Source organism: Mycobacterium sp. 360MFTsu5.1 (assembly GCF_000383495.1).
In the GTDB taxonomy this organism is placed as follows: Bacteria; Actinomycetota; Actinomycetes; order Mycobacteriales; family Mycobacteriaceae; genus Mycobacterium; species Mycobacterium mucogenicum_B.
Genome location: NZ_KB911470.1, coordinates 198,519 through 363,468, shown reverse-complemented (window position 1 = coordinate 363,468; position 164,950 = coordinate 198,519). Strand labels below are relative to the sequence as shown.

The 164,950-nt window shown below is 65.6% G+C and carries 143 protein-coding genes, 1 tRNA gene and 2 pseudogenes (1 of these 146 running past the window's edge); 50 read left to right on the top strand and 96 right to left on the bottom strand.

Annotated features, from left to right (window positions below; all coding sequences use genetic code 11):
* Positions 1-444, top strand: a pseudogene (locus H289_RS0122665) (type I glyceraldehyde-3-phosphate dehydrogenase); the annotation flags it as partial.
* Between the two features lies 1 nt (position 445).
* On the opposite strand, the gene H289_RS0122660 reads toward H289_RS0122665, so the two are convergent.
* The 5 genes from H289_RS0122660 to H289_RS0122640 all read right to left on the bottom strand — a co-directional run bounded on the left by H289_RS0122660 (position 446) and on the right by H289_RS0122640 (position 6,579).
* A complete protein-coding gene (locus H289_RS0122660; RefSeq protein WP_231388107.1) occupies positions 446-1,534 on the bottom strand; it encodes a hypothetical protein in 1,089 nt (362 codons plus the stop codon).
* Between the two features lie 8 nt (positions 1,535-1,542).
* Complete coding sequence (locus tag H289_RS0122655) at positions 1,543-2,385, bottom strand: ABC transporter permease (protein ID WP_020103121.1); 843 nt, start codon at positions 2,383-2,385, stop codon at positions 1,543-1,545.
* Entirely contained in the window at positions 2,375-3,106 is a 732-nt protein-coding gene (locus H289_RS0122650) for an ABC transporter ATP-binding protein (RefSeq protein ID WP_029105609.1), read from the bottom strand. The genes H289_RS0122655 and H289_RS0122650 overlap by 11 nt, the downstream gene beginning before the upstream one ends.
* 68 nt (positions 3,107-3,174) lie before the next feature.
* Positions 3,175-4,203: an ABC transporter substrate-binding protein gene (locus H289_RS0122645; RefSeq protein WP_020103119.1), complete on the bottom strand. Its 1,029-nt coding sequence runs from the start codon at positions 4,201-4,203 to the stop codon at positions 3,175-3,177.
* Positions 4,204-4,242: 39 nt separating this feature from the next.
* Complete coding sequence (locus tag H289_RS0122640; RefSeq protein WP_020103118.1) at positions 4,243-6,579, bottom strand: CehA/McbA family metallohydrolase domain-containing protein; 2,337 nt, start codon at positions 6,577-6,579, stop codon at positions 4,243-4,245.
* Between the two features lie 77 nt (positions 6,580-6,656).
* On the opposite strand from H289_RS0122640, the gene H289_RS0122635 reads away from it, so the two are divergent.
* Positions 6,657-7,553: a LysR family transcriptional regulator gene (locus H289_RS0122635; RefSeq protein WP_020103117.1), complete on the top strand. Its 897-nt coding sequence runs from the start codon at positions 6,657-6,659 to the stop codon at positions 7,551-7,553.
* Here H289_RS0122635 and H289_RS0122630 read toward each other — a convergent pair.
* The 7 genes from H289_RS0122630 to H289_RS0122600 all read right to left on the bottom strand — a co-directional run bounded on the left by H289_RS0122630 (position 7,550) and on the right by H289_RS0122600 (position 14,433).
* A complete protein-coding gene (locus tag H289_RS0122630) occupies positions 7,550-8,779 on the bottom strand; it encodes a M20 family metallopeptidase (RefSeq protein ID WP_020103116.1) in 1,230 nt (409 codons plus the stop codon). The two genes, H289_RS0122635 and H289_RS0122630, sit on opposite strands and share 4 nt — an antisense overlap.
* On the bottom strand, positions 8,776-9,732 hold the full coding sequence (locus tag H289_RS0122625; RefSeq protein WP_020103115.1) for an asparaginase: 957 nt from the start codon (positions 9,730-9,732) through the stop codon (positions 8,776-8,778). Before H289_RS0122625 ends, H289_RS0122630 begins: the two co-directional genes overlap by 4 nt.
* Positions 9,729-10,700, bottom strand: coding sequence for an ABC transporter substrate-binding protein (locus H289_RS31120; protein ID WP_020103114.1), 972 nt, complete (start codon positions 10,698-10,700; stop codon positions 9,729-9,731). Before H289_RS31120 ends, H289_RS0122625 begins: the two co-directional genes overlap by 4 nt.
* Positions 10,697-11,485 carry an ABC transporter ATP-binding protein gene (locus H289_RS0122615; RefSeq protein WP_020103113.1) on the bottom strand — a complete coding sequence of 263 codons (789 nt, stop codon included), beginning with the start codon at positions 11,483-11,485 and terminating at the stop codon, positions 10,697-10,699. The genes H289_RS31120 and H289_RS0122615 overlap by 4 nt, the downstream gene beginning before the upstream one ends.
* Positions 11,482-12,228, bottom strand: a complete 747-nt coding sequence (locus tag H289_RS31115; RefSeq protein ID WP_196810064.1) for an ABC transporter permease — start codon at positions 12,226-12,228, stop codon at positions 11,482-11,484. Before H289_RS31115 ends, H289_RS0122615 begins: the two co-directional genes overlap by 4 nt.
* Before the next feature lie 357 nt (positions 12,229-12,585).
* Complete coding sequence (locus H289_RS0122605; RefSeq protein ID WP_029105607.1) at positions 12,586-13,014, bottom strand: nitroreductase family deazaflavin-dependent oxidoreductase; 429 nt, start codon at positions 13,012-13,014, stop codon at positions 12,586-12,588.
* A 78-nt stretch (positions 13,015-13,092) separates the two neighbouring features.
* A complete protein-coding gene (locus H289_RS0122600) occupies positions 13,093-14,433 on the bottom strand; it encodes an AurF N-oxygenase family protein (RefSeq protein ID WP_231388106.1) in 1,341 nt (446 codons plus the stop codon).
* Between the two features lie 185 nt (positions 14,434-14,618).
* Between H289_RS0122600 and H289_RS31110 the strand changes: the two genes are divergently transcribed.
* A complete protein-coding gene (locus H289_RS31110) occupies positions 14,619-16,073 on the top strand; it encodes an APC family permease (RefSeq protein WP_020103109.1) in 1,455 nt (484 codons plus the stop codon).
* Positions 16,070-16,735 (top strand): helix-turn-helix domain-containing protein, encoded by a 666-nt coding sequence (locus H289_RS0122590; RefSeq protein ID WP_020103108.1) that lies wholly within the window; start codon positions 16,070-16,072, stop codon positions 16,733-16,735. Before H289_RS31110 ends, H289_RS0122590 begins: the two co-directional genes overlap by 4 nt.
* 17 nt (positions 16,736-16,752) lie before the next feature.
* On the opposite strand, the gene H289_RS0122585 is transcribed toward H289_RS0122590, so the two are convergent.
* Positions 16,753-17,361, bottom strand: coding sequence for a TetR/AcrR family transcriptional regulator (locus tag H289_RS0122585; protein WP_020103107.1), 609 nt, complete (start codon positions 17,359-17,361; stop codon positions 16,753-16,755).
* A gap of 94 nt (positions 17,362-17,455) precedes the next feature.
* Here H289_RS0122585 and H289_RS0122580 point away from each other — a divergent pair, with 94 nt between their 5' ends.
* From H289_RS0122580 to H289_RS31105, 5 genes are all read left to right on the top strand, one after another.
* A complete protein-coding gene (locus H289_RS0122580; protein WP_081633504.1) occupies positions 17,456-18,352 on the top strand; it encodes a metal-dependent hydrolase in 897 nt (298 codons plus the stop codon).
* Entirely contained in the window at positions 18,349-19,431 is a 1,083-nt protein-coding gene (locus H289_RS0122575; RefSeq protein ID WP_029105604.1) for a PDR/VanB family oxidoreductase, read from the top strand. Before H289_RS0122580 ends, H289_RS0122575 begins: the two co-directional genes overlap by 4 nt.
* Positions 19,432-19,462: 31 nt before the next feature.
* Complete coding sequence (locus tag H289_RS0122570; RefSeq protein WP_020103104.1) at positions 19,463-20,980, top strand: flavin-containing monooxygenase; 1,518 nt, start codon at positions 19,463-19,465, stop codon at positions 20,978-20,980.
* Entirely contained in the window at positions 20,977-21,816 is an 840-nt protein-coding gene (locus H289_RS0122565; protein ID WP_036427515.1) for a short-chain dehydrogenase/reductase, read from the top strand. Before H289_RS0122570 ends, H289_RS0122565 begins: the two co-directional genes overlap by 4 nt.
* 78 nt (positions 21,817-21,894) lie before the next feature.
* Positions 21,895-22,584 (top strand): Abi-alpha family protein, encoded by a 690-nt coding sequence (locus H289_RS31105; protein ID WP_020103102.1) that lies wholly within the window; start codon positions 21,895-21,897, stop codon positions 22,582-22,584.
* Positions 22,585-22,600: 16 nt separating this feature from the next.
* Here the strand turns inward: H289_RS31105 and H289_RS0122555 are convergent, their stop codons facing one another.
* Both H289_RS0122555 and H289_RS34050 read right to left on the bottom strand, forming a co-directional pair.
* Complete coding sequence (locus H289_RS0122555) at positions 22,601-23,026, bottom strand: hypothetical protein (RefSeq protein WP_231388105.1); 426 nt, start codon at positions 23,024-23,026, stop codon at positions 22,601-22,603.
* Positions 23,027-23,041: 15 nt separating this feature from the next.
* Positions 23,042-23,284: pseudogene (locus tag H289_RS34050) on the bottom strand (TetR/AcrR family transcriptional regulator); the annotation flags it as partial.
* 186 nt (positions 23,285-23,470) lie between these two features.
* On the opposite strand from H289_RS34050, the gene H289_RS0122550 reads away from it, so the two are divergent.
* The 4 genes from H289_RS0122550 (at position 23,471) to H289_RS0122535 (ending at position 29,253) form a co-directional block, all read left to right on the top strand.
* Positions 23,471-25,231, top strand: a complete 1,761-nt coding sequence (locus H289_RS0122550) for an AMP-dependent synthetase/ligase (RefSeq protein ID WP_020103100.1) — start codon at positions 23,471-23,473, stop codon at positions 25,229-25,231.
* A 16-nt stretch (positions 25,232-25,247) separates the two neighbouring features.
* Positions 25,248-26,387 (top strand): acyl-CoA dehydrogenase family protein, encoded by a 1,140-nt coding sequence (locus H289_RS0122545; protein ID WP_020103099.1) that lies wholly within the window; start codon positions 25,248-25,250, stop codon positions 26,385-26,387.
* Positions 26,388-26,475: 88 nt separating this feature from the next.
* Positions 26,476-27,675, top strand: coding sequence for a BTAD domain-containing putative transcriptional regulator (locus H289_RS31100; RefSeq protein ID WP_020103098.1), 1,200 nt, complete (start codon positions 26,476-26,478; stop codon positions 27,673-27,675).
* A 183-nt stretch (positions 27,676-27,858) separates the two neighbouring features.
* On the top strand, positions 27,859-29,253 hold the full coding sequence (locus tag H289_RS0122535) for an amidohydrolase family protein (protein ID WP_036421062.1): 1,395 nt from the start codon (positions 27,859-27,861) through the stop codon (positions 29,251-29,253).
* Positions 29,254-29,301: 48 nt separating this feature from the next.
* On the opposite strand, the gene H289_RS0122530 is transcribed toward H289_RS0122535, so the two are convergent.
* On the bottom strand, positions 29,302-29,928 hold the full coding sequence (locus H289_RS0122530) for a cutinase family protein (protein WP_020103096.1): 627 nt from the start codon (positions 29,926-29,928) through the stop codon (positions 29,302-29,304).
* A 165-nt stretch (positions 29,929-30,093) separates the two neighbouring features.
* Between H289_RS0122530 and H289_RS0122525 the strand changes: the two genes are divergently transcribed.
* The 4 genes from H289_RS0122525 to H289_RS0122510 all read left to right on the top strand — a co-directional run bounded on the left by H289_RS0122525 (position 30,094) and on the right by H289_RS0122510 (position 34,381).
* Positions 30,094-30,912: an alpha/beta fold hydrolase gene (locus H289_RS0122525; RefSeq protein ID WP_020103095.1), complete on the top strand. Its 819-nt coding sequence runs from the start codon at positions 30,094-30,096 to the stop codon at positions 30,910-30,912.
* A 2-nt stretch (positions 30,913-30,914) separates the two neighbouring features.
* Complete coding sequence (locus tag H289_RS0122520; RefSeq protein ID WP_020103094.1) at positions 30,915-31,811, top strand: alpha/beta fold hydrolase; 897 nt, start codon at positions 30,915-30,917, stop codon at positions 31,809-31,811.
* Positions 31,808-33,397 (top strand): FAD-dependent monooxygenase, encoded by a 1,590-nt coding sequence (locus H289_RS0122515; protein WP_020103093.1) that lies wholly within the window; start codon positions 31,808-31,810, stop codon positions 33,395-33,397. Before H289_RS0122520 ends, H289_RS0122515 begins: the two co-directional genes overlap by 4 nt.
* A gap of 165 nt (positions 33,398-33,562) precedes the next feature.
* The gene (locus H289_RS0122510) at positions 33,563-34,381 is read left to right on the top strand and encodes a hypothetical protein (RefSeq protein ID WP_155944225.1); all 819 of its coding nucleotides are present in this window, start codon (positions 33,563-33,565) and stop codon (positions 34,379-34,381) included.
* Between the two features lie 71 nt (positions 34,382-34,452).
* Here H289_RS0122510 and H289_RS0122505 read toward each other — a convergent pair whose 3' ends face one another.
* From H289_RS0122505 to H289_RS0122435, 15 genes are all read right to left on the bottom strand, one after another.
* Positions 34,453-34,806, bottom strand: coding sequence for a DoxX family protein (locus tag H289_RS0122505; protein ID WP_020103091.1), 354 nt, complete (start codon positions 34,804-34,806; stop codon positions 34,453-34,455).
* A gap of 91 nt (positions 34,807-34,897) precedes the next feature.
* Positions 34,898-36,133, bottom strand: coding sequence for an MFS transporter (locus tag H289_RS0122500; RefSeq protein ID WP_081633501.1), 1,236 nt, complete (start codon positions 36,131-36,133; stop codon positions 34,898-34,900).
* Between the two features lie 157 nt (positions 36,134-36,290).
* A complete protein-coding gene (locus tag H289_RS0122495; protein ID WP_231388104.1) occupies positions 36,291-37,097 on the bottom strand; it encodes a TetR/AcrR family transcriptional regulator in 807 nt (268 codons plus the stop codon).
* 230 nt (positions 37,098-37,327) lie between these two features.
* On the bottom strand, positions 37,328-38,155 hold the full coding sequence (locus H289_RS0122490) for a hypothetical protein (protein WP_138158475.1): 828 nt from the start codon (positions 38,153-38,155) through the stop codon (positions 37,328-37,330).
* Positions 38,124-38,726: an Rv1363c family protein gene (locus tag H289_RS0122485; RefSeq protein ID WP_020103087.1), complete on the bottom strand. Its 603-nt coding sequence runs from the start codon at positions 38,724-38,726 to the stop codon at positions 38,124-38,126. The genes H289_RS0122490 and H289_RS0122485 overlap by 32 nt, the downstream gene beginning before the upstream one ends.
* Positions 38,723-39,349, bottom strand: a complete 627-nt coding sequence (locus H289_RS0122480; RefSeq protein WP_036421059.1) for an Rv1363c family protein — start codon at positions 39,347-39,349, stop codon at positions 38,723-38,725. Before H289_RS0122480 ends, H289_RS0122485 begins: the two co-directional genes overlap by 4 nt.
* A 25-nt stretch (positions 39,350-39,374) precedes the next feature.
* Entirely contained in the window at positions 39,375-40,583 is a 1,209-nt protein-coding gene (locus H289_RS0122475) for an MlaD family protein (RefSeq protein ID WP_231388103.1), read from the bottom strand.
* A 47-nt stretch (positions 40,584-40,630) separates the two neighbouring features.
* A complete protein-coding gene (locus H289_RS0122470) occupies positions 40,631-41,767 on the bottom strand; it encodes an MlaD family protein (protein ID WP_029105598.1) in 1,137 nt (378 codons plus the stop codon).
* Complete coding sequence (locus H289_RS0122465; RefSeq protein ID WP_020103083.1) at positions 41,764-42,966, bottom strand: MCE family protein; 1,203 nt, start codon at positions 42,964-42,966, stop codon at positions 41,764-41,766. Before H289_RS0122465 ends, H289_RS0122470 begins: the two co-directional genes overlap by 4 nt.
* Positions 42,963-44,027, bottom strand: a complete 1,065-nt coding sequence (locus H289_RS0122460; protein WP_020103082.1) for an MCE family protein — start codon at positions 44,025-44,027, stop codon at positions 42,963-42,965. Before H289_RS0122460 ends, H289_RS0122465 begins: the two co-directional genes overlap by 4 nt.
* A complete protein-coding gene (locus tag H289_RS0122455) occupies positions 44,024-45,073 on the bottom strand; it encodes an MlaD family protein (RefSeq protein WP_020103081.1) in 1,050 nt (349 codons plus the stop codon). The genes H289_RS0122460 and H289_RS0122455 overlap by 4 nt, the downstream gene beginning before the upstream one ends.
* Positions 45,070-46,587, bottom strand: coding sequence for an MlaD family protein (locus H289_RS0122450; protein ID WP_020103080.1), 1,518 nt, complete (start codon positions 46,585-46,587; stop codon positions 45,070-45,072). Before H289_RS0122450 ends, H289_RS0122455 begins: the two co-directional genes overlap by 4 nt.
* A complete protein-coding gene (locus H289_RS0122445) occupies positions 46,587-47,444 on the bottom strand; it encodes an MlaE family ABC transporter permease (RefSeq protein WP_020103079.1) in 858 nt (285 codons plus the stop codon). Before H289_RS0122445 ends, H289_RS0122450 begins: the two co-directional genes overlap by 1 nt.
* Before the next feature lies 1 nt (position 47,445).
* On the bottom strand, positions 47,446-48,309 hold the full coding sequence (locus H289_RS0122440; RefSeq protein ID WP_020103078.1) for an MlaE family ABC transporter permease: 864 nt from the start codon (positions 48,307-48,309) through the stop codon (positions 47,446-47,448).
* Positions 48,306-48,953 carry a TetR/AcrR family transcriptional regulator gene (locus H289_RS0122435; RefSeq protein WP_036421185.1) on the bottom strand — a complete coding sequence of 216 codons (648 nt, stop codon included), beginning with the start codon at positions 48,951-48,953 and terminating at the stop codon, positions 48,306-48,308. Before H289_RS0122435 ends, H289_RS0122440 begins: the two co-directional genes overlap by 4 nt.
* Before the next feature lie 264 nt (positions 48,954-49,217).
* Between H289_RS0122435 and H289_RS0122430 the strand changes: the two genes are divergently transcribed.
* Positions 49,218-50,012 (top strand): crotonase/enoyl-CoA hydratase family protein, encoded by a 795-nt coding sequence (locus tag H289_RS0122430; RefSeq protein WP_020103076.1) that lies wholly within the window; start codon positions 49,218-49,220, stop codon positions 50,010-50,012.
* Here H289_RS0122430 and H289_RS32005 read toward each other — a convergent pair.
* From H289_RS32005 to H289_RS0122405, 5 genes are read right to left on the bottom strand one after another with little or no spacing between them, the layout of a single operon-like run.
* Complete coding sequence (locus H289_RS32005) at positions 49,946-51,055, bottom strand: hypothetical protein (protein WP_138158477.1); 1,110 nt, start codon at positions 51,053-51,055, stop codon at positions 49,946-49,948. The genes H289_RS0122430 and H289_RS32005 overlap by 67 nt on opposite strands.
* A gap of 55 nt (positions 51,056-51,110) precedes the next feature.
* Positions 51,111-51,575 (bottom strand): RrF2 family transcriptional regulator, encoded by a 465-nt coding sequence (locus tag H289_RS0122420; protein ID WP_020103074.1) that lies wholly within the window; start codon positions 51,573-51,575, stop codon positions 51,111-51,113.
* Positions 51,576-51,634: 59 nt separating this feature from the next.
* Positions 51,635-52,855, bottom strand: coding sequence for an acyl-CoA dehydrogenase family protein (locus H289_RS0122415; protein ID WP_020103073.1), 1,221 nt, complete (start codon positions 52,853-52,855; stop codon positions 51,635-51,637).
* A 1-nt stretch (position 52,856) separates the two neighbouring features.
* Entirely contained in the window at positions 52,857-53,885 is a 1,029-nt protein-coding gene (locus H289_RS0122410; RefSeq protein WP_020103072.1) for a phosphotransferase family protein, read from the bottom strand.
* Positions 53,885-54,640: an SDR family oxidoreductase gene (locus H289_RS0122405; protein ID WP_020103071.1), complete on the bottom strand. Its 756-nt coding sequence runs from the start codon at positions 54,638-54,640 to the stop codon at positions 53,885-53,887. The genes H289_RS0122410 and H289_RS0122405 overlap by 1 nt, the downstream gene beginning before the upstream one ends.
* A gap of 104 nt (positions 54,641-54,744) precedes the next feature.
* On the opposite strand from H289_RS0122405, the gene H289_RS0122400 reads away from it, so the two are divergent.
* Complete coding sequence (locus H289_RS0122400; protein ID WP_036421055.1) at positions 54,745-55,350, top strand: QsdR family transcriptional regulator; 606 nt, start codon at positions 54,745-54,747, stop codon at positions 55,348-55,350.
* A 49-nt stretch (positions 55,351-55,399) separates the two neighbouring features.
* On the opposite strand, the gene H289_RS0122395 is transcribed toward H289_RS0122400, so the two are convergent.
* Entirely contained in the window at positions 55,400-56,539 is a 1,140-nt protein-coding gene (locus H289_RS0122395; RefSeq protein ID WP_029105595.1) for a 3-ketosteroid-9-alpha-monooxygenase, oxygenase component, read from the bottom strand.
* 19 nt (positions 56,540-56,558) lie between these two features.
* The gene (locus tag H289_RS0122390; RefSeq protein ID WP_020103068.1) at positions 56,559-57,203 is read right to left on the bottom strand and encodes a TetR family transcriptional regulator; all 645 of its coding nucleotides are present in this window, start codon (positions 57,201-57,203) and stop codon (positions 56,559-56,561) included.
* Positions 57,204-57,323: 120 nt separating this feature from the next.
* Here H289_RS0122390 and H289_RS0122385 point away from each other — a divergent pair, with 120 nt between their 5' ends.
* Genes H289_RS0122385 through ygiD form a run of 3 tightly spaced genes read left to right on the top strand, consistent with a single transcriptional unit; the run spans position 57,324 to position 60,093 of the window.
* The gene (locus H289_RS0122385) at positions 57,324-57,824 is read left to right on the top strand and encodes a VOC family protein (RefSeq protein ID WP_020103067.1); all 501 of its coding nucleotides are present in this window, start codon (positions 57,324-57,326) and stop codon (positions 57,822-57,824) included.
* Positions 57,824-59,287 (top strand): FAD-binding protein, encoded by a 1,464-nt coding sequence (locus H289_RS0122380; RefSeq protein ID WP_020103066.1) that lies wholly within the window; start codon positions 57,824-57,826, stop codon positions 59,285-59,287. Before H289_RS0122385 ends, H289_RS0122380 begins: the two co-directional genes overlap by 1 nt.
* A gap of 41 nt (positions 59,288-59,328) precedes the next feature.
* Positions 59,329-60,093 carry a 4,5-DOPA-extradiol-dioxygenase gene (ygiD, locus tag H289_RS0122375; protein WP_036421181.1) on the top strand — a complete coding sequence of 255 codons (765 nt, stop codon included), beginning with the start codon at positions 59,329-59,331 and terminating at the stop codon, positions 60,091-60,093.
* A 6-nt stretch (positions 60,094-60,099) separates the two neighbouring features.
* On the opposite strand, the gene H289_RS31090 is transcribed toward ygiD, so the two are convergent.
* Both H289_RS31090 and H289_RS0122365 read right to left on the bottom strand, forming a co-directional pair.
* Positions 60,100-61,482 (bottom strand): FAD-dependent oxidoreductase, encoded by a 1,383-nt coding sequence (locus tag H289_RS31090; protein ID WP_020103064.1) that lies wholly within the window; start codon positions 61,480-61,482, stop codon positions 60,100-60,102.
* Positions 61,483-61,866: 384 nt separating this feature from the next.
* On the bottom strand, positions 61,867-62,748 hold the full coding sequence (locus tag H289_RS0122365) for a cutinase family protein (protein WP_020103063.1): 882 nt from the start codon (positions 62,746-62,748) through the stop codon (positions 61,867-61,869).
* Between the two features lie 182 nt (positions 62,749-62,930).
* Between H289_RS0122365 and H289_RS33920 the strand changes: the two genes are divergently transcribed.
* The 4 genes from H289_RS33920 to H289_RS0122350 are packed head-to-tail and all read left to right on the top strand — an operon-like array spanning position 62,931 to position 66,901.
* Positions 62,931-63,056: a hypothetical protein gene (locus tag H289_RS33920; RefSeq protein ID WP_263863790.1), complete on the top strand. Its 126-nt coding sequence runs from the start codon at positions 62,931-62,933 to the stop codon at positions 63,054-63,056.
* Positions 63,057-63,101: 45 nt separating this feature from the next.
* A complete protein-coding gene (locus H289_RS0122360) occupies positions 63,102-64,436 on the top strand; it encodes an MFS transporter (RefSeq protein ID WP_020103062.1) in 1,335 nt (444 codons plus the stop codon).
* Positions 64,436-65,740 (top strand): ABC transporter substrate-binding protein, encoded by a 1,305-nt coding sequence (locus H289_RS0122355; protein ID WP_020103061.1) that lies wholly within the window; start codon positions 64,436-64,438, stop codon positions 65,738-65,740. The genes H289_RS0122360 and H289_RS0122355 overlap by 1 nt, the downstream gene beginning before the upstream one ends.
* A 12-nt stretch (positions 65,741-65,752) precedes the next feature.
* Positions 65,753-66,901 (top strand): FAD-dependent oxidoreductase, encoded by a 1,149-nt coding sequence (locus H289_RS0122350; protein ID WP_020103060.1) that lies wholly within the window; start codon positions 65,753-65,755, stop codon positions 66,899-66,901.
* A 67-nt stretch (positions 66,902-66,968) separates the two neighbouring features.
* On the opposite strand, the gene H289_RS31085 is transcribed toward H289_RS0122350, so the two are convergent.
* A complete protein-coding gene (locus tag H289_RS31085; protein WP_155944224.1) occupies positions 66,969-68,591 on the bottom strand; it encodes an Ig-like domain-containing protein in 1,623 nt (540 codons plus the stop codon).
* Here H289_RS31085 and H289_RS0122340 point away from each other — a divergent pair.
* Entirely contained in the window at positions 68,578-68,832 is a 255-nt protein-coding gene (locus tag H289_RS0122340) for a hypothetical protein (protein WP_155944223.1), read from the top strand. The two genes, H289_RS31085 and H289_RS0122340, sit on opposite strands and share 14 nt — an antisense overlap.
* An 813-nt stretch (positions 68,833-69,645) precedes the next feature.
* Here the strand turns inward: H289_RS0122340 and H289_RS32605 are convergent.
* Positions 69,646-70,401 (bottom strand): IclR family transcriptional regulator, encoded by a 756-nt coding sequence (locus tag H289_RS32605; RefSeq protein WP_081633499.1) that lies wholly within the window; start codon positions 70,399-70,401, stop codon positions 69,646-69,648.
* 138 nt (positions 70,402-70,539) lie between these two features.
* Here H289_RS32605 and H289_RS0122330 point away from each other — a divergent pair, with 138 nt between their 5' ends.
* Positions 70,540-71,436, top strand: a complete 897-nt coding sequence (locus H289_RS0122330; RefSeq protein ID WP_020103057.1) for an IclR family transcriptional regulator — start codon at positions 70,540-70,542, stop codon at positions 71,434-71,436.
* A 6-nt stretch (positions 71,437-71,442) separates the two neighbouring features.
* Here H289_RS0122330 and H289_RS0122325 read toward each other — a convergent pair whose 3' ends face one another.
* The 8 genes from H289_RS0122325 to H289_RS32000 form a co-directional block, all read right to left on the bottom strand.
* The gene (locus H289_RS0122325) at positions 71,443-72,630 is read right to left on the bottom strand and encodes a cytochrome P450 (protein WP_231388101.1); all 1,188 of its coding nucleotides are present in this window, start codon (positions 72,628-72,630) and stop codon (positions 71,443-71,445) included.
* Between the two features lie 134 nt (positions 72,631-72,764).
* Entirely contained in the window at positions 72,765-73,013 is a 249-nt protein-coding gene (locus H289_RS31080; RefSeq protein WP_020103055.1) for a hypothetical protein, read from the bottom strand.
* Positions 73,014-73,324: 311 nt separating this feature from the next.
* Positions 73,325-73,828 (bottom strand): hypothetical protein, encoded by a 504-nt coding sequence (locus H289_RS0122315; RefSeq protein ID WP_020103054.1) that lies wholly within the window; start codon positions 73,826-73,828, stop codon positions 73,325-73,327.
* A gap of 4 nt (positions 73,829-73,832) precedes the next feature.
* The gene (locus tag H289_RS0122310) at positions 73,833-75,089 is read right to left on the bottom strand and encodes a DUF58 domain-containing protein (RefSeq protein ID WP_020103053.1); all 1,257 of its coding nucleotides are present in this window, start codon (positions 75,087-75,089) and stop codon (positions 73,833-73,835) included.
* A complete protein-coding gene (locus H289_RS0122305; RefSeq protein ID WP_020103052.1) occupies positions 75,086-76,054 on the bottom strand; it encodes an AAA family ATPase in 969 nt (322 codons plus the stop codon). The genes H289_RS0122310 and H289_RS0122305 overlap by 4 nt, the downstream gene beginning before the upstream one ends.
* Positions 76,051-76,533, bottom strand: coding sequence for a hypothetical protein (locus H289_RS0122300; RefSeq protein WP_020103051.1), 483 nt, complete (start codon positions 76,531-76,533; stop codon positions 76,051-76,053). Before H289_RS0122300 ends, H289_RS0122305 begins: the two co-directional genes overlap by 4 nt.
* Positions 76,530-77,498, bottom strand: coding sequence for a DUF4129 domain-containing protein (locus H289_RS0122295; RefSeq protein WP_029105594.1), 969 nt, complete (start codon positions 77,496-77,498; stop codon positions 76,530-76,532). The genes H289_RS0122300 and H289_RS0122295 overlap by 4 nt, the downstream gene beginning before the upstream one ends.
* Before the next feature lie 77 nt (positions 77,499-77,575).
* Positions 77,576-79,537 carry an Hsp70 family protein gene (locus H289_RS32000; protein WP_196810062.1) on the bottom strand — a complete coding sequence of 654 codons (1,962 nt, stop codon included), beginning with the start codon at positions 79,535-79,537 and terminating at the stop codon, positions 77,576-77,578.
* A gap of 514 nt (positions 79,538-80,051) precedes the next feature.
* On the opposite strand from H289_RS32000, the gene H289_RS33170 reads away from it, so the two are divergent.
* Positions 80,052-80,741 carry a hypothetical protein gene (locus H289_RS33170; RefSeq protein ID WP_155944222.1) on the top strand — a complete coding sequence of 230 codons (690 nt, stop codon included), beginning with the start codon at positions 80,052-80,054 and terminating at the stop codon, positions 80,739-80,741.
* Here H289_RS33170 and H289_RS0122280 read toward each other — a convergent pair whose 3' ends face one another.
* From H289_RS0122280 to H289_RS33480, 7 genes are all read right to left on the bottom strand, one after another.
* Positions 80,742-81,503 carry a serine hydrolase gene (locus H289_RS0122280; RefSeq protein ID WP_029105593.1) on the bottom strand — a complete coding sequence of 254 codons (762 nt, stop codon included), beginning with the start codon at positions 81,501-81,503 and terminating at the stop codon, positions 80,742-80,744.
* A 136-nt stretch (positions 81,504-81,639) separates the two neighbouring features.
* Positions 81,640-82,329 (bottom strand): hypothetical protein, encoded by a 690-nt coding sequence (locus tag H289_RS0122275; protein WP_155944221.1) that lies wholly within the window; start codon positions 82,327-82,329, stop codon positions 81,640-81,642.
* A gap of 87 nt (positions 82,330-82,416) precedes the next feature.
* Entirely contained in the window at positions 82,417-85,215 is a 2,799-nt protein-coding gene (locus tag H289_RS34045) for a transglycosylase family protein (protein WP_196810061.1), read from the bottom strand.
* A gap of 78 nt (positions 85,216-85,293) precedes the next feature.
* A complete protein-coding gene (locus H289_RS0122260) occupies positions 85,294-87,120 on the bottom strand; it encodes a dynamin family protein (protein ID WP_020103042.1) in 1,827 nt (608 codons plus the stop codon).
* Positions 87,117-88,466 carry a GTPase gene (locus tag H289_RS0122255; protein WP_020103041.1) on the bottom strand — a complete coding sequence of 450 codons (1,350 nt, stop codon included), beginning with the start codon at positions 88,464-88,466 and terminating at the stop codon, positions 87,117-87,119. Before H289_RS0122255 ends, H289_RS0122260 begins: the two co-directional genes overlap by 4 nt.
* 183 nt (positions 88,467-88,649) lie before the next feature.
* The gene (locus H289_RS33485) at positions 88,650-88,967 is read right to left on the bottom strand and encodes a lipoprotein LpqH (RefSeq protein WP_020103040.1); all 318 of its coding nucleotides are present in this window, start codon (positions 88,965-88,967) and stop codon (positions 88,650-88,652) included.
* Positions 88,960-89,172, bottom strand: coding sequence for a hypothetical protein (locus H289_RS33480; RefSeq protein ID WP_020103039.1), 213 nt, complete (start codon positions 89,170-89,172; stop codon positions 88,960-88,962). The genes H289_RS33485 and H289_RS33480 overlap by 8 nt, the downstream gene beginning before the upstream one ends.
* Before the next feature lie 1,305 nt (positions 89,173-90,477).
* Here H289_RS33480 and H289_RS31060 point away from each other — a divergent pair.
* Positions 90,478-93,027, top strand: coding sequence for an AfsR/SARP family transcriptional regulator (locus tag H289_RS31060; protein ID WP_196810060.1), 2,550 nt, complete (start codon positions 90,478-90,480; stop codon positions 93,025-93,027).
* A 104-nt stretch (positions 93,028-93,131) separates the two neighbouring features.
* Here H289_RS31060 and H289_RS0122225 read toward each other — a convergent pair whose 3' ends face one another.
* The 11 genes from H289_RS0122225 to H289_RS0122165 all read right to left on the bottom strand — a co-directional run bounded on the left by H289_RS0122225 (position 93,132) and on the right by H289_RS0122165 (position 104,349).
* Positions 93,132-93,680, bottom strand: a complete 549-nt coding sequence (locus H289_RS0122225; protein ID WP_020103037.1) for a phage tail protein — start codon at positions 93,678-93,680, stop codon at positions 93,132-93,134.
* Positions 93,677-95,638, bottom strand: a complete 1,962-nt coding sequence (locus H289_RS0122220; protein WP_020103036.1) for a putative baseplate assembly protein — start codon at positions 95,636-95,638, stop codon at positions 93,677-93,679. Before H289_RS0122220 ends, H289_RS0122225 begins: the two co-directional genes overlap by 4 nt.
* Position 95,639: 1 nt before the next feature.
* On the bottom strand, positions 95,640-96,086 hold the full coding sequence (locus H289_RS31055; protein ID WP_020103035.1) for a GPW/gp25 family protein: 447 nt from the start codon (positions 96,084-96,086) through the stop codon (positions 95,640-95,642).
* Between the two features lie 51 nt (positions 96,087-96,137).
* The gene (locus tag H289_RS0122210) at positions 96,138-97,886 is read right to left on the bottom strand and encodes a VgrG-related protein (RefSeq protein WP_020103034.1); all 1,749 of its coding nucleotides are present in this window, start codon (positions 97,884-97,886) and stop codon (positions 96,138-96,140) included.
* 13 nt (positions 97,887-97,899) lie between these two features.
* Positions 97,900-98,664 carry a CIS tube protein gene (locus H289_RS0122205; RefSeq protein WP_020103033.1) on the bottom strand — a complete coding sequence of 255 codons (765 nt, stop codon included), beginning with the start codon at positions 98,662-98,664 and terminating at the stop codon, positions 97,900-97,902.
* A 2-nt stretch (positions 98,665-98,666) separates the two neighbouring features.
* Positions 98,667-99,098, bottom strand: a complete 432-nt coding sequence (locus tag H289_RS0122200; protein WP_020103032.1) for a phage tail protein — start codon at positions 99,096-99,098, stop codon at positions 98,667-98,669.
* Positions 99,099-99,110: 12 nt separating this feature from the next.
* Positions 99,111-100,838 (bottom strand): hypothetical protein, encoded by a 1,728-nt coding sequence (locus H289_RS33160; protein WP_155944219.1) that lies wholly within the window; start codon positions 100,836-100,838, stop codon positions 99,111-99,113.
* A gap of 894 nt (positions 100,839-101,732) precedes the next feature.
* A complete protein-coding gene (locus H289_RS33475; RefSeq protein WP_020103028.1) occupies positions 101,733-101,891 on the bottom strand; it encodes a hypothetical protein in 159 nt (52 codons plus the stop codon).
* Positions 101,888-102,181, bottom strand: a complete 294-nt coding sequence (locus tag H289_RS0122175) for a phage tail assembly protein (RefSeq protein ID WP_231388100.1) — start codon at positions 102,179-102,181, stop codon at positions 101,888-101,890. The genes H289_RS33475 and H289_RS0122175 overlap by 4 nt, the downstream gene beginning before the upstream one ends.
* A gap of 142 nt (positions 102,182-102,323) precedes the next feature.
* Complete coding sequence (locus H289_RS0122170) at positions 102,324-102,773, bottom strand: phage tail protein (protein WP_020103026.1); 450 nt, start codon at positions 102,771-102,773, stop codon at positions 102,324-102,326.
* Between the two features lie 31 nt (positions 102,774-102,804).
* On the bottom strand, positions 102,805-104,349 hold the full coding sequence (locus H289_RS0122165) for a phage tail sheath family protein (protein WP_020103025.1): 1,545 nt from the start codon (positions 104,347-104,349) through the stop codon (positions 102,805-102,807).
* A gap of 279 nt (positions 104,350-104,628) precedes the next feature.
* Between H289_RS0122165 and H289_RS0122160 the strand changes: the two genes are divergently transcribed.
* Both H289_RS0122160 and H289_RS0122155 read left to right on the top strand, forming a co-directional pair.
* Positions 104,629-105,348, top strand: a complete 720-nt coding sequence (locus H289_RS0122160) for an eCIS core domain-containing protein (RefSeq protein WP_020103024.1) — start codon at positions 104,629-104,631, stop codon at positions 105,346-105,348.
* A 213-nt stretch (positions 105,349-105,561) separates the two neighbouring features.
* Positions 105,562-107,406 carry a hypothetical protein gene (locus tag H289_RS0122155; RefSeq protein WP_020103023.1) on the top strand — a complete coding sequence of 615 codons (1,845 nt, stop codon included), beginning with the start codon at positions 105,562-105,564 and terminating at the stop codon, positions 107,404-107,406.
* A gap of 11 nt (positions 107,407-107,417) precedes the next feature.
* On the opposite strand, the gene H289_RS0122150 is transcribed toward H289_RS0122155, so the two are convergent.
* Complete coding sequence (locus H289_RS0122150; protein WP_020103022.1) at positions 107,418-108,041, bottom strand: hypothetical protein; 624 nt, start codon at positions 108,039-108,041, stop codon at positions 107,418-107,420.
* Positions 108,042-108,122: 81 nt separating this feature from the next.
* Complete coding sequence (locus tag H289_RS33765) at positions 108,123-108,416, bottom strand: hypothetical protein (RefSeq protein ID WP_020103021.1); 294 nt, start codon at positions 108,414-108,416, stop codon at positions 108,123-108,125.
* On the opposite strand from H289_RS33765, the gene H289_RS34040 reads away from it, so the two are divergent.
* Positions 108,322-108,636, top strand: coding sequence for a DUF4280 domain-containing protein (locus H289_RS34040; RefSeq protein WP_353583699.1), 315 nt, complete (start codon positions 108,322-108,324; stop codon positions 108,634-108,636). The two genes, H289_RS33765 and H289_RS34040, sit on opposite strands and share 95 nt — an antisense overlap.
* 192 nt (positions 108,637-108,828) lie before the next feature.
* Here H289_RS34040 and H289_RS31990 read toward each other — a convergent pair whose 3' ends face one another.
* The 4 genes from H289_RS31990 to H289_RS0122125 form a co-directional block, all read right to left on the bottom strand.
* A complete protein-coding gene (locus tag H289_RS31990; RefSeq protein ID WP_020103020.1) occupies positions 108,829-112,791 on the bottom strand; it encodes a phage tail protein in 3,963 nt (1,320 codons plus the stop codon).
* A 172-nt stretch (positions 112,792-112,963) separates the two neighbouring features.
* Entirely contained in the window at positions 112,964-115,015 is a 2,052-nt protein-coding gene (locus H289_RS31045) for an ATP-binding protein (RefSeq protein WP_051128556.1), read from the bottom strand.
* Positions 115,012-115,812: a Pvc16 family protein gene (locus H289_RS31040; protein ID WP_020103018.1), complete on the bottom strand. Its 801-nt coding sequence runs from the start codon at positions 115,810-115,812 to the stop codon at positions 115,012-115,014. The genes H289_RS31045 and H289_RS31040 overlap by 4 nt, the downstream gene beginning before the upstream one ends.
* Before the next feature lie 87 nt (positions 115,813-115,899).
* Entirely contained in the window at positions 115,900-116,526 is a 627-nt protein-coding gene (locus tag H289_RS0122125) for a response regulator transcription factor (protein ID WP_020103017.1), read from the bottom strand.
* Positions 116,527-116,749: 223 nt separating this feature from the next.
* Between H289_RS0122125 and H289_RS33155 the strand changes: the two genes are divergently transcribed.
* The 3 genes from H289_RS33155 to H289_RS0122110 all read left to right on the top strand — a co-directional run bounded on the left by H289_RS33155 (position 116,750) and on the right by H289_RS0122110 (position 118,661).
* Positions 116,750-116,920: a hypothetical protein gene (locus H289_RS33155; protein WP_155944218.1), complete on the top strand. Its 171-nt coding sequence runs from the start codon at positions 116,750-116,752 to the stop codon at positions 116,918-116,920.
* A 351-nt stretch (positions 116,921-117,271) separates the two neighbouring features.
* Positions 117,272-117,955, top strand: a complete 684-nt coding sequence (locus H289_RS31985; RefSeq protein WP_020103015.1) for a hypothetical protein — start codon at positions 117,272-117,274, stop codon at positions 117,953-117,955.
* Between the two features lie 313 nt (positions 117,956-118,268).
* Positions 118,269-118,661, top strand: coding sequence for a VOC family protein (locus tag H289_RS0122110; protein ID WP_020103014.1), 393 nt, complete (start codon positions 118,269-118,271; stop codon positions 118,659-118,661).
* Positions 118,662-118,666: 5 nt separating this feature from the next.
* On the opposite strand, the gene H289_RS0122105 is transcribed toward H289_RS0122110, so the two are convergent.
* From H289_RS0122105 to H289_RS31025, 3 genes are all read right to left on the bottom strand, one after another.
* Positions 118,667-119,626 (bottom strand): NAD-dependent epimerase/dehydratase family protein, encoded by a 960-nt coding sequence (locus H289_RS0122105; RefSeq protein WP_029105588.1) that lies wholly within the window; start codon positions 119,624-119,626, stop codon positions 118,667-118,669.
* Complete coding sequence (locus tag H289_RS31980; RefSeq protein ID WP_231388098.1) at positions 119,611-121,410, bottom strand: glycosyltransferase; 1,800 nt, start codon at positions 121,408-121,410, stop codon at positions 119,611-119,613. Before H289_RS31980 ends, H289_RS0122105 begins: the two co-directional genes overlap by 16 nt.
* 99 nt (positions 121,411-121,509) lie before the next feature.
* Positions 121,510-122,430 carry a hypothetical protein gene (locus tag H289_RS31025; RefSeq protein WP_155944217.1) on the bottom strand — a complete coding sequence of 307 codons (921 nt, stop codon included), beginning with the start codon at positions 122,428-122,430 and terminating at the stop codon, positions 121,510-121,512.
* 14 nt (positions 122,431-122,444) lie between these two features.
* Here H289_RS31025 and H289_RS33150 point away from each other — a divergent pair, with 14 nt between their 5' ends.
* Positions 122,445-122,945, top strand: a complete 501-nt coding sequence (locus tag H289_RS33150) for a hypothetical protein (protein ID WP_155944216.1) — start codon at positions 122,445-122,447, stop codon at positions 122,943-122,945.
* 401 nt (positions 122,946-123,346) lie between these two features.
* Here the strand turns inward: H289_RS33150 and H289_RS31020 are convergent, their stop codons facing one another.
* Both H289_RS31020 and H289_RS31015 read right to left on the bottom strand, forming a co-directional pair.
* Entirely contained in the window at positions 123,347-125,965 is a 2,619-nt protein-coding gene (locus tag H289_RS31020; protein ID WP_020103009.1) for a helix-turn-helix transcriptional regulator, read from the bottom strand.
* Between the two features lie 26 nt (positions 125,966-125,991).
* Complete coding sequence (locus tag H289_RS31015) at positions 125,992-128,619, bottom strand: ATP-binding protein (RefSeq protein WP_231388110.1); 2,628 nt, start codon at positions 128,617-128,619, stop codon at positions 125,992-125,994.
* 524 nt (positions 128,620-129,143) lie between these two features.
* Here H289_RS31015 and H289_RS33760 point away from each other — a divergent pair.
* The 5 genes from H289_RS33760 to H289_RS0122055 all read left to right on the top strand — a co-directional run bounded on the left by H289_RS33760 (position 129,144) and on the right by H289_RS0122055 (position 136,007).
* Complete coding sequence (locus tag H289_RS33760) at positions 129,144-130,646, top strand: hypothetical protein (protein ID WP_155944214.1); 1,503 nt, start codon at positions 129,144-129,146, stop codon at positions 130,644-130,646.
* Positions 130,647-130,769: 123 nt separating this feature from the next.
* Positions 130,770-132,416 (top strand): peptide ABC transporter substrate-binding protein, encoded by a 1,647-nt coding sequence (locus H289_RS0122070; protein WP_502685709.1) that lies wholly within the window; start codon positions 130,770-130,772, stop codon positions 132,414-132,416.
* Between the two features lie 3 nt (positions 132,417-132,419).
* Positions 132,420-133,346, top strand: a complete 927-nt coding sequence (locus H289_RS0122065) for an ABC transporter permease (protein ID WP_029105586.1) — start codon at positions 132,420-132,422, stop codon at positions 133,344-133,346.
* Positions 133,339-134,298 carry an ABC transporter permease gene (locus H289_RS0122060; RefSeq protein ID WP_020103004.1) on the top strand — a complete coding sequence of 320 codons (960 nt, stop codon included), beginning with the start codon at positions 133,339-133,341 and terminating at the stop codon, positions 134,296-134,298. Before H289_RS0122065 ends, H289_RS0122060 begins: the two co-directional genes overlap by 8 nt.
* Positions 134,298-136,007, top strand: coding sequence for a dipeptide ABC transporter ATP-binding protein (locus tag H289_RS0122055; RefSeq protein WP_020103003.1), 1,710 nt, complete (start codon positions 134,298-134,300; stop codon positions 136,005-136,007). Before H289_RS0122060 ends, H289_RS0122055 begins: the two co-directional genes overlap by 1 nt.
* 60 nt (positions 136,008-136,067) lie before the next feature.
* Here the strand turns inward: H289_RS0122055 and H289_RS0122050 are convergent, their stop codons facing one another.
* The 4 genes from H289_RS0122050 to H289_RS0122035 all read right to left on the bottom strand — a co-directional run bounded on the left by H289_RS0122050 (position 136,068) and on the right by H289_RS0122035 (position 140,863).
* Positions 136,068-136,424 (bottom strand): cupin domain-containing protein, encoded by a 357-nt coding sequence (locus tag H289_RS0122050; protein ID WP_029105585.1) that lies wholly within the window; start codon positions 136,422-136,424, stop codon positions 136,068-136,070.
* Positions 136,425-136,540: 116 nt separating this feature from the next.
* Positions 136,541-136,614: transfer RNA gene (locus H289_RS0122045), tRNA-Met, on the bottom strand.
* A gap of 145 nt (positions 136,615-136,759) precedes the next feature.
* Complete coding sequence (locus tag H289_RS0122040; protein ID WP_036421044.1) at positions 136,760-139,747, bottom strand: UPF0182 family protein; 2,988 nt, start codon at positions 139,745-139,747, stop codon at positions 136,760-136,762.
* 90 nt (positions 139,748-139,837) lie between these two features.
* Positions 139,838-140,863 (bottom strand): YlbL family protein, encoded by a 1,026-nt coding sequence (locus H289_RS0122035; RefSeq protein ID WP_029105583.1) that lies wholly within the window; start codon positions 140,861-140,863, stop codon positions 139,838-139,840.
* Positions 140,864-140,952: 89 nt separating this feature from the next.
* Here H289_RS0122035 and H289_RS0122030 point away from each other — a divergent pair, with 89 nt between their 5' ends.
* From H289_RS0122030 to H289_RS0122020, 3 genes are read left to right on the top strand one after another with little or no spacing between them, the layout of a single operon-like run.
* Positions 140,953-142,335 carry a zinc-dependent metalloprotease gene (locus H289_RS0122030; protein WP_020102999.1) on the top strand — a complete coding sequence of 461 codons (1,383 nt, stop codon included), beginning with the start codon at positions 140,953-140,955 and terminating at the stop codon, positions 142,333-142,335.
* A 55-nt stretch (positions 142,336-142,390) separates the two neighbouring features.
* Entirely contained in the window at positions 142,391-143,248 is an 858-nt protein-coding gene (locus tag H289_RS0122025) for a TOMM precursor leader peptide-binding protein (protein ID WP_020102998.1), read from the top strand.
* Positions 143,249-143,290: 42 nt separating this feature from the next.
* Positions 143,291-144,616 carry a macrolide-binding ATPase MABP-1 gene (locus H289_RS0122020; RefSeq protein ID WP_020102997.1) on the top strand — a complete coding sequence of 442 codons (1,326 nt, stop codon included), beginning with the start codon at positions 143,291-143,293 and terminating at the stop codon, positions 144,614-144,616.
* Positions 144,617-144,739: 123 nt separating this feature from the next.
* On the opposite strand, the gene H289_RS0122015 is transcribed toward H289_RS0122020, so the two are convergent.
* From H289_RS0122015 to H289_RS0122005, 3 genes are all read right to left on the bottom strand, one after another.
* Complete coding sequence (locus tag H289_RS0122015; protein ID WP_029105582.1) at positions 144,740-145,003, bottom strand: WhiB family transcriptional regulator; 264 nt, start codon at positions 145,001-145,003, stop codon at positions 144,740-144,742.
* A 152-nt stretch (positions 145,004-145,155) separates the two neighbouring features.
* Positions 145,156-145,416: a hypothetical protein gene (locus H289_RS0122010; protein ID WP_020102995.1), complete on the bottom strand. Its 261-nt coding sequence runs from the start codon at positions 145,414-145,416 to the stop codon at positions 145,156-145,158.
* A 162-nt stretch (positions 145,417-145,578) separates the two neighbouring features.
* Positions 145,579-147,690: an ATP-dependent DNA helicase UvrD2 gene (locus H289_RS0122005; protein WP_196810058.1), complete on the bottom strand. Its 2,112-nt coding sequence runs from the start codon at positions 147,688-147,690 to the stop codon at positions 145,579-145,581.
* A gap of 83 nt (positions 147,691-147,773) precedes the next feature.
* Between H289_RS0122005 and mrx1 the strand changes: the two genes are divergently transcribed.
* Entirely contained in the window at positions 147,774-148,010 is a 237-nt protein-coding gene (mrx1, locus tag H289_RS0122000) for a mycoredoxin Mrx1 (RefSeq protein ID WP_020102993.1), read from the top strand.
* 48 nt (positions 148,011-148,058) lie between these two features.
* On the opposite strand, the gene nudC is transcribed toward mrx1, so the two are convergent.
* Positions 148,059-148,985, bottom strand: coding sequence for an NAD(+) diphosphatase (nudC, locus tag H289_RS0121995; RefSeq protein ID WP_020102992.1), 927 nt, complete (start codon positions 148,983-148,985; stop codon positions 148,059-148,061).
* Positions 148,986-148,990: 5 nt separating this feature from the next.
* Positions 148,991-150,070, bottom strand: coding sequence for a potassium channel family protein (locus tag H289_RS0121990; protein WP_029105580.1), 1,080 nt, complete (start codon positions 150,068-150,070; stop codon positions 148,991-148,993).
* A gap of 60 nt (positions 150,071-150,130) precedes the next feature.
* On the opposite strand from H289_RS0121990, the gene H289_RS0121985 reads away from it, so the two are divergent.
* A complete protein-coding gene (locus H289_RS0121985; protein ID WP_020102990.1) occupies positions 150,131-150,538 on the top strand; it encodes a DoxX family protein in 408 nt (135 codons plus the stop codon).
* Here the strand turns inward: H289_RS0121985 and H289_RS0121980 are convergent.
* Together H289_RS0121980 and H289_RS0121975 are read right to left on the bottom strand one after the other, a co-directional pair.
* Entirely contained in the window at positions 150,521-153,775 is a 3,255-nt protein-coding gene (locus H289_RS0121980) for an ATP-dependent helicase (RefSeq protein WP_020102989.1), read from the bottom strand. The two genes, H289_RS0121985 and H289_RS0121980, sit on opposite strands and share 18 nt — an antisense overlap.
* Positions 153,766-156,897, bottom strand: a complete 3,132-nt coding sequence (locus tag H289_RS0121975; protein WP_020102988.1) for an ATP-dependent helicase — start codon at positions 156,895-156,897, stop codon at positions 153,766-153,768. Before H289_RS0121975 ends, H289_RS0121980 begins: the two co-directional genes overlap by 10 nt.
* Positions 156,898-156,955: 58 nt before the next feature.
* Between H289_RS0121975 and H289_RS0121970 the strand changes: the two genes are divergently transcribed.
* Both H289_RS0121970 and H289_RS0121965 read left to right on the top strand, forming a co-directional pair.
* Positions 156,956-157,762 carry an alpha/beta fold hydrolase gene (locus H289_RS0121970; protein WP_020102987.1) on the top strand — a complete coding sequence of 269 codons (807 nt, stop codon included), beginning with the start codon at positions 156,956-156,958 and terminating at the stop codon, positions 157,760-157,762.
* Positions 157,763-157,764: 2 nt separating this feature from the next.
* On the top strand, positions 157,765-158,061 hold the full coding sequence (locus H289_RS0121965; RefSeq protein WP_020102986.1) for an MGMT family protein: 297 nt from the start codon (positions 157,765-157,767) through the stop codon (positions 158,059-158,061).
* Positions 158,062-158,069: 8 nt separating this feature from the next.
* Here the strand turns inward: H289_RS0121965 and H289_RS0121960 are convergent, their stop codons facing one another.
* From H289_RS0121960 to H289_RS0121935, 6 genes are all read right to left on the bottom strand, one after another.
* Positions 158,070-159,029 (bottom strand): isopenicillin N synthase family dioxygenase, encoded by a 960-nt coding sequence (locus H289_RS0121960; RefSeq protein WP_020102985.1) that lies wholly within the window; start codon positions 159,027-159,029, stop codon positions 158,070-158,072.
* Positions 159,026-159,466 carry a nucleoside deaminase gene (locus H289_RS0121955; RefSeq protein ID WP_029105579.1) on the bottom strand — a complete coding sequence of 147 codons (441 nt, stop codon included), beginning with the start codon at positions 159,464-159,466 and terminating at the stop codon, positions 159,026-159,028. Before H289_RS0121955 ends, H289_RS0121960 begins: the two co-directional genes overlap by 4 nt.
* Positions 159,463-160,857 (bottom strand): purine-cytosine permease family protein, encoded by a 1,395-nt coding sequence (locus H289_RS0121950; RefSeq protein ID WP_020102983.1) that lies wholly within the window; start codon positions 160,855-160,857, stop codon positions 159,463-159,465. Before H289_RS0121950 ends, H289_RS0121955 begins: the two co-directional genes overlap by 4 nt.
* 57 nt (positions 160,858-160,914) lie before the next feature.
* Entirely contained in the window at positions 160,915-161,769 is an 855-nt protein-coding gene (locus tag H289_RS0121945) for a TIGR02569 family protein (RefSeq protein ID WP_020102982.1), read from the bottom strand.
* A 36-nt stretch (positions 161,770-161,805) separates the two neighbouring features.
* Positions 161,806-162,984 (bottom strand): adenylyltransferase/sulfurtransferase MoeZ, encoded by a 1,179-nt coding sequence (gene moeZ, locus H289_RS0121940; RefSeq protein WP_020102981.1) that lies wholly within the window; start codon positions 162,982-162,984, stop codon positions 161,806-161,808.
* A 144-nt stretch (positions 162,985-163,128) separates the two neighbouring features.
* Positions 163,129-164,175, bottom strand: a complete 1,047-nt coding sequence (locus tag H289_RS0121935; protein ID WP_029105577.1) for a DUF3152 domain-containing protein — start codon at positions 164,173-164,175, stop codon at positions 163,129-163,131.
* 258 nt (positions 164,176-164,433) lie between these two features.
* Here H289_RS0121935 and fasR point away from each other — a divergent pair, with 258 nt between their 5' ends.
* Positions 164,434-164,950: the 5' portion of an HTH-type transcriptional activator FasR gene (gene fasR / locus H289_RS0121930; protein WP_020102979.1), read on the top strand. The gene runs 161 nt beyond the window's last position; only the first 517 of its 678 coding nucleotides appear in the window; the start codon lies at positions 164,434-164,436; its stop codon lies beyond the right edge, outside the window.

Here is a 164,950-nt window from a genome sequence, read left to right as displayed (position 1 = left end):
CTGCAGGACGGGCCGCACAAGGATCTGCGGCGGGCGCGGGCGGCGGCGATCAACATCGTGCCGACCTCGACCGGGGCGGCCAAGGCCATCGGGCTGGTGCTGCCCGAGCTCAAGGGCAAGTTGGACGGGTATGCGTTGCGGGTGCCGGTGCCGACCGGGTCGGTGACCGATCTGACCGCGGACCTGGGTAAGTCGGCGACGGCCGCGGAGATCAATGCGGCGATGCAGGCCGCGGCCGAGGGTCCGTTGAAGGGGATTTTGAAGTACTACGACGCGCCCATCGTGTCGTCCGATATCGTCACCGACCCGCACAGTTCACTGTTCGATGCGGGACTGACCAAGGTGATCGACAACCAAGCCAAGGTCGTGTCCTGGTATGACAACGAGTGGGGCTACTCCAACCGGATCGCCGATCTGGCCGCACTGGTCGGCAAGTCGCTGTAGATCATTCCGACTGCGAACCGGTCCAGCGAAACGGCGTCCGGAGCCCAATCACCTTCTCCGCCTTGTCATACCAACCCTGCGGTGCGTGCTGGCTGGTGTGCAGGTAGCACTGCACGCGTACTTCCGCACTGCCCGGCGTGAACGTCAACAATCGGCTCAGCGGCAGCGTGGTGATCGGCATGTGGTGCCGGCTCAGCGAGGCGACGTTGAGAAACCATGTGCCCCAGCGCTGTTCGATATGGCTCTTGCCCCCGAAATTGTCATCGGGATGGGTATGGGTGTGTCCGGCGATCCACAGCTGCACCCGGCCCGGGTGCGCAGCCAGGAACTGTTCGAACGCACCGGAGTCCGGCCGGCTGTCCACCCAGTAGAGGTATGACGCACCTTGCGGTGTGCCTGCCTCGAACGGCCGGTGGTAGTGCTCCACCAACCGGCCGTCGGCGTCGCGGCGGACGCCTTCCCACTCTCCCGAAGCGACCGTGGTGTCCTTGAGAACGTAGTGGTGCACCGTCACGATGATCGCGTCGGGATTGGCCAGCACCATGGCTTTCCACCATCGGAACGTCTCGCCGCTGACGACTCCCCCGGGGTTGCCGCCCAACGGGCCGCGACCGACAGACTGCGTTGGTTCGTTGCGGTCACTGAGCATGAGAAACAACAGGTTCCCCACCCGGAACGAGTAGTGCTGCCACGCGCCGTCGACCGGGAAAGGTCGGCGAGCGCCGTCGACGCCGGAATATGCGGTGTGCCGGCCGAGCGGATCGACCCATTTCTGCCACCACCAGGCCTCGGGTTCGTCCAGGCCACTGCGGTCATGGTTGCCGCACACGCTGTAGATGTCCTCGCGCCGGTGGCGACGCAGGCTGGCGAACTGCCGCCGCAGCTCACGGCCCTCGGCGTCGTCCGGCAGGTGGTGGTGCGCGCCGGACATGTCGCCGACATCGAGTGCGATGTCCCAGTCGAACGCCGGGCCGCCGTCGGACCCGCCGAACTCAGACTGCGAAATCGCCTCGGCCAGGCTGTCTCTACCGAACCGCCGGTCGGTACCCACATGTGCGTCGCCGAAGGCCCAGAGGCGAAAAAAGTTCACACCGCCCGTCATTCGTGGTCACCGTCGACCAGTCCCCAGTACCGGCGAATCTGCCTGTCCGCCGCGGCGAACACCGAGTCGACGATGATGCCGATCACCAGCACGACGATCATGACGGCGATGGCCAGCGGCATGTCACTCATGTTCTGCGCGTTCTCCAGCAGGACCCCGATCGATGCGGTGCCGGCGACCATCACCACCAGTTCGCCGGCCATCAGGCTCCGCCATGCGAACGCCCAGCCCTGGCGCAGTCCGCTGACGAATGTCGGCAGCGACGCCGGGAGGATGACATGCCGGTACAACGCAAACCGCCGCAGCCCCATGGTCTTTGCCGCACGTAACTGCAGAGGTGGAATGTGGTCGGCACCCGAGATGACGCCGAGCGCCACCGACGGCGCGGCGCCGATGACAATGACGAACAGGATGGCCGAGGTGTCGAGGCCGAAGAAGATGATCGCGAAGGGAAACCATGCGATCGCCGGCATCGTCTGCAATCCGGTGATGAGCGGACCGAAAGTACTGCGCAGCAGTTTGTTCCGGGACAGAACACTGCCGATGACCGTGCCGATGAGCAGCGACAGCCCAAAACCGATGAGGGCCCGCGCCATCGTCGTCGAAACCGCCTGCCACAACACCGGATCGTGCAGCTGCTGCCACAGGGTGGCACCGACCGCCACGGGGCCGGGCAGGATCACGGACGATTTCCAGCCGCTCAGACAAAGCAGCTGCCACGCACCCAACACCACCAGCAAGGCCAGCGCCTTCGTCCACATCGGTGCCAGCACCGACTGCAGCCGACCTGTGTTCTGCCGCGACGACGGCGCCAGATCGGCGACTCCACTATCGACCACGGTTGCCTTCCTCGTGCAGTCGCGCCGTGATGTGTGCCGCCAACTCCGCGACGTCGGTGGTATTGATCTGGCGAGGACGGGACGCGGGCACCTGGAACTCCTCGACCACCCGACCGGGTCGGGCGCCCAGGAGAACCACCCGGTCGGCTAGCCGAACCGCCTCCCGCACGTTGTGGGTGACGAAAACAACTGTGAGTCCGCGTGATTCGACGATGCGCTCGAGTTCCTCGTGGAGCAGATCACGGGTCAGCGCATCCAGCGCGCCGAAAGGTTCGTCCATCAACAGCACATCGGCGTCCTGGGCGAGCGCGCGGGCCAGCGCAACCCGCTGCCGCATACCGCCGGACAACTGGTGTGGACGCTTGCCGGCGAAATCGGTGAGTTCGACGGTGGCCAGCAGTCGCGCCACCCGTTCGCGCCGCACGTCCCGCGGCACTGCCCGCGCCCGCAGTGCCAGATCGACGTTGGCGGCAGCGGTCAGCCAGGGAAACAGAGCCGGCTCCTGAAACATCAGCGCCACCCGCCGACCGAACGTCTCGACCGTTCCGTTCGACGGCGCGTCCAGTCCGGCGATGAGCGACAGCAACGTGCTCTTGCCACAGCCGGAACTACCGACCAGACAGACGAATTCACCTTCAGCGACAGTCAGGCTGAGCGGATCCAAGGCCGCTACCGCGGCCGGGCCCTTGCCATAGCGCTTGGTCACCCCGACCAGTTCCAACGCCGACCGCGGTACCGGAGGCGGCGTCGGAACGGTCACGGTGATCTCACCGGCGTCCGCACAGCGGGTCACGCCGCAACCGCCGGTTTGCCCGATGCCGCCAGCACCGCGTTGAGCGGGGCCGGATCGAAGAGTCCGTCGATGTTCAGCGGCTGCAACAAGCCGACGGCCACGGCCTTGCCGACCTGGTCGCGCAGCGATGCGATCCCCGGATCGTTGGTGAACGTGGTCTCCTTGAACGACTCAGCGAGGACCTCCGGATCCAGTCCCTTCCCAAGCGTTTTCGCGAGTGCGGCGTTGGCGGACTGCGCCGCGGCCGTGGGGTCGGCACCGATCTTGTCGTTCGCCTGCACCTGGCCACGCAGCAGCCCGGCCACCGCATCGGGATGTGCGGCGAGGAAGTCCTGGCGCACGACCAGCACGGTGATGGTGTTCGGGTCCGACCACAATCGGACGCCACCGGCTTTGATCATCTGCACGTCGAACGGTGCGGAATCCAGTGCACCGGCGATCTGCTTGCTCACGAACTGCTGGACGATCGCCGATTCAGGGTTGGTCGGCTTGACCGAAACATCGCCGCCACCTTGGGTATCGGTCTTCAAGCCGTTCTTGGCAAGCCAGTCGCGGAGGCTGACGTCCTGGTTGCCGCCGAGGGCGGGATCGGCCACCGTCTTGCCCCTGAGGTCCTGGGCAGACGTGATGCCGGGTTGGACGACGAACGAGGTGCCGCCGCTGGCCGCGCCCGAAATGATCTTGATGGCTTTGCCATTCGATTTCTGCCAGGCGTTGAATGCGGGGTTGGGTCCCACGTACGCGGCGTCGAGATGTCCCGACAACAGCGCAGTGATCTCTTCGGTGCCGGTGCTGAACGGTTGCGCCGTGAAGGTGACGTCAGATCCGAGCTGCTTTGCGAACAGCCCGTCATTGACTCCGATGAGCGCCGGCGCGTGAGTGACACGAGTCAGATAGCCCAGCCGCAACGGTACCGGAGACGACGACGCCGACTTGGTCGACGACGAGCATCCGGCCATCGCGGTGATGGCGGTGATGGCCGCGCCCAGAGCGAGCAGCCTGGTGAAATGACGATGAGAGAACACGGTTTTCCTTGATGTCGATCGAGCGGATGAGACGCGAGGTCAGGCCTGCTCGGGACATCGGGTCTGGCCGCTCGAACGCGTGACGAACAGCGGGCTGGTCCACACCTGATGGCCGTCGGACTGGGTGGCGCGCACGTACGTGGCGCTGATGCCGTGGGGCAGGCCGAGCTCGAGGTCACCGGTCACCGTGGTGGGCAGCGCGGAGAACTCGGCCACCCGTTCGGCACGCAACCGCAGATTCAGTCCACCCACTGCCGTTTCGACGTGACCGGCGCGGATCAACTCGGCACCCGAGAACTCGCGTTCCATGCGCAGACCGTCCTCGTGCACCGACGCTTGGATGCGGAACTCGGCCGCCGCGAGGTCCGCCAACCGCACCACGATGCCCGTGTCCGAACCGTACGTGGTGGTCCGCCAGCGCACGGTGTCGCCGGCAACATCGAACCTTTGTTCCGGATGCGCCGCGGCCCAGGGTGTCACGTCGAGCACGTCGGTTCCGGCCAGCCGCAATTCGCCGGACCACGTCGCCCACCGGTAGCGGTCGCGGTGCCGGGCACCACCCCACCGGATGCGCACGAGCTCGTCGGACAGTCCGGCCTCGATGTGCAGGTTGCGCTGCCACAGCCGCCCCGTGCTGTCATGAACGGCGATCTCGTCCCAGCCGGACGTGCCGTACAGCGCGTAGTCAACGGTCAATTGGGTTTCTTCAGTATCGATTTCATCGCCCATCCAGGCGTCGCCACTGCGCAGCAGCGCGACGGCACGCGCTCCGGTGGTCGCCCACGTCCGGCGGGCGCGCAGCGCGCGTCCCACGTCGCCTTTCGTGAGCTCCGGCGCGAGAACGCCTGTCAGACCGCCGAATCCGCCGAAGATGTTCGCTCCCGGCGCCCCGCCTCCGGGGCGGCCACGGTGCTCGTCACTGGCGGCGCTGGCGCCCAGACGAAGACCGCGGGCCAGCGCATCTTCCAGGAACCAGGGACTGCTCCCCCACGACGAGTGCACTTCGATCAGCCGTTCCAGCTCGGGGTGGTGCCAGTCCAGGATCGCGCGGCGGCCACCCACGTGCGGGATCAGCAGGTACGAATCCGGGTCCTTTTCGTAGGCGGCGTAAAGCGCTGTGATGGGCCAGGTTTGGGGCGTCGGCACGGTGCTGGCCATGCCCTGGTGCCACTCCAGCGAACGCGCCAGCGTGGTGTCGTCGCCGAGAAAGACGACGTTGTGATCGCCACCGACACCAGCGGTGCCACACCATTCGACACCCGGGTAGCAGACCAGGCTGCCGTCGTCCGAGATGGCCCGGCAGGCGGCGACGACGTCGATCCAGGCCTCGTCGGTGATCTGAAAGTCGTTGGCGGTGTAGCCGACAACGTCGAGCGCGCCGATATCGCGGGCATAGCGCAGGTTCCACGCCGTGTCCTGAGTGCCGACGGTGTCGTTGGAATGTACGTGCAGGTCGGTGAAGAACGCGCGCGGGGAGGGCAGGTCGTCGATCACGTCGACGATGGTCTCGGCGGCCCGCACCTCCGTGTGCGTTTCGTCGACGACCCGGATGTGCGCGGCGCGCGCCGGCACTTCCAGCGACACACTGGCCCAACCGGCGGACGGCGTCTGCGCCTCGGCCACGACTGCGCCGTCGATGTGCGCGCGCAATGTGGCGGCGGTATCCGCGCAGGCGTTGCCCCACCGATCCTGCAGGTGAGCGCGGAGCGTGACGGCACCGGCGTCACTGCGCACCAGTCGCGGTCCGCGGACCACCACCTGCTCAGGCGGCCCGGGCCGGATCGCGAGGTGATTGACGCCGGCCCGGGCCATCCGGGAGGTGCCCAACGGGTCGACGAACAGATGCACCTCGAACGCGTCCTCGACGAAAGTCTGAACCCGGGTACCCGGACCGCCGAATCGGCGGTCCCCCAATCGGATTTCGATCACATCGCCGGGCCGGAGGTAGCCGTCGACCGCGTGGATGAGCAGCGATTTCTGGAACGGCCGCTCGCCGCCCTTGACGTCATAACGGACGGCCAGCTGCTGGACGGTGGCCCCGCCGGCTTCGGACGCACGCCCCACCAGCGATCGGCTGACCAGCCGCGCGCTGGCGTAGTCGCGCCCGGCGGGATCGGCGGTCTGCAGGTCCCAGTCGGAGTAGTAGCGGAAGCACAACTTGAGCCAGCCGCTGTCGGCGATACCCGAGCGGCCGACCGTGTAGGTGTAGACGATCTCCTCCACGGCTCCGGCCACCACCGACGTGTGCGAGCAGCGCAGCTCGCCGAGGAAGGGAATCGCGTCGAATTCCGCGGTGATGGCGTCGCGCACCGCAGCCACCGAGCAGTCGTTGCTGCTCAACGGGTTCTGCGGACGGACGGGAATCGCGCGGGACATCAACCCATCCTTTCGGCAATGCACCTAGGAGTCCAGTTAATAGATATGATGCGATTCATCATTGAAAGTGAAGAAGGATGAACCTGCAGCAGCTCCATTACGTGGTCGCCCTGGCCGAAGCGAAGAGCTTCACCAAGGCGGCCGAGACCTCGTTCGTCGTGCAGTCGGCGCTCAGCCAGCAGGTGCGGAAGTTCGAAGAAGAGCTCGGCGTGACGCTCTTCGAGCGCACCACCCGGGCCGTCTCGCTCACTCCCGCAGGTGAGGCGCTCCTGCCGCTGGTGCACCAGGTGGTCGCCGGCATCGACCAACTCAAGGTCGACGCCCAGGCGCTCAGCGGGACGGTGACTGGACGCCTCACCGTCGGGATGATGGAGGTGCCGTCCGAAAGCCTCGACGTCGCAACGCTGATGGCGACATTCCACTCCCGCTACCCGGACGTGAGCGTGACCCTGCGCAGCGGTGGCAGCGACATCCTGCTGACCGCGACCCGCGACCGCAAGCTCGATGCCGCCATTGTCGGCTCCAATGTCTCCCCGGCCAGCGACCAATTGGATTTCACCCACTTGTTCACCGAGTCGTTGATCGCGGTCATGCCGCGCGACCATCCGCTGACCAGACAGCGGGCGGTGTCGCTGACCGAACTGGCGGCGTTGCCGTTCATCGACTTTCCGCTCGGTTACGGCCTTCGGCACGAAACCGACCGCGGCTTCGCGGGCGTGCCGCGACGGGTGGCCTTCGAGGTCACCCGTGTCGACGAGGTCGTGCACTTCGTGCGGCAGAACCTCGGGGTGGCGCTGCTGCCGGAATCGGTTGCGCGAACCCGTGCCGACAGCGACAGCACCCTGGCGCTCCGCCCTGTCACCGGCGTCCAGATGCACCGCCAGGTGCACCTGGTGGCACCCAGACCCCACCTGCGCTCGGCGGCCTGCCAGGCGTTCATCGCCTGTGTCCATGACCACCTGGCGACACCCTAGGTAGGGCCGGCAGCCGAAAAATACTGCCGCACAGCGGCTTCGATGACCTGTACGGCGGTGGCCATTCTGTCGATGCTGATGCTCTCGTCGTACACGGCCCACCCGTCGTCGCCCGGGCCGAACGTGACGGCCGGAATGCCCACGTGACGGAAGCGGATGGTGTCGTTGAACGCGGGCTTCGTGTAGGTGCGGACGTCCTCGCCCGTGACACCGCGGTACGCGCTCCGGATCGCGGCGACAAGCGGATCGACGTCCGTCAACGGCACGGTGCCCGCGACGAACGTCGGACCGGGCGCGAACTCGACGTCGACCTCGATACCTTCGGGCCGGGCCGCGGTCAGGCGGCGGTGAAACTCCTCGAGCAGCCGGCCGGCGACGACGTCCGGACCGATGTTGACGGCCGCAACGCGTGCGCTCGCCTCCAACGGCGTGAACTGCGCCATGCCGGTCTCCCCCGCGTGCAGTCCCACCACCGAAACCGGCCAATCGCCAACGGGATCGGCGGCAATGTCGGCCAGGAACTCGGCGAGGAACAGCGCCGGGTTGACACCGGTATCAGGCCGCCAAATATGGCTGGACCGCCCGCGGGCAGTGATGTCCAGCAGTGCGTGACCGGTCTGCGCGACGGCGAGGGCGATACCGCTGCGGCCATCGTCGGTCCACGCGGTCGGTTCGACCGTGATGGAGGCGTCGGGGCGCAAACCATGTTCGTCGACCAGGTACTTGGATCCTTCGATGCCGTTGCGTTCCTCGTCGACGGTCAGGACCACCAGCAGGGTCCCGAATTCCGGCGGATCGTCGACAACGCGTTTGGCGGCGGTCAAGAGCGCCGCCAGGTTGGCGCGCGTATCCGAGGTGCCGCGCGCATAGATCCGGCCGTCCAATTCGACTGCCGAATAAGGGTTTCCGGCGCACACGCGCCAGCGGCTCGGCGGCCCCGACGGGTAGGTGTCGAGGTGATCGTTGAGCATGAGGGACGGACCGGCGCCGAAGCGCTTCGTGGCCACCACATTCGGCCGCTGCGGGGTGCGGCCCACCAGCTCGACGGTGAATCCCCACTCGCGCAACAGGTCACCCACCGGGCGGGCGATGCGCTCTTCCTCCGGCGGGCGACTCGGGCCGTCAAGGCTGTTCTCGCACCACGGCTGGCCGGCGGCCACCAGACGAGTGGTGAGTTCGACGAGTTCGCGCCGGTCCACCGCGGCGCCGACCGCAGCGTGGGTCATGCGCGAATCTCGCTGTCGATCAACGCCCGCAAGCCGTCGTTGTCCCGGCCCTGTGCCAGCCCGAGCGTCACCAAGAGGCGTGCGCGGTGGGGTGAAATGCCGGCAGCCAGTTGTGCACCGTGTTCGACGAGACCGGCCACTCCACCGGGGTATCCGTACACCGGAGCGACGCGACCGTCAGCAGCGCGAGTGGTGAGCACGACGAACCTGCCGCCGTCGATGAGTTCCTCCACTGCCGCAGCCTGTTTCGGAGGCAGATTACCGGCCCCGTTCGCCGCCACCACGATGGCCGGCTGGGCGTCCCCGGCGGCTCGGAACACCGTGCCGTCGTCACCCAGCGCAGCCAGCAGCACGGGTACCGGCCGGATCGGACCGGTGGGATCGCCATGACTCGTGCGGCGTTTCTGAGTCCGGTGCCACTGGACCTGGCCGCCGACGACATAGCCGATGGGCCCGCGTCCCGGCGCGTCGAACGCATCACGCACGACTCCCGAAACCTTCACGGCCTCACGGCCGTCGAAGATCTTGCCGGCGAACACCACCACCGGATCGATGTCCGCTCCAGACGACGCCACCGCGAGCGCGTCCGCGAGGTTGGCGCGGCCGTCGCTGTCATGCCGGGTGCCGAGGATCATCGAACCGGTGACCACGACCGGCACCGACCAGTTCTCCCGGTAGGCCAGCCAGGCCGCCACCTCCTCGATGGAGTCCGTGCCCGTCGTCACGACGATGCCGTCGGCGCCGTCGGCGACCAGTTCGCGAGCCCGGACGACCAGGCGTTCCAGCAGGTCGAAGTCGACCTCGGACCCACCGACCAACGCAAGGCTCTCCGCACCGGCGAACCCGGCGACCGTCTCCGCCAGCTCCTGCGCTCCGGTGACGGGCACCGCGCCCTGCGCGGTCTGGTGCATGGAGATGGTGCCGCCCAAGCCGATCAGGTATGCCCCGCTCATGAATTGCTCTCCGTCACAAACGATCCGGCGATGATGTTCTGGTAGTCGGGGATGTGCTGGTCGGCAGGGATGCGACCGATGCTCTGCGCCCAGCGGGCGCGGTCGGCGAGGTCGCCGGCGAGTTCCGGCCCGAGGTGCGTCTGGTACTTGAACTCCGAGGTGACCTGGCTGATCAGGTTGTTGTCCAGCCCTGTTGCTTTCGCGACCGCGGCGAGGGCGGCCGGGTCCTTGCCGGACAGCGGACCATCGGCATTGCGGACCGCCCCGACAAGCTTTCCAACAGCCTGCTTCTTCGAGTCGAGGACGTTCTGGTTGGCCAGGTAGAGGCTGTGCTGGTTGTACTTCTGCTTGCCCTGCAGCTCGATCGCGTCGCTGCCCAGTGCCGCAACCGCTTTCGCCAGTGCCGGCTGGAAGACGGCGATCGCGTCGACGTTGTGATTGGTGATCGCCGTGACGATCTCCGCCGGTCCGGTCTGGATCAGGTCCGCCTTCACGTTCGCTTCGGTCAGGAACCGGCTCGCGAAGTAGTGAGCGCTGCTGCCCAAGGGCACCGCGATCTTGCGGCCGGCCAAGTCGGCGACCGAGTTGATCCCGGCTGAGCGGCGCGCGACAAATCGCCCCTCCGGCCAGATGGCGCCGTCGGCGAAGATCCGAAGATTCGGATTCTTCAGTGCCGCAGCGGATGTGGGCACATCACCGCCATTGGCGACATCCACGGCGCCGCCCGCCAGCGCCTCGAGCGCTGCGGCGCCCGTCGGGAACGGGACGATCTTGACGTTGACCCCATGCTGTTTGAAGTATCCGAGGTCATTGGCGACGGGCACCTGCGCCCACGACGGGTCGACCACCCACGCCACGGTGAGCGAGTCGGCCGCGCTGTCCTTGCTGCTCGAACTACTGCAGCCGACAACCCCCAGAACCGCAAGCGCGGCAACGACTATCGCGGCAATCTTCCGATGTGTATTCATCCGTGGTCTCCCGATGTGAGGGCCGGTTGCTGTCCGTGCAACAGGTCGTGCAGTCGGCGGCGCAGTGCCGCGTAATCGTCGAATTCGCCGAGGCGGCTGGCGGGCCGCGGCCGCGGCAGCGGGTTGCCGAGGTGATCGGCGATGGCGCCGGTGTGATCCATCACGACGATCGAGGACGCGATGCGGATTGCCTCGTCGACATCGTGCGTGACGAAGACGACGGTCGGCCGGCTGCGCTCCCACAGTTCGACCACCAGGTCCTGCATCTGCTGGCGGGTCAAGGCGTCCAGTGCACCGAAGGGCTCGTCCATCAACAACACTCGCGGGCTGTTCGCCAGGGCACGCGCGATGCCGACGCGTTGCCGCATGCCACCCGACAGCTCGTGTGGCCGCTTGTGCACGACGTCCGCTGCCAGACCGACCGCACTGATCAACTCGGCGATCCGGTCGCGCCGCTGTGTTCGGGGCACCTTCGCCGCGCGTAGCGCGAAGCCGATGTTGCTCCCGACAGAGGCCCACGGGAACAGTACGTCGCGCTGGAACACGACGCCCCGCTCACGCCCCGGTCCGGTCACCGGCTCGCCTCCGAACGTCACCGAACCTGTTGTCGGCCGGACGAATCCGGCGATGACGTTCAGCAGGGTCGACTTGCCGCAACCCGACGGTCCGAGGATCGTCAGGAACGCTCCGGACTCGATGGTGAGGTCGAGGCCGTCGACGACCGAACGGTCCGCTCCCGGGTACCGCACTGTCAGCGACTCGACCGCGATGTCGCCGGCGGTCACGATTGTTCCTTCGCCCAGCGCACGGTGTGACGCGTGGCCTGGTGGAACAGCTGATCGGCGAGGGCACCGACGATGCCCAGCGCAGCGAGACAGACGAACAACCGGTCGGGTTGGCTGAACAGGCGCGCCTGGTCGAGCCGGAAGCCGAGTCCCTCGGTGACACCGGATTGCTCGGACGCCACGATCAGGATGAGGGATGTCGCGATCCCCTGGCGCAGGCCGGTGAGCACCGATGGCAAGGCGCCCGGCAGGACGACGTTGGTGAACGTCAACAACTTTGACGAGCCCAGCGATGCCGCCACCCGCAGATGGTCGTCGCGCGTCGCGGCGATCCCGGCGTGTGTGTTGACCCAGACCGGGAAGAAGACGCCGAGGCTGGTGAGGAACAGTTTGGACTCTTCACCGATGCCGAACCACAGGATCGCCAACGGCACCAGCGCAATGGCCGGGATGGGCCGAACGATCTGGATGGTGGGTTCCAACAAGCCCCTGGCAATACGCGAGCGGCCGGTGAGGGTGCCCACCACGATGGCGATCAGCGATCCTACGACAAACCCTTGGAGAGCCCGTCGAAAGCTCGCGGCCGAGTCGGCGAACAGCGTTCCGTCGCTGTACATCTCACGCGCGGCGTGCACAACCTGTGCGGGCGCGGGCAAGAGCCGGGCGGAGAAGAGTTCGAACCGCACCGCGGCGTCCCAGCCGATGATGACGGCGACGAGGCTCAGGATCGGCAAAGCGGACAACAGCGCCACCCGGGCAAGCTCACCGCGGTCGCGTCGGCGTCGTTCGGCTCCGGCCGTACTGCTCGGTCGAACTGCTGTGGGCACGCCGCTCGAGCTGAGCGCGCCAGAACCGCGTGCGGGTGCCGATACCATCCATCTTCCCTTGCAGACCTGCGTAACGGCCCGCAACGTAACACCGGTACAGACGGGATCCGGCGGGCCGAGGGCGTCACCGCGTCGTCAGCTCCGCAGCAAGATCACCACCCGAATCGCCGCAGACCTGCAGTAATTCGGCAACGGTCGCGCCGACGCGACGCGTTTCGATCCGTCTGATCCGATGGTTTGAGATCCAGGCTTCTGCCCGGCACTGTGAACGGTCTAGTCGGTGAATTCGATGCGCACAGACACCGGCGCGGTTCCGTAGGACGCGATTTTCGGTCCGGCCGCGCCGGATTGCCGCACCCGGGCACGCACATCGTCGTCCGGAACGAACGTCGCGATGCCGGCACGCCAGCGATCTCCTTGCTGGATGCGAACATTCGGGTTGGCCCCGATGTTGGCGCCCCAGCCCGACAACGTGCCGTGACCGCAGATGACCCACGCCCCCGTTTCATCGAAGATGGGCGAAACCGGCACCCGTCGCAGCTGCCCCGTTTTGCGGCCGAAGGTTTCCAATTCGCTTACCTGCGTTGGGCGGACGGCGCCGAGTCGAGCCAGACCCCGCACCGTCGGATTGAGCAGGTAACGCCCGATTGCGCGGAACACCCGGAACTGTCGTTGTTCGGCGCGAGTATGCCCTGTCCCCACGAAACGCCCTCCTTTCCGGCCATGGCGTTGAACCCGATACGCTGAATATACCGATCGGTCTACTTGTCGGCAAGAGTTTCACAAACCCGGCAAGAACTCGGCAAGCGCCAGGATGCTCAGCACGACCAACGCGAGGCCGATCAGCCCGCCGGCAGGAATCATGCTGCTGCACACCATTATCCAGACGGCGAGTCGCGGCCATTCGAAAGGCTGGTTGCCGACCACACCCCCGAGTCGGGTCCGCAACAGGTGGTACGACGCCCATACAGCCGCTCCCGCCGCCGCCACCGTGATGATCCGCAGCCCGACCGGCGTCGCCGTCATCGCAATACCGGCCGCAATCACCACAGCCGCGATCCGACCCCACACCACTGCCACGCCGGCACGGTTGCCGGTGCACGGCTGACTGCGATCAGGCTCACCGCGGTACCGGGGCAACCGGCCGTCGATACCCAACAACCGCCACAGCCAGCGGGTCCAGACCGTACGCAAACCGAGGTCTTCGGCAGCGCGCCGGACGTCGGCGGCCGACTCGGCCAACAGCTGCCGGGATCGAGCACTGCGCCAGTAGGCGGCCTTGAAAACGCGCCGCGGAATCCCGAACTGCCGGGCGAACGCCCGTGGCGGTGTGATCATCTCGCCGATGAGCCACCGAAGATGGATCGGAAATGCCAAGGCATACAAGAACCTCCGCAGCCGTCCCACGACCGCGATTCGTTGCGCCAGATAATCGTTGGCGAACGAAATGTGCCTGGCTTCCTCGGCGAGGTGGATCGAGGTGACCTTGTTCAGCAGCGGAGGCACGGCCGCCGAGCCCCGATGCTGCAGCGTCTGCTGGAAGTGGAGCGGCTGCTCCCCGCACAGCACTCCGATGAAAAGGAAAATGTTGGCGTAGCCGCCGAGGAAGCCGAGAATCGGTCCGAAGAACCGGGACCCGCGGCGCATGCCGGGAACATCGGCGCCCGTGCGGTTGACGAACTCCTGGAACATCTGGATGTGGTGGCATTCGTCGGTCAGCTCATGGAGTAGGTACCGAAACACCACCGAACGGTTGGGCAAGGTGCCGGCGTGGTGGATCACGCCGCGGATCAACATCATCTCGAACTGCAGTGTCACCTTGAGGATGTTCGCGGCCAGCCAACGGCCCATCGCGATTCGCCGCTCGAGGGGTTGCTGCGCGTACCAATCGGTGGCGGCAAGTGGAGCGATGTCCGAGTCGAGCTGCCAACGCGCGTCGCTCGGGTCCAGTGCGTTTTCGGGTGCCTCCCAGTCGATGTCGACGAACGGATCGAACCGCCGGCGGGTGCTCGCCCGGCAGAGCGATGCGGCGATCTCGGTGTCGAGTCCTACCGACATACCGGTGTTCAGATGTGATCTGGTCGATTCGGCAGGAGCAGTTGCGGTGAAGCCCACAGTCATGGTGTGACCTCCGTTGGCATCGAAGGGATCGGGATGCCGACGAGCGTGCTGCCAGGCATTTGCGTGCCGGTGTCCGCCGCGTTGCGGCGTCGGCTCTTCGCGTGGGAAGCCTTGTCCCAGTGCGGTATACGCGAGCGACACTGCGGCGAAACGTCGCAGAAACAGCGGGATTTCTATACTCGGCGATGCTGACGGACAATCAGGTGCCGCTGCACGGCCTGGGCCCGCGAACGCGTCTGGGCGGCTTGGATCGCGGCGCGCTGGGCGCTGCCGATGTTGCGGCACAGTCTGTTTCGACCATGGCACCGTGCGGGGCCGCGGCGGCGATACCGGTGTTGGTTGCCGCGCAGGGCGGCCCGGTCGTGCTGAGCATGGTTATCGCATTTGCGCTCGCGCTGATCGTGTCGTGGCTGGTCCGGGGATTCGCGCGGCGAGTACCTGCTGCCGGCTCGCTCTACACATGCGCAGCGGTTGGGGTGGGGCCCTTCCCTGGGTTCGTCACGGCCGGTGCGCTTTTGCTCGGCTATCTCAGTAGCGGGATGTTCGCTGTCACAGAAACGTCGGCGTTCTGGCTCAGGTTGGCGTCGTCGGTCGGGATAACGGCGCACGGCTGGCTGGTCGCTGTCGGCGCACTCGGTTTCGCGGCGCTCAGCGGGGTGGTGCTGGTTCGCGGTATCCGGATCTCGGCTCGGGTCTCGCTGGTGACCGAGACCGTGGCGGTCCTGCTCGTGGTGGCGGTCTCGGTGTGGCTGCTCTGCCACGGTGACGAGCAGCGCCTGCACGACGCCGTACTGGCGCACACCCCCGATCTCGGCCGTCTTGCCTCCGGTGTCGCCGTCGCGTTGACCGCGTTCGTCGGCTTCGAGAGCGCGACGGCACTGGCGGTCGAGACGCGGAACCCGCTGCGCACGGTGCCGGCGGCGGTCCGCGGTTCGCTGCTGCTCAGTGGTGCGGTCGTGTTGCTCGCGACCCTGGCCCAAGCCGAAACACTCAGCGGTACAACGACCGACTCGTGGTTCCAGGCACTCACCGACGATCCGGGAGCGCGCGCGTTGGTTCCCGCCGTGTACCTGGCGGCGGCATTGTCGTTCTTCGCCTGCGCGTTGGCTTCCACGACGGCGGCGGCCCGCGTCCTTCTGTCGCTGGCGCGCGAGGGCGTCTTGCCGGCAGCACTGGGACATACCGATCTGCGCAGCAAGGCGCCCACGGTGGGAATCTGGCTGTGCACCGCGACCGTCTTCGGTGTGCCTTTCGCCGTCAGCGCCTTCGGCGCCGACGCCGAAGCCGTGTGCGGTTCACTCGTGGCCGGCGCCGTATGTGGTTTCCTGCTGGCGTATGCCGCGCTGGCCGGTTCGATGCCCGCCATGCTGCGACGACTGGGCGAACCGAGCCGAGTGGCATGGGTGGTCGGGCCGGCTTGCGCGCTGACACTCACCGCGATCCTGGCGGGGTTTTGGGGCCTGACCGTGACCGGCCCGCTCTGGGCCGGAGCGGTGACGTCCGCAGTCTGGATGGGTGCGTGGACCGCCATCGGTCTGCGCGTGCGTGCGAGACGCCCGGAGGCGTTCGCGTCGATGGGCGCACACGCCGGGACTGTTCGGTCGTCGGTGTGGCGTGGCTATTTGCGCGGCCCGTCATGACCAGAGCGCTGCGCCCCGACGCCGGGTCGCGTTCGGCGCTCGCCGCGCTGTCCATCATCGAGGAGGTGGCGGCTGCGGGGCCCGGGATCACGGCGTTGGAGATCACTCACCGGCTGCGGATGTCACGGTCCTCGGCATACCGATTGCTCGCTGTCCTGGTGGAGAGCGAATACCTGGTGCGCACCCCGGATTTGGGCGGGTTCGCGTTGGGACGCCGGATCGACCGATTGGTCGGCATCCCCTCCACTCCGGCGGACCGGTTACGCGAAGCAGTCGATGCCGTGCGAGCCGAAGCGCGGTTCGGCATTCATCTGGTCCTGCACCGGTCCGCGCGGCGGCCGGCATTGGAGCTGTTCGACATCGACCCGGATTTTCCACTGTCGGATCCGGCCCGAGTTATCGGCGAACCGGAATGCTCCGCCATCGGACGGATCGTTGCCGCAGACGCCCGCGGTGAACGCCCGGCGTTCTCCACCCAGCGCGGGATTCTGGTGCCCGGACATGGCTGCCTGGCTCTCCCGATCCGGAGCGCCGACGACAGTCTCATCGCCGTCTTGGCAGCGTCGGCGCCCTCGCACCGCGTCGCGGACACGGATACGTTGATGGCGTTCCTCACGCCCCACGCGCGGGCGGTGTCGCTCGCCTGCACAACCGCAGGCTGAAGCCCGCCTTGCGGCAACTACGGTTTCGGCGTTGACGCGATCGGCAGGAGACTTTGCCGCGCGAATTGTTCGACCTGTTCATAGGTCTCCAATGGCGCCAGCACCGCAGGCGTGAGCAGGATCGAATGGGTGATGCGGACGAGGATTTCGGCTCGTGCGAGCAGCTCGGGTTCCGGGACTGCCGCCACGTCAGGGCCACGGAGCACTTCGGCGGTCGCCGCGACGGCGCCGGCCAGCAGCGGTGAGGCTTCGAGGGTCAGTCGAGGCAGCACGGTGTCGGGCTCGATGTCGAGAAGCCGGTTCCAGACCGCGTTCGTGCGCACCGTCTCGATCGTCGTGGCAAAACTGTGGACCACGCGATCCGCGAAATTGTCCGTACGCGCCGCCGCGGCGCGCACCGCTTCGAACAGCTTCTGGGATTCGCGGATGAGCACCGCCGAGACGATCTCGTTCTTCCCGCCGACCCGTCGATAGATCGTGACGCGGCCGAGCCCCGCGCGTTGAGCAATTTCATCGACGGTCGCCCGCCGGATCCCGATCTTGGCGAAGACGTCCAACGCGGCGTCGAGGATCTCTTCGACACCCTCATCACGGGCCGTGTCGAGCGCGAACAGATCGGTATGCACGCACCTGACCATAGTCGACGCTGCAACATTGAAACAATTGTATGTATTGTGTTTCACTGTAGCACGAAGGACTCAGAGCCGAGGAAGGCGTGTGATGGCGAGCAAAAAACCGGGACGAGTGGTGCGCGAGTACAACGACGAGGCGCTGGCGATCAACGCCCGCCACGTCCACTTCGATTGGTCCGGCGTCCCGTTGGAATACATCCCTGGCGAGGCCTATGCCACCCATTTCTGGAACGTCATGCACCTGGTCTTGCCAGAAGGTGAGCGGGCCATGGCCGACGTCTTCAGTCAGGCATTGCCGTACATCGACGACGAGCGCCTCAAAGAGGAAGTCATCGGATTCGTTGGACAGGAGGCGACGCACGCGGCGTCGCACGAGGGCTTCCGCAACTACCTGCGCGCACACGGTGTCGACGTCGGTGTGGTCCTGCGGCGCATCGAGTTCGCGGTAGAGAAGATTTTCGGCGACCACGGGATCACCGGTCCCGCGCGCAAGGCGTGGCTGAGCGAGCGCCTCGGGGTCTACGCAGCGGCAGAGCATTTCACCGCCGTCATCGGCGAATGGCTGTTGGACAACGAGGCCTTCGATCGCGCCGGCATCGACCCGACGATGCTCGACTTGCTGCGATGGCACGGCGCTGAAGAACTCGAACATCGCAATGTCGCGTTCGATGCCTACCAGTACGTCGACGGTGGCTATGCCCGCCGTGCGCGCACGGCCCTCATCGCATGTTCGGGCCTTGCGCTGCTCTGGTTTTCGACGGCATCGCATCTGTACCGCAACGACGCGACGGTACAGCGTCGTCGTCCGTGGCCCTTCGAGTACATCCGCGCCGCCCATCATGGCTTGGTGCCGGGGGTGTCTTTCCTGTTCTCGCAGATGTACTTCTACCTACGACCGGGTTTTCACCCGTCGACGATGGGCGACATCAGCAAGGCAGTGCGGTACCTGGCGGTATCGCCCGCGGCGCAGGCGGCACACGCATGAACGAACTACTCGACCAACCCACATCTGTCGATGACCCGACGCCAGCGCTCAGGGCCATGGGGCAGTTGGCCCGCGGCTATTCGCGGTTGTTCACCGAGAGCCGGATCGCGGACCGCTTGTCACCGGGCCGTCCGGTACGCCGGGCCGGATACGACGCGCGCCTCGAAGTTGTTGCGGCGGAACGCGTAGCCGACGACGTCGTCAGCCTGACCTTGAGCCGGGCCGACCGTTCACCGCTCCCGCGCTGGACGCCGGGCGCGCACATCGACGTGTTCACCCCGGCCGGCCGGCAACGGCACTACTCGCTGGTCGGTGACCAATTCGACCCCCTCCGCTATCGAATTGCCGTGCGGCGGATCCCCGACGGCTCGGGTTCGGCCGAGCTGCACCGCGTCCGGGTCGGCGATACGCTGCGTATCCGGGGTCCCCGCAACGCGTTCAGCATGGCCCCCGCTGACGAGTACGTGTTCATCGCCGGTGGGATCGGCATCACGCCGATCCTGCCGATGGTGCGTGCGGCGGCATCCGGCCCGGCCCCCTGGCGCCTGGTGTACACCGGGCGTTCGCGCGCATCGATGCCCTTCATCGACGAGCTCACCGAACTCGGGCACGACCGGGTGCTCATCCGGCCCGACGACCATTACGGCACACCGGATCTGGCCGAATTGTGTACGGCCGCTTCATCCCGCGCGGCGTTCTATGTGTGTGGCCCTCCCGCCATGATCGAACGGGCTCGCGATGTCGCCGCCGCGACTGCGCCGGGCCGTACCGCAGAATTCCACAGCGAACGTTTCACCGCCGCACCGATCGTCGACGGCAGAGCGTTCACCGTGCAGCTCACCGAATCGGGGCTCACTGTCGACGTCGCAGCCGATGAGTCGGCCCTCGCTGCGATCCGCCGGGTCAAACCGGACGTGCAGTATTCGTGCCAGCAGGGTTTCTGTGGCGCTTGCCGCGTGCGACTGGTGGACGGCGTTGTCGAGCACCGAGATCGGGTGCTGACGCCCGACCAGCACGACGACTCGATGATGATCTGCGTTTCCCGCGCCCAGGGTGACTCGATCTCCGTCGCGCTCTAGCCAGCCACCGGCACTCACCAAGGACACAGCCATGACCAAACCCACTCCCACACATGTCCATACCGCGATCATCGGTGCCGGCTTCGGCGGGATCGGCGCGGCGATGCGACTCAAGGATTCCGGCGACAACGACTTCCTCGTATTCGAGCGGGCCAGCGACATCGGCGGAACATGGCAGGCGAACACCTATCCGGGAGCGCAGTGCGACATCCCGTCGGTGCTGTACTCGTACTCGTTTGCCCCGAACCCGGACTGGACGCGCCTGTATCCGCTGCAGCGAGAACTGAAGGCCTACATCGAAAGATGTGTCGATGACAGCGGCATCCGGTCGCGCATTCGGCTGGGGCACGACGTCACCGACGCCTCATGGGACGACCTGGCCCAGGTGTGGCAGATCATCGCAGGTGGCCAACATTTCACCGCCACCGTCGTGGTCCTCGCCACCGGACCATTCAGTGAGCCGTCGATCCCGAATCTTCCGGGCCTCGAAGACTTCTCGGGTCCGGCCTTTCACTCTGCGGGGTGGCGTCATGACGTCGACCTGCGCGGAAAGGCGGTCGGTGTCATCGGCACCGGCGCTTCGGCCGTGCAGTTCATCCCCCGGATTCAGCCTGACGCTGCCGAACTGGTTGTGTTCCAACGAACTCCGACGTGGATCTTGCCGCATCCGGACCGCCCGGTCGGGCCCGCGGTGCGTTCGGTGTTCCGCACGGCCCCGCTCTTCCAGCGCGCAGCCCGTTCGGCGGTCAGCCTCGTCCAGGAAGCAATGGTGCCCGGTCTGGTCAAAGTCCCGGCGCTGCTCCAGCCGATGGCGGCCATCGGCACGTGGCATCTCCGCAGGCAGGTCCGCGACGAGAACCTGCGGGAGAAGCTGACACCGCGGTATGCGTTCGGATGCAAACGACCGACGTTCTCCAACACTTATTACCCCGCGCTGGCCGCGGACAACACCGTCGTGGAAACCACCGCGATCCGGCGAGTCACCAGAGACGGGATCGAAACCGCCGACGGGCACCACCATCGCCTCGACGCCATCGTTTTCGGAACCGGGTTCAAACTGGCCCACAACGAAGGATTCACCCGAATCCACGGCCGAGATGGCCGCAGCCTCGCGGAGGTGTGGGCCGGCGGAGAGATGAAAGCGCACTTGGGCACCGTCATTCCGGGCTTTCCGAATCTGTTCATGATCCTCGGCCCGAACTCGGTGGTGTACACGTCGCAGATCGTGACGATCGAGGCGCAGCTCGACTTCGTACTCGACGCCATCGCGCAGATGCAGCGCCGTGAGATCCGCAGTATCGAGGTTTCGAACGACACCCTCGACCATTTTGTCGCGCACGTCGACCGGCGTCTTGCGCACTCGGTGTGGAACTCCGGTGGTTGCCACAGCTACTACTTGAGTCCGTCTGGCCGCAACTTCACCTTCTGGCCTGGCTTCGTCTTCACATTCCGACGCCAGATGCGCCGAATTCGCCTCGCGGAGTTCGATATCCGTTACGCGACAGCGCCGCCCGAATCCGCCCACGCCGAGTTGGTGGTCGGACGATGACCGCACGTGCAGCGATGCCTCTTGCTGGTGCAGTGGTTTTCATCACCGGCGCGGCACAGGGCATCGGGTTCGAAGCGGCCTCCCGTTTCGTGGCGGCCGGATCGCGAGTGGTCCTCGTCGACGTCGACGAAGAGAAACTCGGGAAAGCACAGGAACAGCTGGGGATCGACACCATCGGCATCGTCGCCGATGTGCGCGATGCCGCCGCGTTGACCGCCGCGGCCGACCAGGCGGTGCACACCTGGGGACGCATCGATGTGGTGGTCGCCAACGCCGGCGTCACACCGCCGCCGGCAACCCTGCGCACCATCGAACCCGATGCGTTCCAACGGGTTATCGACATCAATCTGCTCGGCGCGGTGCATACCGTGCGCGCGACCACCGAGCACATCATCTCCAGTAGCGGACACATTCAGCTGGTCGGGTCATGCGCCGCGTTCGCACCGGGCATGGGCGGTGCGGCGTACATGATCAGCAAAGCCGGTGTCGAACAGCTCGGGCGAGCGTTGCGGATCGAGCTCGCGACCCACCAGGTGACGGTCGGAATCTCCTACTTCGGAATCGTCGACACGGCGCTGGCCCGCACCACACTCGATGACGATCCGATGGGCCAACGCATCGGCGAACTGTTGCCCTGGCCGTTGAACAAGCGCATCGACGCCGGCCACGCCGCCGCCAGCATTGTCGACGCAGTCGGCCGGCGCAGAGCCAGCAGCACCGTGCCGCGCGCATGGATCCCCTACGCCTGGCTTCGCGGTGTCATCAACCTGATCCTCGATCAGCAACTCGCGGCCAACCAGACGGTAGCCGCCATCATCCGGCAACTGGAGCGATAACACGCTGTCTCGCAACGGAAGCCAGATTACCAACCCGCACCAGCCGAAAGAACCGCCCTCCAGAAGAGAGATGAAACGATGGTCACCACCTCCGACGTGCACGGCCTGATCGCGACCGCCACGACATTCGCCCGGCGCGGCCTATCCGTGGCGGGGCGAGCCGACACCCCCGTGCGGGAGGTGCCGTCGTGCGAGCAGGCCGGCGGGCCGCCGCACGCGCCATCGCGGCCGGCCGATGCCGACGTCGCGACACAGAATGATTCGTCGCAGTCGAAGGAATCGTTGCGCACCAAGATGGCCGAGTTGTTGGACCGCTCACTGGACCAGAGCACGGGCGAGACGCGGCTGGAGCTCTACGACCGCATCGTCGACCAGCTTGTTGCCGACGAGGCGAGGATTCTCCGTGCACTTTCGGACGGCACCACCTCTCCCCTGGTCAACGTCTATGCGCAGTCTCGGCGGTGGTCCTTGCCTCGAGCCGTCCTGACCAACACCTCGCTGATCGGCCGCACCGCGGGCGTGACGCTGCCGACCATGGTGCCGATCTACGTCGCGAACCTGTTGCGGCTCGGTCTGGTTGAAATCGGACCCCACGCAGACGGATCCGAGCCCGGCTACGAGGTGCTCATGGCCGAACCAAGCGTCAGGCGCGCCGTCGCCGATGCGCAGGAGGCGCGGCAGTCCACTCGGGTGGAACGGCTCAGTCTGCGCCTGTCCGACCTGGGACGCGAGCTGTGGACGACAACGACGTGCGGCAGGTCGCGGTAAGGCACAAACTCTCGAACTACCTGGGCCACAATGCGTTCCGCCACAGGGCTGACACCGCATCGGTAGTGCGATCGAGGTGGCCGGATTGCGCACCGACACCCGCGGGTGCGCTGCCGACGACCGTCGCGGTGGTCAGGACACGCACCAGAGCGGGGAGGTCGGTCGAGATCGGTTGGGCGCCTTGATGTACCTCGGCCGACACAATCTCCACGATGCGGCGAGTGATCGCGTCCTCCACGGCCGCGACGATCTCGGCGATCTCCGGTTCGTAGCCTGACGATGCGCGACACGAGGCCCACACCGGGTCGTCGGCAGCCAGGGCGGCACGGATACCGGCGATGACACGTGCGATCAATGCCGGAGTGGACTCCCCCGGTGTCCGCAACGCGAACGACTGATCGAGCATCGCGGCAGTGGTGCGTCCATGCAACAGTTCCGCCAAGGCGGAGTACTTGGATTCGAAATAGAAATAGAACGCGGTTCGCGTGACACCGGCCTGCCGAGTGATCGCCTGTACTGAAACCTCCGTAATCGGGTTTCGATCCAACAATTCGAGTAGCGCTGTCAAAATTGCCGTACGGGCGTGATCACCACGATTGGTGATCGTCGTTCGATCACGACCGGTAGCGCTCGGACTGTCGGTGGCAGTCGGACTCGCCTGGCAGCACGTGCCGTTCGGTTGACGTCGGGTTGCCAACATCACGGCTCTCCTTCTGTCGGGCAAGGTATTTCACGAAACACAGCAGGCATCGGACGACACGCGTGGGATCGCCCCATCGTTTGCGATTGAAACAATCATACGCAATATGTTCTACTGTTTCAGCCTGAGCCGTTGCGGCCGCACCCGGTCCGGACGCCGCACGGCACTGCTGTGAGAAGGGTTGTGATGAGCGAAAGTCTGTGCGCGCACTTCCAGCGGCGCGTTGCCGAGCTCGGTGACATCGCGGCGATTTGCCGCGCCGACGGCACGGTGGCGTTGACCTGGTCGGAGTACGGCAATCAAGTTCGACGGGTGGCAGCGGGTCTGGCCGCGCTGGGCGTGCGGCGGGGCGATGTGGTGGCGATGATGCTCACCAATCGCCCCGAGTTCCACGTTGTCGACGCCGCGGTGATGCATCTCGGTGCGATCGGCTTTTCGGTCTACAACACCAGCGCCGCGGCGCAGATCACGTACCTGTTCGACAACGCCCAGCCGGCAGTCGTGGTCAGTGAGGCGCAATATCTGGAGAAGGTGCTCGCTGCCTCATCGGGCACCGCTGTGCGCCACGTCATCTCGGTCGACGAGCCGAACCACGGTGTGCTCACCCTCGATGAGTTAGTGGATGGTGGTGCTGAGGATTTCGACTTCGACGCCGCTTGGAAAGCCATTCAGCGCGACGACATCCTGACCCTCATTTACACCAGTGGGACCACAGGGCATCCCAAAGGTGTAGAGCTGACGCACGGCAACCTGCTGTACCAGCTGGAGGTGATCCCGAGTGTGGTCGGCAATCTCACTGGGGGTCGAGTGCTGTCCTATCTGCCGGATGCGCACCTGATCAATCGTTGGATCGGCCAATACGCGCCGATGTACTTCGGTATCACGGTCACCGACGTCGATGACCCGAAGATACTGATCGACATACTGGGCCGCGTGCATCCGACGTTCTTCGTCGCGGTACCGATGCTCTGGTACAAGATTCGGGCTCGTGTCGAGGCACTCATCGCGGTGCAGACTGGACCAGCAGGCGCGCTCGCGCGGTGGGCTCTGGCAGCCGGCAAGAAGAAGGCGGGAGCCACCCTGGTGGGAGGCCGGTTGGGACTACTCGACGAAGCAGCCGCCGCCGCGGCAGACGTGTTGGTGTTATCCAAGATTCGCGCACGCCTAGGAATGGACCAACTGAGCGCGGCCGTGTCGGGCGCTGCGCCCATCGATGTCTCCGTACTCGAGTTCATGCTTGCGATCGGTGTTCCCGTGTTGGAGGCATGGGGCATGTCGGAGACCTCCGCGGTCACGACCGTCAATCCCAGAGACCGGCTCAAGCTCGGCACGGTGGGTAGACCAATCCCCGGCACACAAATCAAACTGGCTACCGACGGCGAGATTCTGGTCCGCGGATGTGGGGTGATGCGCGGATACCACCGCGATCCCGGTCGCACCGCGGAAATCCTCGATGTCGACGGCTGGATCCACACGGGCGACATCGGCTCGCTCGATGCCGACGGGTATCTGCGTATCGTCGACCGTAAGAAGGAGTTGATCATCAACTCCGGCGGAAAGAACATGTCCCCCAGCAACATCGAGGGAGCACTGAAAGCGGCCAGCCCGCTGATCGGCGCTGTCGCTGCCATTGGTGACAACCGTCCGCACATCGCCGCGCTGATCACGCTCGACCCCGATGCGGCCGCTGACTTCGCCTCCCGGCATGGATTCGCCGGCGCCACCGTCGACGAGATGGTCGACCACGAGGCGACGCAGCAGGCTGTGTCTGATGCGGTGGCGTCGGCAAATACCCGGCTATCCCGGGTGGAGCAGATTCGGACCTGGAAAGTCCTGCCGCAGTACTGGATTCCCGGCGGGGATGAGCTGACGCCGACGCTCAAGCTGCGCCGCGCACCCATCGCCGAAAAATACGCCGCACAGATCGACGCGCTGTACACGCGTTGAAGGAGAGGAAAAAACAGTGGCCCCCGCATCGACTACCGAACTTGCCGACCTGTCCGGTTTGGCCCGCGACTTCTTCACCAAGGAAGTCGCTCCGCGTCACGAGGAATTCGCCGCTGCCGGAGAGCCCGACCGTGCGTTGTATCGCCGTGCCGGCGACCTCGGGTTGCTACTGATGTCGATCCCGGAGGAATTCGGCGGCGGTGGTGCAACTTTCGCACACGAGGCGGTTCTGTTCCGGGAGCAGGCCTATGCAGGCGATCTGTCCATGCAGTTGGGTGTCCACACGGGCATCGTCCCGCACTACCTGAACGCCTATGCCACCCACGAGCAGAAGCTGCGCTGGCTGCCCAAACTCGCTGCCGGTGAATGGATCGGCGCGATTGCCATGACCGAGCCCGGTACCGGATCGGATCTGCAGGCCATTTCGACGCGAGCCGTTCGCGTGGGAGACGAGTACGTGATCTCCGGCGCCAAGACGTTCATTTCGAACGGCGCGACGTGCGACCTCATCATCATCGCGGCCAAGACCGATCCGCAGCAGGGTGCGGCCGGGTTGTCGCTGTTCTCCGCCGAGGTGCGCGATGACACTCCGGGATTCCAGCGCGGCCGTAAGCTGAAGAAGATCGGCCAGAAAGGGCAGGACACCACCGAACTGTTCTTCGATGAACTTCGCGTCCCCGCGGAGAACCTGCTCGGCGGCGTCGAAGGTCGCGGCTTCGTCCAACTGATGCAGCAGTTGCCGCAGGAGCGACTGATCGTGGGCGTCGCCGCGCTGGGCGCGGTCGAAGCCGCGTACGACCACACGCTGGCCTACGTCAAGGAGCGCCACGTGTTCGGGAAGCCGCTTTTCGCCCTGCAGAACACCCGTTTCGAACTGGCCGAGATCGCCACCGTGGTCGACGTCATGCGTACGTTCGTCGACGACGCGATCCAGCGGCACGTCCGCGGCGACCTCGACGTCAAACGCGCCGCGCAGGTCAAACTCTGGTGCTCCGACCAACAGACACAAATCGTCGACCGCTGCCTGCAGCTACATGGCGGCTATGGCTACATGGAGGAATACCCCATCTCCCGACTGTTCGTCGACAGTCGGATCTCACGGATCTATGCCGGCGCCAACGAAGTCATGAAGGACCTCATCGCGCGCCACCTCTAGCCGGGATGATTCGGCCGTCCTGAGCGAGCTGGGTGTGCAACCCTCTACCCGTGCGATTGGGTAGGTACGGCCAGGCAAGGAGCAGGTGATGGGTGGCCACACACCGATGGCGCCCGCACCTCAGCGCGGTGGCGCCGCACACGACATCCAATTCGGGGTGCTGGGCCCGCTGCAGGTGACCGTCGCGTCGAGGCCTATTCAGGTCGGGACGCCGAAACAGCGCGCGGTACTTGCCATGTTGGTCGCGAACGCCAACCGCGCCGTCAGTGCCGCTGACTTGATCACCGCAATTTGGGAAGACGAGCCACCCGCCGCCGCGCGCATCTCCGTGAGTGCGTACGTGTCGAATCTGCGCCGCATCCTCACCGAGGCAGGCATCGACGCCCATGCCGTCGTATCGACCGCACCCCACGGCTACCGACTCGAAATCACCCCCGAACAAAGCGATCTGGCCCGGTTTGCCACCGAACAGCAAGCCGGGATCAACGCCGCGGCCGCCGGACGCTTCGAAGCCGCCAGCACTCACCTCACGACGGCACTGCGTCAGTGGCGCGGCGCCGTCCTCGACGACCTGCGCGACTTCGCCTTCACAGAGGCGCTGCGCAACGCGTTAGCCGAGGACAAAATCGTTGCGCAGACCGCACGCGCCCACGCCGAGATCGCTTGTGGCCGAGCCCATACCGTCGTTCGTGAGCTCGAAACTCTGGTCGGCGAACATCCCTACCGCGAACCCCTCTGGGCACAACTGATCACGGCGTATTACCTCACCGACCGCCAATCCGATGCACTCGACACCTATCACCGGCTCAAGACAACGTTGTCCGATGACCTCGGAATCGACCCCGCGCCGGCGCTGCGCACCCTGTACGAGCAAATCCTGCGTCAGGAACCACTCGACGTACAGCGCAATGCCCAGGCCGCGGCCCAGACGATCATCGCCTTCGAACCCGCTGTGACGACCCTGATCGACGCTGTCACCGCGGCCCTGCGCGACGTGCACGATCGCCTTCATCGGCTCAAGGGTGCGGCCACCCGCATCGGGCGCAGCCCCGACAATGACCTTGTCGTGGCCGACGACAAGGTCAGCCGGCACCACGCCGTCATCAACAATGCCGGCTCCACCCACATCATCACCGACCTCGGATCTGCCAACGGAGTCCATGTCAACGGCGAGCGCATCCGCGCCACGGCTGAACTCCACGAAGGCGACACCATTCGAGTCGGTGCACAGGTGTTCGTCTTCCAGACCTACCCGCCCGCCACGGGGCCGGACGGTGACAAGGCCTGACAAGCCGATAGCCGGCACGACTCCGACGTGACGGTGGCGGCCAGCCCAAGCATTGGTTGACGCATCGACAGATTAATGGATACAGTGTATCCACAACTGGTTGCGCCGCGCTGCCACCGATTCACCTACGACGTGAGGGCGCAGTCTGTGACGAGACTCCCAGCCGCAGAATCGGAGACAACGGTGAGCCGAATATTGCTACGCGGTGCACAGGTCATCACCATGGCCCCGCATCGCCCCGACACCGAACGCATCGACATCCTCGTCGAGGACGATCGCATCGCGGCGATGGGCGACCACCTCGATCCGACCGGCGCCGACGTTGTCGACCTCAAGAACCACATCGTCATCCCCGGACTCGTCAACGCCCACCTGCACACGTGGCAGTCCGCACTACGGTTCGTCGGCGGTGACTGGTCGCTGCTGGAATACCTGGCCCACACTCACGGTCACGTCGCCCGCAGATACGGCCCCGACGACATGCACATCGGGACGCTGGCCGGCGCGTTGAACCAAATCAATTGCGGCACAACTACTGTGGGCGACTGGTGCCACAACTGCCTGACTCCGGAGCACGCCGATGCCGCCATCGACGCACTGAACGTTGCCGGCATCCGCGCGGTCTTCTTTCACGGCACACCCCACGGCGGCCCCACCAAACCCCATGACGTGTCCGAGGTCGACCGCCTCATCAACGGTCCCATCGCCCACAGCGCGCTGCTTACCGCGGGAATGGCGATCAAGGGTCCGCAATTGTCCGCTTCCGACGTGGTGATCGCGGACCTCCGGGCCGCCGTCGAACGCGGCGTGACCGCATCGATGCACCAGAGCGCCGGAACGCCCGGACCCGGCTGGAGCGCGGTCGGCGCTACCGGACTGTGGGGTCCACACGCCAACATCGTGCACGGCACCGGACTGACCGACGACTGGGTAAAGAAGCTCACCGACGCCGGAGTCACGTTCACGACCACGCCGGAAAACGAACTGGGTCAAGGACATTGCACGGCAATCACCGAACAACTCGTGCGTGCCGGCGGAGCGCCATCGCTCGGCACCGACACCGAAACGGCCGTATCGGGTGAAGTCCTCACCGCTGCCCGCATCACCCTGGCCCGCCAACGAGGCCTGGCACACGAGCAGGAATTCCACCGCACCGGCATGGGCGCGGCCACCGCGGGGCTCACCAGCAAACAGGCGCTGTCGTGGGCAACCGTCCACGGCGCACGCGCCCTCGGCCTGGCCGACAAGGTCGGCCACCTCTCCCCCGGGATGCAAGCCGACATCGTCGTCATCGACGCCCGGGCACTGAACCTGTGGCCGGCCCATGACCCGGTCACCGCGGCGCTGCACGCCAGCATCGCCAACATCGAAGCGGTCATGGTCGCCGGGCGCTGGCGCAAGCGGCGCCACACCTTGGTGGGTACCGACATCGATGAAGTCAAAGACCGGCTACAGGAGTCGGGAGAACGGTTCGCCCACAAGATCCGCGCGACCGGCCCGCTTGCCCGAACCCGACGCCGCGTCGTCCGCACGGTCGTGCGCCGACACCTTCGGCACCAAGCTCGCTCCGAGAGCTAGCAACGCGGCCCGACGACACGATCGAGAGTCACAAGCTCGACCGACCAATCAGAGTCGACTCGCAGCGAAACCGGCTGCCTGGTCGGCCATGCCGGTGCGGACATAGGCGGTGTGCGCGCCCCAGTCCTGGCCGTCAGAGCAGATCAAGTCGTCGGGCAGACAGAGGTCGAGGGTCTTGCCGGTATACGCCGTGCCGACGGTGGGCAACTGGGCATGCATGAGCGTGGCCGCGTAGGCGCTCCGGAGATTGCCGAACAGCACCACCGCGGCAACGTGGTCCGCGATCTGCGGGGGCATCCCCGCGGTGGCCATACTGATGACGCCCGCGCCTTGTGAGTAGCCGCCCAGCACCATCCGGGTTTTGGGGCAGGTCGTGACGACGGATTGAATGTGACCGCTCGCATCAGCGGATCCGGCGGGCATCCCGGTGTCGAAATCCCACGTGGCCGGGTAGTCGACGGCGTAGGCCTCGACCGAGCGTGTGCCCACGTGCGAGGCGAGCGAATCAACGAAAGCCTGTCCCACTTCGCCGAGCCCCGGCGGTTGTGTTGTCCCGCGGGCGAACACCACCTCGATATCCGGGCATTCGGCAGCGGAGGCGGACGGTGCGGGAATGTCGGCCACCGACAGTGCGCATGCCGCCGCGACCACGGCAATGGAGATGTAGCTCTTCAAAGGTCTCCCAATTCGTCTGTCCGTCGCCGAGACCGATTGGCGCGCGGATGGCCAATGGATACAGCGTATTTGTTAGCGGCCATCGCCGACTCCCGACAGGTGTGTCCGACGCCCCACCAGCGGACTGTTGACACCAACACTAATTACGGACACACTGTATCCATTATGAAAAACGGAGACTCGCAGCAGCCGCTGTACGAGACCGTGGACGGCGTAAGAGTTCACTACCAGCGCTCAGGCGACGGGCAGCCCCTGCTCCTGTTGCATGGCAGCACGTCCTCGCTCGAGCACTTCGATCGGGCGACGGACATCTTGGACAGGCACTTCGACGTGATCCGTCCCGACCTGCCCGGTTTCGGCCTCACCGGGGCACGGAACGACCGCGACTACCGGATCCGGACCTATGCAAGAACGGTCGCTGGATTCATGGCGCAGCTGGGTATCGATCGGTACGCGATTGCGGGTAATTCGTTGGGCGGCAACGTCGCCTGGAACCTTGCGTTGGACTACCCCGACCGGGTGCGAGCGCTGGTGCTGGTCAACGCAACCGGCTACCCCGAGAAGGCGTTGCCTCTTGGCATGCGGCTCGCGCGCAACCCCGCGGTGGCACAGCTGATGCGGAGGGCCATGCCGCGGCGCATGGTCGAAGGCGGCCTGCGACAGGCGGTGGGTCCGCAGTCCACCATCGTCGATGACGCGATGGTCGATCGCGTGTACCGGTTGTGGAACCACAACGGCAACCGCGGGGCATTCGTTGATTTCGTCAACACCGACCAACCCGACCGCACTTGCGAACTCGGCCGCATCCAGGTACCCACCCTCGTGCTGCGCAGCGCAAGCATCGACGGGCAACATTTCGCCCGCGACATCCCCCATGCCCGCCAGGCCGTCAACCCCGACACCGGTCACCTGTTGCCCGAAGAAGACCCCGACTGGTTCACCGAACAGGTCATCGGGTTCCTGTCGACCCTCCCAAGGAACTGACCATGAAGTACTTCACCGTGGCCTCCGAGGACCGCAAGCTCAACGCCGGAACCCGCACCGGGCTGCGCGGCAGCTTCATCAGACTCACCGACGGCGTCACCCACCACGAACTACGCGGACCCACCGACGGACCGCTGGTGGTCCTCGTGCCGGGGCTGACCATCCCCTTGTCCTATTGGGATACCTTCGCCGGAGAACTGCACGCCCGCGGTTTGCAGACATTGGCCTTCAGCGCCTACGGGCGCGGCTACTCCGACCGCGTAGCCACCGCCTACGACGAGGCCCTGTTCGGTCGTCAGTTGCAAGAATTACTTGCGGCTCTTGATATCCCGGAGCACGTGCACCTCGTGGGCACCTCGATGGGGGCCCTGGTCGCGCTGGGCCACGTCGTCAATCACCCCGCCGGCGTCGCGAGTCTGACGCTGGTAGGTCCTGCGGGATTGGGCGCCGACAACGCACGTGTACAACGACTGCTGCGCAACGATGTGATCGCCCGTATCGTCGCCCAGTTGTTCGGTCGGCGAATCCTTCTCGGGCATCTCGGGCACAACGTCGCCGACCCCGCCCTTACCGCGCCGCTGACCGCCATGATCGCCGATGCGTACCGCTACGAAGGCTCGATGTACGGGTTCTTCTCCACACTGCAGAACTTCCCGCTGTCGAACCGCACCGCACTGTTCCGTACCGCCGGCCGACGCGAGATCCCGACCTTGCTGATGTGGGGCGCCGACGATCACGTCACCCCCATCACCGGCTGGGATACCGCGCAGGAAACCCTGCGCCCCAAACAAACACACGTCCTGGACTGCGGCCACATGGCGCCCTACGAGCGGCCCATCGAAGCCGCTGATCATCTGGTGGCATTTCTCGCCGCCCAATCCGATCGGAGCACCACATGAAACAACAAACCGTCGATGTCCTGATCGTCGGCGCCGGCCCGGTAGGCAGCGCCCTTGCGATCGATCTGATCCGCCGCGGCGTGGCCGTGCGCATCATCGATAAAGCCACGCACAGTTTTGACGGCTCGCGCGCCAAGGGTGTGCAGCCACGCACTCTGGAAGTCTTCGACGACCTCGGTGTCCTCGACGATGTCGTCACCAGAGGATCGTCCTACCCGCTGATAGGATTCCACCTGGGGCCGTTCACGGTGCCGCTGCGCATGCTGCGTAGCCCGTACGCCGGCGACGACACCGTCCCGTACCCGCATACCTTGCTGAGCCCACAATTCAGCACCGACCGAGCCCTGCACGATCGCTTGCGGACTCTCGGCGTCGACATCGACTACGGCCACGAATTGACCACCGTCACCGAAACATCCGACGGCGTGACCGCTTCGATCACGACGCCGTCAGGCACCGAAACGCTCACCGCCCGCTACCTGGTGGGCGCCGACGGCGGTGCAAGCGCGGTACGCAAGATCGCCGGAATCGAATTCCTCGGCTCCACCGACGAGGCCGACCGGATGTTCATCTTCGATGCCGACGTCAGTGGAGGTCTTTCCCGGAACCGCTGGCATGTCTGGCCGGGACGCTTCCCCAATCTCAGCCAATTCACCGGCGCCTGCCCGCTGCCCCACGGTGACCAGTTCCAATGGATGATCAAATTGGAGCCCAACGAAGCACCGCCGGTAGGCGAGGACGAGACTACCGCGTTCGTGCGCGCTCGCACCGGCAACAAACGCCTTGCGGTGCACAGCATCACGTGGACGTCGGTGTTCCGACCGAACATCCGGCTTGCCGAAAACTACCGCCGCGGAAGGATTTTCCTGGCCGGTGACGCCGCCCACGTTCATCCCCCCACTGGCGCCCAGGGCCTCAACACCGGTGTCCAGGACGCGTACAACCTGGGCTGGAAGCTCGCGCAGGTACTCGCCGGAGCTGATGCACAGCTGCTCGATACCTACGAAGCCGAACGCCAACCGATCGCGTCGGCAGTGCTGGGTCTGGCCACGAAAAAGTACGACGGCATGACGAAACTCGACCCCTCGAGCCTGACCCGGGGCAAGGACGAACAACAGATCGCCCTGAGCTACCGCTGCGGCCCGCTGGCACCGTCGACTGCTCAACACACCGCTACGCTGCACGTCGGCGACCGCGCCCCCGACGCGTCCCTGCATGATGACAAAGGCGCATCGGTCAGGTTGTTCGATCTCTATCGCGGGCCGCATTTCACCGCGCTGGCCGTTGGGGCCGAGGCGGCCGGCGAACTCGCAGAACTTGCCTGGCCGGACCGTGGCGCCCCACTGCGCCGCATCACCGTCGACGCGCCTTCCCGACTCGACGACAACACCCAGAATCTGCGTGACACCGCCGGAAAGCTGCGCAAGGCATACGGAATCAACAGTGACACACTGATTCTCATCCGGCCCGATGGCTACATCGCCAGCATCGCGACCCGTGACGGCAGCGCTGCCGTCACGGCCGCCGCGGTCACCGCGCTTGCTCCCCCGGCCCACAAACCCACCATCAGGAAAACCGTGCGCTGATCACAGATGCGTCGCGCCTGAACGTCACCACATCGATGGGACACCGTGGATCAACCGGCGCTCACCTGGGGACCGGCTTGGTGTGATTGTGGGTTCGCGCGGGCTATCGTCTCGGTCTGTGGATGCCAGTGATGACGTCGCGTGTGCTCGCCAGGTGGCTGCCGGGTGTTGAGGTCCCGTTTTGCCATTGTGTGGCTCTTCGGCGCCGTGGTCGTGCTCGTGGCGGCGTTCAGGGTTGCCCCTGCCACGGTGGCCGGTGGGGGGTACGGCGGCTTCGATGACGCGTCGCCTTTGACCCACGCATTGGGTATCAACCTGGTCGCATACTGGAACAGCGGTAACGGGGCCCTGACTCCCGGGATGGCTGACCTCGTTGACTATTGGCGCCGCTGGCACCTCGTCAAGGTCCTGATTTCGGTGTCATTGACTTGTGTTCTCGCGCTGCTTGCGACGGTGTTGTGGCAGCGCTTTCTTCGCGCTGGTACCAGCCGTTCCACGGTGGGTTACATAGTCGCTGCGGCGGTGACCACCATGCTGGCACTGTTCGGGGTCGCCGTGCTGGTGGCGAACGTGCAGTCGACGGTGGAGCCGCTGTCGGCGTTGCTCGGGTTGCTCCCCGTCGATCCGCCACGTGGTGAGCTCGAGCACACGTTGGGCCAGCTTCGGCAGGGCCTTGCCGATCCGGGCAGCCCTGAGGGTGGCAGGCCTGCTCTGGCGGTGATGGTGGGTAGCTATGCCCGATATCTCTGGACGCTGGTCCTAGCCGGCTCTGTCGTCGCTGCAGTGATGGCCGGCGCGGGCGTGTTCGCATGGAGAGCGTTCGTCAGCATCGACAGGTCAGATCTCAGGCGCAAGTTCACTGCCCTTGGCTTCGGTATCGCCGCTGTTGTCGTTGTCGCCGCAGTCCTTGTGGTCGTCGCAGCCAGTGTGGATTCGGCCTTGGAGCCTGCCGGTGCCCTTCTGGATTTCATCAACAGCGGCTAGGGCCGCGCAGCGCCGGGGATCGGTGGAGATCCTGGTCCAGCGGAGAAGGATTCGCTGCTCGCGAGCTGCCTCTAGGCCGCGAAGCCGGCGAGGTAGGCGGTGGCGATGGCCAAGGTCACCACCGCCGGAAGCAGTTTCACCAGAGGGTCGCGTGCCCTGAGATGAAAGTACACGGCGCCGAAGAGCAAGAGCACCATGCCCGATGCCGCGAGCAACCCACATACGGGCCAACGGAACCCAGCGGCGATGCCCGCCGCGGCCGCGAGCAGTGCGACACCGATCAAGCGATAGCGCGACCAAGGGATGCCGAAATGCTGTGCAGCATCCCGCATCGGCGGCGCACCGGCCAGGGTTGGCACAGCGGAGCCGGCGCACACCACGGCGAAGGTGACGGCCACGATGGTCCGGACCAAATCCACATTCATACCTATTCCATTCACCTCGAGGCAGCGGCGCTGCCCAATTGTCAGTCGCCCGATGGCTTCCCGATGGCTTGCTCACCCGACGGCGGAATCTTCAGCGCGTAGCGCGCCGGCTTTCCGTGATACTCATCAACAGACACAGACACGCAAGAGCGGCGACCGCCGCGGCGAAACACATTCCGGCGGTGCGCAAGCCCCATACGTGCGCGGCGAAGCCCTCGCCTATCACCGGTATGGAGATCGCAACGTAGGCCACCACGAAATATGTCGAGCTGACCCCGGCTCGCTGTTCAGGTTGAGCCTCGGCGGTAACCATTGCCAATCCCCTGCTGAAGCTGATGCCCTGGCCTGCGCCGCACACCAGCGCCGCGGCAATGAGGGCCGTCACGGACGAAAATTGCAGGGCCAGAGCGAGAATCAGCATGCCCAGGACGAGGGCGGCGCAACCGAACATGATCGCGCGCCGCGGCGCTGCTCGAGCCGTGGCAATCTGGGCCACAGCCGAAGCGCTGTAGATCGACGCGACGATCAGCCCGGCGACCGCGTGATTGGTGACACCGATCAGGCTCGTGAGGAATGTTGGAGCGACGGCGGTGAACAACCCCATCACGGCGAAACCGCAGAACCCCGCGGCCGCCGAAATGGCAAACACGCGTCGCAGCTGTGGGGGCACGGAAGGCGGCTGGAATCTGAGTTGACCAGTGCGCGTGGAGGTTTCCGGCACCACCAGCACCGCGAGTCCAGCCAGCAGCGCGAAGGCAATGTGAACGACGAAGGTCAGATGCAATGGCGCGGGTGCATATTCGACCAGAATGCCGGACAGTACCGGCCCGACTCCCAAGCCGCCGATGTTTGCAATGGTCGCGATCGCTGAACTGTGGGAACGCCAGCGTGATGGTGTGGCTTCGATGATGGCGGCCGTCGCGGTGCCAGTGAACAATCCGGCGGACAATCCCGACAACGCGCGACCGACCAGGAGCAGCGGCACGGTATCAGCGTCAAGAAACACTCCCGCACTGGCAATGGCTGCAGCGACTCCGGCGATCAACACCGGCCTACGCCCGATGACATCGGACCAACGACCAAAAACCAGCAGCGCGACCAGAACACCGCCCGCGTACACGGCATAGATAACGGTGGTCGTCAACACCGAGAAATGAATCTGCTGGGCGTAGAGCGAGTACATCGGCGTCGGCAGGGTCGTGCCGGCCATGATCGCCGCGAAAGCGTACGCCAACAGGAACGCCGGAACTGCTCGGCGGGAACCGATTTCGCGGTCCGGCGGTGCGGCGGGTGCGCGACCCGCTAATTTCGGCAACACAGTTACCATTATTACAGGACCAAGGGGCGCCGCCACAACCCTCCAGCACGTCCGCCGCATTCACGGCGGATTTACGCCCCGCAGACAGGGCCGCCGCGGGCCTATTCGGATCAGCGAATCTGGGTGCAGTAGCGCGATAGAGCCCGCCGGGGCTGCGCGTGGCCGCCTACTCCGGTTTCTTGCGGCTTCGGACCGCCTTGCCGACGTTCGCGTGGCGACCGCGGCCGTCGTACAGGTCCGTCACGCCGGAAATGATCATCCGCAAGCCGAATTCGAACTCGTCGTGCAGTGGAATCGGCAGCACATCGGCGACCGCATACGTTGACGGAAACGTCTCCGGGTCCAGATAGTGGAAGTGCGCCGACAGGTCTGCAGATTCCTGCGCATTGGAGGCGTCGTCTCCTCGCAGCTGCACCGCGAAACCCAAGACGTATCGCGCGACCGTCGCGTGCGTTTTGGCCGCCAACTCTGGCGTAAAGCCACTCGCGAGCAATCGCGACAACACCCGTTCGCGATGCAACATCGCGTTCGGCCCTATCGGCACATGGTCGGCCAGCAGAGGGGCGACGTTCTTGTGCCGACTGAGCGCGTCGAACATGGCGTGCGCGCCGGCGGCGCAGTCTTCCTGCCACGTCCGACCACCGGAATCATCCGGCGGGTACTCGATCTCGCCGAGAACGCGATCAATGACATGCGCGATCAACTCAGCACGGTTCGAGACGTGTCGATAGAGGGTCGCGGTTCCCGAGTCGAGCCGCTGAGCCAAGACGCGCATCGACAACGCGTCGGCGCCCTCGTCGTCGACGATTTGCAGTGCGGTCGCGACGATCCGATCAAACGGAACTTTGGGGCGGCCGGGCGAGCGGACTGCGGGAGTTGCCGCCGCGTCGACGGGCGTGCGCGATGTTCGTGCCATACAGGCAGTATGACCGCACTTGACAGCACACCTCAATAATGGCAACACTGTAGCCACTACCGTGTCAGCCCGCGAGGGCCCATCAGGATGGGTGCGATGCCATGCCCAATCAACATTTCCACCCCGACCTCCGCAGGATTGCCGCGTTCACCCCTCGGCCCGCGACCCGGATCAACGCCTCCGGCGGTCGATGGGTCGCCCGGGTTGCATCCCTGAGCGCCGGAATCGAACTGGCCTATGGGACCGACTCGCACACACGTCATGGCAGCCTTGATCCGCGCCCAGCCTCAGCCGCCGTACTGCGGCTTCAGCTGACCAGCCAACGAGGCCAGCGGGACGTTGGCGACGACAGTGCCCCCATCCATGGACCAACTGAAACGGTCTCGTGGACTTGGGCTTTCGCGGGACATCGGCTGGTCCGGCATGTAGAGACGCAGTGAATCACCGGTGAGCGCGAAGGCGCGGTAGTTGCCCGAGTACCCGGGGCCGTCTCCGTCGGGCTGGAACTCCTCCACCGTGAACGGATAGGTGCCGGGGGCGTGCGGCGGCGCGGCGGCGTCGAGTACCGGCGGCAGGACCGGCGCGGCCGCGGCCGAAACCGCCTGGTTCGCATTGACTCCCGGCCGGAACAGATCGGGAAGGTACAGCCGGCGGCCGCTGTTCATGTCGAAGAGAAAAGATCGGTAGGCATTGTTGGACTGGATACCGAAGGGCTCGAACGTCTCGTGCACCACCACCGACTGCAGACCGCCGGGACCCGGAATGATCTCGTAGTCGGCACGCGCACTGCTGTCACGAGGCGTGGTGTTACCGGTAGCACGCCAGCCGTTGAACAGTCGGGTGTAGTAGTCGCGCAACACAGGCCCGGCGGTCGGGTTGTCGATCAGTTCGGCCGGAACCCGCAGCGTCAGAAGCATTTCCGCTTCCCGCTGGGATTTGACGACGGCGGTGCACGCATTGCCGTCCCAGACTGCGCCGAGCCCGGAGCAGAAACTGTCGATCGCCGCCTCGGCGGCGGGCGCACCGGTCAAAGACGTCGTAGCAACCACTGTTGCACCCAAGGCAGCCAGGGCCGCCCGGACTCTACTTGCCACGTTTACCGTCCGCTCCGGCAAGCAGCACGTCGGCCGCCAGCCATCTGTCGCCGACCTTGCGCATCGTCATCGACACGCTGACGTAGTCGGTCCGCTTCTCTTTCGCGCCGGCACTGGTGACGTCCTGCTTCACCGACAGCAGCACGTCGACGTCGTCGCCCCGCACGTCCTTGACTGCCGCGTCCTCGACCACACCCGTCGTGCTGACCTTGTTGTCGATCAACATCTTTCGCATGGTCGCCGCGGCCTTGCTGTAAGCGTCCTTGAACTCGCCCGTCGCCCCACCCAGCACATCGGCGAAGTTCTTGTCGATCGTGTTCTGGTCGGTGGTGGTCAACGTGACGGCGTATGCGCGCGCTGCTGTGAGCGCTTCTGCCGCCTCGGCGTCTCGTTGATGCTGGGTGTATACCAGTGCCCACGCGGTGCCCGCCGCGGCCGACAGCGCGATGATCACGACGGCCACGGCCCAGCAGAGGCTGCGCCGGATGGTATACGTCTTCGGGGCCTTGGGCTCGGCGGCATCCGGCGGCGCGGATGAGTCGGCCTCGAGGGCCTCGTCGACGTCGGCGACCTCGGTCTCCTTGTGGGTCACAGGATTTCGACCCTGCTGGCCAGCCAGCGGTCGCCGACCTTCTCCATGGTCATGTCGATGCGGTTGCGGTCGATGCGTGGGCTCGGGTTGTTGGCGTTGGTGATCGACTGGTCGACGAACAGCAGCACCTCGACTTTGTCGGGCGTTGCCGACTTGACCGCCGCCGCGACCACGATGCCCGTGCCGGAGGCCTTGTTGTCGATCAGCACCTGCCGCAGCTGTGTGGCGCCCTGGCTGTAGGCGTCCTTGAACTCACCGGTGGAACCGTCGAGCGACTTGCGGTAGTTCTCGTCGATGTTCTTGGCGTCCAACGTCGTCAGCACCACGGCGTAGTCCTTGGCTGCCTGCAGTGCCGCGTCACTCGCGGCGTTGACGCGGTACTGCTCGTACTGCCGCCAGCCCAGGAAGCCCAGTGCTGCCACCAGAATCGTGAACAGCAACGCGCACACCACTGCGGCCAGACCGACCCGCCGCTTCGATGCCGCGGCAGGTTCCGCGCTCTCCACGGCCGAATCCGTCTCCGTCACATCGGCGGCATCGGACTCGACCGACGGTTCGGCCGCTTCGCTTTCGGTGTCGTGCACCTGATCGAACACGTCGGTACTTGCAGTTCGTTTACTCATCACTTCTCGCGTGTCTCGTGGACCGTCAATTCGGCATCGGATACGGGTACGCCGCACCGCCGTATGGGGTGTCGATCGTGTAGCCCGGGTAGTGCGGCGTCTTGTCGGTCACCGCGTGGGGGTCATATCCCGGCGGCGGACCGGCGGTGTCGTCACCCGGCGGCCGTGGCGCGTTGCGGGCGCCGCGAACCAACAGCGATGGATCCTGATCCTCACAGTAGGTGTACTTGTACGGCTCGGGGAAACTCGCGTCCGACGGGGCGTGCCGCGGCAGGTTGTAGTCGCACCGGTACTTCGGGTAGATGTCACCGATCGCCCAGACGCCGCCATCGTGAACGACCGAGGCGAACCGATCGATGAACGGGTCCCGGTCGGGCCGCCAGATGTACTCCAGGCCCGGAATGCGTTGGTAGATCACCTGCGACGTCGTGGTCAGGTTGCCGAGGATCTGCACCACGTTCTGCCGGTTGTCGGCGATCAGGTTGTCCAGCGTCGCCAGCTGTGACTCTCCGCGCTCGACGAGGGTGCGGAAACCGCCGTCCATCTTGTTCACGCCGTCGAGCACTTTGGTCAGGTCGTTGGTCGTGGCCGCCAGGCCCGGACGGACATCGGCGACGGTGCTGAACACGACGCGGGTGGTGCGAATCATGCTCACGGTCTCCGGCAGCACCGAATCCACGGTGTTGGCCAACAAGCTCGCGCCGTCCAGGATCGCGGCCAGCTTGCGCGGGCCGTCCTTCGTGACGTGCAACTCGTTGAACATCTTGCCGAGCTTCTCGGCATCGAGCTGCGCCAGCGCGCCGCGGCTGTGGTCGATGATGTGCGGCAGGGTCACCGGGATGCTGGCCTGCTTGCCCGAAATGACCGCACCGTCGGTGAGATACGGTCCGCCGCCGTGCTCCGGCCGGAAGTCGAGGTACTGCTCCCCCGCCGCCGACAGGCCGGAGACCCGCACCGGGCTGTCGGTCGGGATGTGGGCCGATGAGTCCACCGAGGCGACCGCCTCGACGCCGTTCTTGGTCAGGTTGACCGCCGCGACGTGACCGATCGGGATGCCGCGCAACGTGACGTCCTGATTGGCCAGCAGGCCACCGGATTCGGGCAGCATGATCCGGATGGCGATGGTCCGGTGGAACGGGTTGAACCGCAGGCCGTCGATGGCGATGTAGCCGAATGCGATCACCGCGGTGAGCAGCAGGCCGAACAGGGCCAGCACGACCTTGCGGCTCGCCACCGCTTTGACGATCCGAATGATAAACGCCACCAGGCTGTTCAGCGCGTTCATCGGGTGCGGTCCGATCCGTAGATGCGGCCGAGCAGCATGTTCCACTCGTAACGCAGGCTGCCGATCATCAGGTGCCAGTCGGTGCCGTCGGGTCCGTGGATGCCGGGGTCGCCCGCGTAGTTCTTGTCGGGCAGCGCACCGATCGCAATTTTCGAGATCTCCGCCTCCACGTGCACCGCGGTGGAAGTGGTGGCCTTGACCAGGATGCCGATCAGCCGGTTGAAGGCGGTCAGCGAGATGTTCGGGTCCATGGCGATCTCGTTGAACACCGCCGACAGCTTGTTCACGTCGGCCGCGACGCTGCGGGTGTCGGTGCCCTGCATCGACGGGAACTTGGACAGCTGCCGCGTGATCCGGCCGACGTTGTCGACCACGTCCATGATCCGAGTGGTGTTGTCGGAGATGACCGCCAGGGCGGGGGCACCGACGGAGAGCGCCGTGTCGATGCTCTGCTGGTGCCGGGACACCTCGGCCGCCATGTTCGACGTGCTGCGCAACGTCGCGTCCAACTGCGCCGTCCGCGCCGTCATCTTCGCCAGGAACTGGTTGGTCTCCGATATCAGGCTGGCCAGCTTGTCGCCGCGGCCACCGACAACCCGACCGGCGCCGTTGACATCGGTGGTCAGGGCGCGGATGGCACCTCCGTTGACCAGCATCGCCAGGGAATTGAGGAGTTCCTCGACTGTCGGGGCCGCCGCCGTCGACCCCAGCGGGATGGTGTCGCCGCCCCGCAGCAACCCGCGAGGCTCTGTCGCGGGCTTGCCCGGCGCTTGATCTTCGGGCGGGCGAATCTGGAGGAACACGTCGCCCAGCGGTGTGGCCGAACGCAATTCGGCAGTGCTGCCCACCGGCAGCGGCACATCCTGACGGATCCGCATGGACACCTTCGCGGTGAAGTCCACGGCATCGATCGACGTGACCTCGCCGATGTCCGCCCCGTATAAGCGCACCTTCGCCTTCGACGGCAGGTTCAGAGCGTCTGTGAACACCGCATTGAGTTCGTAGGTCCCGCCCCTGGATCCCGGGGACGGCAACGGTACGCTGTCCAGGCCCGCGGCGCAGCCGGTCATCAACAGGACACTGCCGAGGACTCCTGTCCAGCGTGCGCCCCGCACAACAGATTTCACGCTCATCGCGTCGGTCCTCCCGGCGCGGGCGCGGCCGGCGCGGGCGACGGCGTGGCCGCGGCAGCACCTGGCTTGGGCGGTTCGCCCTGACCGGACGGGCCAATACCGTTGGCCATCAGATCCATCATCGAGGTCAAGCCGAAGTCGGGGCCGTAGTCCTGCAATGTGCCGGTGGCACAGCCCAATTGCTTCAGGCCCATCAGGTTGCAGAGTTCTTTGTTCAGTTGGTTGTACGCCAACAGCTTGTCGGTAACCAGGTGTCCGCGGATGCTACCGCCCACCGGATCCAGGACGTTGTAGACGTTGTCCAGGGTCAGCGGCAGAACGTCCAGCGTCTCTTCCAGCTCACGCTTGTTGTCCGACAGCGACCGGACCACGGTGTTCAGATCACCGAACGAGCCTTTGAGTTGATCGCGGTGGCGCTCGAGCAACCCGCTGACCTCTTCGAGGATCTCGTTGGCCTTGGCTCCGGTGCGCCCCGAGCCGAGATTCTGGTCGGCGAGGATGTCGCTCAGCTGATGAACGTTGCCGCCGAACTTGCGGATGGCGTCATCGTTCTCGGCCGCGGACTGGGTCAGATCGGAGACACTGCGAATGATTTCCTGCAGGTTCTTCTCGGTCTTGGCGCCACCATCGGGACCCACCTTGAGGGCCTCCGACAACTTGGTCAGCGTCGACTTGATCTGGGTGCTGTTCTCGGAACTGATCCGAGACCCCAAGTCCACCAGATCGCCCAGCGGCCCACCGCCCTGCGGGTTGCCCTTCAGAGCGGTACCCAGTTTGTCGATCATCGACAGCGTCTTGTCGAACTCCACCGGAGTCCTGGTGTGGCCCAACGCGATCAGGTCACCGTCGCGCAGTTTGTTTCCGCCGCGGTAGGGCGGGGTCAGCTCGACGTGCCGGTCGGTGAGGATCGAGGCGGAGACCGTGGCGGCCGTGACGTCGCTGGGGATCGGGACCTTCTTGTCGATGTCCATGGTGACCTCGATGTAGCCACCCTTGTTCACCACCGAGTCGACCTTGCCCACTTGCATGCCGAGCACCGACACCGCGTTGCCGGGATACAACCCAACGGCATCCTGGAAGTGCGCCGTCACGGTGATGTTGCGGTGCCACATGCGCGGCGCCACGGCGGCCGCGGTCGTCACCAGGGCGACGATCGCGATAACAGCGATCGCCCCGATCATCAAGGCGCGCTTACTCATTTGCAGTCCTTGAAGTATTCGACGATGTTGAACTGGCGGGCCCGGCCGCTGATCGCGCACATCCAGGAGTCGACCATGATGCCCGCGGGCAGGGTGATGTCGGCACCGTTGCCGCTACCGGTCAGATTGGCGATGTTGCGTGCGGTGACCGGCGCGACCTGCAGGATGCTGCGGACCAAAGCGTCGTGATCGGCAAGCAGCTTGGCGAACTCGTGCAGGTTGGCGATCAGTGCGTCGAGTTGCGGCTCGTTGGCCAGAAGCGTATGCGCGCGGTCGGCAAGCAGTGTCACACCGTCGAACAGCCGTTGCATCGCAGCTCGCCGGGTGGTGATCTCACCGAGAATCTGATTGCCCTGCAACACAAGTGCGCCGAGGTCGGCCTTCTGCCTATGCAACAGCGCGGCGATTGTGTCGGCGTTGGTGATCAGCGTGCCGAGCTGGTCGCGGCGCGACTGGATGACCCCGGCCAGTGACTTGAGGTTGGTGAGCGCCTCCGGCAGGGCGTCGGGCACACCCTGCAGACTGCCGCTCATCACGCGCACCGACTCCGCGATCTTGTCCGCATCGAGCGGCGACAGGGTGCTGGTCGCACCCTCGAGCGTCTTCTGCAGGTCATACGGCACCTCGGTATGACTCAATTTGATGGTGTTGCCGGGGAGATGGCCCGCACCGGCCGGGCTGATCTCCAGGTACCGCGAGCCCAAGATGGTCGTGAGCTTGATGGCCGCATGCGTTTCTGTGCCCAGCCGGACGTTCTTGTCGGCTTTGAACGTCACCACCACGTGGTCGCCGGCCAGCTCGACGTTCTGCACCTCACCGACGTTGATGCCCGCGATGGTCACCGCGTTGCCGGATTTGATCGCGGCGGCCTGAGCGAACTCGGCGGTGTATTGCTTCTTGCCGATGTCCAGGATGCTGACCAGCACCACGGCGGCGACCATGACGATGATGACCGTCAGGCCGATGACGCCGAGCCAGAATTTGTTGTAGTCCTCCAGGACTCGCTTGCGCCCACCCGGGATGTTCTTCGGGCGGAGCGGGCCACCGAACAGGCTGCTCATCGGCACACCGCCGTGTGCCAGGTCTCGTTGCCGTTGCCCGGCGTGGCCGCGACGACGAACCGGCGGAACCAGTTGAGCAGGCCGCGCCACAGGCCGAAATCGAGGTCGCAGACGTAGACGTCGATGTAGGTGCCCTCCTGGCCCGCGCGCGCAAGTCCCTTGAGCAGCAACGGCACATTGGCGACTGCGTACGCCAGGCGGGCCTTGCCGTCGGTCACGCTGTACTTCAGGAAGCCCGGATCGCGGTCGATGAACTGCTGCATTTGCGGGGTGATCGCGTTGACGATCGCCGAGAGTCGCGTCACGTTGGCGGTGATGGACCCCACCGAGGAGACCAGTTCGTCGCGCCGGCTGTTCAGGGCGGCGATCGACGCCGAGGTTTCGTGCAGCATCGTCTGCAGGTTGGTGCTCTGCGCGGCCAGTGTCGTCATCAGCCGGTCCAGGTTCGCGATCAAATCCCCAAGTGCCGCATCGGGACCCGCCAGCGTCTGCGTCAGCACCGAGGCCTGGGTCGTCAGGGTCAGGATCGAGCCCTCGTTGCCCTGGAACGCCTTGATGATGGCGTTGGTCAAGTTGTCCACCTGCTGCGGGTCGAGCTCGGTGAACAGCGGCTCGAAACCGTTGAGCATATAGGAGATGTCGAACGACGGATTGGTCCGGCTCTCCGGAATCTGCGCTCCGACAGCCAGTTTGCGCTTGTCGCCCTCACCCTGGCTCAGGCCGAGGTACCGCTGCCCGATGATGTTCTGGTAGGTCACCGAGGCCAGCGTGTTGGTGTACAGCGTCTGGTTGCTGCGTACCTGGAACGAGACCTTGGCCTGGTTGTCCGGCGTCAGCTCGATCTTGTCGACCCGGCCGACCCGCACGCCGGCCACCCGGACATCGTCGCCTTCAGCCAATCCCGACACATCACTGAAGATCGCCGAATAGCTCGAGGTGGGGCCGGCGACGTTGCGCTGCAAGGTCGCGAAGACCATCCAGGTGACGGCCACGGAGAAGACCAGGAACAGCGTGAGGAACACGACGGTGCTGCGCTTCAATTTCATGGCTGTCCCTCCGGGATCGGAGCGACGTGCACGTCCTGCCCCCGGGCCACCGGGCCCAACAGTAACTGAGTGGCGGATGTGGCTGGGCCACCGACGATCTGGCTCAACTGGTCCTTCTCGTTCTGGCTACCGACGGGCCCGACGGTGCCGCCGTAGAGCGGCGCGGACTGCTGCTGAACCTGGCCGGGTGCGCCGGCTTCGGCGGGCAGCGGCGGGCCGGGAGGTGCGGGCGCAACCGGCGGGCCAGGCGCGGGCGCGGCCTGCGGCGCGGGTGGCGCGTTGGGGTCCGGCGGACCCGGAAATTCCGGCACGATCGGAACCGAAAAGCGCGGCGGCGCAATGTTGGGACGGTTCTCGGTCACCCACGGTGGGGTCGCCATACCCATCGATTCCAGGCCGGGCTTGAGGTCGGGCGCGGTCGGGGTTTCCGGTGCGGTCTTGCAGCTCGGCCCCTCCATCGCGCCGTACCGCGGGCAGTCCGCCCGGGTGTACTGCCGCGAGGGGTTCATCGAGATGACTGCTTTCCAGATGATGTGGCCGGTGTCCTGGTTGACACCCTCGTCGTAGATTTTGTTGGCCAGCGCCTGCAATCGTGTTGAGACGCCGTGGAACTCGCCGGCGTGATCGGCGAGCACACCGATCGCCGGCGTCAGCCCGGTACTGACCTGAATCATCCGGTCACTCTGGTGCTCGAACGCATCCCCCAGCGTGCCGGTGGTATTCAGGCCACCCGACAGGAAATTGGTCAGCTGCGTGCGCTTCTCGGCGAACGTCCGCATCGGCTGCACCGAACTGTCCAGCGCGGTGAACAGCTCCGGCGACACGGTACGCAGACTCTCGGCCGCCGCCTTCAGCGCGGACAGGGTCGTCGGACCGGTGTCGTCGGACTTCACGACCGTATTCAGCTGCTGCATGATCTCGTTCACGTCATGCCCGGCATCGGTGATCTTCTGTCCCCGGCCGTGGGTGGCCTCGGAAATAGCCGCGAAGACACCGACATTGTTGGCATCGGGTGACTGCCCGACGGCCTTGAGCAGCTGACGCAGCTTGGCCAGCACGTTCTGGAACAGCACCGTCGGCAAGGTCTGGTCTTCGAGCACGACGTCACCGGAACGGATGGGACGCGCCCCGTCGCCGTTCTGCACCAACTGCACCGCCGACACCGCAAAGATGTTGGCGGGCACCACGCGCGCGGTCACGTTTTCGGGGATCTGCGCGGCGAACTGCGGCTGGACGTTGACGTGCACCACGTTCGGCTGACCGTGCTGCGACGGCGTCACACCCGACACCATGCCGACGATGACGCCGCGGAACTTGACGTCAGAGCGTTCCGGCAGGCCGTCACCGATGTTGATGAGCTTGAGCTCCACCCGGACGAAATCGTCCAGCTTGCCTTGCGATTTCACCACCATGAGGACTGCGGCGAACGAGGCGATCACCGCGAAGCACAGGCCGATGACACCCAGCTTGCGGTCGGTTGAGCCGCGGGGGTCGTGGTCGAACGAGTTGGCCATCAGCCACCGAACCTTGCGCCGCTGATGACGCCCCACAGCGCCATGGTGAGCAGCATGTTGACGATCATCACGACGGTGACACTGCCGCGCATCGCGCGCCCGGCCGCCACGCCGACACCGGCCGGGCCGCCGGAGGCGAAATAGCCGTAGTAGCACTGGATCGTCGACGAGATGAACACGAAGATCACCGCTTTGACGGTGGCGAACAGCACGTCGCGGCCCTCGAGGAACAGTCCGAAGTAGTGCAGGTAGGTACCTGTGGACTGGCCGGCGACGACGCTGACCAGCTGGCACGACAGGTAGGCCAGGGCCAGGGCCGCCAGGAACAGCGGGACCACCGCGATCACCGAGGCCACCACGCGCGTCGCCACCAGATAGGCCACCGAGTTGATGCCGAGGGTGTCGAGCGCGTCGATCTCGTCATTGATCCGCATGGCGCCGAGCTGGGCGGTGAACCGGCAGCCGGCCTGCGCGATGAAGGCCATCGCGATCATCGCCGGCGCCAGTTCTCGGGTTGTCGCGAAGGACGAGACCAGGCCGGTGGCAGGCCCGAGACCCAACAGGTTCAGGGCGTTGTAGCCCTCGACCGCGACCAGCGCGCCGGCCGTAACGCCAAGTACACCGGCCACATTCAACGTGCCGCCGCCCACCACGATGGAGCCGTTGCCCCAGGTGATGTCGGACAGCAGCCGCAGCAGTTCCTTGCGGTAGCGCAGCCACATCGTCGGCACGGCCAGCACGACCTTGCCGAAGAACTCGACCATGTGGCCGGTGCGCCCGGCCGCCTTCAGCAGCCCGCTGCCGACCGCGGTGAACGGCCGGAGCAGGCCCGGGGTGAATGTTGAGGGAGCAGCCATGTCAGATCGACGTCTTCGGGAACACGATGACGTACAGCTGGCTCATCACGACGTTGACGATCATCATCAGCAGCACCGACTCCACCACCGCGGCGTTGACCGAGTTGGCCACACCGGCCGGACCGCCGCGGGTGTCCAGGCCCTTGTGGCAACTGATCACCGCCACGATGACACCGAAGACGATGGCCTTCACCATGGCCAGCGCAAGATCGCCGACGGTGGAGAACGACGAGAACGTGGCGATGAACGAGCCCGGTGTGCCGTTCTGCAGATAGACGTTGAACATGTAGCTCGCCAGGTAGCCGACGAAGCTGGTGACGCCGGTCAGCAGCACACCGATGAGAACCAGGGCGACCAGGCGCGGCACGACGAGGCGCTGGATCGGGGACACGCCCATGACCTCCATGGCGGAGATTTCCTCACGCATGGTGCGCGAACCGAGGTCCGCGCAGACGGCAGAACCGACCGCCGTCGCCAGCAGCAGCGAGGCGACCAGCGGAGCGCCCTGCCGGATGACCACGAGTCCTGTCGCCGCACCCGACAGCGATGATGCGCCGACCTGACCGGCCAGCAACGCGAACTGGATCGACAGCGTCACGCTGATCGGGATGGTCACCAGAACCGTTGGGGTGAAGGCGGTTCCGGCCATGAACGCGGCCTGGTCGAGGAACTCGCGCACCTGGAAGCGGCCCTTGACGATGTCGGTGAACAAGTACTCCAGCGTCCGCAGGCCGAGCACGATCTGCCCGCCGGCGGTGCTCAGCGATGCGATCGGGTGGTTCTGCAGATAACGCTTGACCCAGTCGATGGCCTCGGCGATGGCGCCCCACTTCGCCAGTCCCCGTGGTTGTGCCTGGTCGGTCATCGAGCTGCCGCTTCCTTGCCGGACACCGGCCACTCGGTGGCGATGCCGCGGCACACCAGTTCATTGCTTGCGAGGGTCTGCGCGAGCAACTCCTCGCGGCTGGGCTTCTGTCCGTAGCGAAGGGCGATCCCGAACGGGATGGCGCAGATGGTCTGGGCGGTGGCACGCACGTCGACGTCGGCCCGGATGTAGCCCTGCTTGATACCGTCCCGAAGCATGGTGGCGAGCACGCGGGCGCCGTCATCGAAGAGACGCTGGAATTCCTCGGTCATCTGCTGATCGACGCCGGCGGCCTGCACGACGATCAACTGCATCAGCCGCGGTTCGTCGGCCAGCAGTTCGCTGTAGGCCATGCCGATCCCGAGAAGGTGATCACGGAACTCGGTGATGGACGTCAGCTGTCCCGGCCTCGAGTCGCCGATCGCGGCGAGCACGCGGGCGTTCACCTGGCGCACCGCGTGGTCGACGATGTCGCGCTTGTTCTCGAAGTAGCGGTAGAACATCGAGTGCCCGGAGCCGAGGCGCTTGGCGATGTGGCTGATCGACGTCTGGTGATATCCGCGCTCAGCGAACTCCGCCAACGCCGCGTCGATGACCTCTTCCCGCACCAACTCGGCGCGTTTCGCACGCTGGCGTTCCGCCATGGTCGCGCGCACCTCGCCTGTCACGCGGATCACAGTAGCGTATCGATTCCGGTTTGGGACACACTCTTCGCGAAACGGAATGAATTGTCTCGCGAGTAAACGTTTGGGCTGCGCCGGTTTGCTGAACTCCGCACTTGAGGTTGCCGCTGCACAGTAGGGCGGGTTACTCCACGACGGGGCCGTTTGGCCATTTTCACGAAATACCCACAGCTTCGGCCGGCGCCGTGATACGCGGCGGCGCCGCACTATCCTGCCCCCATGGCAATGGATCGGATCACCGTCGAAGTTCGAGATGGCATCGCCTACGCGACGCTCAACCGGGCCGACAAGATGAACAGCCTGGATCTGCCGATGCTGGAAGCGCTCGCCACGGTCCCTGACCGACTGGCGCGCGACCGTTCGGTGCGCGTCGTGATTCTGCGTGGCGACGGGCGCGCGTTCTGTACCGGTCTCGACTTCGCCGGGGCAAAGTTGCAGGGCTTGAGCGCCGTGCGCAACTTCGGCAAGTTCCCCGGGCAGAAGACGAACCTGTTCCAGAAGGCCTGCTGGGCCTGGCGCGAGTTGCCGGTACCGGTCATCGCGGCCGTGCATGGCCACTGCTACGGCGGCGGACTGCAGGTGGCTCTCGCCGCGGACTTCCGGATCGCGACGCCGGACTGCAAGCTGTCGGTCATGGAGGCCCGCTGGGGCCTGATCCCGGACATGACGGGGTCGGTGACACTGCGCGAGCTCCTGCCGATGGATGTGGCCAAGCGGCTCACCATGACCGCCGAAGTGTTTTCCGGGACTGATGCGCTGGGCTATGGACTGGTCACCGCCGTCGCCGACGACCCGTTGCTGGCCGCAGAGGAGCTGGCCGCCCAACTGATCGAGCGGTCCCCCGACGCACTGGCAGCCACCAAGAAGCTGTTCGACTCGACCTGGACGTCGGCGCCGCGCTCGGCGTTCTGGACCGAGTCGCTCTTGCAGCTACGACTGCTGCGGGGGCGCAATCACCGGTTGGCACGCAGGGCCGGTCGCGACGGCAGTCCGGCTTGGGCGCCGCGGTCGCTGGACTGAAGTCCGGCCTTGTCGTCCGGCTTGGGCTTGGGCTTGGGCGTCAGCGCATTCGTCGCTTTCGTCAGACCCTTGGTGAGCCCGGCCAGCGGGTTGGGCAGCTGCCCGAATGTCTGCGACGGCGGCGTCTTCTTCGGCTTCTTCGGCGGCGTCTGGGATAGATCGGGGGTGACAGCCGACGTCGTGACGGACTTCGGCGCCGCCACCGGTGTGAAGCCACCGGGCTGCATGGCCGCTGTCCGGACCTTGTTGACCTCGGTGACGATGGTGTTCGCGACGACGTTGCCGGCGTTGGTCACCACGCCGACGGCGGTCTGGACACCCGCCATCGCCGCACGGAGCGGATTGCCGCTTTTCGCCAGTTCCTGAGCCACCGCGTCAGGCACGTGGAACGCGCCGGCGAGGAAGAAGTTGAAGCCCGGGAAGATCACTGCCGCAACCACATTGATGACGCCGATGACCGCGACCTGGAAGACTCCGCGCGGCATGACGGTCGGTTCGGGGTTCCGCACGACGGGCGCGTTGAGCGCGTCGTAGGTCTGCTGGCGGAACTGCTGGAATGCGTTGAGCACCGCGCCCGGGCCGGCGGGGATCGCGGGCGGAATGTTGAGCAGACCCACCACGCCGACCTCGAACGCGTTGAGCGCCCGCTTCGCCGGAATGGCGGCGTCGGCGTCGATCGCCTTGTCCATGGCGGCGGCCGTGGGTCCCGTCATCGACGCCGCGGCGATACCGAGGGCCTTGAGCGGTCCGTTCGCCGGCAACGCGGCGAGGAAGACGGCCGGCTCCTGCAGCGTGGTGGTGACACCTGTCGTGACGGTCTGCGCCAGCAGCGGACAGATGATGGAGCAGTAGATCCCCTGGTTCTTCACGAAGCTGGTGATCAGTCCGCCCGGCGGAACTGTTGCGGTCAAACGGATTTCCCGTGTCACAGCCGGCGGCGAGGGATCGCCGGCGGCAGGCGGGGCGGGTGGCGCCGGCGCGATGACGGCCACGGCAACAGCGGTCGCGGCAAGAGCAGTGGGCAGGCGTGCGGACAGTTGCATCGTGATCCCCTTGCGCAGCGGTGTACGGGTACCACGATCCAGCGGGCCACTCGGTTCAATCGGCACGGGAATCGATCGGCGCAGCCAGTGCGCCGAGGCTGACGAGCAGGTTCCTGGTCGGCGGCAGCGCGAGGTCGGCGACCGTGGTGGTGTTCAGTGACGCATAGAACGCCGCTTTGGCCTGCGCCAGCGCCGCACGGAGCCGGCACGCCGACTGCAGTGGGCAATCCAGCCCACTGCAGTCGACGAGCTCGGTGTCACCGTCGTCTTCCAGCGACCGCACCACGTCGCCCAGACGGGCGGTACGGCCGGCCGCGGTGAGGGCAAGCCCGCCGCCGCGACCGCGGTCAGCCTCCAGCCACCCGGACGTCGCCAGGTGCGCACACGCTTTGGTCGCGTGCGTGTACGAGATTTGCATGTCCTCGGCGATCTGCCGCGTCGAAATGCGTTGCCGGCCATCTTCGGCGGCGAGCCGGATCAAGATCCGCAGCCCGACGTCACTGAAACCGGTCAACCGCACACGACCACGCTATTTAATCGTCATTTCTGATGCAAATAAAGCGCCGCCGGCTTGCTGGGTCAGCTCACCAGGTGCTTCTTGAGCTCCGTGCGGGCGAGGGCGTTCTTGTGCACCTCGTCGGGCCCGTCGGCGAAGCGCAGGGTGCGGATGCCCGCGTACATCGCGGCGAGCGGGAAGTCCTGGGACACCCCGCCGGCGCCGTGCACCTGGATGGCCTTGTCCAGAATCCACTGCACGGTGAGCGGCGTGGCGATCTTGATGGACTGAATCTCGGTGTGCGCACCGCGATTTCCGACGGTGTCCATCAGCCAGGCAGTCTTGAGCACCAGCAGCCGCAACTGCTCGATCCGCACGCGCGATTCGGCGATCCAGTCGCGGATCACGCCCTGCTCGGCCAGTGACTTGCCGAACGCAACCCGGCTCGCGGCTCGCTGACACATCATCTCGACGGCACGCTCGGCGACGCCGATCGCACGCATGCAGTGGTGGATGCGGCCCGGCCCGAGACGTGCCTGGGCGATGGCGAACCCGCCGCCCTCTTCACCGATCAGGTTGGACACCGGCACCCGCACGTCGGTGAAGCGCAGCTCGGCGTGCCCGCCATGGTCGTGGTCGTCGTACCCGAACACCTCCATGCCGCGCAGCACCTCGAGGCCCGGGGTGTCGCGGGGCACCAGGATCTGCGACTGCTGACGGTGACGTTCCGAACTGGGATCCGTCTTGCCCATCACGATGAAGACGGCGCAGTTGGGATTCATCGCTCCGGTGATCCACCACTTGCGGCCATTGATCACGTACTCGTCGCCGTCCCGAACGATCGACAGCTCGACGTTGGTGGCGTCCGAGCTCGCCACGTCGGGTTCGGTCATGGCGAAAGCGGACCGAATCTCGCCCGCCAGCAACGGATCCAGCCACCGGCGCTGCTGCTCGTCGGTGCCGAATTCGTTGAGCACCTCCATGTTTCCGGTGTCCGGTGCGGCACAGTTGAAGACCGCGGGTGCCAATTGGATACTGCGGCCGGTGATTTCGGCCAACGGCGCGTACTGCAGGTTGGTCAGGCCGGCGCCCTTGGCACCGGGCAGGAACAGGTTCCACAACCCGCGGCTGCGCGCCTCGGCGCGCAGCTCGGTGAGCACCGGAACGCTGTCCCAGGCCCAGCGGTTGTCCAGGGCATTGAGCTGCTCGTGGAACGTCTTCTCGGCCGGATAGACATGACTGTCCATGAACGCAGTCAGTTCGGCGACCATCTCGTTGGTCTTGGCGTCGTAGGCGAATTCCATGTCAGTGCTCCTTGAGTGCGTTGAGGCCGGCATCCAGCAGGAAGTGCACCGCGTCGCCGGCGAACGAGAATCCGTCACCGACGGTCTGTCCGTTGACATAGCGGTAGTGGATACCTTCGAAGATGCCCGCCATCTTGAAGAAGGCGAGACCCAGGTAGAAGCCGAAATCGCCGAGTGAACGGTCGATTCCGACGCGGTAGCGGTCGATGATCTCCTGTTCGGAGAGGAAGCCTGGCGCTTCACTGACATCGGAGACCTCCCCGTTGCCCGATGCGGCCAACCGCCCGTAGGCCACCATCAAGGCCAAGTCGGTGAGCGAGTCGCCGATGGTGGCCAGCTCCCAGTCGATCACCGCGGCAGGACGGCCCCCGGAGTCGAAAAGCACGTTGTCCAGCCGGTAGTCACCGTGCACGATGCCCGGTGCCGAGTCGGCCGGAACCCGCCCCGACAAAGCCTGATAGAGCTGCTCCATGACGGGCAGGTCCCGGGTGCGGGCGGCGAGAAACTGCTTGTGCCACCGCCCGACCTGGCGCCCGAGGAAGCCTTCGGGCCGGCCGAAGTCCGTGAGCCCCACCGATGCGGGATCGACGGAATGGACCGCGACCAGGGTGTCGACGAGCCGTTCCGAAATGAGGCGGGTGCGCTCGGCTCCCAGGTCCTTCAGTTCGGCGGCTTGCCGGTACGGCGTGCCGTCGATTTCGGCCATCACATAGAAGGGGGCGCCAAGTACCGATGTGTCATCGCAGAAGCCGTACATGACGGGAACGGGTACCGCGGTGGGTGCCAGCGCCGACATCATCCGGTACTCGCGGCTCATGTCGTGCGCGGTGGCGAGGAGTTCACCGACCGGCGGACGACGGACGATCCATGACGAATCACCATCGGTGACACGGTAAGTCAGGTTCGATTTGCCACCGGCGATCAACGTCGCCGACAGCGTGGCGCCGGCACCGGGCACGGTGGACGACAGCCACGCACCGAGCCGATCCAGGTCCAGCCCCGGCAGTTCGACATGTGCGCCGGCGGCCATCAGACGCCACCACGCAGGAGCACGCCGCCGTCGATCGTCAGGGTCTGGCCGGTCATCCAGCCGGCGTCATCCGACAGCAGGAACGCCACCACCGAGCCGATATCCTCGGGCACCCCAAGACGTTTCAGCGCATAGTGCGAGCTGACCTCTTCTTCACGGCCTTCGTAGAGCGCGGTCGCGAAGCGGGTTTTGACGACGGCGGGTGCGACGGCGTTGACGCGGATGTTCGGGCCCAGCTCGACGGCCAGCTCCTCGGTGAGGTGGATGACCGCGGCCTTCGAGACGCCGTAGAAGGCGATGCCCGGGGCAGGTCGCAGCCCGGCGATCGATGCGACGTTGACGATCGCGCCGCCGTGCTCACCCTGCCAGGCCCGGTTCACCTTCTGCACCCACGAGAGCGCCGACAGCACGTTGACTTCGAGAATCTTGCGCGCGGCGTCCATGTCGATGTCCATGAGCGGTCCGTACACCGGGTTGATGCCGGTGTTGTTGACGAAAAGGTCGGCGCTGCCGAAGGTTTCGACCGCCTTGGCCACCACGACATCCTGATGCTCGGTGTCGTCGCCGCGGCCGGCGACGGCCAGCGCAACGTCCGGTCCGCCGAGGGTCTCGACGGCGGCGTCGAGCGCTTCCTGCTTGCGGGCCGTGATCACCACCTTCGCGCCTTCGTCCACCAGACGCTGGGCGATGGCGAAACCGATGCCACGACTGGCACCCGTGACGATCGCGGTCTTTCCTTCGAATCGCGTGCTCATGTCAACTTCCTCGTGGGGTTGGCGGGACATGGCCCCACCTGTGGGACACATAGGCGAAGTGTGCCACACTGGCACATACCGGTGCAATGTCCCATAATGGGCGAATGTCCGCAGAATCGACGACGCACTCCCCGCGACTGGGGACGGCATTGAGCCGCCAAGCCGCGGTCGACGCTGCGACCCGGCTGTATCTGGCGGGCGAGCCGGTTGACATGTCGGCGCTTGCCACCGAACTCGGGATCGGCCGGTCAACCCTCTATCGGCTCGTCGGCAATCGGGAAGACCTGCTCAGCACCGTGCTTGCCGAGGCAACGGAACGAACCTTTCGTCGGTCGGTCGCCAAGGTGAGCGCGAGCAACGCGCACCCAGCGGGCGCCGACATGCTCCTGGCGGTGATGGAGCACTTCCTCAACTCGGTCGCCGACGCCAAACCCCTGCAGGCGGTATCGCAACGCGAGCCATTGCTGATCGTGCGGCTCATGCTGCTCCCCGGACTCGTGGAGCAGACGGCCGGACGCCTGATCGGCGAATTGTTGGAGGCCGAAGTGGCCGCCGGCCGGATGGAATTACCGCTTCCCGCAGCCACTTTCGGGCTGGCGCTCATCCGGATGTGCGACGCCCACCTCTACGCCCCACTCTTGGGCGGTGGGCCACCGGAAATCGACACCGCCCTCGAGTTGGTGGCGGCGTTCCTCGGCCACAGCCGCTGACACTGCCGCCGCGGCGCCAGATTCCGAGTAGCAGACCCTCGGTGCGGGATCAACCGGCGGCGTGCGCAGCCAGGTTCTCCGCCACCTCGGCCTCCCAGCTCTCGATGGAATGCGTGGTGTCGATCTCGAACTCGAAGCGGTCCGTCATATCCGGCGTCACATCTTCGACGTCGACATAGAACTGCTCGTACCAGCGGCGCTGCTGATACACCGGGCCGTCTTCCTCGGTGAGCAGTGGGTTGTCGATGCGGGCCTTGTGCTTCCAGATCTCGACGTCCTGCTCGAAGCCGGTCTGCACACCCTCGATGAAAGTCCTTGCCAGTTCGGCATTTTCCTCGTCGCTCATCGTCGGGAGCTTCTTCACGATGGCCCCGTACTGCAACACGAACGAGTTCGGGCTGACCGGATAATGCGAGTTGATCAGGATGGTCTCAACGGTCATGCCGTTGGCCACGCTGCGCAGCCGGTCGATCATGTACGACGGCCCGAAATACGAAGCCTCCGAATACAGTATGGACGTCGGGTCATGGAACGTACTGACGACCATGTCGTCGCGGGGCGTCGAATCCATCACCTGGGTGGCGATATGACCTTCGAAGATGTTCTTGAAGTTCCGGGGAAATGCGTAGTGCACGTAGAAGAAATGCGCCATGTCGACGTTGTTGTCGATGATCTCGCGGCAGTGCGAACCTTCGATCACCTGAATGTTCCAGGTCCAGTCGGTCCAGGCGTCCGTGCCGTACCCCTCGATCTCGGGGATGTCGACTTCCGGCGGCGGGGTGTTGCCCTGCGGGTCGTTCCAGACGAACAGCTGTCCGTTGCGTTCGAGTGTCAGCCAGGAGCGGGTCCGCGCCAACCGAGGCGTCCGCTTGGCGTAGGGCACCAACGTGCACTTGCCGTCGCCGCCCCAGCGCCAGTCGTGGAACGGGCACGCGATCGAGTCCCCTTTGACGGTGCCGTACGCCAGGTTGCCGCCCATGTGCCGGCAGTAGGCGTCGAGCACGTTCAGCCGGCCCTGGCTGTCCGCGAAGACCACCAATGACGTGCCGAACGCGTCGATCTGATGGGGCGCACCGTCGTTGAAGTCCCGGATCAGGCCGAGGCAGTGCCAGCCGCGAGCGAACCTGGTCGGGTTCTCCCCTGCCTCGATCTGCCGGATCTCCGTCAGCTCCTGATCTGCGACCGACATGCGCTCCTCCATCGTTGTTTCACCGCGGGTCAATCAGTGCGGGCATCGGCGCGGTGAGCAGACCGACGACCATCGCGACGATGTTGTCCCTCGCCTCGGCTTCACTCAGGGCACCGCGGACCGCGTCGCGACGCTCATCCACTTGGCGTTCATGGTCGGCGAGCAGGGTGTACATGACGGAGGCCATTGCCGCCATGCGTTGGCGCCGAAGCGCTTCCGGTAGGTGATCGAGGGCCCGCAGCAGCCGGGTGGTGAGGATTCGGGTGGCCGGCCACTGCTCCGACGTGAGCGTGAGCTCGGCCATGACGGGGTGACTGCGGACGCGTTCGAGAAAGCGCGCGTAGTGGCTCGACCCATCGGAATACGGAGTGTCGAACAGCGGCTCGACCAGGATGGTCACCAGAGCGGTGATGCTGTCGTCAGGCTCCCCGGCGCTTTCATGCTCGGCCAGCAGCGCCAGCCGGGCCTGCTCCAGTGGAGCCTGACGATGACCAATGATGGCCTTGATCAGGCCATCTCGCGATCCGAAGTGATAGTGGACAGCCGAATTGTTCCGCTGCCCCGCAGCCATCGCAACGTCGCGTAGCGACACTTCCGGGCCGAATTCGGCGATCAGGCGTTCACCGGCGAGAAGCAGCTCCGTGCGTGCACCAGGCCGACTCACGGGTCTCAGTGTAGTTCGTGCGCTTCAGATTGCAATCACCAATGCTTGACCAATTAAGCGGACACGCTTAGTTTGAAGTGATTCGTACCGTCACGCAGCAGGCCCCTCGGAAGGAATCCCATGACCGTCGCGTATGGACCGATCTGCCAAATCGCCTGGGTCACTGAGGACATCGAGGCCACCGAACAGCTGTTGAGCAAGCAGTTCGGCGTCGGCGGATGGGTCCGGATGCCCAACATCGAGTTCGGGCCGCAGACCTGCCGCCTGCACGGCGAGCCCGCCGACTTCACGGCCCACATCTCCTTGTCCTATTCGGGCGACATGCAGTTGGAGCTGATCCAACCGGTGCGCGGCGACAGCATCTACACCGAATTCCTGGCTCGCAGCGGCCCGGGCCTGCACCACGTGTGTTTCGAGCCAGGCGATTTCGACGCCGCCGTGGCATCGGCGCAGGAGCAAGGTCTGCCGATCGTGCAGGAAGGTGAGATGTCCGGCGGGTTGATGCGTTTCGCGTATATGGACGGAGCCTCGGCCGGGGTGCCATATATCGAACTCGGCAAGTTCAGCCCCGAGATTCGCGCGATGTTCGAGCACATCAAGACGGCCGCGAAGGTCGCCTGATGACCCCGGAAACCGTATCAGCACACAGTGTTTCGTCGTTCTCTGACGAGGTCGATGTCCTGGTTGTCGGGCTCGGCATGGCAGGCGGATGCGCAGCGGTCGAAGCAGCCGCGTCGGGCGCCCGCGTACTCGTGCTCGAACGTGCCGCGGTGGCCGGCGGCACCACCGCGATGGCCGGCGGCCACTTCTACCTGGGCGGTGGCACCGCGGTTCAGGAGGCCACCAGTCAGGAGGACTCTGCCGCTCAGATGGCCGCATATCTGACCGCGGTCTCGAAAGACCCTGTGCCGGAACTGATCAACGCCTACTGTGAAGGCAGCGCCGAACATCTCCGATGGCTGGAGGCCCTGGGCTTCGAGTTCGAGCGCAGTTACTACCCGCACAAGGCCGTCATTCAGCCGGAGACACAGGGCTTGATGTACACCGGCAACGAGCAGGTGTGGCCGTTCCGCGAGCAGGCGGTTCCGGCGCCGCGGGGCCACAAGGTCCCGGTACCCGGCGATACCGGCGGCGCGGGCATGGTGGTCAAGCTTCTCGTCGAGCGACTGGGCGAGCTCGGCGCGGAAATCCGTTACGAGACAGGTGTATCCGCACTCGTCATTGATGACGACCGAGTCGTCGGCGCAACGTGGAAGCACTTCGGCGAGACGGGCGCCGTACGGGCGAAGTCCGTCGTCCTGGCCACCGGTGGCTTCGTGATGAACCGCGAGATGCTGGCGCGGCATGTTCCCCGACTGGCCGATGATCGCGTTTTCGCGCTGGGCAGCACCTACGACGACGGCAGCGGTATCCGCATGGGCCAATCGGTCGGCGCCGCGACCAAATACCTGGATCAGGCGTTCATGACCGCGCCGGTATATCCGCCTGCCACACTGCTCACCGGCCTCATCGTTAATCGCAACGGAGACCGGTTCGTCGCCGAAGACTCTTATCACGCACGAACTTCCGCCTTCGCCCTCGAACAGCCGGACAGTGTCGCGTACCTCGTCGTCGATTCCCGACATGTCGAGATGCCGACGATGCCGTTGGTTCAGTTGATCGATGGGTGGGAAGATGTCGCCGAGATGGAAGCGGCCCTCGGCATACCGGCCGGGCGGTTGCAGTCCTCACTCGACAGGTACAACGCGAACGCGGCACGGGGCGAGGACCCCGATTTCCACAAGGCGGCAACGTATCTGGAGCCCCAGGACGTCGGCCCGTGGGCCGCATTCGACTTGAGTCTGGGCAAGGCGTTCTACAGCGGTTTCACCCTCGGCGGCCTGGCGATCTCCGTCGACGGTGAGGTACTTCGCGACGACGGCACTGCCATTGCCGGCCTCTACGCCGCCGGCGCCTGCGCCTCCACCATCGCGCAGGACGCCAAGGGGTACTCCAGCGGCACCCAGCTGGGTGCCGGTTCATTCTTCGGCCGGCGTGCAGGGCGAGCCGCTGCCGTAGCGGCGACCGGAGCGCAATCCCGGTAGCGTTGCACGTAATGACCGGATCAGCTGAACTGCCCACCATCATGCCCACCGCGTTCATCGGCCACGGCAGCCCGATGAACGCCGTGGAACGCAACCAGTACACGGCCGCGTGGACGGAGTTCGGCCAGTCGGTGCCACGGCCGCGGGCGATCCTGGTGGTCAGTGCGCACTGGTACATCAACGCCACCGCGGTCACCGCCATGGCCCATCCCCGCACCATCCACGACTTCTACGGCTTCCCGCAGGAGTTGTTCGACATGCAGTACCCCGCACCCGGACTGCCCGAGCTGGCCGACGAGATCGCCGAAACCATCAAACCGACGTGGATCGGTTCTGACCGGGACAGCTGGGGCATCGACCACGGCACGTGGTCGGTGTTGGTACACGCCTTCCCGGATGCCTCGATCCCGGTGGTGCAATTGTCGATCAACGCCGAGAAACCGCTGGAGGAACACGTCGCGCTCGGCGCGCAACTGGCCGAATTACGCAGCCGCGGAGTGCTGATCGTCGGCAGCGGCAATATCGTGCACAACCTGCGCGCCATGAACGCGCGGCTTCCCGACAGCGGATTCGATTGGGCCACAAGGTTTGACGACGCGGCAGCCGATCTGCTGACCGCGGCACCGGCCGACATTCTGCGGCTACGGGAACATCCCGACTTCGCCGCCGCCGCGCCGACGCCGGATCATTTCATCCCGATGCTCTATTTCGCCGGGTTGTGCGCCGCCGCCGACACGCCCGCGCACGTGCTCGTCGACGGCTATACCTACGGGTCGCTGTCGATGACGTCGTATGTGGTGAACTGACGCCGTTCAGGCCACGCTGCTCTCATCGACTTCAGTTGCCCCAGCAGGTTTCATCGCTTCTGCCGCCGTGATGTACGCGTGGCGGTGGTTGAGGAACTGGTGACGCGCATTCTCGCCGACCAGCGTGCGTACCTCGTTCAGCAGGGCACGCCTGCCCTGATGTTGATGCCGCAGGAGCCGGCCTGCCGAGCCGAACAAGCGCGACGCACTCAACACCTGCGACGGCCTTTCGCGGTGGTTGAACAGATCGAGGAACCGCCCGATTTCCCCCCTGGCGTGCAGGTCCGCGACCATCTGCGCGAACACCGTCGGAACCGCACCGGACTTGCCGAGATCGTTGGCGAACCAGTAATGATCGGAAAACTCGTGATCGCGCCACCGGCCCCAGCGCGCCAGCGCCGCATCCTGCGCTTCCGGCGAGCCACCCAGGCCCTCGACCACCGCCGGTACCAGCGCATCGACTTGAGAGAACGCGTCGCTGATCCCCCGCCCTGCCGACGGGTCCTTGAAGTGGCCGGCATCGCCGACGAGCGCCCAGCCTGGCCCCGACGGATCTCGGAAGAAGCCGGTCCAGTGCAACATCCCGAAGTACTTGCTCACCCGCTGCGCGCCCGCCAGCGCCTCCGCCACCGGCTCGCAGGTCAGTGCGTCGGCCATGAAACTGCCATCAAGGTCGGCGCGGTATCGCTGGAGCTGAGAAAATTCGGGGACGACGATCACTTGGTACAGGCCCTCGTCGCACGGCGCGGCAATCACGAACTTGTCGTCCCACCGGTGAAAAACGTTGGACGGCTCGGCCGGCATGTGCGCGCCACCGAAAAACGCCCAGTAGGCGAACCGCTGGCCGGGGACCACGTTGTATTTGCGCGCTGCCACGAGATTTCCGACAGTGGAGTTACGCCCGTCGGCGCCGACGACCAGCCGCGCCCGCAGTTCCTCCTCCCGGCCGTGCGTTTTTACCTGTACCCCGGTGACCCGGCTGCCTTCCCAGATCATTCCGGTTACCTCAGTCGCCATCCGGACCTCGGCGCCGGCCTCCTCGGCGGCGCCGGCCAGTATCGGGTCGAGCACCGTGCGCCGGACCGATGCGCCGCCGCCGATGTCGCCGCTGCGGAGCGGCCACGGCGCGTTGAACTGGAAAGAGTCAGCGCGAGAGTTGGACCGCTTCATGAATGGTGCACCGGTGGCGCGGAGCTGGTCCGTCACACCGAGCCGATCGAGGAACGCCAAGCCGTCCGTCTCGAAGATGTGGGTCGACAGGGTGTCCCGCGGAAACGTCGCACGTTCGACTACCGCAACGTTCACGCCCTGCCGCGCCAGCATCGCGGCCAACGGCGAGCCGGCACACCGAGCGCCGACGATGACGACGTCAAATCCCTGGGCCAACATGGTTGCTCCCGAAGTTCGCACTGCGCCGAGGCAGGCCGCACCCGGCGCAGCTGGAAAAAGCGTACGCCGCGTGTTGCGTGACGTACAGCAATTATTCAGGACTTTGCCATGCTTACCGCGGAACGACTTTCGTTGGTTTTATCACGACCGCGTCAATGCCGCCGCACGCTAGACCTGTTGTTCCCCAGTAATTCTGGCGCGACGGGCTTGCGCGGGACGATCGGGTTCTCATGCCCGTCGAGGCCGCCTGCGCGCCAATGTGTTGTACGAAAACCTGCCGCTTGCAACCGAATGCGCCATCGTGGTGCTCATGACGCCGAGCGCCGGGGTCGTCGAAACCGCGAAAACTGGTGTGCGCACGGACTATTGCACCCGAGGGCCGTGCTACGACAAAGCGGGTCCGGGAGTCGGCGATGTCGGCGTGGAGGTCGACGGAACCGAACTGGGAGGCTGCAAACCGTAGCCGGCCTGCGGCCCGGGTGGCGTGCTGTACGTCTGCGGAGGCCCGGGCAATGCGCCGTAGCCCATCTGAGGATTGGGACCGGGCTGCGGGCCATACGCCGGGAACTGCGAGCCGTACCCGGGCGGTGTCAGATGCGAGCCGGCAAGGAGCTTCGACATTACGAAAGCCGCTGCCTGGTCCGTGTAAGCGGGGACATAACCCTGCGTGTGTCCACTCCAAGAGTTGCCCGCACCCGAGTGACAGATCGGGTCGGCGGGATTACAGAGGTCGATCGCTTTGGGACTCAGCGGTGAGTTCTGGGTCGGTGGCGCTCCGTCGGTGCGGTCTGCCTGGTTGCCGAAAGTAGCGACGGCCGCGATGTTCTTGTTGTACTCGGGCGGCAACGGATCACCCCAGTTGATACCGGAGAAGCCGGCCACGATGTTGACGACGCTCGCGCCTTGCGAGTAGCCACCCAGAACGATCTTGGTATTGGGGCAAGCCGACGCCGTGGACTTGATGTGAGCGATCGCGTCCTTGGCCCCCTCGCCACTGTGCCGCTGCGTGATGGTGGCCTTGTAGTCCACCGCATACGACCTGATGGTCAAGCCGCCGGCCTGCTTGCGCAGCGCATCGACAAGCGCATCCCCGACCCGGCCCATACCTGCCGGCTCGTCGGTGCCACGCGCGAAGATGACTTCGGCGTCGGGGCAGTCATCGGCAGCGGCCACCGGCGCCACACCAGCGATGACGAGTGGGCCCGCCACCGTGAGCAGAGCGACAGCGCCAGCAACGATCGAGCGAGGTACGTGGCGAAACAGCATCTCCGCATCTTACCCGCAGGCAGGAAAGTAAGACAAACGCCTGACCAGCAAATATTCATCACGCAGCAATCAGCGCACCGCTCACATACGCCACCGGAGCACGCTTCCGGCAAACCTCAAACGCTAGATTCCGCCTGCCGGAGCCCAGGGTGCTCACCGCGCTGACCGGTATAGTCGCCGGCGTGGGTGCGCATTCTGACCAGGCTCCCGCACCCACGGTGCGGGCGCACTCGTCGTGCACCCCGTCGTTTCTCTCCTCGATCTGGAACCGCGCCCGCCTGGCGCCCCTGAACAAATTCGCGCGCTGATTCTCGCTGCCCGAACGTTCACACCTCCAGTTCCCGTGATGAAAAATGAAACCATCTCTCTACGCCGTTGCGGCGTCGCTGTACCTCGCTGAGTACACCCTCTATTCGAACTCGTCCGCGACCGTTCTCTTGAACGCGTCGATCGCGGACTTCTTCCACCTGCCCTATGGCCTGGCCGCGAACGTCGGCGTGGCCTTCCTGGCTGGGTTCTGTGCGACCCTGCTGCCAGCCGGTCTGCTGCTGCACCGCTGCCGTCCGATCACCACGTTCTACGTCAGTTCGGCAGCGCTCGCGGTACTCGGCATCGCCGCGAGCCTCAGCCCGTCGTTCTGGGTGCTCATCGTGGTCCGGTTCCTGCAGGGCGCGGCGTCGGCCGTGCTGGCACCGCAGCTGTTCCGGATCGCGCGACAGCAGTTCTATCCCGATCACCACACCGCGTTCCTCGGCACCTGGGGGCTCGTGGTGTCGGCGTCAGCGCTGTGTTCACCGCTGATCACCGCCGTGCTCAACGACGCGTGGGGGTGGCGGGCCTTCCCGTACGAGACGGTGCTGACGACGGTCGTGTCGATTCCGCTACTGGCGTGGGGCGCGCGGGCGCAGGTACCCGAGGCCGACACTGTGCCCGAGAGCTCGCACCGGGGTGCGGGTTTGATCGTTGGTTTCGGGCTGGCGCAGGTCGTCATCTTCCTCGTCGCCGGGACCACCACCGAGCTGACGACCAAAGCCCTGTTGAGCCTGCTGGCGACGGCGCTGGGCGTCGCGGTCATCGGCGCCTGCCGATCGTCGGCCGGAGACGGAGCCCGCCGGCCGATTCTGTACCGCAGCTTCCTGATCGTCTTCGTGGCCGGCATCGCGACCAACGTCTTCACCTTGGTGGTGATCTACGTCCTGCAACGGGTGCAGTCGTTCAGCTCCTACCGGGCCGCGCTCGTTCTCTTGCCCATGGCGGTGGTCGCGGGCCTGTTGCCGATCTCGAGGTTCGGCCGCCCCGGCGATGCGGCAAAGAACACTCGGTTGGTGGCTTACGGTGCGGCGTGCCTGGCACTGGCCGGTTGCTGGGTCGCGGTGAGCGGCGACCATGTGGGTTCGTCGCTGATCAGTGCCACCGTGATGGGCGGCGCCATGGGCTTCCTGTGGAGTTCACTGGCCACCAACGTGCTGACGAGTTCCGGCCGGGTGACGTTCGATTCCGCGGTGTATCACTACCTGCGGGCGTTGGGAGCGGCCATCGGCGTGTCAGTCGGGGCGACGGCAATCGGCGGTTTCGCGGACCCGCACCGCCTGTTCGTCTTCGCCGGGGTGTTGATCGCCGTCGCCGGCGTCATCGCGTCCGTCGCGGCACGGCCGGCCGTCACCACTCGTGTGGAGGTCGAACACTGATGCGCGATATCACTTTCGCCTGGCCACCCGGACAGCTCACCATGGACCCGCGCCTGGCCTACAACGGAATCTCGAAAACCTATGTGCGACAGGTGTTCGAGAGCCTCGTCGACATCGACCCGGTGACCACCCAGCTGAGGCCGTGGCTGGCGTCGGCGTGGCGTCGCCCCGATCCGCGCACCGTGGAGCTGACCATCCCGCCCGGACGGCACTTCTCTGACGGCACGCCGCTCACCGCAGACTCGGTCCGAAACAGCTTCCGCGACATCATGACTGACCTTGCGGATGTCACTCCCCTACCGTCGGCGGTTGCCGCCCTCACCGGACTGTCAGCCGTGGAATCGCTCGGCGAGACGGTCATCTTCCGGTTCGAGCGGCACAACGCCGCGTTCCTGCACAGCCTCGCGGGTGTGAACTTGGCGGTCAGCAAGCCGGCTACCGGCGACATGCGGCTCGGCACCGGCTCGTGGGTGCCCGCGGAGTCGGGGTGCCTCGCCGATGGCAGGCATCGTCTGCTGTTCGACGCGCACGACGACGGATCCGCCGCGGTGCGCGCCGGTAGCACGGACGGCTTCGCGACGGCCGATATCCACAACCCGGGGATCAGTTACGGTCTGTGCCCCAACGCATCCCGCGGTCCCCTTGCCGATGCCCGGATCCGGCGCGCGCTGTCTCTGCTGATCGATCGGGAGCGACTGCGCCCGATCCTGGAGTCGTGCGGCTACACCGTGGCCGGCTCGGTGCTTACGCCGACCACGCTGCACTACCTCGACTGCTCGGCCCAGTTGCGGCACGAACCGGCAGCGGCACACCGGTTGCTCGATGCGGCCGCCGCCGACGGGTTGCGGTTCGAGGTGGTGTTCAACAGCTCGTTCTCCCCCGTCGACGCCGAACTGTTGTCCGCGGTTGCCGACCAATGGGCGGACCATGGTGTCGAGCTGGTGCTGCACGACGTCGACTTCGGCGAGCTCCGGTCGCGGCAGCAGACGGGGGCCTACGATTTCCGGTTCTTCTATTACACGGCAATCGATCCCGATGCATTGCGGTATCAGTTCGCGGTCGATCAACGCAACGCGATGTGCCGCGTGGAACGTGATCGGCTCGACGATCTGCTCGACGCGCAGTTGCACTGCCCCGAACCCGCCGAGCGCCGAAAGCTGGTGCACGGCATCCAGCCCCACATCATCCACGAGGGGCTGTGGCTGCCGATCGGCAACGTGCGCACCGTTGTCAGCCACCGACCGGATACCGTGCCCCGCCTCGCGCTCGACGCCGAGGGCCTGGCGCGCTTCCCCCATCTTTAGAAAGGCATCACCGTGTCAGACCTCATCACTGCACCCGTCGTCATCGTCGGCGCCGGACTCGGCGGACTCGCCGCGGCGATCGCATTACAGCAAGGCGGCCACCACGCCATCGTGGTGGACAAGACCCGCGAGCTCGGCGAGGTCGGCGGCCCGCTCGGCATCTCACCACCGACGCTACGACTGTTCGGCGAATGGGGCATGCTCGAGCAGTTCAACCGGATCTCTTCTGCGACGCGCTATTTCGAGACGCACGACCAGGCCGGTCACGTCGAGTCCGTCGCCGACTACGCGGCAATCCCGGAAATCGGTTCGGAACACGGCCGGTTCGGATATGCCGACGCCGAGTTGTCGCCGCGCACCGTCCACCGCGCCGACCTGCATGCCCTGATGGTGGCGCATCTCGGCAGGGACCGAGTTCGGCTGCGCCACCAGCTGACCGGTCTCGTCGAGCATGACGATCACGTCGATCTCACGTTCGCCGACGGCGCCGTCATCCGGACGCAGTTGGTGATCGGCGCCGACGGGCTGCGGTCCACTGTGCGTGGGCTTTTCAGCGATGACTCGATCAACTACTGCGGTTCGGTGATCTTCCGCGCCGTCAGCCCCGTCGACTGCCTGGGCGCCCGCCCGAACAACCGGTTGCGCTCGTGGCATTCGGCCGACTACGCCAAACACGTCATCGCGATGCCGGTGCGCGCGGGCCGGCAGGTAGCGGTCGACGCGACGCTCGGTATCGACGAACCACCGCTGCACCTGTGGTCGGCGCGTGCGGATTTGGCTGCGCTGGCAAGGCAATTCGACGATTTCGAGACCGTTGTGGGTCAGCTGATCCGCGGCGCCACCGGTCCGGTGTACATGCACCCGGTCTACGACCGGGACCCCATCGCGCGCTGGACTACCGCGCGCGTCGCGCTGCTCGGTGATGCCGCACACCCGATGACGCCGTTCGGCGGGCAGGGCGCCAATCAGGCGATCCAGGACGGTGCCGAGCTCGCACGTCAGCTGACCGATGCTCAGGACGGTGATGTCGCCGCGGCACTCCAGCGCTACCAGGCCGTCCGGACCGCGCAGACTGCGGAGATTCAGCGCTCAGCGCGGCAGCTGGCCTCGCGGCGGGCGACCATCACGATGCGACTGACCGACGTGCTGGTCGACGCCTAGCCCCGCAGACTCCGAAACCTGTGGCGGCGGTGACGTTCCCGTGGAACGTCACCGCCGCCGTCAAGCCTCAGACTGCCGTCGTGCCACCGATCGACACGTAGGGCGCGGTCCGGAGGGTGTATCCGCTCTGCCGCTCAGCGATCTGCTGGGCGCGCTGCGCCTCGGTGACGTAGACCGTGGTCTTAGGCAGCACGGTCTTCAGCTGGTCCAGCGTGACAACTTGCGTGGACAAGGTGGGTTTATCAGTCGAGTTCGGGTCGAGATTCTGGAATCGGCCGTAGATGGTGCCTTGGTTCAAGCCGCCCGTCGACACCCAGTTCGCCACCCCGGGATCCGTCGGCGACACGACGAACGTGTACGTCCCGTCGGGGTTGGCGATGGCCTGGGCGTCGGTGAGGCTGGCGGGCGTGCTCAGGTAATCGGGTGAGACGGTCCAGTCGTCGGTGATCGGAATGGTGAAGTACCCGGCAGAACCCGGGTGGACCGTGATCACCAGTGCCTGGTCATCGGCCAGCTGAAAGTGCCCGATGCTCTGCATTTGGGTGGGGTTTGTGACCGAACCCTGGCCCGCGGGTGCGGGCAACTGGTTGACGGGAGCCTTCGCCGCAAGCGGGAACCAGGCGTCTGTCGTGGTGTTGATTCCCGCTTGCATCACCTGGAGCGCTATTCCGGTCACTGCGGCCGGAGGAAGTACCGAGGTCGGTCCTGAGACCTGCTCGATCGACAGCGTCAACGCCTGCTCGGTGTTCCAGTCCATGAACGCGTTGCGCGCGAAAATCGACTGCGTGCCCGGGCCAAGGTAAAGGAAGTTGGGCTGCCCGATCTTGCTCGCATCGTTACTCGCCGTAATCGTGAAAGTCCCGTCGGGATTGACTTGCAGAGTGTCCTGTGTGATGACCGACGTCGACGCGCCAGCCTGACCCACCTGCACCGTGATATTGACGGAGGCCGGCATCTTGTCGTTCACCTTGCCGGTGATCACATAGGAACTTGCGGGGTTGACATAGGCGATCCGGTAGGCGGTATTGGGGTTGTCGTAGAGGATTCGAGTGCCATCGGCCGGCTGCCCGTCGAAGGTGTGCGGCGGTGTGGCGATCCAGATGAACGCCGGATGGCCTGCCGTCATGTCGGCGATATTCACCGCCGCCATGGACGCAAACATCGCGTATTCGCCTACTGCGTCATCGAGGCGGGCCAAGTTTTCCGCATCGACCCCACCGGCATCCGCAAACGTCACCTGCTGCGTCGCCAGCCACTTGGCCGCGAGCGCGGCCTTGACCGGGTCCATCGCCGCAGAGTGCGCGATCAGCATGGCTCGCTGCTGGGTGCTGATTTGCTCTGGGGTCACCAGCGGACCGGTCTCGGCCACCGTGGTGACGTTGACCACGATGGTGCTGGTGTGCGGTCCGGGGTTCATCACATTGAGCCCCAGTGGGTCGCCCTTGAGGTCGCTCGCCTTGACCGTGAAGCTGTCCGTTCCGCCCGAGACCAACGTCTGTGGATTCGGGATGTAGGTGAACGTTCCGTCCTGCTGCAGCGTCACGGTGCCGTTGCTCGGCCCTTTGGACACCGAGAGCTTGATCTGGTCACCGTTGGGGTCGGTCGCGCCGACGCTACCGAAGATGGCTCCGTTCAACTGCGTGGTTTGCGCTGCGTTGTAGGTGAGCTTCGGCGCTTTGTTGTTGAACAACGAATTCAGCTCGCGCCGCACCAACGAGAGGAATCCTTCCAACGAGCCGGGCCGCGCGGGCGCGGTCGGCGAATGGCCGGCGAACGGCGCCAACAAGCTGGAGACGGCCGACGTCAAGCTGGACGCCGCCGACGAAATGAACTGCGCAGGTGAGCTCGCCGCCACCGCGGCCACAGGCACGACCGCAACAGTTGCCGATGCCGGCGCCGGCGACGACAACGTCGAAGCACTCAGAGTCTGAGTGGCGGCAGATGCCGCCACCGCCACCGCGCTGACGGGTGCTGATCTGGTCACGACGCTGCTCACGGCAGACGTCACCGCCGGCACCGAGCCGGCCGCCGCGGGCGCCGATCCAGAAGCGACACTTGACGACGATGACTGTTGCACAGCAACAGATTTCGACTGCAACTTGGCGGACGACTTGTTCTTGTTCCGCGGAGCCGCGCCGACCGGGGAGCCGTCACCGACCGACGACGGGCCGCGCCGCCGGCGGACGACGAGAGCGAGCTCTCGCCAGCCGGTCCGCCGACGCCGGCCGAATCACCACCTGAAGATGACGCAGACGAGCCCGATGTCTTCGACGTACCGGAGTCCGGCTTCGGCGACTTGCCGCGACCCTTGCGCCCGGAGCCCGTCGAGGTCTTGCCGGCGGAAGCGTCGACGTCAGACGCCGACGACGAACTCGACTTCGGCGACGCGGCCGGTGGCTTCGCATGGCCATCCGTCGATGAACTGGTGTCGGCCTTCGATCCCGGGCCGGCCGGACCGCTGTCGGCCCAGGCCACACCGTGTCCGGTCAGGACAGCAGTGCCCACGCCCAACGCGATGGCCAGGCCTCCGACGCGACCGATATTCGCTGCAGCGCCCATCGTATTCCTCTCCATTGAGGTTCCGGTTAAGCGGAATCCGTTGATACGTATTGAGAAAGCAGGTTGCGGACATTGTCGCCGGCCACCGGCCCATCACATGCGACCATGCCGAGCCGTACTGTCGCAGCTACGATTCCAATGAGCGGAACTACCCACTGCGCCAGCAATATTCGCCCGCCGGATGATCAACGCACTGCCTGCAATCGACGCACTCCGGCCGGTCGGCCCGAATACGCTCGCCAGATGCGCGCGGCCGTCATCTGAACCGGAGCCGCCAGCCGATGGTCAGATACCATCCGGCCGGAGGCTCCACTTATCGATACCGCGGCGCAGATCTCGGCTCCGCGCCCGATCGGAGCCGCCAAACACGTTATCCCGGTGGATGTTTCGTCTCGGTCCTCCGCAAACCCCCGAGCCCGCACCAGCGCCAGCTCCTCACGCAGCGCACCCGATATCGCCGCTTCGACCCCAGCCAGCCGCCCGGACGGCGCGTGCGCGAGCATCGCCCGCCCCATGGCCGAGGAATGCGCCGGATGACGACGGCCCGCCGACGGCGTAGCCGTGACCGCAGCCCGGTCACCGACCGCACCCAGATGCACGACATCGAGTCCATCGAGGATGGCCAGATTCACGGCGTGACCGGTGGCCTGATGCAGGTCCCAAAGGAACGGCATGGCTGCACGATGCAGCCGATCCTGATGTATCGCAAGGTAACCCAGCTCGGCCAGCCGAAATCCGAGTTCGTAGTCGCGCCCGCTTCGTCGCAGCCAGCCGAGCTCGACCAGATGCTCGAGGATGCGATGGACGGATGTCCTGGGGAGGCCCGTACGCCGGACGATCTGGGTGAAGTTCTGCCGGCCGGGCCCGTCAAACGTGCCGAGCACCAGAGATGCCCGCCCGAGAACTGCACTGGGCGGGCAGTTTTCGACCTCGACGCTCATGTGTGTTGCTCCCGAAATTGCGATGTCCTGCTGTCAAGTGATGCCAGCCTGGAGCAGACGGCGGTATATCGCCAGAGCAATTGATAAAGTGACGAATATGCGCCATTTATCGCCACTTGGGTCCGTTGAGGACCACCTATGACGGCGGCGGACGCGACTCCACGTGGCGATTCACCGCCGACCGACCGCGTCGTGGCGGTATTGGAGTTCATCGCCACCGAAGCGGAGCCGGTATCGGTGGCCGCCATGGCATCTCGCCTCGAACTGAGCCGGTCGACGGTGACGTCGATTCTGTCGGCACTTTCGAAGGCGGGCTGGGTATCGCGGCAGGTCGATCGGCGCTACCGACTGGGCCCCGGTCTGCTGCGGCTCGCCGGCGCGGTGCAGGCGCAGCTGACCCCGTCGCAGGCGTTCTCCCACGTGCTGGCCGATCTCGCCGACCGTGTCGGGTGCGCCGTCTCCCTCGCCCTTGTCGACCAGAACGAAATGACCATGGTCGGTATCGCCACCGGGCCGGGCCAGGTGCCCGCCGGCGTGGACACCGGCGTCCGGCTGCCGATGGCCGCGCCGCTGGGCGTCTCGGTCATGGCCTATCGCAACAAGCAGTCGCAACAGGATTGGATCGACACCGCGCCGGCGGCACACCGACCGGTCCTGCAGGCGCTGCTGCACCAGGTCCGCCGCGGTGGCGTGGCGGTGTTCGGCGCCGACGGTGTCGCACTCGAGATTCTCGAGGTCATGGGCGAGGTCGTCGGGTTGCTGGCCGAGCACCCCCGCAGCGGCGCCCTCAGACAGCGGTTGTTCCAGTTCCTCAGCAGATTGAGCGCCCGGCCTTACACCGCCGAGGAACTGGCTTCCGACGCCGACCTGTCGATCAGCTACCTGTCCGCACCGGTGTTCGATCACGGCGGCAATGCCGTCTATGAATTGCAGATCGGCTGCCTGAGGTCGCAGGTGAGCCGCGCCGAGCGTGACGAATACCTTCGTCAAATACGTTCGACCGCAGCCGCATTGACCGCACTCACCGGCAACTGAAGGAGGTCACTGCGGATCGAAGATGACCTGCAAGTGGTCAGGGCCGCGCAGCTCCGTGCCGAGTCGTCCGGCGATCTGGACGCTGGACGGATCGGCGAGCCGCAGGCCAGGCAGGCGATCAAGGAGCACCTTCACCGCGATCTCCATCTGTGTGGTGGCCAGCGCCTGGCCGAGGCACACGTGCGGCCCGGTGCCGAAGCTCAACTGTGCGGTGGCATGCCGGCTGGTGTCGAAGACGTCGGGGTTTGCGTACACGGCCGGGTCCCGGTTGGCCGCCGCGATGGCCAGCAGCAGCCACGTGCCCGCGGGAATGTCGATGCCGTGCCACGTCACGTCAGTGGCTGCGAAGCGCGGAATGATCGACGGCCCGGGCTCCCAGCGCAATCCCTCCTGCACGGCCCATCTGGCCTCGTCCGGATTGTTCCGGACTCGATCGAGCTCGTCGGGGTGGGTAAGCAACGCCCACAACGTATTTCCGAGACTCAAGTAGGTCGTGTCCACCCCGGCCGGAAACAGGAGCCGGACAAACGCATAGATCTCCTCGTCGGTCAGCCGGGCGCCATCGACCTCGGTGGTGACGAGCTTGGACAACAGGTCGTCGGACGGGTTCTGCCGTTTGTCCTCGACCAGCGGCCGGAGGTAGTCCGTGAACGACTCCCGGGCCCGCATCGCTGCTTCGGGATCCGTCGGGTAGAAGAACAGGTCGTGGGCCCACTTGGCGAACAGCGCGTAGTCGTCCACCGGGAGACCCAGCAGCTCGTTGGTGATCCGGAACGGGTACTGCTGGGTGAACTCCGTGACCAGGTCGGCCCGGCCCCTGCCGGCGAACTGGTCGACGAGGTCCTGTGCGATCGGTTCGAGCAGTTCGGCACTGTAGGTCTTGATGAGTGCTCGACGGAATGCCGGCGAGACGAGGGCGCGGTTGGTGCGGTGCTCTTTACCGGCCATGCACTGAAGCGTCTTGCCCATGGCGGGGCCGGTCGTCATGCCGTACATCGCCGCGGCCGGGAACGTCTCCTCGTCCTTGAAGAGGTCGGTGACCAACTCGTCGCTGAGAATGATCAGCGCGGGCATGCCATGGAAACGCGCCTCGGCGTACGGCGCGCGCGCCCGTAGGTCGCGCAACGCACCGTGCAGGTCGGACAGTTCCTCTGAACCGAAATCCACGAACTCGCCGCTCACTACCGCTGTCACCGTGATCTCCTTCATGAGCCTGTCGGAAACGGCTCTCGATTAGGAGAGTGCTCGGCGGATCATCCGGGCGCACTGCGGGTTTCGGTCACCGGAACTTTGGTTTCAGGAAATTCCGCTGATCGGAACTCTTCTGGTCAATCTCCTGCGCCCGCACTACGACCGACACGCGCGATCAACCGAGCGACCCACTCGCGAAAACGCACATGCCGCGGCTGCTTCTCGTCTCCGGTCACGTCCACCCAAGACCCCGCACCGTACTTGTTGGTCTGCGCAGACCCGGAGCGGACGATCTCAAGCGAACCGTCGGTGTGCTTGATGTAGCGGTCAGCGAAGCGTGCGAATTCGTCTACTGCACCGCCGTCGCGCGTGACGTGGACGGTCATGATGAAAATCCAATCTCTAGCGTTTTCCTCGTGACTGCGTTGAGCCAGCGAGTTGCCTTGCGGTCAAACACGTTCAGGCGAGGCATGCGCGACGACAGTCGACGCCGCAGTTTGAGGCGTCATCGCGACGCTCCGCTCTCGGCCGGGAATCGGCCAGATCAGTTCAACTCGGCGACGAAACAGCTTCGAACAGCCGTATGCGAGATACCGCCGATTACCCCACACTACGCCGGATCGGCGTCACCTCGCAGAGATTCATGGTGACCGTCGTATGGTGCGTACGGCAGCTGAGCAATATCGGTGCGATGTGCTTACGGTGCAACAGTATTGAGATCAGACACTCGATTCCGGCGGTTGGACTCGGTGTGCGGAGCCAACGCCAGCCAGTAGAGCGCGACCACCGCCGGCGGCGCCAGCAGCGGCAGCCACGGCAGGTCCAGATTCACCGCGGTGGCGACGACGCCCATGAGTGTAAAACCAAGCATGCCAAGCAGTGTCGGCCTGGTCATCGTGACCACCCCGGCGCCCGCCGCATGTCGCAACAGCAGGTACGCGGCCGCGGACAGTCCCGATAGTGTCGCGACCAGCGCCGGCGAGTCGGACAGAGCCAGTACCACCACCGTGAGCAGTACAGCCCCCGTCGCCGCCGCCCGGAACGCCAGGCCGGTAGCCACCGTCGCCAGTGCCGCAACGGCGACGATGACGGCCGTGCCGTGGGCCTGAATACCGGCCACCGCGACCATGAGGACGCCGAAGCCGGTCGAAAGCGTCCGGGCACCAGGCTGACCCAACCGGGTTGCCGCGTCGGTCGTCATCGCGTCACCGCCTCGCGGCCCGTCGGCGCGCCGGCATCAACCGCAGCGCCTGGTCCAGCGTGGCAGTCGACGGCCACGGTACGACGTCGACGCCGACGATCCCCATGTCGCGATACATGGCATGACGCTGCAGCGCCCACATGCGGGCCAGCGTCGCATCGTGCTCGCCGTCGAACGGCGGCCCTTCCAGCACGTCGACGGCCACCACGGTGTGCCGGCGGTTGCGCAACTCGGTGAGCGCCAATGCGAATGCGGTGTCGAGCAACGTCGAGAAGGCGAACACGATCGCACCGGGCGGCACGGCCGCGCGCGGCGCCAATGTGCCTGTCGTCGTTTCGTATTCACGCCCCACGCACATCGCGGCATCGAGCACGCGGTAGAACTGGCGCTGGCCGATGTCGGCGCCGATCCACCGCGGCCGCGCGCTACCGAGCGCGACGATGCCGGCGCGGTCACCGTTCCGCAGCGCGCTCTGCACCACTTGCGCGGCGCCGAGCACGACTCGCTCCATGGCGGCGGACGCCGGTCCGAGAGGCTGCATGCTCGTATCGATGAGCACGACCACGTCCGCGGCGCGGTGGGTCAACCGTTCGGTGACGTGAAGCCGGCCCCGGCGGGCGCTCACCGGCCAGTTGATGGTGCGCAGCTGGTCGCCGGGCAGGTAGGCACGGACGTCCGCGTACTCGACGCCCGGTCCGACGTGGCGGGTGAGGTGCGTGCCGAGCCGGTCGGGCAATTCGATGCGCGGTATCGGTGTCGATTGAGGCGGTGCAACGGGAAAGACGAAGACTTCGGCGGCTTCGACGGTGCCCGCCCCGGCCAGTAGTCCCCCGCCCGCCACCGCGTCGACCCTGGCCCGGATCGGATATCGGCCCCAGCGCTCGGCCCGCACCGAGACGCTCTGCCGCGGTGCGGCGCTGCCCTCGAGAACCTCGATGTCCATTCCTGATTCGACGGACACCGTCACTTCGGCCGCGATGGTCGGCGCGTCCGTCGTCACCCAGACCGTCAGCTCCGTCTTGTCGTTCTCGAAGCACCGGGTGAGGCCGGGCCGCCCCTGTACGTACACCTTGGCGGACGGGCGCTGCCAGCTGATCGAGCACAGCACACCGAGCAGCGGCGCCGCGAAGGCGATGAGCTGCCACCGCGGGCCGAGCACGGCCACGGCGAGGGCGATGCCGGTGCAGGTGGCGATGGCCTTCGTGAGCGAGGATGCGCACCAACGCAATTCGACTTCGCGGGGTTCGGTCGCACTCGTCACGACGGCCCACCGCGCGTCCGCGGCACGGGCAGACGTTGCAGCAGCTGTGCCACGATGTCGCTGCCGTGGACGCTGCGTACCCACATCTCCGGCTTGAGACTGATCCGGTGCGAAATCACCGGAATGGCAAGCGCTTTGACGTCCTCGGGAATCACGTAATCCCGGCCGAAAAGCAGCGCACGCGCACGGGCGAGTTGCACGAGATCGAGCTCGGCCCGGGGGCTGGCGCCGACGACCACCTGTGGGTGACTGCGACTGGCCGCCGCCAGTGACACCACGTAGTGCAGGACGTCGTCATGCACCGTCACCTGCTCGACCGACTCGCGCATGGCAAGCAGATCATGGGCATCGACAATCTGTTTCACCATCGGTTCGGCGGAACCACGTTCGAGACGGCGGCGCAGCATCACCGTTTCGTCGGCACCGGACAGGTACTTCAGTTCGACTCGGACCGCGAATCTGTCGAGCTGTGCCTCCGGCAGCGGGTAGGTGCCCTCGTACTCGATGGGGTTGTCCGTGGCGAGAACGATGAACGGCGCGGGCAGCCGGTGAGTTTCGCCGTCGATGCTCACCTGACTTTCCGCCATGGCCTCCAGCAGCGCGGCCTGGGTCTTCGGCGGCGTCCGGTTGATCTCGTCGCCCAGCAGCAGGTTGGTGAAGATCGGCCCGCGCCGGAACTCGAACCGGCCGGACTGCATGTCGTAGATGGTCGAGCCGAGCAGATCGGCGGGCAGCAGGTCCGGGGTGAATTGCACACGGGTGAAGGCCAGGCCCAATGCTCGCGCAAAAGACTTGGCGATCAACGTCTTCCCCAGTCCCGGGAGGTCCTCGATGAGCACGTGGCCACCCGCGAGCACGGCGGTCAGGATGAGGGTCAGCGCGGCTCGCTTCCCCACCACCACGCGCTCGATCTCGTCGAGCACCGCCTCGGAATGGGCTGTCGTCAGCTCTGCCGGCATCGTCATAGCCGCTCCAATCGGTGCAGGATTTCATCGAGCGTGGCCCGGCCCGGTCCCGGCTCGCCACGGCTGGACCGGCGGACATCGTGCGGATCCACCCACTGCCACAACTGATCCCCGAACACCATCCGCCCGGTCGCTTGCATCGCGGCCGGATCCCTGGCCTGCTGCGGACCGGTCGCCATGAAGAACTCCCGTGCCAACGTGGGCCGTAGGTGTTGATCCCAGTCACCTCGCGTCGTCTCCGACCACTGGATCAGCGTTTCGGTGCGAACGATCCAGTCCCGCAACGACTCTTCCGCGTCGTTCACCGCCGGTTCGACGAATCGCGGTCCGCGGTCGACCAGCCGGCGCCGGACAGCCCACAGCACGAGCACCGCCACAGCCGCGGAGACCCACCCAACCGCTCGGCGATCTCCGAGGATCAGCATGAGCAGCTCTGCCCCTATCACCAACGTGATCCCCACGATCCCAAGCCTCTTCATGTCAGGCTCCGCAGCTCGTCGAGCACCCGGAGCAGCGCCCCGGCGGCGATCTCACGATGGCGCTCGGTCATGACGTGCGGGCTGAAACGCGCCTCGGCGAACAAGGTGACCAGCTCGGTCGCGCTGCCCGCGTGCAGCGCATGGTGTTCGACGGCCCGGGCGAGTACTTCAGATGGCGTGTCCGAGTCCTGCGGTGCGGCGCCCGGAGCGTCCGCGAGGGCACGCTCCATCGCGGCATAGCAGGCGATGATGGACTCGCGGGGCCCGCGGCTGCGGTCGCCGATCTCGGCAAGGCCGAATTCCGCTGCCCGCGTGAGGGATTCCGGTGTCGACTCCCCCACTACCGGTTCCGCGCCGCCAGCTACCGGCAGCTGCGGCTCGGAACCGCGCCGGCCTCTGCGGACCAGGACACCGCCGATAGCCCACAGCAGCAGCATCATCACGGTCGCCGCGAGCAGGTAACCGAAGACGCTGGGCTCTTGTTGCCGAGGTACTGCCGGCGGCTGTGTCGGTGCCGGTGACGGCGGCGGTGAGGGCACCGGGTTGATCGGCGCTCTGTTCTGCGGGGGTTCCGCGAAGGGCAGAGCTGGTAGTTGCAGCAACTGCAGATGTGACAGCAGGAGAAGGATCACCAGCCAGGCCAGGAACACCCCGCCCCCGATCAGCAGCAGACGGCCTACGGGCTTCCAGGTGAGCTTGCCGTCGAACGATCCCAGCAACTGGAAGGTCGCCGACGCGCCGGCCGTCCTCGGACGTCGGCGTGATGCGATGAAGGCGATCGCGACGATGAGCACCGAGACGACGAGCACCGTGTCGATGCCAACCTGGCTCGCGGTGCTGCTTGCCGGCTTGTCGGGGTGCGGGTGACCGCTGCCGGGCAGATAGCCGCGCAGTGCCAGGGAAACGACGAAGAGCAGCACGATCAGCGCGACCACGCGCCCCAACGCCCTGTCGCTACCGTTCATCGGTACACCGCTCGATCGTTCGCCCTGTTTCCATCGTGGCACGTCACAACAAATTCGTGGCGACGTGTCGAGTTGACCTACCGCCTCCGTCCTCGTTTGGCCCGCCCAGCCCGGCCGACCGCGATCGACAGCGCAACTCCGGAGGCAGCAGCCAGTTCCGTCGATCCGAGTAGCGCCTCGGTCGACGGTAGACGGCCGGTCAGAATCCATGCGGCGGTAAGGCCGACGACCGCTAGCGACGCGGCGCTGATGACCACCGTGACGAACGCCCCCGCGCGGCGTCGGGCCTGTCGCAATGCGCGTAAGCCGGACTCGAGAAACCCCAGAGCAAACAATCCGACCACTAACGTAGAGATCGCGAAAGCTGTTGTATACGCCGGCTGTCGAGTCTGAAATGTGAAGCGATATGTAGCAGTTGGCACATCTCCTCGTATGACGGTGACGATGCCGGTGAGCTTCCCGGCCAGCACAAGGGGGTGGACCGGCGGCGGCATCGCTACCGTCCCACCCGGGGACAGTCGCTCGACTCGCCGCAACAGTCGCACGCCAAGGACATCAAGTTCCATTACGACCGCGTCACCGTCGGGATGCGGTACCGCGATAGGGACCGGCTGAGTCAGATCAACCACTGGTGTTTGACCAGTAGCCGGGTCAACGCCGGCGACGATGAGCGTGCCTGGCTGAAAGCCGACGCCATGCGCAGAGACGTCCTCCGCGACGACCGCGAACACAACGGCCAACACGGCCAACACCCCGGCGATGATGTAGGGAATGCGCGGCGACGGATAGCTTTTACCTGCAGGCGGCGCCTGTTGCCCCGGTCCGCCCAGCGGAATCGAGACGATCTGTCCGCCTACCAGACCCTGAATTGGGGCGACGTACTGGACCGGCGCGGTTGCGCCGACGTCGATCGGCCCCACCGTAGGAGTCGGGTATGGATCGGTACGTGGCGCCGAGGGCGGCGCAAGTGTGCCGTTCGAATGAACCGGGGCCGGCCCGCCTTCGGCAACAGTCTGGTGTGATGCCTTCCTACCCACCGCCCAATCGGGAACCGTCGGGCGCCATCCAGGGCGTGGCGGCGGCTCCGGCCTTGGCGCCGGACGCGGTACCTCAACTTCAACCGTCGCCAGCGTGGCCAAAGGCGGCGGCTGGTCCCGAGAGTCCGGGGCGGCGGCGCCAAGGCAGACAACAGTCTTGGGATGATCCACCACGCGAACCGGGCGGTGTAGTTGGTCGAGCAACGAACCCACCAATGGCGTGCGGGCGGCGCCACCGATCCGGTACACACACGCCACCTGATCCATCGTCAGCCCGGCACGGTCGACCGTCGCGCGGAGTTCCTCGATGGTTGCCTCGATGTCCGCACGGATGACCGATTCCAACTCATTGCGAGTGACCAGCACCTCTTCAGCCAGTCCGGGCATACGGATGGTTTGCTGGTTCTGCGCAGAAAGGTCTTCTCGGAGTTGACGGACACCGATTTCGAGTGCACGGCGCCGCGCACCGGCCGCGTGATCGAACGGCTCGGGAGCCGAATATGTCCGCCACAGATCCGCCGCGACAGGCTCGCAGTGCCGAGTGCCGAGGTAGTTCAGCAATCGACTGTCGAGGTCGAATCCCCCGAGCGGATCGATCCCTCCAGAGGCGAGCACCTCGAACTCCGAGCCCTCATGCCGGAGCACGGTCGCATCGAAGGTTCCGCCGCCCAGGTCATAGACAACCAGGAATTCCTCACCGCCAACGGGTATGAGGCTGGTGACGTCCTCATCATGGCGACCCGAAGTCGGTCGTGCGTAGTGCGCAGCTGCTGCAACGGGTTCAGGAAGGAAAACAGGCTCGGGCAATTCGATGCCCAATCCGCCGGCAGCAATGTCCACCGCATCGCCGAGCACAGCAAGTCGCGCGTCCGTCCAGGCAACCGGGTGCGTGAGGACCAAGGTAGCCGGAGGCGTGTTGTTGTGCTGACGTACTGCTTCTCCGATGATCGCCTCATACACCGCCGCGATCAGATCGGCCGGCCGAAATTCATTGTCGCCCAACAAGACGCTCCGACGGCCGACACACCGCTTCGGTGTCGGTTCGTAACGGTCTGGCTCGTCTGCCGCAGCCCTGTCGGCGCGCTTACCCACCAACAGCCCGGACGCACCGGCAAAGACCGAAGATGGCATAGTCGCCGCGCCGTCTGCCAACACCAACCCCGATATTGTGCCGTCGGGTCCGCGCACCGCAGCGGCTGTCGCAGTCGTCCCGAAATCCACTGCCAGGACCCAGGCGGCTGCAGACGACGCCGGCGCAGGGCGGGCCGCTGCCATAACGCTCCTCGGAGTCAAAGCGGACTTTCAGGTTACGTCGTGTAGGTGGCTAGTACCGATCTGCACAGCCCACCAACGTGGAGGCCACCTCCAATCCGGCAACAGAAACGCTAACAAGCGGGTCACCGCTGTGACGGTGGTTCCGGCGGTTTTCCTGAGCAGGTTCGGCAAATAGACGTCGACTTCCCGCAGGGCGGACTGCAAACCGCCACAGTCACTATGCATATGACCACGTTGTGGGATGATCGACATCCGTCTGGCCACAGGTTTTGGGGAGTTCGGAATGCAGCTGAAACCAGCGTTGAATGCGCTCTGTTTGGCCGCAGCGACAGCTTCCGCTCTCGTGCCCGCAGCGCACGCGGATGCGCTCAGCGAAGCTGACGACTACGTAGGCCGTTCCGCACAAGCGGTGTGCAGTGGACTTGCCGCTGCTGCGGACAGGGATGCTGTCGCAACCGAACTGGCGGCCATAATTGACGACAGCAGTAGAGGCGCCGCGCGGCCGTTCACTCGCGCCGAAGCCGAGTACATCTTGGCGGGCGCGGTCAACAGCAACTGCCCGACGTTTCAGCCGCTACTGCAGTCCAACGGCGTGTACGACGCAGCCAGCGATTACGCGGCGGCCACCCGGCGGAACACGGCACTGGCCGGAACGTCGACACCGCCCGATCTGCCCGGTCTGACTCAAGCGATGCCAGGCCAACCCTGTACGAACACAGAGACATTCGTGTTCGGAATCACGCACGACGGTCAGACGCTCGCGTGCCTGCCGAGTCCATCGCCATCGTACGGATTGAGCGCGCCGGTGATCGGCGTCCGAACACTGGGAACCGGGTGCCCGGACAACGGCCAACTCGCGCAATCAACCGATGGTGAACCGATGATGTGTCTGGGCACCCCCGGCTCGTGGACCGTTTATCGAGATCTTTGATCAGCACTGCCCGACAGGCCACTGCCGAAGGTTCGTTGCGATCCATTTCGCGATCGCGTTGAGCGCGGCCACACCATCGTCGAATGAACCCGTGGCCGGCTCGGCGGCAATAGCGACCGTCAATGAGCCTGCAGGCATTCTGATGATGCCGAACTGACGTACCAGGTACTTCCCGACCGGCGATGGGCCCCACCCGCCTTTGAACGCGGCGCCCGGGATTGTTCCCAAGCCCCACTGCTGGCTGATCTCGACGTGTCCCATGAGGTCCAGTACCGACGCATTGCGCGGATCGCACGCTGCCCGTGCCAGGAAATGTTCCTGTTCAACCAGAGGCCAGACGGTCTGGCCAAATGCGGTGTACTCAGGCCTGGTTCGGCGGGCTGGGACTACCGTCGGGTCACCCGACTCGCGCAATATTGCGTCAACTTTCTGTGCGGCGGCAACGGGGTCACCGAGACCATCCCAGATTTGCTCGGCAGCATCGTTGTCGGAGGCGATGATTGCCTCGCGCATGGTCGTCGTGGGCGTAGCGACGTGCTGGTCCCGCATCGCGGCCATCACAACGGGGACTTTCGATGTTGACCACGCCGGCCCGGAGGTCCAGTGCCCGAACACTTGAGCATCGACCGCGGCACCCGTAGGCCCGATGGCCAGCCCTGCATCTGCCTTCACCGACTGAGTGAGCGCTGCAAACGATTCCACCAACCCATCGGCCGCAGCGGGCGCGATGGATACGCTCGGCAACGAGGTTGCCGAGTTCATGGATCCGCCGCTACCAAGTTGAGGAAGAGCACAGGCGCTGGAACAGACCACGGCACACCAAGCGCCCAGAGCACCGAGCACCCGCAACTTTGCAACCGATCGGGACAGAAGACCGCGCCGCAGACAGAGCGTCAGCTCAATAGATGAAGACGCGGGCATTTTTGCCGCCGACGCAGGTTATCCACGACTCACCGTCCTGAGCGCCGCATGTCATCACATAGATTTCGCCTTTGCACTCACCTCCCGTGGAACTGCAGGGCACCGTACCCTCAGCGGTGATTCGCTTGGGCTCCTTGGTGGGCGCCCCCACCTGCTCCCAATACGCTTCAAGCACTCTGCCGGTGAAGACACATGACGTCTCTTTGGAACCCCGAAGTGAACGAGTGCCGAATCCGTTGTGGCCCTTCACGTGGAAGCCATCCGCACACCGTTGACCGGCACCGTCCGGATCGGCCACGGCAACCGGGGTGTCCATGCCCGGCTCAGAGTCGGAACTCGCCACCGTTGAAGTGGGCCGAGGCCTTGACGACCCGGCGAAGGGATCGGCACCGTTGGAGGAATCCTGCTGGGTGAACATCGCCCACACGATGGCAACGAGCAAGATGACCGCGCCGACCACACCCAATCCGATCACCAAGGTCGCAGTCGAAATGCGGGCAGGCCGCTTTGCCGGTTCTTGCCAAGGGATCGCCGCAGGCGGCGGTTCATCCAGCGGGAGCTGGCTTGCAGGTGCCGCTCGAGTGGCGTCGGACCACGCTACCGCCTCACTCGGACCACCGAGATACTCGGCTTCTCCGGAGCTGGGAAAGTCATCGTGATAGGTCATATTCCGTTCCTGTCCCTGGGAGAATCCTGACGGCAAGCGTGGATACATGAATTGAGTGTGCGGCACTGGCGCGCACACTCAGCCAAACTATTGCGGCGCAACAGGTTCTGGCGGCGGCAGCGGCGCGTCCTGGCCTGGCGGATCCGGCGGAGGCGGGCCGGGCGGTTCAGACGGAGGCGGGCCGGGCGGTTCAGGCGGCGCATCCATACCCGGCGGTGGCGGAGGTTCTGCGCCCGGTGGCGGCGGCGCATCCATACCCGGCGGTGGCGGAGGTTCTGCGCCCGGCGGCGGGGGTGGCGGGGCATCGGGACCAGGAGGCGGCTCGGGCGCAGGCTGCGGCCCCATGGCACTCGACGGGAAGTAGGCCCACTGCGTGAACTGCTTGTGATTCCACGGCGTAGCACCGGCTCCGACCTTGATCGGCACACCTTCGGTGGCGGCTTCGAAGCTGGTTCCATCCGGCAGGGTGCCCGTAGTGTGGTGGTCATTCCAACCCACCGCAAGGGTGCCGGGCGGCACCTCGGAAGGGCTGTTCACGATGATCGCTCCGCGTGCCTGCAACCAACTGCCTTCATTGGGGGTAGCCATCCGGCTCTGACTCGGCGCGGCACCGGTGAACGCGTTGACGACCATCGACACCAAACCTGAACAGTCTGCCCCGCCCTCGCCATGTCCGCCCCAGATATAGGGCTTGCCGGCCATCGAGTGCGCCATGTTGATCGCAGCTGACACCGCACTCGAATTATGTTGAACGACTGCACTTTCGGGAGGCGACGGGGCACTGGCGGGCGGATCGGTCGCAATTTTCGCAGCGTCTGCCACACCGTCCCCAACCGGGTGCGGGACCGACTTGGCCGCATCGGCGGCAGGATGACTGGCGGGAGGCGGCACGTCAGTCGTCGTTCCCGGGACGAAGGTGTTGGGCCACGCCCCCGGACCTTGATTCTTCAGAGTCTGCTCAGCTATCAACATCTGCTGGTGCGGCGTGGCGAGATCGGCTCGTGGCGCGAATTTCAATCCGCCGCTCTCCTCCCAGGTGGACTGCGTGAACTGCAGACCGCCGTAGAACCCATTGCCGGAGTTGATCGACCAATTTCCACTGGATTCCTTCTGCGCCATGGCTTTCCAGTTGGCGTGCCACTGTTGCGGCGGCTCGTGCACGGCCGTGTCCGCCAGCGCTGACGGTTTCGCAGCAACCGGGTCTGCCGGTTCGGCCTGGTCATCAGGTGCGCCTGAATCCTGAGACGGTACCGGCGAATGCTGCGACGGCGATGGCTCCGGGTGAGGCTGAGCGGGGTGCGACACTGCTCCGCGGGACGGCGCCGCAGCCGCCGCTGGGGCGTCGGCACCGCCCGTCGCTGCTGCTGCGGATGCGACAGCAGTTTCGGGATTGACCGCGCCACCGGCTGACTTGCTGTGGTGACTGCCGACGTCCGCAGCGGACGAGGACGCATCCGACCGATTCGCCGATGCAGTCCCGGAGTCAGGGCCGACCGGCTCGACAACAACTGACGGATTCGGGCCCGCTGCCGGCGTCGAGGAGGCCGGAGACACGGTTGACTGGCTTGCCGGTCCGGACCCATGGTGGGGTGACACCGGTTCGACAACGACACCCGCATTCGCCCCCTCGTCCGCCGGAGTCGTCGAAACTGCCGACGAGGCTGACTGGTTCGTCGTTCCGGACGTACTCTGAGGCACCACCGGCTCGACAACAACACCCGAATCCGCGCCCGCGACTGACGCCTGGGGCGCGGCTACCTGTTCGGGACCGCTTGTGGCACCGGCGAATTGACTGAGGCCATCGCCAGGCCGGCCGGCAGTGGACGGGGCCGCCGATGACCCCTTTGCATGGTCCATGGCCGACGCGAATCGACCATCCGGTGAGACCGTGGCCGACGTACTCGATGCCCCGGCACCGGCCACGTCGGGAATGGTGAGTACCTGACCGTCGACGATGACGTCCGGGTCGGTAATCCCATTTGCGGCAGCAATTTTGGTGTACGCATCGGGGTCCCCGTAAACGCGTTGTGCGATGCTCGACAAGGTTTCACCATGTCGTACCACATGCGTATCACTGGTACCACCACCGTCTCCGCGTCGGGCAGCGAGGAACACATCCGTCGCGGACACATGGGCATTGAGCGCGACGGGAACGACAACCGGACCGGGAGTCGTGACGCCATGGTGCGTCACCGGCTGATCGGTGACCAGTAGTTGATTGTCGCCCGCTGCCCACGCTTGTTTGAACACATCAAGGGGCACGACTTCGTCACTGCCGTCGGGGTTACCAGGGTCTGAAAGCGTGACAAGGTGGCGCGAGTCGTCGATTCCGGTTATCAGCAGAGCGTGGTTGGCGCGCCCGGCGGGATGGGCATCGGCGTCGTGCCCGTTCCAGAGCTCGTCCGCGTCGACACCGACGATGAGGGCCCGACCATCATCCAAATAGTGCTCGAGATCGGACATGCTTGCGTTCGACGAGACATGTGACGGTACCCCGAAAGAGTCGAGTACTTTCACCGCATCAGAGAGACTTTCACCGTGCGCCGTAACGGGTTTTCCTATTGCAGCGAACCGCTCGACCACGACCGACTCGTCGAGGAAGCGGTGCCCGGTGACCTGTGACAGCACTTCGGTCAGCGAGGCCGGCACACAGTATCCGCTGCTGCGCTGGAGGAACCAGTCATCGCTGATTATCGTGGGGTCGCCGTGTACGAGTCCCGGGTGCGAGGAGCCAGCGTGCTGCAACGGCAAGTCCAATAAGGCCTCCTGCGCACCGGCATTCCAATCATCTGTGTGGTTCAGGTCGGCATAGTGAATGTCGGCAGTCGCCGACCCGTCGTGAACATCTCCGAGGTGTATGTCGTGCGAATCCATGAATTCGGTCATCACCGCACCTCTTCGACATATGTGAACGTCATGATGATCAAGCGCGCAATAGCAATACCGGACAAGCGATCAGCCATTTCAACCAGCTCCGGACGTCGGACCGGCCAGCAGCGCCGCACGGCGGATGCGAGATGCTTCTCGGAGTGGGTCCAGTTGAGCTTTGACCTTGTTGAGGCGGAGCAGGTCTGCGGCCGCGCGGTCTCGCGCCCGGCCCAGATCTTTCCGGGCTTCCGTTGCAGCCTGCAGAGCATCGGACATGGCACTCGCGATAGTTTCCTGGAGGGTATAGGAAGCTTGTCGGAAAATTCGGTCCAGATCAAGAGAAATTTCAGTATTTGCGCTGCTGAGGCATTCATTTATCCACGCGCGCAAGCTGACGACGTCGCCCGCTCTTTCGCGAAACTTTTTCTGCAGCCGCCACCACACCACACCGACCGGCAACGCGGCGACGGCGCCGACGCCCACCGCGATGATTCCAGCCCCCGCCACGTGAAGAGCCGCCGCCAAGCCGGGCGTGATCAACATGCGCGCGGTATTGGTGCCCATCATCGCCGTTGTCAGGCCCATCATCGTTGCTGACGGGTCCTGAGGCGGCCCCGTTCGCTCCCGAAGAAACTCCGCGGCCGTCTCTCCCCTGGCCGGCAGCTGGTCGGCCAACGTCATCAAGGCGTCCTCACTGCCGACAATTCCAGCGAGCAGGTGACGCGTGATCTCGGTGATGTACTCCCGCACTGCGCCGTCGATCTCGTCCTGCAACGCGCAGAGGTCGGACACGATCGCCGTTTCGATCTCCGGGATCATGTTCGGCTTGATCTTGTCCTTCATCTTGGCGTCGTAGCGATCACGCAACTGGCTCACCCGACGCCGTAGTCGGGTGCGCGCCTCGTCGCGCGCCATGTCGATCTGCTTCGACAACTGCATCCGCCATGCCGAGTTGGCCTCGGTGAGTTCGGCGATCTGACGGGTTATCGCGGTGAGTGCCTCGTCGTCTTCTGGCGCCGATTCCAGCGTGCGTTTGCGTTCCGCCAGAATGGTTTCAGCGTCGGCGATGGCGGTGGCGATCTCCCGCAAGGTGTTCAGTTCTTCCAACTGATGGTGCATCGCCGAAATCTTGAACACCTGATTCCAGAGCTCTTCTATCCCGCTGACGCGAGCAAGGGTCAGATTGCCGCGGGCGGCAGCCACATTCGCCAGTCGGGAGCTGATGGGAACGAACACCACATCGTCGAAACGGTCCGCCGGGAATCGATGGAAATCTCCACGGATCGTTTCGACGTTTTCGGCGAGCACCTGCTCCCAGTCCGCATATTTATCGATCTTGGACAGCACGAAGACGATCTGATCGATGCGGGTTGCCGCTTCTGCCAGGAATTTTCGTTCAGCGATAGAGATTTTCGCCGCAGCAGAGCAGACGAATACCAAGGCCGTCGCTTGCTGCACTGCGGTGAGGGTCAATTGAGCCAGGGCCGAGTCGATTCCTCCGACGCCGGGCGTGTCGAACAATGTCAACCCGGACAGCCGTGGGTCGGCCACCATGAGTTCTACCCGTTCGGGGCGCTCATTGCCGCCCTCGCCCAGCAGCATCGCCAGGTGCGTCTCGTCACCACTGATCGTTCGGCCGTCGGCGTAACTGGCCCGCACAGAAGGGTTTCGGTCGCCGCCGATGGCGATGTAGGCCGCTGTGGGACTGGCCGGCAGCAGGTCAGCACGCCCGAGGAGGGCATTGATCATCGAGGTCTTGCCGGTACTGGGTTCGCCGACCACCACGATGTTGGCGCGAGTGCCGGCAGATGCTCCCGCATGTCCCGAGAGCCGCTGCAGCGCCGCGCCGGCACCGACGTCGGGCAAGAGTGTTTTCAGCGACTCTCGCAGCGCTGCCAAATCCAAATCGGTGGGTGCAGTCATGATTGCGCACGCAGTTCGGTACTCAACTGGTATGTCGACCAGTGCGCAGTGTCCGCGAGCTGGCGCACAAGCGCATTCGAGGAGGTGTTGGCATAGGCGCGCCACCATCTGCTGGCGTCCATCGCCATCCCGGCCAGGCGCTCACGAGACGTATCGGGCGGCGCGCCGAGGCGCGCGGCCGGTTCCTTCTCCTCCCACAGGTTCAGCACCGTCTGCATGGTGTGACTGTCCGGCAACGTACACCGGCCCGAGTACAGCGCAGCCAGACACCGAAGTTCGGCCAACGTGTGCATTGCGGGGTGGTCGCGCAGCTGTTGAATCCGCTGCCGCACCGCTTGCCGCTGAGGTTTGGCCATCGCTGCCGTAGTGAGCGATCGCTCCAACTCAGCCAGTGTCCGGGTCGCTTTGAGGACCGCCGCGGGACGCACGTACAGCACGTTGAGGCGGCGCCACAACGACGCGATGCCCGATACCGACCGCAACTTGCCATGCATTGCGGCCGCTGACGTCGCCGCGTCGGCGGTCTCCGTCAGCATCCGAATTCCGAAAAGATCGAGGCGGTCCAGCAGCACCCGCGCGGCCCCTGGTGGCAGGGCATCAATGGTCTCGAATGCGCCGGCCCACATCAGGGCCATCTCCAGTTCGGTCTCGTCGATGCCGGCCAGCGTCCGGATCGAATCAGACTGTGACTCATCGAATGCGCCGGTTTCGGTGGTCTCGGCGATCTTGCCCATGACGGGCAGAACTCCGGCCAGGACGGCCGCCAGATCAGCAGCGTGCCGGGTGGCAGTCGCGACAGCGAGAGGCCACGGATCGTCGCCGTCACCGTATTGGTCGGCACGGCTCAGGATGCCCATGGCATTCGGGAAGTCGAACGCGATGCGATTCTTGGCGTAGAAGTCGTTGATGATCTTCGCTTCGTCGGCGTGCACGATCTCACCGAGGACGAACACCATCACGTCGATCTCGCCGGATGCGAGCAGACGTTCGGTTTGGTCGGCGAGACCGTCATCGCCGGATAGCCCAGGGGTGTCGATCACGATCACGCGCCGCAGCGGCGCATACGACAGCGACACCTCCAGCCGGTCGATCTCGTCGAGCGGCACACCGAGCTCGTCGGGCAGCTCGCCCTGCGGCCCGGTATATATCGGGATCGCGGCGCCGTCGCGGCGAATGACCCGAGCCTGGTTGGCCCCGTACTGATACCAGGTGAGCACCCGTGTGCATTCGGTGGCACGCGTCGGCGCCACTCGGGCTCCGATCAGCGCGTTCACCAAGGTGGATTTACCCGCGTTGGTTCGGCCGGCGACTGCGATCCTCAGCGGCTGCGTCAAACGTCGCGCCATGGCGTCTATCCGGTCGTTTGCGGGACCGTCGAACTGCTCTGCAACATCGGCCAGCAAAACGCCAATTTGAGCAAGCAAGTCCGCGCGAGAGGCATCAACACGGTCGGCCACGGCCGACGGCTGCGTTGCTGCACCGCTAGCGCCGGCCACAAAACTCACCATCCGCTGCCGGTCGATGCCTGCTCATGGACACGTCGCCTCGAACTTGAAGTCCTTCTTCACCACCTGCTTGGTCGACGGATCGATCCCCTGCGCCATGCCGACGATGCTGTAGGTATTGCCGGATTTTCGCGCTTGTGCCGGCACCGTGCTGCCATCGTTCTGGACCTGCAAGGGCACGCCTTCGACAACGCCCAGGTCAACCCTTACGACGGTGACGTTCTCATCTGGTGCAACCTGAGCGGTATAGCCCGGGTCCGGGCCAACCTTGATGGTGCGGAAACCATTTGGCTCGTCGGTGCATTGCACCGGGCCGGTCGCGGGCAGCGGACTGTCACCCACAGTCACCTTGGCCGCCGAAGCACCGCCAGCTCCGCCCGCCGCGCCGCCGCCGTTCGCCGCCGAGGATCCCGACGGGCTCGCAGAGGGGCTGCTGGTGGCGCTCGTCGTAGTGGTCGTAGTTGTCGTTGTCGTCGTGGTGGTGGTCGTGGTCGTGCTCGACGTGGACGTTGTCTTCGGCGGTGGTGGGGGCATCGGCTGGGTGCACGCGGCCACGCCGGCGGCCGTAACGACAGCACCGACCACCACCGACAGAGTGCCCACACGCCTCGGAGCCGCCATTCGCCATCCTCCGTCGTACCGCCCAGAGCTCAGCCGCGTCAGCCTGATTATGGGCGAACCAGACCGAGCGACACCCCTATCTCACCAACTTCGCCTTGAAGTGCAATCACTTGCTGCATCTTCAATAGCAAAAATGATAGACGTTATAGATTCAATACTGCAGGATGAAGCACCTGGAAATCTCTCTTTTGCCACTTTCGGCGGGGTCCCAAATGATGAAACGGCAGTTATGCCGATGACGCCCGCACCCCGGGGGGACGGGCGAATCGTCCGTCCTATCGAGGTATTTCGCCGCTGCATCGCTTCGGACGCACTGAACAGAATGCCCAGAACCCCCAGCTGCGCACGCACGCCCTCGTCGAATACCACCAGGCCTGGCGACGACAGAAGCAGCCGACATCGTCGATACATCCCGACCTGCAGCCGCAAAAGATGGGGAATTTCTCCCCATGCGCACAAGGCCATGAGCCGTCGATAATTGCCCGTTGGGGCAGGTCGATGGTCTCGCCATGGCCTGTACAGACCTGCGGAAGGATGGCACGGTGCACCACGATCGCCGACGCGAAGGCATCGGGTCGTGGCGCGCCATCGCGAGTAGCTACCAAGACAACGAAGTTTGCCAGCTGCACCGCCAGTGTCTCCATCAGCAGCGTCAGCCAGACAGCGATTAGCAACTACAACACTATTTGCTAATTCAGACGCGCAGGACATGACAGGACTTGGAGGATTCAACGTGTCGTTGAACAGATTCCGCAGAATGCCTGTCTGGTGTTTCGGCGACCCGGCGGTCACCGAAATGATGTCCGGTGATGACCGAAACGCGTTGGTCGGCTCGCCATAGGAACCGGATCGGCGACCACAAATGGGAGTTCCGAGACCGCATCAGGCGCACACAATCCGGGTCAATGACGACCCGCCGGGTACCGCGAACGCACCGCGCGAAATGATGCTCGACTCCGTCTTGCAGGAGAAGCTGCGCGCGCCTGAGGCACGGGGGCTGATGCGTGAGCGGCTCGAGCGACCCCTCATGTCCGCCGCCCCGGGAGGCCTGAATGTGGTTGTCGCCCCAGCAGGGTCCGGAAAGACAACACTGCTCGCCCGTGTCGCCGCACAGATACCGATGCCGGTCGGCTGGTACCGGGTCACCGCCGATGACGCTGCCGAAGAACGCCTCGTCGCCCACCTGCGGCGCGCTGTTGCGCCGATCACGGAGTTGGCCAACGCCACGTCGATGACCGACGTCCTCACCGGACTGGACCGCTGGAGCGGGCCGGCGGGCGCCCTGATTCTCGATGATCTGCACGAGATAGCCGATACTCCCGCAGAGGGAGCGCTCGAACGCCTCGTATCCTTGCGTCCCCCACGTCTACAGCTCATTTTTGGTTCACGCCGAGTGCCTGGCGTCAACATTCCCCGGATGCGGGTTTCAGGATCAATACAAGAGATCGGCAGCGACGATCTGCGCTTCCGGTCTTGGGAAGTCGAGGAACTGTTCGCGTCGGTGTACAACCAGCCACTTCGGCCTGAAGCTGCAGCGGCCTTGACCCGGCGCACCGGCGGGTGGGCTGCGGGGCTCCAGTTGTTTCATCTGTCGACCGCGGGCCGCACCGTCGCCGAGCGCCATCAGGCAGTACTCGACCTCGCCGGTCGGTCGAAACTGGTGCGTTCGTACCTGACCCGCAACGTACTCGCCGAGCTGGCCGAGGATCGTCGCGAGTTCCTGGTGAAAACCTGTACATTGGGCCGACTTTCGGGCGCAACGTGCGATGAGCTGCTGAACACCAAGGGAAGCCACCGGATCCTGGAACAGCTCGAGGACTCCCAGCTGTTCACGTCTACCGACGACGGCGGTTCGTTCTACCGCTACCACGAAATCCTCCAGACCCATCTCGAACTCGCCCTCGTGGAGGACTTCGGAATCGACGAGGCCCGCGCGCTGTACCACCGCAGCGGCCAGATTCTCGAGGCGTCCGGCGATCTGCGTGCGGCAGCCCGCGCCTATGCGAAAGCGGGCGACTGGGCGGCGCTCAGCGAGTTGGTCGGCAGCGACGGCGGTAGCGGTATCGACGCCTCGCATATGGACGACGACCATCTGCTTCCCGCGAGCACCTGGCACCACGACCCCTGGCTCGCTTTGGCGAACGCGCGACGACTCGTACGAGAAGGTGCTCTCGAGTCCGCCGCCAACGCGTACAAACACGCGCAAAGCCTTTACGAGGAACCCAATTTCCACCAACTCTGTAGTGACGAGCATCGCGTCGTCACCATGTGGCTACCTGGCGATGGCGGTCAGAGCCGAATCGATCGGTCGCCGGCACAAAACCACTGGAGTGCGTGGCTGCGGGCAGCCGTCAAGCATGCGCCGGATTTCACGATCATTGCTGAACCCACAGCCGGCCACGACAGCCGAGCGCATCTGTGCTACGCCCTCGCAGCAGTTCTTGCGGGCGAAATCGACCGTGCCCGAACGGCTCTGACAGCGATTTGCGACACAGCCACCGGTGATTCACTGGCAGCGATCGGTGCTGAGCTGGCGCTCGCAGTAATCAGTGTGCTGATCGGCGATTCCGAACACACGCAGTCAAGATTCAGTGACGTCGCCGCCAAGGCCGAACAGCAGGGACTTCCGTGGATCGCCCGGCTGGCCAGCGGATTTCACCGAGCCGCTTCCATCTCACCGGAAAACGTGGCGTGGTGGTCGAGAAGCTGCCGCGGCAACATCGCCCACTGCGAGGAAGTCGGCGACGCGTGGGGGGCGGCACTGCTCACGGTCGCTGTCGCGATCAGCGGAAAACAATGCGGGTACGCGGCCGCCGACAACGAATTCGACTCGGCAGCAATAAAATTTCGCGATCTAGAAGCACCGCTTCTGCAGTTGTGGTGCCAATTGCTGCCCCTGCGCGGCTCGGCCGAGGAGGACGCGCTACGTCGCATCGTCGAGAACAGCACAGCGGTGGACGCACGCGGCGCCCACAGGCTGGTATCGGCCATGATGGCGACGCGGAAGACGGACACCGCCGGGCCGCCCCCCGTTGACGCGGCTCTGGCAACACCACGACACGTGGCCGTCGACCCCGACATCACGCCATCCGTGACCATCAAGTGTTTCGGAAGCTTCCAACTCATAATTGACGGTCAGCTGCTGGACCTCGCCGCGCTGCGCCCGCAAGCACGCAACATCCTCCAGTTGTTGTCCCTGGCACCGAATCACGACCACCGGTGCGAATTCCTGGAAGACGTGCTGTGGCCGGGCATCGCGCATTCAGTTGCGTCGCATCGCCTTCAAGTGGCGATATCGAGTGTGCGGAACGCAATGGACCCGTACGGGATCACCATCGAACGTACCCGCGAGAAGTACCGAATGTCGTTGCCCGACAATGCGACGGTCGACGTCGTGGCGTTCGACGAGCTGCTGTCGCGGGCCTCGGTTACCGCAGCGCAGGGCGACGTCGGCGGCCGAATCGCGGCACGGGAAGAGATCCTTGGTCTCTACACGGGTGATCTGCTGATTGACTTCCCGCCCACCGATCATGTCGACGCCGAGCGATGCCGGTACCGGCGTGGTGCGGCAGCCGCCGCCGCAGCACTCGCCGCCGACTACCACGCACTGGGCGAGAACGACCTTGCCATGAAAGTCGCCCGACGGTCAGTCGAACTCGACCCCGAGGATGAGTCCGCGTGGCTGCTGATCGCCGATCTGCATGACGCCGCCGGCGATCGCGTCGGCGCGGACCATGTTCGCCGCGAACACGCCCTGATCCAGGCTGATCTGGGGGCTTGAGAGCCAGCCGATTTCCCGCCGCGCCCGTCTGCACCATCGCAATTCGTTGGATTACCGGGCCTTTCGACACTTTCATACGAGCTACGCCGGATCACTCCGCCAAATCAGCCGCGCCGCGCCGCGACAACTTCGATCCGATGTGGCACATGCGCAGGTTTGGTGGAGCCGACCAACTCGTCGAGACGACGACGGTCAATGGCACCGGGATCGTCCACGACAACCAAGACCAGCAGATCAGGCACCGGCTCCCCACCCGGCTCAGAGTCAGGGGTGACCGACCACGTCGTCGCGCCCGATTCCACGATCTCGACATCGACGTCGAACGCCGCTCTGACAGCATCGCGGATACTTCGCGCATTACCGCGCTCCGCCAGTACGGCAGCACCCATCTCGATGCACGCTCGTTTGCGCTCCGGACCGCCTTCGTCGCTCAACGTCAAACCGATCCAGCCGCCGAGCCAGTCGAGCATGTCCTCGGGCGCGGTGCGCGCATCCAGATACGCCGGAAAGCAATCCAGAATCGCGAAGATGGGCGCCAGTACATCATCGAAGGAAGCACACAGCTGTTGGGCGAAGAAATCCCCCAGATACACCGACGGCAAAGTATCGCCGAGCGGGTGCGGAGTGGCCAACGCCGGGAACTCGCCGCTCATAAGATGCGCAACGACGGTTTGAGCGCGAACACCAGGCCGTTTCGCGGAAGCATCAGCCGCGGTACAGGCTCGTCAGCGGTCGCTCCTGTGGCAGTGTCGGCCTCAAACAATTTGAGGTCGACTTCCTGGCTCAGATCGACCCCACCAACCCAGGCCAAGGCAGCTGATACCTCGTGGGGCTGGACGGCCCGACCCAACGGCCAGCCCTGTCTATCCGGCCCGCCTTTGAGGGGATGAAACAGTAGGTTCAAGGCTCGAATCACATTGTCGCGCAGATGTTCCCGATCGAATCCGGGCAGCGCACTCAGCCGAACAGCGATCTTGAGCCCACGGTAGACCGGGGGTTCGATCACGAGCCGCGTGCCGACAACGCGCCGTTGATCGAGATATTCGGCAACCCGCCGCACGGTATCTGGCAGCGGGTTCAGGTCGTCACGGCGCACCTGCTCGAAGGCGTCGCTGGCCACGTTCGGGACCACCAGCACACGCACCACGCCGGCCTGACTTTCGTGCGTGGCGGTGAGGCACTCGGCACGGCCGATCTCAGGCGCCACTTGCAGAGTGAGTTGCTCGAAATCCTTCGCCGTCACCGCCTTCCCGCGCGTCTGTAACAACAGGGGACCGCGGGCCTTGACCTCGTCGATGGTCTCCGCGTCGGCGCCACCCACCGCAGCCCGTCGGTTCTGCACCCGCGAAACATAGGGCACGCTCGTCTTGAGTACCCGAATCTGGCCGATACTGACGTTGCCCTTCCTGCCGCCGCCGGTCCGGTACGCGGTCATCCGCAGAATCGCAGATTTCGGCGGAATGGCACCGTATTGCTTTACCGTGCCGTCACCTTCACGGACCGCGGGACCGAACTGCACCTCGCCACCGACCTGACTGATGGTGAAGCACGGGGTGGATTCGTCGGCTCCGGCGAAATTGTCGACCTGGTGCCATTCGGTGGTTCCGTTACTGTCGGTCACCGTCAGCGCGGTGCCGGTCCACGGCAACGCCGGCTGCTCCTGCAGTGCCAGACGTTGTCCCGGGGTGCCGTCAGAATTACCCAAGACCTCGTCACGAACGACGCGCGCGTGGATGATCCGGGCCGTCCCACCGACCGTGCATGCGCTGATAGAGGTGATGAGAGGCGATTCCCGATACGACGGCCGAAGCGGTGACTTCTCGAGCAGCCGGCACCGCAGCCACCCTTTGGGCAGGCCGCTGATCCCGGCAGGCGTGCCGTGGCTATGTCCTCGTGGCACATGAAGGATGACATCGCCCGGGCGGTTGAACGCGCGGGTTTCGTCACGCTCGACTTCGCAAGGCTCCCACGTCGATCCCCCGGTCCAGGCTTCCCACACATACGGCGGATTGTTCGGGTCGACACCCACGCCCGAGACCCGGCAGTCGAATCGTAGGAGCACCGCGCACGACGGCACCGCGTCACTCAGCCCGATCAACAAGGCGTCGCCTGGGGCCGGAGTGGCGGAAAAACTGGTGAACGCGGGGCCCGACCCGTCATTGCGGCGCTCGATGGCCTCGGCGCCCTGCGCGACCGTCGCCACCCTTCCCCGATCCAGGGAACACGGAATGATGTCCAATTGCTCGGTTGTCGAAAACACAATGGGCTCTTCGACATCGGTGCGGTCGGTGCTCACCTCGGTCTCGGCCCGGACCGTCACCACCTGGGGCTGGGGTGCCGCCAGCCAGAACGTCACTTCAGCCTGAGCGGCACCCGGCGGCCGCAACTGGAGGCCCAGGAGGTCCAGGAATTTGATGTAGTGACGATCGGGAACCCGGTTCAATCGATAGATCAACTGGTCGACCATCATCGCGAAGGTTTCGATCAGTGTTATCCCGGGGTCCGAGATATTGTGATCGGACCACTCGGGGCAGCGCAGCCGCACGAGCCTGCGCGCGTCGTCCACCAGTTCCTGAAACGTCCTATCGTCCAGATTCGGCGCCTGCAGCATGTCACAGCCCTCCCGAGTCCAGTGAAGAAAATTCCTTGCCAGCAACATGTTTGGGCTCGTCTGGAATGACGTAGAACGGGAAGACCAGGTTACGTTCGTCGTTATCGCCACGGATCACGTAGACCACGTCGATGTAGAACGTGCCCAACTCGGCCTGATCGAATCCGACACGGACGTCCTCGACATCGATACGGGGCTCCCACCGGACCAGAGCGGCTCGCACATCGCTTGCGATTGCCGCAGCCGTTACCGCGTTTGTCGGAGAGAAGAGGTGATCCTGCACGCGGCAACCGAATTCGGGACGCATCGGCCGCTCCCCCGGCGACGTACGCAGGATGATCTCGATGGCCTGCTCGATGTCTCGTGCCTGGGTCGCCAGCGCCACCCGACTGGTCGCGTCGACGCTCAAGGGAAAGTTCCATCCCGCACCGATGAAATCCGCAGACATGTCGTCAATCCCTCTTCCCGGGTAGCGCTGGTGGCATCATCTCGGCACCCTTTAGTTGATCTGGACGGTGGTGCCCTGCACGGTCACCGGTCCGGCAGTCTTCAGCTCCAACTGCCCAGCTCCTCCCTGCACCGAAACTCCCTGTTGTGCAGTCATCTTGATCTGGCGGCCCTTCATCTCCAGATCGCCGGACGAGGATTCGATGACGATGCCCTTCTTTCCGTCGATCTGTACCGTGCCATCGCTGTGCACTGTGATCTTGGTGCCGACCGCATCCAAGGTGACTCGCAATTTGCCATCGCCGGTCTGCACGTCGATGCCTTCCGTCTTGCCGCTGTCATCGAGGACGTCGATACGGTGCCCATTGCGGGAGATGAACGATCGGCGGTTGATGGCGCCCGAGCCCGAGTCGACGACGGCGATGCCGCCGCTCTTGGGTTTGTCGACCCCGTTGAACAAGCCGCCGATCACGTAGGGGCGCGCGGGATCCTGCTGCTCGAACGCCACCAGAACCTCGTCACCGACTTCTGGCACCACCATCGCGCCACGGTCTTTGCCGGCGCCTGCCTGGACGGTGCGGGCCCAATCACTGACATAGTCGTCGGAAAGCCACGGAAAGGTCAGCTTTACCCGGCCCTGATGTTCGGGGTCGTTGACGTCACTAACCTGCGCGATGACCACCCCGCCCGCCGTCCGATCCCGACCCGCTGCGCCGGAGGCCAGACCGTACAGGCTGCGCTCCTGGCGACCGGTGACGGCGAATGCGCAGGTGTATCCGGTGGTCGGCTCGTAACGATGCCGCACCGTCGTCAACGTGTACTTGCCGTCGAATGGTTTACCGGCGTGCTCGATGCTGATCGCGACGTCGGGGCGGAGCTTTGGATTACCCCTTGCCACAGCGTCGATTTCGGCAAACGAGCTGCCGATTTCTTCGACGAGTGCTTTCACAGCGGTATCGGCCTCAGATTGCTTTCGATACGCGATATCGGAGGCAACGTATTTCGGGTTGCCGAAGGGCTTGGCCATGGCCGCCGGGTCCGCCGAGTCCAGCTTGACGCTCTTGGTACCTGCCTCGGCGGTGCTGACGATCTTCTTCTTCTGCGCGATGTCCCAACCCCGGACCTCGACCTTGCCGACCTGCTCGGCCGCAGTGATCACGGCGCGGAATCGCAGGATGTCCGCACCCAGCCGCAGGACAAGCGGATTGGAACCAGCCTCACCGGATGCCGAGGGCGCCGTGTCAGCGGTCTCGCGGGGCCCGAAGTCGAGCTTGTTGTCCCGCACGGCGACTTCATATCCAATCTGCTTGGCCATGCCTTCAAGAAATTCCCAGTCGGTCTGTCCGCACTGCCCGATGTGGTCGTGCACCGTCGAACTGGACTTGACCTGGCCAGTCGACAGCCCCGCGCGCTGAGCTACCTTCTTGACGGCATCAGACGCTGTGGCCTGTGTGTAGGACTCGGTGTGCCGCCCCCGGAACAATCGGTGCGCTGGGTCGTATCCCCTTATCACAGTGAAGGATCCGGTTGCGTCAACCTCGGCTTCCAATGAAGTCACCTCGGCCGAAATCAGTTTCTCCGGCGACGGAGCGGCATCGGTGGTGACAGCGATCTCGACCTTGGAACCGATCTCGACCCCGGACTTTTCAACGACGATCCGGCCAGGATCGCGAAATCGCAGCATGAACGCATCGGGCAGTCGCAAGCTGCAGTCGACGTAAGCCGACACCAACAGTGCAGCCGCTTCACCGGGCAGGTCACTGCCGGCTATCTTGACCACAAAGCTTGCGCTGCCCGGCATTCGAGTTACCGACCTACCCCAGCAACGATTCCATGCTGGGAAGCAGAACCTGCGCTCCGTTGGCGATGCGCATCGGATCATCGATCCGGTTGTAAGTAGCCAGCGGCCGCCATAACGCAGGGTCGCCGTACTCCCGATAGGCCACTAGAGCCAACGTGTCCCCTTCGATCATGGTGTGTGCGCGGTCGACCGCGAGCACACGCGAAGTGGGGTTCTGTCCGCCCTCCTCGGACGGCATCTCCTCCAGGTTCACTGTGCAGACTGCGCGAATGGGCACACCATTCGACGCGAACCGCGTGTATTTGGCGTTCACCTGCGTCACCACCGCCGGAAAGCTGGTGACGCCGCCCCATTTGAAGACCACGAGCGGCGGCATCGGATGCTTGTCCTTGCGGGTCTTGTCCAAGGGCACGCAGCAACCGAACAGCTTCTCCACCGAATCCACCACGCTGTCATCGGATTTCAGCGTCGAGTCGAAGAACATCTCCAACGTCATCTTGCACGCGTCGGCACCCTTGTACTCGGGTGGTCCGGCTTTCTTTGCCCCCTTGGCGGGTTGGCGTTCCCACTTGGCTGATTTGCTTATCGTGACTTCTTTGGGGTTGAACTGAAAAGTGATCTTCCCCAACGACGATCCGGTTGAACTGCCGCCTTTCGCCGACTGTGGTTCGAACATCTCCAGGCACGCGTGGTCGTGCGAAGCCCCCGAATTCAGGACCTTGGTCGACGACTGCTCGGCGGGGCTGCCCGAGCTCTTCAGCGCAATGGCGGTGCCCATGTCTAGGCTCCACCGTCAATGAAGCCATGGTGGGCGATTTCCAGCGTCTCGGTGAATACTTTGGGCGAGTCCAAGTTCAGCGAGGGTCCTGTCCAACGCACTGGTACGACGCCATTGAGAGACCATTTGGCGACCTTCTTTCCGTCCGCACTCAACGCCGAGATGACGGCGGTGATCGGCTCCACGCTGTGCAGCGCCTTGGTGATCCACTTCGTCAGCTTGGGGCTGTCTGGGCCGACCGGCCGGGTCAGTTTGATGTTGCTGTACTTCATTCGGGTGGGCAACTGCCAGACCATCATGTTGTTGCCGCCTTCTTCGCGCTGCTCGAGCACCACCTCCAGGCCCAATCCCTCGCAGCTGTTGAACACGCCGATCGATGTCTTGTCGATCTCGACGGCGAACGCCACGCCCACCATCAAATCGTCATCGGCCATCGGTTGTCCTCCTCATCGGTGCAGACCCATCAAGGCGCCGGCCCGCTCACGATCCAGCCAGAGCTCGGCCCGGAGCCGAGCTGCCAGCGGTTCGTAGAGTCGGCCGACAAGCTCATCGACCTCCTTCGGCGATGGCGCGTGCCCCGACGCAGCGGCGGCAGCCGGCGCGCCGGGCGTGGGTGCATCACCCTGGGGTGGTGCGTTCTCAGCTGCGGCCTGCACGACGGGGTCCGGCGCCGACTGCATTTCCCGTTGCGCCACAGGCGAATCGAATGTCACCGTCCGCACCGATGAACGTTCGCCGTCGACAGGCGTGTGCCGGGTGTCTGGTTCCGCCATGGGTTGGGCGAAGTCACCGAACATGCGTTGCAACGACATTGGCCGCGCACTGTCGGCGAGTACCTCGCGGGCACGGACAGGGGGCTCAGGCTGCTCGGTTCGTATCGGTGGAAGCAACACAATGCGCCCCGGTTCCACACCGCCGACCGTGCGCTGCGTGGTCAGTGGTGTACCTGGCACGGCAGTTGCGCCCGATGAAGCCGGCGGCTCACTGAATTGACCTGGGAGGTTCGCTGATTCGTCGGGCACAGCGCGCTGAATCATGGGCAATGCACTGGGCCGCGGCGCCGGACTGCTGATGCGAGCTTCCGGGAGACTTCGGCTTTGCGGCATACCACGGCTCTCCGGCATCACACTCCGCTGCGCGATCGGCGCCGCGATGCCTGCGGGGCGAGCTGGCAGGGTCGGCGCAGTCGGGATTACCGGGCTAGCTGCAAACCGAGCCGGCTCGGCATTGCCACCATCAGTCCATGGCTCGAATACCGCTGGTACCCAACGCGATCCCACATCAACCGGATCATCGGCCGGGGAGGGCGATGCGGATGCGGCCGGTGCTGCGACGGTTTCGAATGCACTTTCAGTGGGATCGATATGACTCGCTGATCGCTGAATCTCCACCGGCGCACTGAACCCCGTTGACGACCCGTCGCCGGGAAGACTTATCCCGGGTGCGGACGATGTCATCGCATTGCGCTGGTCGGTCTCGGCCACTGGCATGACGGCCTGCTGGATAATCGCTGCGGTATCGCCTGCGTCACCGGCCACGGAGCGTTGCACCGTGCTCATCACCGGCCCAGTAGAAACCGGCTCAATGGACCGTGGCTCAAAGGACACCGGTTCAAACGATGGAGTGGCGGAGCCTGTAACCTCTGGCGCCAACGGATCAGCCTGCACCGGCGGGCGAACGGACGCGGATATCGGTGGATTCGTGCTGGAGGCGAAGCGTTGCACCTTCGCGGGTGCCTCCGGCACATCGACCCGCCCCGCGGCCGCAGCCATCGAGCTTGAGTCGCCGATTTGGCTGCGCTGCAGTTCTTTCGCAACGGGCTGCGACTTCACCGGCACGGCCGCGGAGATCGGCGACGGCGGGTTGTCGGGTGATGGCAGTGAGACCGTCGAATGGACCGCATCATCGGCACTCAGCCCGCTGAACCCGGCATCGGCGTGCGCGCCCATACTTTCAGGCTGACCCGATTCGATTACCGGCGCGGTGCGCGGTGTGTCGAGGACGGGTACATCGTCGGCCGCGGCGCGTTGAATGGCACTGGTAATTGGTTGAGCAACCACCGGATTGGAGGCCATGGCCTCATGCAATGTCTGGACTTGCGCGGGCTGTGACGACGGCGGGCTTTCGGTGTCGGTGACCGCCTGCGCTGTGCCAAGGACGGTGTCGGCGACCACTTCCAGGGTTGCACGCTCGGGCTGACCGAACTCGACCGCCGACGAGGGCTGCGACGCCTCCGAGTCGGCTGCGGGAGCAGTGCCGGCTGGCGAACCTGGGCTGACACGCGAAGGCGGGGTGACTGGAGCAGGCCCCGTCGCCGTATGGTCGACAGCCCGTTGAACAGCATTCGGTACTACGGGAGCACCTGCGGACCGCTCGACAATCGGCTGGACGGACGGGAGCTCGTGTTGCGCCGGTACCGGGGATTTCGCCGCACCTGAGTCGACGGGCGCAGCGCCGACCGATTCGACGTTCCGCTGCAATGCAGGCGTACCTGTCGCGCTTGCCACTCCGGATGCCGGCCGGCTGGGCTCAACGTGGTCGACAACGGAAACGATCCGCGGTGGTTCGGGGGCGACGGCCTCGACGAAAGACGTTGACGCAGTGGCATCGTCGACGTACAGGACCACGGCTTCATCCGCCATGAACGGCGGGGCAGGCGGAGGTTGCGGCGGCGACGGGGTGCCCAGCGATGCGCGCTGCGCATTCAGCTGCGGCATCCACCGGCGGGTTGACTGTGGCGCCGTAGACGGTGACGGCTCCGACTGCCGCTGCGCGACAGGGGGATCCGGCTGTTGTGCCATTCGCAGTACGGAGACGGGGGAACCTGTCGTCAACAATGTAGGCCGGTTCGGTGTAATCAACGCTGGGTCCTGAGCAGTCGCCAGGGATGACGCGAATTCACCTGGGCGCGCGGTGAGTTCGATCGCGCTGATGGTGCGTTGCACGGGTGGCACCGCGCGCCAGCCGGGCTCCGCGGACGCCGGCGCAGCCGACGAACCCGCGGTCGCGGGGGGCTCTTCCCCCGCGACCGGACGGGATCGGTGCCACGGCCACGTGAACGGCATTGCTCAACCAGCCTTTCCGCTCGCCAAGGCGAACTCCTTGACCAGACGTAGATACCGCTGACGATCGGAGTGCTCGAGGTCGAGCAGATCGTTCAGCGACCAGTGCAGGTGAAACGCCAAGTACGAGACCTCCTCGTGCAGTCGGTCGGCCCCGTACGTCATGATTCCCCCAGGCGACTCCCGGCGAAGTCGACGGCGAACTCGCTACCGCAGCTCGGGCATGCCACGCGGGCGTGAGTGTGGCCGTCGAGGTTGATGCGGCGGTAAAGGTCCTGCAGGAAGGCGAGATCCGAGGCGAACAGGTTCTCGATGACGCCGGCATGGATATCGTCGAGACCACCCAATTCCGTCACGACCCGGCTGATCAGGACCACCGACAGATAGTCGGCGTTCTCCCGCACCCGGTCGTCGCGCTGCGACACGAGTTCGTCGCGGGCAGTTGCCAGACGCATGACACCTTCGCGGTGTACCGCGCCGGCCGCGTCCACGAAACCCCGTGGCAGGACGAACCGAAACGCCGTCTCCAGTCGCGGCGCCGGCGATGAGTCATGATCCTGCGGCTCGGCGAGGGCCGCCGAGCCGCGGGAAGGACCTCTACGCACCCTCGGCTTCGATCTTCTCGTACGTCAGGGTCAGCTTCTCCGTCAGCACACTGGTGTCGCCGGCCTTAAGGCTGCTGAGCTCCAGACTCTTCGGCCAGGCGGCGGTGATCTTGTACCGCTTGACCGCGTTGCCCTCGTAGTCGTACACAATGATGGCCCCGCCCTTGCGGACGTCGGACATCTTGCCGAGCTGAGAGTCCTTGACCCACTTGTCGAAGCTGTGGTCATCGGTCAGTGGCCGGGTGAGCGTGCACTCGCCGGCCTTCCAACGACCCGGCAACTTCTTGATCTGGTACTTGCCGTCGTGGCTGTTGGACTTGTACTCGATGACGTCCTGCTCCATCTTGAGACCACTGACCTCGGTGATGCTCTTGATCTGGATGCCGTCGAACTCCAGACCGAATGAGTGGCCAACCGAGCTGTCATTTTCGGGAAGCGGCATGATCTACCTACTTTCTCAAGTGTTCATGGGGTTATTCGGCGACCAAGCTGGTGCCGCCGGAGAACTGCGACAAGCGGAAGATGACGAACTCGGCAGGCTTCACCGGCGCGACGCCGATCAGGCAGCACACTTCACCGACGTCGATCCCCTCGGTCGGATTCGTTTCGTCGTCGCACTTGACGAAGAAGGCATCGTCCGGCGTCAAGCCGAACAGCGCACCCTTACGCCACTCGTTCACCAGGAACGCGCTGATGGTGCGACGGAGCTTGGCCCACAGCGCGTGGTCGTTGGGCTCGAAAACGACCCAGTCGGTGTTCTGCAGGATCGACTCCTCCAAGTAGTTGAACAGCCGACGGATGTTGACGTAGCGCCAGGCCGGGTCGGAGGACAGCGTGCGCGCGCCCCACACCCGGATGCCGCGTGCCGGGAAGGCCCGAATGCAGTTGATACCAACGGGATTCAGCAGGTCATGTTCTTTGCGGGTGATCTGGGTTTCCAATGCGATTGCGCCACGGACGATTTCGTTCGCCGGGGCCTTGTGGACACCGCGGGTGTCGTCATTGCGGCCCCAGATGCCGGCGATGAAACCCGACGGCGGCAAGTATTTGTCGCCGCCCTTGGTGCTCACCCACGGCCAGTAGAGCGTGGCGTACTTCGAGTCGTAACGGGCTTTGTCGACGCGCCACTCTTTGATCTGCTGGGCGTTCAGCCCCGGCGGCGGATCGAGGATGGCCATCCGGTCACCCATGAGTTCGCAGTGTGCGATCATCGCCGTCTGCACCGACTGCACGGTGTCGAGGTCAATGGCTCCACGCTGGTACGCCGTCATCAGGTCCGGCATGCACACCATCGTGATCTCGTCGATCGCTTCGAGCCCCGAGACGCCTGTGCGGTCGGCGGCGTCGCCGATGTAGTCATCGCCAGTCAGCCGTGCAGGCATCGGGACCGCATCGGCAGGCGGCACCAGCACTACGTCTGCGCCCGCCTGCAAATCCAGGGCTGAGCGCCCCGAGATCTGTTCCAGTCTGATCACTTGGGATTCTGCGTTGACGACGGTGACGACGTTGGTCTTGCCGCGCGCAGTCGAGACGTCCATGTGCTCCTCGACGACCTTGCCGTCCTTCGAGACCACAAGCTTGATCGCCTTTGTCGGCTCCTGACCCTCGCCGGCGTCCTTCTGGTATTCGACGACCTCGACTTTGATGCTGTCCGCGGGTGCGGCAGGATCGAGTGCCAACACGCGCAGGTTGGCGAGCATCCCCTGTGGCACTGCCGCCGGGATCGCCTTCGGCGACGAGCCATTGCCGTTGGCGGTATCGCCGATCCGAACGATGTACGAATTGCCGCCACCGTTCTGGAAGTACGCGAATACCGATTCCGCCAAGCAGGCACCTTCGATGAACCCGCCGAACGTGGTCGTGAACTGCGTCCAGTTACTGATCAACGTGGGCTGGTTGAACGGCCCCTTCTCCGCCAGGCCGATGAAGGCAGCCACAGCCGTACCGACGCCCTCGATCGGACGCGAGCCGGAATCGATCTCTTCGACATAGACACCCGGTGACAGATACGTCGGCATGTGGCCTCCTCGGTAGGCACGGTGAGATTCGTGGGCTGACGACGATGCTGCGCCTTTAGACCGTTGCGCGGCAGGGGCTCTCGGACGGCCGGTTGGGCATCAATTTGTGCCCGTTGGGGCAGGTCCGGGCCTGCCATCGTCGCGCGTATCACCGACCGCCAGCCGAAGTGCCCGAACGGGCAACATCTCATGTCCGAACGCGTAGTCGTTCGTGTCTTCCGCCGAACGCGTCAGAGGTGGATTCTGGATGGAGACCCAATACGGCAAGCGAGGGACTGCATGCATACCCACGAAGGCTTCGACCAAGAATCCAGCCTGCGCCCCAAGGCATCCCGAATAGAGGAAGCCGAATCGGCCGTCGCGATGAAAGCCGCGATGTCGGGACGACTCGACGCCGCAGGAGCGCCCGGGATGCTGGGGCTTCAACGCGCGATCGGCAATGCGGGCACCACCGAACTGATCGAGCAGGAGCGCTCGCCGGTTCACGACGTGATCGGCTCCGGAGGCTCTCCCATGGAGCCGGCACTCCGGGCCGAAATGGAAGGCCGGCTGGGCCATGACTTCGGCGACGTGAGGATTCACACTGACGCCGCCGCACACAACTCCGCCAAATCAGTGAACGCCCAGGCCTACACCGTCGGCTCCGACATCGTCTTCCAACAGGGTAAGTACGACCCCGGATCACAAACCGGCCAGCACATGCTCGCCCACGAACTGACTCACGTTGTGCAACAACGCAGCGGGCCAGTTGACGGGACCGACGCCGGCGGAGGGGTCAAGGTCAGCGATCCTTCCGATCGATTCGAGCGCGAAGCAGTCGCCAATGCCGATCGCGTCATGTCCTCGGCCCCCGCCGTCGCAACGCACGATGTCCAGCGGTCCAATGGCAGCGCGACGCCAATGGTGCAGCGCGAGGAGGGTGAAGAGGAGGAAGACAAGGCCTCTGCACAAACGTATGTCCAGCGGCACGAGGACTGCGCTGATCACGATTCGGTCTAATGATCCCGCCGAGGCACCGAAACCCGCGATATAGTCCGCTGACCACGGTGACGTTTCGACCCTCGCGGACGGATGATGACCGAACACGTATGCGATGACTGCGGTACGCCGAACGCAGCTGATGCACGTTTTTGCGTCGGCTGCGATGAGTACCTGGGTTGGGACTCCGCGAACAACAGGCCAGATCCCGACAAGACGAACGTAATGCCGCGGATGGGCGCACGTCGGCATTGGGCCGCGGTTGACACCGAAAGCCGCGCGGAGGCGCCCGAAGTCAAGCTCCCCGACGCTGCGGCACTGCTCGACCCAGAGGCCGACGTCGCAGTCCAGATCCGGAACCCGTCAACCATCGTCGACGCCTACACCCTGACCGCTGTTCAGGCACCCCCTTGGCTCACATTGAGCCACCCCGAGATAACGCTCATGCCGGGCACCACCGAACTCGCCACCGCGACGTTGGGAACCACTTCAGGATCGCTGGTATCCGCACAGACCCTCACCATCGGATTGCGCGTCCGCTCGGAGCGCGATACCACCCGATTCACCGACGTGCCGATGACGGTGACCGTCCCGCAGCACGGCCCCGCAGTCAAGCTGACCACCCGGCCGACGGCAGTTCGCCTGGTCGATGTGACCACCGGCAGCTTCGAAGTCCTGCTCGACAACACCAGCAGCAACTATCCACACAATGTGGCCCTGGCCGGGACGGATGCCGAAGGCACAGTCAACTTCACCTTCTCGCCACCGTGGTTGGTGGTCGAGCCCGGCCAATCTGCCACGGCCCTAGCCGAATTCAGCGTGCCAGAGATCCGGCCGGGTGAAACGCAGGTTCGCCGCCTGACGATCACCGCGACCGAGGACAACGCCGTTGCTGAGGCGACGGTGGTCGTCAATCAGGAGCGCACAGTTGCGCCCCCACTGCGCTTCCGGATCGAGCCGAGTTCACCACACGCAAGGGACGCCGAATCTGTCGTGGTCACGCTGGTTGTCGATAACCGCGATTCGGCGACCACCCGTACGGTGCGGTTCGACGGGCGAGATCCGGCCGGAGCAGTGCGCTTCGCGTTCGCCAACGCCAAACTGTCGGTGCCGGCCAACCGTGCGGTCACCACGTCGGTACGCATCAGTGCAGCGCCACCGCCGCGAGGACAGGAATCCACCAGGCCGTTCTCAGTGGTGGCGTCCTACGGTGACGGTGAGATCGAGGCGCCCGGAACATTCGTCCAGTCGACGTCGGTGACGGCATACTCGGTGTCGCGGCTGGTCGTGGCGCCGGAAACCCTGAGAACAGCTGAGCCACAGGGCGAATTCCAATACTGCATCGAGAACCGTCACGAAACGCAGTGGCTGCAAGCCGGCATGTCGGGTTCCGACGTCCAGGGTGTGGTGCGGTTCGAGTTTTCTCCGCCGGGTTTCGACGTCCCACCAGGCGGAGTGGCATGGGGCGTGGTGTCGGTTACCGCACCGGCACCGGTCAAACGAGGCGAGGAAGCGACGCGCGACCTCGAAATCACGGCGTCCAGCGGCGACGAATCCCTGACGACCAAAGCAACTTTCATCCATTCCGGATGGAACTGGATTCCCATCGTGCAAGTCGCGATGATCGTCTTCGGCGGGGTGCTGGCGATGTGGGGTGCGGCGGAACCCTGGGCGTCGAACGTGCGGTTGTTCAACGGTAGATGGCTGATCGAATCGAGTTGGTGGTCAAACTCCACCAACACCGGGCTGATCGACAAGATCAATCAGTACGGAGTCATGTTCCTGTGGCACCAAACGCCCGACCAGTTCGTCGCATTCTCACAACCGCCTGAGCGAATATCGATTTTCGTGCTTGCCGTCGCATTGGTAGTGACCGCCTTCGCCAGCATCGGAAGATGGAGCATCCTGGTCGCGGTTCTGATAGCGGTCTTGGCTGTCGCGTACTGGCTGCTGCTCCTCATTTCCCTGGCCTGGCAGCACGCCTCCGCGGGCTTCCCCAGCTACGGAATCATGCTGGTGCTGCTGGGTGCGGCCATCGGGTTCGCCGGCGGAATGTGGGCGCGCGTCACCAACCGCTAGTCGCCGAAAGCTCAATCGCCACAGTCGAGGTCGATCGGCCGGTTGAACGGATCGATGGCCGCCGACAGGGCCTCGGCATCGGAATGCCGTTGCGCCTCTTCGGTATCGTGCATCTCCTGCAGATGGTCCTGCAACGCAGCAGTCCCGCACCCGGTGAAGTCGATGTGGTGTGCCGTCGTGCCGTTGTAGGTGCGGAATCGCCGCGCGTGTTCATTCTCGTGCGGACGGAGCACGTCGCGAAGGAACGCTCTGACACGGCGCTGCTGACATTCGGTCAGACCGTCAGGCATGTCCGGCATCCTGATCGTCACCTTTGCGTTGTAGGTCACTTTGAAGGTGCCGACCGCATGCAGGCACGGATTGTCGTCGGGGCAGTCGGTGCAATCCTTGGCGCGCTTCATGGATGTGGGCGCCCATTTGGAGATCCCGCCGTCGTATTCGGCCGTAGTGTCGCCGTGCAGCGAGACGCTGGGCCCGCCGTGGTGCACAGTCGGACTCGATTGCGGCGGCTGGGTCACCAGCCGTGAGGCGGCGGCGTTGCCGATGGTGCGTTGGAGATCGAGCATCAGCCGGGCACGCGTGGTCGGGCTGGCCTGCCGGAGTGCTGACGCGAGATCCGGTTGCCAGGTGACCATCCAGGGCTGCCGGGACCGACGGGGCGCAGGCGAATTCGCCAACGTTCCGGCTGGCAACGATGTCCGTCGAGTCCTCACCCATTAAGTGGACTGCGGCGGTATGGGTTTGTCCAGTGTTCCCGCCGTCTTGGGCATGCAGTCAAGGTTGCCGCGCAACGATTTCGGGGATTCCGGCGCCGCCGATGCGAGCGTAAAGTCAGCTTCCATGGCGGGCCAGGTGGTCGTGAACGGCGCGATGCTGCAATGTACTTTCGGTGCAGCGCCGTCTGCACTGACCGTCTTGCCGGCAACCAGGGTCACGGCATCCTCGCAGCCAGCCGCGACGATCGCGGACTCCAAACCGATGGCGAACATCAGTTCCTTCGGCGTATGCATGACCCCGTCGAACCCTCAGGTCGCTGCTGCAACCGCCGCCGCGTTAGGTGTGTTGACCCCGCAACCGTGCATTCCGGCAACGGGTACGCCGTGGACCCCGGGCTCCCCTACCGTCACGTTGGGCGGCATCCCCGCGTTGACGAACGTGTCCACGTGCATGTGTATGTGGGGTGGAGTGATTTCCGTGACCGCCAATCCGAACATGACGGTGCAGGCATAACCCTGCCGGGACCGCGGCGCATCGGCTGGTTCGCGGATGCTGGCAATGACGTTCCACGAATGGGTCGATTGCCGCAATCTCCCGTTGATCAGCGTTAGGTCGGACTACGCCGCGCCATGATGACTGCGGTTCGAGTGGACGCCTTCGCGGGTCTACGTCCAGCAGATTAAGGCTGGCAACGTCCTCGCTGGCTCAGTCAAAGTCTGCGCTTTCCAGCCTCTGATTGATTAGCGCTTTGTAGTGAGCGCTCTGCTGATCGTATGCGTCGGTCAGTTCGCCGTCGGTGGGCCGTGCTCCGGCATCGGCACCCCGCCGATCGCCAACTTGCTGCTGCTCGGCCTTGACCGCCGCTTTGGTTCGTCCGAGGGCCTGCGTCATCAGACTGGAGAGAACTGGTTCGATGCGACGCTCCCATTGATGCTTCAGATAGACGCGCCAGTAACGCTTGGGTTCGACGCCCCCCGCGGGGCCGGGGACCTTGCGCATCCCCATCTCCTCGCCCCCGGCACCTGCGCGCACCATCGCGACGACATTGCCCATGCGAATTATCAAGTCTTGGTCGCCGCCCCGCGTGGCCTGCCAGGGAACTCCACCAGTCTTTTCCGACCCGGCGGCTGCGTAGATCATGATCGTTGGTTGCGACCTGTAACGCGTGTCGTCCTTGGTCACTTTGCCAGTGCGAGTAAGCGCCATCAAGGCGCGTCGAACCAGCCCGTCAGGAATTGTGTGCTCGGCTGTCATTTGCCACTCAGGTACGGATTTTCCATGCAGGCTGCGTAGTTGAGCACCGTATGGCGCGATGTTCGCGATTCCAGGTGCATGTGCACCGGGGCCATCGGTGGCGCTCATGTTCGCCTTCGCGAACTCCATGATCGCAAGTTGCACTTTGCGGGCTTCTTGACGGTCACCTTCGATCTTAGAAAGCTCGGCTCGAACTTTCGCCGGATTGGCTAGGGCCCACTTCTCTCCCTTATCCCGCAACCCCTTTACGGCTGCTCGGTAGAGACCCATTCGATATCTGAACTTCCCAGCAAGATCAGCTATTTGGGCCCTCAGGCTCGCCGGTTTCAGGTGGGCGAAGGCATCCATGAGCCGTCTGGCCGTGGATGCGACATAGAGTTCCTCAGGTTTACCAGGATTGGTATAGAGCCTATGAGACTCACCTTTGGCGGTGAAACTCTCGCTGAAGACGATTGCCATCAGCGCATCGCACTTCTTGCGGAGGTAGTCGCGTACGGCTTCGGCCTTGCCCTTGACCCACTTCTTCCCGCCTTCGTATTTGCCTTTGGCCCACGCCTTTCCCTGCTCCGCCTTCCCTTTCACCCACGCCTTCCCCTGCTCTGCCTTCCCCTTCACCCACGCCTTGCCCGCCGCCACCTTGGCCTTGACCTTGCTGCCAATCCCCTTGAGCCCGCGAATGATCGGGCCGGCGAGCTTGAGCCCGGTCTTGATCACGAAGTCGATGGCCTTGGTGACCGGCTTCTGCAGCTTCTCGATGATCTCGCGGACCTTCTGGCCGATGCCACCGATACCGATCACGCTAGCGAGGAAACCGATGAGAATCGGCACCAACTGGCCGAGCACGTCTTCGATCTTCGCGACGACGCCGCCGATGTTGCCGCGGACGATGTCGGCCGCCGAGTCGATCACCGTGTTGACGAACTTGAGAATCCGCTCGGCGTTGTTGACGAAGAACATGATGATGTCGTAAATCAGCTTGCAGGCCTTGATGAATGCCGCAGCCGGGTTGAGCAGGCCGATCAGCCAGGTGATGCCGGCCGTGATGATCTTGGTGATCACGAAGTCCTTGACCTGCTCGAGGATCATCTCCTTGATGTCGCCGAGCTTGTCCATCAGCATCTGCCACAGCGCGCCGACACCGCCGGAGGCGAGGAGCTGGAAGACCTCGACGCCCTTCTCGATGGCAGCCATTGCGGGCTCGCCGATCTGTTTCACCAAGCGGTTGCGGATATTTCGCCATGTCAGTCCGAAGATCGACGCGAGCAGTTTGATGATGCCCTGCAGATCGAACTTGTCGGGCAGTTCGATGCCGCCTTCGGCCAACGCCCCGAACAGCCACGTCATCAAGCCCTTGCGCAGGTGCGTCAGGATGTTGTCCTTGAACCTGATGATGCCGCCCTTGATGCCTTCAACCAGGTTGCCGAGGAATCGCACCGGGTGCTTGATGATGTCGCCGACGACGTGCGCCACCCGCGCGAGCGTGTCCATCAGCATCGCGGCCAGTTTGCGAATCGTGTTGATGACGGCCTTGATTGCGCCGATCGCCTTGTCGACCAGGCCCTTGTTCTCGGCCTGCAGCTCTTCGATCCGCTCGTCGAGGCCCTTGCGGGCTTCGCCGTACTTGGTCGCCAGGGTGTCGACGACGGCGTCCTGCTTGGACTTGACGTCCTCCTCCAGCTGCTCGAACTTGTCGCTGATCTCCTTCGACGCCTCCGCGCCCAACTTCTGCAGGCCGGCCGGCAGACTTTTCACGTACGACGCGATCTCCGTCTTACCCGCCGCAATCCTCTTCTTGGCCGCGGTGAGGTCGTTGCCGACGATGTCCGCGACCCGAGAGATGACGGTGTCCATCTGTTTGAGGTACAGCTCGCGCCCGGCCTCGTAGAACTCGTTGACCTTCGACGGCATGCCGAGCAATTTGTCCTTGGCCCAACGGAGTCCGCCGAGCCAGCCACCGTAGCGATCCTTCTTGTAGGCGGCCATCTTCGCCGCAACGTAGGTCTCGAACGTCTTTCGCGCGGCGGCCTCGCCCTGGTCGAACTCCTTCTCCACCTTCGGGTCGATGCCGTCGAGGATCTTCTTCACGTCGGCTTCGGTGGCGGCGAAGATCGACTGGATCTTGGCGGTGACCTCGGCGCGCTTCTGTTCGTCCTTGGACTTCGTCTTGCCCTTGTCCGCAACGAGTTTGGCCAGTGCCGTCGCTTTGGTGCCCTGCATACCCGTGACGCCTGCCTTGGTCTCGGCGGCAGCTTCAACATGGGCTTGCGAAATGGTGTCCTGTTCCTGCTTGCGGTACTCGGCCGGCGCCGTATCAGCATGCGCGGCAGCCTCTTTCTTGTCCGCCAGCGCCTGGTTGAACTCGGGCTCGTTGGAATCGGCGAGCTGCTTCTCATCGACGTTGGCGTCGGTCATTTCCTGATTGGCCTGCTGCTTGCCTGCTTCGAGGTTCAGCTGCTCCGGCGGCGCCGGTTTGGGCACCGCGCCGGCGGCCGGAATGGCTGGCGCGGCACCCTGCTGCTCGGGCCCCATCGGAGTCACCGGCTTGGCGACGGCCTTGGACGTGTCTGGTGCAGCCTCGGTGGCGGACTTGATGTCGTGGGTCTCGCCGTCCTTGTCCTGGTTGACAAGGCCCTTGACGGCGCCCTTGACTTCGCCGGCCTTACCGGATTTCGCGTAGTTGTCGGCTTCCTTCAGCGTCTTCGGGGACTTGGCCTCAATGGCTGCCTTGACCGCGGCGATGAACGCCTTCTTGTCGAACGATCCCGCCTGCTGCGCGTCCATCGTGTCGACTTTCGCGGCCTTCGCTTGCCCGGCAACATCATCGGTCGGTGCGAGGGCCGCATCCTGAGCTTCCTTGGCTTTGGAGGCGGCCGCTGGATGTGCGCGCTTGTCCTTGGCGAAGGCACCGACATGGTGGGTGACAGCGGTGAATGCCGGGTCCTCATGTGGTGCAACATGTTGCGGCGCCACGGGTGGCTGCAACAACTGATCGGCCGACAGCGGCGCCGCAGTTTCGACCGGGGCAGGGGCAGGAGGGGCCCCCGGCTGTGGCGGCGCGCCTGCACTCGCTCCTCCGACGTGCTTCGCCGGCTTCGCCGCAGTGGTACCAAGGCGGCTTTTCGCCGGCACCGGCTTGGGCGGCGGCACCGGCTTCTTGGGTGCTACGGCATTGGGGCCGAATCCGGTCATGTTCACCGCCAGCGCCGACGCGGGCGGTTTCGGTCCCTCAAGCTCGACCGGAACACCGACGGATTTGGCTGCCTTCAGACCTTTTTCGACGATGTCGACGGCCGGCTCGTCGTGTCGTATTTCATGCAGCGCGGCTTCAATCTCACTTGCACCGGGCGCGCGCAGCTTTCCCATCAACAACGCATTCACTGCGGCATTGCCGGCGGCGCGCTGCAGGCCCATCATGGCGGCGGGGCTTCCCGCTTGCCTAGGGCGCTCTGTCTTCCGACGCGCCTCGACCAACGCATCGTCGACGGGTCGCGTAGTGCGCGCCGGTTCCGTCATGGCCGTTACACCGATTCTTCCTCGACATCGAACTCGTGACACTTGTCATGGACACGCATGATGTTTCCCGCCCTCATCTCGCAGTCACGCCGATCCCGTTGGTCGGCAACAGCCGCCCCTGCTTGCGGTACTCCCGGTGTATCGCCGCCGTCAGATGCTCGACGTCAATGTCGCGGCCGGACCCCGCCGCCATGTAGGCGGCGGTGATCGCAGCTGACCGAATGTTGCCTCCGGCCAACGGGAATGCATCGGCAAAGACGTTGAGCTGAAGGTCCGTCCCGCTTGGGACCGGCCCCTCCAGACAGCGCTTCCACAGCGCCAACCGGGCATGTTCGTCAGGCATCGGAAAGTCCACGACCATGTCAAGTCGTCGAGTGAACGCATCGTCCAGATTGGCCCGCAGGTTGGTAGCCAGAATGGCCACGCCGTCGAACGACTCCATCCGTTGCAGCAGATAGGCGCTCTCGATGTTGGCGTACCGGTCGTGCGCATCGCGAACCTCGCTGCGCTTGCCGAAGATCGCGTCGGCCTCGTCGAACAGCAGCACCGCCGACACGTTGGATGCCTCGGTGAAGATGCGCTCCAGGTTCTTCTCCGTCTCGCCGATGTATTTGTCGACGACAGTCGCGAGGTCCACCGCATACAGATCGAGGCCGAGGTCGCCGGCAATCACTTCGGCAGCCATCGTCTTGCCGGTTCCGGAGTCTCCTGCAAAAAGCGCTGTGACACCGCTGCCTCGGCCCCCGCCGGGGCGCATCCGCCAGTCCCGCAGCACCCGTTCCCGGTACCGCGCTCGAACTGTCAACTCCTGCAACTGCTCCAGCGTGGTGTCGGGCAGAACCAGGTCGTCCCACGAGACGCAGGGTGCCACGCGACGAGAGAGCCGCTCGAGCCCCGCCGCATTCTGGAGTCGGGCACCGCGGCGCAACTCAGCATTGGTCGGTGTGCCGCCCTCGAGCCGCGCCGCCGCATGCGCCGAATCGATCGCCGCGGCAACCTCTTTCGGCCCGAACGCGAACTGGGATGCCAGATCGTCGACATCGACGGTATCGGCCAGCGTTCCAAGTTGGTGTTTCCACAATTCCGTGCGCTCTGAGGTGGTCAGCCGGGCTGTTTCGACAACCAACGGAACGTCGTCGGACCAGGCTGGGTCCCATGCCGACGTACCGACGAGCACCACCGGCACCGGTAGCCGGGCCAGTAGCGGCATGACTCGGGCAGCGTGCTCCGACAGTGGCTCGACCGGCGAAATCACCAGTCCCGCACCGCCGAGAACTGCCTCGCGCCCCAGCACGGCGACTGCTATCGCAGGATCACCAGCCGCGACCAGGCGGCGTGCGTCGCACAGCAGGACCGGTCGGTCGGCCTTGTACAACCCGTCAGCCGCAATCGCGGCTCCGGAACAGCCTCCGGTCTCTCGCAGGTAGTAGAACCGTTGCCCAGCCAGCAGAGCCTTCGCGAGCGCAGTCGATTGATCCGTGACGTTGCGGTGCGGTTCGGTCAGCAACCCGGTCAATGCGGAGTCGGGCTCGTCGTCGCCCAACAGATGCGCGCTGACTCGATCCGGGACACGAAGGCCGCGGGTGAGGAACGGCCGCTCGGATTCCTCGATGAGCACCAACGCAAGGTCGACCAGTGGCGCCCCGGGCGACAATCGTGCCCGGGCCGCTGCATCCAGCGGAGAGAGGTCGGCCAGCTCGAGTGCCAATCCGACCGTCGCACGCCGCCGCGTCACATCGTCATTGAGATAGCCGTAGAAGCGCTCGAACCGAGAATCCAGGTCGGGAAGCAGCGCGATGACCAACAGCTCGACGTCGTCCGCTGTCAAACCTGCAGTGCGGGCCAGCGCCCGCAGTCGCAGGTCGGCACCCGCCGCTTCAGCGCTATCGGCATTGCTCTCCAATAGGTTTCGGCGGACCGAGTCGAACCGCGGCGGTCGCTGCCGCTCACCCAATAACGCATCGACGGTGGCGTCGCTGATGTACAGACCACGAAACTGGTCGTCCGGTGTGGGATCCACACTCCTGCGGTGGGCGACGAGAGTTCTGACCCGTTCTTCCGCGACCGTCGCCCAGCCGAGTAGGTATGCCCGGCTGTCCATGGCGCTGGTCGCCGATCCTGTCACTTTGTCGGCCCTCCGGAATTCGGCCGCCGCTTGCGCATGCGTACTGACGCGTCTGAAGCCGCCGGCTCACCTGCCGTTGCTTTTGACGACGTGTCTCCCGCCTGTCCGCTCTGCGCGGAATCTGTCCGCGTCTGATCGGTGTCGATTGCTCCCGTCCCGTCAGACGAGCCCAAGGCGGTCTCTGTCGCACCGGGGTGCCGGGTCTCCGGCGGCGCACTGTCGGCAAGGCCTTGCATGGTCAACGTGGGCGGGAACTTGACCGGCGCAGCAGCCAAGAACTCCCGACCAGTCTCGATCGGAGCGGTCACCACCACATCCAGTGAGGGCTTCAATTCACCGCCGAGTGCGGTCCATACATCGGCGAACGAGCGGTCCTCTGGAGGTGGCAACGCCACGCTCACAGGCACCGCCAGGCCCATCCCGCGCAGAGATTCACTCAGCACATGCTGAGGCAGCGCCTCGTATCGCAGGAAACAACGCAACAGCGACGCCAGCAGCCGATGTTCGTCCTCGGGACGCTGCGTCCACGCCGCGACGAGATACGACAATTTGAAATACCTTGGGGGCAAGTGCCTTGAGACGACGATGTTCTCGCGGTACTCGTTGATCAGACCCCGCTCCCGCCGGCGGAGATCCTCGCGAATGTCGTACAGATAGACGTCGATGGTGGGTCCGCTACGCCGCGCGGCCCAATCTTTGGTCGGTGCGTCGAACACCACTTCCACATCGGCATGGTTCACCGCCTCACTGCTGATCAACTTCTTCAGCGCCTCATCGACGTCAGAAATCACAGTCATCACCGTCGCGCGATGGGAGCTTCCGCGGAACGGGCAGTGGTTCCGCCATCAGGGCAGGAAACGTTGCCCGAAAAGGCAATTCAGCACCTAGATCAGTCCAGCTCGGACGGCGTACGCCACCGCATGCGAGCGGTTGCGCAGCTGCAGTCGCGTGGTCACGTCGTGCAGGACGTTCTTCACCGTTCGCTGGCTGTAGCACAGCTGCTGGGCGATCTCGTTGGTGTCGTGGCCATCCGCGATGAGGCGCAGCACTGCGGTTTCCCGGTCCGTCAGCCCCGAAAACGTCAGCCCCTGCGGGGACAACAGCTGTCGCTGCAGCCGGCCTACCTGACCCAACAGCGTCCCGAGCAAGTCAGAGGGCAGCACGCCGTCGCCGTTGGCCACCTGCTGAATGGTCCGCACGAGCACGTCGGGCGTCGCGTCCGACCGCCGCAGCAAGCCACTTACGCCTACCTCGGCCGCACTTACGACGGTGTTGTCATCGATGGCACTGGTAACGAGAACGGTGTGCGCGATGTCGGCCCGCTGCAATGCTTGTAGGACGCGCAGCGTCTCGGCGTCAAGCGAGTCAGCGACCGCGACCGCGACGTCTGCCCGGCTCAGCTCCGCCGCCGCCACAATATCGACTTCGGGCCTCTGCCGAAGCTGACTGACCACACCGGCCTGCAAGATCGGATCATCGGCGTATACGTATGTACAAACTCGCTGCTGCATCGATCAACCTTCGATTGGAGCGGTCAGACGTCGAAGACAACTATCCGCAGCGGGCTCAACATGTAGTCAACGCCCGACCGAATCTGCTCAACAAACGGTCAACATGCAGGTCGCGAAGGCACACCAAGGTGCTGCCGTTGAGCCAGACGGAAGGACTTACGCTTCAGGCGTTGGTTGCACCGTCAATTGGGCAATCACCCGATTGCCGAAATACCAGAGCCCGATGATCAACAAAACCAAGATGATGATCACCGCGGAAAATCCATTGCCAACGGTGCTCATCAACACGACTGGCAAGTTGCGCACCTGCGACTCCGCCGACGGCCGAATCCTCTCCGGCTCCCTGACAGGTGACTCAACAACCGGCACAGTCACAACCACTGGTTCCGTCTGAGGAACCGAAACCGGCTGCGGCGACCATGACCCGGTGGCTGACGCGGAAGGCGTTGGTAGGACTACAGGAGGTATGTGTGGACAAGAGCAAGGTGGTGCCTGTATCCACGGCGACCGACTCACCTGCCCTAATGCACCTAGTGCACCACCCACGGCGGACATCCCGCCCAACCGATCTGCGGGCCCACTCTGTGGGAGGTCAGCGCCCAAGCGCAGGTTGAGCTTGATTGACCCGCTAGTGCTGCTACTGCTCGTACCCGATCCAGACGAGCTGTTCGTGGTAGAGCTCGAGCCGGATGTGGTTGTTCCGGAGGAACTTTGACCACTGGAGCCAGAGGTCGTCGAACCAGAGGTGGTCGAACCAGACGACGAGGAGCCAGTAGTAGTCGAACCGGATGTCGCTGACACGGTGGTCGTCGTGTTCTGCGACAGCGAAATGCCGGACGAGCCGGACGTCGTGGAACTCGACGACGTAGAACTCGACGACGTAGAACTCGACGACGTAGAACTCGACGACGTAGAACTCGACGACGTAGAACCAGACGTCGACGAACCCGACGTCGACGAATCAGAGGTCGAGGAACCCGACGTCGACGAATCAGACGTCGACGAATCAGAGGTCGACGAATCAGAGGTCGAGGAATCAGACGTCGAACTCGTGGTTGGGCACGTGATGAAGTTGCAGACGACCGTCGTTCCGGAACCCCACGACGGCGACCCGGGACCACCGTCGGTGGTGCTGGCACCGCTCGATCCAGGGGGGCTCACCGGAGGACTGGTGGTGGTGTGGAGTGGCGGAGGGTTGTGTGTTGTGCACGAACAGGCGTTGGCCTGCGGCGAAAGCACGACGATACCGGTTGTGGAACACAGGATTACAGGAAAGTACAACAGGGCCGCGACGGGTCTGCGTCCACGCGTGAACCTCGCGCCTGCCTTTGCAGGGAGCACGCTCTGCGCTCTAGACAGAGTCGGCAATACCGCGTTGGTGGTCGTGCGCACAGTCGCATCCTTCCGTGCGAGGCATCAGCCACTGTGAGACCGAGCAATCCCAGAACGTAATTATCAATTGCCATGCAGTCCGAGCACATGGGGAAAAATTGCCCATATTTGCGCGAAAACCTGGCGCACTGCGCTCTCCGATTTAATTGCAGGTCAACGCAATTAACGCTATTGATGGAATTCACTGCAGTAATTGCCACCACGGATAATACCGCCCGGTTGACGGCCAAACAGCTGGGTACGAACCTCCGTCGGTCGACGCGCTGCTGACTAGTGCACGCCGGGCGCATCCGTATCTACCTGGGCCAGAATGGTGGACGGGCCCCTCGTCAGCCGCTAATTTTACTGGGATGAGGTTCGAGTCGGTAGGCATCACTGTCGACTGCAGCGCCGATGCCGTGGACGCGCTCGCCGAATTCTGGTCCGCCACTATGGGCTACACCAAGCTTCTTCCTTGGGTGCTCATCGACCCGACCGGCGTCCATCCGCGGATACTGTTTCATGCTGTGCCGGAACCGAAAACGGTGAAGAACCGGTGGCATCTGGACCTGTATGTCGACCACCTCGACAATCTGCACGCCGAGATAGAACGACTCACATCGCTCGGTGCCACCCAGGCGCGCTACTACGACGACATCTCGCACGGATTCACCAATACCTTTGCCGTCATGATCGACCCGGCCGGCAACGAGTTCTGCGTCTGCGCACCGCATGTACCAGTCGGGTCAACGAGCAACGGCTGACATCACTACGACGCATTTGCGAGCAGGTACTCGGCACAATCGATGACCGTCTCGCGCACCGGCCTCGGCTCCCAGCCGAGTGCGCGGGCTTTGACATTCGAATAGGTGTAATTGCGATCCAGAAACGGAGAGATCGCCCGCATCTCGGGGTTCACCTTCGCGAGAGCCTTGATCACGGAATTGGGGATCGTGCGCGTCGGAACGTTCTTGGCCCGATCACCCAGCTGGGCACGCAGGTACGCGGCGATCTCGGGCATGGACATCGGCCCGGAAACCGCAAGGTACCGCTGACCTATCGCGCGCGGGTCCGTCAGCGCGCGAATATGCAAGTCCGCGACATCGCGCACATCCACGATGTTGAGCCCTATGTTCGGCACACCCCGCATGCCGGTGAGCATCCGGCCGATGATGTCGACGGATGCGGCGTTCCGCATCGACAGAAGCGGTCCGAACACAACACCGGGCAAAACGGTACTCAGCGCGAGTCCGCGTATGCGGGCGACGTCCCACGCGGCGCGCTCAGCAAGGACCTTCGAGACCCGATAAGCGTCACTCGCGGCTGCCTGTGGACCAGACCACAACGTTTCGTCGAACACTCCGCTCTCACCACGATCCGGCGTCGCCGATGCACTGCTCGACGTCACGACTACACGCGAAACACCCTCGGCTGCAGCCGCTTCCAAAACCCGTGTGGTTCCGTCGCGCGCCGGCGTGAGCATGTCGTCGCCCGTCAACGGTGAGGCGATATGTAGGAGATAATCAATGCCTGCCATCGCAGACTCCCAGCCTTCGTCGGCCGTCAAGTCCGCCATGGCGCACGTCACTCGGTCGGCGAAAAGTGTCCGCAGGTGCTCCTCCCCGCTGATGTTCCGGACGGTTGCGCATACTTCATATCCCTGAGCGAGGAGTGCAGCAATACACCACCCCGCGATGAAACCGGTGCCACCGGTTACGAGTACACGCATTGATGCCCTTCCGATTTATCAACCGATGGTTGGTGGGCTGCCTTAATACACAACACCTCATCGAGTGTTGCGGTACCGAAACCCGGAGAAGAGCGATCCGGGAGCCGACTCACCCGACCATTGTCGGCCTGATCGAATCGGGAAAGATCGAACATCGCCGGTCCACTGGACAAGGTATCGGTCAGCACATACCGCCCCGCGTTGTCGCCACGCTGCACGACTGCATCTGGCGCAGTCCTTCCCGTCAGTTCGGCGGCGTCCTCGAAATTGATCCCGACCTGAACCACACGTGGTTGTGCTTCCAGCACCGCCGTGAGTCGAGTGATGAGACGGTCAGGTGCGAAGAACCGCCAACCTTCGCCGAGGTGAAGCCAGAATCGACTATTGACCCAACGTCGAATCTCTGAAAGTTGATCAACACCAACACTTTTACCGAGCTTGAAGTCGAGGAACGGATAACGCTCCACGAGCACCTGACGATCCTGATCAGACATACCGACATCTACCACCAGAAACCGGCCGATCACCTCCACATCTTGGCAGCACCACACCAGGGAATTGAGAGTCAGTTCGGTCACGTGGCGGTCCGGTCCGGCTACCAAGCTGACCGTGACGTCGCTATCACACGGGTTTTCCGCCAACCAGTGCACGCGTTCACTGGGGTACGCGGTGACTGCCGCAAGCAATGCGGGCACTTCAACGTCGCGATTCGCCGCTATCCGCGCACGCTCATCACCGGAAATCGTTTGCCCGGCGACCACATTCGCGCATTGCTGGGCAATGTCCACTTCGCCGCCGCTCAGCAGCTGTCGGCACAATGTGAACGCTTCAAGGTGCCTTCCGAGCATCGACGCGCACACCGCCTGTTCGTCGATCGCCCGCCACCTGTAGACCTCATCGCCGACAAACAACGATTCCTCCTCGGGAAATGGCATCCGGGCAGCGCGTTCGGCGAACAAATGCCCGGGGTGATACCGCTCCTGCAGGCGGTACTGCCGGGCAATCGCGTGGAGAGGTTCCGCACGGGTCGGCCGAAACTCCCACGCCCGCAGGTACGCATCCTGCACTGCCGGCCAGGGCATACCCAACTCAGACATCGCCTCCGCAACCCGGAAAAGGGAGTAGTAGACCTCCTCGTCCCAATCCCCCATCTCGACACGCTTGGCGTACCAAGCGAGTGCGTTGGCGTAGTCTCCCAGGTCGAAATAGCTTTGCGCCAAATAGAAAACTGACCTGGCGTCACCGGGATCGCGTTCGACCGCCGCCAGCAACAGATCGCGGTCACGCGCATATTTCAGCGGATCAAGACTGCGGGCGCCCAGACGCCGGGACGCGACGTAGTAATCACCTTGGACGCGCTCCTCGACGAGCCCATCAGGACAGGCGGCGTATTCGTGTACGACCCCCTCGAATCGGCAGCGAACGTCATCGCGAAATAGCTGGCGACGCCAGTAGCTCTGGCCATCGCGGATGCGCAGCCAATAGACATCGGCCGTCAGGTCGTGAAATTCGGGTGCACCGACCAACAGGTCGTCGGCATCGATGGTGAGGATGTAGTCGCCATGCCCGCGTGCGAGATTCAGCGCCTCTGTTCGGTTGTGCGCGGAACTGAGCCAAACCCGTTCGTGCAACTCGCCGGGGATACCCAGGTCCGCCATGTGGCTGCGGATGACATCCTGCGTGCCATCGGCGGAACCGGTGTCGACCACGACCCAAGACGTGATGTACGGAGCCACGGAGTCGATGACTTCGCAAACAATATGCGCCTCGTTGCGAACGATCATGCTGAGGCATATCGCCGGCATCATCGTTGTCGTGTCAGACATTTTGTATAGCAACGCATTTCGAGGTAACGAACATCTACCACGAAAGGCACCGCGTCGTCAGGCGGATGGCTCGCCGTGACGGACCGTAGCGACGGGGACGGTCTCGGGTTTCACGACGTCGATGCCGGTCAGCAGCGCAACGGTGGTCACTGCTCCGGTTTCTGCCTCCGCTCCCGTTGCCGCTGTTACCTCCGAACGCTCTTCATCGCCAGTTTCCGGTTGTTCGTCCGTATCGTCGTCGTCCTCCAGAGAGGGACGCACAGTCAGATAGCCGGCCGCGAAGAACGCCACTGCCACACCGGCCGCAACGATCAGCCACACCGACGTTCGTGGAACCCAGATCCGCAACACCGTCGCCGTGAACAGCAATACCAAGCCGACCCCGACGCCCGGGGTCAGCAACCGCAAGCCCCGTAGCACACGATTGCTCGAGAGGCGATTCCGCCTGAGTGCCAACGCCGCATCGATCGACGCCAGCACCGTCAACACCAATAGCGCCAGGCCGAAAAGGCCGTATACGCTGACCAGCGACCCTTGGACGTCGCTCACCATGGGCAGCGATGCCACACGGTGGCCGTTGTCATCGGTGACAGCGACATCACCGCGCATCAACCCGGTTGCCTGGCCGGCCAATCCGATCAACCGGAATCGGTACTGCACGGTCTGGGTGGCACCGGGTGCCACGGTGAGGTCAAACGGCGCCATGTAATTGAAGAACACCAGTTCCAATACCCTGCCCGTCATATCCAGGCGCGCGAGATGTACCGGATGTTCCCCGTTGTTCACGACGCGTAATTCGACGTCGACCCATTGATCGGGCACTAACCGGAGCGGCTCTCCCATCGTGCTGGTGGAAACGTCGCGACCGTCGACCTTCGCCGAGACCGCCGCGACACCGTCGGATTCCGCCGTCGCCGGCGCCATGCCGAAACACACCACAAATAGCATCCCCACAAGAATTGACAACGACTTACGCATTTCGTGGTTCCCTCGTGGTCAATTGGGTGATCACCCGATTGGTGAAATACCACAACCCAATAATCAGCAAAACGAGAATGATGATCACCGCGGAGAAACCCTTCCCGACTGTGGCCATCAAGACGACGGGCAAACTGCGCACCTGCGGTTCCATCGGCGGTGGAGGAATTTTCACGGGCTCCGGAATCGGCGCTTGTGGAGGCGGCGCAGCAACCACGGGCTCCGGCTGGGGTGGCGGCTTCCATACCGGCGGCGATATCGGCGACGGCGGCGACACCACCACCGGCGCCGGCGGTGGCGGACAGCACGGGGGCGACTCAAACCAGGGACCTGACGCGGGCAAGCCGCCGAGAACTCCGCCGACGGCCGGCATACCGCTCGTCCAATCCGCGGGCCCACTTTCCGTTAGCACGGCGCCATGCAAAAACGAACTGCCGCTGGAACCGCCGGAACTACCCGAACTACCAGAACCACCGCCCGAACTGCCCCTGGGTGGCCTGTTCCTACCGGGCTGACCAAGTCCAGGACCAGTTGAACCACTGCTGCCCTTCGGGCCTGTGGGGCCAGTCGCGCCGGTTGAGCCCGTCGGGCCCGTCGAGGGCGGTTTCTTGACGCAGGTGCAGGCATGGGCCTGAGGTATGTCGATTCCGGGCACCACGCCGAGAACGACGGGGAAAAGAAGCGGGATGGCAGCTGGAGCGATTCTCGAGAAGGACGGTGCATGCCCGGGAAGGCGACCATCAACGCGGTCGCGGGCATTGTGCGTATTCGCGCTCACAGCCGGTTCCTTCCCGTGAGCAGTATCGGCCACTGGAGGGCAGCCGAGCCGTCCCGGCGCGTAATTATCGACGCGAGACCGGCCCAAACGCATCGGGAGAAATTGCCTATCTTTGCCGGGCTGGGCGAGTCCGACGATTTACTGAATTGATGTGACCGCATCGGTCCCCCGATCAAGTTTGAGGATGTCTCTAACGGCGTTTCGATTGGTGACACCGAGTTTGGTGAGAACCGATGCGACGTGGTGACTCACGGTCTTCCGGCTGATCACAAGGATGTCGGCAATCTGTTTGTCGGTATGCCGCTCGGCGAGCAGAGTGGCGACCTGTTGCTCACGGGCGGTGAGGCCGAACGGGTGCTCTTGCGTCGAGCGGCGCTGATGACGGCGGTGCCTGTGCTGACGGGCCCGGTCGACGGCGCCGTGCGCCCCGAGCGAGTGCAGTTCAGCTATCGCCGATCCGGCGACTTCCGGCGAATCCGAGTGGATCGCAGCGATAGCAGCCTCGTAAGCGCAACCCCGAACGCGCCATTCGGCAGCCGCAGCGTCCCATTGCTGATCGACCTGTAACGCGTACTGGCGATCCTGGCTACGCGGCAGCGGCGCCGAGGACACTCCGGCAATAGCTGCCCAGGCAGTGATCTGGCCGCGAGTCCAGGCATCGGCGCGCGCCGGCAGGGCCGCCAGCGCCTGACGCGCTTCCTCCCGTGCGCGATTGTGATCACCGGCAAGCCAGGCCGCTTCTATTCGTGCTGCGAGCACCGTTCCGGTCAGATACACCAGGGAAGGATCGAGACCGGCGAGAGCCTCGTCCAGAAGTGGCCAGACGGCGTCGTGTTGGCCAGTGCGTGCGTGAACCAGTGCGAGGGCGACCAACGGGCGTAACCGGAACATCGGCGGCAGCCCACTCCTGGCCAATACCGCCTGTGCCCCGGCGGCGGCGTCCGCGTAGCGGGCGCGGTGCAGCAGCTGTGTCGTACCGATGCCCCGAGTGAAGTAGCCGAGGCCCGTGAGGTTGTGGTCACGGCAGAAGTCCGAGGTCGCCGTCAAGTAGGTGTCAGCGCGGTCCAACTCATATTTTGCGGTGGCGAACCAGCACGCGACCACACCACCGGCCGCGGCAGCCTCGACAGTCCGCGGGTCGTCCCTGGCGACGGTCCAGGCAGCGTCGAACTCGTCCCAACCATTGCCGGCAAGAACTGCCGACAGCGCCGCGAACGACTCTGCCCAAGCCACCTCGGCAACAACATCCAGTTCTCGTCCGATCGCCGCGGCTTTAGCCGCGTAGTCGACAGCACTGTCATGATCGAACACCGCACAGCACAATTGCGCGGCATTCGCATAGGCGCCGGCCAATTCGGCCGTAGGTCCCAGCGGTTCCAGAATCCGGACTGCGGTATGTGCGGCCTCTCTGACCCGCGCCAGCGGTGCGCTAGCAAAGAGCCAATGCGACAGCCACCTGTGATCGTCCCCTTCACGCAGCGCGTCTCCGGTTTCGCATCGCAGCGCGATGGCTTTGTCGATCAGTTCAGCCGCTACGACGACCTGACCGGACATGTACGCCGCGCGCGCCTGGCTTTCCAGCCAATCCGCCCGGGCGCCAGCGGGCTGTCCGTGGCTGTGCCGAACCGCCCGAGCGTATTGCTCGACGGCCTGAGCGAATGCGCCAAGACGCATCGCCCGCTCTGCGGCCTGGGTCGCATACCGGAGCACGGCGTCGACGTCCCCGGCTTCTTCTGCGTGAAACGCCAAGTGCGCCAGCGAGTATTCATGTCCGCTCGCAACCAGTGCGGCCAAGGCGGACGCGTGCAGCCTGCGTCGGCCGAAGGTAGGGATGGTCTCAAGAACAGCTTGGCGCGTCAGTTCGTGCCGAAACCCGACGACGGGCCCGGTGCGTTGCAGTACACCCGCGGTCACGCACGCGGGCAACTCCGACGCCGCACTGTCGACCATGGTGGCAAGTACATCGACAGTGGCGTCGGATCCCAGCACGGCCACCGCATCGATCACCGCCCGCGCTGAAGCGCCGAGGCGTGCCAACCGTCCGACCACGTGATCAGAAATCGTCTGCGGCACAACACCATAGCGGCCGACCGCCAACGACTCGATCACCAACAACGGGATTCCACCCGTCGCCTCGTGCAGCCGATCGACGTCGAACCCGGGCCGCGCCGCCGCAAGGGCGACCACGCCGTCACGGGTTAGCGGCTCCAGTTCAGTCCGCCCCAACGCGTGGGATTCTGCGATGTCAGCCAGGAATTCGCTGAGCTGATGTTCCCGGCCGACCTCTTCGACGCGATGGGTCAACACCAGCAACAACGGCATGGCGTCGATGCGGCTGATCAGATAGCGCAACACATCGAGCGTCGCCGCGTCGGCCCAGTGCACGTCTTCGATCAACCACACCGCCGGACCCGAATCCGCCAGTGCCGCAACGACCGCCGCCGGCAACGCAGCGGGGCCGTGCGGGTTGTCCAGCGCCGCGGTCACGCGCTCCGCGCCCGCGAGTGAAAGCGCGTCACGCAGCTCCAGAACCGGACCGAGCGGCACCGGAGTCGACAGCGGGTCGCACGCGCTGCAAAAGGTGCGGACACTCACAGGCAGCGCCGCGACAAATGCGGTCGCCACCGCGGACTTACCGATTCCGGCTTCCCCCGAAACCACCGCGACACGACCGGATCCCGCGGTTGCCGCCTGCAGCCGGCCATCGAGCCACCCGAGTACCCCGTCGCGCTCGACCAGATGATGTGGAGATCCCATCGCGCCGATAGCCTCCGGGGTAGTGATTAATGGACGTTGAGTTGGACCACGCGCTCGTCGACGTCCAGCAACCGACGGCGTGCAGCAGCACGAGTGGGCACACTCAGCTTGGCCAGAATCGCCGAAACATGGTGGCTGGCGGTCTTTGGGGTGATGAGCAATGCGTCCGCGATTTCCCTGTCGGTGCACTGTGCGACGAGCAATTCCGCAACCTGCCGTTGCCGGAAACTGAGTCCGAATGTTTCCGGTCCCGTACCGGCGCGGTGGGCATGGGCCCGCAGCAGGGGCCCAGCACGTACCACGGCGGCACGTGCTCCAAGCGATTCGAGCTCCGCGAGGCCGGCCTCGGCGGCACCGCACGCCCCGGAGTGCAGGCGTGCGATCGACGCCTGGTACGGACATCCCATTCGGTCCCAGTCGGCGGCCGCACCCAACCAATCACCAGCGAGCTGACGCGCATATGGCCCGGCAGGCCGGGCCGGCAATTCCGGACATTCGATCCCGACTATCTGCGCCCACCCACCGATTCGACCGATCAGCCACCCGTCGACATCAGCTGTCAGCTTCGACAACGCGCCTTCTACCTCAACCGTCGCGGTCGCGATGTCACCGGCCAGCCACGCCGCCTCGATCCGTGCCGCCCAAACGATTCCGGCGCGCATCGTGTCGGCAGGATCGTGACTGTTCAATGCGGCATCAAGGAGAGGCCATACCTCGCCACGACCAGTCCGTGCGCGCACGGTGGCCGCGGCTACCTGAGCCTGCAAATAGTGCAGAGGAGTGAGTTCGGCCCGGTCAAGGACGTCGACGGCAAGTGTTTCTGCCTCTGAGTACCGGCCGGCGTCCAGGGCCATCAGCGCGAGCGTGCCCTGCCTGATCAGGCGAAAGCCTGGCAAGTTGTGCTCGCCGAAAAAGTCTGTCGGGTCAAGGAGATAACGGGCCGCAGTCGCTCGGTCGTGGTGCTGCATCGCCACGAACGACGCCATGACGGCGGCCAGCCCAGCGGCCTCGATTGCCTCAGGATCACACCTGGCCTGGCGCCAGACGGCGTCGACCAACGACCACTCGCCACTCCCACGCGTCACCCGTGAGATCGACTCAAAGGCTTCCGCCCACAACGCCGCGACCCGAGTGCGCTCGGTGGCACCGAGCCGTACCGCCTTCGACGCGAAGCCGACGGCCGCGGCATGGTCGTAGGTCAAGCAAGCCAGTTGCGTCCGGTTGGCATACGCCCACGCCAACTCCGGGGTCGCGCCCAGCGGCTCCAGCAGACCAACCGCTCGCTCCGCCAGTTCACGAACAACGTCTAGGGGCCTCAATGGGTATGACCGATGGGAAAGGAGGCGGAGATCGTCGCCTTCGCGCAGTGCGTCGCTTACCTCGCGACGCAAAGCCACCGCTTCGCTGATCGACTGAACGGCGTCTTCACGCAGCCCACACAAGTAGGCGGCTCGGCTACGGCCCTCCCACCATTGAGCACGGATCTCCGGCGACACACCATCGGCATGCCGAAGCGCCCGGGCGTACTGGTCAACGGCCTGGCGATGTGCGCCGAGGGTGGCCGCATCATCGGCAGCCCGCGGCGCAAACCGCAGCACTGCGGTAGTGTCGCCGGCTTCCTCGGCATGAAATGCCAACTGCGGCAACATCTCACGGTCCGGCGACTCGTGTGCCAACGCACCCACAACCGCAGCATGCAGCGTCCGTCGACGGTCAGGCGGTATAGCCGTCCATACCGCACGCCGGGCCAGCTCGTGACGGAACTCCAGACGCTCACCGATCAGGTTCAAGACACCGGCCGCCACGCATTCGGCAACGCCGGCTCCCGAGTCGGGTGCCACCCACTCAACAAGGTCCGGCGTGGCGTCGGGACCCAGCACCGCCACGACCGCGGCAGCGTCGCGACCTGCAGGGCTCAGCCGAGCCAGCCGCTCCTCCATCGAATACCGCACCGCCGTCGGCGTGTCACCGGCCCAGCCTGCGACGAGCGCCTCAGTCACCAGAAACGGATTGCCTCCCGTCACGCGGCGCAATTCCGCAACGTCAACGTCAGGACGCGTACCGACGAGCGCTCGCACTCCGCTGAGACTCAACAACGACAGATCGATGCGGGCCAAGGTGTTCGACCCGACGACGTCGCCGAGCGCCACGGCCAGCGGGTGCCGCGAACCGACCTCATCGTCCCGATAGGTCACCACCAACAGCACGGGAATTCGAGCCAATCGCCTTGTTACATAACGCAACACGTCGAGAGTGGCACTGTCGGCCCACTGGGCGTCCTCGATCACCCAGATCAATGGCGCAACCGCAGCGAGCACCGATGCGACCGCGTACGGAACGCCACCTGCGCCCGCCTGTCCGTTGATCGCAGCCGTGAGCCGACGACTGACGTCGTCGTCGAGTCGCTCACACAACCCGAGAACCGGTCCCAGCGGAACCGGCGCGGACGCCGAAGCACAGTGACCGACGACTACCCTGGCACCGCCGACGGTGTCGCAGAACGCGCGGACCACCGACGATTTGCCGATTCCCGCCTCACCTCGAATCACCACGAGCCGTCCCGCACCCGAGAGCGCAGCGGCGGCATGCTCACCCAATTCCGCCAGCGGCCGATCACGCTCGACAAGCGGTGCGCGGGTATTCGGTGCGGCCATGCCCTCGACCATCGTGGCCATCAGCGGCCCCCACTCTCGGTGCCGCGAACCACGCGCAGTGCACCCTGGGGAGCGCACATCTGCGCAGTCACGTGCCCGTACGACATTTCAGCCCCGACCTGAACAACATCCGCTGGTCAGCAGGTTATCTGCCCAAAGAAAATGCATAGCCGATTCACACCGATCACCAAGTAAATGCTATCCGCCAGGGTTCGGCTGGCATCCCGAACTGGCGGAACCAACCATGGTGAAAGCATCACGCGGACCGGATCGCGCCGCCCGAGTAGCGGGCTACTCGATTTCAGCGCTGCGCGTCCGCCGCACTACTCGCAACCGCCAACCGCTGCACCCCGTAGCTCTGATGTGGTGCCGGCGAATCCTTGGCGGCCAGCTGATTCTCGATCGCCGAAAGCGCTTCGAAGCACTGTCCCGGGGATATGGTTGTATCCGTGAACGGAGCGCGCTGACGCAAGTGAGGTGGCGCTTTGAGTGATCGTCTCAGTTTTGTCCGGCACCAGGGCACGGTGCCGAACGGCTGGCTGCGTAACTCGCGTAGCCCCGCGCGTGCCAATGCTGGACCGAACCCCAGTACCGCCACACCGCTGCTCGAACTTCAGCGGCTGGCCGGTAACCAGGCGGTCACACAGCTGCTGAATCAGCGGCAGCACCCCTCGTGTGCCTACGCGGCAATGTCCCTGTTGCCACTTCAGCGAACGCCGCCGACACCGACTCCGGCCTCGACGTCGACGACGCCGGCAGGCGTAGCCCCAGCCGTTGCGCCCGGGACAACGGCGGCGCCTGCTGCGCCCGCCTGGAGGACGGTCGACGAGGCGACCACCGCGCTGGTGAATGCAGTAGCCGAAGGTGACGCCGCCGTTTTCAATGCGGCAAAACTATGGATTTTTCCCCGCCTCAACGGCATGAACCCCGAAGGGTTGGTTGCTGAACTCGGCGCCGTGCAACGGATCGATGCGCTATACCGCATGATTTCCGCTGAGACAGGCGTAGACGTCCCGCGTTTGTCGACCGCGTTGGCCGGTGTCATGTCCAAAAAGCCGAAGGACACGCTCGCAGCTCTCGAAATGCTTGACCAACTTCGGAACACCGGAGGGTCAGAGGCATTCTGGACAGACACCGTCGCGCCCTTGTCCGTTGCGCATCTGCGGGAGGTGCTGCTGGTCGCCGACCGCGCCGTCGTCGTCGCGATGCGCGATGCCCTGGACCAGGCACCACCCAAGGTGCATCAGAAAGTCGGCCCGGTGCTCGCCAAGATGTTCAACCCGCCGGCCGGCGATATCGTGCTCGAGTTCGTACCGGACCAATTCGACCAACCGGCGATGATCACGCTGCCGGACGGGACGGTGACCAAGGGGCATGCTCCGATCGGCGCACTGACCGCCAGAGTCGCAGGGCGAGTCGCAGCCAGCATCGCGGCGCAGGGCGGGATGTGGCAGTCACAAGACGCCGGCGGCGGACACCATGCCGACCCCACCAAACCTGGCATCCACAAGCTCGGCGGCCGCGAGAAGGTGCGGACCGCGTTCTGGCAGGCCTCACAACTCGCGCAGGGAACACCGCTGCGCGAGGTGACAAAAGCAGGCAAACTCGCCGTGGAGTACCGGGGCGACGACGGCCGGTGGCACGACACCAGGTCGCTGGCCAAACCGATCAGTCGCGACAACATCCTGGCCTACGTCGCCGGGCTGCGAAAGTCGCTCACGGAACCGGCGGCCCTGGCGCTGGTACCTGACGGCGTCGTACCTTCCACGTGGATTTTCAACGACTTTGGCGATCATGCGTACCGCATCCTGGGCACCGACCAACTCGTCCACACCAGCCCCAACCAGGAAGTCGAATTCCGCGCCGGGATTCACGAGCAGATCGGCTGGAGCCATGGCTGTCTGCACTTGCGGCCGAGTGGCCGGGACTATCTGGAGAAGCTGAACTTGCTCAAGGGCGGGGTCACCCTGAAAGTCCACGCATACGTCAAAGGTGTCAAAGAGTACGGGCGGGCGCCTGGCTTCTGATGTGTTGGGCGAGCCCGCATCCAATGACAACCAACGTCCTGCCGCTGCGTCACACCTGACGTTCCTCGTCTGGCCGACTGAATCGAGTTATGGAAATGTGAGGCGCTCGATCGGAGGTCCGAAGTGAAATGGGCAGCAAGGTCACTGTGCGCAGCGGCGACGGGCGTGGTGCTGGCCGCGTCGGCGTGCAGTCTGGAAGGCGCGCGCGGCAACTATGGCACCGGCCCGGACGCGATCATCACCGTCAACGGCGGTGAACCGCAGAACGGTCTGGTGCCCACCAACACCAACGAGAACATGGGCGGTCGCATCGTCGATTCGTTGTTCACGGGGCTGTACAGCTACACCGCGGACGGCACGCCGGTGTTGGCGAACGCGGAGTCCGTGGACACCACCGACAATCAGAACTACACCGTTCACCTCAGACGGGACTGGACCTTCACCGACGGCACCCCGGTACGCGCCGAAAACTACGTCCGCGCATGGAATTTCGGTGCGGCGACCGTCAATGCGCAGCTGCAGCAGAGCTTCTTCTCGCCGATCGAGGGATACGATGCCGTCGCCGCCGAGGGCTCCCGACTGACCGAGATGTCGGGCGTGAAAGTGGTGGACGACCACACCTTCACGGTGCGCCTCACGAGCCCCAACATCGACTTCAAACTGGGCCTCGGGTTCACGCCGTTCAAGCCGTTGCCCGATGTGTTCTTCACCGAGGGCGCGGCCAAGTTCGGCGAGCACCCCGTCGGGAACGGCCCGTACATGCTGAAGGGCCCGGAAGCGTGGCTGCACAACGTCAAGCTCGACGTGGTGCGCAACCCGAACTACAAGGGTCCGGACAAGCCGAAGAACGGTGGCCTGAGCTTCATCTTCTACAGCAGCTTCGACACCGCGTACACCGACCTCGAGTCCGGCAACCTCGACGTGCTCGACACGGTGCCGGTGAGTGCGCTGGGCACGTATCAGAAGGTGCTCGGGAAACGGGCGTTGACGAAACCGACCGCCCAGAACTTGCAGCTCGGAATCCCCTACTACCTGCCGCATTTCAGCGGCGAGGAGGGTCGCCTGCGACGCGCGGCGATTTCGATGGCGATCAACCGGCCCGAGATCATCAAGGCGATCTTCCGCGGCGCCCGCGGCGCGGCACAGGACTTCACCGCTCGGTCATTACCGGGCTGGGACGCGAACATCCCGGGCAACGATGTGCTGAAGTTCGACCCGGTCAAAGCCAAACAACTGTGGGCGCAGGCTGACGCGATGGCGCCGTGGTCGGGATCGTTCGAGGTCGCGTACAACTCCGACGGCGATCACCAGGTGTGGGTGGACGCATTGTCGAACCAGTTGAAGAACGCGCTCGGCATCGACGCGCACGGCGCTCCGCAGCCGACGTTCAAGCAGGTCCGGGACGAAATCACCAAGCGGACCATTCGCACCGCATTCCGCAGCGGGTGGCAGGGCGACTATCCGTCGATGATCGAGTTCCTGCAGCCCCAGTTCGTGACCGGCGCGGGCTCCAACGATCCGGTCTACAGCTCACCGGCGTTCGACGCGAAGCTGATCGAGGCCGAACGGGCGCTCGACCCGAACCAGTCGTACGCGCTGGTCAATCAGGCCCAGGCGATCCTGCTGCACGACCTGCCGGTGATCCCGCTCTGGGACTACACCGCGGCCGGCGGCGTCGGGCCGGGTGTGACGGCCCAGCTGACCTGGAACGGTCTGGCCGACTTCACCCAGATCACCAAGGGCGACGACGCCGAGAACACCAAGGGATAACCGATGCTGAGATACGGATTGAGCCGGCTCGGGCAGGTGGTGATCGTGTTCTTCGGCGCCACCTTCCTGATCTATGCGCTCGTCTTCCTGCTGCCCGCCGACCCGATCTCCGCGCTGGGCGGCGGCAAACCCATGTCGCCCGCGCTGATCGCGACGCTGCGCGCGCAGTACCACCTGGACCAGCCGTTCTACCTGCAGTACTGGCACTACATCAGCGGAGTGTTCCGGTTGGACTTCGGCACCTCCTTCTCGGGCCAGCCGGTGTTCGACGTGATGAAACGCGCCTTCCCCGTCACGGTCGACCTCGCGCTCATCGCGCTCGCCGTCGAAGCGGTGTTCGGTGTGACGTTCGGCGTGCTCGCGGGTTTGAACAAGGGCAAGTGGTTCGACACCACGATCCTGATCGTGACGCTCCTCATCGTCGCTGTCCCGATCTTCGTGATCGGCTTTGCGGCTCAGTACCTGTTCGGTGTGCGCTGGCAGATCTTCCCCGTCACCGTCGGCGGCCACCTCGACGTCTATCACCTGCTGCTGCCCGGATTCGTGCTCGGTGCGGTGTCGTTCGCATACGTTGTCCGGCTGACCCGTTCGTCGATCGCGGAGAACCTCTCGGCGGACTACGTGCGGACCGCCACGGCGAAGGGGCTGTCCCGCCCGCGGGTGATCCTGGTGCACGTACTCCGCAACTCGCTGATCCCCGTGGTGACGTTTCTCGGCGCCGACCTCGGTGTGCTGATGGGCGGCGCGATCGTCACGGAAGGAATCTTCAACATTCCCGGAGTGGGCGGAACCATCTATCAGGCGGTGATCCGGGGCGAGTCGTCGACCGTCGTGTCCTTCGTGACCGTGCTCGTGCTCATCTACCTGGCCTCCAACGTGGTGGTCGACTTGCTCTACGCCGCCCTCGACCCGAGGATCCGCTATGCCTGAGCCCCAGACGCAACCCACCCGCTACCCCGGCCAGGAGCGTTTCGTCGCGGGCCCCGACGTCGTCAGCGTCGCCGCGATCGACGCGGTCGCCGCCGATGTGCATCCCGCCGGCTTCTGGAAGTCGGCATGGCTGGAGCTGCGCACCAAGCCGGAGTTCATCGTGTCGATGGTGCTGCTGGCGATGATCGTGGTCGTCGTGCTCTTTCCCGGACTGTTCACCAGCCAGGACCCGCATTACGGTTCGCTCGAGCAATCGCTGCTCCCGCCCAGTTCCGCGCACTGGTTCGGGACCGACCGGCAGGGCTACGACATCTACACCCGAACGATCTACGGCGCCCGTGCCTCGGTGGCGGTGGGCGTGCTGACCACGATCGTCGTGGTCCTGATCGGCGGCCTGCTCGGCGCCGTAGCCGGGTTCTTCGGTGGCTGGATCGACTCGGTGATCGCGCGGCTGTCGGACATCTTCTTCGGTATCCCGCTGATCCTCGCGGCGGTGGTCACGATGCAGATGATCAGTTCTCGCACCGTGTTCACCGTGGTGATCGTGCTCGCGATCTTCAGCTGGCCGCAGATCGCGCGCATCGCCCGGTCCGCCGCGATCGCGGTCCGCAACGAGGAGTTCATCACGGCGTCGCGGTCACTGGGCGCGTCCCGGGTGCGCACCCTGTTCACCCACGTCATACCCAACGCGCTGGGCCCGGTGATCGTCGTCGGCACCATCTCGCTGGGCATCTTCATCGTCACCGAGGCGACGCTGTCGTACCTCGGTATCGGACTACCGTCCACGGCAGTGTCGTGGGGCATCGACATCGCGGCCGGGCAGCAATTGCTCCGCGAGGGCACACCGATCCTGTTCTACCCCGCGGCGGCGCTGGCGATCACCGTGCTCACTTTCATGATGCTCGGTGACGTGCTGCGCGACGCGCTGGACCCGAAGGCGAGGACCCGCTGATGACCCAGACGCCGAACGAGGGCGCCGCGCCGCTGCTCGACATCCGCGACCTGCAGGTCGACTTCCGCGCGCAGGGCAAGTCGGTGCCGGCGGTGCGAGGCGTGAGCCTCACCGTCTACCCAGGGCAGACCGTGGCCATCGTCGGCGAGTCCGGGTCGGGCAAATCGACGACGGCCGCCGCGGTGCTCGGACTGTTGCCGGGGACCGGCAAGGTGACCGGCGGTCAGATCCTGTTCGACGGCCAGGACCTGGCCACCGCGTCGCGCCGCGACTTCGAGAAGATCCGGGGCAGCGGCGTGGGTCTGGTCCCGCAGGACCCCAACACGAACCTGAACCCGGTGTGGCGCGTCGGATTTCAGATCCGCGAAACCTTGCAGGCCAATGGCGCGGCGAAGCGGGGTGACGCGCGCAAACGCGCGATCGCTCTGCTGAGCGAGGCAGGGATGCGCGACGCCGACAAGCGGGTCAATCAGTTCCCGCACGAGTACTCGGGCGGCATGCGCCAGCGGGCGCTGATCGCGATCGGACTCGCGTGCCGGCCCAAGTTGCTGATCGCCGACGAGCCGACCTCGGCCCTGGATGTGACCGTGCAGCGTCAGATCCTGGACCATCTCGAGGAGTTGACCACCGAGCTCGGCACGGCGGTCCTCCTGATCACGCACGATCTCGGCCTGGCCGCGGAACGCGCCAGCCACCTTGTCGTCATGTACAAGGGGCGGGTGGTCGAGTCGGGACCCGCCCTACAGATCCTGCAGGACCCGCACCACGAGTACACCAAGCGGCTGGTCCGCGCGGCGCCCTCGTTGGCCGCGCGGCGCGCCGACGGCGAGCTCGTTGGCGACCAGGCGCTGCAGCCCAAGGTCACCGGCACCAGCGCCGAATCCAGCCTGGACGTGTCGTCGGGCCCTCAGGACGTGCTGGTCGCGGCGAACCTGGTCAAGGACTTCCCGATCCGCGGTGCCGTCCCGTTCCGCGGCGGCTCGACCTTTCGTGCCGTGAACGACGTCAGTTTCACCCTGCGGCGCGGGACGACCACCGCGGTGGTCGGCGAGTCCGGCTCGGGAAAGTCGACGGTGGCGCGCATGGTGCTGGGACTCTTGGAAGCTACCTCGGGCACAGTGCATTTCGACGGGCAGGACGTCACCTCGCTGCGCGGCGCGGCAGCGAAGGAGTTCCGCCGCCGCGTGCAGCCGGTGTTCCAAAACCCCTACGGGTCACTCGATCCGATGTACTCCATCTACCGGGCGATCGCCGAGCCGCTGAACATCCATGGCATCGGAGACAAGTCCGCCCGCACCGCCCGGGTGAAGGAACTGCTGGATCTGGTCGCACTGCCGCAGTCGGTCATGCAGCGTTTTCCCAACGAGCTGTCCGGCGGTCAGCGGCAGCGCGTCGCGATCGCCCGCGCGCTCGCCCTCAACCCTGAGGTAGTGGTGTGCGATGAGGCAGTGTCGGCGCTGGACGTCTTGGTGCAGGCGCAGATCCTGACGCTGCTGCGCGATCTGCAGAACGAGCTCGGCCTGAGTTACCTGTTCATCACCCACGACCTGGCGGTGGTGAAGGAGATCGCCCACAACGTCATCGTCATGTCGCGCGGCGAGGTGGTGGATTCCGGACCCACCGATCAGGTGTACGAGAACCCTACGTCCGACTACACCCGAATGCTGATCGACGCGATCCCGGGCGGGACGATCGAGCTCGCCGGCTGATCCTGAGGCCCTGCGGCACAGTCACTCTCGGGATTCTGAATCGCAGGCTCGCGGACGCAGCTAGCCCTGCGGGTAGAAGAGAAACAACACACAACCCGACGCCGACTGTGGAACGTGCCATGATCCCGCCGGTGCGTGCAGGAAAGTCCCTGCGGGATAGTCGTTTACGCCGTCGTTGAACACACCGGAGACGACGTACACCTCCTCTGGCCCTGGACTGTGGTGGTCCTCGTCACCCCATACCGCACCGGGGGCGATGGTCGTCACCGCCGCCTTGGCGCCGTCTTCGCCCTGCCACAGCAGCCGGGCCGTGATGCCTGGGAAGATTTCGACCGGGTCGACGTCGGCCACTGATTTCCAGGCATACCCGGGGGCGTTGGGGCCGAACCAGGCTGCATCTCCCGCGGCTGAGTCCACGGAATGCAAAACCAGGGCTCCCGCTGCACTATTCCGAACAGACTCCTGCGCGACGCCCCGATTCACCTGGACATGAAGAAGGCCCCCGGAGAGTTCTCCGGGGGCCTTCTCACTAGTAGCGGGGACAGGATTCGAACCTGCGACCTCTGGGTTATGAGCCCAGCGAGCTACCGAGCTGCTCCACCCCGCGTCGGTGAATACAACGTTACCCAACGCTGCCGAATGAACCAAATCGTATGGTCAGACAGGGTTTTTGCGACTACCTACCGAACTTCCACCAGACGCAGAACTGCCCAACTCCCGAAGGAGTTGGGCAGTTCAGTGACTCGTCCGGACTACTTGGCGTCGCGGTACTTGGCCATGGCGTCGTCGAGCTTCTGCAGCGCGGCGCCGTACTGGGCGAAATTGCCGCTCTGCTGGGCCGCACGCATGCCGTCGAGGGCCGCGTTGACATCTTGCAGGGCAGCCGCTTTCGCGGGCGACAGCGTGAGCGGCACGCCAGGTGATTGCACCGCCACCGGCGGGGGCTGCGGTCCCGCGGCAGGCGGCTGGACGGCCCCCGGAACGGCCGCCGGAGGCGGCGTGCCGGCCGGCACATCGGTCGGGGCCGGACCGGTCGCGGTGGCGCCGGCACCGGGCCCGAAGATGCCGTTGAGGGCGTCACGGACCGTCGGGCCGTAGCCGACCTTGTCGTTGTACATCATCGCCACGCGGATCAGTCGCGGGTACGACGAGGCCGCGTCACTGGCGCCTGGCGAGGCGTAAACCGGTGCGACATAGAGCAACCCGCCCTGCCCGACCGGCAGCGTCAAGAGATTGCCCCACCGGATCCGGTTCTGGTTGTCCCGGCCGATGACGCCGAGATCCTGGCTGACGGCCGTGTCGGTACTGATCGCGTTGAACGCCAGCTTGGGGCCGTTCACCTGACCCGGGATGGTCAGCACCGTGATCTTGCCGTACGTGGCCGGATCGGAGCTGGCGCTGATGTACGCGGCGAGGAAGTCCCGCCGGAACCGGTTCATCGCCGTGGTCAGCTGGAACGACGACGAATCCCCGCCCGTGGCAAGGTCTTTCGCGACGATGTAGTACGGCGGCTGGAAGCTGCTGGCCGTCGGGTTGGGGTCGAGCGGCACGTCCCAGAAGTCGGACGTCGAGAAGAACGTCACCGGATCGTTGACGTGGTACTTGGCCAGCAGCATGCGCTGGACCTTGAACAGGTCCTCGGGGTAGCGCAGGTGCTCGGCGAGTTCCTTGGAGATGGCGGACTTCGGCTTCACGGTGTCCGGGAACACCTTCATCCACGCCTGCAGCACCGGGTCGTGCTCGTCCTGCTCGTACAGCGTGACGGTGCCGTCGTAGGCGTCGACGGTGGCCTTCACCGAGTTCCGGATGTAGGACACCTGCTTGTCCGGCAACATCCGGTTGACCGCAACCTCATTGGAGTCGGCGGTCGCACTCGACAGCGACGTCAACTCCGAGTACGGGTAGTTGTCCAGGGTGGTGTAGCCGTCGACGATCCACACCATGCGCTTGTTGACGATCGCCGGGTAGACGGTCGAATCGGTGGTCAGCCACGGCGCCACCGCCTCGACCCGGTGGGCCGGGTCACGGTTGAACAGAATCTTGCTGTTCGGCCCGATCACGCTGGAGAACAAGAAGTTCCGCTCGGCGAACTTCGCGGCGAAGACCGAACGGGCCAGCCAGTTACCGATGTCCACACCGCCGGTACCACCGTAGGTGTAGTTCTTCGTCTCGGTGTTGGTTTCGTAGTCGTACTCGCGGTCGGCGCCGTTCTTGCCGACGATCGCGTAATCCGATGGTGCACTGGCGATCACCGGACCGAAGTACACGCGCGGCTGATCCAGTGGCGCCGGACCGGGCGAGACGGCCGCGCCGTTGGCGCCGACCACGCTGGCCAGGAACTCCGGGTAGCCGCCGTTCTGGTTGGGGTCGTTGGCGATACCGCGCACCGTGTTGGCGGGCGAGGCGATGAAGCCGTTGCCGTGGGTGTAGACCGAGTGCTTGTTGATCCAGTCGCGCTGGTTGTCGATCAGGCGGTCCGGGTTCAATTCCCGTGCCGCGACGACGAAGTCGCGCAGCTTGCCGTCAGGCCCGTTGTAGCGGTCGATGGACAGCTGGTCCGGGAAGCTGTAGAAGTTCTTGCCCTGCTGGAACTGCGTGAAGGCCGGTCCGACGATGGTCGGGTCGAGCAGCCGGATGTTCGACGTCGTGGCCCGGTCGGCCGCGACCTGCTCGGCGGTGGCGGGCGCGTTGCCGCTGTAGTCACGGTAGGTCACCGAATCGCCCGTCAACCCATATGCGTCGCGCGTCGCCGTGATACTGCGACTGATGTAGTCGCGTTCCTTCTGCGCCGCATTGGGTTTGACGCTGAACTGCTCGACCAGCATGGGCCAGCCGGCCCCGACGATCACCGAGCTCAGCAGCAGCAGGACCAAGCCGATCGCGGGAATCCGCAAGTCCCGCAACACCAGCGCCGAGAAGACGGCCACCGCGCAGATCACCGCGATCGCCAGCAGGATCAGCTTCGCCGGCAGCACCGCGTTGATGTCGGTGTAGCCGGCACCGGTGAACGGCTTGCCGGCACGGGTGTGGCTGAGCAGCTCGTACCGGTCGAACCAGTAGGCAACAGCCTTGAGCAGCACCAGGATTCCCACCAGCGACACCAGCTGCATGCGCGCCGCGCGGCTGAGCGCGCCCTGGCGGCCCGACAACCGGATGCCGCCGAACACGTAGTGGCCCAACAGGTTCCCGACCAGCATCAGGAAGACGCCGACGAACAGGTAGCCGAGCACCAGCCGGTAGAACGGCAGGTCGAACGCGTAGAAGCCCAGGTCCTTACCGAATTCGGGATCGGTGATGCCGAACGAGCCGCCGTGCAGGAACAGCTGCACGCGCACCCAGTAGGTCTGCGCCACGAATCCGGCCAGCAGGCCGATGAACACCGGTACCCCGATGGCGAACAACCGCAGCCGCGACAGAACGGTGGCGCGGTAGCGGGCCACCGGGTCGTTCGGTCCGGACGCCGGCACGAACACCGGACGCGACCGGTACGCCAGTGCCATTCCCCCGAACGCCACGGCGCCGATGAAGACGCCGGCCACCAGGAAGACCACCAGGCGCGTCACCAGCACGGTGCTGAACACCGAGCGGAAACCGATCTCGCCGAACCACAACCAGTCCACGTAGGCGTCGACCAGTCGCGGGCCGACCATCAACAAACCGACGATCAGTAACGCGATCCCGACCAGGATTCGGCTTCGTCGCGTCAGCTTCGGCATCCTCGCCGCAGGCCGCATCCCCACTCGTCAGCTCCAGTCTGTTGAAAAGTCTGTATGAAATCCGAAAAGGCCAGCTTGACCTACGACTCTACGCAACCAGGGGTGATCGCACGCTCAGCAGCGGGGAGGTTCGCCACCAGCGGACACGGTGTGCAGCGCGTCGACGGCACCACTGAGGTTCTCGACCTTGATCAGCCCGAGTCCGTCCAGGTGGGCCGAAGCCGCTTCGGCGCAGTTCTCGGCGGGCACCATGAACACCGTCGCGCCGGCTTCGCGGGCGGCCAGCATCTTGTGCGTGATGCCGCCGATCGGGCCCACCTTGCCGTCGTCGCCGATGGTGCCGGTGCCCGCAACGAACTTGCCGCCGTTGAGGTTTCCGTCGGTCAGCTTGTCGACAACGGCCAGGCTGAACATCAGACCGGCCGACGGGCCACCGATGTTGGCCAGGTTGAAGTCGATGACGAACGGCGCCCACGGCGCGTTGAGCACCGTCGTACCGAGGTAGCCGTAGTCACGGTCCTTGTTGGCGCCCAAAGTGATCGTCGTGACGCCGATCCCGGCGTTCTTGCGCCGGTAGTCGAGCACGACGTGGTCCCCCGGCTTGGTCTTCTTCAGCAGTGCGGTGAACTCTTCGACGTTGGCCACCGGAACGCCGTTGACCGCGTCGATGGCATCGCCGGGACGCAACTGACCGGCCGAGGGCCCGGGATCGGCGACGGCCTGGACCGTCACCGCCTTCGGGTACTTCAGGTAGCTCAACGCCGCGTACTCGGCGTCTTCCTCGGAGTTCTTGAAGTCGGCGTTGTTGGCCTTGTCGACCTGCTCCTTGGACTTGTCCGGCGGGTACACCAGATCGCGCGGCACCAGCTGCTCGCGGCCCGACATCCACAGCGCCAGCGCCTGCCCCAGCGTCAGCCCGTCGCTCTGCGACACCGTCGTCATGTTCAGGTGCCCCGACGTCGGGTGCACCTTGATGTCGCCCTTGATGTCGACGACCTTCTTGCCGTCGACCTCACCGAGCGTGTCGAACGTCGGGCCGGGACCCAGCGAGACGAACGGCACGGTCACCACCGACACCAGCACGACGAACACGATGATCGGCACCAGAGCGACCACGAGCGTAGAAATCCGCCTGTTCACGCCGCCAACAGTAAAGCTCGTGGCTCAGTTCGCTGACAGCATGACCCGCGAAGCGACCCGAGGCCCGGGCTGGCAGTACCGTTGACGGTATGGCTGACCTGCCTTTCGGCTTCTCCAGCGGCGACGACCCCGACCGCGACAAATCCAAGAAAGAGCCTGGACCTGGCTCTTCCGGTGGCTCGTCGGACCCGTTCGGGTTCGGCAACGCGTTCGGCGGCCCCGGCGGCGCCGGCATGCCCGACCTCGGCCAGATTTTCACCCAGCTCGGCGCGATGTTCAGCGGCGCGGGCGCCTCGATGAACAACCCGCAGTCCGGCCCGGTGAACTACGACCTGGCCCGCAAGCTGGCGTCGAACTCGATCGGCTTCGTCAAGCCGGTGCCCGAGCAGACCGCGACGGCCATCTCGGACGCCGTGCATCTTGCCGAGACCTGGCTCGATGGCGTCACCGCCCTGCCGGCCGGCACCACCCGCGCGGTGGCGTGGACGCCGAGCGACTGGCTCGACAACACCCTCAACACCTGGAAGCGGCTGTGCGACCCGGTTGCCGAGCAGCTGTCGACCGTGTGGGTGTCGGCACTGCCCGAGGAGGCCAAGGCGATGGCCGGCCCGCTCATGGCGATGATGTCGCAGATGGGTGGCATGGCCTTCGGCTCGCAGCTGGGCCAGGCGCTGGGGACGCTGTCCAAGGAGGTGCTGACGTCCACCGACATCGGCCTGCCGCTGGGGCCGTCCGGCGTCGCCGCCCTGATGCCCGAGGCCGTCGAGGCGTTCGGCGAAGGCCTCGAGCAGCCGCGCAGCGAGGTGCTGACCTTCCTCGCGGCGCGTGAGGCTGCCCACCACCGCCTGTTCAGCCACGTGCCGTGGCTGAACAGCCAGCTGCTCAGCGCCGTCGAAGCCTTCGCCAAGGGCATGAAGATCGACATGAGCGGGTTCGAGGAAATGGCCTCCGGCCTGGACCCGGCATCGCTGATGGGCGATCCGGCGGCCATGGAGAAGCTGCTGAGCCAGGGCATGTTCGAGCCGAAGGCCACCCCCGAGCAGGCGGCGGCGCTCGAACGGCTCGAGACGCTGCTGGCGCTCATCGAGGGCTGGGTGCAGACCGTCGTCACCGCCGCACTCGGTGAGCGGCTGCCCGGCACGTCGGCGCTGAGCGAGACGCTGCGTCGTCGTCGCGCCACCGGCGGGCCGGCCGAGCAGACCTTCGCGACCCTCGTGGGCCTGGAACTGCGGCCGCGCAAGATGCGCGAGGCCGCCACGCTGTGGGAGAAGCTGACCGACGCCGTCGGCGCCGACAAGCGCGACGCCGTCTGGCAGCACCCCGACCTGCTGCCCGGCGCAGCCGATCTCGACGAGCCCGCAGCCTTCATCGACCGGGCACTCGGCGGCGACACCTCAGACCTGGACCAGGCGCTGGCCGATCTGGAAAAGGACCTCAAGCGGGACTCGGGAGACGACCCCGCCGAAGGCTGACGAGCCTGTGGATAACTGATTCGCCGAATCGGCGTGCTGTTGGCACAGTTGGGCCATGATCACGTCCCGTCAGACCCTGAACCCGGCCATGCCGGTGTTGCAGCGGCCCGACGGGACGGTGCAGCTCGGCTGGGACCCGCGGCGCGCCATCGGCATTCGGCCACCGGACGGATTGACGGTCGGTGACCTGGCGGACCTGCTGCGCGGTATGCAGAGCGGCGTCGACGCCGAGAGCAGCCAGGCGCTCGCGCCGGCGGCCGGGCTGACCGACGTCGACGGCTGGACCGGCTTGGTCGACGCCCTGAACTCAGCGGGACTGTTACAGACGGCGCCGGATACCGGCCGGCGACCGGTATCGGTACGCATCCACGGCAGCGGTCCCCTCTCGGACCTGCTGGCCGGCGCCTTGAATTGTTCCGGAACCCGGGTGCGCACCAGCCGATTCAGCCACGTGGCCGTCACTCGGGACGCCGCCGATCTGGTGGTGCTGTCCGACTTCCTGGTCGCCGACCGCCGTCTGGTGCGCGACCTGCACCGTGCCGGGGTCCCGCATCTACCGGTGCGGATCCGGGACGGCACCGGGCTGATCGGTCCCCTCGTTCTGCCCGGGGCGACGAGCTGCCTGAACTGTGCCGACCTCCACCGCAGCGACCGCGACGCGTCGTGGCCGGTGCTGGCCGCCCAGCTGGAGGGCACCGTCGGCAGCGGCGACCGTGCCACCGTGCTCGCCACCGCGGCGGTGGCGCTCAACCAGGTGGACCGGGTGATCGACGCGATCCGCGGCGGCGGGAGCCGCGCAGAACCACCGCCGACGCTCGATGCCACGCTCGAATTCGACATCGGCTCGCGGACCACCGTGGTGCGCCGGTGGTCGCGTCATCCGTTGTGTGACTGGTGCGATCGACTTTCGTGACAACACGCGTTGCCATGTCGCTGCCGTGCACTCAGCAACGTCATGGATGATGTGAATGTGGCTGATATCAAACGGGGCAGTGTGGCACGCAACGCGAAGCTCGCCGGTCTGGCCGGCGGCATGGCGGGACGGGCGGCGCTGGGCTTGGGCAAGCGCCTGGCGGGCAAGTCCAAGGACGAGGTGACCGCCGAGCTGATGGACAAGGCGGCCAACCAGCTGTTCACCGTGCTGGGCGAGCTCAAGGGCGGCGCGATGAAGGTCGGCCAGGCCCTGTCGGTGATGGAGGCCGCGATACCCGAGCAGTACGGCAAGCCGTACCGCGAGGCGCTGACCAAGCTGCAGCGCGAAGCCCCGCCCCTGCCGGCCGCCAAGGTGCACCGCGTACTCGACGCACAGCTGGGCACCAAATGGCGCGACCGCTTCCAGTCCTTCGACGACACCCCGGTCGCGTCGGCCAGCATCGGGCAGGTACACAAGGCCGTCTGGTCCGACGGCCGCGAGGTCGCCGTCAAAATCCAGTACCCCGGCGCCGACGAGGCGCTGCGCGCCGACCTGAAGACCATTCAGCGTCTGGTCGGCGTCTTCAAGCAGCTGGCGCCCGGCGCCGACGTCCAGGGCGTCGTCGACGAACTGATCGACCGCACCGAGATGGAACTGGACTACCGGCTGGAAGCCGACAACCAGCGGGCGTTCGCCAAGGCTTACGCCGGGCACCCGCACTTCAAGGTGCCGGCGATCGTGGCCAGCGCGCCGAAGGTCGTCATCGCCGAGTGGATGGACGGCATCCCGATGTCGGTGATCATCCGGGAGGGCACCGTCGAACAGCGCGACCTGATGGGTACCCGCCTGTCGGAGCTGACATTCGATGCGCCGGCGCGCCTGGAGATCATGCACGGGGACACCCACCCCGGGAATTTCATGCTGCTGCCCGACGGCCGCATGGGCGTCATCGACTTCGGCGCGGTGGCGCCGCTGCCCGGTGGGCTGCCGACCGCGATCGGCGAGATGATCAGCCTGGCGCGGGACAAGAACTACGAGAAGCTGCTGCCGGTGATGGAGGATGCCGGGTTCATCCAGCCGGGCGAAGAGGTCCCGATCTTCGAGGTCGACAACATGCTGCGGCAGTACGTCGAGCCGATCCAGAGCGATGTCTTCCACTACACGCGGCGCTGGATCATGAAAATGGCTGCGGGCCAGTTGGACAACGGCGTGAACCAGATCAAGATGGCCCGTCAGCTCGACATGCCGCCGAACCTGGTCATTCCGCTGCGCGTGATCGCATCGACCGTGGCGATCTGCTGTCAGCTGGACGCCCACGTCCCCGTGAAAGCCATTGCCACGGAACTGGTTCCGGGCTTCACCCCCTAGTCAACGGCGATTACGCGGCCGCTCGGCGCCGGCGAGCGGCCGCGTAATGCACGCCAAACACGGTGTGTCGGCGTGCAAACACGGCCGCTCGCGGTTGGTGCCCCCCGGGGTTTGCGCGCGAGGTCATGCCGCGACGACGTCCTTACGCGGACGACCGCGCGGACGCTTGCGTGCGATGACGGCACCCCGTTCGAGGATCTCCCCGCCCCAAACACCCCACGGCTCTTCACGTTCCAGCGCCTCGTTGAGGCACTGGAGCCGGATCGGGCAGTCGGCGCACAGCGCCTTCGCCTGTTCCAGCTGAGTGGGGTTGTCAGCGAACCACATATCGGGGTCGCCGACATGACATGGCACCGCCAGCCTTTGTCGGCAAGTCTGGCTAGTCATGTCCTCATCACCTACTTCCTGGTCGTCTTGCGTCTCATCTGTCTGATGGATCGGTGACCAGGTGGTGGTTTTGAGGTTGTGCCCCAAAAACATTGGCCACGGATCCGGTGGTTTCGGGTCCGTGGCCAGGTTTTGGCTGTTGTGGGCGCTACCTAAGTAGTGCCTCGCTTCACGGACGCGAAGGTCTTGGCGTTGCGCTTGCGCTGCGGGATGTCGGCGACATGTCCAGCCGTCGCGAGACGTGCCGCCGGCATAGCGGCGGCTGCAGCGACAGCGGGAACGGCGGGGACGTCGACGATCTGATGCCAACCGGCGCCGACGCGCGATACCGCCTCATAGGCGGCAGCGGTCAACGGCGCACGGGAACCAGAGACAGCGAGGACAGCGCCACGGGACGCATCAAAACTGATCATCGGGGCCACCTCCTCAGCGGTCGACTGCGGATTCGCACGGTGCGAATTCGCGGGATTTCGTTGCGGCTTCGAGGCTAGACGTTACCACCAAAATCAGGCAAGCGATTTTTTGACCAGCAGTTTTGGCGCAATTTGCGTCATGTTTGGCGCAATTTAGTGGGACTAACGGGACGCGTTCACCAACGCCAGCACATCGGGTCCGTATTGCTCCAGCTTGCGCGCACCGATCCCGGGAATGGCCACCAGTGCGGCATTGTCGGCCGGCAGGGCCTCGGCGATCGCGATCAGGGTGTTGTCGGTGAACACCACATAAGCGGGCACCTTCATCTCCTGCGCGGTACGCAGGCGCCACTCCTTGAGCCGGCCGAGCAGCTCCTCGTCGAGGTTCGACGGGCACGATTCGCAGCGCCGCAACAGGATCGCGGTCGACGACGTCAACGCCGCGTTGCAGACCCGGCAGCGCGGCGCCGGACCCCGTTTACGTTGCGGCTGTTGGGGTTCCCGGCGACTCTGCGGTGTCAGCCCGTTGAGGAACCGCGAGGGCTTGCGGCTCTGCCGCCCGCCGGCGGCCCGTGCCAGCGCCCACGAAATCGTCAAATGCACTCTGGCCCTGGTGATTCCGACGTAGAAGAGGCGGCGCTCCTCCTCGACGGGTTCGCTGTCCGCGCCGTGTGACAGCGCGTGCGAGATGGGCAGCGTGCCGTCGACCAGGCCGACCAGGAACACCGCGTCCCACTCGAGGCCCTTGGCGGCGTGCAGCGACGCGAGCGTGACGCCCTGCACCACCGGTGGGTGCCGCGAATCGGCGCGCTGGCGCAGCTCGACGAGCAGGCCCTGCAGGTCCAGGTTGGGACGTGCCGCGACTTCCTGCTCGACCAATTCGACCAAGGCCAACAACGCATCCCAGCGTTCCCGGGCTTTGGTACCGGCCGGCGGCTCGGCCGTCAGGCCCAGCGGTTCCAGGAGATCCCGGACCAGCTGCGGCAGCTCGACCCCGGCGACGTCACCCTGGTGTCCCGCGGCGCGCTGCAGCGCCAGCAACGACTGCCGAATCTCCTGGCGGCTGAAGAAGCCCTCACCGCCGCGCACCTGGAACGCCACCCCGGCCGCGGTGAGCGCTTCCTCGTACACCTCGGACTGCGCGTTGATGCGGTACAGCACGGCGATTTCCGAAGGGGCCGTACCGGATTGGATGAGCTTCTTGATGGCGGCGGCGACGGCGTTGGCCTCGGCGACCTCGTCGGGATGTTCCCGGAACACCGGCTTGGGCCCCGGATCGCGCTGACCGATGAGCTGCAACCGGCTGGCCGCCATCCGGCCGGACGCCGCCGAGATCACCTGATTGGCCAGCGAGACCACCTGAGGCGTGCTGCGGTAGTCGCGCTCCAGCCGGATCAGCGCCGCATCGGGGAACCGTCGCGAGAAGTCGAGGAGGTATTGCGGGGTGGCGCCGGTGAACGAGTAGATGGTCTGGTTGGCGTCACCGACCACCGTCAGGTCGTCGCGCTCCCCCACCCAGGCGTTGAGCACGCGCTGCTGCAGCGGGGTGACGTCCTGGTACTCGTCGACGACGAAGCAGCGGTAACGGTCGCGGAATTCCCCGGCGACGGCGGCGTCGTTCTCGATGGCGGCGGCGGTGTGCAGCAGCAGATCATCGAAATCCAGCAGTGCCGATCCGTCGCGCCGGGCCTTGAGGCCCTCGTACCCGGCATAGACCGCGGCGACCTTGGCGGCGTCGAACGGGATGTCCCGCTCGATCTTGGCGACCTGCTCCGGGTAGAGCTCAGGACTGATCAGGGACGACTTGGCCCATTCGATCTCCCCGGCGAGGTCGCGCACGTCGTCGGTACTGGCCTGGATGCCCGCCCGGTTGGCCGCCTGCGCGACGACCGCGAACTTGCTGTCGAGCAGCTCCCAGCCGGTGTCACCGACCACGCGCGGCCAGAAGTACCGCAGTTGCCGCAGTGCCGCGGCGTGGAACGTCATGGCCTGGACGGCCCCGGTGCCTTGTGCCCCGTCGATCTCGTTTTCCAGGCTGCGAAGCCGGCCGCGCATCTCGCCCGCGGCGCGCTGAGTGAACGTCACGGCCAGCACCTGACTCGGCGCGACGTGTCCGGCAGCGACGAGATAAGCGATGCGGCGCGTGATGGTGCGGGTCTTGCCCGTGCCGGCACCGGCCAGCACGCACACCGGGCCGCGGGGCGCGAGGACGGCCTCACGCTGTTCGTCGTCGAGGTCCTCGAGGAGCGTGGACGGCGGGGCCTCGGCTGGCATGGCCTCCATCATGGCAGCCGGGTGTGACATACGAGGCACCGCCAGGCGGCATTACCCGGCGATCGGATACGTTGAGTCGCGTTATGAGTGCACTGATCATGTACAGCACGACCTGGTGCGGCTACTGCAAGCGGCTCAAGACCGCGCTGAAGGCCGAAGGCATCTCCTACACCGAGATCGACATCGAGCAGGACCCGGCGGCCGCCGAGTTCGTCGGTTCGGTCAACAACGGCAACCATGTGGTTCCGACGGTGAAGTTCCCCGACGGCTCGACGCTGACCAACCCCAGCATCAAGGACGTCAAAGCCAAGCTGAATTAGCGATTTGTGCACGATTTTCCGCGCCGAGCGCGGATTTTCGTGCACAAATCACTGAGCCGCCCAGGACTCGATGATCTCCCGGGCGATCGAGATCGAGCCGGGCAGCAGCAGCCGGGTGTCCGACGTGCTGTTCCAGTCGCCGTGCTCGAGGGCCTCGCGCACCTCGGCCCGGGTGAACCAGTCGGCCTCGGCGATCTCACCGTCGTTGAACGAGAACGGCTGCTCCGGATCGCCGATGGCGTGGAAGCCGACCATCAGCGAGCGTGGGAACGGCCAGGGCTGACTGCCCAGGTACTTGACGTCGGTGACGGTCAGGCCGATCTCCTCGGAGATCTCGCGCACCACACAGGACTCGAACGACTCGCCGGCCTCCACGAAACCGGCCAGCAGTGAGAACAGCCGCTCGGGCCAGTTCGTCTGCCGCGCCAGCACGGCGCGGTCGTGGCCGTCGTGCACCAGGCAGATGATCGCCGGATCGATGCGCGGGAACTCCTCGTGGCCGCCGATGCTGTTGACCCGCGCCCAACCGCCTTTTACGGGCTTCGTGGGCGCGCCGTCGATGGCGCTGAAGCGGGCGCTGTCATGCCAGTTCAGCAGTGCCGTCGCCGTCGAGACCAGCTGGGCGCTGATGTCGTCGAAGATGGTCCCGGCCCGGCGCAGGTCGAGCACCTCGACCGGCGCGTCCGTCCCGCCCGTCGGCTCCTCCAGTGCGGCGCGCACGCCCCACACGTGGCGGCCGTCGGGCATCCGGCCCAGGAACACCGCGTGCTCGTCGGGCTTGTCGCCGAGTTCCGCCGCGCGCCCGAGCACCACCTGGCCGCCGGAGATCAACACCTGATTGCGACGATCCACGCGCAGCAGCAGCGCGTCCTTCCAGCCGGCGATCGCGGCGTCGACGTCGGTTCGCAGGGTGTCGGCCCGGTCGGCGCCGACGCGGGACAGTAGCGGGACGTTACGCAGGGTGAAATCGCTCATCGCGGTTACCGTTCGACTTCGGCGTTGCGGATGTAGAGCAGCCGGTCCCCGGCCGCCAGGGCGTCGACCTCAGGGGCGTCGACCCGCAGCAGCCGGCCGTCGCGCACCACCCCGAGCACGATGTCGGTCAGGTGCCGCGGCGAGCCGCCGAGCTCCTTGACCTCGACCTCCCGTTCGGAGATCGCGAATCCGGCGTCAGGGGTGAGCAGGTCTTCGACCATCTCGACGACGCTCGGGGTCTGGGTCGCGATGCCCAGCAGCCGGCCGGCGGTCTCCGAAGACACGACCGTCGAGTCGGCGCCGGATTGCCGCAGCAGGTGCTGGTTCTCGGCCTCGCGGGCCGAGGCGACGATCTTGGCCTTGGGTGCCACCTCACGGGCGGTCAGCGTGACCAGCACGGCGGTGGCGTCCTTGTCGGTCGCGACCACGATGGACTTCGCATGCTGGGCCCCGGCCAGGCGCAGCACCTCCGACTTGGTGGCGTCGCCGACCACGGTGACCAGTCCGGCGGCGCGCGCCCGGTCCAGTGCCGCCGGGTTCTCGTCGACGACGACGATGTCTCCGGGTGCGACCTCGTCACCGACCATGGCCTGGACCGCGGTGCGGCCCTTGGTCCCGTAACCGACGACGATGGTGTGGTTGCGCACGGTGCTCCTCCATCGCTGAATCTTCAAGGCTTGACGAGACTGCGTGGTCAGCGTCTCGACGGTCGTACCGATGAGCACGATCAGGAACGCGATCCGCATGGGCGTGATCACCAGGACGTTCACCAGGCGCGCGCTCGGGGTGAGCGGCGTGATGTCGCCATAGCCGGTGGTCGACAGCGACACCGTCGCGTAGTAGATGCAGTCCAGGAGCGACATCTCGTTCTCCTGGGCGTCGCGGTAGCCGTCGCGATCGAGGTACACGACGAGCACCGCGGCGGCGAGCACCAGCAACGCGTAGATGACGCGGCGCACGATCCGGCGGATCGGACTGACGAACGCTTCCGGAATCTGCAGCACATCAACCAGATCCGCGTTCTGGCGGCTCGTGAGGTTCTGTTCCATCGCGGCCATGCGCCGCGACAACCTAACGCGAGCCATGCGACTCCATTATCTGGCGGAGACTCACCACAAGACGGCTCGGCACAGCACTATGTAACCATGACCGCCGCCAACAGCACTGACAACACCACCGCCAGCCAGGCGCCCGCGTACCGGATGGGCGCGCTGCTCGTCGGCATGGGCGCCCTGCATTTCGCCGCGCCCAAGCCTTTCGACGGCATCGTCCCGGAGGAACTGCCCGGCACCGCACGGTTTTACACGTACGCATCAGGCGTCGCCGAAGTAGCCACCGGCGCCGCGCTTCTGCTGCCACGTACCCGGAAGCTGGGCGCGCTGGCCGCTGTCGCACTTTTCATCAGCGTCTTCCCGGCGAACGTCAACATGGTCCGGCTGTGGTGGCCCAAGGGCTGGCCGGCCCGCATCGCGGCACTGGCCCGGCTGCCGTTGCAGGTGCCGATGGTGACCCAGGCGCTCAAGGTCTACCGCAACTCACCCCAGGCGAACTAGGCCCGCCAGCTCGTCGGCGCCGGGCAGGTCGGTGGGTGCCACCGTCTGCCCGGCGCGCACGTAGTGGAAGACCGCCCGCACCGAATCGACGGGCACCCCCTGGATGGACGACCAGGCCAGGCGGTACACCGCCAGCTGAATGGCCTTGTTGCGCAGGGTTTCCTGGGTCGACGGCGGATCTCCGGTCTTCCAGTCCAGCACGGTGTAACCACCGTCGGCGTCGGCGAACACCGCGTCGATACGGCCGCGGATCACCCGGTCGCCGATCACCATGTCGAACGGCACCTCGATGTCGGTCGGGGTGCGGACCGCCCACTCCGAGAGGGCGAACGCGGCCTGCAGGTCTGCCAGCTCCTCGGCGACGGCCTGCCCCAGCTCGGCGTCGACCGCACCGGGCAGATCGTCGAGGTCGAACAGCCGCTCGGCGGAGAAGTACCGCTGCACCCAGTCGTGGAACGCAGTGCCCAGCAGCGCCTGCGGGTCGGGCCGGGCGGGCAGCCGTCGCTGCAGCCGCTGCAGTGCGCCGGACCGGTCACTACCCAGGTCGACCAATGTGCTCACCGACAACTGCGGCGGCAGCTCGAGCGGACCGCGCTCCTGTGCCCGTTCCCGCTCGGCCAGCAGCGCGTCCACGTCGGCGGCCCAACCGTGCCGGTCGTCGTGCTCCTCGGCTCCTGCGGTGAGCGCGGCAGCCACCAGGGCCGCACCCCGGTCGACGTCAGCGCGTCGCGAACCGGCCGGGTCGACGGGCCACGAGCATTCGACGACGTTGTCCCGCAACGGGTTGACGGCATTCTCCGGGGGTGCGGGTGCCCACTGTTCGATCTCGCCGCAGGGGTCGCCCTCCTGCGCGGCGCGTTCGATGATGTCGCGCATCTCGATCAGGAAGTCGGAGGGTCCCGCGGGTTTTCCGGCCGTCGTCCCCCAGTGATACCCGGACAACAGCAGGGTGTCCTCGGCGCGGGTGAGGGCCACGTAGAGCAGGCGGCGTTCCTCGTCGGTGCGCCGCTGGTCGAGCAGGGCCTTGTGCGCGGCGATCTTGTCCGCCAACACCTTCCGGTCGTAGACGTCGGAGGTGTCGAGCACCGGCACGCCGTGTTCGGACAGCTCGGCGCGGTCGCCGCGCAGCAGCGGCGGCAGGTCCCCCGCATCGGTGAGCCAGGTGCGCTGCGACGCCGTCGACGGGAACACTCGGGCAACAAGGTGTGGCACCGCGACGATCTGCCATTCCAGGCCCTTGGCCGCGTGCACCGTCAGGATCTGGACCCGGTCCGAGGCCACCGTCACCTGTGCCGGTGCCAGCCCGTTCTCCACCTCCGCGGCCGCCGTCAGATATGCCAGTAGTCCGACGATGGGCGCGGCGCCGTCTGGGTCTACGGGCCGCGCGGCGTATCCCGCGACGACGTCGGCGAAGGCGTCGAGATGTTCGGTGCCGCGCCAGCCCTCGGAAACCCCACTGGCGGCACGGGTTTCGGCGTCGATACCCAGAACCCGACGCACTTCGGCAACCAGATCCGGCAGCGGCTGGTGCAGGTGCGCGCGCAGTTGGCTCAGTTCGGCGGCCAGGGCCAGCAGCCGGCGGTGTCCTTCGGGTGAATAGCGGTCGGCCGGGCCCGGATCGCTGATCGCGTCGGCCAGGCAGGCGTGATCGGCGTCGGGGGCGACCTGCGCGACGGCCTGCTCGGCGGCCGACCCAGACGTCCGCGCCGGGTCGGGCGCATCCAGTTCCGATGCGCGGCGCCACAGCGCGGCCAGGTCGGCGGCGCCGAACCGCCACCGCGCGCTGGTGAGTACCCGCATCGCGGCGACCCCGGCGGTCGGTTCGGCGACCAGGCGCAGCATCGCGACGACGTCGGCGACCTCGGGGATGGCCAGCAGCCCAGCCAGGCCGACCACCTCGACGGGCACCCCACGGGCTGTCAGCGCCTCGGCGATGGGCGCGGCGTCGGCGTTACGGCGTACCAGGACCGCGGCCGTCGGCACGGGCTCCCCTGCGGCCACCGCACCGAGGTACCGGCGGGCCAGGTGATCGGCAACCCAATCACGTTCGGCGACAACATCATCCAGCAGAGCGCACTGAATGGTTCCCGGCTCGGCGCCCGGCCGCGGCAGCAATTCGCGCACGCTCACGCTGCGACGCCGGGCCTCGGCGGACACCTCGTTGGCCAGCTTGAGTGCCCGCGGCGGGTTGCGCCAGCTGGTCCGTAGTTCCAGGGTCGGGGCCGGTGAACCGTCCGACAGGCGGAAGTCGGTGGTGAATCGCGGCAGGTTGGTCGCCGATGCGCCGCGCCAGCCGTAGATCGACTGGATGGGGTCTCCGACCGCCGTCAGCGCCAGGTCATCGTCGACACCGCCACCGAACAGCGACGACAGCGCGACCCGCTGGGCGTGCCCGGTGTCCTGGTATTCGTCGAGCAGGACCACGCGATACCGCTCGCGCAGCTGCGCGCCGACCTGTGGGGAGCGCTCGGCCAAGCGGGCCGCGGCCGACATCTGGCTGCCGAAGTCCATCACCTGCGCATCCCGCATTCGCTGGTGCACGGCATCGATCAGTGGCACCAACTCGGCCCGCTCGGTCTGGGTGGCCAGCAGGTTCAGCAGCCACTGGGTGGGCCCGCCGCGCTGACCCGGACCCCCGGGGAGCGTGAGGATGAGCCGTTCCAGCTCGTGATGGGTGTCCCGCACGGCATCGGTGTCCACGAGATGCTCGGACAGCTGACCGGCCAGACGCAGCACCATCTGGGTGATGGCGGCCGGGGACTTGTCGGTCTGCAGCTGGCCCGGGAAATCGGACACCACCCGAAAAGCCAACTGCCACATCTCGGTTTCGGTGACCAGCCGGGTGGCCGGCTCGATGGGCAACAGCAGCCCGTACTCGCGGAGCAGGGTGCCCGCGAAGGCGTGGTAGGTGCTGACGGTGGCGTGCTCGTCGGCCAGCGAGACACCGGGCAGCAGACCCGACCCCGCCAGACGGGCCAGCCGGGTGCGCACGCGGCGCAACAGCTGTCCGGCGGCCTTGCGGGTGAACGTCAATCCCAGCACCTGCGACGGTGTGGCGTAGCCGTTGGCCACCAGCCACACCACGCGCGCGGCCATGGTCTCGGTTTTCCCGGCACCGGCGCCGGCGATCACCACCAGTGGTCCCGGTGGCGCGGCGATGACCGCAGCCTGCTCGTCGGTCGGGGTGAACAGCCCGAGCGCCTCGGCAAGGTCGGCAGGGCTGTACGTCACGGGCATGCCCCCTTCGTACCTTGTGCCGGACACATGGCCCGCACCGGGCACGTCGCACACCCCGAGCCGACGCGCGCGACGAAGTGCGGCCCGGCCGTCGCCGCGGCGGCGTCGGTCACCCGCTGCCGCCACTGCGCCTGCGCCGTCTCCCCCATCGGGTCCTGCTCGCGTTCGGTGGCGCCGGTCTTGGCGGGTTTGGCCGGGTACACCAGTCGGCCACCGCCGGGCTGATCGCCATGCGGCACAACACCTTCGGCGATGGCGAGCTGGTACAGCGCGAGCTGGGCATGCTCCTGGGCATCGGCCTTGGTGACGGGGCTCTTACCGGTCTTGACGTCCACCACGACCAGACGGCCGTCGCGATCGCGCTCGAGCCGGTCGATGCGTCCCTTCACCTGAACCTGCAGCCCGTCGTCGGCGATCGTGCCGGCGACCTCGAGTTCGGTACCGACCTCGGTGAGCTCGCCGCGACTCTCCTGCCGCCACGTCGTGAACGTCGCCAGCATGGCGCGGTACCGCTCCAGCTCGTTGTCGGCGTACCAGTTCGAGTCGAAAGGCAACTGCTGCCAGACCTTTTCGAGTTCACCCCGCAGCTGGGCCTCGCTGCGACCGGAATCGGCGACCAGAGCGTGCACCAGCGAGCCCAGCGCCGACCGCAGATCGCGGCGGTCGCTGCCGCCGTGGCGCTCCAGCATCCAGCGCAGCGGGCAATCGGTCAGGGTCTGCACGGTCGATGGCGAGACGGTGACGACGTGGTCGTCGCCGGACCACAGCGGCTCGGCAGTGGACAGCTCCGTGCTGGCATACCACTGCGCCGGGTCGGCACCCGGCACGCCGGCCTCGGCCAGCCGGGCCAATTGCGCTGCTGCGCAGAGCCGATCGGACTCCTCGACCGCGCCGTCGGGCGCACACACCACCGATCGCAACCGGCCGACCAATGCCGCCGGCGACAACACCGCAGGCGCGTGCACCGGGAGCTCGTCGGCGTCGGAGTCGGTGCCGCCGGCCAGGGCCGCCAGCTCCTCGAAGAAGGTCGACGGCAGTAGCGCCTCGTCGCCGTTGTCGCTGTCGACGGCCGTCACCAGCACACGGTTGCGCGCCCGGCCCAGCGCGGCGACCAGCAGCCGGCGTTCCTCGGCCAGCAGCGGCGCGGTGGCCGACATGCCGCGGACGTCACCCACACCGTCGACGATGTCGAGCAGCTGCTGGGTCCCGAGTACGCCTCCACGCGGAACGGTGTTGGGCCACAACCCTTCCTGCAGGCCCGCGATGACCACGAAATCCCATTCCCGCCCCAGCGCGGCGTGTGCACTGAGGACCGCAACCTCGTCGGCCTCGGCACGCTCGGGGGCCGAACCCGACCAGGAGAGCGCGCGGACGTGGTCGATCAGGCCGGCGAGGGACGCCGCCGCGGTGCGAGCCACGTATTGATCGGCAGTGTCGAACAGCGCGGTGACGGCATCCAGATCGGCGTTTGCCGCGACCCCGGCCGCACCCGGGCGCCCGGCCGTGGCCTGCCACCGGCGCGACAGCCCACTGGCGTGCCAGGCCTGCCACAGCACGAACCGCGGGTCCTGGCCGGCCGTCGCCGCCCGGCGCGCCGCGTCGAGGACCGCGCGGACCCGCCGCACGGGCCGCGCCAGCTGGTCGGGCAGTGAATGATCAGTAGTCCCGGTCAGCGCGTCGACGAGCAGGTCACCGAAATCGCGACCGGTGCCGTCCGCGCGGCGCAGTGCACGGCGCAACTGGCGCTGCGACACCGGGTCCACCCGACCGATGGGGCCGGTCAGCAGGGCCAGCGCCCGGTCGCCGGTCAGCTGATCGGCGACGCAGTCCAGCACCGTCAGCAGCGCGCCCACGGCCGGATGCTGGGCCGGCGGTGCGGTCCCGGCCTGCTGCTGCACCGGAACCCCGGCGGCGGTGAGAGCCCGGGCCAACGCCGTCCCGGCGCTCGGCACCGATCGCACGATGACGGCCATCTGCGACCACGGCACCCCGTCGACCAGGTGCGCGCGACGCAAAGCGTCGGCGATCAACGCGGACTCGGCGTGCGGCGAACCCGCGACGCGCACCGACAGCGAGCCGAGCTCATCCGTCGTCGCAGGCGTCAGCGCCCGGGACGCGTCCACGCCGGGCAGCCGCCGCGCGACCGCGGCGACCGCCCCGGCCACGGCGGGCGAGCACCGGTGAGACTCGGTCAGCACCACCTGCGGCTGATCGTCGGGGCCGTACAGCAGCGTCGGCTCGGCGCCGCGGTAGCCGAACACCGTCTGGCTCGGGTCACCGGCGATGACCGTCAGCTGGGCGCCGGCCGCCAGCACCCGCACCAGCAGCGCGGCCTGCGGGTCGAGGTGCTGCGCATCGTCGACGAGCAGCAGCTTGATGCGGGCACGTTCGGCGTCCAGCAGCGCGGGATCGACGGCGAAGGCCTCGAGCGCGGCGCCGACCAGCTCGGCCGCGCCCAGCGCCGGCACCGTCGCCTGCGGAGCCGCCATGCCGACGGCGCTACGCAGCAGCATCACCTGCTCGTAGACCTGCGCGAACCGGGCCGCCGCCACCCACTCCGGACGCCCGGCCTTGCGCCCGATCCGGCGCAGGTCCGCAGGGTCGACGCCGCGTTCGGTGCAGCGGGCCAACAGGTCCCGCAATTCGGTCGCGAACCCCGCGGTGCCCAGCGCCGGCCGCAGGTGCAGCGGCCAGTCCACGCTCGCCTCGTCGCCGTCCTCCAGATCACCGGCGAGGAGCTCGCGAATGATGCCGTCCTGCTCGGCGCTGGTGATCAGGCGCGGCGGCGCGTCACCGGCGCGCTGCGCGGCCTGCCGCAACACGGCGAACGCGTAGGAGTGCAGTGTGCGGACCAGCGGCTCCCGGGTGACCTGGCCGGTATCGCCCAGCAGTGCCGACGTGATGGCGCCGCGGACCCGGCTGCCCAGCCGTGCCGAACCGGTGAGCAGGAGCACCGACTCCGGATCGGTCCCCGCCGCGATATGCGTTGCCGCCGTGCGGATCAGCAGCTCGGTCTTGCCGGTTCCGGGGCCGCCCAGCACCCGCACGACACCGCGCTGCCCGGGCTCGGTCAGGGCATTAACCGAGCCGGGCGCGGTGAGTGCGGAGTGCGGGGCGGCCATGGCAGGAATGCAACCACGGGGGTACGACAAGTTCGGCCGACGGCGACGCCCGGCCGCGATGTCTGGCAGCATCAACGGGGTGAGCTTGCAGGTGTACCGCTACGGACCGGCCCGGCCGGCACAGATCCTGGCCCTGCACGGCCTGACCGGCCACGGAAAGCGCTGGCAGACACTGGCGGACGGGTATCTGGCCGAATATTCGGTGCTGGCACCCGATCTCCTGGGACATGGCCATTCGTCGTGGGCGGCGCCGTGGAACATCGACGAGAACGTCGCGGCCCTGGCCACCCTGCTCCAGGACGAGGCCGACGGGCCGGTGGTCGTGGTGGCGCATTCGTTCGGTGGTGCGATAGCGCTCAATCTCGCTGCCGCCCACCCGCATCTGGTATCAGGCCTGGTGCTGCTGGACCCGGCGACCGGGCTGGACGGCAGCTGGATGAGCGAGATCGCCGACGCCATGCTCGGCTCCCCCGACTACCCGGACCGCCACGAGGCCCACGCCGAGAAGGTGAACGGATCGTGGGGCGAGGTCTCGGTGAAGTACCCCGGCGAACTCGAGCGCGACCTGGACGAGCACCTGGTCGCCCTGCCGGGCGGACGCGTCGGCTGGCGCATCAGCCTGCCCGCCATGATGTCCTACTGGAGTGAGCTGGCCCGCCCAATTGTGTTGCCGCCGCATGGCACACCGACGACGCTGGTGCTGGCCAAACGCACGCACCCGGCCTATGTCACCGGCGAACTGGTGTCCGGTTTGCAGGCCCGGCTCGGCGCTGACTTCGTGCTGACCGAATTCGATTGCGACCACATGGTGCCGCACGCCATGCCCGCCGAAACCGCCGATGTGATCCGGCGCCACCTGGTCTGATCGTGGCCGCTGTCACCGACGAACAGGTGGAGAGGGTGCGGGACCTCGTCGCCTCTATCCCGCCCGGCCGGGTGTCGACCTACGGCGACATCGCCGAGGCCGCAGGGCTTTCCAGCCCGCGGATCGTCGGCTGGATCATGCGCACCGATTCCTCGGACCTGCCCTGGCACCGGGTGATCAGCGCGTCGGGCCGGCCGGCCGCGCATCTGGCGACGCGGCAGCTGGAACTGCTGCGCGCCGAAGGGGTGCTGGCGGTCGACGGCCGGGTTCGGTTGCGGGAGTACCGGCACGAGTTCTGAGACCCAGCTCACCCGACGGTGATGGCGTCCAACCGTTCCTTGATGAAGTCCGCAGAGACCACCGGCGCCAGCCCCGACACCGCGCCGATGGGCGGCTGCAACGGGGTGATCAGTGCGTCGTGGTTGGCTTCGTAGAAGTAGATGAGCGACACCAGGTCTTCTTCCGGTGCGTGCGGTTGCGGCGGCAGCACGCGGTGGCGGCCGGACGGCCAGCGTCGTCCGCTCCAATATTCCAGCAGGTCACCGATATTCACCGTCAGCGCGCCCGGTTCCCAGGGGGCGTCCTCCCAGCCCTCGGCATCCGAATACACCTGCAGCCCGCCGGCGCCGGGCTCGCGGTCGAGCACCGTGACGGTGCCGAAATCGGTGTGCGGGCCGATGCGGAACTGCCCGGGCTCGGGTTCACCGACGACACTCACGGGCGGGTAGTGGTTGATGTTCATGGTCCACGTCGGCCGATCCGCCAGCGCGGCAAACGGATTCGCCGGCAATCCCAGCGCGTGCGCGAACAGGGCCAGCAGATCGTCGGACAGCCGGCGCGTCTGGGCGGTGTATTGATCCACCAACGTCTGCAGCGCCGGCACCTCGGCGGGCCATACGTTGGGGGCGAACCAGATTCGATCCACCTCCGGATCCCCGGTCGAGGTTTCCGCGCCGAGACTGAAACTCTCCTTGAGATCGGGCGGCGTCTCGGTGCCCTCGGCGTAACCATTGGCCTCGGCGCCCGGGCCGATCCAGCCGTGCCCCCCGACCGGCACCGAGTACCGCTGCTTCACCTCGTCGGGCAACGCGAAGAACTCCCGGCTCGCCGCGCGGACGGCAGCCGCCAGCCCCTGGTCCACGCCGTGACCGGTGACCACGATGAAACCCGCTCGCTGCAGACCCTCGTCGACTTCGGCGGCCACCGCATCGGCCTCGGCTCCGCCGGCATACCAGCGGGAAATATCCACTGTCGCAATGGCACTCATTCGCCGATATCCTCCGCCCACAATTCGGGACTGGCCGCGATGAACTCTTTCATCATGGCCACGCACCGGTCGTCGTCCAAAACCGTCACCGCCACACCATGTTCGGCCAGCCAGTCATGACCGCCGTGGAACGTGCGGGCCTCCCCGATCACCACCGCGCCGATGCCGAACTGCCGCACCAGCCCGCTGCAATACCAGCACGGCGAGAGCGTCGTCACCATGATGGTCGAGCCGTAGCCGCGCTGGCGCCCGGCCGCGCGGAACGCGTCGGTCTCGGCGTGCACGGAGGGGTCGTCGTTCTGCACCCGGCGGTTGTGGCCCGCGCCCAGGAGCTCACCGTCGGCACGAAACAACGCCGCACCGATCGGAATGCCGCCTTCGGCCAACCCTTTTCGGGCTTCGGCGACCGCGACGTCGAGCATCTGCTCAGGGGTCATGCGGAGGCGCATTCCGCGGCGATCTTCTTTCGACACAACACCAGGTACGCGACACCCGCGATGACGAAACCGACGAAGAAGGTGATGTCGCCGAGCTTCGGCACCGCCCGGGCGATGTAACCGACGAACTTCTCCTGGTTGGAGAACAACAGCACCGACAGACCCAGTCCCAGCGCGAAGGACAACAGCCCGGGCCAGTTCGAGTATGAGCGGTCGTACAGATACCCGGCGATCTGTTGCCCGCGGCGCAGATACTGATCGGCGAACACCACACCCAGCCAGGGCCCGATCCAGTAGGCAATCACCAGCAGGAACGCTTCATAGCTGTGCGCGGCGTCGGGCAACGCCCACCAGGCGATCAGGAAGCCGGCGACGCCGAAGAAGACGGTCACCAGCGCCCGCGCGATATGCGGCGGCAACGTGATCCCGATGGTCACGAAAGCCATTGCCCCGGAATAGATATTGAGCGCATTGGCGGCGATCGCACCGATCGCGATGGCCAGCAGAGTCGCCTTGGCGAGCCACGGCCCGAGCTCGGCCGTGAACGACGCGGTCGGATTGGCCAGGCTCGCGCTGCCGAACGTCGCCGATGCCGCCCCGACGATCTCCAGGACCGCGCACGAGATGAACAACCCGGTGGAGGCGAAGAACCCTGTCGCGAAAGTGGATACCGCCGACGGCAGATAGCGGGTGTAGTCCGCGGCGTACGGGGTCCAGCCGGCCGCGTAACCGAACGAGGTGCCGACGGTGAGCAGGAAGCCCCCGAGTCCGCCGACCCCACCCGATGGCGCCGGCGCACCCAGATTCGCATGCGCGAAAATGCCCACCGATGCCGCGCCGAAGACGATGACGAGCGCGGGGAACGACCACCGCTCGAATGCCTGCACCAGATTGTGGCCGAAGAACGCGAACGCGGTCTGCAACACCACGATGATGATCAGGCCGATCAGTGGCCCGAAGCCGAACAGGGTGGACAGGGCAAACGCGCCGCTGACACTGTTGGTGGCGAACCACCCGACGCCCGCCGTGATCGACATCAGCGTCGCCGGCAGCGCATTGCCCTTGAACCCGAACGCCATTCGGCCCAGCACCATCTGCGGCACGCCGTGCAGCGGTCCGCGCGCGGACAGGAAATAGTGCGCGATGGCACCCAGGCCCGTACCGATGACGATCCCGGCGACCGCCTGCCAGAAGCTCATGCCGAACGCGAGGACGGCCAGCATGCCGACGAACACCGTCGCGAATTCCATGTTGGGCGACGTCCACGTCCAGAACAGCTGACTCGGCTTGCCGTGCCGGTCCGCCTCGGCGATGAACTCGTTGCCACCCGGTTCGACCGCAGCGATCCGGTCCTTGTAGGTCCCGTCGGTGGTCGGTTCAACAGCCGTCATGCGAGGTAACTTTCCCACCGAACCGGGCACCCTGCCATTCGAACGCCGGCGCGCCCGCTACAGCACCAGGCGGACCAGGGCCGCGGTGCGGGCCAGACCCGGGAAGGCCGCCGCCGTCGACCGCGGGTGCAGCGCGTGCACGGCGAGCCGGAAGATCAAGGCGCGCAACAACATCTGCGGCCACTCCGGCAGCGATGCCCAGCGTTCGATGAGACCGTCGTCGGCCTCGCCCCACGACAGCGCGTCGACGACGACCACACCCGCGGCCCACGACGCCGGGCGCCAGTACGGCGTGATGTCGGTGATGCCCGGCGCGGCGGTGCCGGCGAACAGCACGGTGCCGTAGAGGTCACCGTGCACCAGCTGGCTCGGGTTGCGGGTCGGCTTGCGCAGCGACGCAAGCTGATTGATCAGTTCGACCGAACGACGGCCATCGGTGGTGCCGGGCGCCACCCGTGAGCCGGGCGGCAACGACTGCAGTGGCCGGTCCTCCCACGCGGCGCGGTCGGCGGCGATGAAAACGTCGACGTCGCTCCACGGCACCGCGGGCGGCTGCGTCAGGAAGCGCGGACGCTCAAGCTTGGCCGTCGCCTCGTGCAGACGCACCGCCGCCGAGACGATCTCGTCGTGCCGCGGTTCCGGGGTACCGGTGACGAACGTGTCGGCACGCCAGCCGGCGACGACGTAGCGGCCGTCGGTGGCACGCACCGGGCGGGCCAGCCGGACGCCGTCCACGAACAGCGTCTCGCGCACCTTGGCCGACCAGGACGCCCGCGCGTTGTCGGCGACCATGGACAGCACCACCTCGCCACAGCGCCAGCCGCCCTCCCAGCTCGAGCCGAGCGGCACCGGCCGGAGACCGGTCAGGCCGAACGCCGTGAGCACATGTTCGGGAGGACGGTCGACGGTCACCCGATCAGACTAAGGTGTGCCCGCCCATCCCTGACGTCAGTACATGACCATGTCGGGCTCGAGTTGCCGGGCCCAGGCCACGATTCCGCCCTGCAGGTGCAGCGCGTCGGCGAATCCGGCCTGTTTGAGGGCGAGCAGGGCCTCGGCCGAGCGGATCCCGGTCTTGCAGTACAGCACCGCGATCCGGTCCTGCGGCACGCGGGACAGGCCGGCGCCGGAGTCGAGCGTCGACTTGGGGATCAGTTCGGCGCCCGCGATGTGGTTGATGGCCCACTCGGCGGGTTCGCGTACGTCGATGAGGGCGACGGGCTTGCCGGCGTCAAGCATCTCCCGCAGCTCGAGCGGCGTCACCGTCGAGTCGGCCGCCGCGTCGGCCGCAGCGTCGGAGACCACGCCGCAGAACGCGTCGTAGTCGATGAGTTCGGTGATCTTCGGGGTCGCGGGGTCCTTGCGAATCGCGATGGTGCGGTAGGTCATGTCGAGGGCGTCGTAGATCATCAGGCGGCCCAGCAGCGACTCACCGATGCCGGTGATCAGCTTGATGGCCTCGGTGCCCATCACGGCGGCGACGGACGCGCACAGGATCCCGAGCACGCCGCCTTCGGCGCATGACGGCACCGTGCCCGGGGCCGGCGGCTCCGGGTAGAGGTCGCGGTAGTTGAGCCCGCGCCCGTCGGGGGCGTCCTCCCAGAACACCGACACCTGGCCGGAGAACCGGTAGATCGAGCCCCAGACGTACGGCTTGTGGGCCAGCACCGCGGCGTCGTTGACGAGGTAGCGGGTGGCGAAGTTGTCGGTGCCGTCGAGGATCAGGTCGTACTGCTCGAACAGCGGCACCGCGTTGTCGGCGTCGAGCCGGAACTCGTGCAGATTGACGGTGACCAGCGGGTTGATCTCCAGGATCGACTCGCGGGCGCTCTGCGCCTTGGGCCGTCCGATGTCGGACTGACCGTGGATGATCTGCCGCTGCAGGTTCGATTCGTCGACGACGTCGAACTCGACGATGCCGATGGTGCCGACGCCGGCCGCTGCCAGATAGAGCAGTGTCGGGGAACCCAGTCCCCCTGCGCCGATGACGAGCACGCGCGCGTTCTTCAGCCGTTTCTGCCCGTCGACGCCCAGGTCCGGAATGATCAGGTGGCGGCTGTACCGCGCCACCTCGTCGCGGGTCAGTTCGGCCGCCGGCTGCACCAGCGGCGGCAACGGGGATGCCATGCCCTCAACAGTAATCAGCGGCTTCACATGACATTTCGGGGCCGCTCGGCGGCGACGAGGGTGCGCTCCGTGTACGCCAGTAGCGGCGTGTTGGCGTACAAACACGGCCGCTCGCGGGAAAGGGGGCTCGCGCGGGAGAGACGACTAGGGAATGGGGTACGGCCAGGAGTTGACGTGGCAGGTCTTGCCGTCGGGCTTGACCGACTCCGGGTCGAACTTGGCGTCGTCGTTGTTGTTGGTCGAGAAGGTCTGCTGCATCATGATCGGCGCCAGCCCGCCGTTGTCACCGCAGGGCTCGTGCATCCGGAAGCCGAGGGCGTGCCCGACCTCATGGTTGATCAGGTACTGGCGGTACGAGCCGATGTCGCCCTGGAACGGCACCGCGCCGCGCACCCAGCGCGCCTCGTTGATGAACACGCGGGACTGCGCCTTGCCGCCGTCGGCCGGGAAGTACGCCGGGTTGAAGCACGACGACTCCAGCTGGATGTCGTAGCCGCAGCCCTCGCGCACCGTCATCGGCGAGGTCAGGGACACCCGGAAGTCAGGTGTCTCCGGCGACGACGCGTCGAGCCTGGTGAAGGCGAACTTCCCGTCGTGCGTCCAGCTCTTCGGGTTGGCGAGGGTTTCGGCGACCATCCGGGCAAACGCCTCGTCGCCGCCGAAACTGGTGGTGTCGACGCCGTCCTCCACCTCGACGGTGTAGGTCACCGACTTGGTGGTGCCCTGACCGATCTTGCCGGTGGTGCCCGGCACGATGTGCCAGGCCTTGGCGCCGGCCTCGGTGAACGGCCCGCCGTCCGGGAGGATGCCGGTGGGCAGATTGACGTCGAACTGCGTCAGGCCCTTGGGCGGCGCGCCGACGATCGCGGTGCTCGCCGAGTTGATGGTGGGCTGGCCGACCATCGGCACGTGCGGATGCGCCGGCGTGATCGGTTTCGGACCGGAGATGCCCTGGTAGACCACGATTCCGGTGACGACGGCCAGCGCGGGCAAGGCGTACGCGCGCCACCCGTAGGTGGATACGAAGCGACCCAGCCAGGATTGCTTGCGCCACTGCTGCCGGTCGTCCCGGTTGGACCGCAGCCGTCCGGAGTCCTCGGCCACCGGATCCCGCTGCGCACGCAAGGGCTCACGCCACTCATTGCGCACCACAGGGACGCGACCGGTGCCTCGGCCCGGGTCGTAGGTCACCGAACCAGGATGGCACAGAGCTGGGCGTACACCGGTAATGGCACGCCACCGGGTGTTCAAGTGGGACCGGACACAATCGCCGAACCGCTGGTAGCACGCGGATGGCGCGAACTAACGGTAGTAGTGTCGTGGCGATAAACTGCCGGGTCGGTCAACCTGAACAACACGTTGGGCGGCCATGAACAACAGGGGTCCAGACCGGTCCCTGAACAGTTGGTCACGGACATGTGTGCCGGACAATGCCAGATTGAGGACGTAATGAGCGAGGTTGCCAACACCTCAGACGCCAGAAGCACGCAAGCCGGAACCGACGGCACGCAGGGCGGCCCGACCACGAATCGACGGGGCAACCGCCTGCCTCGGGACGAACGGCGCGGCCAGCTGCTGATCGCGGCGAGCGACGTCTTCGTGGACCGCGGCTACCACGCCGCCGGCATGGATGAGATCGCCGAACGCGCCGGCGTGAGCAAACCCGTCCTGTACCAACACTTTTCGTCGAAGCTGGAGCTGTACCTGGCGGTGCTGCAGCGGCACGTCGACAACCTGCTGCAGGGCGTCCGCGGGGCGCTCAGCGCCACCACCGACAACCGGCTGCGCCTGCGCGCGGCCGTCGAGGCCTTCTTCGACTTCATCGAGCACGACAGCCAGGGCTACCGGCTGATCTTCGAGAACGACTACGTCACCGAGCCGCAGGTGTCGGCCCAGGTGAAGGTCGCGACCGATTCGTGCACCGACGCCGTGTTCGACCTGGTGAGCAGCGATTCCGGGTTGGAGC

Bases quoted from the DNA above. Each gene is read 5' to 3' on its own strand.
- H289_RS0122445 (WP_020103079.1), bottom strand. From the start codon at position 47,444: ATGGCTGCTCCCTCAACATTCACCCCGGGCCTGCTCCGGCCGTTCACC.
- H289_RS0121955 (WP_029105579.1), bottom strand. From the start codon at position 159,466: ATGACCCCTGAGCAGATGCTCGACGTCGCGGTCGCCGAAGCCCGAAAA.
- H289_RS0122415 (WP_020103073.1), bottom strand. From the start codon at position 52,855: ATGGAATTCGCCTACGACGCCAAGACCAACGAGATGGTCGCCGAACTG.
- H289_RS31015 (WP_231388110.1), bottom strand. From the start codon at position 128,619: ATGGCCGCACCGAATACCCGCGCACCGCTTGTCGAGCGTGATCGGCCG.
- H289_RS0122005 (WP_196810058.1), bottom strand. From the start codon at position 147,690: ATGCCAGCCGAGGCCCCGCCGTCCACGCTCCTCGAGGACCTCGACGAC.
- H289_RS0122365 (WP_020103063.1), bottom strand. From the start codon at position 62,748: ATGCTGTTTCGCCACGTACCTCGCTCGATCGTTGCTGGCGCTGTCGCT.
- H289_RS0122590 (WP_020103108.1), top strand. From the start codon at position 16,070: ATGACCAGAGCGCTGCGCCCCGACGCCGGGTCGCGTTCGGCGCTCGCC.
- H289_RS31110 (WP_020103109.1), top strand. From the start codon at position 14,619: ATGCTGACGGACAATCAGGTGCCGCTGCACGGCCTGGGCCCGCGAACG.
- H289_RS0122465 (WP_020103083.1), bottom strand. From the start codon at position 42,966: ATGAGTAAGCGCGCCTTGATGATCGGGGCGATCGCTGTTATCGCGATC.
- H289_RS33155 (WP_155944218.1), top strand. From the start codon at position 116,750: ATGATCAACAAAACCAAGATGATGATCACCGCGGAAAATCCATTGCCA.
- H289_RS0122440 (WP_020103078.1), bottom strand. From the start codon at position 48,309: ATGACCGACCAGGCACAACCACGGGGACTGGCGAAGTGGGGCGCCATC.
- H289_RS31020 (WP_020103009.1), bottom strand. From the start codon at position 125,965: ATGGGATCTCCACATCATCTGGTCGAGCGCGACGGGGTACTCGGGTGG.
- H289_RS0122060 (WP_020103004.1), top strand. From the start codon at position 133,339: ATGCCTGAGCCCCAGACGCAACCCACCCGCTACCCCGGCCAGGAGCGT.
- H289_RS0122480 (WP_036421059.1), bottom strand. From the start codon at position 39,349: ATGAGTAAACGAACTGCAAGTACCGACGTGTTCGATCAGGTGCACGAC.
- H289_RS0122575 (WP_029105604.1), top strand. From the start codon at position 18,349: ATGAACGAACTACTCGACCAACCCACATCTGTCGATGACCCGACGCCA.
- H289_RS0122275 (WP_155944221.1), bottom strand. From the start codon at position 82,329: ATGACCTATCACGATGACTTTCCCAGCTCCGGAGAAGCCGAGTATCTC.
- H289_RS0122160 (WP_020103024.1), top strand. From the start codon at position 104,629: ATGCATACCCACGAAGGCTTCGACCAAGAATCCAGCCTGCGCCCCAAG.
- H289_RS0122635 (WP_020103117.1), top strand. From the start codon at position 6,657: ATGAACCTGCAGCAGCTCCATTACGTGGTCGCCCTGGCCGAAGCGAAG.
- H289_RS0122260 (WP_020103042.1), bottom strand. From the start codon at position 87,120: ATGACTGCACCCACCGATTTGGATTTGGCAGCGCTGCGAGAGTCGCTG.
- H289_RS0122430 (WP_020103076.1), top strand. From the start codon at position 49,218: ATGGATCGGATCACCGTCGAAGTTCGAGATGGCATCGCCTACGCGACG.
- H289_RS0122515 (WP_020103093.1), top strand. From the start codon at position 31,808: ATGAAACAACAAACCGTCGATGTCCTGATCGTCGGCGCCGGCCCGGTA.
- mrx1 (WP_020102993.1), top strand. From the start codon at position 147,774: ATGAGTGCACTGATCATGTACAGCACGACCTGGTGCGGCTACTGCAAG.
- ygiD (WP_036421181.1), top strand. From the start codon at position 59,329: ATGCCCACCGCGTTCATCGGCCACGGCAGCCCGATGAACGCCGTGGAA.
- H289_RS0122625 (WP_020103115.1), bottom strand. From the start codon at position 9,732: ATGAGCGGGGCATACCTGATCGGCTTGGGCGGCACCATCTCCATGCAC.
- H289_RS0122405 (WP_020103071.1), bottom strand. From the start codon at position 54,640: ATGAGCACGCGATTCGAAGGAAAGACCGCGATCGTCACGGGTGCCAGT.
- H289_RS0122020 (WP_020102997.1), top strand. From the start codon at position 143,291: ATGGATGATGTGAATGTGGCTGATATCAAACGGGGCAGTGTGGCACGC.
- H289_RS0122015 (WP_029105582.1), bottom strand. From the start codon at position 145,003: ATGACTAGCCAGACTTGCCGACAAAGGCTGGCGGTGCCATGTCATGTC.
- H289_RS0122170 (WP_020103026.1), bottom strand. From the start codon at position 102,773: ATGCCGCTTCCCGAAAATGACAGCTCGGTTGGCCACTCATTCGGTCTG.
- H289_RS0122010 (WP_020102995.1), bottom strand. From the start codon at position 145,416: ATGATCAGTTTTGATGCGTCCCGTGGCGCTGTCCTCGCTGTCTCTGGT.
- H289_RS34045 (WP_196810061.1), bottom strand. From the start codon at position 85,215: ATGACCGAATTCATGGATTCGCACGACATACACCTCGGAGATGTTCAC.
- H289_RS33475 (WP_020103028.1), bottom strand. From the start codon at position 101,891: ATGACGTACGGGGCCGACCGACTGCACGAGGAGGTCTCGTACTTGGCG.
- H289_RS0122175 (WP_231388100.1), bottom strand. From the start codon at position 102,181: ATGCGTCTGGCAACTGCCCGCGACGAACTCGTGTCGCAGCGCGACGAC.
- H289_RS31055 (WP_020103035.1), bottom strand. From the start codon at position 96,086: ATGTCTGCGGATTTCATCGGTGCGGGATGGAACTTTCCCTTGAGCGTC.
- moeZ (WP_020102981.1), bottom strand. From the start codon at position 162,984: ATGGCATCCCCGTTGCCGCCGCTGGTGCAGCCGGCGGCCGAACTGACC.
- H289_RS0122280 (WP_029105593.1), bottom strand. From the start codon at position 81,503: ATGAACTCGGCAACCTCGTTGCCGAGCGTATCCATCGCGCCCGCTGCG.
- H289_RS0122315 (WP_020103054.1), bottom strand. From the start codon at position 73,828: ATGACGACCGACGCGGCAACCCGGTTGGGTCAGCCTGGTGCCCGGACG.
- H289_RS0122155 (WP_020103023.1), top strand. From the start codon at position 105,562: ATGGGCGCACGTCGGCATTGGGCCGCGGTTGACACCGAAAGCCGCGCG.
- H289_RS0122055 (WP_020103003.1), top strand. From the start codon at position 134,298: ATGACCCAGACGCCGAACGAGGGCGCCGCGCCGCTGCTCGACATCCGC.
- H289_RS32605 (WP_081633499.1), bottom strand. From the start codon at position 70,401: ATGAGCGTCGAGGTCGAAAACTGCCCGCCCAGTGCAGTTCTCGGGCGG.
- H289_RS0122330 (WP_020103057.1), top strand. From the start codon at position 70,540: ATGACGGCGGCGGACGCGACTCCACGTGGCGATTCACCGCCGACCGAC.
- H289_RS31990 (WP_020103020.1), bottom strand. From the start codon at position 112,791: ATGATGGGCCTGCAGCGCGCCGCCGGCAATGCCGCAGTGAATGCGTTG.
- H289_RS0122565 (WP_036427515.1), top strand. From the start codon at position 20,977: ATGACCGCACGTGCAGCGATGCCTCTTGCTGGTGCAGTGGTTTTCATC.
- H289_RS0122520 (WP_020103094.1), top strand. From the start codon at position 30,915: ATGAAGTACTTCACCGTGGCCTCCGAGGACCGCAAGCTCAACGCCGGA.
- H289_RS31090 (WP_020103064.1), bottom strand. From the start codon at position 61,482: ATGTTGGCCCAGGGATTTGACGTCGTCATCGTCGGCGCTCGGTGTGCC.
- H289_RS0122030 (WP_020102999.1), top strand. From the start codon at position 140,953: ATGGCTGACCTGCCTTTCGGCTTCTCCAGCGGCGACGACCCCGACCGC.
- H289_RS0122300 (WP_020103051.1), bottom strand. From the start codon at position 76,533: ATGAAGAGGCTTGGGATCGTGGGGATCACGTTGGTGATAGGGGCAGAG.
- H289_RS0121985 (WP_020102990.1), top strand. From the start codon at position 150,131: ATGACCGCCGCCAACAGCACTGACAACACCACCGCCAGCCAGGCGCCC.
- H289_RS0122550 (WP_020103100.1), top strand. From the start codon at position 23,471: ATGAGCGAAAGTCTGTGCGCGCACTTCCAGCGGCGCGTTGCCGAGCTC.
- H289_RS0122065 (WP_029105586.1), top strand. From the start codon at position 132,420: ATGCTGAGATACGGATTGAGCCGGCTCGGGCAGGTGGTGATCGTGTTC.
- H289_RS0121960 (WP_020102985.1), bottom strand. From the start codon at position 159,029: ATGAGTGCCATTGCGACAGTGGATATTTCCCGCTGGTATGCCGGCGGA.
- H289_RS33765 (WP_020103021.1), bottom strand. From the start codon at position 108,416: ATGCATACGCCGAAGGAACTGATGTTCGCCATCGGTTTGGAGTCCGCG.
- H289_RS31120 (WP_020103114.1), bottom strand. From the start codon at position 10,700: ATGAATACACATCGGAAGATTGCCGCGATAGTCGTTGCCGCGCTTGCG.
- H289_RS0122355 (WP_020103061.1), top strand. From the start codon at position 64,436: ATGCGCGATATCACTTTCGCCTGGCCACCCGGACAGCTCACCATGGAC.
- H289_RS0122295 (WP_029105594.1), bottom strand. From the start codon at position 77,498: ATGAACGGTAGCGACAGGGCGTTGGGGCGCGTGGTCGCGCTGATCGTG.
- H289_RS0122200 (WP_020103032.1), bottom strand. From the start codon at position 99,098: ATGGCCGATGACGATTTGATGGTGGGCGTGGCGTTCGCCGTCGAGATC.
- H289_RS32005 (WP_138158477.1), bottom strand. From the start codon at position 51,055: ATGCAACTGTCCGCACGCCTGCCCACTGCTCTTGCCGCGACCGCTGTT.
- H289_RS0121970 (WP_020102987.1), top strand. From the start codon at position 156,956: ATGTCTGGCAGCATCAACGGGGTGAGCTTGCAGGTGTACCGCTACGGA.
- H289_RS0122210 (WP_020103034.1), bottom strand. From the start codon at position 97,886: ATGCCGGGCAGCGCAAGCTTTGTGGTCAAGATAGCCGGCAGTGACCTG.
- H289_RS0122600 (WP_231388106.1), bottom strand. From the start codon at position 14,433: ATGACTGTGGGCTTCACCGCAACTGCTCCTGCCGAATCGACCAGATCA.
- H289_RS0122395 (WP_029105595.1), bottom strand. From the start codon at position 56,539: ATGTCGGTCGCAGATCAGGAGCTGACGGAGATCCGGCAGATCGAGGCA.
- H289_RS31105 (WP_020103102.1), top strand. From the start codon at position 21,895: ATGGTCACCACCTCCGACGTGCACGGCCTGATCGCGACCGCCACGACA.
- H289_RS31080 (WP_020103055.1), bottom strand. From the start codon at position 73,013: ATGACCGTCCACGTCACGCGCGACGGCGGTGCAGTAGACGAATTCGCA.
- H289_RS0122580 (WP_081633504.1), top strand. From the start codon at position 17,456: ATGGCGAGCAAAAAACCGGGACGAGTGGTGCGCGAGTACAACGACGAG.
- H289_RS0122450 (WP_020103080.1), bottom strand. From the start codon at position 46,587: ATGGCCAACTCGTTCGACCACGACCCCCGCGGCTCAACCGACCGCAAG.
- H289_RS0121975 (WP_020102988.1), bottom strand. From the start codon at position 156,897: ATGGCCGCCCCGCACTCCGCACTCACCGCGCCCGGCTCGGTTAATGCC.
- H289_RS31025 (WP_155944217.1), bottom strand. From the start codon at position 122,430: ATGCGTAAGTCGTTGTCAATTCTTGTGGGGATGCTATTTGTGGTGTGT.
- H289_RS31040 (WP_020103018.1), bottom strand. From the start codon at position 115,812: ATGACTGTGATTTCTGACGTCGATGAGGCGCTGAAGAAGTTGATCAGC.
- H289_RS0122205 (WP_020103033.1), bottom strand. From the start codon at position 98,664: ATGGGCACCGCCATTGCGCTGAAGAGCTCGGGCAGCCCCGCCGAGCAG.
- H289_RS0122110 (WP_020103014.1), top strand. From the start codon at position 118,269: ATGAGGTTCGAGTCGGTAGGCATCACTGTCGACTGCAGCGCCGATGCC.
- H289_RS0122505 (WP_020103091.1), bottom strand. From the start codon at position 34,806: ATGAATGTGGATTTGGTCCGGACCATCGTGGCCGTCACCTTCGCCGTG.
- H289_RS0122385 (WP_020103067.1), top strand. From the start codon at position 57,324: ATGACCGTCGCGTATGGACCGATCTGCCAAATCGCCTGGGTCACTGAG.
- H289_RS0122105 (WP_029105588.1), bottom strand. From the start codon at position 119,626: ATGCGTGTACTCGTAACCGGTGGCACCGGTTTCATCGCGGGGTGGTGT.
- H289_RS31980 (WP_231388098.1), bottom strand. From the start codon at position 121,410: ATGATCGTTCGCAACGAGGCGCATATTGTTTGCGAAGTCATCGACTCC.
- H289_RS0121980 (WP_020102989.1), bottom strand. From the start codon at position 153,775: ATGCCCGTGACGTACAGCCCTGCCGACCTTGCCGAGGCGCTCGGGCTG.
- H289_RS0122500 (WP_081633501.1), bottom strand. From the start codon at position 36,133: ATGGTAACTGTGTTGCCGAAATTAGCGGGTCGCGCACCCGCCGCACCG.
- H289_RS0122470 (WP_029105598.1), bottom strand. From the start codon at position 41,767: ATGAGCGTGAAATCTGTTGTGCGGGGCGCACGCTGGACAGGAGTCCTC.
- H289_RS0122400 (WP_036421055.1), top strand. From the start codon at position 54,745: ATGTCCGCAGAATCGACGACGCACTCCCCGCGACTGGGGACGGCATTG.
- H289_RS0122460 (WP_020103082.1), bottom strand. From the start codon at position 44,027: ATGAGCAGCCTGTTCGGTGGCCCGCTCCGCCCGAAGAACATCCCGGGT.
- H289_RS0122025 (WP_020102998.1), top strand. From the start codon at position 142,391: ATGATCACGTCCCGTCAGACCCTGAACCCGGCCATGCCGGTGTTGCAG.
- H289_RS0121950 (WP_020102983.1), bottom strand. From the start codon at position 160,857: ATGACGGCTGTTGAACCGACCACCGACGGGACCTACAAGGACCGGATC.
- H289_RS0122255 (WP_020103041.1), bottom strand. From the start codon at position 88,466: ATGGCGCGACGTTTGACGCAGCCGCTGAGGATCGCAGTCGCCGGCCGA.
- H289_RS33170 (WP_155944222.1), top strand. From the start codon at position 80,052: ATGATCGACATCCGTCTGGCCACAGGTTTTGGGGAGTTCGGAATGCAG.
- H289_RS0122165 (WP_020103025.1), bottom strand. From the start codon at position 104,349: ATGCCGACGTATCTGTCACCGGGTGTCTATGTCGAAGAGATCGATTCC.
- H289_RS0122570 (WP_020103104.1), top strand. From the start codon at position 19,463: ATGACCAAACCCACTCCCACACATGTCCATACCGCGATCATCGGTGCC.
- H289_RS0122630 (WP_020103116.1), bottom strand. From the start codon at position 8,779: ATGACCCACGCTGCGGTCGGCGCCGCGGTGGACCGGCGCGAACTCGTC.
- H289_RS31060 (WP_196810060.1), top strand. From the start codon at position 90,478: ATGACCGACGTCCTCACCGGACTGGACCGCTGGAGCGGGCCGGCGGGC.
- H289_RS0121990 (WP_029105580.1), bottom strand. From the start codon at position 150,070: ATGGCTCGCGTTAGGTTGTCGCGGCGCATGGCCGCGATGGAACAGAAC.
- H289_RS0122360 (WP_020103062.1), top strand. From the start codon at position 63,102: ATGAAACCATCTCTCTACGCCGTTGCGGCGTCGCTGTACCTCGCTGAG.
- H289_RS0122150 (WP_020103022.1), bottom strand. From the start codon at position 108,041: ATGGTCACCTGGCAACCGGATCTCGCGTCAGCACTCCGGCAGGCCAGC.
- nudC (WP_020102992.1), bottom strand. From the start codon at position 148,985: ATGAGCGATTTCACCCTGCGTAACGTCCCGCTACTGTCCCGCGTCGGC.
- H289_RS0122525 (WP_020103095.1), top strand. From the start codon at position 30,094: ATGAAAAACGGAGACTCGCAGCAGCCGCTGTACGAGACCGTGGACGGC.
- H289_RS0122225 (WP_020103037.1), bottom strand. From the start codon at position 93,680: ATGAGCGGCGAGTTCCCGGCGTTGGCCACTCCGCACCCGCTCGGCGAT.
- H289_RS31100 (WP_020103098.1), top strand. From the start codon at position 26,476: ATGGGTGGCCACACACCGATGGCGCCCGCACCTCAGCGCGGTGGCGCC.
- H289_RS0122435 (WP_036421185.1), bottom strand. From the start codon at position 48,953: ATGGCGGAACGCCAGCGTGCGAAACGCGCCGAGTTGGTGCGGGAAGAG.
- H289_RS0122640 (WP_020103118.1), bottom strand. From the start codon at position 6,579: ATGTCCCGCGCGATTCCCGTCCGTCCGCAGAACCCGTTGAGCAGCAAC.
- H289_RS0122380 (WP_020103066.1), top strand. From the start codon at position 57,824: ATGACCCCGGAAACCGTATCAGCACACAGTGTTTCGTCGTTCTCTGAC.
- H289_RS0122305 (WP_020103052.1), bottom strand. From the start codon at position 76,054: ATGACGATGCCGGCAGAGCTGACGACAGCCCATTCCGAGGCGGTGCTC.
- H289_RS0122410 (WP_020103072.1), bottom strand. From the start codon at position 53,885: ATGGCCGCCGGCGCACATGTCGAACTGCCGGGGCTGGACCTGGATCGG.
- H289_RS0122220 (WP_020103036.1), bottom strand. From the start codon at position 95,638: ATGCTGCAGGCGCCGAATCTGGACGATAGGACGTTTCAGGAACTGGTG.
- H289_RS0122455 (WP_020103081.1), bottom strand. From the start codon at position 45,073: ATGAAATTGAAGCGCAGCACCGTCGTGTTCCTCACGCTGTTCCTGGTC.
- H289_RS0122125 (WP_020103017.1), bottom strand. From the start codon at position 116,526: ATGCAGCAGCGAGTTTGTACATACGTATACGCCGATGATCCGATCTTG.